At 64.0% G+C, this 229755-nt stretch carries 215 protein-coding genes, 3 tRNA genes and 4 pseudogenes (2 of these 222 cut by a window edge); 103 read left to right on the forward strand and 119 right to left on the reverse strand.

Annotated features, from left to right (window positions below):
* From mraY to ccmA, 12 genes are all read right to left on the reverse strand, one after another.
* On the reverse strand, positions 1–1052 hold the 5' portion of the coding sequence (gene mraY / locus A9D14_RS10395) for a phospho-N-acetylmuramoyl-pentapeptide-transferase (RefSeq protein WP_066846078.1). The gene continues 10 nt to the left of window position 1, outside the view; 1052 of the gene's 1062 nt are visible here — the first part of the coding sequence; its start codon is at positions 1050–1052; the stop codon falls past the left edge of the window.
* Between the two features lie 143 nt (positions 1053–1195).
* On the reverse strand, positions 1196–2218 hold the full coding sequence (locus tag A9D14_RS10400; RefSeq protein WP_066846085.1) for a UDP-N-acetylmuramoyl-tripeptide--D-alanyl-D-alanine ligase: 1023 nt from the start codon (positions 2216–2218) through the stop codon (positions 1196–1198).
* Between the two features lie 11 nt (positions 2219–2229).
* Entirely contained in the window at positions 2230–3747 is a 1518-nt protein-coding gene (locus A9D14_RS10405; protein WP_066846088.1) for a UDP-N-acetylmuramoyl-L-alanyl-D-glutamate--2,6-diaminopimelate ligase, read from the reverse strand.
* Positions 3747–5390 carry a peptidoglycan D,D-transpeptidase FtsI family protein gene (locus A9D14_RS10410; protein ID WP_083988041.1) on the reverse strand — a complete coding sequence of 548 codons (1644 nt, stop codon included), beginning with the start codon at positions 5388–5390 and terminating at the stop codon, positions 3747–3749. The genes A9D14_RS10405 and A9D14_RS10410 overlap by 1 nt, the downstream gene beginning before the upstream one ends.
* A gap of 164 nt (positions 5391–5554) precedes the next feature.
* A complete protein-coding gene (locus tag A9D14_RS10415) occupies positions 5555–6217 on the reverse strand; it encodes a hypothetical protein (protein ID WP_066846091.1) in 663 nt (220 codons plus the stop codon).
* A complete protein-coding gene (gene rsmH, locus A9D14_RS10420; protein WP_066846094.1) occupies positions 6214–7182 on the reverse strand; it encodes a 16S rRNA (cytosine(1402)-N(4))-methyltransferase RsmH in 969 nt (322 codons plus the stop codon). The genes A9D14_RS10415 and rsmH overlap by 4 nt, the downstream gene beginning before the upstream one ends.
* Positions 7179–7688, reverse strand: a complete 510-nt coding sequence (locus A9D14_RS10425) for a division/cell wall cluster transcriptional repressor MraZ (protein ID WP_066848888.1) — start codon at positions 7686–7688, stop codon at positions 7179–7181. The genes rsmH and A9D14_RS10425 overlap by 4 nt, the downstream gene beginning before the upstream one ends.
* A 376-nt stretch (positions 7689–8064) precedes the next feature.
* Positions 8065–8838, reverse strand: a complete 774-nt coding sequence (locus A9D14_RS10430; RefSeq protein WP_066846097.1) for a DUF4350 domain-containing protein — start codon at positions 8836–8838, stop codon at positions 8065–8067.
* On the reverse strand, positions 8816–9136 hold the full coding sequence (locus tag A9D14_RS10435) for a hypothetical protein (protein ID WP_066846100.1): 321 nt from the start codon (positions 9134–9136) through the stop codon (positions 8816–8818). The genes A9D14_RS10430 and A9D14_RS10435 overlap by 23 nt, the downstream gene beginning before the upstream one ends.
* 70 nt (positions 9137–9206) lie before the next feature.
* The gene (locus A9D14_RS10440; RefSeq protein WP_066846102.1) at positions 9207–10208 is read right to left on the reverse strand and encodes a cysteine synthase A; all 1002 of its coding nucleotides are present in this window, start codon (positions 10206–10208) and stop codon (positions 9207–9209) included.
* A 94-nt stretch (positions 10209–10302) separates the two neighbouring features.
* Complete coding sequence (locus A9D14_RS10445) at positions 10303–10956, reverse strand: heme exporter protein CcmB (protein ID WP_083988042.1); 654 nt, start codon at positions 10954–10956, stop codon at positions 10303–10305.
* 5 nt (positions 10957–10961) lie between these two features.
* The gene (gene ccmA, locus A9D14_RS10450) at positions 10962–11570 is read right to left on the reverse strand and encodes a heme ABC exporter ATP-binding protein CcmA (protein WP_066846106.1); all 609 of its coding nucleotides are present in this window, start codon (positions 11568–11570) and stop codon (positions 10962–10964) included.
* Between the two features lie 57 nt (positions 11571–11627).
* Between ccmA and A9D14_RS10455 the strand changes: the two genes are divergently transcribed.
* Positions 11628–11915, forward strand: coding sequence for a 4a-hydroxytetrahydrobiopterin dehydratase (locus A9D14_RS10455; protein WP_066848890.1), 288 nt, complete (start codon positions 11628–11630; stop codon positions 11913–11915).
* A 4-nt stretch (positions 11916–11919) separates the two neighbouring features.
* On the opposite strand, the gene A9D14_RS10460 is transcribed toward A9D14_RS10455, so the two are convergent.
* Entirely contained in the window at positions 11920–12537 is a 618-nt protein-coding gene (locus A9D14_RS10460) for a DNA-3-methyladenine glycosylase family protein (protein ID WP_066846108.1), read from the reverse strand.
* Between the two features lie 154 nt (positions 12538–12691).
* On the opposite strand from A9D14_RS10460, the gene A9D14_RS10465 reads away from it, so the two are divergent.
* A complete protein-coding gene (locus A9D14_RS10465) occupies positions 12692–13009 on the forward strand; it encodes a 2Fe-2S iron-sulfur cluster-binding protein (RefSeq protein ID WP_066846111.1) in 318 nt (105 codons plus the stop codon).
* Between the two features lie 144 nt (positions 13010–13153).
* Here A9D14_RS10465 and map read toward each other — a convergent pair whose 3' ends face one another.
* Positions 13154–13984, reverse strand: a complete 831-nt coding sequence (gene map, locus A9D14_RS10470; protein WP_066846113.1) for a type I methionyl aminopeptidase — start codon at positions 13982–13984, stop codon at positions 13154–13156.
* A gap of 62 nt (positions 13985–14046) precedes the next feature.
* A complete protein-coding gene (locus A9D14_RS10475; RefSeq protein WP_066846116.1) occupies positions 14047–14868 on the reverse strand; it encodes a PdaC/SigV domain-containing protein in 822 nt (273 codons plus the stop codon).
* Positions 14869–14959: 91 nt separating this feature from the next.
* Here A9D14_RS10475 and A9D14_RS10480 point away from each other — a divergent pair, with 91 nt between their 5' ends.
* From A9D14_RS10480 to A9D14_RS10510, 7 genes are all read left to right on the forward strand, one after another.
* Positions 14960–16357 carry a leucyl aminopeptidase family protein gene (locus A9D14_RS10480; protein ID WP_066846119.1) on the forward strand — a complete coding sequence of 466 codons (1398 nt, stop codon included), beginning with the start codon at positions 14960–14962 and terminating at the stop codon, positions 16355–16357.
* A 150-nt stretch (positions 16358–16507) separates the two neighbouring features.
* Positions 16508–16879, forward strand: coding sequence for an SH3 domain-containing protein (locus tag A9D14_RS10485; protein WP_198302002.1), 372 nt, complete (start codon positions 16508–16510; stop codon positions 16877–16879).
* Entirely contained in the window at positions 16876–17823 is a 948-nt protein-coding gene (gene argC, locus A9D14_RS10490) for an N-acetyl-gamma-glutamyl-phosphate reductase (RefSeq protein WP_066848892.1), read from the forward strand. Before A9D14_RS10485 ends, argC begins: the two co-directional genes overlap by 4 nt.
* Positions 17824–18088: 265 nt before the next feature.
* Entirely contained in the window at positions 18089–18427 is a 339-nt protein-coding gene (locus tag A9D14_RS10495; protein ID WP_066846123.1) for a P-II family nitrogen regulator, read from the forward strand.
* 87 nt (positions 18428–18514) lie between these two features.
* Positions 18515–19924, forward strand: a complete 1410-nt coding sequence (gene glnA / locus A9D14_RS10500) for a type I glutamate--ammonia ligase (protein ID WP_066848894.1) — start codon at positions 18515–18517, stop codon at positions 19922–19924.
* Between the two features lie 229 nt (positions 19925–20153).
* On the forward strand, positions 20154–21269 hold the full coding sequence (locus A9D14_RS10505; RefSeq protein ID WP_083987852.1) for a hypothetical protein: 1116 nt from the start codon (positions 20154–20156) through the stop codon (positions 21267–21269).
* A 14-nt stretch (positions 21270–21283) separates the two neighbouring features.
* A complete protein-coding gene (locus A9D14_RS10510; protein ID WP_066846127.1) occupies positions 21284–21832 on the forward strand; it encodes a fasciclin domain-containing protein in 549 nt (182 codons plus the stop codon).
* 22 nt (positions 21833–21854) lie between these two features.
* Here the strand turns inward: A9D14_RS10510 and A9D14_RS10515 are convergent, their stop codons facing one another.
* The 4 genes from A9D14_RS10515 to A9D14_RS10530 all read right to left on the reverse strand — a co-directional run bounded on the left by A9D14_RS10515 (position 21855) and on the right by A9D14_RS10530 (position 30733).
* The gene (locus tag A9D14_RS10515) at positions 21855–26063 is read right to left on the reverse strand and encodes a translocation/assembly module TamB domain-containing protein (protein WP_066846129.1); all 4209 of its coding nucleotides are present in this window, start codon (positions 26061–26063) and stop codon (positions 21855–21857) included.
* Positions 26063–28315, reverse strand: coding sequence for an autotransporter assembly complex protein TamA (locus A9D14_RS10520; protein WP_232468499.1), 2253 nt, complete (start codon positions 28313–28315; stop codon positions 26063–26065). The genes A9D14_RS10515 and A9D14_RS10520 overlap by 1 nt, the downstream gene beginning before the upstream one ends.
* Positions 28305–29165 (reverse strand): arginyltransferase, encoded by an 861-nt coding sequence (locus tag A9D14_RS10525; RefSeq protein WP_066846132.1) that lies wholly within the window; start codon positions 29163–29165, stop codon positions 28305–28307. The genes A9D14_RS10520 and A9D14_RS10525 overlap by 11 nt, the downstream gene beginning before the upstream one ends.
* A 311-nt stretch (positions 29166–29476) precedes the next feature.
* Positions 29477–30733 carry a threonine ammonia-lyase gene (locus tag A9D14_RS10530; RefSeq protein WP_066846134.1) on the reverse strand — a complete coding sequence of 419 codons (1257 nt, stop codon included), beginning with the start codon at positions 30731–30733 and terminating at the stop codon, positions 29477–29479.
* Between the two features lie 59 nt (positions 30734–30792).
* On the opposite strand from A9D14_RS10530, the gene A9D14_RS10535 reads away from it, so the two are divergent.
* Together A9D14_RS10535 and A9D14_RS10540 are read left to right on the forward strand one after the other, a co-directional pair.
* Entirely contained in the window at positions 30793–32478 is a 1686-nt protein-coding gene (locus A9D14_RS10535; protein WP_083987854.1) for an amidohydrolase, read from the forward strand.
* Positions 32479–32760: 282 nt separating this feature from the next.
* Positions 32761–32985, forward strand: a complete 225-nt coding sequence (locus tag A9D14_RS10540) for a hypothetical protein (protein WP_066846138.1) — start codon at positions 32761–32763, stop codon at positions 32983–32985.
* Positions 32986–33103: 118 nt separating this feature from the next.
* Here the strand turns inward: A9D14_RS10540 and tatC are convergent, their stop codons facing one another.
* The 9 genes from tatC to A9D14_RS10585 form a co-directional block, all read right to left on the reverse strand.
* A complete protein-coding gene (gene tatC, locus A9D14_RS10545; RefSeq protein WP_066846145.1) occupies positions 33104–33910 on the reverse strand; it encodes a twin-arginine translocase subunit TatC in 807 nt (268 codons plus the stop codon).
* Positions 33911–33916: 6 nt separating this feature from the next.
* Positions 33917–34333, reverse strand: coding sequence for a Sec-independent protein translocase protein TatB (gene tatB / locus A9D14_RS10550; protein ID WP_083987855.1), 417 nt, complete (start codon positions 34331–34333; stop codon positions 33917–33919).
* Between the two features lie 37 nt (positions 34334–34370).
* Positions 34371–34640 carry a twin-arginine translocase TatA/TatE family subunit gene (gene tatA / locus A9D14_RS10555; protein ID WP_066846147.1) on the reverse strand — a complete coding sequence of 90 codons (270 nt, stop codon included), beginning with the start codon at positions 34638–34640 and terminating at the stop codon, positions 34371–34373.
* Positions 34641–34676: 36 nt separating this feature from the next.
* Entirely contained in the window at positions 34677–35321 is a 645-nt protein-coding gene (gene scpB / locus A9D14_RS10560) for an SMC-Scp complex subunit ScpB (RefSeq protein WP_066846148.1), read from the reverse strand.
* The gene (locus A9D14_RS10565; RefSeq protein WP_415877334.1) at positions 35318–36142 is read right to left on the reverse strand and encodes a segregation and condensation protein A; all 825 of its coding nucleotides are present in this window, start codon (positions 36140–36142) and stop codon (positions 35318–35320) included. The genes scpB and A9D14_RS10565 overlap by 4 nt, the downstream gene beginning before the upstream one ends.
* Positions 36139–37164, reverse strand: a complete 1026-nt coding sequence (gene nagZ, locus A9D14_RS10570; RefSeq protein WP_066848909.1) for a beta-N-acetylhexosaminidase — start codon at positions 37162–37164, stop codon at positions 36139–36141. Before nagZ ends, A9D14_RS10565 begins: the two co-directional genes overlap by 4 nt.
* A 73-nt stretch (positions 37165–37237) precedes the next feature.
* On the reverse strand, positions 37238–37912 hold the full coding sequence (locus tag A9D14_RS10575) for an SPOR domain-containing protein (RefSeq protein WP_083987857.1): 675 nt from the start codon (positions 37910–37912) through the stop codon (positions 37238–37240).
* A gap of 3 nt (positions 37913–37915) precedes the next feature.
* Positions 37916–39703, reverse strand: coding sequence for an arginine--tRNA ligase (gene argS / locus A9D14_RS10580; protein ID WP_066846151.1), 1788 nt, complete (start codon positions 39701–39703; stop codon positions 37916–37918).
* A 93-nt stretch (positions 39704–39796) separates the two neighbouring features.
* Positions 39797–40450, reverse strand: coding sequence for a hypothetical protein (locus A9D14_RS10585; protein WP_066848913.1), 654 nt, complete (start codon positions 40448–40450; stop codon positions 39797–39799).
* A gap of 255 nt (positions 40451–40705) precedes the next feature.
* Between A9D14_RS10585 and ispH the strand changes: the two genes are divergently transcribed.
* The 3 genes from ispH to rnhA are packed head-to-tail and all read left to right on the forward strand — an operon-like array spanning position 40706 to position 43126.
* Positions 40706–41689: a 4-hydroxy-3-methylbut-2-enyl diphosphate reductase gene (gene ispH, locus A9D14_RS10590; RefSeq protein ID WP_066846154.1), complete on the forward strand. Its 984-nt coding sequence runs from the start codon at positions 40706–40708 to the stop codon at positions 41687–41689.
* A gap of 10 nt (positions 41690–41699) precedes the next feature.
* Positions 41700–42686: a homoserine kinase gene (locus A9D14_RS10595; RefSeq protein WP_066846157.1), complete on the forward strand. Its 987-nt coding sequence runs from the start codon at positions 41700–41702 to the stop codon at positions 42684–42686.
* Between the two features lie 2 nt (positions 42687–42688).
* On the forward strand, positions 42689–43126 hold the full coding sequence (gene rnhA, locus A9D14_RS10600; protein ID WP_066846160.1) for a ribonuclease HI: 438 nt from the start codon (positions 42689–42691) through the stop codon (positions 43124–43126).
* A gap of 21 nt (positions 43127–43147) precedes the next feature.
* Here rnhA and A9D14_RS10605 read toward each other — a convergent pair whose 3' ends face one another.
* Positions 43148–44659, reverse strand: a complete 1512-nt coding sequence (locus tag A9D14_RS10605; protein ID WP_066846163.1) for a M20/M25/M40 family metallo-hydrolase — start codon at positions 44657–44659, stop codon at positions 43148–43150.
* Between the two features lie 330 nt (positions 44660–44989).
* Between A9D14_RS10605 and A9D14_RS10610 the strand changes: the two genes are divergently transcribed.
* The gene (locus A9D14_RS10610; RefSeq protein ID WP_066846165.1) at positions 44990–46156 is read left to right on the forward strand and encodes a nucleotide sugar dehydrogenase; all 1167 of its coding nucleotides are present in this window, start codon (positions 44990–44992) and stop codon (positions 46154–46156) included.
* Here the strand turns inward: A9D14_RS10610 and A9D14_RS10615 are convergent.
* Genes A9D14_RS10615 through modA form a run of 3 tightly spaced genes read right to left on the reverse strand, consistent with a single transcriptional unit; the run spans position 46153 to position 48286 of the window.
* On the reverse strand, positions 46153–46782 hold the full coding sequence (locus tag A9D14_RS10615) for an ATP-binding cassette domain-containing protein (RefSeq protein WP_232468500.1): 630 nt from the start codon (positions 46780–46782) through the stop codon (positions 46153–46155). The two genes, A9D14_RS10610 and A9D14_RS10615, sit on opposite strands and share 4 nt — an antisense overlap.
* Positions 46779–47474 carry a molybdate ABC transporter permease subunit gene (gene modB / locus A9D14_RS10620; RefSeq protein ID WP_066846173.1) on the reverse strand — a complete coding sequence of 232 codons (696 nt, stop codon included), beginning with the start codon at positions 47472–47474 and terminating at the stop codon, positions 46779–46781. The genes A9D14_RS10615 and modB overlap by 4 nt, the downstream gene beginning before the upstream one ends.
* 2 nt (positions 47475–47476) lie before the next feature.
* A complete protein-coding gene (gene modA / locus A9D14_RS10625; protein ID WP_066846177.1) occupies positions 47477–48286 on the reverse strand; it encodes a molybdate ABC transporter substrate-binding protein in 810 nt (269 codons plus the stop codon).
* Positions 48287–48368: 82 nt separating this feature from the next.
* Between modA and A9D14_RS10630 the strand changes: the two genes are divergently transcribed.
* Positions 48369–48881: a flavin reductase family protein gene (locus A9D14_RS10630; RefSeq protein ID WP_066846188.1), complete on the forward strand. Its 513-nt coding sequence runs from the start codon at positions 48369–48371 to the stop codon at positions 48879–48881.
* Positions 48882–48888: 7 nt separating this feature from the next.
* Here the strand turns inward: A9D14_RS10630 and A9D14_RS10635 are convergent, their stop codons facing one another.
* The 8 genes and pseudogenes from A9D14_RS10635 to A9D14_RS10675 form a co-directional block, all read right to left on the reverse strand.
* Complete coding sequence (locus A9D14_RS10635; protein ID WP_066846190.1) at positions 48889–49560, reverse strand: SDR family oxidoreductase; 672 nt, start codon at positions 49558–49560, stop codon at positions 48889–48891.
* A 96-nt stretch (positions 49561–49656) separates the two neighbouring features.
* The gene (locus A9D14_RS10640) at positions 49657–51609 is read right to left on the reverse strand and encodes a DEAD/DEAH box helicase (RefSeq protein WP_083987858.1); all 1953 of its coding nucleotides are present in this window, start codon (positions 51607–51609) and stop codon (positions 49657–49659) included.
* A gap of 304 nt (positions 51610–51913) precedes the next feature.
* Positions 51914–53410 (reverse strand): site-specific DNA-methyltransferase, encoded by a 1497-nt coding sequence (locus A9D14_RS10645; protein ID WP_066846193.1) that lies wholly within the window; start codon positions 53408–53410, stop codon positions 51914–51916.
* A 293-nt stretch (positions 53411–53703) separates the two neighbouring features.
* Complete coding sequence (locus A9D14_RS19825; protein WP_066846196.1) at positions 53704–54735, reverse strand: patatin-like phospholipase family protein; 1032 nt, start codon at positions 54733–54735, stop codon at positions 53704–53706.
* A gap of 68 nt (positions 54736–54803) precedes the next feature.
* Positions 54804–55781 (reverse strand): S66 peptidase family protein, encoded by a 978-nt coding sequence (locus tag A9D14_RS10655; protein ID WP_066846199.1) that lies wholly within the window; start codon positions 55779–55781, stop codon positions 54804–54806.
* Between the two features lie 508 nt (positions 55782–56289).
* Entirely contained in the window at positions 56290–56694 is a 405-nt protein-coding gene (locus A9D14_RS10660; RefSeq protein ID WP_066846202.1) for a response regulator, read from the reverse strand.
* Between the two features lie 578 nt (positions 56695–57272).
* A pseudogene (locus A9D14_RS19460) lies at positions 57273–57431 on the reverse strand (sigma factor-like helix-turn-helix DNA-binding protein); the annotation flags it as partial.
* 460 nt (positions 57432–57891) lie between these two features.
* Positions 57892–58296: a response regulator gene (locus A9D14_RS10675; RefSeq protein WP_066846205.1), complete on the reverse strand. Its 405-nt coding sequence runs from the start codon at positions 58294–58296 to the stop codon at positions 57892–57894.
* 255 nt (positions 58297–58551) lie between these two features.
* Between A9D14_RS10675 and A9D14_RS10680 the strand changes: the two genes are divergently transcribed.
* Both A9D14_RS10680 and A9D14_RS19465 read left to right on the forward strand, forming a co-directional pair.
* Positions 58552–60363: a recombinase family protein gene (locus tag A9D14_RS10680; RefSeq protein WP_066846208.1), complete on the forward strand. Its 1812-nt coding sequence runs from the start codon at positions 58552–58554 to the stop codon at positions 60361–60363.
* Positions 60364–60436: 73 nt separating this feature from the next.
* The gene (locus A9D14_RS19465; protein WP_157668191.1) at positions 60437–60670 is read left to right on the forward strand and encodes a hypothetical protein; all 234 of its coding nucleotides are present in this window, start codon (positions 60437–60439) and stop codon (positions 60668–60670) included.
* Between the two features lie 158 nt (positions 60671–60828).
* Here A9D14_RS19465 and A9D14_RS19470 read toward each other — a convergent pair whose 3' ends face one another.
* The 9 genes from A9D14_RS19470 to A9D14_RS10710 all read right to left on the reverse strand — a co-directional run bounded on the left by A9D14_RS19470 (position 60829) and on the right by A9D14_RS10710 (position 66290).
* Entirely contained in the window at positions 60829–60984 is a 156-nt protein-coding gene (locus A9D14_RS19470) for a DUF6961 family protein (RefSeq protein ID WP_157668192.1), read from the reverse strand.
* A gap of 35 nt (positions 60985–61019) precedes the next feature.
* Positions 61020–61145, reverse strand: a complete 126-nt coding sequence (locus tag A9D14_RS20300) for a hypothetical protein (protein ID WP_269769209.1) — start codon at positions 61143–61145, stop codon at positions 61020–61022.
* Positions 61146–61273: 128 nt separating this feature from the next.
* Positions 61274–61642: a hypothetical protein gene (locus A9D14_RS19475; protein WP_157668193.1), complete on the reverse strand. Its 369-nt coding sequence runs from the start codon at positions 61640–61642 to the stop codon at positions 61274–61276.
* Positions 61643–61744: 102 nt separating this feature from the next.
* Complete coding sequence (locus A9D14_RS10685; protein WP_066846212.1) at positions 61745–62395, reverse strand: hypothetical protein; 651 nt, start codon at positions 62393–62395, stop codon at positions 61745–61747.
* A 221-nt stretch (positions 62396–62616) separates the two neighbouring features.
* The gene (locus A9D14_RS10690; protein ID WP_083987862.1) at positions 62617–62937 is read right to left on the reverse strand and encodes an excalibur calcium-binding domain-containing protein; all 321 of its coding nucleotides are present in this window, start codon (positions 62935–62937) and stop codon (positions 62617–62619) included.
* Positions 62938–63029: 92 nt separating this feature from the next.
* On the reverse strand, positions 63030–63308 hold the full coding sequence (locus tag A9D14_RS10695) for a hypothetical protein (RefSeq protein ID WP_066846215.1): 279 nt from the start codon (positions 63306–63308) through the stop codon (positions 63030–63032).
* Between the two features lie 92 nt (positions 63309–63400).
* Positions 63401–64678 carry a site-specific integrase gene (locus A9D14_RS10700; protein ID WP_157668194.1) on the reverse strand — a complete coding sequence of 426 codons (1278 nt, stop codon included), beginning with the start codon at positions 64676–64678 and terminating at the stop codon, positions 63401–63403.
* A gap of 174 nt (positions 64679–64852) precedes the next feature.
* Positions 64853–65899 (reverse strand): AAA family ATPase, encoded by a 1047-nt coding sequence (locus tag A9D14_RS10705; RefSeq protein WP_066846221.1) that lies wholly within the window; start codon positions 65897–65899, stop codon positions 64853–64855.
* A gap of 100 nt (positions 65900–65999) precedes the next feature.
* The gene (locus A9D14_RS10710) at positions 66000–66290 is read right to left on the reverse strand and encodes a hypothetical protein (protein ID WP_157668195.1); all 291 of its coding nucleotides are present in this window, start codon (positions 66288–66290) and stop codon (positions 66000–66002) included.
* A gap of 199 nt (positions 66291–66489) precedes the next feature.
* Here A9D14_RS10710 and A9D14_RS19480 point away from each other — a divergent pair, with 199 nt between their 5' ends.
* Positions 66490–66831 carry a hypothetical protein gene (locus A9D14_RS19480; RefSeq protein ID WP_157668196.1) on the forward strand — a complete coding sequence of 114 codons (342 nt, stop codon included), beginning with the start codon at positions 66490–66492 and terminating at the stop codon, positions 66829–66831.
* Here A9D14_RS19480 and A9D14_RS10715 read toward each other — a convergent pair.
* From A9D14_RS10715 to A9D14_RS10725, 3 genes are all read right to left on the reverse strand, one after another.
* On the reverse strand, positions 66821–67069 hold the full coding sequence (locus tag A9D14_RS10715; protein ID WP_066846227.1) for a hypothetical protein: 249 nt from the start codon (positions 67067–67069) through the stop codon (positions 66821–66823). The genes A9D14_RS19480 and A9D14_RS10715 overlap by 11 nt on opposite strands.
* A complete protein-coding gene (locus A9D14_RS10720; protein ID WP_066846230.1) occupies positions 67066–67443 on the reverse strand; it encodes a hypothetical protein in 378 nt (125 codons plus the stop codon). The genes A9D14_RS10715 and A9D14_RS10720 overlap by 4 nt, the downstream gene beginning before the upstream one ends.
* Positions 67444–67540: 97 nt before the next feature.
* A complete protein-coding gene (locus tag A9D14_RS10725; protein WP_066846233.1) occupies positions 67541–67945 on the reverse strand; it encodes a hypothetical protein in 405 nt (134 codons plus the stop codon).
* Between the two features lie 468 nt (positions 67946–68413).
* Here A9D14_RS10725 and A9D14_RS10730 point away from each other — a divergent pair, with 468 nt between their 5' ends.
* The gene (locus A9D14_RS10730; RefSeq protein WP_198302003.1) at positions 68414–69535 is read left to right on the forward strand and encodes a DNA-methyltransferase; all 1122 of its coding nucleotides are present in this window, start codon (positions 68414–68416) and stop codon (positions 69533–69535) included.
* Here A9D14_RS10730 and A9D14_RS10735 read toward each other — a convergent pair.
* The 4 genes from A9D14_RS10735 to A9D14_RS10750 form a co-directional block, all read right to left on the reverse strand.
* Positions 69521–70483 (reverse strand): BstXI family restriction endonuclease, encoded by a 963-nt coding sequence (locus A9D14_RS10735; protein ID WP_083987863.1) that lies wholly within the window; start codon positions 70481–70483, stop codon positions 69521–69523. The genes A9D14_RS10730 and A9D14_RS10735 overlap by 15 nt on opposite strands.
* A 326-nt stretch (positions 70484–70809) precedes the next feature.
* Positions 70810–70885, reverse strand: a tRNA-Thr gene (locus tag A9D14_RS10740).
* 80 nt (positions 70886–70965) lie between these two features.
* Positions 70966–71039, reverse strand: a tRNA-Cys gene (locus tag A9D14_RS10745).
* An 88-nt stretch (positions 71040–71127) separates the two neighbouring features.
* Positions 71128–72318 carry an LL-diaminopimelate aminotransferase gene (locus A9D14_RS10750; RefSeq protein WP_066846242.1) on the reverse strand — a complete coding sequence of 397 codons (1191 nt, stop codon included), beginning with the start codon at positions 72316–72318 and terminating at the stop codon, positions 71128–71130.
* Positions 72319–72528: 210 nt separating this feature from the next.
* Here A9D14_RS10750 and A9D14_RS10755 point away from each other — a divergent pair, with 210 nt between their 5' ends.
* From A9D14_RS10755 to A9D14_RS10795, 9 genes are all read left to right on the forward strand, one after another.
* A complete protein-coding gene (locus A9D14_RS10755) occupies positions 72529–74586 on the forward strand; it encodes a PHA/PHB synthase family protein (protein ID WP_066846244.1) in 2058 nt (685 codons plus the stop codon).
* 231 nt (positions 74587–74817) lie between these two features.
* Positions 74818–75936 carry a phasin family protein gene (locus A9D14_RS10760; RefSeq protein ID WP_066846246.1) on the forward strand — a complete coding sequence of 373 codons (1119 nt, stop codon included), beginning with the start codon at positions 74818–74820 and terminating at the stop codon, positions 75934–75936.
* 196 nt (positions 75937–76132) lie between these two features.
* The gene (gene clpS / locus A9D14_RS20065) at positions 76133–76567 is read left to right on the forward strand and encodes an ATP-dependent Clp protease adapter ClpS (RefSeq protein ID WP_232468502.1); all 435 of its coding nucleotides are present in this window, start codon (positions 76133–76135) and stop codon (positions 76565–76567) included.
* A 202-nt stretch (positions 76568–76769) separates the two neighbouring features.
* Positions 76770–77984, forward strand: coding sequence for an LptF/LptG family permease (locus tag A9D14_RS10770; protein ID WP_232468938.1), 1215 nt, complete (start codon positions 76770–76772; stop codon positions 77982–77984).
* Complete coding sequence (lptG, locus tag A9D14_RS10775; RefSeq protein WP_066846251.1) at positions 77974–79071, forward strand: LPS export ABC transporter permease LptG; 1098 nt, start codon at positions 77974–77976, stop codon at positions 79069–79071. The genes A9D14_RS10770 and lptG overlap by 11 nt, the downstream gene beginning before the upstream one ends.
* 83 nt (positions 79072–79154) lie before the next feature.
* Positions 79155–79436: a hypothetical protein gene (locus A9D14_RS10780; RefSeq protein ID WP_066846254.1), complete on the forward strand. Its 282-nt coding sequence runs from the start codon at positions 79155–79157 to the stop codon at positions 79434–79436.
* A 238-nt stretch (positions 79437–79674) separates the two neighbouring features.
* Positions 79675–80511 (forward strand): sterol desaturase family protein, encoded by an 837-nt coding sequence (locus tag A9D14_RS10785; RefSeq protein ID WP_066846257.1) that lies wholly within the window; start codon positions 79675–79677, stop codon positions 80509–80511.
* Between the two features lie 15 nt (positions 80512–80526).
* Positions 80527–81708 carry an N-acetyltransferase gene (locus A9D14_RS10790; protein ID WP_415877335.1) on the forward strand — a complete coding sequence of 394 codons (1182 nt, stop codon included), beginning with the start codon at positions 80527–80529 and terminating at the stop codon, positions 81706–81708.
* Between the two features lie 166 nt (positions 81709–81874).
* Positions 81875–82309: a response regulator gene (locus tag A9D14_RS10795; RefSeq protein ID WP_066846263.1), complete on the forward strand. Its 435-nt coding sequence runs from the start codon at positions 81875–81877 to the stop codon at positions 82307–82309.
* A gap of 293 nt (positions 82310–82602) precedes the next feature.
* Here the strand turns inward: A9D14_RS10795 and A9D14_RS10800 are convergent, their stop codons facing one another.
* A complete protein-coding gene (locus tag A9D14_RS10800; protein WP_198302004.1) occupies positions 82603–83328 on the reverse strand; it encodes a Crp/Fnr family transcriptional regulator in 726 nt (241 codons plus the stop codon).
* A gap of 213 nt (positions 83329–83541) precedes the next feature.
* On the opposite strand from A9D14_RS10800, the gene A9D14_RS10805 reads away from it, so the two are divergent.
* Complete coding sequence (locus tag A9D14_RS10805) at positions 83542–84339, forward strand: response regulator (RefSeq protein WP_066846267.1); 798 nt, start codon at positions 83542–83544, stop codon at positions 84337–84339.
* A 123-nt stretch (positions 84340–84462) separates the two neighbouring features.
* On the opposite strand, the gene A9D14_RS10810 is transcribed toward A9D14_RS10805, so the two are convergent.
* Complete coding sequence (locus A9D14_RS10810) at positions 84463–86187, reverse strand: CHASE domain-containing protein (RefSeq protein WP_083988046.1); 1725 nt, start codon at positions 86185–86187, stop codon at positions 84463–84465.
* A 427-nt stretch (positions 86188–86614) separates the two neighbouring features.
* Between A9D14_RS10810 and A9D14_RS10815 the strand changes: the two genes are divergently transcribed.
* The 3 genes from A9D14_RS10815 (at position 86615) to A9D14_RS10825 (ending at position 88759) form a co-directional block, all read left to right on the forward strand.
* A complete protein-coding gene (locus tag A9D14_RS10815) occupies positions 86615–86821 on the forward strand; it encodes a NepR family anti-sigma factor (protein WP_087910498.1) in 207 nt (68 codons plus the stop codon).
* Positions 86822–86910: 89 nt separating this feature from the next.
* Positions 86911–87504: a sigma-70 family RNA polymerase sigma factor gene (locus A9D14_RS10820; protein WP_066848941.1), complete on the forward strand. Its 594-nt coding sequence runs from the start codon at positions 86911–86913 to the stop codon at positions 87502–87504.
* A 43-nt stretch (positions 87505–87547) separates the two neighbouring features.
* Positions 87548–88759 (forward strand): AI-2E family transporter, encoded by a 1212-nt coding sequence (locus A9D14_RS10825; protein WP_083988047.1) that lies wholly within the window; start codon positions 87548–87550, stop codon positions 88757–88759.
* 93 nt (positions 88760–88852) lie between these two features.
* Here the strand turns inward: A9D14_RS10825 and A9D14_RS10830 are convergent, their stop codons facing one another.
* Positions 88853–89470 carry a superoxide dismutase gene (locus tag A9D14_RS10830; RefSeq protein WP_066846273.1) on the reverse strand — a complete coding sequence of 206 codons (618 nt, stop codon included), beginning with the start codon at positions 89468–89470 and terminating at the stop codon, positions 88853–88855.
* A 108-nt stretch (positions 89471–89578) separates the two neighbouring features.
* Positions 89579–90811, reverse strand: coding sequence for a dicarboxylate/amino acid:cation symporter (locus A9D14_RS10835; protein ID WP_066846274.1), 1233 nt, complete (start codon positions 90809–90811; stop codon positions 89579–89581).
* A 196-nt stretch (positions 90812–91007) separates the two neighbouring features.
* Here A9D14_RS10835 and glmM point away from each other — a divergent pair, with 196 nt between their 5' ends.
* From glmM to thiD, 3 genes are read left to right on the forward strand one after another with little or no spacing between them, the layout of a single operon-like run.
* Entirely contained in the window at positions 91008–92339 is a 1332-nt protein-coding gene (gene glmM / locus A9D14_RS10840) for a phosphoglucosamine mutase (protein WP_066846277.1), read from the forward strand.
* Between the two features lie 11 nt (positions 92340–92350).
* The gene (locus A9D14_RS10845) at positions 92351–92554 is read left to right on the forward strand and encodes a DUF1272 domain-containing protein (RefSeq protein ID WP_066846280.1); all 204 of its coding nucleotides are present in this window, start codon (positions 92351–92353) and stop codon (positions 92552–92554) included.
* Positions 92555–92564: 10 nt separating this feature from the next.
* Positions 92565–93314: a bifunctional hydroxymethylpyrimidine kinase/phosphomethylpyrimidine kinase gene (gene thiD, locus A9D14_RS10850; protein WP_066846283.1), complete on the forward strand. Its 750-nt coding sequence runs from the start codon at positions 92565–92567 to the stop codon at positions 93312–93314.
* Here the strand turns inward: thiD and A9D14_RS10855 are convergent.
* Positions 93311–94279 carry an LOG family protein gene (locus A9D14_RS10855; protein ID WP_083987866.1) on the reverse strand — a complete coding sequence of 323 codons (969 nt, stop codon included), beginning with the start codon at positions 94277–94279 and terminating at the stop codon, positions 93311–93313. The genes thiD and A9D14_RS10855 overlap by 4 nt on opposite strands.
* 206 nt (positions 94280–94485) lie before the next feature.
* Between A9D14_RS10855 and A9D14_RS10860 the strand changes: the two genes are divergently transcribed.
* The 13 genes from A9D14_RS10860 (at position 94486) to A9D14_RS10925 (ending at position 110852) form a co-directional block, all read left to right on the forward strand.
* On the forward strand, positions 94486–96633 hold the full coding sequence (locus A9D14_RS10860; RefSeq protein WP_066846286.1) for a TonB-dependent receptor: 2148 nt from the start codon (positions 94486–94488) through the stop codon (positions 96631–96633).
* A 14-nt stretch (positions 96634–96647) separates the two neighbouring features.
* A complete protein-coding gene (locus A9D14_RS10865; protein ID WP_083987867.1) occupies positions 96648–97673 on the forward strand; it encodes a PepSY-associated TM helix domain-containing protein in 1026 nt (341 codons plus the stop codon).
* A 102-nt stretch (positions 97674–97775) separates the two neighbouring features.
* Entirely contained in the window at positions 97776–100073 is a 2298-nt protein-coding gene (locus A9D14_RS10870) for an ATP-binding protein (protein WP_232468505.1), read from the forward strand.
* Positions 100070–102250, forward strand: a complete 2181-nt coding sequence (locus A9D14_RS10875) for a putative bifunctional diguanylate cyclase/phosphodiesterase (RefSeq protein WP_066846289.1) — start codon at positions 100070–100072, stop codon at positions 102248–102250. The genes A9D14_RS10870 and A9D14_RS10875 overlap by 4 nt, the downstream gene beginning before the upstream one ends.
* A 55-nt stretch (positions 102251–102305) precedes the next feature.
* Positions 102306–103040, forward strand: a complete 735-nt coding sequence (locus A9D14_RS10880; RefSeq protein WP_066846292.1) for a metallophosphoesterase family protein — start codon at positions 102306–102308, stop codon at positions 103038–103040.
* Positions 103041–103474: 434 nt separating this feature from the next.
* Entirely contained in the window at positions 103475–105079 is a 1605-nt protein-coding gene (locus A9D14_RS10885) for a mechanosensitive ion channel family protein (RefSeq protein ID WP_087910499.1), read from the forward strand.
* Positions 105080–105138: 59 nt separating this feature from the next.
* Positions 105139–105591 (forward strand): tRNA (cytidine(34)-2'-O)-methyltransferase, encoded by a 453-nt coding sequence (locus tag A9D14_RS10890; RefSeq protein WP_066846304.1) that lies wholly within the window; start codon positions 105139–105141, stop codon positions 105589–105591.
* 56 nt (positions 105592–105647) lie between these two features.
* Positions 105648–105950: a hypothetical protein gene (locus tag A9D14_RS10895; RefSeq protein WP_066846306.1), complete on the forward strand. Its 303-nt coding sequence runs from the start codon at positions 105648–105650 to the stop codon at positions 105948–105950.
* A gap of 115 nt (positions 105951–106065) precedes the next feature.
* Positions 106066–106902: a mechanosensitive ion channel family protein gene (locus A9D14_RS10900; protein ID WP_066846309.1), complete on the forward strand. Its 837-nt coding sequence runs from the start codon at positions 106066–106068 to the stop codon at positions 106900–106902.
* A 110-nt stretch (positions 106903–107012) separates the two neighbouring features.
* On the forward strand, positions 107013–107381 hold the full coding sequence (locus A9D14_RS10905; protein WP_066846312.1) for a response regulator transcription factor: 369 nt from the start codon (positions 107013–107015) through the stop codon (positions 107379–107381).
* Positions 107381–108397, forward strand: a complete 1017-nt coding sequence (locus A9D14_RS19485) for a YaiO family outer membrane beta-barrel protein (protein ID WP_066846315.1) — start codon at positions 107381–107383, stop codon at positions 108395–108397. Before A9D14_RS10905 ends, A9D14_RS19485 begins: the two co-directional genes overlap by 1 nt.
* On the forward strand, positions 108394–109422 hold the full coding sequence (locus A9D14_RS10920) for a HEAT repeat domain-containing protein (RefSeq protein ID WP_066846322.1): 1029 nt from the start codon (positions 108394–108396) through the stop codon (positions 109420–109422). Before A9D14_RS19485 ends, A9D14_RS10920 begins: the two co-directional genes overlap by 4 nt.
* Positions 109419–110852 (forward strand): glycosyltransferase family 2 protein, encoded by a 1434-nt coding sequence (locus A9D14_RS10925; protein WP_198302005.1) that lies wholly within the window; start codon positions 109419–109421, stop codon positions 110850–110852. Before A9D14_RS10920 ends, A9D14_RS10925 begins: the two co-directional genes overlap by 4 nt.
* On the opposite strand, the gene A9D14_RS10930 is transcribed toward A9D14_RS10925, so the two are convergent.
* Genes A9D14_RS10930 through A9D14_RS10940 form a run of 3 tightly spaced genes read right to left on the reverse strand, consistent with a single transcriptional unit; the run spans position 110849 to position 113618 of the window.
* Entirely contained in the window at positions 110849–111121 is a 273-nt protein-coding gene (locus A9D14_RS10930) for an Hpt domain-containing protein (RefSeq protein ID WP_198302006.1), read from the reverse strand. The genes A9D14_RS10925 and A9D14_RS10930 overlap by 4 nt on opposite strands.
* The gene (locus A9D14_RS10935) at positions 111118–111480 is read right to left on the reverse strand and encodes a response regulator (RefSeq protein WP_066846331.1); all 363 of its coding nucleotides are present in this window, start codon (positions 111478–111480) and stop codon (positions 111118–111120) included. Before A9D14_RS10935 ends, A9D14_RS10930 begins: the two co-directional genes overlap by 4 nt.
* Positions 111480–113618 (reverse strand): ATP-binding protein, encoded by a 2139-nt coding sequence (locus tag A9D14_RS10940; protein ID WP_198302007.1) that lies wholly within the window; start codon positions 113616–113618, stop codon positions 111480–111482. The genes A9D14_RS10935 and A9D14_RS10940 overlap by 1 nt, the downstream gene beginning before the upstream one ends.
* 228 nt (positions 113619–113846) lie before the next feature.
* On the opposite strand from A9D14_RS10940, the gene A9D14_RS10945 reads away from it, so the two are divergent.
* Both A9D14_RS10945 and A9D14_RS10950 read left to right on the forward strand, forming a co-directional pair.
* Entirely contained in the window at positions 113847–116531 is a 2685-nt protein-coding gene (locus A9D14_RS10945; protein ID WP_198302008.1) for a glycoside hydrolase family 3 C-terminal domain-containing protein, read from the forward strand.
* Between the two features lie 96 nt (positions 116532–116627).
* A complete protein-coding gene (locus A9D14_RS10950; protein WP_066848963.1) occupies positions 116628–117908 on the forward strand; it encodes a serine hydrolase domain-containing protein in 1281 nt (426 codons plus the stop codon).
* Positions 117909–117971: 63 nt separating this feature from the next.
* Here the strand turns inward: A9D14_RS10950 and A9D14_RS10955 are convergent, their stop codons facing one another.
* The 6 genes from A9D14_RS10955 to A9D14_RS10975 form a co-directional block, all read right to left on the reverse strand.
* Positions 117972–120536 carry a cellulase N-terminal Ig-like domain-containing protein gene (locus A9D14_RS10955; RefSeq protein WP_066846341.1) on the reverse strand — a complete coding sequence of 855 codons (2565 nt, stop codon included), beginning with the start codon at positions 120534–120536 and terminating at the stop codon, positions 117972–117974.
* Between the two features lie 256 nt (positions 120537–120792).
* Positions 120793–121194 (reverse strand): YsnF/AvaK domain-containing protein, encoded by a 402-nt coding sequence (locus A9D14_RS10960; RefSeq protein ID WP_157668198.1) that lies wholly within the window; start codon positions 121192–121194, stop codon positions 120793–120795.
* 81 nt (positions 121195–121275) lie between these two features.
* A complete protein-coding gene (locus A9D14_RS10965; RefSeq protein WP_066846347.1) occupies positions 121276–121947 on the reverse strand; it encodes a YsnF/AvaK domain-containing protein in 672 nt (223 codons plus the stop codon).
* 59 nt (positions 121948–122006) lie between these two features.
* A complete protein-coding gene (locus tag A9D14_RS10970) occupies positions 122007–122477 on the reverse strand; it encodes a hypothetical protein (protein WP_066846350.1) in 471 nt (156 codons plus the stop codon).
* A gap of 69 nt (positions 122478–122546) precedes the next feature.
* On the reverse strand, positions 122547–122831 hold the full coding sequence (locus A9D14_RS19830; RefSeq protein ID WP_198302009.1) for a hypothetical protein: 285 nt from the start codon (positions 122829–122831) through the stop codon (positions 122547–122549).
* Positions 122832–123095: 264 nt separating this feature from the next.
* Positions 123096–123590, reverse strand: a complete 495-nt coding sequence (locus A9D14_RS10975; RefSeq protein WP_066846351.1) for a YciE/YciF ferroxidase family protein — start codon at positions 123588–123590, stop codon at positions 123096–123098.
* Between the two features lie 591 nt (positions 123591–124181).
* Here A9D14_RS10975 and A9D14_RS10980 point away from each other — a divergent pair.
* Both A9D14_RS10980 and A9D14_RS10985 read left to right on the forward strand, forming a co-directional pair.
* Positions 124182–124904 carry a Crp/Fnr family transcriptional regulator gene (locus A9D14_RS10980; protein WP_066848966.1) on the forward strand — a complete coding sequence of 241 codons (723 nt, stop codon included), beginning with the start codon at positions 124182–124184 and terminating at the stop codon, positions 124902–124904.
* A 226-nt stretch (positions 124905–125130) separates the two neighbouring features.
* A complete protein-coding gene (locus tag A9D14_RS10985) occupies positions 125131–126159 on the forward strand; it encodes a fatty acid desaturase (protein ID WP_066848970.1) in 1029 nt (342 codons plus the stop codon).
* 214 nt (positions 126160–126373) lie between these two features.
* On the opposite strand, the gene A9D14_RS10990 is transcribed toward A9D14_RS10985, so the two are convergent.
* Positions 126374–126664 (reverse strand): hypothetical protein, encoded by a 291-nt coding sequence (locus A9D14_RS10990; protein ID WP_066846355.1) that lies wholly within the window; start codon positions 126662–126664, stop codon positions 126374–126376.
* Between the two features lie 176 nt (positions 126665–126840).
* Here A9D14_RS10990 and A9D14_RS10995 point away from each other — a divergent pair, with 176 nt between their 5' ends.
* The gene (locus A9D14_RS10995; RefSeq protein ID WP_066846358.1) at positions 126841–127563 is read left to right on the forward strand and encodes a Crp/Fnr family transcriptional regulator; all 723 of its coding nucleotides are present in this window, start codon (positions 126841–126843) and stop codon (positions 127561–127563) included.
* Positions 127564–127595: 32 nt separating this feature from the next.
* Here A9D14_RS10995 and A9D14_RS11000 read toward each other — a convergent pair whose 3' ends face one another.
* The 6 genes from A9D14_RS11000 to glmU all read right to left on the reverse strand — a co-directional run bounded on the left by A9D14_RS11000 (position 127596) and on the right by glmU (position 133370).
* Positions 127596–128162, reverse strand: a complete 567-nt coding sequence (locus A9D14_RS11000; RefSeq protein WP_066846361.1) for an ATP-binding protein — start codon at positions 128160–128162, stop codon at positions 127596–127598.
* 126 nt (positions 128163–128288) lie between these two features.
* On the reverse strand, positions 128289–129368 hold the full coding sequence (locus A9D14_RS11005) for a transposase (protein WP_066846364.1): 1080 nt from the start codon (positions 129366–129368) through the stop codon (positions 128289–128291).
* A gap of 44 nt (positions 129369–129412) precedes the next feature.
* A complete protein-coding gene (locus tag A9D14_RS11010) occupies positions 129413–129628 on the reverse strand; it encodes a hypothetical protein (protein WP_066846367.1) in 216 nt (71 codons plus the stop codon).
* A 278-nt stretch (positions 129629–129906) separates the two neighbouring features.
* On the reverse strand, positions 129907–131730 hold the full coding sequence (glmS, locus tag A9D14_RS11015; RefSeq protein ID WP_066846370.1) for a glutamine--fructose-6-phosphate transaminase (isomerizing): 1824 nt from the start codon (positions 131728–131730) through the stop codon (positions 129907–129909).
* A gap of 24 nt (positions 131731–131754) precedes the next feature.
* Positions 131755–132069: a hypothetical protein gene (locus tag A9D14_RS11020; protein ID WP_066846374.1), complete on the reverse strand. Its 315-nt coding sequence runs from the start codon at positions 132067–132069 to the stop codon at positions 131755–131757.
* Entirely contained in the window at positions 132066–133370 is a 1305-nt protein-coding gene (glmU, locus tag A9D14_RS11025) for a bifunctional UDP-N-acetylglucosamine diphosphorylase/glucosamine-1-phosphate N-acetyltransferase GlmU (RefSeq protein WP_232468939.1), read from the reverse strand. Before glmU ends, A9D14_RS11020 begins: the two co-directional genes overlap by 4 nt.
* A gap of 153 nt (positions 133371–133523) precedes the next feature.
* Between glmU and A9D14_RS11030 the strand changes: the two genes are divergently transcribed.
* Positions 133524–134222: an HAD family hydrolase gene (locus A9D14_RS11030; protein ID WP_066848975.1), complete on the forward strand. Its 699-nt coding sequence runs from the start codon at positions 133524–133526 to the stop codon at positions 134220–134222.
* A gap of 210 nt (positions 134223–134432) precedes the next feature.
* On the opposite strand, the gene A9D14_RS11035 is transcribed toward A9D14_RS11030, so the two are convergent.
* Complete coding sequence (locus A9D14_RS11035) at positions 134433–135440, reverse strand: phytanoyl-CoA dioxygenase family protein (RefSeq protein WP_232468507.1); 1008 nt, start codon at positions 135438–135440, stop codon at positions 134433–134435.
* A 247-nt stretch (positions 135441–135687) separates the two neighbouring features.
* Entirely contained in the window at positions 135688–136173 is a 486-nt protein-coding gene (locus A9D14_RS11040) for a TspO/MBR family protein (RefSeq protein ID WP_087910501.1), read from the reverse strand.
* Positions 136174–136281: 108 nt separating this feature from the next.
* Between A9D14_RS11040 and A9D14_RS11045 the strand changes: the two genes are divergently transcribed.
* On the forward strand, positions 136282–136734 hold the full coding sequence (locus A9D14_RS11045) for a GNAT family N-acetyltransferase (protein WP_066846377.1): 453 nt from the start codon (positions 136282–136284) through the stop codon (positions 136732–136734).
* A 28-nt stretch (positions 136735–136762) separates the two neighbouring features.
* On the opposite strand, the gene A9D14_RS11050 is transcribed toward A9D14_RS11045, so the two are convergent.
* From A9D14_RS11050 to A9D14_RS11065, 4 genes are read right to left on the reverse strand one after another with little or no spacing between them, the layout of a single operon-like run.
* A complete protein-coding gene (locus A9D14_RS11050; protein ID WP_066846380.1) occupies positions 136763–137113 on the reverse strand; it encodes a DUF2794 domain-containing protein in 351 nt (116 codons plus the stop codon).
* Between the two features lie 37 nt (positions 137114–137150).
* Positions 137151–137915 carry a serine O-acetyltransferase EpsC gene (gene epsC / locus A9D14_RS11055; RefSeq protein WP_083987872.1) on the reverse strand — a complete coding sequence of 255 codons (765 nt, stop codon included), beginning with the start codon at positions 137913–137915 and terminating at the stop codon, positions 137151–137153.
* Positions 137916–137971: 56 nt separating this feature from the next.
* Positions 137972–138616 carry an ATPase gene (locus A9D14_RS11060; RefSeq protein ID WP_066846382.1) on the reverse strand — a complete coding sequence of 215 codons (645 nt, stop codon included), beginning with the start codon at positions 138614–138616 and terminating at the stop codon, positions 137972–137974.
* A 10-nt stretch (positions 138617–138626) separates the two neighbouring features.
* On the reverse strand, positions 138627–139922 hold the full coding sequence (locus tag A9D14_RS11065; protein WP_066846385.1) for a hypothetical protein: 1296 nt from the start codon (positions 139920–139922) through the stop codon (positions 138627–138629).
* A 193-nt stretch (positions 139923–140115) separates the two neighbouring features.
* Here A9D14_RS11065 and purM point away from each other — a divergent pair, with 193 nt between their 5' ends.
* The gene (purM, locus tag A9D14_RS11070) at positions 140116–141222 is read left to right on the forward strand and encodes a phosphoribosylformylglycinamidine cyclo-ligase (protein WP_066846387.1); all 1107 of its coding nucleotides are present in this window, start codon (positions 140116–140118) and stop codon (positions 141220–141222) included.
* A 614-nt stretch (positions 141223–141836) separates the two neighbouring features.
* Here purM and A9D14_RS11075 read toward each other — a convergent pair.
* Positions 141837–142904 (reverse strand): AI-2E family transporter, encoded by a 1068-nt coding sequence (locus A9D14_RS11075; RefSeq protein WP_157668200.1) that lies wholly within the window; start codon positions 142902–142904, stop codon positions 141837–141839.
* A 162-nt stretch (positions 142905–143066) separates the two neighbouring features.
* On the opposite strand from A9D14_RS11075, the gene purN reads away from it, so the two are divergent.
* Positions 143067–144044, forward strand: a complete 978-nt coding sequence (purN, locus tag A9D14_RS11080; RefSeq protein ID WP_066846389.1) for a phosphoribosylglycinamide formyltransferase — start codon at positions 143067–143069, stop codon at positions 144042–144044.
* Positions 144045–144060: 16 nt separating this feature from the next.
* Here purN and A9D14_RS11085 read toward each other — a convergent pair whose 3' ends face one another.
* On the reverse strand, positions 144061–144321 hold the full coding sequence (locus A9D14_RS11085) for a hypothetical protein (protein ID WP_157668201.1): 261 nt from the start codon (positions 144319–144321) through the stop codon (positions 144061–144063).
* Positions 144322–144455: 134 nt separating this feature from the next.
* Positions 144456–144878 (reverse strand): nucleoside-diphosphate kinase, encoded by a 423-nt coding sequence (gene ndk, locus A9D14_RS11090; protein WP_066846397.1) that lies wholly within the window; start codon positions 144876–144878, stop codon positions 144456–144458.
* 290 nt (positions 144879–145168) lie between these two features.
* On the opposite strand from ndk, the gene A9D14_RS11095 reads away from it, so the two are divergent.
* Positions 145169–145765, forward strand: coding sequence for an opacity protein (locus A9D14_RS11095; protein ID WP_185884973.1), 597 nt, complete (start codon positions 145169–145171; stop codon positions 145763–145765).
* 95 nt (positions 145766–145860) lie between these two features.
* Here the strand turns inward: A9D14_RS11095 and A9D14_RS11100 are convergent, their stop codons facing one another.
* Together A9D14_RS11100 and A9D14_RS11105 are read right to left on the reverse strand one after the other, a co-directional pair.
* A complete protein-coding gene (locus tag A9D14_RS11100) occupies positions 145861–146298 on the reverse strand; it encodes a DNA polymerase III subunit chi (protein WP_083987874.1) in 438 nt (145 codons plus the stop codon).
* A gap of 26 nt (positions 146299–146324) precedes the next feature.
* The gene (locus A9D14_RS11105) at positions 146325–147785 is read right to left on the reverse strand and encodes a leucyl aminopeptidase (RefSeq protein ID WP_066846400.1); all 1461 of its coding nucleotides are present in this window, start codon (positions 147783–147785) and stop codon (positions 146325–146327) included.
* Between the two features lie 345 nt (positions 147786–148130).
* Between A9D14_RS11105 and A9D14_RS11110 the strand changes: the two genes are divergently transcribed.
* The 9 genes from A9D14_RS11110 (at position 148131) to A9D14_RS11150 (ending at position 158937) form a co-directional block, all read left to right on the forward strand.
* Positions 148131–150608 carry an LPS-assembly protein LptD gene (locus A9D14_RS11110; RefSeq protein ID WP_232468516.1) on the forward strand — a complete coding sequence of 826 codons (2478 nt, stop codon included), beginning with the start codon at positions 148131–148133 and terminating at the stop codon, positions 150606–150608.
* Between the two features lie 192 nt (positions 150609–150800).
* Complete coding sequence (locus tag A9D14_RS11115) at positions 150801–152192, forward strand: peptidylprolyl isomerase (protein ID WP_157668202.1); 1392 nt, start codon at positions 150801–150803, stop codon at positions 152190–152192.
* 17 nt (positions 152193–152209) lie between these two features.
* Positions 152210–153229, forward strand: a complete 1020-nt coding sequence (pdxA, locus tag A9D14_RS11120) for a 4-hydroxythreonine-4-phosphate dehydrogenase PdxA (protein WP_066846409.1) — start codon at positions 152210–152212, stop codon at positions 153227–153229.
* The gene (gene rsmA, locus A9D14_RS11125; protein WP_066846412.1) at positions 153226–154056 is read left to right on the forward strand and encodes a 16S rRNA (adenine(1518)-N(6)/adenine(1519)-N(6))-dimethyltransferase RsmA; all 831 of its coding nucleotides are present in this window, start codon (positions 153226–153228) and stop codon (positions 154054–154056) included. Before pdxA ends, rsmA begins: the two co-directional genes overlap by 4 nt.
* 46 nt (positions 154057–154102) lie before the next feature.
* Entirely contained in the window at positions 154103–155359 is a 1257-nt protein-coding gene (locus A9D14_RS11130; protein ID WP_066846414.1) for a hydrolase, read from the forward strand.
* Positions 155356–156375 carry an arginine N-succinyltransferase gene (locus A9D14_RS11135; RefSeq protein ID WP_066846416.1) on the forward strand — a complete coding sequence of 340 codons (1020 nt, stop codon included), beginning with the start codon at positions 155356–155358 and terminating at the stop codon, positions 156373–156375. The genes A9D14_RS11130 and A9D14_RS11135 overlap by 4 nt, the downstream gene beginning before the upstream one ends.
* A gap of 10 nt (positions 156376–156385) precedes the next feature.
* Positions 156386–157633, forward strand: a complete 1248-nt coding sequence (locus tag A9D14_RS11140) for an N-succinylarginine dihydrolase (protein ID WP_066846419.1) — start codon at positions 156386–156388, stop codon at positions 157631–157633.
* A 108-nt stretch (positions 157634–157741) separates the two neighbouring features.
* Positions 157742–158056 carry a hypothetical protein gene (locus tag A9D14_RS19835; protein WP_066846422.1) on the forward strand — a complete coding sequence of 105 codons (315 nt, stop codon included), beginning with the start codon at positions 157742–157744 and terminating at the stop codon, positions 158054–158056.
* 95 nt (positions 158057–158151) lie between these two features.
* Positions 158152–158937, forward strand: a complete 786-nt coding sequence (locus tag A9D14_RS11150) for an acid phosphatase (protein ID WP_066846426.1) — start codon at positions 158152–158154, stop codon at positions 158935–158937.
* 10 nt (positions 158938–158947) lie between these two features.
* Here the strand turns inward: A9D14_RS11150 and A9D14_RS11155 are convergent, their stop codons facing one another.
* From A9D14_RS11155 to metX, 3 genes are all read right to left on the reverse strand, one after another.
* Positions 158948–160468, reverse strand: coding sequence for a replicative DNA helicase (locus tag A9D14_RS11155; protein ID WP_083987875.1), 1521 nt, complete (start codon positions 160466–160468; stop codon positions 158948–158950).
* Between the two features lie 106 nt (positions 160469–160574).
* Positions 160575–161165 carry a methionine biosynthesis protein MetW gene (gene metW, locus A9D14_RS11160; protein ID WP_066846429.1) on the reverse strand — a complete coding sequence of 197 codons (591 nt, stop codon included), beginning with the start codon at positions 161163–161165 and terminating at the stop codon, positions 160575–160577.
* Between the two features lie 16 nt (positions 161166–161181).
* Positions 161182–162321 carry a homoserine O-acetyltransferase MetX gene (gene metX / locus A9D14_RS11165; RefSeq protein WP_066846432.1) on the reverse strand — a complete coding sequence of 380 codons (1140 nt, stop codon included), beginning with the start codon at positions 162319–162321 and terminating at the stop codon, positions 161182–161184.
* Positions 162322–162436: 115 nt separating this feature from the next.
* Here metX and A9D14_RS11170 point away from each other — a divergent pair, with 115 nt between their 5' ends.
* The gene (locus A9D14_RS11170; RefSeq protein ID WP_066846435.1) at positions 162437–163561 is read left to right on the forward strand and encodes a pyridoxal phosphate-dependent aminotransferase; all 1125 of its coding nucleotides are present in this window, start codon (positions 162437–162439) and stop codon (positions 163559–163561) included.
* Positions 163558–164556: a prephenate/arogenate dehydrogenase family protein gene (locus tag A9D14_RS11175; protein ID WP_066846439.1), complete on the forward strand. Its 999-nt coding sequence runs from the start codon at positions 163558–163560 to the stop codon at positions 164554–164556. Before A9D14_RS11170 ends, A9D14_RS11175 begins: the two co-directional genes overlap by 4 nt.
* On the opposite strand, the gene A9D14_RS11180 is transcribed toward A9D14_RS11175, so the two are convergent.
* The 4 genes from A9D14_RS11180 to ftsE all read right to left on the reverse strand — a co-directional run bounded on the left by A9D14_RS11180 (position 164544) and on the right by ftsE (position 167590).
* Entirely contained in the window at positions 164544–165254 is a 711-nt protein-coding gene (locus tag A9D14_RS11180) for a lysophospholipid acyltransferase family protein (protein ID WP_066846442.1), read from the reverse strand. The two genes, A9D14_RS11175 and A9D14_RS11180, sit on opposite strands and share 13 nt — an antisense overlap.
* An 11-nt stretch (positions 165255–165265) precedes the next feature.
* A complete protein-coding gene (locus A9D14_RS11185) occupies positions 165266–165796 on the reverse strand; it encodes a YdcF family protein (RefSeq protein ID WP_066846445.1) in 531 nt (176 codons plus the stop codon).
* Between the two features lie 79 nt (positions 165797–165875).
* The gene (locus A9D14_RS11190; RefSeq protein WP_232468519.1) at positions 165876–166862 is read right to left on the reverse strand and encodes a cell division protein FtsX; all 987 of its coding nucleotides are present in this window, start codon (positions 166860–166862) and stop codon (positions 165876–165878) included.
* A 5-nt stretch (positions 166863–166867) separates the two neighbouring features.
* A complete protein-coding gene (ftsE, locus tag A9D14_RS11195) occupies positions 166868–167590 on the reverse strand; it encodes a cell division ATP-binding protein FtsE (protein ID WP_066848996.1) in 723 nt (240 codons plus the stop codon).
* Between the two features lie 309 nt (positions 167591–167899).
* Between ftsE and A9D14_RS11200 the strand changes: the two genes are divergently transcribed.
* Entirely contained in the window at positions 167900–168853 is a 954-nt protein-coding gene (locus tag A9D14_RS11200) for a zinc-ribbon domain-containing protein (RefSeq protein WP_066846447.1), read from the forward strand.
* Between the two features lie 171 nt (positions 168854–169024).
* Positions 169025–169111 (forward strand) — tRNA-Leu (locus tag A9D14_RS11205).
* A gap of 561 nt (positions 169112–169672) precedes the next feature.
* Here A9D14_RS11205 and A9D14_RS20370 read toward each other — a convergent pair.
* Positions 169673–170443, reverse strand: a pseudogene (locus tag A9D14_RS20370) (recombinase family protein); the annotation flags it as partial.
* On the opposite strand from A9D14_RS20370, the gene A9D14_RS20075 reads away from it, so the two are divergent.
* Positions 170336–170692, forward strand: coding sequence for a hypothetical protein (locus A9D14_RS20075; RefSeq protein ID WP_066846453.1), 357 nt, complete (start codon positions 170336–170338; stop codon positions 170690–170692). The pseudogene A9D14_RS20370 and the gene A9D14_RS20075 overlap by 108 nt on opposite strands.
* Positions 170693–170759: 67 nt before the next feature.
* Here A9D14_RS20075 and A9D14_RS11225 read toward each other — a convergent pair whose 3' ends face one another.
* The 3 genes from A9D14_RS11225 to A9D14_RS11230 are packed head-to-tail and all read right to left on the reverse strand — an operon-like array spanning position 170760 to position 171803.
* Positions 170760–171110 (reverse strand): recombinase family protein, encoded by a 351-nt coding sequence (locus A9D14_RS11225; protein ID WP_083987877.1) that lies wholly within the window; start codon positions 171108–171110, stop codon positions 170760–170762.
* Positions 171103–171276: a hypothetical protein gene (locus A9D14_RS19505; RefSeq protein ID WP_157668203.1), complete on the reverse strand. Its 174-nt coding sequence runs from the start codon at positions 171274–171276 to the stop codon at positions 171103–171105. Before A9D14_RS19505 ends, A9D14_RS11225 begins: the two co-directional genes overlap by 8 nt.
* Before the next feature lie 29 nt (positions 171277–171305).
* Entirely contained in the window at positions 171306–171803 is a 498-nt protein-coding gene (locus tag A9D14_RS11230) for a hypothetical protein (RefSeq protein WP_157668204.1), read from the reverse strand.
* Between the two features lie 123 nt (positions 171804–171926).
* On the opposite strand from A9D14_RS11230, the gene tnpA (A9D14_RS11235) reads away from it, so the two are divergent.
* The 3 genes and pseudogenes from tnpA (A9D14_RS11235) to tnpC (A9D14_RS11245) all read left to right on the forward strand — a co-directional run.
* Positions 171927–172304: an IS66-like element accessory protein TnpA gene (tnpA, locus tag A9D14_RS11235; protein ID WP_066843951.1), complete on the forward strand. Its 378-nt coding sequence runs from the start codon at positions 171927–171929 to the stop codon at positions 172302–172304.
* Positions 172301–172642, forward strand: coding sequence for an IS66 family insertion sequence element accessory protein TnpB (tnpB, locus tag A9D14_RS11240; RefSeq protein ID WP_066843954.1), 342 nt, complete (start codon positions 172301–172303; stop codon positions 172640–172642). Before tnpA (A9D14_RS11235) ends, tnpB (A9D14_RS11240) begins: the two co-directional genes overlap by 4 nt.
* A gap of 60 nt (positions 172643–172702) precedes the next feature.
* Positions 172703–174127: pseudogene (tnpC, locus tag A9D14_RS11245) on the forward strand (IS66 family transposase); the annotation flags it as partial.
* 30 nt (positions 174128–174157) lie between these two features.
* On the opposite strand, the gene A9D14_RS20470 reads toward tnpC (A9D14_RS11245), so the two are convergent.
* Both A9D14_RS20470 and A9D14_RS11255 read right to left on the reverse strand, forming a co-directional pair.
* Positions 174158–176230, reverse strand: a complete 2073-nt coding sequence (locus A9D14_RS20470; protein WP_066842370.1) for a recombinase family protein — start codon at positions 176228–176230, stop codon at positions 174158–174160.
* The gene (locus A9D14_RS11255; protein WP_066847877.1) at positions 176217–176396 is read right to left on the reverse strand and encodes a hypothetical protein; all 180 of its coding nucleotides are present in this window, start codon (positions 176394–176396) and stop codon (positions 176217–176219) included. Before A9D14_RS11255 ends, A9D14_RS20470 begins: the two co-directional genes overlap by 14 nt.
* A 306-nt stretch (positions 176397–176702) precedes the next feature.
* On the opposite strand from A9D14_RS11255, the pseudogene A9D14_RS11265 reads away from it, so the two are divergent.
* Positions 176703–176930 (forward strand): annotated as a pseudogene (locus A9D14_RS11265) (transposase domain-containing protein); the annotation flags it as partial.
* 37 nt (positions 176931–176967) lie between these two features.
* On the opposite strand, the gene A9D14_RS19510 reads toward A9D14_RS11265, so the two are convergent.
* From A9D14_RS19510 to A9D14_RS11285, 4 genes are all read right to left on the reverse strand, one after another.
* A complete protein-coding gene (locus tag A9D14_RS19510) occupies positions 176968–177414 on the reverse strand; it encodes a hypothetical protein (protein ID WP_066846469.1) in 447 nt (148 codons plus the stop codon).
* Between the two features lie 147 nt (positions 177415–177561).
* On the reverse strand, positions 177562–179181 hold the full coding sequence (locus A9D14_RS11275) for a hypothetical protein (RefSeq protein WP_157668205.1): 1620 nt from the start codon (positions 179179–179181) through the stop codon (positions 177562–177564).
* Positions 179174–179794: a hypothetical protein gene (locus A9D14_RS11280; RefSeq protein ID WP_157668206.1), complete on the reverse strand. Its 621-nt coding sequence runs from the start codon at positions 179792–179794 to the stop codon at positions 179174–179176. Before A9D14_RS11280 ends, A9D14_RS11275 begins: the two co-directional genes overlap by 8 nt.
* Positions 179791–180438 carry a hypothetical protein gene (locus tag A9D14_RS11285; protein WP_157668207.1) on the reverse strand — a complete coding sequence of 216 codons (648 nt, stop codon included), beginning with the start codon at positions 180436–180438 and terminating at the stop codon, positions 179791–179793. Before A9D14_RS11285 ends, A9D14_RS11280 begins: the two co-directional genes overlap by 4 nt.
* 201 nt (positions 180439–180639) lie before the next feature.
* Between A9D14_RS11285 and A9D14_RS11290 the strand changes: the two genes are divergently transcribed.
* A complete protein-coding gene (locus A9D14_RS11290; RefSeq protein WP_083987878.1) occupies positions 180640–183420 on the forward strand; it encodes a MobA/MobL family protein in 2781 nt (926 codons plus the stop codon).
* Between the two features lie 277 nt (positions 183421–183697).
* Here the strand turns inward: A9D14_RS11290 and A9D14_RS11295 are convergent, their stop codons facing one another.
* Entirely contained in the window at positions 183698–184726 is a 1029-nt protein-coding gene (locus tag A9D14_RS11295) for an IS110 family RNA-guided transposase (RefSeq protein ID WP_066846486.1), read from the reverse strand.
* A gap of 171 nt (positions 184727–184897) precedes the next feature.
* Entirely contained in the window at positions 184898–185599 is a 702-nt protein-coding gene (locus A9D14_RS11300; RefSeq protein ID WP_066846489.1) for an NAD(P)-dependent oxidoreductase, read from the reverse strand.
* Positions 185600–185754: 155 nt separating this feature from the next.
* Here A9D14_RS11300 and A9D14_RS11305 point away from each other — a divergent pair, with 155 nt between their 5' ends.
* Positions 185755–186516: a cytochrome c oxidase assembly protein gene (locus A9D14_RS11305; RefSeq protein WP_066846491.1), complete on the forward strand. Its 762-nt coding sequence runs from the start codon at positions 185755–185757 to the stop codon at positions 186514–186516.
* 1 nt (position 186517) lies between these two features.
* Positions 186518–187009 carry a CopD family protein gene (locus tag A9D14_RS11310; RefSeq protein ID WP_066846494.1) on the forward strand — a complete coding sequence of 164 codons (492 nt, stop codon included), beginning with the start codon at positions 186518–186520 and terminating at the stop codon, positions 187007–187009.
* On the opposite strand, the gene A9D14_RS11315 is transcribed toward A9D14_RS11310, so the two are convergent.
* Positions 186976–187524 (reverse strand): DUF2231 domain-containing protein, encoded by a 549-nt coding sequence (locus A9D14_RS11315; protein WP_198302010.1) that lies wholly within the window; start codon positions 187522–187524, stop codon positions 186976–186978. The two genes, A9D14_RS11310 and A9D14_RS11315, sit on opposite strands and share 34 nt — an antisense overlap.
* Before the next feature lie 81 nt (positions 187525–187605).
* Here A9D14_RS11315 and A9D14_RS11320 point away from each other — a divergent pair, with 81 nt between their 5' ends.
* From A9D14_RS11320 to A9D14_RS19515, 11 genes are all read left to right on the forward strand, one after another.
* Positions 187606–188214: a cytochrome c oxidase subunit II gene (locus A9D14_RS11320; protein WP_232468521.1), complete on the forward strand. Its 609-nt coding sequence runs from the start codon at positions 187606–187608 to the stop codon at positions 188212–188214.
* A complete protein-coding gene (gene ctaD, locus A9D14_RS11325; protein WP_066846497.1) occupies positions 188211–190688 on the forward strand; it encodes a cytochrome c oxidase subunit I in 2478 nt (825 codons plus the stop codon). The genes A9D14_RS11320 and ctaD overlap by 4 nt, the downstream gene beginning before the upstream one ends.
* Positions 190688–190996: a hypothetical protein gene (locus A9D14_RS11330; protein WP_066846502.1), complete on the forward strand. Its 309-nt coding sequence runs from the start codon at positions 190688–190690 to the stop codon at positions 190994–190996. The genes ctaD and A9D14_RS11330 overlap by 1 nt, the downstream gene beginning before the upstream one ends.
* A gap of 296 nt (positions 190997–191292) precedes the next feature.
* Positions 191293–192645: a cation:proton antiporter gene (locus A9D14_RS11335; RefSeq protein WP_198302011.1), complete on the forward strand. Its 1353-nt coding sequence runs from the start codon at positions 191293–191295 to the stop codon at positions 192643–192645.
* The gene (locus tag A9D14_RS19850; protein WP_198302012.1) at positions 192642–192983 is read left to right on the forward strand and encodes an NAD-binding protein; all 342 of its coding nucleotides are present in this window, start codon (positions 192642–192644) and stop codon (positions 192981–192983) included. The genes A9D14_RS11335 and A9D14_RS19850 overlap by 4 nt, the downstream gene beginning before the upstream one ends.
* A 479-nt stretch (positions 192984–193462) precedes the next feature.
* On the forward strand, positions 193463–194365 hold the full coding sequence (locus tag A9D14_RS11340; RefSeq protein ID WP_066846505.1) for a 3'-5' exonuclease: 903 nt from the start codon (positions 193463–193465) through the stop codon (positions 194363–194365).
* A gap of 93 nt (positions 194366–194458) precedes the next feature.
* Positions 194459–194998: a hypothetical protein gene (locus A9D14_RS11345; protein ID WP_066846508.1), complete on the forward strand. Its 540-nt coding sequence runs from the start codon at positions 194459–194461 to the stop codon at positions 194996–194998.
* Positions 194999–195087: 89 nt separating this feature from the next.
* Positions 195088–195672: a hypothetical protein gene (locus A9D14_RS11350; protein WP_157668208.1), complete on the forward strand. Its 585-nt coding sequence runs from the start codon at positions 195088–195090 to the stop codon at positions 195670–195672.
* Between the two features lie 42 nt (positions 195673–195714).
* The gene (locus tag A9D14_RS11355) at positions 195715–196470 is read left to right on the forward strand and encodes a 3'-5' exonuclease family protein (protein WP_066846513.1); all 756 of its coding nucleotides are present in this window, start codon (positions 195715–195717) and stop codon (positions 196468–196470) included.
* A gap of 311 nt (positions 196471–196781) precedes the next feature.
* Positions 196782–197426, forward strand: a complete 645-nt coding sequence (locus tag A9D14_RS11360) for a sigma-70 RNA polymerase sigma factor region 4 domain-containing protein (protein WP_157668209.1) — start codon at positions 196782–196784, stop codon at positions 197424–197426.
* Between the two features lie 47 nt (positions 197427–197473).
* Positions 197474–197800, forward strand: coding sequence for a hypothetical protein (locus tag A9D14_RS19515; RefSeq protein ID WP_066846519.1), 327 nt, complete (start codon positions 197474–197476; stop codon positions 197798–197800).
* Positions 197801–198287: 487 nt separating this feature from the next.
* Here the strand turns inward: A9D14_RS19515 and A9D14_RS11365 are convergent, their stop codons facing one another.
* The 4 genes from A9D14_RS11365 to A9D14_RS11390 all read right to left on the reverse strand — a co-directional run bounded on the left by A9D14_RS11365 (position 198288) and on the right by A9D14_RS11390 (position 204035).
* Positions 198288–198509 carry a hypothetical protein gene (locus A9D14_RS11365; protein ID WP_054525571.1) on the reverse strand — a complete coding sequence of 74 codons (222 nt, stop codon included), beginning with the start codon at positions 198507–198509 and terminating at the stop codon, positions 198288–198290.
* Positions 198510–199308: 799 nt separating this feature from the next.
* On the reverse strand, positions 199309–199707 hold the full coding sequence (locus tag A9D14_RS11375) for a single-stranded DNA-binding protein (RefSeq protein WP_066559831.1): 399 nt from the start codon (positions 199705–199707) through the stop codon (positions 199309–199311).
* A 657-nt stretch (positions 199708–200364) separates the two neighbouring features.
* The gene (locus tag A9D14_RS11385) at positions 200365–202041 is read right to left on the reverse strand and encodes a UvrD-helicase domain-containing protein (RefSeq protein ID WP_083987880.1); all 1677 of its coding nucleotides are present in this window, start codon (positions 202039–202041) and stop codon (positions 200365–200367) included.
* The gene (locus A9D14_RS11390) at positions 202038–204035 is read right to left on the reverse strand and encodes an ATP-dependent nuclease (RefSeq protein ID WP_066846528.1); all 1998 of its coding nucleotides are present in this window, start codon (positions 204033–204035) and stop codon (positions 202038–202040) included. Before A9D14_RS11390 ends, A9D14_RS11385 begins: the two co-directional genes overlap by 4 nt.
* Positions 204036–204390: 355 nt before the next feature.
* Between A9D14_RS11390 and A9D14_RS11395 the strand changes: the two genes are divergently transcribed.
* From A9D14_RS11395 to A9D14_RS11420, 6 genes are all read left to right on the forward strand, one after another.
* Positions 204391–208149 (forward strand): Eco57I restriction-modification methylase domain-containing protein, encoded by a 3759-nt coding sequence (locus A9D14_RS11395; RefSeq protein WP_157668210.1) that lies wholly within the window; start codon positions 204391–204393, stop codon positions 208147–208149.
* Positions 208150–208199: 50 nt separating this feature from the next.
* Positions 208200–208577: an IS66-like element accessory protein TnpA gene (gene tnpA / locus A9D14_RS11400; RefSeq protein WP_066843951.1), complete on the forward strand. Its 378-nt coding sequence runs from the start codon at positions 208200–208202 to the stop codon at positions 208575–208577.
* Positions 208574–208915 (forward strand): IS66 family insertion sequence element accessory protein TnpB, encoded by a 342-nt coding sequence (tnpB, locus tag A9D14_RS11405; protein ID WP_066843954.1) that lies wholly within the window; start codon positions 208574–208576, stop codon positions 208913–208915. Before tnpA (A9D14_RS11400) ends, tnpB (A9D14_RS11405) begins: the two co-directional genes overlap by 4 nt.
* 60 nt (positions 208916–208975) lie before the next feature.
* Positions 208976–210619, forward strand: a complete 1644-nt coding sequence (tnpC, locus tag A9D14_RS11410) for an IS66 family transposase (protein ID WP_066843956.1) — start codon at positions 208976–208978, stop codon at positions 210617–210619.
* A gap of 320 nt (positions 210620–210939) precedes the next feature.
* Positions 210940–211170, forward strand: coding sequence for a hypothetical protein (locus A9D14_RS19855; RefSeq protein WP_054522874.1), 231 nt, complete (start codon positions 210940–210942; stop codon positions 211168–211170).
* Positions 211171–211551: 381 nt separating this feature from the next.
* Positions 211552–213228 (forward strand): RNA-directed DNA polymerase, encoded by a 1677-nt coding sequence (locus A9D14_RS11420; RefSeq protein ID WP_066846534.1) that lies wholly within the window; start codon positions 211552–211554, stop codon positions 213226–213228.
* A gap of 321 nt (positions 213229–213549) precedes the next feature.
* Here the strand turns inward: A9D14_RS11420 and A9D14_RS11425 are convergent, their stop codons facing one another.
* The 4 genes from A9D14_RS11425 to A9D14_RS11440 all read right to left on the reverse strand — a co-directional run bounded on the left by A9D14_RS11425 (position 213550) and on the right by A9D14_RS11440 (position 218431).
* Positions 213550–214467, reverse strand: coding sequence for a DUF1259 domain-containing protein (locus tag A9D14_RS11425; protein WP_232468523.1), 918 nt, complete (start codon positions 214465–214467; stop codon positions 213550–213552).
* Between the two features lie 52 nt (positions 214468–214519).
* Positions 214520–215914, reverse strand: a complete 1395-nt coding sequence (gene chrA, locus A9D14_RS11430) for a chromate efflux transporter (RefSeq protein ID WP_066846539.1) — start codon at positions 215912–215914, stop codon at positions 214520–214522.
* Between the two features lie 346 nt (positions 215915–216260).
* Positions 216261–217442, reverse strand: coding sequence for a site-specific integrase (locus A9D14_RS11435; RefSeq protein ID WP_066846541.1), 1182 nt, complete (start codon positions 217440–217442; stop codon positions 216261–216263).
* Complete coding sequence (locus tag A9D14_RS11440; protein WP_066846543.1) at positions 217439–218431, reverse strand: tyrosine-type recombinase/integrase; 993 nt, start codon at positions 218429–218431, stop codon at positions 217439–217441. Before A9D14_RS11440 ends, A9D14_RS11435 begins: the two co-directional genes overlap by 4 nt.
* 822 nt (positions 218432–219253) lie before the next feature.
* Here A9D14_RS11440 and A9D14_RS11445 point away from each other — a divergent pair.
* Both A9D14_RS11445 and A9D14_RS11450 read left to right on the forward strand, forming a co-directional pair.
* The gene (locus A9D14_RS11445; protein WP_066846545.1) at positions 219254–220156 is read left to right on the forward strand and encodes a DNA-methyltransferase; all 903 of its coding nucleotides are present in this window, start codon (positions 219254–219256) and stop codon (positions 220154–220156) included.
* A complete protein-coding gene (locus A9D14_RS11450; protein WP_157668211.1) occupies positions 220153–222873 on the forward strand; it encodes an N-6 DNA methylase in 2721 nt (906 codons plus the stop codon). The genes A9D14_RS11445 and A9D14_RS11450 overlap by 4 nt, the downstream gene beginning before the upstream one ends.
* Before the next feature lie 6 nt (positions 222874–222879).
* Here A9D14_RS11450 and A9D14_RS11455 read toward each other — a convergent pair whose 3' ends face one another.
* The 3 genes from A9D14_RS11455 to kdsA form a co-directional block, all read right to left on the reverse strand.
* Positions 222880–223941, reverse strand: coding sequence for a phospholipase D family protein (locus A9D14_RS11455; protein ID WP_157668212.1), 1062 nt, complete (start codon positions 223939–223941; stop codon positions 222880–222882).
* A 596-nt stretch (positions 223942–224537) separates the two neighbouring features.
* Positions 224538–225575: a phytanoyl-CoA dioxygenase family protein gene (locus A9D14_RS11460; RefSeq protein ID WP_066846551.1), complete on the reverse strand. Its 1038-nt coding sequence runs from the start codon at positions 225573–225575 to the stop codon at positions 224538–224540.
* Positions 225576–225605: 30 nt separating this feature from the next.
* A complete protein-coding gene (gene kdsA / locus A9D14_RS11465) occupies positions 225606–226448 on the reverse strand; it encodes a 3-deoxy-8-phosphooctulonate synthase (RefSeq protein WP_066846553.1) in 843 nt (280 codons plus the stop codon).
* A 200-nt stretch (positions 226449–226648) separates the two neighbouring features.
* Between kdsA and A9D14_RS11470 the strand changes: the two genes are divergently transcribed.
* The 4 genes in view from A9D14_RS11470 to A9D14_RS11485 are tightly spaced (at most 20 nt apart) and all read left to right on the forward strand, a layout consistent with a single transcriptional unit that may run on beyond the window.
* On the forward strand, positions 226649–227641 hold the full coding sequence (locus tag A9D14_RS11470) for a KpsF/GutQ family sugar-phosphate isomerase (RefSeq protein WP_066846555.1): 993 nt from the start codon (positions 226649–226651) through the stop codon (positions 227639–227641).
* Between the two features lie 3 nt (positions 227642–227644).
* Positions 227645–228499 carry a 3-deoxy-manno-octulosonate cytidylyltransferase gene (locus tag A9D14_RS11475; protein WP_066846556.1) on the forward strand — a complete coding sequence of 285 codons (855 nt, stop codon included), beginning with the start codon at positions 227645–227647 and terminating at the stop codon, positions 228497–228499.
* A 20-nt stretch (positions 228500–228519) separates the two neighbouring features.
* On the forward strand, positions 228520–229134 hold the full coding sequence (locus A9D14_RS11480) for a histidine phosphatase family protein (protein WP_066849005.1): 615 nt from the start codon (positions 228520–228522) through the stop codon (positions 229132–229134).
* A protein-coding gene (locus tag A9D14_RS11485) for a capsular polysaccharide export protein, LipB/KpsS family (RefSeq protein ID WP_066846558.1) crosses the window boundary here: on the forward strand, positions 229131–229755 show its 5' portion. It continues 1079 nt past the right edge of the window; only the first 625 of its 1704 coding nucleotides appear in the window; the start codon lies at positions 229131–229133; its stop codon lies off the right edge, out of view. Before A9D14_RS11480 ends, A9D14_RS11485 begins: the two co-directional genes overlap by 4 nt.

The following is a 229755-nucleotide window of genomic DNA, read 5'->3' on the forward strand; positions in this document are numbered from 1 at the left end:
TTCAGCGTCGCCAGCCCGATCACGGCCAGCACGATGGCCACGATCCAGAAGCGCACGACCACGGTGGATTCGGCCCAGCCCTTCTGTTCGAAATGATGATGGATCGGGGCCATGCGGAACACGCGCCTGCCGGTGCGCTTGAACCAGAACACCTGCACGATCACCGACACCGCTTCCAGCACGAACAGCCCGCCGACGATGGCCAGCACGACCTCGTGATGGGCGGCGACCGCTATGGTGCCCAGCGCCCCGCCCAGTGCCAGCGATCCGGTGTCGCCCATGAACACGGCGGCGGGCGGCGCGTTGAACCACAGGAAAGCAAGACCCGCCCCGATGATCGCGGCGCACAGGATCGACAATTCGCCCGCGCTTTCGACATAGGGGATGCCCAGATAGCCGGCGTAATCGATGCGCCCCACCAGATAGGCGATGATGGCGAATGTGCCGCTGGCGATGATCACCGGCATGATGGCCAGCCCGTCCAGCCCGTCGGTCAGGTTCACCGCATTGCCCGCGCCGACGATGACGAAGGCGGCGAACACGTAATAGAACGGCCCCAGCGGAATGCCGAAGCTGACGAAGGGCAGATAGAGCGTCGTCTCGCCCACCACCAGCCAGGCGGCGATGCCCGCGATCAGGAACTCGGCCGCCAGGCGCACCTTGCCCGGCACGCCCTTGTGGCTGGCCTTGCGGACCTTGTCATAGTCGTCGAGGAAACCGATCAGCCCGAAACCCAGCGTCACCGCGATGCAGGCCCAGACGGCCGCGTTGTTCAGGTCCATCCACAGCAGCATCGACACCGATACCGCCGCCATGATCAGCAGCCCGCCCATGGTGGGCGTGCCGCGCTTCGCCAGATGGGTCTGCGGGCCGTCCAGCCGGATCGGCTGGCCCTTGCCCTGCCGCACGCGCAGCAGGTCGATGAAGCGCGGGCCGATCAGCAGGCCGATCGCCAGCGCCGTCAGCAGGCAGGCGCCCGCCCGAAAGCTCTGGTATCGGACCAGGTTGGCCAGCCCTTCGAAATCGAGCCACTGGGCGATCAGGTACAGCATTCGCGCTCCTTGGACACCGCTTTGATATTGCGGCCACGCAGCCATAGGCAATGCGCGATGCCAACGACCATGTGAAGCGCTCCCCTCAGCCTTTCCCCACCTGAACGATGGCTGGACCGGCCGTCATCGCCGTGGGCCCTGCCTCAGACCGCGACGGCGAGGGGGGCTTCGACCTGATCCACGTGCCCGCACAGGGCCAGAGCCGCGGCGCCCAGCGACGCCCCGCCGGCGCGCATCGCGCCCATGATCGCCAGCGATTCCATCGCGTCGCCTTCCTCGAACAGGTCCTCGGCGAGCGACCAGCACATCGCGCGGCCCATCATGTCGGCCGTGACCAATGTCGTGCCGTCGTCCAGCGTGACCGTGTCGATCAGACGGATGTCGGCGCTGGGCTTGCGGCCATAGCCATAGACCTGCGCGCCCGCATCCAGCGCGGCGGCGCGCCATGCGGCGAAGTCGCAGCTGTCGGCGGGCAGCACTGCCGCGCCGCCCTGCTGCAACGTGGCGGCGATGCCCTCGCCAGTGCGGTGATCCAGCGTGGGGCCCGAGATGAACAGGTGCGGGCGCAGCGCACGCGCATCGTCGACGCTGTCCAGCGTAAAGATTGCATGGTTGCGGTCCGCCGCCAGCGTGCAGAGCGATGCGGCCATGCCAAGCTCGGCATCGGCGCTCCACGCCATGCCGCGGCTGGCGCGGTCGAGCGCGTCGTGCAGCACCACGTCGACCAGCGAACCCGGCGCAAAACCGGCAAGCGCCGTCATCGTGGCGCGCGAGCGATTGCGCGATGCGCGCGCGATGCGGGCCAGCGCCACGTGGATTTCGTCGACGCGCACGTGCGGGCCGCGCAGCCTGTGGACCGACAGGCACCCCGCCGCGCCGTTCTGCAGTGCGGCCATGGCATCGACCTCGCCCTGCGCGACATAGAGCGAGCCGCGCTGCACCTCGCCCGGCGTGAAGGCGACGTGGCTGGCGGCGAAATCGCCGTGCACCGTGCCGTCGGTCGCCATCGCCAGCGTATGGGCGCGCCACAGGGGGCGTTCGCCGCCTGCATCGCTATCCTCGATGATCGCGATCCTTGTCGCGTCGGGCACCGGGCGGATGGTCTTCAGCGCCGGGCTTTTCTGAACCGGGCTCTTCAGGGCGGCGGTCTTGAGGACGGATTTCATGGGAGCTCCACTCATGCTGCGCACTCTCTTGCTACGGTGACGTCGTCGAAAGGGTGGACGCGTGTGGCTTCGCCGCGCCCATAAACCTGGCCTTGTTCGTGGCCCTTGCCGGCGATCAGGACGATGTCGCCCCTGCCGGCCTGCCGGATCGCGGCGGCGATGGCATCGCGCCGGCCTGCGATCTCGGTGACATTGCTTGCGCCTTCCGCGCCGACCATGACGGCGGTGCGGATATGGGCGGGGTCCTCGCCGCGCGGATTGTCGTCGGTGACGATCGCGGCATCGGCATCGCGCGCCGCGATGGCCCCCATCGGCGCGCGCTTGCCCGCGTCGCGGTCCCCGCCGGCGCCGAACACGACGATCAGGCGGCCTTCCGCGCCGACATGCGGGCGCAGCGCCGCGATGGCGGCTTCCAGCGCCTCGGGCGTATGGGCGTAATCGACATAGGCGGGCGCGCCCGCGCGGTTGATCGCCGCGCGCTCCAGCCGTCCGCGCACCGGCTGCAGCCGCGACATCGCGTCGAACACCTGCGCCGCCGCCGGACCCGACGCATCCGCGGTCGCCAGTACCAGCCCCGCCGCCATCAGCGCATTGGCGGCCTGGTACGCCCCGATCAGCGGCAGCCTTACCTTGTACTCCGCGCCGCCGAAGCCAAGCGCCAGTTCCTGCCCCAACTCGGTCGGGTGCCGGCCGTTGAGGCGGATACCGTCCTCGCCGGCGCGATTGCCGATGGAAAGAACCGACAGCCCGCGCCTGCGTGCATGGTCGATCGCCGCGTCGCTGTGCAGATCGTCGGCCCAGATCACCGCCTTGCCGCCATCCGCGACCACCTCGTCGAAGAGGCGCATCTTGGCGGCGAAATACTCTTCCATCGTGTCGTGATAGTCGAGGTGATCGCGCGACAGATTGGTGAACGCCCCCGCCGCGACTTTCAGCCCTTCGTTGCGGAATTGCGAGAGGCCGTGGCTCGACGCTTCATAGGCGACATGTGTCACGCCTTCGCGCGCCAGCCCGGTCATGTTCGACAGGAAGGTGACGATGTCGGGGGTGGTCAGGCCGGTCGACACGCTCTCGTCCGGGGTGGTCACGCCCAGCGTGCCGATGCTGGCCGCCGAAAAACCGCACATGCGCCAGATCTGGCGCGTCATCTCGACGGTAGAGGTCTTGCCGTTGGTGCCGGTGACCGCGACGATGGTGGCGGGCACGGGCACGAAGAACTGCGCCGCCATGCGTGCGAAGGCGCGGCGGGGCATCGGGTCAGCGACATGCACCGCGCCCGTTACCCTGGCGCCGGGGCGCGCCACGATGGCGACCGCGCCGCTGGCGATGGCCGCGTCGATGAAATCCTCGCCATTGACGCTGGCGCCCTGGAACGCGCCGAATATCGTGCCGGGGGCGACCTTGCGGTGGTCGATGGCAAAGCCGGTCACCGCCGCATCGCTCGCGCCGCCCGCATCGCCCAAGCCGCCCGCATCGCCCAAGCCGCCCGCATCCAGGCCCGCCCGTTCCATGATGGCCGAAAGCCGCATCAGTGTGCTTCCTTCCCGACCAGCGGACGCAAATCCGTCAGGTCGATATCTCGGCTGGCTTCGGGATAGACGCCCAGCATCGGGCCGATGCGCGGCACCACATTCCCGACCACCATCGCGGCGTTCCATGCCGCGGTGCGCTGATAGGAGGTTGCCGCCGTGCCCTGCGGCTCGTCCATCATCGCGACGACCACGAAGCGCGGGTTGTCCATGGGAAAGGCGCTGGCGAAGGTGGTGATCAGCGACGTGCGCCTGTACCCGCCCGCGCCCGGCTTTTCGGCGCTGCCCGTCTTGCCACCGATGCGGAAGCCCGGCGCGTCGGCCTTGCGGCCCGTGCCGTCTGTGACGATCATGCGCAGCATCTGGCGCATGCGCGCGCTGGTCGCTTCCTTGAACACGCGGCGTCCTTCGGGCACTTCGCCCGCGCCCAGCTTCTTCAGAGTGGCCGGGCGCCACACGCCGCCATTGACCATCGCCGCATAGGCGCTGGCAAGATGCAGCGGCGTGACCGCGACGCCGTGGCCATAGGACACGGTCATGGTGGTCAGGCGCGGCCATTCGCCCGAGCGCCAGATCGGAAATCCGCGAGCGGGCAGTTCGATATAGGGCCGCTCGTTGAAGCCCAGGTCTTCCATCTTGGCCTTCATGCGCGCCGAGCCGAGTTCGTCGGCGATCTGCGCGGTGCCGATGTTGGACGAATGCATCAGTATCTCGGGCACGTTGAGCGATGCGCCGATCCTGTGGCTGTCGCGGATCGAGAAGCGGCCCACGCGCAGCGGCGCTCCCGTCGGCCAGCGGCGCGCGAGATTGCCGATCGTGCCCGCGTCGATCGCCGCGGCAATGGTCAGCGGCTTGAAGGTGGACCCAAGCTCGTAGACCTGGTTGGTCACGCGGTTGAACATCAGTTCCATGCCGCGTTCGTCGATATGGTTGGGATCGAAAGTCGGCAGCGAGGCGAGTGCGACGACTTCGCCGGTATCGACATCCATCACGATGCCGCCTGCGCCCTTGGCCTGCGCCAGGCCCATCACGCGGTACAGCTCGTCCTCAAGCGCGGCCTGGACCCGCGCGTCGATGGCCAGCGCCACTGGCGCACCGCGCGTGGCGGGGTCGGTCAGCTGCTTGTCGAACACTTCCTCCATGCCGACATGGCCGTTGCCGTCCGCGCCCACATAGCCCAGCACGTGGGCCGCAAGCGTGCCTTCGGGGTAATAGCGGCTGGGTTCGGCGGGCGGGTTCAGCGCCGGTTCGCCGATGGCATGCACGCGGTTGGCCTGTTCGGGCAGGATGCGGCGGCGCAGGTACTGCCCCTTGCCGCTGGCAAGGCGGCGGGTCAGGTCGGCCTGGTCCATGTCGGGGAAGATCTTGACCAGCTCGGCCGCGATCTCGCCGGCCGGGCGGGTCAGCGGCTCGCCGCCTTCCATCGCCTTGGGATTGAACCACAGCGCATAGCTCTTGAAATCGCGGGCCAGCGGGATGCCGTTGCGGTCGGTGATCTCGCCCCGGTCGGGCACAAGCAGGCTGCTGGTGCTGGCATGCGCGGTATCCGCCTCGAACAGGCCCAGCATGCCGACGCGCAGCACCAGCACCGCCGTGGCGGCGGCGAAGATGAAGGCGATCACGATGGCGCGCTGCTTTGCCATCTTCAGCGTTTCGGTGCGCAGATTATAGCGGCGCGCGGGCGGCGGCGGCGCGAAACCGTAATCGCCAGGCTCAAGCGCGGGCGCGCCGGCGGCGTTCTGCACGCGCGCCGCCGCTCCCCGCAGATCGGGAAGATTGACCGAGGGAAAGAGCGGCAGCGTGGCCATCAGTTGCGCTTCGCTCCCGCTTCGGCGACGACGCCGCCGAAATCGAAGCTCTCGGCGAACTGGCTGGCGTTCTTCGGCGCGGGTTCGGGCGCGAGGCGGCGGGCGATCTCGGCGCGCTCGCCCGCGGTCAGCGCCTTGGGTGCCTTGGGGTTCACGGCGGCGACGCGCGCCGGCTCCTCCTCGCCCTGCAATGGCTTGGCGATGCGCTGCCCGGCAGGGGCCGCCTTCTCGTCACGCGCGACCAGCTGGCGCATCATCTGCGGCGCCTGCGTATCGGCAGCGGCAAGCCGGACCCCTTCCGCCAGCGCAGGCGCATCGGCGGCATCGGCCATCAGCACGTCGCCCGCACCGCTGGGCGCGATGTCGAGCGGCTTGCCCAGCGCGGCCAGCTGCGTTCCGTCGGACATGAACTGGCTGGCGTCGGGCGCGACATAGCCGAAGTCCACCTCGTTCCAGCGGGCCAGCTGCTGCTGGCGGGCACGGGTCTGGAATTCGGTCTCGAGCGTCGCGATCTCTTCCTGAACCGACGTGATCTGGCGCTCGGCATCGGCGATGTCGCTCTTCACCGCGGTCACCTGCAGCATCAGCGCAAAGCAGATCGCACCCGACACGCCCAGTGCACCGGCCCAGAGAACGGAGTGGAAGCGGTTGCGATTGGTCATGCGAAGACCCTTTCGGATTCGGGACGAGCGGAAGCAGACGTGCGCACGGCGGCGCGCAGCACAGCAGAACGGGAGCGCGGATTGCGCGCGATTTCGGCATCGGTGGCACGCACGGCACGCATCGGCTTTTCGAAGGCGGCCTGTCCGGACGACCGCTGATCGGGCAGATGGCGCGAGGGCGCGGCACCGCTATTAGACGCATCGCGCAGGAAACGCTTTACCATGCGGTCTTCAAGACTGTGGAAAGTCACGACCGCCAGGCGCCCGCCTTCGCGCAGCAGATCCTCCGCCGCGCCGAGGCCCGCGGCCAGCTCGTCCAGCTCGCCGTTCACGTGGATGCGGATCGCCTGGAAGCTGCGGGTCGCGGGATCCTTGGGCATGTGCGGCTTGTAACCCAGCGCCTTGCGCACGACCTGCGCCAGCTGGCCGGTCGTCTCCAGCGGGCGGGCCGCGACGATGGCGCGGGCGACGCGGCGCGACTGACGTTCTTCACCATATTGATAAAGCACGTCGGCGATGGCGCCTTCGTCGGCGGTGTTGACGAAATCGGCGGCGCTCTCGCCCTCGCGGCTCATCCGCATGTCGAGCGGTCCGTCGAGCGAAAAGGCAAATCCGCGCTCCGCCTGGTCGAGCTGCATCGACGACACGCCGATATCCATGACCACCCCGTCGACGCGGGACACGCCCGCAGCGGCCATGGCGTCGGTCATCTCGGAAAAGCGGCGCGGGTGCAGGATCAGGCGCGGGTCATCGCCGGCCAGTTCGGGCCAGGCGACGGCATTCCTGTGAACGGCTTCGATCGCAGTGGGGTCGCGATCAAAGCCGTGCACGATGGCGCCTGCATCCAGCAGGGCGCGGGTGTAACCACCGGCACCGAAAGTGGCGTCGATGATCACGTCGCCGACCCGAGGGGAGAGCGCGGCGAGAACCTCTTCGAGAAGGACGGGCGTGTGCGGAGCGGTCACTTGCGGCCCCTCCCCTTCGCGGGCTTGGCGGCATCGGCCATCATCGCCCGGCAGGCGGCCTTGGCGGCATCCCATTCACTGCCCATGGCGAACAGTTTTTCGGGGTTCCAGATGGTGAAGAAGGCGCCGCCGCCCTGGAAGAACAGCTGGTCGTCCAGCCCGCCAAGCTCGACCATGAAGTCGGGCAGGATGAAGCGGCCGGAATCGTCGAAGGGCACTTCCTGGAAACCGAACAGCTGGGCAGAGCGGGTGTCGCGGTCGAACGCGCGCCCGGCCTGGTAGGCACGGTCTTCCTCGCGGTCGAGCTCTTCCTCAAGCCGGTCTAGGCGGGAGAGGCCGAAGCCGGTCAAGCAGTCGAAACGGTCATGCTTGGCGACGCAGAGCACGCGCTGGTCTTCGGAACTTTCGCGGATCACCTTGCGGAAGCTGGGCGGCAGGACGAACCGGCCTTTTTCGCCGCGAAGCGAAAAGCCCTGTCCCCTGTAAATGAATGGCCTTGAAGCCACCGGCACCACCCCGCGAAATCCCTGCTAGCCCCCGGGTTTCGCAAGACACAGCCCTCCATGCACCGGGGCGCACGCTGCCGTGGCCCGGCGCACCCCCGAAGGGCGCGGCAAACGAAACATCCGATTGAATGATCAGGTCTTACATCGGGATCATTGGGGATGAAAGGGGAAATTGCGGGAAATCATGTCCACAAGCGATCAAGCGGTGGAAATCCGCCACTCCCCGAGCGGGGCGATTTCGCCTTTCGCACAGCCATCACGGACCTGTTACGCGCGGAATCGCACGGATTCCATGCCTCTCCCGTCAAATCCCCAATGATTGAGATGCCGTTTCCCGTCATTTCCCCGATTGGCACCGGAACGGGTGGTTTTCGCCTTAGGCGGACGGGCTTCCAAAGGCTGCATCCAGCAGCCGGTCGAGCGCATCGGCAGCCGACTCGCTGGGATGGTCGGCGTCCTCGACCAGCGCGGCATCGGCCACCACCGTGACGCGCCCCTCGCCCACCTCGCACTGCGCGACAAGCGCATTTTCGCTGAGTTCGCAGCGGCTTTCATGCCCCTCGCCCGTCAAACCCAGGCTGCCCGCCAAGCGGGTCGGAAGCGCGAGCGGACCGCCCGAAACCTGCTCATCCGGGGATTGCGCGGGATCGAAGACGAGTTCCAGGCCCCAGCGCGCCAGGATCGGCGACACCAGCGCCACCGGCTGCGGCGCGCGCGCATCGCCCAGGCCGTAATCGCTATGCGCGGTCAGCATCGGATCGGCGAGCAGCAGCAAGTGGCCCCCGCCCCGAACCCAGTCGTCCAGCGCGACATTCTCATCCCCCGCCAGGGCGCGCGGCTGCGCCAGAAGCAAATAGCGCTGGTCGTCAAGCTGGGTCAGCCGGTCCAGCGGAACGGGCCTGAAACGGGCATCGAGCTGTTCTCTCACCCAGCTTCCCCCGTTTTCCCCGGACAGCAGCGTTCCGACATCGCCCTCGGCCCACAGGATCGGCAGGGTGGTCAGCAGGCCAAGCTCTGGCTGCGCGGTTTCGTTGGGCACGGTCTGGGTGTCCGGGCCCTTGCAGCCCCCCAACGCCAACGCCAGCGCCAGCAGCGCCGCGCCGATGCCCGCCCGCCGGATCGCCGGCCTATTGATCGATCGATTCCGCATCGGCGGGTCCGCTGGCTGGGGGTTCCTCGCTCACCATCTGCTCGGCGGGAAGATCGGGGACGATGATCTGTTCCGAAGGCAGTTCGGGCACCACGCCCGCATCGACCAGCGGATCGCCCGTCTTGCCCTCGGCTTCCTCAGCCGCCTCGGGCGTGGCGGGATCGTCGGCCTGCCGCGCCTGCTGCATGATCGTGCTGGCAAGCCCGACCACCAGCACCATCGCCGCAAGCCCGCCGATGCCGACCTGCAGCCGCTGCATCGCCTGGCTCCGCGTGCCGCGCAGGTCGGGCGGCGGCATGTCGTCGCTACCGGGTTCCCTTACACCAGCCCCGTCCACAGCGCCCCTGGATTCGAACGCGGCCACGGCTCTATCGGTCCAGCCAGGGGAAGACGGGCAGCCCCTTCTCGCGCAGCCATTCCGGATTGTAGAGCGTCGACAGATAGCGGAAGCCGGTGTCGCACAGGATCGTCGCCACGCGCGCAGGGCGGCCCAGCTTTTCGGTCAGTTCCTGCCCCAGCCGCACCGCGCCCGCGACATTGATGCCCGATGACAGGCCCAGCGCCAGCCCTTCCTCGGCCAGCAGGCGACTGACCCATTCCAGGCCTTCCTCGTCCGAAATGCGATATTGCGTGTCGATCGGCGCATCTTCGAGGTTCGCGGTGATGCGGCCCTGGCCGATACCCTCGGCGACCGAATTGCCCTCTGCCTTCAACTCGCCGTGCGCGTAATATTCATACAGCGCCGCGCCGTATGGGTCGGACAGGGCGATGGCGACATTCTCGTCGAAGGCCTTGAGCCCCATGCCCACGCCCGCCAGCGTGCCGCCGGTGCCGACCGCGCAGGTAAAGCCGTCGATGCGGCCGTCCATCTGGTCCCAGATCTCGGGCGCGGTGGTTTCGATATGCGCGCGGCGATTGGCGATATTGTCGAACTGGTTGGCCCAGATCGCGCCGGGCGTCTCCTCTGCCAAACGGCGCGATGTGTGGACGAAATGCCCCGGATTGGCGAACTTGGTCGGCGGCACCAGCAGCAGCTCTGCCCCCAACGCGCGCAGGGTCGCCATCTTTTCCTGCGACTGGTTGTCGGGCATCACGATAATGGTGTTGTAACCGCGCGCATTGGCGACCAGCGCGATGCCGATGCCCGTGTTGCCCGCGGTCCCCTCGACCACCGTGCCGCCGGGCTTCAGCTCGCCCCGCTCCTCGGCGTCGCGGATGATGCCCATCGCCGCGCGGTCCTTGACCGAGGCGCCGGGGTTGGTGAACTCGCACTTGCCGAAAATATCGCAGCCAGCCGCCTCGCTCGGCCCCTTGAGGCGGACGAGCGGCGTGTTGCCGATCAGGGAGACGGTATCTTGTATCGTTTTCATCGTGCGTCTTCAGTTAGGGTCGCACCGGCGGAAGGGCAAACAAGAATTGCTTTCATGCCGCGCCCGGACCCGATTCCGGCTATTCGCGCCGGGCCTATTCACGCGCCGCGCGAATGGCAGCCCCCGCCGCGAACGGCGCGACCGCGACCAGCAGCAGGCTGACCGCCCCCGCCAGTGCGATGCCGCCCTGCCCGCCCGCCTGCAGCCCGCCCGCGCCGAAGATCAGGATCGGCACCGCCATCGGCAGCAGCAGCAGCCCGCCCAATGCCGCGCCGCCGCGTAGGCCCGCGGTGATCGCCGCGATCATCACGCCCAGTGCCGCCAGCCCCGGCGTCCCCGCCAGCAGGCCCAGCTCCACGCGCCATAGCTGGTCGCCGCCAAGGCTGAACAGGGCCGCCGCAGGCAGCACCGCCAGCATCAGCAGCGGCGCAAAGGTCAGCCAGTGCGCGGCGATGCGCGCGCTTATCGTCCATTCCTCGGCCAGGCCGCGCAGCGCCCATTGGTCGAAGAAGCCGCTTTCGAGGTCGGGTTCGACCAGCCGGTCCAGCGGCAATATGCTGGCAAGCAGCGCCGCGACCCACACGATGCCGCCGCCCGTGCGCGCCAGCATCCGCGTATCCGGCCCGATGGCAAAGGGCAGCAGGATCGCGACCGACAGGAAGAACAGCACCGGCAGCAGCGCGCCGCCGCGGCGCCCGCCGCCCGTCAGCAGCAGCGCCAGATCGCGGCGCAATATCGCCAGCCACATCGCGGTCACTGCGCGAAGTCCGCGACATTCAGCACCTGTCCGCCGGGCAGCGCAATCGGCTGGTGCGACGCGGCTATGCAGATGCCGCCGTCGGCGCAGTGGCGCGCGGCCAGCTGCTCGACCATGGCGACCGACGCGGTGTCGAGGCCGTTGAGAGGTTCGTCCAGCAGCCAGATCGGCGCGCCGGCGGCAATCGTGCGGGCCAGCGCCGCGCGCTTGCGCTGCCCGGTGGAAAGATAGCGCACCGGCACGTCGAGCAGGTCTGCGATGCCGGTGGCGCCTGCCACTTCATAAAGGCGTCCCGCCGGAACGCGGTCGCAGCGTGCCCAGAACGCCAGCGCGCGGCCCAGCGGCAGATGCGCGTCCAGCGCGGGCCGTTCGTCCAGCAGCGCGATCCGGCCCTGGTGCGCGACCTCGCCCGAAAAGGGCCGCAGCAATCCCCCCAGCATGCGCATCAGACTGGACTTGCCGCTGCCGTTCGGGCCCGCCAGTTGCAGCGCCTCGCCCGCGGACAATTGCAGCGACAGTCCTGCGAACAGCATCCGGTCGCCGCGTACGCAGGACAGGCGTGCGGCCCCTATCGAGCATTCCGGCTGGCGTGCGGCGGGTTCCATCGCTTCGGCTCCTATGCGAGAGGACCGCTTTCGCCAAGCATGATGGAGCAGGACGCCATGGTCGCCCGATTGACCGACACCGAAATCAGCGCCGCGCTGAATGAGCTGCCGCAATGGCAATTGCGCGAGGATGGGCTTGCCATCACCCGCACGCTGAAATTCGGCGACTTCGCCGAGGCATTCGGTTTCATGACGCGCGTCGCGATCCTGGCCGAGAAAGCGGACCACCACCCCGAATGGTTCAACGTCTACAACCGGGTTGAGATCACGCTGACCACCCACCACGCCGACGGGCTGTCGCAGCGCGACGTGGCGCTGGCGCGGCAGATCGACGCCTCGGCCTGACCGGCTATAGCGTGGCGCTGTTATAGGTGTGCCACGCGAAGATCGCCGCCGCGCCGCGATAGGGGCGCCACGGTTCGGCCAGCGCGCGGGTCAGCCGCTCGCTTGGCCGTTCGGGCAGGTCCGCCAGCCGGCCCACCGCGATCTGCACCGCCAGGTCGCCGGCCGGCCAGATGTCGGGCCGCCCTTCGGCAAACAGCAAATAGATTTCCGCAGACCAGCGACCGATGCCCTTGATCCGGGTCAGCTGGGCGATGGCCTCCGCGTCATCCTCCGGCAGCGAATCGAGGTCGAGTTCGCCGCTCGCGACCAGTTCGCACAGCGAGCGGGCATAGCCCTGCTTCTGGCGGGACATGCCGCAGGCGCGCAGATCGTCGAAGCTGGATGCCAGCAGATCGGCCGGCGCGATCTCCTCTCCCAGATGGCCGGTCAGCTTGCGCCACACCGAATCGGCCGAAGCGACCGACACCTGCTGCCCGATGATCGTCCGCAGCAAGGTGCGATAGCCGGTGGGACGGATGCGCTCTTCGGGATAGCCGTGCAGCTCCAGCGCCTGTGCCCAGCGCGGTTCGCGCGCGGCGATCGCGTCCAGCCCTGTGCGAATCTGGGCAATTGTCAGTCCCACCAATGCTCCCTTTCCCGATGCTGCGGCCTGGCCAATCCGGATGATGCGGCGACGCAGACTTGCGTTTTCATGCGGCAGCCTTTAGCGACGCGCGACGAAAAGGTCGCCAGACCATAGATCGCGCAGTAAAATTAGACAGGGAATTTCCGCTTACATGCCCAGCATCACCGTAGTGAACCGCGAAGGTGAAGAACGCAGCGTCGAGGCCGATATCGGCCTGAGCGTGATGGAAGTCATTCGCGACAACGGTTTCGATGAACTGCTGGCGCTGTGCGGCGGCTGCTGCTCGTGCGCGACCTGCCATGTTTTCGTCGACGAAGGCTTCAAGGGCAAGCTGCCCGAAATGTCCGAGGACGAGGATGACCTCCTCGACAGTTCGGACCACCGCAAGGACAATTCGCGCCTGTCGTGCCAGATCCCCGTCAGCGCAGAGCTGGACGGAATGCGCGTGCAGATCGCGCCCGAAGACTGATCGGGCAACAGATCGGCCGGACCGCAGCGGCGGTTCAGGCCCTCCGGTTGGAGAGGAAGCCCCGGCACGCGTAAGACGTGCCGGGGTGGATTTTTGGTTACCGGTCCGCGGCGATCGCCCGCGGAACAGGCGCCCGCGCCCAGATCAGTCGCGATAGGGCGGAGCGTCGAGCCCTTCGGGGCTGAGGGTGAAGATCTCGCACCCGTCCTCGGTAATGCCGATCGAATGTTCGAACTGCGCGGATAGCGACCGGTCGCGCGTCACCGCCGTCCAGCCATCGTCGAGCAGCTTCACCGCGGGCTTGCCCAGGTTGATCATCGGCTCGATCGTGAAGAACATGCCGGGGCGCAATTCGGGGCCGGTGTTGGGACGGCCCGCGTGCACCACTTCGGGCGCGTCGTGGAACAGGCGGCCAAGGCCGTGCCCGCAGAAATCGCGCACCACGCCGTAACGCTGCCGCTCCGCATGGCGCTGGATGGCCGAGCCGATGTCGCCCAGCCGCGCGCCGGGGCGGGCGAGGTCGATGCCGATCTGCAGGCATTCGTAGGTCACCTGCACCAGCTTCCTCGCCTTCAGCGAAACGTCGCCCGCCAGATACATGCGGCTGGTATCGCCGTGCCAGCCGTCCAGCAGCGGGGTCACGTCGATGTTCAGGATGTCGCCATCCTTCACCTGCCGGTCGCCGGGAATGCCATGGCACACGACGTGATTGATCGAGATGCAGCAGCTATGCGTATAGCCGCGATAGCCCAAAGTCGCGGGTACCGCGCCAGCATCCAGCGTCATCTCGCGCACCTTGCGGTCGATCTCGGCCGTGGTCACGCCGGGCTGCACCACGTCCACCATCGCGTCCAGGATCTGCGCGGCAAGGCGCCCGGCCTTGCGCATGCCTTCGAAGCCGGCGGCGCCGTGCAGCTTGATCGTGCCGTCACGCGGCAGCATGTCGGTTTCGTCAACGGTCATATATTCGGTCATGACAGACCATGTAACGATCCCGGCCCGATTTTGCGAGGGCCGATGGCCGATCGCCGCCAGATTCAGCCGGCGGGGGTGAAGAAGCGCTGATATTCAGGCTTTACCGCATCGATCAGCGCGGCATCGACGGGCAGCGTCACCTCGTAATCGCCCTCGGCATAGGGGCCCGCGTTATAGGGCGGCACCAGGAAGCCGACGCGGTCGAACGCCTGGCCGGATGCCGAACCCAGTATGACCGTGCTGTTTGCCGACGGGGCGATGCAATCGCTGAAACTGCCGCTGCCGCTCATCACCGGCTCGCCGCGCTTGCGGGCGCGCTGGCGGTCCAGTTCCTCGCAGAAACGCGCCTGCGCCGCGCGGTCGAGCGATCCTGCGGACACGAACATGTCCGCCGGCTTGACCGCCTTGCGTTCCTGCCGGTCCCAGACCAGCGCGTCCGAAACGCTCATCCCATGCGCGCCGCCCGAATAGGTATGGATGTCGGCGGACAGCGACAGGAAGCGCGGCAGGTCACTTACCACTTTCCATTCCTTGGAAAAGCTTTGCGGCGGCGCGTCGAAGCCGCGCTGGTCGCCTTCGACCTGCCAATCGGCGGCTTCCTGCCGCAGTTTGGCGAGCCGCCGGTCGCTTTCGTCCTGCATATAAGCAGCCAGCGCGGGGATGGCGGCAACGGCCGGGGGCCAGCCATAGCTGAACTCATAGTCGTCGGTGCTGTCGGCGATGGACACCGCTTGCGCCTCGGCGGTCTGCGCGTCGGGCTGCCGCGTAGCAGGCGCTTCCCTGACGGGGGGCGCGTCGGCGGCGGTCCGGCCTGCAAGCTGCTCGGGCATGTCCTCATGCCCGCATGCCGCCAGCAGCGCGAGCGGAGCAAGTGCAATCGCCATGGCTGATCGGGTTCGGCGCTGCATCCCCGTCCTTTCCCCGGTCGGAATTTTCGCTCGCCCTGCAGGGCAGGGTCGCGCTAGAGGACGCAGCATGACCGAAAAGACTGCGCTGATCCAGCCCGATCGCGGACAGGACGCGATCCCCGTCCATCTCGTCAACAAGGACGGTTTCGACGACTGGGCCAAGACCCTGTCGGGCCCGCAACGCGCCGCGCTGAAGGCGCAGGGCTTCAGCGGCAAGGGTTACCAGACCGCCATCGTACCCGACAGCGATGCCGCAGGTGCCGGCTGGTTCGCGGTCGGCGGCGTCGCCAATCCCGATGAGCTGTCGAGCTGGTGCATGGCCAGGCTGGCCGAGAAACTGCCCGCAGGCACCTATCGCCGCGCTGGCGCTGAGCCAGGCCCCGCCCTGTTCGGCTGGCAGACCGCGCAATATCGCTTCACCCGCTACCGCGAGGACAAGGACGCCGAGGGGCCGCGCATCCTGCTGACCGGCGACGTGGCGCAGATCGACGAAGCCATCGCCGAGGCCGAGGCCGCATGGCTGGTCCGCGACATGGTCAACACTCCCGCCGAGGACATGGGGCCCGAGGCGATCGAGGCCGAGGTAGTCCGCATCGCCAAGGCTTTCGATGCCGAGGTCAATGTCACCCGCGGCGACGCGCTGGAGAGCGGCTATCCGATGGTGCATGCCGTCGGCCGCGCCGCCGCACGCGCCCATGCGCCGCGCCTGATCGAGCTGGAATGGGGCCCTAAGGACGCACCGCGCGTCGCCATCGTCGGCAAGGGCGTGACCTTCGATTCGGGCGGTCTCGACGTGAAGAGCAGCGCGGGCATGCTGCTGATGAAGAAGGACATGGGCGGATCGGCCCATGCGCTCGCCCTGGCGAAGCTGGTGATGGAGCGCGGGCTGAAGGTCCGGCTTCACCTGGTGATCCCCGCGGTCGAGAACGCGATCTCGGGCAACGCATTCCGCCCGGGTGACGTGCTCGCCTCGCGCAAGGGACTGACGGTCGAGATCACCAATACCGACGCCGAGGGCCGCCTGATCCTGGGCGACGCCCTGACCCGCGCGAGCGAGGAAGCGCCCGAGCTGATCCTGGATTTTGCCACTCTGACCGGAGCGGCGCGCGTGGCGCTGGGACCGGACCTGCCCGCGCTGTTCACCCGCCGGGACGCGACGTCGGACGACCTCGTCTCCGCAGGCAGGGGGCATGACGACGCGGTATGGCGCCTTCCGCTGGAGGAAACCTATCGCGACATGCTGAAGAGCGACATCGCCGATATCGCCAATTCGGCCAGCGGCGGCTTTGCCGGGGCGACCACGGCGGCACTGTTCCTTGACCGATTTGTCGCGGACGACATCGAATGGGCGCATTTCGATACATTCGCGTGGCGCCCCAGTGCCAAGCCCGGGCGCCCCAAGGGCGGCGCCGCGCTGGGCCTGCGCGCGGCATGGCACATGCTGAAGGCGCGCTATGGCCGCTAAGGGGTCTGGCTGCCGCGTGATCGGCAGGACGGGCATCGACGGGGATCGGCAAGGGCGAAACCTTGCCCTTCCCCGCCGCCGGGTCTAAGCGCGCAGCCAGAAATTTTCCCTTTCGCCAGATCGCCAGATCGCCAGAACAGACAGACTGCCTTGACCGACCCTGCCGCCAGTATTCCCGCCGGACGCTCCTTTCCGCTTTCGGGCGCCAGCACCCGTTTCGACCCGGCCCATACGCCCGTGCGGGGCGATCTTGCCCATGTGCTGCTGGCAGGGAAGGTCTTCGTACCGCATTATTCGGTGCCGATGCCGCATGCGGCCCTGCAGGCGACGCCGGTCTATGAAAAGGCCGCGATGGACGCGCAGCCGGTAGGCGCTCTGGTCGAAGGCGGCGTGTTCGACGTGCTCGACATGGCGGGCGGCTGGGCGTGGGGCGTGATCGCCGCCGGGGATGCGGCAGGCGCCGATCCGCTGGCATTCGGCCCGGTCGGCTATGTTCCGCTCGAATTGTTGAAGGTCTGCTGATGACGAGCGTCTTCATCGACGGGGCCGCGGGCACCACCGGCCTCGAGATTGCCGAGCGGCTGTCGGGCCGCAGCGAATTGTCGCTGGTGATCCTGCCCGACGACAGGCGCAAGGACGATGCCGCGCGGGCCGAGGCGCTCAACGATTGCGACATCGCCGTGCTGTGCCTGCCCGACGATGCGGCGCGCGCCGCGGTGGCGATGATCCGCAACAATCGGACCCGCGTGATCGACGCCTCTACCGCGCACCGCGTGGCGGAGGGCTGGACCTATGGTTTCGCCGAGCTGGTCGGGCATGACACCGTGGCGCAGGCGCGCTTCGTCGCCAATCCGGGATGCTATCCCACCGGCTTCCTCGCCCTGATCGCGCCGCTGGTGCGCGCCGGGCTGCTGCCCGCGGACTGGCCCTACACCGTCAATGCGGCGTCGGGCTATTCCGGCGGCGGCAAGGCGCTGATCGAGCATTTCGAGAGCGCCAGGGCCAGCGGGCAGGGCATCGCGTTTCGCGCCTATGGCCTTGCGATGGGGCACAAGCACGTTTCCGAGATGAAGGTGCTGGCGGGACTGTCGCACGAACCGCTGTTCGCACCCTCGGTCGTCGACGGGTATCGCGGCATGGTGGTTGAGGTTCCGCTGCCGCTGGCCGCGATGCAGGCTCCGGCCGGACCCGACCGGCTGCGCGATGCGCTGGCCGAGTTCTATGCGGGCAGCCCGCTGGTCGGCGTCTCCACCGCGTCGCCTTCCGAAATCCTGCTGCATAGCGACATGCCGGCCAGCGACCGCCTCGAACTCTTCGTGTTCGGATCTTCCGATGGGGCCCAGGCGCGTCTGGTCGCCCGGCTGGACAATCTGGGTAAGGGCGCGGGCGGTGCCGCGGTGCAGAACCTGAACCTGATGGCCGGCCTTCCCGAAATACAGGGAGCGCGGCTTACCCCGCTGGGCTGAACCGCGCCCAATTGATCGGCACTGCCTAAATTTCGGGCAGCGATTGCACAAGGCGTAAACACGGCCAACCTGCCGCCGCAACGATATTGCGTGTGCAGCTGCAAAAACCCGCGCGAATCGTTAATCCGCCCCTTTCGCACCCCTTTGCGAGCGCCTAGTCTCGGCTCTCGACTTCGGCGCGATTCTTGCGCTGCGGCAGGCTGCTGCCGCTGCACCGCGTGCCGAAAGGGAAAGACAGACAGATGCGGGGGCTCAGGCTGACAGCGTGAAAAAGGTCGAGGCGATTATCAAGCCGTTCAAGCTGGACGAGGTGAAGGAAGCCCTGCACGAGGTGGGCGTCTCTGGCATCACCGTGACCGAGGCGAAGGGTTTCGGCCGGCAGAAAGGCCACACCGAACTCTATCGCGGTGCCGAATATGTCGTCGACTTCCTGCCCAAGGTGAAACTCGAAGTCGTCGTTCCCAGCGAAACCGTCGACCGCGTGATCGAGGCGATCGTGAACGCCGCGCAGACGGGTCGCATCGGCGACGGCAAGATCTTCGTCTCGCCCATCGAGACCGCGATCCGCATCCGCACCGGCGAACTGAACGCCGACGCGATCTGATTTCCCCCGCTCCCGATACGTCGGGGGCAGACAATACCGCAAATAACCCGGCACTGGACGCCCGGGTCTTCCATGAAAGGGATCAAAATGGCCTCTGCAAAGGACATCCTGAAAAGGATCAAGGACGAGGAGATCGAATGGGTCGATCTGCGCTTCACCGACCCCAAGGGCAAGTGGCAGCACCTTCAGATGCTCGCCGCCCCGCTTGACGAGGACGCGCTCGAGCAGGGCCTGATGTTCGACGGTTCGTCGATCGAGGGCTGGAAGGCCATCAACGAATCCGACATGATCCTGAAGCCCGACCTCGACGCGGCCTATGTCGATCCGTTCTCGGCGACCCCGATGCTGGTGCTGTTCTGCGACATCGTCGAACCCTCGACCGGTGAGCTTTACGCCCGCGACCCGCGCTCGACCGCCAAGCGCGCCGAATCCTTCCTGAAGAGCACAGGTCTGGGCGACACCGTCTACGTCGGCCCGGAGCCCGAGTTCTTCATGTTCGACGACGTGCGTTTCTATGACGGCTACGACGGTTCGGGCTTCAAGATCGACGACATCGAGCTGCCCGGCAATACGAACAAGGAATACGAAGCCGGCAATTTGGGCCACCGCCCGCGCGCCAAGGGCGGCTATTTCCCCGTGCCGCCGGTCGACAGCTGCATGGACATCCGCGCCGAAATGGTCTCGACCATGGTGGAAATGGGCCTGCCCATGGACAAGCACCACCACGAGGTCGCCTCGGCCCAGCACGAGCTTGGCATCACCTTCGGCACGCTGACGCAGACCGCCGACCGCGTGCAGATCTACAAGTATGTGGTGCAGATGGTGGCGCAGGCTTACGGCAAGACCGCGACCTTCATGCCCAAGCCGATCAAGGCCGACAACGGCAGCGGCATGCACACCCACATGTCGATCTGGGACAACGGCAAGCCGACCTTCGCGGGCAATGGCTATGCCGGCCTGTCGGACAACTGCCTGTATTACATCGGCGGCGTCATCAAGCACGCCAAGGCGCTGAACGCCTTCACCAACCCGACCACCAACAGCTACAAGCGCCTGGTGCCCGGCTTCGAGGCGCCCGTGCTGCTCGCCTATTCGGCGCGTAACCGGTCGGCTTCGTGCCGTATCCCCTATGGCGCGGGCGAAAAGGCGAAGCGTGTCGAGTTCCGCTTCCCCGATCCGCTGGCGAACCCCTATCTGTCGTTCGCCGCACTGCTGATGGCGGGCATCGACGGGATCAAGAACAAGATCCACCCCGGCGACGCCATGGACAAGAACCTCTATGACCTGCCCCCGGCAGAGCTGGCCGAGGTTCCGACCGTCTGCGGCTCGCTGCGCGAAGCCCTGATGGCGCTGGAAGCCGATCACCAGTTCCTGCTGGAAGGCGGCGTGTTCTCGAAGGACCAGATCGACGCCTATGCCGAACTGAAGTGGGAGGAAGTGCTGCGCTTCGAGACCACTCCCAGCCCGGTCGAATACGACATGTACTACAGCGCGTAATTCACGCTGTTCCAATTGGCCGGTCCTGCCGGCTGAAGGGGCGCGGAAGGCTTGTCTTTCCGCGCCCTTTTTCGTGTCCACCGCTTGGACGCGCATCCTGTGCCGCCTTGCGACAAATGATGGGTTCCGCCGCCTACCAGGCTGGCGACATGGAACGCGCGTTGCAGCGGGGCGTTAGACCGGGACACTGGACAGGTTAATCAGAATGCTCGCAACAATATCCCGAACCTTGCCAGCCCGCGCCCTTTTCCCGGGGATCGCGGCGATTGCGCTGGCCGCGACGGGTGCGCTGGCGCAGCCGCAGGGCAAGGGGAATGGAGCGGATGGAGCGCGCGGAAACGCCGCCCAGGGCAACGGCGCCCATGGTGATGGCAATGTTGGAGCGGACCATGCCCCATCCGCACGCGGCGACCGGCCCGGCAATGCCGGTTCGGGCAAGCCAGACAAGGCGCAGGCGGCTCCGGCCGCTGCACCCCAACGCAACGTCGCAGCCGCTCCCGTCAATGGCCCCGTCAACGGCAAGGCGGCGGGCGGAGGGGGCAACCGCGACGGCAGGTCGAACGAAACCGCCCGCGAAAATGAGCCAAACCGCCGAGCCGCCTCGCTGGACCGCAAGGGCAGGACTAATGGCAACGCGAAGGCCGGTATTGCCCGCTCCGGCATGCGCGGGAACGGCAATGGCGACTTGCGCGGCAATACCCGCCAAGCCACGCCGATCGAATATGGCCGCGAGCGTGCGGGCATCATCTTCGCGCGTAACGACCGCTCGATCCGCGATCGCGGCCTGCTGGATGGCTGCCCGCCCGGCCTGGCGAAGAAGGCGAACGGCTGCACGCCCCCGGGGCTGGAGCGGCGCGATACCTATCGCTATGACACTGCCGGATGGTGGGGCCTCCCCGGCCTGAACGACGGGCGTTACCGCTATTACGGCGGCAATTTGGTAAGCCTGTCGGACGCCGGATCGATCCTGGGTTACTATCCCCTTCTCGGCGGCGCGCTATCGGTCGGCAACATGTGGCCCGAATGGTACGATGCCGGTCCGCTGCCGCGATACACGCAGGACTTCTACAGCCTTGGCCCCAGCTATCGCTATGCGGACAATGTCGTGTATCGCACCGATCCCGACAACTCTGCCATCACCTCGATCGCCGCGCTTCTGACCGGCGATGATTTCCAGGTGGGGCAGCGCATGCCGTCGGGCTACGACATCTATAACGTGCCTTATGGCTACCGCGATCAGTATCGCGACGGGCCGGACACCCGCTATCGTTACAGCGATGGCTATGTCTACCAGGTCGACCCGAGCAGCCAGCTGATCGTCGCCGCCATCGAACTCCTCACCTGAAAGCGAAAAAAACCATGCGTAACCGAACGGTCCTTAAAGGCGTTCTCCTGCTGGCGCTAGCCGGGGCACTGGCCGCCTGCTCGGACGAACCGCAGGCCGAAACGCCTCAGGACGAAGTCGGTAATGAAACGCTGGCGGCGGCGATGGCGGGCAACGACGATGTCTCGTCGATGAGCAGGGCGCTGCAGGAAACCGGGTTGGCGCAGGTATTCGACGGCAGTGCCGCCTATACGGTGCTCGCTCCCAGCAATGATGCGCTGGGAGCTCTGGAGCAGGAGCAGGCGCTGAACGACGAGGAGCATCGCGCGCTGCTGGCAGCGGTGCTGCGCGAGCACGTGCTCCCCGGCGCGCTGACGCCCGAGGATATCGAAAACGCGATCGAGGTGCAGAACGGCGCGGTGTCGATCCAGACGATGGGCGACGGCACCATGCGCTTTGCGATGGACGGCGAGCAGCTGACCGTCACGGACCAGAACGGCCGGAGCGCGAATATCAGCGGGGATGCGATCCTGGCCAGCAACGGCGTTGTCATTCCGATCGACGGCGTGCTGAAAACGCCCTGATCGCGCCTGCCTTCGCGGCCTGTCAGTAATCCTTGCTGACCTCTGCCGACACGGCGTTATATCCTATCGACGACACGGTGCCGAGCAGCGAGAGCCAGCTCGTCACCCGGTACTCAAGCTCGGTCGCGCTATAGCCCTTGCCGTCGGTGACCAGTTCCACATAGAAATCCCGGCCGATATATTCGCCCACCGCCACGCTGGTGCCGCGGCCCAGCGCCTCGTCCGCGCCGATCACGCGCAGCCGATCGACGCCGATGGCGCTGCGCAGCCGGTTGATCGGGTCGATCCCGCCGCCGCCGCTCTGCAGCGAAGCCAGCGCCGCGCCCAGCTGCACCGCCTCGGGCGCCGAGATATTGGCGACCGAATCGCCGAAAAGCAGCCGTGACAGCACTTCCTCCTCGGGCAGGGCGGGGACGGAGGAGAAGCTGATCTCGGGCGCATCGGCGGTGCCCTGGATCAATATGTTGGCGTTGATGTCGTTGACGTCGGCCTCCGCCTCCACGTCCAGGCGCGGATCGGGCGGATTCTCGCCCGAGAAGGTGATGCGTCCGCGCGTCAGGTCGAAACGCTTGCCCGCGAACTGATAACCGCCCCGCACCAGATCGGCCTGGCCGTACAGGATCGGCGCATTGGTATCGCCGCGCAGCCGCACGTCGACGCCCCATTCGCTGTCGAGGCCCATTCCGGTCACGGTGAAGCGGTTGTTCGCCTGCACGTCGATCAGATACCGCCAGGGCTCGCCGGGCGCGCGGCGTGTCTGGCGGTCGGCGGGCACGTTGATTTCTCGGCGGGGGATGCTTGGCAACGTGGCGACCTCGCTCGCCTGTCCCAGCCTCCACCGCCCCGAGATCATGTCGAGCCGTCCCGCGACCACGCCCACATTGTTGCGGGCGACGACCCGGATGGGGCCGCTGACCACCGCCGCCATGTCGTCGCGGTTAAGGATGCGCGCACGGTTCGCGGCCAGCCGGATATCCATGCTGACCCCCTCGCCGAACACCTGCGAAAGGTCGATCGATCCGCTGCCCGTGACGGTGCCTTCCCCCGACACGCCGCTGAAGCGCGGCAGGCGCAGCAGCGACCCGTCGAATGTGCCGACGACCGATATGTCAGTGACGTCGGTGCCGGTGAGCGAGCTTTGCAGGCGCAGATCGTCTCCGCGCAGCGTACCGCGGATCTGCGGCCTGCGGATCGTGCCGTGCATGTCGCCCGCGATCCGTACGTTCCCGGTAAAATCGAACAATTCCACTCCGGTCAGCCGCCACAAGGCGTCGGCGGGCCCGCCATAGCGCAATTGCGCGAACAGCGACCCCGTCATCAGCCGTTCGACCAGCGCCCCCTCGGCAGGAAGGTCGCTGATCCGCGCCTGCAGGCGGCCGTGGCGGGCCGAATCCTCGCGGATGATGGTGCGCATCTCGAAATCCTGAGGCGCCAGCTCGGCCACCATCGCCACATCGACCGGGCGCGAGGTCAGCACCAGTCCCGACCGGGTCAGGTCGTCGAACAGCAATCGCGCGCGGCCCGTGGCGGGCGCATCGGCAGGATCCATGAAATCGACGATGCCCGATACCCGGCCCCCGATGTCGAGATTGTCGACGAACAGGTTCATCGCATTCAGCGGCATGTCGACGACGCGAACGCTTGCCTCCGTCGTGTCGCCGAACCGCCCTTCGGCCTGGATCGTGCCGCCCGCGAAATCGATCTGGCTTCGCTGCAGCGCCCAGCCGCTGTCATCGCGCAGCAGCACGACCGCGCGCGGCATCGAGATCGCCTCGCCGGCATAGCGGCCGCGCCCGGCGACCTCGATCCGGTCGCCCGACACCTCGCCCGCCATGCGCAGGAAGAAGCGGCTGCCGCGCCGCCCCGCCAGGAAGGCCTTGAAGGTGCCCGCGCCGTTTTCGACCCGGCCCTCCGCCGCGAACCGGCCCACGAAAAGCTCGCCCCGCGCGATGCCCTGCGCATTGATGGCGACGTCGATGGTCGGCGCTTCGCCCAGCACGCCGCTGGCGCGGATATGCGCCAGTCGCACGGTGATCGGCGTTTCGCCGCGGAAGCTGGCATCGCGCAGGACGATGTCGGTCTCGAACCCCTGCCCCGCCGCTTGCGGAGCCAGCGAGACGGTGCCTTCCGCGCCGCCGCCACTGACGACAAGCTCGCCCGCGACGCCGCCATCCAGGGCAACCAGTTCGCCCGACAGATTGGTATCGCTGACGGTAAAGCGGTTGACCGCGATGCGCAGCGGCTGATCGTTGGCGGCGGAGATGCCGATATTGCCCGCAAACGGCCCGAGCATCGACTGCCCCTCGGTGTCGATCACGAAGCCATCCTCGCTGGGCGCAAGGGTGACGCGCATGTCGGTAACGCCCGCGGCGGGCAGAGGATTGGCGAAGACCAGCTCGGCATGCGGCCCTTCGCCGTCCACGCTCCCGTCGATGGTGAAGGCACCGAACTGGTCGTGCACCCCCTCGCCCGACAGGCTGACCGTGCCGTCCACCGACCGTTCGCCCGACAGTCTGAGGTCGAGGCGCGGCGCGTCCAGCCGGGCACTGCGGATCAGGATGGGGGCGGAGCCCGCCATCGACACATCGGCGCTGAACGCGATGGGCGCGCCGACATAGGTTTCCAGCGTGGCATTGGTAACCTGGACCATGCGCCCGTCGACCTTCGCGGTCAGGCTCCATCCCGACCGACCGCCGATCAGCGCATCGACCTGCGCCCGCGCATTGGCGCTGCCCAGCCCGTTCAGCATCACGCCATTGGCGATCACCGGCCCGGTCAGGCGATAGCGCGACTGCCGCACATTGCCGTCAAGCGCCAGCCGCGCGCTTAGGCCCGAGGAATCGAACACGATGTCGGGGGCGACCAGACGGTCCCCGCCGAACGTGAAAGTGGCGCTCAGCCTTGCCCTGCGCAGCCGCGGATCGACCATGGCGCTGCCGGTGGCGATGCTGCTGGCGCTGGCGGTCATCGGTACCCGCAGGCGCGACCCGTTCCAGTTGGCGACGCCGCTTGCCGCGACATCGCGCGCCAGCGCCGCGCCCTGCCCGATGCGCGCCGCCTCGACGGTATAGGCGATGGCCAGGTTCTCGCGGAAATCGCCTTCCAGGCCCAGCCGCGCCTGCAACCCTTGCGCCTGCCAGCCGGGACCCAGCAGGGCCGGATCGGTGGCGCGCAGCCGGACGCCGAAATCGTCCAGCCGGTTCGCGTTCAGGTCGATCTCGCCGCGCGCCAGCGCTTCGATCCGTTCACCGACCAGCACATAGCGCCCGTCGATCACGCTATCCTCGAACGTGCCGCGCGCATTGACGTTGAGCACGCCGCCCACCGCGCGGGCCGCGATGCCGGTCAGATAGCCGTCCGGCCTTACCTGGCCCAGCACGCCATAGACATCGTCCTGCTTGGTCAGCGTCATCGCGGCCAGGGTGGCGCCGCCCTGCCGGATGCGGGCATAGCCCTTCCAGTCGGTCCACCGGCCGTCGCCGCCGATATTGACCTGCAGATCCTCCTCGGCCCCCGTCATGGCCGCAAGCAGCCCGTCCGCCGGCGCGTTGTAGTCGATCATCAGGTCGAGCACATCACCGCCCTCATCGGCATCGAGCCGCGCGTAGAGCCGGTCCTCGCCCCCCAGTATGCCGAACATGCCGATCTTCGCGCGTCCATCGGTGATGTCGACCGTCGCCGCGAAGTCGACGGTTCGCTCGAACCCCGCCACCGCTTCGTCCACGCGCAGATCGTCGATGATCAGCCGGTCGATCCGGACGTCGAAATCCGGCAGGATCGGCGCGTCGGGATCGCCGGGGTTCAGTTCCGGCATGCGCAGCAAGTGCCCGCGCCGCGCGACCAGGCGGCGCACGTCCAGCCCGCTGGAGAACCAGTGCAAGGGCCGCCAGTCCAGCTCCACCGTGGGAACGCGCAGGAACTCGCCCTCGGGGTCGGACAGGACCACGTCGGTCAGCTCCGCCTCGCCCAGCAGCGATCCCTCGATCCGCCCGATCCGGATGCGCAGGCCCGATGCCGGTGCATAGGACGCAAGGCTGTTGGCGATGAAGCGGTGGCCGATGGGGCTGTCGATCAGCACCGCGCCAAGTCCCAGCAAGGCGACCAGGGCGATCAGCCCGGCCGCGATGCGGATGCGCCAGTAGCGCCCCCAGTCGCGGCCCTGCTTCGCGGCGGGCGGCGGCGCGGCTTCGGCCATGGCGGCGTCTTCGCCCGCGGTCGGTTCCCCCGCCATCAGAACGCCTGCCCCAGCGAGATATAGACCGCGATCCTGCCGTCATCGGGGCGCGGGTTCAGCGGCGTTGCGACATCGAAGCGCAGCGGCCCGAAATTGGTGTGATAGCGCACGCCCACGCCCGCGCCATATTGCATGCCGCCCAGCCTTGGCGAGCTGTCGTTGGCGACCGTCCCGGCATCGATGAACGGCACGATCGAGATTGCCCCGTCGAGCAGCCCGGTGCGATAGCGCGCCTCGAGCGAGAACTCGCTGAGCGAGAGGCCGCCGGTCGGATCGCCAAGATCGTCCTTGGGCCCGATTTCCTGATAGCCATAGCCGCGCACCGATCCGCCGCCGCCCGCATAGAGCCTGCGCGAAGGCGCGATGTTCGATATGTCGGTGCCGACGATGGTGCCGAACCTGGCCCTGCCGGCGACGACCAGCCGCTCGCTCACCGGCTGGTAATAGCGTCCCTCGGCCCAGCTGCGCAGATAGGCCGAACGCTCGCCGCCGGTGTGCGACAGCTCGGGACTGGCGAACAGCGCGACGCGCCAGCCGCGCGTGGGGTCGAGCAGGTCGTCGCTCTTGTCATAGATCACCTCGCCCGGAAGCGCGGCGACGATATAGGTCTCGCGCGGGCCGGTCAGCCCGCCCAAGGTGCCTTCGCGCTCCTGCGTGGCGACAAGCTCCAGGCCGATCGACCAGGCCAGCACCTTCTGGAACAGCAGGGTCGACAGCCTCTCGAACCTGGCCACGCCCGATATCGTGCGCGCCTCGTACGCATCGCGGTCGATGGTGCTGGCGAACACGTCAAGCGTCAGCACCCGGTCGCGCCCGTGCCAGTTGTTGCGGCGGAACGTCGCGCCCGCCAGCTGCTCCTGCGTGCCCGCGATCGCGTGCAGCTGAAGCATGCCCTCGGGCGGGAACAGGTTGCGGTGCTCCCAGCGCACCTCGGTCCGGATGCCGCGGCCGGTGTCGTATCCGACGGCGCCCGCGATGGTGCGCAGCGGCGCCTGCGTGAGCGCGACATCAACCGCGACCGTGCCCGGTTCGCCATTCGCCGGCGGTGCCACTTCGCGCGGGGTTACCGACAGCGAGGAGACGAGCCCGGTGCTGAGGATCGCGCGGCGAAGATCGTCGACCTCGCTCGCCTGATAGATTTCGCCCGCGTCGAATTGCGCGATTTCCGACAAATGGCGGCTGGACAGGAATTCGGGGTCGCTGCTGATGACCTCGCCAAAGCGGTACTGGCCGCCCGGCGTGACCGGCAGCGTCAGATCGCCCTCGTCGCTTGCGTGGTCGATCAACAGGTCGGGCTGGCCGACTTCGGCGAAGGCATAGCCCGTCTCGCCCAGCGCGACGCCAAGGTCGATGCGCTCGGCGACGATGCGGTCTTCCTGGATGAAATCGCCCGTCCGGATCTCGAACGCATCGCGCAGCGCGGCGAAATCGTCCTCCGCAGCCTCCAGCCCCGGCAACGCGACCTCGCCATAGCGATAGCGTTCGCCCGGATCGATGGTGAAGACATATTGCGCGTCGCTGGCGACGACTGCGCCGGCTTCGCCCGATCCCTCTCCCGCGGGAGGGGTTTCGACCCGCTGGCGCACGTCGGCGTCGTAGAAGCCATACACCGCCAGCATGTCGGACAGCAGCGCGGCGTCCTCCTCCGCGCGATTGGCAAGCTGGGCGAGATTGTCGTCGTCGTCGCGCAGCGTCTCGATATCCGACAGCCCCTCGAAGCGGGCGATGAATTCGTCGAACTGGCCGAACTGGGCAAAGGATGCGGGGTGGCTGAGCACGATGCGCCGCGACAGCTCCGTCTCGGCCAGTTCGTCCTCGTCCGTATCGCCTTCGCCGCCGCGCTCCGCCATGCCGGGCAGCGCCAGGTCCGCCGCGGGCCGCCCGCTTTCCCGGCTGAGCAATTGCTCGAGCTCGGGGTCGATCTCGATCTCCTGCAGCTCGACCTCGAAATCCTCGGCCTCGGGCCACTCGATCGAAAAGCCGGTGTCGGTCAGATCGCTATCGGCATCGGCTTCCTCGGGCACAGGGGTGGCGGCAGCCTCGGTATCCATCGCCCAGGCTTCGGGGTTGGCGACGGCCGCGTCGGGGATCAGCGCTTCCAGTTCGGGATCGGCGTCCAGGCTTTGCGCGCCAGCGGCAGGCGCGAGCGCGACTGCGGCGCCTGCCGTCAGCAGCAGCGCCCATGTCGCGATCCGGATTGTCGAAAATGCGCCGGCGTCGAAGCAGTACGCTTCGGTGTCAGCCTTCAAGAATGCGATACTTGTCCTGTGCGCAGGGCATTCCGTCCTTGCTGGTGCCGACCTGCTCCTTGTCGCTGTCGGCGCGCGGCTGCGCGACCGTAGCGGCAATAAGCGCATCCTGCCTGCCAGCATCAAAACGTTCCCAGCCCTCGCGACCCAGCCGTTCCATGGGCCGGTAACGGATCTTGTACTGCATGCGCGAGGAACCCTCGATCCAATAGCCCAGATAGACATAGGGCAGACCGGCTTTCGCGGCGCGGTCAATGTGGTCGAGTATGATGTAATTGCCAAGCCCCGATCGATCGGGGTGATGCGGATCGTAGAACGAATAGATCATTGAAAGACCGTCGTTCTGCCGGTCGGTCAGGCATGCGCCGATCAGCTTGCCGGGGCGTCCGCCCACGTCGGGCTCGCGATATTCCACGACATAGGAGGTGACCGGCGTCTGCTCGATCATGTCAGCATAGTCCATCGAATCCATCGCGGACATGCCGCCGCCCGGATGCCGCGCCTTCAGATATTGCTGCAGCAGATCATATTGCTCGACCGTCGACCAGGGGCGGCAGGCCGATGCGACCAGATCGGCATTCTTCGCCATCGTCCGGGTCTGCGTGCGCGAAGGAACGAATTCCTCTGCCACCACGCGGACCGAGACGCAAGCGTTGCAGCCGGCACAGCTTGGCCGATAGGCGACTGTCTGGCTGCGACGAAAGCCGATCCGGCCAAGTGCATCGTTAAGGGCGTCGGCATCGGGACCGGCAAGTTCCGTGAAGACCTTCCGCTCCTGACGACCCGGCAGATATGGGCACGGTGCCGGGGCGGTGACGTAAAAGCGGGGGAACCTCACGGGTGCGGACACGAATCTGGGCCTGTACCTCTCAACCGTCGATCCGGTGGTCGACTGATGTTCCGGACTGCCCAGCCGATGAAGGCCGAAATGGGCACCGCGCGGCAGGCGGCGACCAGGAAAAGCCAGCCATACCGCGCGTAAGACCTATATGCCCGCCGCGGTCCAAAGATTAAAGACCGTTAACTACGAATCGAGAAAAAAGACGAAATTTAGCCGGTTTTCGCCGGACACCCGCCCCAATTGGACCATTCCCGATACCGCCCCGGCCAATAGCGCGCCCGATACCCGCCGCAATAGGGGCGCGAATCGAACAGGTCGTGTCAGGCAAGCTCGACCGTGCTGACCTGATAGCCCTTGGACCGAAGGTCTGCGATCAGGCCTTCGATCTGTGCACCGTCGCGCGCCTCGCACTCGATATCGGTGATCAGGCCCTTGGCCGGCAGCGTGGTGAAGATGCGCTGGTGATAGATTTCGATGATGTTGACGTTGTGCTCGTCGAACGCATGCATCACGCGGAACAAGGCGCCGGGGCGGTCCTGCAGCGTGACGCGCAGCCGCGCCAGACGCCCCGACCGCGCCAGGTCGCGCAGCAGCACGTTGGCCAGCAGCCGCGTATCGATATTGCCGCCGCACAGCACCAGCCCGACCTTCTTGCCGCGGAACTGGTCCGGGTTCGACAGCACCGCGGCCAGCCCGGCGGAGCCCGCGCCTTCGACCACCGTCTTCTCGATCTGGAGCAGCAGCGAGACGGCATTCTCCAGCGCCGCCTCGTCCACCAGCAATATGTCGTCGACCAGCTCGGCGATCACGCGCGAAGTGATCTCGCCCGGTGCCTTCACCGCGATCCCCTCGGCCAGCGTATCGCCGCCGCAGACAAGCTCCTCGCCCCTGATGCGCGCGAACATCGAGGGATAGAGCGCCGACTGCACGCCCACGATGCCGATGTCGGGGTTGATGTCGCGCGCGATCGTCGCGATGCCCGAAATCAGCCCGCCGCCGCCGATCGGAACGACCAGAGTGTCGAGGTCGGGCTGGTCCTCCAGCATCTCGAGCCCCACGGTGCCCTGCCCCGCCGCGACGAAGGGATCGTCGAACGGATGCACGAACGTCAGGCCCAGCTCCTTCTCAAGCTTGCGGGCATGGGCCGAGGCATCGTCGAAAGTCTCGCCTTCGAGCACGACCTTGCCGCCAACGCTCTCGGTCTGCATGATCTTCACGGTCGGAGTGGTGCGCGGCATCACGATGGTGACGGGCACGCCCAGCCGGGTGCCGTGATAGGACAGCCCCTGCGAATGGTTGCCCGCCGATGCCGCGATCACGCCGCGCTCGCGCTGTTCCTGCGTCAGCTGCAGCAGCGCGTTCAGCGCGCCGCGTTCCTTGTACGCGGCGGTGAACTGCTGGTTTTCGAACTTCAGCCAGATGTCCGCGCCGGTAATCTGCGACAGCGTCAGCGACTTGAGCATCGGGGTGCGCACGACCTGTCCGGCAATGCGCCGTGCGGCGGCGCGCACGTCATCGGCATTGAAAGGAAGGTCGGTACGCGCGCCCGCGGCGGTGTCGGTCTGAAGCTGGGACATAGGCGAAAGCCCCTATCGGATCTGGCGCCGCTTGCAAATGCGGTTTAGACCCCGGCGGCATGACCGCACCCGATTTGCCCGCCGGCCGCCTGCTGGCCGCCGCCTGTTCCGCCGCCATGCTGCTCTCCGCCGCTCATTCCGTCCCCGCATCGGCCGATACGCTGATCGCGAACGTGAACGGGATGCGCTTCGACCGCGACGGTGATGTCGAACGTTTTGCCGCCATGCTGATCGACGACGACGGCAGGGTGGCAAAGCTCTACCAGCGGCGCGACAGATTGCCCAAGGACGTCGATTACAGGCTCGACGGCGACGGCCGCGTGCTGATCCCCAGCTTCATCGATTCGCATGTGCACCTGATCGACACCGGGCTGGCGGCGATGATCCTCGACCTGTCGGACACCGCCACCCTGGCCGAGGCGCAGGCGAAGATCGCCGATTACGCGGCGCAATATCCCAATCGCAGCTGGATCATCGGGCGCGGCTGGAATCAGGAGAAATGGGGACTGGGCCGGTTTCCGACCGCCGCCGATCTCGACGCGGCGGTGGGCGACCGCCCGGTGTGGATGATGCGCGCCCACGGGCATGCGGGCTGGGCCAATAGCGCCGCCATCGCGGCGGCTGGCGTCACTGCCGAAACCGCCGATCCCGACGGCGGCCGCATCCTGCGCGGCGACGGAAACGCTCCGGCAGGGGTGTTCGTCGACAATGCGATGGATTCGATCGCCAGCCTGGTCCCCGAACCCCGACCCGAGGAGCGCGACCTGGCGCTGCAGAAGGCGCAGCAGCTGCTGCTTGCGCATGGCATCACCGCCGTGGCCGACATGGGCACCACGATCGACGGCTGGCAGGCGCTGCGCCGCGCGGGCGACAAGGGCCGCCTGCGGATCCGCGTGATGGGCTATGCGGCCGGACTGGACGAGATGGTCACCATCGCGGGCGCGGAACCGACACCGTGGCTTTATGGCGATCGGCTGCACCTGGGGGGCGTGAAGCTCTATCTCGATGGTGCGCTGGGATCGCGCGGCGCCTGGCTGCTGGACGATTACGCCGATGCACCGGGCGAGCGCGGCCTGCCGCTGAAAAGCGGCACGCAGCTGCGCAATTTGATGAGCCGGGCCGCCATGGCCGGATTCCAGCCCGCGGTGCACGCGATCGGCGACGCCGCCAATCGCGAGGTGCTGGATGCCATCGCCGAACTGCGCGAGACCTATGAGGGCGACCGCCGCTGGCGGATCGAGCATGCACAGGTCATCGATCCGGTGGACTTGCCGCGCTTTGCCCGGCTGGACGCGATCGCCTCGGTCCAGCCGATCCACCAGACGTCGGACCGGCCGATGGCCGAGGCTCGGCTGGGTCCGGACCGGCTGCTGGGCGCCTATGCCTGGAATTCGCTGATCGAGAACGGCACGCCGGTGGCCTTCGGATCGGACTCGCCGGTCGAGCCGGTCGATGTCTGGGCCGGCATCGCCGCCGCCGTCACCCGGCAGGACGCCGCCGGCCGGCCCTTCGGCGGCTGGATGCCGCAGGAGCGGATCAGCCGTGAACAGGCGCTGGCGGGCTTTACCGCGGCAGGCGCCTATGCAGGCGAGGCAGAGGGCCGCTTTGGCAGCCTTGCGCCGGGCGAATGGGCCGACTTCCTGTTCGTCAGCGCGGATCCGGTGATGGTCCCCGAATCCGCACTGCGCAATGTCGAAGTCGAGGAGACCTGGCTGGCGGGCGCGCGCGTGTTCGGTGGCGACTAGCAGGCAGCCTATCAAAAGCTGTTGCGCAAATGCGGCAATCCATTGCTGCAAAGCAAAAAAATTATACCGGACATGCGCTTGGATCCATTAACGGCGTTGACAGTTGATGGCGTAGTCGTATTTTCACGATGCAAATCCGGAAAGGGGCACATCTTGTGCCGACCGGTATCATCGATTCGTAGCATGGGGGACATGGCTACTGATCGTGATTCGATATTCGGTTCGGGGACGGGTTAGCCCGCTCGGATTCGAGAAGAATTGAGCGAACAAGGAGATAGAATTATGATCCTCCGCAAGATGGCCACTGCCGCAACCGCGCTGGCTCTCGTTTCGGCACCTGTCGCCGCCACTGCAGCCGGTGCTGACCAGCGCGCTGCTGCTCCCGCAACCGAAACCAGCGAAATGGGTGGCGGTTCGCCGATCCTCGCCGTTCTCGCAGCGGTTCTTGTCGGCGTCGGCATCTACATCGCCGTCGACGGCGATGACGACGATCCGATCAGCGTCTGATCTTTTCGTCGAAGACGAATTTCGAAGGGCGGGGTCGATGGCTCCGCCCTTTTCGTTTGTGCGTGTGAAGGGATCGGGCCCGCTGCATCCGGATTGACGCAAACGCTGCAGGGCGGCCTTAAGCCTCGGCGCTGCTGCGCTCGGCCGCTTCCGCTTCCTTCTTCGCCTCGCGCGCCTGACGCCGCTCGGTAATGCGCATCAGCACCAGCGACCCTTCGAACAGCAGATACAGCGGCACCGCCAGCACAAGCTGCGATCCCGGATCGGGCGGCGTGATGACCGCCGACACCGCGACGATCGCCACGATCACATAGCGCCGCGCCTTGGTCAGCGCATCACGGCTGACGATGCCCGCCCGGTTGAGCAGCAGCAGCAGCACCGGCAGAAGAAAGCTGATCCCGAAGGCCAGGATGAACTGCATCACCAGCGCCAGGTAATCGCCCGTCCCGGGCAGGGCCTGGATCTCCATCCCGCCCGCATCGCCCTGAAAGCCGATGAACCAGCGGAAGGCATTGGGCATCACCACGAAATAGGCAAGCGCCGCCCCGGCGGTGAACAGGATGGGCGTGGCGAACAGGAAGGGCAGGAACGCCTTCTTCTCCTTCGCATACAGGCCCGGCGCGACGAATTGCCACAGCTGGTTGGCGATCACCGGGAACGAGATGAAGAACGCGGCGAACACCGCGACTTTCAGTTCGACGAAGAACGCCTCGTACAGCTTGGTGTAGATCAGCCGCCCCTCACCATCGGGAAAGGCCTGGGTCAGCGGACGGACCAGTATGCCGAAGATGTCGTCGGAAAACGGCAGGCAGATCGCGAACGCCACCACCAGGGTCAGCAGGCAGCGCAGCAGCCGGTTCCGCAGCTCGATCAGATGTTCGAGCAGCGGCGATTCGGTTTCGTCGAGGTCGGAAATGCGAAACATGGCGCTCTACTGGTCCGCCTTGCTGGGTGCCGGCGCTGGTACCGGTTCCGACGAAGCGGCGGGAGCGGGCGGATCATACGGTTCCATCTGCGGGTCGGCGGCGTCCGATGGCGGCGTATCGCTCGCCCCGGTCGCGGCCGGCTGCGGCAGGGCCGGTGCCTCGCCGTCATGCGCGGGGCGGACGGCTTCGGGATGCTTCGCCATGATCTCGGCGTTGCGCTTGTTCCATTCGGCCTGCATCTCCTCCAGCTCGGCCTCGCGCACCATGGCGTCGATTCCGGACCGGAAATGCGCCGAAACGCGCCGGATCTTGCCGATCCAGCGTCCCGCCGTGCGCATTGCAAGCGGCATATCCTTCGGGCCGATGACGACCACCGCGACAATCACGATGATCAGCAGCTCGATCGCGCCGATGTCGAACATGAAGAAAGCGTCCTAACGCAGCAACCGCCGTGGCGGATCAGCTGCTCTTGTCGGTATCGCCCGTCGCGGCCGGGGTGCCCGTTGCATTGGCGGTCGGCGTCGCCGTCTTCTCGCCCGTCGTCGTCGTCGTAGGAGCGGGCGTATGGTGATCGATCCGCTCGGGCGAGCGCGCTTCCTCGTTCATGCCCTGCTTGAAGCTTTTGATGCCCTTGCCGAAGTCACCCATCATTTCCGAAATCCGGCCGCGCCCGAAGAGCACGAGGATCACGACGGCGACGATCAGCAATTGCCAGGGTCCAACATTCATCTGAAATTCTCACTTATTCGAGAGTACGCTTCTCATTTAGGCGGTTTCGTCGCCCATATCCAGAGAGGCTTCGGTATCGCCCTCCTCTAGACGCATTTCTTTTGCGTTCTCGTGAATGCTGGCGATTTCTCTTTCGAGCGCGTCTTCCACCGGTTCCAGCAGCCCTGCGGCGCGCAATTCGGCCAGACCCGGCAGGTCGCGGCGATTGGCAAGGCCGAAATGGGTCAGGAATTCGGGCGTGGTGGCATAGATCACCGGCCGTCCCGGAACCTCGCGGCGACCCGCAGCGCGGACCCAGCCCGCCTCCATCAACACGTCCAGCGTGCCCTTGGCGGTCTGCACGCCGCGAATCGATTCGATTTCCGCGCGGCTGACCGGCTCGTGATAGGCGATGATCGCGAGGCATTCGGTCGCCGCGCGCGACAGGCGCTTGGGCTCCTCGCGCTCTCGCCGCAGCAGGTGGGCAAGGTCGGGCGCGGTCTGCAAGTGCCAGCGCGGCCCGCGCTTCACCAGTTCGACCCCGCGCCCGTCGTAATGCGCCGCCAGCCGCGCCAGCGCGTCGCGCACGTCGGCGCCGTTCAGATGTTCGCCGATCTCCGCCGCGCTCATCGGCGCTTCGGCGGCGAACAGCACTGCCTCCACCGCGCGCACCAGATCGTCGGGGACAGCGTCCTGCGTCATTCGCGGGGCCGCCCCCCGCCAAGCGCGCGCAGGCGAAGCGGGCCGAACACTTTCTCCTGCGCGATTTCCGCCCTGCCCTGCTTCGCCAGCTCCAGCGCAGCCACGAAGCTGCTGGCCAGCGCCGACTTGCGCAGGCGCGGATCGGCATGCGGCGGCAGGAACTGGCGCAGTTCCATCCAGTCGAGCGAGACGCCCAGCATGGACGAGACGCGCGACAGCGCGCTTTCCAGTGTCATCACCGCGCGGTCGCGCACCATGTGGACGACGGGCGCGGTCCGGGCCTTTACCTGTCCGTACGCCTGCACCAGATCGTACCATTCGCATTGCCAGGCACGCTTCTTCAGCACGCGCAGCCCTTCGGGCTCGCCGCGCGCGAAGACGTCGCGGCCCAGCCGGTCGCGCGCCATCAGCCGCGCGGCGACATCGCGCATCGCCGCCAGCCGTTCAAGCCTGAGCTGCAGGCGCAGCGCCAGCTCCTCGGGGCTGGGGTCCTCCTGTTCTTCCTTGGGCAGCAGCATCGCGGATTTCAGGAACGCCAGCCATGCCGCCATCACCAGATAGTCGGCGGCAAGCTCCAGCCGCATCTCTCCCGCGCGGTCGATGAAGGCGAGATACTGGTCGGTCAGCTCCAGGATCGAGATGCGGCGCAGATCCACCTTCTGCCGCCGCGCCAGGTCGAGCAGCACGTCGAGCGGCCCCTCCCATGTCGCGAGTTCGACATAGAGCCGCTCGCTCTCATCGCCGGGCGCGGGCGCTTCCTCTGTCCAGCCGCCAGATCCTTCCCCCCACAATGTGCCGGGTTCGGAGCCGTCGATGGTCACGCCGCAACCCCTGCCGCCGCCAGCAGGGCATCGCGCTTGGCAATGCATTCGGCGCGCCGCTCGGCGCCCTCGAACAGCCGCGCATCCTTGCCCTGCATCGCCGCGTCGAGGCGGCGGCGGGCATCGGGCGTGATGTCGCCGCAGGCTTCGACCGTCGCGACCATGTCGGCCATTTTCGCCCAGCAATTGAGAACGAGGTCGCAGCCCGCTTCCAGCGCTTTGACCGAACGCTCGGCGATGGATCCGGACAGCGCTTCCATGTCGATGTCGTCACTCATCAGCAATCCGCCAAAACCGATGCGGCCGCGGATGATGTCGCCGATGACCCTGGCGGATTGAGTCGCGGGATGGTCCGCGTCCCATGCGGTAAAGGTGACATGCGCGCTCATCCCGATGGCTGCGCCGCGCAGCGCATGGAACGGGGCGATGTCCTGTTCGAGTGCGGCCTCGCTCGCGGTGACGACGGGCATTTCCTTGTGGCTGTCGGCGCAGGCGCGGCCGTGGCCGGGGATATGCTTGATGATGCCCGCGACGCCCGCGGCTTCCAGCCCGTCCAGCACCGCACGGCCCAGCGCCGCGACCCGCATCGGATCATGGCCCAGCGCGCGGTCGCCGATCACGTCATGCGCCCCCTCGCACCGCACGTCGAGCAGCGGCAGCGCATCGCAGTTGAGGCCCGCTTCGGCCAGGTCCAGCCCGATGGCCTCGGCATTCACCTGCGCCGCTTCTATCGCCGAGATCGGGGCGATATCGTACAGCCGGTCGAACACGCCCTGCGGCGGATATTGGGGCCAGACCGGAGGCTTCATCCGCGCCACGCGTCCGCCTTCCTGGTCGATCGTGATCAGCAGATCGCCCCGCCCCGCGATCGCGCGCAGATCGTCTGTCAGCGCCCGCATCTGGGCCGGACTGTCGCAATTGCGCCCGAACAGGATATATCCCGCCGGATCGGCCTCTCGGAAAAAGGCGCGTTCGTCGTCGGTCAGCTCGGTGCCGGAAAGGCCGAATATCGCGGGGGTCATAAGGGCGCCAGATTCGCGGAAATCGCGGGGATGCGCAAGCTGGGGCACGGGGGCCGCGGCCCTTATCCCCAAATCAGCGCTTCACCTGGCACTCGATCCCGTTCGCCTTCAGTTCGGAACACAGCGCATTGGCCGAAGCCGTGCTCCCCGTCACGGCCTGCAGGCGGAACACGGTGCCGATATCGGCGCGCCCCTCGATGATGCGGCGGTCGAAATCGCCCAGCCTCTGATAGCGCTGGGTCAGCGTCTGCCAGCCCTTTTGCGCCGCCGCCTCGGTCGAATAGGCACCGATCTGCACGCCCACGCCGAAAACCTGCGGCCTTGGCTCGGATGCCGGCGCGGGTTCCTCTGCGGCAGCGGGGGCGGCCGGTTCGGGATCGGGCTGCTTCTGCGCAATGCGCGCCTCGCGCTCGATCCCTTCGCCCACCTTGTAGCTGGTGTCGCCGGTTCCCGCGAAGGTCTTGCCGCCGGGATTTTCGGGCCGCACCTTGTAGGGCGCATCGGGCGCAGCGATCACCGACCCGTCGCCTTCGGGCGGAGCCAGTTGCCAGTCGCGCAGCAGCCAGAATGCCAGGGCGGCAAGCAGCACGAAGCCGGCAAAGAAGGCCACGAACCGGCCGACGCGCGACCAGTCCAGCCCCTCGTCGTCGTCCTCGTCCGCGGCCTCGAGCCAGGGCAGCCGCAGATCGGCTTCGTCGAGCGCGAGCTGCGCCTCGCCCTCACCGCCCTGGCTGACCTGTGGAACCATCGCCTAGAGTCGCTCCGCTGCCTCGACCCCCAGAATCGAGAGGCCGTTGCGGATAACCTGCCCGATCTGTTTCGCAAGATATAGCCGCACGCCGGTCTTTACCATGTCGTCTTCCACGATAAAGCGCCGCGCCGGATCGTCATTGCCCTGGTTCCACAGCGCGTGGAACGCCGCGGCCAGATCCATCAGGAAGAAGGCGATCCGGTGCGGCTCTCTCGCGCGCGCGGCCTGTTCGACCACGCGCGGGAATTGCGCGGCCTGCTTCATCAGCACCTGCTCGTCGGAATGCAGGATGCCTTCGCTGCCCCAGCTCTGCACGCGCGCGGTCTCTGCCTTGTCGGAAAGGCCCGCTTCGGCCGCCTTGCGCAGCACCGATGCGATGCGGGCATGGGCGTATTGGACATAGAAGACGGGATTGTCCTTCGACGCCTCGACCACCTTGGCGAAGTCGAAATCCATCTGCGCCTCGGGCTTGCGGGTCAGCATGGTGAAGCGCACCACGTCCTTGCCCACTTCCTCGACCATGTCGGCGATGGTGATGAAATTGCCCGAACGCTTGGACATCTTCACCGGTTCGCCGTCGCGCAGCAGCTGGACCATCTGCACCAGCTTGACGTCGAACGGCTTCGATTGGCCATGCTCCTCGCCGGTCAGCGCGGCGACGGCGGCCTTGATGCGCTTGACCGTGCCCGCATGGTCCGCGCCCCAGATGTCGATCAGCGCGTCCGCGCCCTGCGCCTTCTGGAAGTGATAGGCCATGTCCGCACCGAAATAGGTCCAGTTGCCGTCGGACTTCCTGATCGGCCGGTCCTGGTCGTCGCCGAACTGGGTCGAGCGGAACAGCGGCAGTTCGACCGGCTCCCAGTCGTCGGGCGTCTTGCCCTTGGGTGCTTCCAGCAGGCCGTCATAGACAAGGCCCTTCTGCCGCAGGAACGTCTCGGCGATTTCGGGCTTGCCCTCGGCCTGCAGCTTGGCTTCGGATGAGAACAGGTCGTGGTGGATGCCCAGCATGGCAAGATCGGCGCGGATCATGTCCATCATCGCATCGACCGCGCGCATGCGGAACAGCGCCAGCCATTCGCTTTCGGGCGCATCCTTGTACCGGTCGCCGAACTCGGCAGCCAATGCCTTGCCGATCGGGACCAGATAGTCGCCGGGATAGAACCCCTCCGGAATCGTGCCGATATCCTCGCCCAGCGCCTCGCGGTAACGCAGATGCACCGACCGGGCGAGCGTCTGCACCTGCGCGCCCGCATCATTGACGTAATATTCGCGGATCACCGCAAAGCCCGCATATTCCAGCAGGCCCGCCAGCGAATCGCCGACCACCGCGCCGCGGCAATGGCCCATGTGCATCGGGCCGGTCGGATTGGCCGACACATATTCGATGTTCACCGTCTGCCCCGCGCCCATGGAAGAGCGGCCATAGGCATCCCCCAGCGCGGCGATCGCGTCGAGCTCGGCTTCCCATGCGCTGGGCGCGATGCGCAAATTAATGAAGCCGGGGCCCGCGATTTCGGCGGCGGCGATGTCGGCTTCCTTCGACAGCTCGGCGGCAAGCGCCTCGGCCAGGGCGCGCGGATTGGTCTTTGCGGGCTTGGCCAGCACCATGGCGGCATTGGTCGCAAGATCGCCGTGCGACGGATCGCGCGGCGGCTCCACCGTGACATTCGCGCGGTCGAGACCGCCAGGCAGCGCGCCCGCCGCCTCCATCGCGTCGAGGGCCTTGTCCACTGCCGCCGAAATGGCGGCGTGGATGGTGATGGTGCGGTCGGTCGTCTGCTCGGTCATGGCCGCGCGCCTAGCGGGGATTGGCGCGAGTGGGAAGGAGTCTTCTTTTTGGGACCGGTTCGCCTGTCGCGTCTGGCGCCGGACCCGCCGGGATCAACGCGTGGCGTTATACGCCAGCTGCGCCTCGCTCAGCTGGAAGCCCACCAGCATCTCGAAGCTCGCGCGCGCTACCGCGGCACGCACCTCGGGATCGGCCAGCGGATCCAGCGCCGCGTCGGGATCCCCCGGCTTGCGCCTGCGGGTGATACGCTCGCGAATATCCTCGGGCAGGGTCGCGGCGGCGGCATTGACGAAGGCGCCTGCCTTCGCGCTTGCCTGCGCACGCTCTGCACCCGCGGCGAAATTCACCGTCACGGTGCCCACGCGCTTCGACTGGACGGTGCTGCCACCCTGCAGCACGGTCACGAAATAGGGCAGCTCCACGCTGCGCGCCGCGCCCGCGTCGCGCCGGGTCGCCAGCACGTCGAAGCTGGCCTCGGAATAGATCCGCTCGCCCGTGTCGTCGCAGGTCACGCGCAGATTGGTGATCGTCGCGGCCACGTCCATCGATGCCAGCGTCGTATCGCCCGGCTGGCTGAAAGTGGTGATGTCGCCGGTATAGGCCGGGATCCCCACCGCCGGGCAGCGCGAGCGAACCGATGTGACGCCCACGCCTTCCTGGATCACCAGGTCGCCTTCCCCCGAACAGGCCGACAGCAGGGCCGCGCTTCCCAGCAGGAAGGCGGTACGAACGGAGCGAAACTTCATGTTCATCGGCGGCGAGACCTTCTGCCTGTCATCGGGCGGCCATGGATCGGGCCGCATCGTTCAAAATCCTGCCTGCCCTAGCCGCAGCCATGCCCAAGGGCAACGCCGCGTTGGACAGCCCGGGTTCAACGGGGTCTGGTCCAACAGCGCCGGGGCAAACAGGGGCCGCGCGAAGCATGGCCGGCGGACCCTGTGCGGTGCGTTACCTTTACCGCCGCTTTACGCCTGCCCCCTGCTGGCGCTAAAGGCCATGGCATGACCACCCCGCACATCGATAGCGCGCCGCCCGAGGCCGCGGACATTCTCCCTCCCCTGCTGGTGCTGCTGGCAGCGCCGCGCGGCTTTTGCGCGGGCGTCGACCGCGCGGTCGAAATCGTGGAGCGCAGCCTCGAGAAATATGGTGCGCCCGTCTATGTCCGGCACGAGATCGTGCATAACCGCTATGTGGTCGACAGCCTGAAGGCGCAGGGCGCGATCTTCGTCGAGGAGCTGGACGAAGTGCCCGACGGGGTGCCGGTGGTGTTTTCCGCGCATGGCGTGCCCAAGTCGGTCCCCGCCCATGCCGAGGAGCGCGGGCTCGACTATCTCGACGCGACCTGCCCGCTGGTCAGCAAGGTGCACCGCCAGGCCGAACGCCAGGTCGAGGCGGGGCGCCACATCATCTTCATCGGCCATGCCGGGCACCCCGAAGTCATCGGCACCTTCGGCCAGGTGCCCAGGGGCGAGATGACGCTGGTCGAGACCGAGGAGGACGTGGCGAAGCTGGAATTCCCGGCGGATACCGAGCTGGCTTTCCTGACGCAGACGACGCTGTCGGTCGACGACACCCATGCCATCATCGATGCGCTGAAGCAGCGCTTCCCGCAGATCGCCGGGCCCAAGGCCGAGGATATCTGCTATGCGACCTCGAACCGGCAGGCGGCGGTCAAGGTGCTGGCGCCGCAGGTCGATCTGGTGCTGGTGATCGGTGCGTCCAATTCCTCGAACTCGCTGCGGCTGGTCGAGGTATCGGAACGCATGGGCACCGATGCGCGGCTGATCCAGCGCGGCGATGACATTCAGGAGGAATGGCTGGAAGGCGTCGGCGCGATCGGCCTGACCGCAGGGGCCAGCGCGCCCGAAGTGCTGGTGCGCGAAGTCATTGACCGCCTGTCGCGCTTTCGCACGGTGGACGAGCAGGTCGTCACCACGACCGAGGAAAAGATGGTGTTTAAGCTGCCCCGCCAGCTGACCGACTGACGCACCGGACATGGCTGTCTATACCCGCATCAACAGCGAGGACATGGCCGCACTGGTCGCCGAATTCGGCGTGGGCGAGCTGGTGTCCGCCAAGGGCATCGCCGAGGGCGTGTCGAACAGCAACTGGCTGCTGGAAACGCGCGGTACGCCCGATGCGGGCCGCTTCATACTGACCGTCTATGAAGAGCGCACCGATACGCGCGACCTGCCGTTCTTCCTCGACCTGCTCGACCATCTGGCGGCGGCGGGCTGCCCGGTGCCGCGCACGATCCACGATGCGGGCGGCTCCGCCTCGCGCACGATCGACACGCCGCAGGGCGAGAAGATGCTGGCGCTGATCGAATTCCTGCCCGGCGTCAGCGCCGACGATCCCACGCCCGCACAGGCCCATGCAGTCGGGGCGGCGCTGGCGCAGGTGCATCTGGCGGGACAGGGATTCGAAGGGTTCCGCAAGGACGGCATGGGGCCGGACGCGTGGCGCGGCTTCGTACGCGACTGCGCGGGCCGCTGGGGAGAGATCGATCCGGCGCTGGAAGGCGTGCCCGCGCTGGTGGACGACGCCATCGCAGACTGGCCCGACGACCTGCCGGTATCGACGATCCATGCCGATCTGTTTCCCGACAACGTGCTGCTGGTCGGCGACGACGTATCGGGCATGATCGATTTCTATTTCGCCTGCACCGGGCCGATGGCCTATGACATCGCGGTCACTCATGCGGCGTGGAGCTTTTCGCCCGACGGTCGCCGCTTCAACCCGGCGATCGGCGATGCGCTGCTCGGCGGCTATGGCTCGGTCCGCATGCCGGACGCGCGGGAACGCGCCGCCCTGCCCGCACTGGCGCAGGCCGCCTGCCTGCGCTTCCTGCTGACCCGCGCCTATGACTGGCTCAACACCCCCGCCGACGCCATGGTGACGCGGAAGGACCCGCTCGCCTTCCTGCGCCGCCACGCATTCTACCGCCAGCAGGGCGCGGCGCTGTTCGGGGCGTTGGACTGACCATGGCCGAAATACAGATTTTCACCGACGGCGCCTGCAAGGGCAATCCCGGCCCGGGCGGCTGGGGCGCCATCCTGCGCAAAGGCGAGACCGAGAAGGAAATGTCCGGTTCGGCCCCCGACACCACCAACAACCGCATGGAGCTGACCGCCGCGATCCGCGCGCTGCAGGCGCTGAAGCGGCCCTGCCAGGTCGAGCTTTACACCGACAGCAAATATGTGATCGACGGCATCACCAAATGGGTGTTCGGCTGGCAGAAGAAGGGGTGGAAGACCGCCGCGAAGAAGCCCGTGCTGAACGAGGATCTGTGGCGCGAGCTGCTCGACGCGGCGCGCCCGCACCGGATCGACTGGCACTGGGTAAAGGGCCACGACGGCCACCCCGAAAACGAACGCGCCGACCAGCTCGCCAGCGATGCCGCGCTGGCGGTCAGGGCCTAGACGCAGGGGCCACAGGGCGCATCAATCGCTGCGCCCTGCTTCCTCGGCGACGGCGTAGAGATAGTCGACATAGGCCATCACCGCTTCGTCGAAGCCGTTGACCGCGGGATCGCTGCTTTCGATCAGGAACCATTCGTTGGGGGCATGCGCGCCGCCACCGCGGCTGAGGCCGAATTGCGATGCGGGCAGGTTCAGCTGCGGACCGTTGAAGATCACGCCCGGCCAGCTGCCGGCATTGCGCGGGATGATCGAATAGGGAACGCCGTCCTTCTCGAACAGGGCCTTCTGCGCGCGGATCAGCGTGCTGTCCTCCTCGGTCTCGTTCGGGCCATAGCCGCCCGACACCGTCACCTGCACGTCGTCGAAGCCGCGCTTCGCCAGATGCGCCTTCAGCTTGGACACCGCCTCGTCCTTGGTCATCGCGGGCACCAGGCGGAATTCCAGCTTCGCTTCGGCCCGCCCCGGCAGGACCGTCTTGCCGCCCTGCCCGGTATAGCCTGCGTTCAGCCCCTGGATATTGACCGTGGGCTGCGAATAGAACCGTTCCAGGCTGGTGACATAGGGCTCGTCGTCGATCCAGCGGCCGACGCCCAGCCGCTCCTTCTCCTGCGCTTCGGGATTCAGTTCGGCGTTCTGGGCGATCAGCATCTTCTGCCGCTCGGTCAGCGGGCGCACATTCTCGAACCAGCCGTCGATCGCGGGCGTGTGCCCGTCATCGGCGACCAGCGTGTCGAGCGCCTTGACCAGCCGCCATGCCGGGTTTTCGATCCGGGCGTGGTTCGATGAATGAATGTCGGTCTGTGGGTATTTGTCCGACGTCTCTCCCCCCACGACCAGCTGGAATTCGACCGCGCCCTTGGCGCCCAGCGTGATGGTCGCGCTGCCATCCTCGCCCTGCGCGGCAGAGGGGATGAAGACGCCGATGCTCTTCGCCAGCGCGTCGCGCACTTCGGGCACCGCCACCACCTGGTCGAAATGGGTCGAGGCGACTTCCTCCTCCCCCTCGGCGACCAGCACCAGGTTGACGGGCAGCTTCCTGCCGCTGGCCTGGATCGCCTTGATCGCGGCCAGGAAGGCCGTCTCGGGCCCCTTCTGGTTCACCGCGCCGCGCCCGACCATGGCCAGCCCCTCGCCCTCGCGCTCCACCAGCCGGCCTTCCAGCGGCGGCGAGTTCCATTCGGCCGGGTCGAACTGCTTGACGTCATACATGAAATAGAGGCCCAGCGTGGTATCGGCACCCGAGTCCAGCGTGGCGAATACCGCCGGGACGCCATCGGTTGGGATGATCTTCGCCTGCTGGAAGCCCGCGTCCAGCGCCAGCTGCTGCATATATTCGGCGCCAGCGGGCGTGTTCAGTTTTTCGGCGGCGATGGTCGGCAGGGCGATCCAGTCGCGCAGAGCGGCGACATTGGCGTCATGCTGCGCCTCCACCGTGCCGGCGATCCGCTCGCGGTCCGGAGTCTCCGCCACTGCCGGAATGGCCGAGGATGCCAGAAGCGCCGCCATCATTGCGCCAGAAAGCCGACCGGTCATATCGAGTGTCCCCCATGGTGAATCGCCGCGACGCTACCACCGGCCTTGCGCATTGCAATGGCCTTGGAGGGACATGGCCCGCTCCTTCCGGTGGCGGCGTTTTCCGCCAGCCTAGCCGCGACGTGGGCCCTGCAGCGCTTCGTTCCCCATGCCGGACGGCTGCATGGCACGCGGCGAATGAGCGTTCACTCGCCCGAATCTGACGCGGTGATGGCAGGACGCTGGCGATTGCCTGTCGCATTTCTTGCCCCTAAGGCTGCCTCGTTCCACCTTTCCCGCCCGGCTTCCGGCGCGGGGCGCAAGCCATCGATGCCAAGCGAGAATTGCCGAATGAAGATCACCGTTTTTGGGCTCGGTTACGTGGGCCTGTCCAACGCGGTCCTGCTGGCGCAGCACAATGAAGTGGCCGCCGTCGACATCTCGGCCGAGCGGGTCGCCATGCTTAACGAGCGCCGATCGCCGATCATCGACAGCGAGCTCGAGAAATTTCTTGCCGCACGCGATCTGGACCTGACCGCGACGCTCGATGCTGCCGAAGCGCTGGAAGGCGCGGATTACGTGCTGGTGGCGACGCCGACCAATTACGATGTCGATACCAACAAGTTCGACACCTCTTCGGTCGAGGACGTGATCCGCACCGCGGCCGAACTCGCCCCCAGGGCGACCATCGTGATCAAGTCGACGATCCCGGTCGGCTTCGTCGAGGACGTGCGCCGGCGCCTGGGCACCCGGCAGGTGATCTTCAGCCCCGAATTCCTGCGCGAGGGCCGCGCCTTGTGGGACAATCTCCACCCCTCTCGCATAATCGTGGGGGAACAGTCCGAACGCGCCCGTATTTTCGCCGATCTGCTGGTGCAGGGGGCGGAGAAGCAGGATATCGACGTGCTGTTCACCGATCTGAACGAGGCGGAGGCGATCAAGCTGTTCGCCAACACGTTCCTCGCCATGCGCGTCGCCTTCTTCAACGAGCTGGACAGCTATGCCATCGCGGGCGGCATGGACACGCGCCAGATCATCGACGGCGTGTGCCTCGACCCGCGGATCGGCGGGCACTACAACAACCCCAGCTTCGGCTATGGCGGCTATTGCCTGCCCAAGGACACCAAGCAGCTGCTGGCCAATTATTCCGAGGTTCCGCAGAACCTGATCCGCGCGATCGTCGACGCGAATCGCACGCGCAAGGATTTCCTGGCCGAGCAGATCATCGCGCGCAATCCGCACAAGGTGGGCGTGTTCCGGCTGGTGATGAAGGCGGGATCGGACAATTTCCGCCAATCCTCGATCCAGGGCATCATGAAGCGGATCAAGGCCAAGGGGATCGAAATCATCGTGTACGAGCCGACGATGGAGGACGAGCGCTTCTTCGGCTCGCGGGTAATCCATGACCTCGACATGCTGAAGCGCGAATGCGACGTGATCATCGCCAATCGCATGACCGAAGAGCTGGCCGACGTGGAAGACAAGGTCTTCACCCGCGACCTCTTCGGCTCGGACTAGAGCTCCACCACATCGCCAGCCAGCCGGTCGACTTCGGACCGGTCGTGGCTGACATACAGTATCGGCAGGGCGAACCGGTCGCGGATCTGCTCCACGATGCGCAATATGTCCTGCCGCCGCGCATCGTCGAGCGAGGCTGTCGGCTCGTCCAGCAGCAGGAAGCGCGGCGCGCGCAGCAGGGCGCGGGCGATGGCGGCGCGGCGGATCTCTCCGCCCGACAATTCGCGGGGGCGGCGATGCAGCAGATGGCCGATGCCCAGCAATTCCGCGCATTCCGCGGGATCGGCGAACGGGGCGCGGCCATCGGCATAGCGCGTTCCGAAAGCCAGGTTCTGTTCGACCGACAGATGAGGAAACAGCCGGCTGTCCTGGAACACATAACCCGCGCCGCGCCGTTCGGGCGGCATGTCCACCTGCCCTGCCGCATCGAACAGCCGTTTCCCGCCCACCTCGATATGACCGCACGCGGGGCCCAGCAGCCCGGCAATGGCGTCCAGCACGCTGGTCTTGCCCATGCCCGACGGGCCGACCAGCGCGACAAGGCTGTCGGTGGACGCGATCCGCACCTCGATCCGGCGGCCCGGCCGCGCGACGGCGATGTCGATGTCGAAGGCTAGCGCGTTCACAGGACAGGCCTGCCCTTGCCGTCGGTGCCGCGGCGCACCAGCCATTCCGATGCGACCAGCGCCGCCAGCGACAGCGCGATCGAGATGATCGCAAGGCGCGCGACTTCGCCTTCGGCACCCGGCACCTGCAGCGCGGTATAGATGCCCAGCGGCAGGGTCCGCGTCTCGCCCGGAATGTTGGAAGCGAAGGTGATTGTTGCGCCGAATTCGCCGATCGACCGCGCGAAGCCCAGCACTAGCGCCGCGAAGACCCCCGGCGCGGCAAGCGGCAGGGTGATGCGGCGAAACACGTCCCACCGACCCGCACCCAATGTGCGCGCCGCGCTTTCCAGCCGCGTATCGACCGCGTCGATGGACAGCCTTATCGCGCGCACCATCAGCGGCAGCGCCATGACCGCCGCCGCCAGCGCGGCCCCGGTCCAGTGGAACGAGAAGACGATGCCCAGCAGCCGCTGCGCGATACTGCCCACCGGACCCTGCGGCCCGAATGCCAGCAGCAGCAGATAGCCGGTCACCACCGGCGGCAGAACCAGCGGCAGATGCACCAGCGCATCGAGCAGCACCATGCCCGGAAAGCGCCGCCGCGCCAGCAGCCAGGCCAGCGCGAAGGCCAGCGGCAGGGTGACCGCGATCGCGACCAGGCTGACCTTGAGCGACAGCGCCACGATGTCCCATTCGGCAGAGGTCAGCATGCTCAATCCCGTTCCGCCGTTCCGAAGCCGTGACGCGCGAGTATGGCCGCGCCTTGGGGCGATAGCAGGAAGCCGCGAAACGCCCCGGCCTGCGGATGGCCGCCCGCCGCGACCAGCGCCAGCGGATAGCGGATCGGCGGATGGCTGCCGGCGGGAAACTCGCCCAACACTTTTACCCCCGGTGCCGCCAGCGCATCGCTGGCATAGGTAATGCCAAGCGGCGCCGCGCCCCGCGCCACCAGCTGCAGCGCGGCCCGCACGTTCTCTGCCGGAGCCAGCCGGTCCGCCACTTCGTTCCAGACGCCCAGGTCGACAAGGGCAGCCTTGGCATAGCGCCCCGCCGGCACGCTTTCGGTCTCGGCCACCGCCAGCCGCCCGCCTTCCAGCGCCTCGGCCAGGGCAAAGCCGGGTTCGGGCGCGATTTCGGCGTTGGACCCCGCGGGCGCGATCAGCACCAGGCGGTTGGTGGCAAGCACTGCGCGAGAGCCTTCGACCAGCAGGTCCCGGCCCTCCAGCTCGTCCATCCATTCCTCGTCGGCCGATACGAACAGGTCGGCGGGGGCCCCTGCCTCGATCTGGCGGGCAGCGGCGGAACTAGCGGCAAAGGACAGCGCTGGCCGCGCATGGCCTTGCCGTGCCCACGCGTCGGCGGCGTCCTCCAGCGCGTCATGCATGCTGGCCGCGGCCAGCACGATCGGCCCGGCCCGCTTGTCCCCCTCTTGCGACGGGGCGGCCTGCCATGCCAACAACGCCAGCAGCGCCGCCACGGCAAGCGTCAGCGCGATTGTCTGGGGCCGGATGATATGCGACATGGCCCGCGACTATCGCGCGGCGCGCCACAAGGAAAGCGCCTTCCGCGGCTGGACGAACGCGGCTGGATAAACAAGGAGCGACATGGCGCAGCACCCGGACAACATCGATGTCGAGATCGACCCCGCCCATTTCAGGTCGGTACTGGGCAATTATCCCACCGGCGTCTGCGTGGTCACCGCCTTCGATCAGCAGGCAGGGGCCGTCGGGATGGTCGTGGGCAGCTTCGGTTCGGTTTCGCTCGAACCGCCGCTGGTCGCGTTCTATATCGGTGCGGGATCCAGCAGCTGGGCGCAGATTCGCGAATGCGGCCATTTCTGCGTCAACGTGCTGGGCGAGGACCAGCTGGAACTCTGCAAGCGCATCGCCAGCCGCAAGGAAGACAAGTTCCACGATGTCGCCCATCGCCAGTCCGACAATGGCATGCCGGTACTGGACGGCGTCGTCGCCACGATCGAATGCACGATCGAGAGCGAGACCGATGCGGGCGACCACGTGATCGTGCTGGGCCGCGTGATGAACCTTACCAGCGAGCGCGATGGCGGCCCGCTGCTGTTCTTCCGCGGCGGCTATGGCAGGTTCGAGCAGCTGGACTAGCGGCGGATCAGACGCGGCCCGTGACGGGCACGCTTGCGCCGGTCACGCCGCTGGCCGCATCGGACAGCAGGAAGGCGATCACTGCCGCCAGCTCCTCGCCCTTGACCCATTTGTCGGCATCCTCTTCGCCCATGTCGGCCCGGTTGGCAGGTGTGTCGATGATCGATGGCAGCACCGCGTTGACGCGGATGCCTCTGTCCTTGCCCTCTTCGGCCAGCGATTCGGTCAGCCGTGCGACACCCGACTTGCTGGCGGTATAGGCGCCCATGCCCATGCCGGCCCTGGCCGTGGCCGCCGCGCCGATGTTCACGATGGATGCGCCCGATCCCAGAAAGGGCAATGCCGCGCGGCTGGCGTTCAAGGCGGTCACGACATTCATCGCGAACATCCGCTGCCAGCTTTCCAGCCCGCCATCGGCAACGGTTTCCCAGGTGAAGCCGCCAGCGATATTGGCAAGCCCATGGATGGGCCCTTCCCTCGCGATACGCTCGAACGCGGTCCGCGCCGCCGCCTCGTCGGTCAGGTCGACGCCGCCGACGAAAGCGCCGGGAACGCCCGCGCTGTCGCCGATGTCGATGCCCACCGTCTCGTGACCCTGCCCGGCCAGTGCGGCAATCACCGCCCCGCCCAAAGCGCCTGCCGCGCCGGTTACGACGATCCTCTTGCCCGTGCCGGTCATGTCGATGCCTTTCGTCCGATCAGATGGTTGCTGACAACCGTCTAGCCGGACGAGCGCGAAATCGAAACCGGCCGGCCGCCAGTCACGCCGCCGCGATCAACTGCGCGGGCCAGGGGGGCGCTTCGCCTTGCCCGGATGCGGCTTGCCCGAATGCGGCTTGCCGCCCCATGGTTTGTCCGAGCGGGGCTTGTCCGCCCGGGGCTTGTCGCCCCACGGCTTATCGGAACGAGGTTTGCCGGTGTGGGGCTTGCCGGTGTGGGATCGGTCGCCCTGGGGCTTGTCGCCGCGCGGCTTGTCGAAGCGCGGCTTGCCTCGGGGCGGGCCATCCTCGCGTTCGCCGCGATGGGCGCGGGGCGGGCCGGCGTTGTTGCCGCGCGGCGGGCCGCCGCGGCGTTCGCGCTGAAAGCCGCCGGGCTTGCCGCGCGAATTCTCGCGCGCGGCGTCGCGCGGAGGATCCGACTTCTCGATATGCACGCTTTCCTCGCCGCTTTCGTCCTGCGCGGTGCGGGACGCCGCCTCAGCAAAGCGGTCGGCGATGGCACGCGGCACCTGGAAATGGGTCTCGTTCCCGCCGATGCGGATCGCCCCCACCTCGTTGCGGGTGATGTGGCCGCGGCGGCAGAGCAGCGGCAGGATCCAGCGCGGATCGGCGTTCTGCCTGCGCCCGATGTCCATGCGGAACCACACGGTGTCCTCGAAGCCGGGGCGATGGCGTTCCTTCTGCGCGGCGCTACGCGCTTCGGGCGTATCCTCGGTGATGTCCTCGGGCTGCGGCATGGCGGCGCGGTGCGCGCGCACCAGCGATGCGGCAATATCCTCTGCCGATCGTTCCGCCATCAGCCTGCTGGCCAGCGCGCGATCCTCTTCGTCGAATTCCGCCGGTTCCAGCAGCGCCGCCAGCAGGCGGTCGCGGTCGTTCGCGCGAATCTCCTCGGGCGTCGGAGCGCTCATCCATTCCGCCTCGATCCGGGCGCCGCGCAGCATGGACTCGACGCGCCTGCGACGCGGATAGGGCACGATGATGACCGCCGTGCCCTTCTTTCCGGCGCGGCCGGTGCGGCCCGAACGGTGCTGCAGCGTCTCGGCATCGCGCGGGATCTCGACATGGACCACCAGCGACAGGGTCGGCAGGTCGATGCCGCGCGCGGCGACGTCGGTGGCGACGCAAACGCGCGCGCGCCGGTCGCGCAGTGCCTGCAGCGCCTGGTTGCGCTCGCTCTGCGAATGTTCGCCCGACAAGGCGACGACTGCGAAACCCCGCTCCTGCAGGGTGGCATGCAGGCGGCGGACATTGTCGCGCGTGGCGCAGAACAGGATCGCGGTCTCCGCCTCGTGCAGGCGCAGCAGGTTGACCACCGCCGCCTCGATCTCGGCAGGGGCGACCGTCACCGCCTTGAACGCGATATCGCCGTGTCCGCGCGTATCGCCCGCGGTCGAGATGCGCAGCGCGTCGCGCTGGTAGCGCTTGGCCAGTGCCACGATCGGCGAGGGCATGGTGGCCGAGAACAGCAGCGTGCGGCGGCCTTCGGGCGTCGCGTCGAGGATCTCTTCCAGATCCTCGCGGAAGCCCATGTCCAGCATCTCGTCCGCCTCGTCGAGCACCACGGCGCTCAGTCGCGAGAGGTCGAGCGCGCCGCGTTCCAGATGGTCGCGCAGGCGGCCGGGGGTGCCGACCACGACATGCGCGCCGCGTTGAAGCGCGCGGCGTTCCTTCGACGGGTCCATCCCGCCGACGCAGGTGGTGATGCGCGCGCCGGCCTTGGCATAGAGCCAGTCCAGTTCGCGCCCGACCTGCAGCGCCAGTTCGCGCGTCGGTGCGATCACCAGCGCCAGCGGAGCGCCTGCCGGTTCGCCGAAGCTGCCAAGCAGTTCGCTTGCCAGCGAGAGTCCGAAGGCGACGGTCTTGCCCGAACCTGTCTGCGCCGAAACGATCAGGTCGCGGCCTTGCGCATCGGGCGCGAGGACCGCCGCCTGGACGGAGGTAGGTTCTTCATAGCCGCGTTCGGCAAGCGCTTCGCCAAGCAGGGGCGGGAGGGTGTTGAAAGTCATAATGCCTAAAAATACAGGGCCGGTCGCTGGGGCGGCAGGCGGAATGAATGGGGGCATTGCGTGCGCGGAAGGGCCGATGAGGGACCGCCGGAAGTCGCAATGGAAGAGCCGTCATCGCGGCCATTGGCGCGCCCCATACAGGGTTCGCCGGCATTTGGCTTCAAGAATCTTTTGGCCTGCCCCGCGCGAGCGGCAAAGTGCGCCCCGCGCGAGCGGCAAAGTGCGCCCCGCGCGAGCGGCAAAGTGCGCCCCGGCGAGCGGTCACATTTGCCCGGCGCCTGCAGCCAAACCGTCACCCCGGCTTTCAGCAGGCCGCTTGCAGTCCTTCGTTGATCGCGCGTTCCGCGGCAGGAAGCGCCAGCCACGGATCGTCCGCCCGCTCCGCGGCCACCGGCATGGGATTGGCCGCGACCGCCTCGACAAGCGCATTGCGCCGCGCCCGTTCGGGCAGGGCCGCGGAGGCGTCCCAGTCCCACGCATCGCCCGCGGCGGTGTGGTGCAGCCAGCCAAGTTCGCGCACGCGCCGCGCCAGCGTTTCGGTGTCGTCCGCCTTCGCCAGCAGCCGCTCGCGCCAGTCGGCCAGCCGGCAGAACGCGAAGCTGCCCCCGCCTCGCCAGCCGACCCGGCGCGAGATGCCCACGCCGTCGCCGGCGATGACGCGCTTCATCCTCTCGCGCGCGATCGAGCCGGCGTAATCCATCTGCTCGATACCGATCCAGCGGCGGCCGAGCTTGTGCGCGGCGGCGCATGTGCTGCCCGATCCGGCGAAGAAATCGAGCACGATGTCGCCCGAATCGCTCGACGCCTCGATGATGCGCTTCAGCAGCGCTTCGGATTTCTGCCCCTTCACATCCGCACTGCCCAGCAGCTTCGACACGCTCTCTCCCGCATAGGAGGTGATCGCGACCGAATTCAGCCGGTCATAGGCGCTGGCGTTCCACACGTCCTCGACCGGATAGCGGACAGGCAGGCCGATGGTCTGCGCGGCCTTCATCACGCGGCGCACCGCTGTCCTGGCGAGCCCTTCGCCTTCCAGCATGGCTGTCAACTCGGCCGCCTCGGCCGGTTTGAAGCGCGGGGCGAAATCGTCGGGTCCCAGATAGGCCTTGTTGAACTTCATCCTTTGCGCATCGCGGCTGTAAAACAGGATCGTGTCATGGTTGCGGATGAAATTGCGCGCCCGCGTCTTGAAGCCCGACAGCCAGCCGATGCGCCAGATGATCTCGCGCTGGAAATTGGACGGGCCGAACACCTCGTCCATCAGCACCTTCAGATAATGCGCCTCGTTATAGTCGATGTTCACATAGATGCTGCCGTCGGGTGCCAGCAGGTCGCGCGCGAACAGCAGCCGGTCGCGCATGAAGCCCAGCCAGTCGGCCCGCGTGAACCGGTCGTGATAGGCAAAACCGCCGCTGGCCGTATTATAGGGCGGATCGATATAGATCAGCGCGACCCGCCCGCGATAGCGGCGGCGCAAGGTCGCCAGCACCTGCAGGTTCTCACCCTGGATCAGCAGATTGTCGTGCAGCGTCAGTTCGCTGCAGGGGGCGTGGTCGGGGCTACCATCCCAGCGCTCGAACCCGGTCAGGAGCTTGGGAGCGAGCAGCCGCGCCACATCTTCGGGCTGGCTTGCCGGATCGCGGTACAGGCTGCGGCCCGGTCCGCTTCCCATGCCGCCTTCCAGCCACGATCCGCGCCCCGGCCATTCGAGCGAGACGCCTCCGCCGCGCGCCGCCGCCGGGGCGGGCAGGTCGGCCAGGAAAGCCGCCGTTTCGTCCTGCTGATGCGCTGCCTGCTGCATGGCCCATGGGTGGCCTTGGCGGCACCGCCGGTCAAGCGAGCGACGGCACTTGCCCCCACCGCCCGGAATGTCCCGAATTCTTAATCATTGCGCGGCAAGATGGCACCAGACCAACGTGAAGGAGAACCGCTATGATTACTGCAATGGCCATGCTCGGCACCGGCGTCAGCTTTGTCGCTTCCATCTGGGCGACGAAGCAGATCGCCGCTCGCGACACGGTGAAGGCTGCTGCCTGACCGATCTTGGGGCGCCGGGCCCCGGCCCGGCGGCCCGCTATCTGCCCCGCTGCCCGATCAGGAAGGGCCGTAGCGGTCGGTCAGATCGACCGTGCTGACTTTCCCCAGCTTGCGCCCCCGCTTGCGCAGCCAATCCTTTGCCGATCGCCGCCCCGCGCAATGCAGCGTGATCAGCATGCGCCATACCGGCAGCATTTTCGTATCCGGATCCATGCCCGCCAGCAGCGCCTGGTCGTGGATCTCGTGGATGCGCAGCCGCTGCAGACTGCCCAGCAGCCCGCCCGAAGGCACCAGCGGCAGAACGGCCTTTTGCATCAAGTCCAGCCCGCGCAGTTCCTTGACCAGCGTCTGGTTGAAGCCCAGCTCGGTGATGCGATTCGCGATGCCCGTGGTGGTATGCGGCGTGGCGTCGCGAGTGATCGGGTTGATCGTCACCAGCAGCAGATCGTCGTTCGGACTGTCCTGCACCAAGGGCATGATCGGCGGATTGGCGCTGTATCCGCCGTCCCAATAATCGGCGCCATTGATCGAGACCGGCGGAAACAGCAGCGGAAGGCAGGCCGAGGCAAGCAGCGCATCGACCGACAGATCGTCGTTGCGGAAGATATGCGCGCCGCCGGTGCGCGCATTGGTGGCCGACACGAAGATCAGCGGCGCATCGGCCGACCGGATCGCCTCGAAGTCCACGAATTCCTCGATCAGGCGGCGCAATATGTCCTGCGCGGGCCGCCCCATCTGGGGCGAGGTGGGCAGCGAGATGTCCTTGAAGACCGCGCCCCACCATTCGCTCATCGCCTCGAAGGCAAATGGAAACGCCTCGGCCATGGGCAGCAGCGGCCCCGCCTCGCGGCCCGATCGGTTGAGCGCCTTCCAGAACGCCCAGAGCTTCTTTCCCGCCATTTCGCGGCCGCCCTGCGCCAACCCCGAGGCCAGCACCGCGGCATTCAGCGCACCCGCGCTTGCGCCGCTGACGGCGCCGATGTCGATGTCGGGCTGCTCAAGCAGGAAATCGAGCACGCCCCAGGTGAAGGCGCCATGGGCGCCGCCGCCCTGAAGCGCCACGTCGAGTTTATGGACTGGTTGTGGCAAGGCTGGCTCCGTTTTATGCTGCAGTGCAACATAGGCGTCCGCGCCCTGCCTTTCAATCGGCAGATCGTTCAGGCGACGATCGCCTCCAGCACCGCAAGCGTCCCCGCCCCCGCGTCGAGGCGCACCCTTGCCCCGGACGGCAGGCTCACCTGGCCCGCGACATGGCCGATATTGGCCCCGATGCAGGCGGGCACGCCCAGGGCTCCAAGATGATGGCGCATGACATCGGCGACCGACACCCCGTCGGCATCATCGGGCGAACAATTGGTGCATTGGCCAAAGACAACACCCGCCGCCTTGCCCAGCATGCCGGATAGCGCCAGCTGGCTCATCATCCGGTCGATCCGGTAGGGCGCCTCGCCCACGTCCTCGAGGAACAGCACGGCCCCGGTCATGTCGGGCATCCATGGCGTTCCGACCAGCGCCGACAGCACCGACAGATTGCCGCCGAGCAGTGGGCCTTCCACTACGCCGGGCGTCAGCACCTCATACGCAGGGTCGGGCCAGCCGGTGTGGCGGCGCAGTTCCAGCACCGGCCCCGCCCCGGCAAAGGCCAGCCACCAGAAACTGTTCCAGCTATCGGCCGGCCAGCGGCCCCCGGCATTGGGCGCGTGCAGCGTGGGAAATCCGGCCCTTTCGGCAAAGCCTAGATGCAGCGCGGTAATGTCGCTGAAGCCGATCAGCAGCTTGGGGCGGGCGCGGATCAGATCCCAGTCTAGCAGCGGCAGGATACGCGCGCTTCCCCATCCACCCCGCACCGCGAACAGCGCCCGGATGGCGGGATCGGCGTACATCGCGTTGATGTCGGCGGCGCGCTGCTCGTCGGTGCCGGCCAAATATCCCTCGACCGCGCCGACATTGGATCCAAGCAGGGGCACCAACCCCATCGCCCGGACCGTCGCCGCGACCTCGTCGATACGCGAGGGGTCGTCCAGCGGACTGGCCGGTTCGACCAGACCCACGGTGTCGCCCATGCGCAATCGGGGCGGCAAAGGCCGCCGGCGCGCAGCCGCGGCAGGTGCGGCGATGACGCCAGCGCCTGCCATTGCCCCAGCCAGGGCCAGTCCCTGCGCTGTTTTCAAGATGGTGCGGCGGTTCGCCCTTGCCACGTTTCCCTGCATCGCCAAGCCCTAGCACCAGCCTCGCCGGCGAAGGAAGCGCCTGCCTGCGTATCGGATCGTGAAATTTGACCCGGCCCCCGGGCCGTTCCGCCGGTAACCGCCAGCGCAAGGCTTGTTACCAAGTCCTGGAAAGAATGGTGCCGCTTGCAGGGATCAAGGCGCAATATCGTTAGCAATCGAATGACGGCTGCGACGCTCGGTCAGTCGTCGCATTGGTCAAGGCGTTCACGCTCGGAAGATATAGATGGTGGAGTTCCGGTTCCGTTCGAAACTATAGCGTTAGCCAACCGATCCAGTTCGTCGGCAATCTCATCCCAGCGGCGGGCGAGCATGAGATGCCGGGCTGCGACCTCCGGCAGTTTTGCGTCTACGGCAGCCTGACGTTCATCTGCGGCGTTTTTTCTATAGTCTCGCGAATAGCTCACGCCAGCATCTACCCCACCGACTCCCGACCGGTCGCAAATCGGTGCAAAAGAGCTAGCAATTCGGCTCGGCTGAAAGGCTTGGTGACATAGACGTCAGCGCCAGCAAGCAGGCAACTCCGCTCGTCATATTCGTCGTTCAACACGGTGACTGCGATGATCGGAATGGCAATAAGTTCGGGCCGGCGACGCAAGAGTGCAATCAGTTTCAGTCCGTCTATGTGAGGTAGGCGGATATCTATGATCGCAACGTCGGGCAGATGATGCAGCATTGCGGCTTCGGCCTTGCGCGGATCGAGCACGCCGACCACCTGATGTCCGGCCTGGTTGATCCACGCGGCGAACAGCTTCTGATGGAGCGGTTCATCCTCGACCAGCAAGACACGCAATTTGCTGTTTCCCCAATCAATCTCCATTGATCATCAAGTGGTTACAACGATGACCGCGTCAAGCGGATTGAGACAAAAGCCCCCTTGACCAGAGTTCGTTAACGAAATTTGTCATCTTCCTGGCGATCAGGCAAAGCCCTGTGCGCTTCCACGAGATCAGCTGGATACGGTCGGTTGGCTTGGCCCGAAACGCCTCGATCACGCCGGATTCGATGCCGGAAAACGCGTCCAGCCACCCCCGAACGAACCCACAGCAAGGCTCATTCACCGGCGACCTCCGGCGGAGGTGCCGACGAAAGGGTTATTGCGATGTTCCGAGAAGGATGGTGCCGCTTACAGGACTCGAACCTGTGACCCCCGCATTACGAAACCGGGTCACCGCTACTGAAAATCTATTTTCTGTCAATATCTTAGATAGTCCTAGGGGAGACCGGTCGGAAATCACCCAGCGATCACCCAAAGTGCATAGAGCAAGCGGCCTAGCAGTGTCCTTGGGAAAGCACTTTCATAGGATATAACCCTCAATTGCGACCCGCCCCATACCCTTTGCCAACGCGTCTGGCACGATCTTCTGGCCCTGAACGAGTTTGCATCCTAGCTGATTGCCTGGTCGGCCGCTCGGGCACCTTGAACTGGGGCTCGGCCGAGCCAGCACGCAGGTACTTGCGGATCGTATTGCGTGACAGTCCCGTGCGTCTCGCAATCTCGCGGATCGAAAGCTGGTCTCGATGATGCCAGCGCCGGATTGCGCTCAATAACGCCATGTCCAACACTCCATGATCCCCCGCTCGCCAAAGCCAGGGGTGAGTTCAACATGGGTCAGTTCTCAATGGAAATTATTACCGCACCCGGGTCACTTCTCAGCGGAAATCAACAGACTGGAGCCAAATTTAGGATAAACGGTCAGGAGCCGTAAAGGCCGACATGGTGCGAGCGAACGAATGCTGAGGCACTAGATCTTCAGCAACCGAATGACGGCTGTGCGCCTCGGTTAGTCGTCGTATTATTCAAGTGGTTCACCCTCGGAAGATATAGATGGTGGAGTTCCGGTTCCGTTCACGACTACAGCGTTAGACAACCGATCCAGTTCGTCGGCAATCTCATCCCAACGGCGGGCGAGCATGAGATGCCGGGCTGCGACCTCAGGCAGTTTTGCGTCTAAGGCAGCCTGACGTTCATCTGCGGCATTTTTTCTATAGTCTCGCGAATAGCTCATGCCAGCATCTACCCCACAGACTCCCGACCGGTCGCAAATCGGTGCAGAAGAGCTAGCAATTCAGCTCGGCTGAAAGGCTTGGTGACATAGACGTCAGCGCCAGCAAGCAGGCAACTTCGCTCGTCATATTCATCGTTCAGCACGGTGACTGCGATGATCGGAATGGCAATGAGTTCGGGCCGGCGACGCAAGAGTGCAATCAGTTTCAATCCGTCTATGTGAGGCAGGCGGATATCTATGATCGCAATGTCGGGCAGATGATGCATCATTGCGGCTTCGGCCTTGCGCGGATCGAGCACACCGACCACTTGATGTCCGGCTTGGTTGATCCAAGCGGCAAACAACTTCTGGTGGAGCGGTTCATCCTCGACCAGCAAGACACGCAATTTGCTGTTCCCCCAATCAATCTCCATTGATCATCAAGTGGTTACAACGATGACCGCGTCAAGCGGATTGAGACAAAAGCCCCCTTGGACCGAGTTCGTTAACGAAGTTTGTCATCTTCTTGGCGATCAGACAAAGCCCCCTGCGCGTCGGCTTAGATCCAAATGGCCGTTACTTCTCTCCTTCAGAACGCCACGTAACCGACCCAGAGCAACCATACCTCTGCCCAGATAGAAGCTTCTAACCTGGTCGCCTCGTACAGACAGCAAGCTAGGAGATTCCCAGTGGCAACGGACAAAGAAAAACCGCTCAATCGCTGTGCAATTTACACGCGAAAGAGCACCAACATTCGGCTCGATCACGAAGTAAATTCTCTCGTCACCCAACGCGAGATCAGCAGCGCCTATATCAAAAGTCAGCAGTACAAAGGATGGCTTGAGCTGCCCGACCGCTACGACGATGGGGGTCATTCAGGCAGTGGGCTGGAGCGGCCTGCTCTGGCGCGACTGATGCACGACATCGAAGCCGGGAGGGTCGACATGGTCGTCGTTTACAAGATCGATCGACTGACCAGGAGCCTATTTGACTTTGTGCGGCTGGTTGAGATTTTCGATAGGCGCGAAATTGCGCTCGTCTCCGTCTCGCAGGCCTTCGACACATCAGACAGCATGGGCAAGATGATCTTGAACGTCTTGTTGACCTTCTCGCAATTCGAACGCGAACTGATCGCTGAGCGAGCTAGGGACGGAATTCGGACTCGAAAGCGTCACGGCAAGGTTCACGGTGGGCTCCCACCGTTCGGCTACATAGCAACACGTGAGGGGCTGCAAATTGAAGAGCGAGAGGCTGAGATTGTTCGATTCATTTTCCAGCGATTTCTCGAGACTCGGCGTTACACTGCGGTCATGACCGAGGTGCGAGAAGCTGGTCTCCAAAGCTCGGTAAAGTATTTGAAAAACGGTGAAGCACGAGGTGGAAAGCGCCTCAGTCCCGGAACTGTCTACGGCATTTTGCAAAATCCGATTTATGTCGGCGAGATCCGTGGCGAAGGTGAGAATTACAAAGGCGAGCACGCCCCCATAATCACACCGCGAACGTGGAAAGCTGCGCAGGCAGTCAGCGCTCAGAGGAAGCGAAAAGCACTTGGCTCCAAGGGCACCGGCCACTTTTTGGCGGACTTGCTACAGGACGATTTGGGCCGTCACATGCGGCTCGACCTTAACTGGCATAGAGGCAAGACTTACTGCGCATATGCATCCAGCAACACAAGCTGGTCTCAGAAGGAATTTCGGCGGGCATATCGAGCCAATGCAGACGAACTCGACCGACTGGTTATGGCTTCAATATCGGAATTTCTTTGCGATCGTCGCAAGTTGCGAACGGCGCTGAAGACTCTAGGCTTACACGGGCCAGAGCTAGTCCGCCTGACTGACTTGGGAAGCCGAGCTGCAGATCGCTTAGGCGTCACTCCAGGCCAACATCTTGAAACCTTGTTCTCAGCACTTCTTTATGAGGTCGAATTGGCAGAGGACGAACTGACGATTGGCATTCGATCGCTAGAATTGAGACGATATCTAGAGTGGACTGGAGCAGCAGCCTTTCGCGGTCGCCCCGCCGATTGGCCGTGCAGCGATGCACGCTATGATTTGGTTGTGAAAGCGCGGGCTATCGCAGCGGCGCGGTGGCCATCTCTGCATATCCAGGTCAGGGACCCCTCTCATTCTGCCACGCCGGATCCCCAACTTGTGAATCTCATCAAAAGTGCGAGAAATGCTCAACGCTTGGTCGAGGAACATAGAGACGCTTCAGCCGAGGAACTCGCTCAGATGCAGCATTGTCGACCGGCCAAATTTGCCAGGCTCGTCCGTCTTAACTACCTTGCACCGGACATTGTGACAGCAATCCTCGATGGAACGCAGCCGCCAGCCCTGCGTCGGCATGACCTTCTTATGTCAAATGTTCCAACAGACTGGGCCGTACAGCGAAAGCTCTACGGATTTCCGTCGCCCGAACGGGCGATTGAACCACGCAAGCTTTACGGTCGTGGCATGTGGCCGTCCTGCAGACCTGGTGAAACCCCCGAGTTCGAGAGCTAAGCAAATCTTCAGGAGCGGCTGGTAGTCAGCCCAAGAAGACAACGCCTGCATGGATACAAGCGAGATTTAATAGGTGAATCACCGCGTTCGACATTTCTGCGACTGGCTTGAACGTATTGATTGCGTAGCGCACGTCGGTGATCGACCGGAGTTCGGTTTCTTCGCTGATATGAGCGAGGATGAATTGATTGCTGCTGAGCAGGAGCTTGTGCGCAGGCTAGCAGTGGCCGGAACAGAGCAGGACGTCCATTGCGCTTTTCTGGCCGGGGCGGAGGTTTTGCAATGTGTCGCGCAGAACGACCAGTAGCTAAGGCTTCCGTCTGACGGCCCATACAAGACTAGACGCTGCCGACAGAGCGACCGCTAGAGCCACCACCATCGCGGGATCGAGAATAAGCATGGCAAGCCTCCGATTCGTTTGAGGCACTTCATGTTCACTATTTGTTCGATGTAGGACAGCTAATTTCAGCGATCAGGATTGAGTGCTGCCAATTTTGCACCAATCTCCGTCCAAAGCTTGGCCCCGCCATCATCGCCAACGCTCGCAAACTTTCGTCGTCGGGCCTCAATATATTCCGCTGCCTCGACGCCGCGAGTCTTTTCGATAAGCAGCGCTGCCATCCAAAACTCTTTATCCCGGCTTGACCTCATCACAACTATCCGAAGGCGGCAGTCAAAGCCACGTACAGCATCAGGGTTCCAAGCACCGTGGCTTCCAGCTTCAGCTTCCACGCGTTTCGGTCTTCGTTTGCCCGCTCTTCGTCAGTCAGCCAGTCGCGCATTTGATATCAGCCCTGCATTTCCAATTAGATCATAGCCTCAAGGGATTATGATGCTGGCGAGAATCGCAGGATGATGTCCTTCCATAACTAATCGATCTACCCTCCAGCCGTCTGAGTATTAAGGAAAGTCAGGTCTTCCAGCGAGCTTCAAGGTAGGCACGACATTTCGTGCGGGCGTTCAGAATGTTCCTGCCAGTGGAAACTCTGATGTCCTGCTCAGCGATCGGTTCAATCTCGCGCCCTTGGAGACGCGCTTCTTCTTGCGCACGACCCAGCGCGATCGATCGGCAGGCCGTGATCAGCGCACCGGTTTCTGGAACGAACTGATAGCGGGAATAGGAGACATCAACATCGAAACCGACATTAGTCGGTATCACCTTCGTTTCTGCGTTTTCGTCAGCTTGCGTGGAAGCCGGGCGTGAAACGTCTGCAGGCGTTGTGCAGGCACCGATGATCAACAGCAGAGACAAAGGAAGTATTCTGGTCGGCATTTTCACTCCCAGCTGTATCATACGATTCTCTGCGGGTTAGATATCAGATGAATTGATGGGGCGACGCAATCGCCGCCCCACCGGGCACATGCAAGTCAAAGCGCGTTTCTACTGAGCGTGATCACCTGAGGCGACGGCCGAAACCATCGGTGTCGTGCCTTGTGAAACACCGGAAGCACCAAGTACAGCGGCTTGCTGCGGTACTGGAGCTACGCCGCTTGTGCTGAACTGGATAGATTCCGCTGTAAATGCTTTCAATTGCATGCCGTTTGGCACGGTCGCAGATTTGCCGGTCACAAATGCAGCAAAGGGACCTACGGCGAGAACGGTGCCGAGAGTAGCTGCCGTATTTCCTTGCCCTTCCTGCCGATGCGTGCCTTCAACGGCTACGCGCCGGCCGCCAATCTCGAGCCATTCGAAACCGAGGTCCATCTTCGCCGACTTTCCGAACGCGCCCTTTCCGGTCCGCCATGTAATTTTTCCCTGACCGCGCGTGCCCTTGGGGATGACAACGTATCCATTCATGATGACATCATAGACGGTGCTGAAGGTGAAGACATCGCCCTCCTTCATCGTCTTCGATGACACTTCGGAGTTGGGCGTGATCGTCAGCTCTGTGTTTGCAGGCAACGTCAAGACTGTTGCCTGCGGCTGCGCCGGTGCGACAGCCGGAACCGCTTGAACCACCGTGGACTGCGCAAAAGCAGGATTGACGGCTGCCAGAAGCAACACTGGCATAGCAAAATTCTTTATTTTCATATTACCCCCAATTAGGCGAGCGGATCTCGCCGACCCGGCCGAGTTCTCTTCGCTTCCCCGTCGGACATGCCCTTATTCAATGAGGAGGTGTTTTTCTGGTTAATGCGCGCAACAATAGTGCTCTATATGGGCTGTTTTTGACAAAGCGATGTGAGGTTTGACGCAAACGCAGTTGACCCAAGAAAGACCTATCCGGTCGGATTTCAGACCGGCGCAGGCGGCTATTCGCAACCGACGCCGTCATTGTCGCGATCGAGATGCGGGCCATATCCAGGCTGACCACGCCGCACAGGCGCAGCGCCAGCTGCACGCGCAGTGGCACAGTTTGGATAAGCACCGCCACTCCCGCCACTAAAGCGGCTAACCGGTGCAGGCGCGCTGCTATGGCCGCTGGGAGCCCGATGACAGTGCCGTCCCCCGTTCTTCCTATCATTGTGACAGCCGTCCGAAGCCAGTCCACCAGGATGGGCGAAGGCGGCACCAAAGACAGGTGTAACTGAAAGCAGCGTCAATGCCGCCAGTGCAAATCCAAACCGTCTCATCGTTCACCCCCACTGTTTCCTGCGCCCGCCTCCTAGCGTTGATTTCCAGCTAACTGGTCAGCGAAACTGCTTAACTTCTGGAAAACGCCGGATCAGCTTCCGCCGTGCGATCGGTAGCTCCCGTCAGTCAACTTTTCCCAATGGTGGCGTTCAGGGTTCGGCCCACACTCGTCGCTGAGCATTTTGCCCGCGTGGCGGCGATCGAAGCTAAGGTCAGTCAACGTCTGTATAATTTCCGGACCCCGGTTTATCCCTTCAGCTAGGCATCCCTTGATCAGGATGATTGCACGATCATGTCTGTTGCTGTGTTGTGCGATGGCGGCGTCGAGAACACGTAGTCGGTCGAGCACGCCTGTCGTCTGGTCGATCATTTCAGTCCCTGCAGTTTGCAAAAAAAAAATAAAAAGGAGGGGGAGGCCGAACCCGAACCCCCGTTGATGGAGGCCCGGGCTCGGTAGATCGTTTAGGCGGCTGGCGGCTGGTCACCGCGCAGCTTGGCCGCTCCCGCCTCTACGGCAGCAAGCAGCGTTTCGTCGGCAAGGTGGCTGTATCGCATGGTCGACTGGTGATCGGCATGACCAAGAACCTTTCCGACTGCGAACAAGTTGATGCCCGCGTTGATCATGAAGGAGGCGGCAGAATGCCTAAGGTCATGAAGCCGTAGATCGGGCATGCCTGCTTCCTTGCGAACCCAATCCCATGCTGTCTTCAGGCCGACAAACGGCTTGCAGGTTTTTGGGTTCGGAACGAGATAGGGACACTTTTCGTAGCGAGGCAGGCTTTCTATTACCTCGAGTGCCGCTTTGGACAACGGAACGTAACGCGGCTTGCTGGTCTTGCTGTCGGGAATGAGCCAGGATTGCCGCTCAACATCCACGTCCTTCCATTCTGCCTTGAGCAGTTCATTTCGCCTCGCCCCAGTAAGTAGCAGCAAGGCAATGATGTTGCGCAGCTGCGGGTTCTTCGATCGACCCGCTGCTGTCAAAAGCCTGTCAGCCTCGTCCGACGTCAGGAACCGTTCCCGCTTGTTGTTGAACCGCTTGCGGGGGACGGCCTTCACCGGATTGCGCTCGCAGCCCGGAACACTCCATTTTAGACCGAGTTCGAACGATCTCCCGAACATCACCCGAAGCTTTTCAACCGTGGAGGGCGCTAGGGTTTCCCCTTTCTCCGCCAGCCACTGGCTGATTGCTTGTGGTTTGATCTCATCTAGCCGCATCTTTCCCCAGCGCGGGATGATGTGCCGGTTCATGTACATTTCAGTGGTGTCGTAACTGCGCTGGTAGGTCTTGGCGTTCTCAAGGTGCTGCTTCGCCAAATCGCAATACAGCGGAATGGCTTTGTGTTTCGCTTTCTTGGCGGCTGGATCTTCGCCCAACACGACTTCCGCCCGCAACGCCCTCGCCTTCTTCCGGGCCTGATCGAAGGTGATGTCGGTGTAGCCGCCGATTTTGTGTTGTTTCTGGCGACCGGACGCATCGAGGTAACGCAGGTAATACGTCTTCCCGCCATTCGCGCGGACTTCCAGCACAAAGCCGGTTATCTGTGTGTCGTAATAGTCCACCCGCTTTTTGTTCGGTTGGCAGATTGCGCTCGCGCAGAACGCGGCATCAAGCTTTCGCCTGGGCATGGTTAGATTTCCTTGTGAGGTTGGGTTTGACGCCCAGCCGCTGACAGCCCCGGAGAGGCACAACTGGCGGGCGCAGACGGTGAGGCCATCGGGCAGGACAAAACGGTCCACATTTGCCGACTCTGGGCCAACGTGGGGCAAGCTGCGCACGGCAGCAGGGTATGATTTTAGACGGCGGATGGGGCAATTTTGCCGTTCTGGCTAGAATTCTGGATTTCTGAGAAGCTGCACCTGCTTCCCTAATGACAGCGGCATGCTGGCATTCTCGAAAGCTGCTCAGCGCTGTCAGGTTGTATCGTGCTCAGCGTCTGTGACTGGCAGTTTGTGCAGCTCGTATTGGTGAGCACCATGCTCGACACGCTTGTAGTGCCACAAGTGGACCTCCGGATCAGGGCCAGAGTTTGCCTTGATAATGTCCAGAACTTTTTTGCGGCTAATGTTGGTTCGCCTCTGAACCTCGGCCGCGATCCTCATCTTGGTCCTTATCCCTTCGCGAATGACTGTCGCAATCGCAGCACGGATCAGGTGGTTAGGGCCGTCCTCGTCTGGTTCGTTCATGCCGTAAACCGGATCCGTTTGTTCGACCGTTGAGAGCCGATCGGGATATGCCAGATCCTTCTCAGTGCTGTAGCGGTAGAAGGCATGCTGCGCATTCGGACCACGACTCTTAATACATTCGAATCGAACGATCTTTTGGTTCATGCTGCTATCACAGCCGTCCGGATCGATGAGGAATGCGCTGTCGAAGTCCTCCAGCACGTCGGTCGTTCCAGCGTAAATGAGCTTCTGGCTTGGCGATCGCGCTTTGTTGGTGTGGGCCAGACCCACGAATGTGCCACCGGCTAATGAAAACGCGCGAGCAGCCTTGCCGAACTCCCTGCATTCGCTCTTGTTCATAAGGTCAGCGACCTTTTTGAGCGTATCTACGACAACCAGTTTGCCTTTGGCTGTATCGTCCTTTGCCATCTGCTGCATGGCAGGCACGAGCCTGTTAAGCTCAAAACGTTGCTGTCCCGGAGCCAAGAAGTTGATGCCGAAATCATCGGCAACTTGCACCTTCGCCGCAAGGCCGTGAGCACTGTCGTCAGCGTTGATGTAGAATACGTCGCCACCCTCAATGCGGCCGGCCGTCACTGCCTCAACAATGAGCGCCAGAATGATGAGCGTTTTCCCGGTATTGGGCGGTGCGTACCAAACACTCACTTCGCCGCGAAGGGAAAGTTTTCCCAAGAGGGGTTCGGCTGCCTCAGCATTCTCGGCAAGGGTGTTGCCCAAACCGGCGAGTGAGAATGCTAAAAGTGGGTTCGGTCTTTTATCTTTATCGTTGTCCATATTGAAAACTCAAAACCCGCTGTCGGGCAGGCAAAAAAAGGGGGCGAGAGCCGCGAAGCTCCCGCCCGAGTGTCAGTTTGTCAGAATTCCAGTTCGCCGTTCAGCCGATGGGACGGTAATGATCGCCGTTCCAACGCTCCCAAAGGACCCCCTCGTACTTCGCCAGCACGTCGGAAACGCACTGCTCGAAGTGGTAGCCATCGACAATGAAGCGAACGGCTTCCCATAGGTCTTCAAAGAACGTTTTGCTGCCGTCTCGAATAAGGACTGCGAGGTATTCTTTCACTGCCTCCTCGCCGTATTCAAGAAAGCGGCGTTTGGCCGTGGCTCGTAGGTCGTAAATCTCGAAACCAAGCGGAAATGGAGTTTGAAGGTTGGGGAAATTTTGCATTCGTGTGTTCCTGAACATTGGGCCGTTTCGGTGCCCGGGGTTGTTAAAGAGGTCGATCGTGCGGAGACGTTCGCCTGTTGCCCATCAAGGGGCTAATTTAACAGGTTCAGATATCACTGATTATATGAGATAATTTCGAAGTTGATCGTACTTGATTTGTTCTATATAAGGAGGCTGGTTTTCTATATGGGAGCAGGTAGTGAAGGTCAGTTTCCGGCCAAGGGAAGGATCGTTGCTTGAAGGCGGGGAAGTGTTTTTCCAGAAGATCCAGCCAAAGCATGTCGTAGAGAGGATACCGACGCTTCATCGTTCGAAGCTTTACGTCAGGAAGACGGGTCGGCTCGTGGATATCCGCTTTCCCTGCGTGATCGCTGGCGAGAAGCACAATGGGCAAATCACCTTAACCGAGGCAGAAATTTTTCAGCTTGCAAACCTTTGCCGTCGGGGTCGATCGGATGAAGCGATTTTAAAGGCGATCCATACGGCAAGCGGAACGGATGCAGACTTAGCGGAAAAACACCCGCTTACCGCTATTGATTGATTTTGTCTGCCAACCATGCGGCAAGAAGCAGACCAATGACGATGAGCCCTGCAAGGGGATACGCATTCATCATGCCCAGCACGGTAAAGCCCAGCATCCAAGTGAAGGTTTCTGCCGGACGCGTGATGATCGAGAAGAGGAACATGATTGCGAGAACGATCGCGCCCACCACAATCGCCAACTTGAAGGCAGCGATGGCGATACAGGCAGCGACGATATAGCCGATGACCCGCATCATAGGTGGCCCCCGCACATCGCGGCAAAGGGGCCGTCGCCTTGCTCGATCAGCAGAATATAGGCAAAGCCGTCGTTGCCGATCGGGTGGATCAGTTCGTACCAGCCGCCAAGATCGCTCAGCCATGCCCAGTAGGGTTGAAAGCCACTGTCGTCATATCGCGTCCCGTCGATCGGATGCATCAGTGGCGACCAGCCTAGCACCTGCTTGACGGCTGCCTCTGCATCTCCGCATTCGATAACAACGATGTACGTCAGATCGCCAAGGCCCTGCGCCCTGCTATGCTGCAGGCGTGCTGCAAGCATCATGTGAAGGTCGGCAGAAAGCGGCTGGCGCAATGCGGCTTCGATGGCCGCAGCATCGGGTAAGGAAAGCATGCGTGTATTCCTTCCATAAAAAAAGCGCCCGTGAGGCGCTGGTTGGGTTTGCAATTGAAGAGCCGGTCAGCAGGTGAGCTACCGGAACAAAGCTGGATCAGCCGTCATGGCCGGGATCGAAGTTTTCGTGTTCGAGCAGAGCATGCTGGCAGGCAGAAAGCAGCAAGGGATCCGCGCCCTCGCCGGTCTCAACCAGCAGGACCAAACCGAAACCGTCGTCCGACAGGATGAAGATCACTTCAATCCATCTGCTGTGCCGAATTGCCAACTCGACCGGCATGATAAAGGCGTCGTGCTCGACCAGCCGCCTGCTGTAGGAGTCTTCTGTTTCAGCCAGCGTGTCTCCGCGCTCCACGATCAGGAACTCGGCCAGTTCTTCGAAGCGAAAGCCGTAGTAGGCCGCCAGCCGTTCCTGATGTTCGATCAGGATGGTGTGAAGCTTGGGCTCAAGCTGCGTATCCAGGACGCGCGCCATCGCCTCCGCCGTGCGGATGTAATGCATGGGATTTTCCTCTTGCTGGAATCAAAAAAGCCCCCGGCGCGGGCCGAGGGCTTGGTGGGTGGAAGGGGCGGCAGGAACCGTCACTTCATATAAGATACTCCGGTTCCCGCAGCAGCAGCGCCTTAACAAATTGCCATCATCAGTTACCAGCCTCTGCGAGTAACTGGAATGACGGCTTGATGATCCCTTTGATCGACCCCCAACGCTGAAGGGCGGCGGTTATACGGTTCTGACGTAACTGAACGGGTACCAATTGCTTCTAGAGGCCTGAAGGTTCGCCTGCCCCATGTTCGGCCATCCTACCTCGAGGCATTCGGGATCGATCCGAAATACCTTTGCAAGGATCTTGGGTTTGATATTCCTTGCAAGCCAATCGTTAATTTGCGGGGGATTGCTGGTGCTTTTTTAGTGCAATCTCGGCACGTCCTGGTTATCGTTCGATCAGAACCAAACAGGAACACAAGCGCCTTGTCTTTCCAGATTCCAAAGTCTCGCGATGAAGTCTATCCAGCTAATCGTGAGCATGCCTTTCAGCGTATAAGAGGCTCGCTCAGCCATAGCGAAGCATTCAGCAACGACGAACTCTCGCTCTCGTGTGGAGACGCTCTGGAGTGCCTCCCGAGAATTCCAAGCGGGTCAGTTGATCTTGTCCTGGTGGATCCGCCTTATCACAGCACCAAGAAGGCCAATATCTACGGCGATTCTGATTTTGACCACGATGACCATTTCGTAGACTGGATCAAGGCGCTTGGAAGGGAGTGGAAGCGAATTCTAAGGCCTAATGGATCATTATATCTTTTTTGCTCGTCCGATATGGCTCCATTTCTATGCGTTGCGCTTAGCGAAGACTATAATCTTCAATCACTAATCACTTGGACCAAGCCAAATGAGCCTGGGTATGATGGTTGGCGACAAAAGATGAAGAAGACTTCACTGCGTCGTTGGTATCCACATTCCGAACGCATAATTTTTGCCACTCCAGCGGCAGATGGGAACCTAAAGCGCGCGCCGTTTGGTCATTTCTTAAAAGCGTGTCGGAAGCAGTGTGGTCTAACGTCGAACCAACTCACAGAGATGACCGGTGCATATGGCAAAGTGAACAACGGTGGTGCCGTGTCAAACTGGGAGACCGGGCGCAACATTCCGAGCCGCGACCAATACGGGAAAATTTGTGATGCTTTAAGGAGTACGGGCGAAATAAGGCTAATGCCGAGGTACGAAGATGTAATCCGTGCTTTCAACGTTGACCCAAAAGAACCCTGGGTGGACGTTTGGGACTTTATGAATGTACGGCAGTATCGTGGAAAGCACCCTGCCGAAAAACCGCAGGATATGTTGCGTCACATCATTCGAACTAGCAGCTATGAGGGTGACGTAGTTCTCGACTGCTTTGCGGGTTCGGGAAGTACGCTTGCGGCAGCTGTCAGTCTTGACCGTCGTGCTATCGGTATCGAAATAGAACATCGGTGGGTGACTTACGCTGCACAATTCATCGGAGAGAAATCAGATATGCTGCTACAGCGTGCAAAGGGGAGCGATTTGCAGGGTGCCACATCGTTCGAAGCGATATTGCCCTTATTCTCCCAATAGCTCCTGATTTCGCTTCAAGACTTCTTTCATCCAGTCCAAGGTTTCGCCAATTCCACTGTCTTTGCACACGACGTTGCAGTGATGGTGGCCCCAGCCGAGGTTGTACGGCCGATGATTAAAAAGGCCGAACGCAAGTTCTTTGATGTGAAATAGATTAATCTCAGTAACGGTAAGATCGTGACGTTCACGTCCAGCGGCTTGCTCCATTCTACTCATGAAGCCTAGACTACTAAGCCGCTCCAAGCATAGAGGACAAACAAGCTTCTGGTCATGATCGACTGTTCGGGCTTCGCGCAGCGCGTTAAAGTCAAGGAGACCGCGACTTGCGGCATCAGCGAGAACAGTTTTTCGTCGCATCCCAACATCTTGCTCGTCCATTCCTACTTCGACGCAGGTTTGAATAGAATCCTCAGCGAGCCAAAACAGCGCCTCCAGCTGTACCCTAGCGCTATAAATTACGTCGGTCGGTGCGTACTCGTAGAGTCGAATGCCTGCCCCCTTCAGACCAGTGGTTGTGTAGCCATGATTGATCCTCTGGTCACCGGCAGCAGTAGTGTTGGCGATGCGAGCAACATACTGTCCTCCTAGAGGCGCGGTACGAGAGTTTGGAGCCGTCAATCCGTGGTCCGCAGGGGACCATCGGTTCCAGTGTGCGCGCAGTTCATAGAAGACAAGAGCATTTTGTCCTACTTGAATGCCTTCAGCCTTCAAGACTGCAGCCCCGCCTCCTTCAAAATACTCGGGCGGGGGCACGAGAATAATGTAACCGTTCTCGTAGTTCAGCTGGCGCACTGTCTGATGCGCGCGCCAAACAGCAAGAGGAATGAGTACAGTGCTGTTCCGGCCAACTCGATTCTGCCAAATCTGGTCATCATCTGCGCCACGCGTTTGTCCGGTCTTGTATATCTTACGCTCAAGTAGCTTCGGTAGCTTCGGTGGCCGTGCCATGGTCCCTCTTCTTTGTGAAGGGTCACTGATAGACGGGCTTTCCGCCGTCAAGCCAATTCGATTGCCCTTGTGATGGGCTTACGAGCGCAGACGCTCATCACAGCCGAATAGCGTCAAACCCATGTAAATCATTAATTTAGAGAAAGGAATGATGGTAGCCGACAATTTCCTAACAGTGCAAATCCGGCGAAAGGCAGATGTTTCGGCCATGCGCGGCACGCCTCCTTGCCCAAAGCACACCCAGCCGCAACCCAGCACGCTCCCAAGTCGAACGAACTGTCGCCAGCAAACGCTGACGCGCTAAGGTTATGATGCTTTGAGAAGGATGGTGCCGCTTACAGGACTCGAACCTGTGACCCCCGCATTACGAATGCGATGCTCTACCAACTGAGCTAAAGCGGCAATCCGGCGTCCCGTTAGCCGCAGCTTTCGTCCGCGGCAAGACGCAAAAATGCCCGACACGGCGATGCCAGGCATAAAAGTGGAGGCCCGAGCCGGAATCGAACCGGCGTGCGCGGATTTGCAGTCCGCTGCGTCACCACTCCGCCATCGGGCCCCTCATGTGGTGTAGGCAAGCGCCCCTAGCGCCCTTCGCCCCGTCTGGCAATCGGGGAAAGAGGCGCCAGGAAACATTTGCCGCCGTTTCAGACGTTCATCCCCATCGAGCGGAACCAGCGCTTTATGTTGCGCGCGGCCTGGCGCAGCCGCTGCTCGTTCTCGACCATGGCGATGCGCACGAAGCCCTCGCCCTGTTCGCCATAGCCGACGCCGGGCGCCACCGCGACCTCGGCATGGGTAAGCAATTGCTTGGAGAATTCCAGGCTCCCCATCTCGCGCAGGGCGGGCGGCAGCGGTGCCCATGCGAACATCGAGGCGGGCGGCGGCGGGATTTCCCAGCCGGCGCGGCCGAACGCCTCGACCATCACGTCGCGGCGCGCCTGGTACAGGTTGCGGTTCTTCTCGACGATGTCCTGCGGCCCGTTCAGCGCCGCGCAGGCCGCCGCCTGGATCGGCGTGAAGGCGCCGTAATCCAGATAGCTCTTCACCCGCGTCAGCGCCGCGATCAGTTCGCGGTTGCCGACGGCGAATCCCATGCGCCAGCCCGCCATGGAATAGGTCTTGGACATCGAGGTGAACTCGACCGCCACGTCCTTCGCGCCCGGCACTTCCAGGATTGATCGCGTGGGCTTGCCGTCGTAATACAGCTCGGAATAGGCAAGGTCGGATACGATCCAGACATTATTCTCCTTCGCCCAGGCGACCAGCCGCTCATAGAAAGCCAGATCGACCGTCTCGGCCGTCGGGTTCGACGGATAGTTGACGATCAGCATGGTCGGACGCGGCACGGTATGGCGCATCGCGGACTCCAGCGCCTTCCAGTAACGCTCGTCGGGCGTCGTCGGCACCTCGCGGATGGTCGCGCCCGCGATGATGAAGCCGAAGGTGTGGATCGGGTACGACGGATTGGGCGCCAGCACCACGTCGCCCGGCGCGGTGACCGCGGTGGCCAAGCTAGCCAGTCCTTCCTTCGATCCCATCGTCACGACGATCTCGCGCTCGGGGTCCAGTTCGACGTTGAAGCGCTTGGCGTAATAATTGGCCTGGGCGCGGCGCAGGCCGGGAATCCCCTTGGACTGCGAATAGCCGTGCGCGTCGCCCTTGCGCGCCACTTCGCACAGCTTGTCGATGACATGCTGGGGCGGCGGCAGGTCGGGATTGCCCATGCCGAGGTCGATGATGTCCCTGCCCGCTCGCCGCGCCGCGGCCCGCATGTCGTTCACTTCAGCGATGACATAGGGGGGAAGGCGCTTGATGCGGTAGAAATCCTGACTCATCTTTCTCTTATCCATTGGCGTGAAGGCGCGGGCGACCATCCGCCGTTCCCGGCAGAGCCCGCGTAGCCTGCCCATGCTTGCAGAATATGCCCATCGCAAGGCAAATCGCGCCGCGATGTTTCAGTAAGCCATGATCCAGTTGCCATTTTGCTGCGCAGCCACCACCATGGAACTTGCAAGCAGACACAGCGCCCGGGACGGAAGATTGCCATGGCCACCAAGCGAAAGAACGGCACCAGCAGCGACATGGCGAACGGCGATTCGCCGGATGGTAAGGCGCCCGAAACGGCCTACGCCCTGCCGTCGTCCCTGTTCGCGGGCCCCTTCGCCCCGCTGATGGAGGGGCCGATGCGCGACATGATCGCGCTGCAGTCGCAGGCCGCGCAGCAGATGATGAATGCGTTCTTCCCGCCGCAGACGCCCGGGGAAGCGGAAGACGGCGAGCCGGCGGAGGGCGAGACGGCGAGCGGCGAGACGGGGGACGGCGAGACGGGGGACGGGACCGAGACCGACTGGAACGAGATCGTCACCAGGCTGACCGCGATGTGGCAGGATTTCGCACGCCAGAACCCCGCGATGGCCGCCAGCGGCCTCGCCGATCCCTCGCGCTGGATGGAGATGGCCGGGCAATGGATGGCGCAGTTCACGCCGGGGCAAAACGATGCCGCCAATCGCGCCTTTGCCGACATGCTGGCCTTGTGGGAAACGATCATGGGCCAGTTCATGGCCGCGGGCGCCGATCCCGCCAGTCTCGCGGACCTGCCGGGCCTGCCCCGGTCGGACCGGCGCTTTGCCGATCCGCAGTGGCGCGACAATCCGGTGTTCGCGATGCTGCACCAGGCGTATCTGATGGCCGCGGAGCAGATCATGGACGCCGCCGCCCGCGCCGAAGGCCTGCCCGCCGACCGCAAGATGCAGCTGTCCTTCTTCACGCGCCTGCTGACCGAGGCCATGTCGCCTGCGCATTTCCCGCTGACCAATCCGGTGGTGATCGCGCGCACGCTGGAAACGGGCGGCGAGAACCTGGTCAAGGGCATGTCGCACTTCCTGGCCGACCTTCAGGCGGGCCAGCTGACCCATACCGACAAGACCGCCTTCACCATTGGCGAAAATATTGCCGCGACGCCCGGCAAGGTGGTGCATGAAACGCCGCTGTTCCAGCTGATCCAGTACACCCCCACGACCGACAAGGTGCTGTCGGTGCCGCTGGTGATCTTCCCGCCGTGGATCAACCGTTTCTACATCCTCGACCTGACCCCGAAGAAAAGCTTCGTGAAATACTGCCTCGACCAGGGGATCAGCACGTTCATGGTCAGCTGGAAATCGGCGGATCCCTCGATGGCCGACATCGGGTGGGAGGATTACGCCGCCGCCCAGGTCGAGGCGATCGATGCGGTGCGCGAACGGCTGGGCGTGCCGGCAGTGCACGCGATCGGCTATTGCGTGGCCGGGACGACGCTGGCCGCGACGCTGGCCATGCTGGCCCGGCGCGGGGAAGACGACAGGGTGGCATCCGCGACCTATTTCACCGCGCAGGTCGATTTTTCCGAAGCGGGCGAGCTGAAGGCCTTCATCGACGAGCAGCAGCTGGCCACCGTCGATTCGCTGGCGACCGAAGGCTTTGTCGACGGGCGCTATCTAAGCCTGGCGTTCAACCTGCTGCGCAGCCCCGATCTGCTGTGGGCCTATGTGATCAACAATTACCTTCTGGGCGAGGACTACAAGCCTTTCGACCTGCTGTACTGGAACGGGCATGGCACCAATCTGCCCGCGCGGTTCCACCGCGAATATCTGCGGCAGCTCTATCACGAGAACCTGCTGGTCGTGCCGGACGCGATCACGCTGAACGGTACGCCCATCGACCTGCGGAAGATTAAGACGCCCAGCTTCATCCAGGCAGGCCGCGAAGACCACATCGCCCCGGCAAGAAGCGTGTGGAAGCTGACGGAGCAGTTTTCCGGCCCGATGGAATTCATGCTGGCCGGATCGGGCCATATCGCCGGGGTCGTCAATCCGCCGGAGGCGAGGAAGTACCAGTTCTGGGCCCTGCCCCGGCCTAAGGGCAAGACAAAGGCTGCGGCCCTGCCGGACAGTCTCGAAAGCTTCCTCGACCAGGCGGTCGAGACGCCGGGCAGCTGGTGGGATCACTGGCTTGGCTGGATTCGCGATATTGACGCCGATGAAGTAAAAGCGAGCGGCAAGCGCAAGCCCGGCGGACGCGGCGACACCGTCATCGAAGATGCGCCGGGCCGCTATGTAAAGGGCTGATTCTTTTCGAGGATCCGGCACAAGCCGAATCGGTTTTCGGATTTTATGCTGCACCTTCGGCCGAGAATTTGTGCACTGCACAAAATTCTTTTGACGAAGCCTGTTAGAATCGCTATTGTGCACCGCAACATCGCAGCAGAAATCTTGCGATGAACGTGCCGGGCTACAGCCAATTCTCCGGATCGGCACGAGGGAGACTACCCCCGGACTGAGAACGCGAAGGTGTTTGCCATGGCAGACGACAAGCAGGATACGAACGCCCCCAAGGCCAATGGGTCCGGGACAAAGAAGACCTCACCCGGCAAGGGTGCGCGAAAGGGTCCTCGCCGCAAGGCCGCAGCCGGGAAACCGGCGCCCGCGAAGCCTGCACAGCAGAAGACCGTGGCGCAGATCCCCGAAAAGGCGGATGCTGCAAAGCCGGTCGCCGAGACGCTGAAAGCGCAGCAGCCCGAACCGAAGCCTGCCCAGCAGGCCGCGCAGAAATTCGCGGTGCCCGAAGGCAAGCCCGATGAACTGCCCGCACCCGATACGGATGCGCTGAAGGTGGAAGCATCTTCGCAGGCGATCGCCACGGCGAAGGAATCGGCGCCGTCCGAACCGCCCGCGAAGACCGCTGATGCCCAGCCTGCTGCGTCCAAGTCTGCTGCGTCTAAGCCTGCTGCGTCCAAGTCTGCTGCGCCCAAATCCGCAGCGACCGCGCCCGCTCCATCCAAGCCCGCTTCGAAGGAAGCCGCCGCGACGCCGGCCGCTCCGAAAGAGCCGGAGGCTGAAAAACCTTCCCGGACCGTGGAAAAGGCGCCGCTGGCCGCCACGACTTCGGCCGCTCCGGCACCCAAACAGCCGGAACCGACCACTTCGGGCAAGCCATCCTCCATTCCGCCAGCAAGAAAACCTAATATCACGCAGGAGTTCGTTAAGATGACCGACGCTGAAATGATGACCCAGTCGTTCCAGAGCGCCATGGCCGAAATGACCGCCAAGTCGCAGGACGCCTACAAGAAGAGCAGTGAGATGTTCAAGGAAGCCGGTGAGTTCACCAAGGGCAACCTTGAAGCCATGATGGAATCGACCAAGATCTTCGCTGCCGGCATGCAGGAAATGAGCAAGGCCGCTGTCGCCGACAGCAAGTCCGAGTTCGAAGCCCTGACGGCCGAGGTGAAGGAAATGGCGTCGGTCAAGTCGCCGACCGATTTCTTCCAGATGCAGAGCGCGCTGCTTCGCAAGAACTTCGACAAGGCCGTTGCCATGTCGTCGAAGAACACCGAAGCCATGCTGAAGCTTGCCAATGACGCGGCCCAGCCGCTGTCGACGCGCATGAGCCTCGCCATGGAAAAGATCAAGGCCGCCTGATCGGCTGCCTTTGGATGCGCGCCCCGCGCGCATCACCGGATCGGGCCGGGTACGCGTGGCGTATCCGGCCCTTTTCGTTGCGATCCCGCAGGGTCGGCGGCCGATCCTGCCAAATCCGGATCAACCGCCTCTTGTATGGCGGGCCCTCGATACGATATTCTGCCAAATGATGATGCTTTCCCGATCCGATTCCCCTTTGGCCGACCCGAACGGGGCCATCGACGGCAGGCTGGCCGATCGTGACGCGTGCCCTGGCGCCCCTATCACCCGCGCGACCGGCCCGGTATGTTCCGATGAGGGCGGCGACGATCCGTCGGACGGCGGCAAGGGCGGCGCGGGACAGGTCGGTATCGCCACCCGCACCCGTGCCAAGCCCAAGAAGCCGAGCCAGTTCAAGGTGCTCATGCTCAACGACGATTACACGCCGATGGAATTCGTCGTGATGGTGCTCAAGCGCTATTTCCGCATGGACATGGAGCAGGCGACCCGCGTGATGCTCCACGTGCACCAGCGCGGCGTGGGCGTCTGCGGCGTCTTTCCCTATGAAATCGCCGAGACCAAGGTGAACCAGGTCATGGATTTCGCCCGCGCGAACCAGCATCCCCTGCAATGCACGCTGGAAAAGGACTGAATGCCCGCGCCGGTGTGACGACATTCAAAAAGGATGGCGGGCAAAAAGGGTGACGGGCGGGGCGTGACCTTCCGCCCCGATGCGGTTAAGGCGGCACAACCCTGATGCCCTGACGGGCCGCCTGCCAACGCCGAAAGCTCGACCGGACTTGTTCAAGAACTTCATCACCGACGTCGACCGCTACATCTTCAAGCTCGTGCTGATGCCGATGCTGGGGACGCTGGCGCTGGCCGCGTCGCTGCTGATCCTCGACAAGATGCTCCGCCTGTTCGAGGTGGTGGCCGACGAAGGCGGGCCTATCGGCGTGATCTTCCGCATGCTGGCGAACCTGCTGCCCGAATATATGAGCCTGGCGATCCCGCTTGGCCTGATGCTCGGCATCCTGTTTGCATTCCGCAAGCTGGCGACAAGTTCGGAACTCGACGTGATGCGCGCGGTCGGGCTTGGCTATACGCGGCTGCTGCGCGTGCCCTATCTGATTACGCTGGCGCTGGTCGCCCTGAACTTCGTGCTGGTCTATTTCGTCCAGCCTGTGGCGCGCTACGACTATTCGCGGCTGACGTTCGAACTGCAATCGGGGGCGCTGGGCGCGTCGATCAAGGTGGGCGAGTTCACTACGCTCGAGGATCGCACCGCGCTGAGGATCGAGGAGAGCCGCGACAACGGGCGCGAATTGTCGGGCATCTTCGCGCGCGTAACGCAGCCCGACGGCGACATGCTGTCGATTTCGGCCCGGCAGGGGCAGTTCCTCGCCAACGAGGATGAGCCCAACACCATTATCCTGCGCCTGACGGACGGGACCATCGTGCAGGACCAGCGCGCGATTCCCACGCCCCGTGTGCTCAGCTTCGCCAGCTACGACCTCCCCATCGACCTGCCCGAGATCGAGCGGTTCCGCACACGCGGCGGGGCGGAGAAGGAATATATCCTGCCCGAATTGCTCAACCTGGGCTGGAACAAGAATATTCCAAAGGAACTGCGCAACCAGACACTGGCCAGCCTGAATTTCCGGCTGGTCGAGGTGGTGATGATGCTGCTCCTCCCGCTGCTGGCGGTGTCGCTTGCCATTCCGCCCAAGCGGTCCAGTTCCACGCTTGGCGTGTTCGTGTCGATCGTGATGGTCGTCGCCTATCACAAGGTGAACCAGTACGGCGAGGATGTCGCGGCACTGGGCCTTGTCAGCCCGCTGGTGTCGCTGTGGGTGCCGTTCGTTCTGTTCGCGGCGCTGATCGCGTGGATGTACTGGCGCGTCGCCTACGTGCCGGGCGGGCAGGCGATCGGCTGGCTTGAAAAGGGCGCGGCCTTTGTGGCCAAGCGCTTCATGGTGATCTTCCGCCTGCTGAGGTTCACCGGCAACCGCGAACTGGCGGCCAAGGCGCGCGCCGCGCACGATGCGGAGCAATCGCGTGCAGCTTGATTTCTTCCCGTCCAAGCGGCTGACGATCTACCTCGCCAAGATGTTCGCGGTCCGCATCTTCGCGGTGCTGGCCATGCTGGTGCTGGTGCTGCAGATGCTGGACCTGCTGGGCACCAGCGGCGACATCCTGGCCGCCCCCGGCAACGGACAGGGCGAGCTGTGGACCTATGTCTCGCTGCGCGCGCCGCAGCTGGTGGCGCGCTTCCTGCCCTATTCGGTGCTGCTGGCGACGATCATCACGCTGGCCACATTGAACCAGAACAGCGAGGTCATCGCGATGAAGGCCGCCGGCCTTTCCGCGCACCAGATCCTGGCCCCGCTGGTGGCCACCGCCGCGCTCGTCTCGCTCGCCAGCTTCGCGTTCAACGAACGCGTCGTGACCCGCTCCACCGCGACCCTGTCCGCGTGGGAGGATGCCGAATACGGCCCGATCCCCACGGGCGGCAAGACGCGCAGTAATATCTATCTGGCCGAGGGAGACGCGATCCTGTCGGCGCGTTCCGCCGTGGGAACGGGCGATGCGATGCAGCTGGTCGGCGTGACCTGGTATCGGCGCGATCCGCAGCTGATGCTTTCCGAACAATGGCGCGCCGATCGCGCGACCTATGCCAATCCCGGCTGGCGGCTGGAAAACCCGGTCCGCTTCAACATCGCCACCGCCGAGCAGGAGACCCTGTCCTCCGCCGTCGTGGCCGAGGGTATCACCCCGCGCGAGATCGCGATCAGCAAGGTCGATGCGCAGTCGCAGAACCTGTTCGACCTGACCGAATCGATCGACGCGCTCGACGCGGCGGGCCGCCGCACGCAAGAGATCAGGGGCGAATGGTGGCACAAGATCTCGGGCCCGCTTTCGGCGCTGCTGATGCCGCTGCTGGGCGCGGTCGCCGCGTTCGGACTGGCGCGTTCGGGGCAGCTGTTCGTGCGTGCGGTCATCGGCATGTCACTGGGCTTCGCCTATTTCGTGGTGGACAATGCGGCCATCGCGGTCGGGAATTTCGGCGGCTATCCGCCGTTCCTTGCCGCTTGGGCGCCCTTCCTGCTGTTTGCCCTGATTGGCGAGACGGTGCTGCTCAAGACCGAGGAATAGCGGCTTCCTTCCCGCCGCGGCGGAACAAGTTGGCGAATTGCGCGTCTAAGCCACAATTGCGCCATATTTAACGGAGTCGCACCATGAAGAATTTTGCACTGCCCGCCCTTGCCTCGTTCGCACTGATCGGCCTGTCGGCCTGCGGCGAACCGGCCGATCCGGTCACCGAAGACGAAACCATGATGACCGATCCGGGCATGACCGATCCGGCCATGACCGAACCGACCGTTCCCGCGCCCGGACAGGCTCAGGAAGGCGACAGCATGATGACTGACGAGAACACCATGGGCACCATGACCACCGATGACGAGACCACCATGACCACGGACATGGCCGAGGAACCGATGGCGGTCGAAAACGACTGATCGGATCATCTGTAATCAGTAAAAAGGGGCTGTCCGGGCGACCGGGCGGCCCTTTTGCCGTCGGGTTTCGCGCCCGTCAGTTGATATTCAGCCGTTGCATCTTAGTTACGCTGCGTGTCCCTTGCACCGGCTCAGCGCCTGGCCTTGCTGGCCAGCCGCTCTCAGCCTGTGCTAAGGGCCGCACGTTCCGGGACAAGTGCGGCATCGTGCCGCAAGTCCGCCACAAAGCATTTTGAACATGGCCAACAGCACCACAACCGCCACCCCTTCGCAGGGAGGCACCGAGAATCTCCCGTTCTGGAAGCGGTCGCATTATCTGGACAGGATGACCTTGCGCCAGCTGGTCTTCGCCTATTTCCAGCATTACACGATCATCGCCTATCTGGGGCTGACCGTGCTGTGCGTGCTGGCGTTCGCGCTCTATCCCACCACCGCACTGCGCGGGGCGGCATCGTTCGTCGTGGCACTGGTCGTCTATCCGCTGGTCTGGCACCTGCTGCACCAGTATGTCCTGCACGGGCAGTGGATGTACAAGATCAAGCCGCTGGCGGCGACCTGGAAGCGCATCCACTACGACCACCACCAGGATCCGAACCATCTGGAAGTGCTGTTTGGCGCGCTGCATACCACCGTGCCCACCATCTTCCTCGCCACCGCGCCGATCGGCTATGCCATCGGCGGGATCGGCGGCGCGGCGGCGGCCTTTGCGGGCGGCCTGCTGACGACCTGCTATTACGAGTTCATGCACTGCATCCAGCACCTGGCCTTCAAGCCGAAGTGGAAATGGGTGCAGCACATGAAGCAGCGCCACGTCGAACATCACTATTTCGACGAGGACGGCAATTTCGGCATCACGAACTATTTCTGGGACCGGCTGCTTGGCACCTATTATCAGAAGAAGGACCGGCCCAAGCGTTCGGCCACCGTCTTCAACCTGGGCTATGACGAGACCGTGGCCGCACAATGGCCCTTCGTGAAGGACCTGTCCGGCGGCATCGCATCGGGCCATCCGCGCCGCCGCGTGCAGGGCAAGGAAGGGTTCGACCCGAACGCGTCCAAGAACACGATCGCCTAGGGACATTGCCGACACATGGGTGAGATCACCGTCGCGCCGGTGGCCAGCGTAACTGTCTCGCCTGTGGCGGACAGGGCCGAGCGCAAGCAATTCGTCGATCTCGCCTACAGGCTGAACGCCGACGACCCGAACTGGATACCGCCGCTTCGCTCGGAAGCGGCGGCACTGGTCGATCCGGCGAAGAATCCGTTCTTTCAGCATGCCGACGTCCAGCTGTTCCTGGCTCGCCGCGACGGCCGGATCGTCGGGCGGATCTCGGCCCATATCGACCGTGTGGCGCTCGACATGCCGCCCGAACAGGGCTTCGGTCCCGGCTGCGGCCAGTGGGGCCTGCTTGAGGCTGAGGACGAAGCTGTCTGCACCGCGCTGATCGCACGGGCGGAGGAATGGCTGCGCGGCAAGGGCATGACCCGCGTGCTCGCCCCGATCTCGCTGTCGATCTGGGAGGAACCGGGGCTGCTGACCATGGGCCACGACCATTCGCCGATGGTGATGATGGGCCACCACAAGGCGCACTACCAGCCTTGGGTCGAGGGGCAGGGTTACGAAGCGGCCAAGATGCTGCGCACCTACGACCTCGACGTGCGGGTCGAATATCCCAAGCTGATCCAGCGCATCATCTCTTCGGGTGAGAAAAACGACAAGATCCGCATCCGCAAGGTCGACAAGAGCCGCTTCGACGAGGAAGCGGCGCTCATCCTCGACATCCTGAACGATGCGTGGTCGGGTAACTGGGGCTTCGTGCCGATCACCGATGCCGAGGTCGAGCATACCGGCAAGAAGCTGAAGCCGCTGGTGTTCGAGGATCTGATCCGCATCGCCGAGTACGAGGGCAAGCCGGTCGCCTTCATGATGACTTTGCCCAATCTCAACCGCCCGATCCGGGAAATCGGCGGCAGGCTGTTCCCGTTCGGCTGGATTAAGCTGCTGCGCTGGCTGCGCAAGCCCTATCCCGCCGACATGCGCGTGCCGCTGATGGGCGTTCGCAAGCACCTGCAAAGCTCGCGCCTCGCCAGCCAGCTCGCTTTCATGATGATCGAATATATCCGCCGCGCCGCAGTGACGGAATATGGTGCGGTTCGCGGAGAGATCGGCTGGATCCTGGACGACAACCAGGGGATGAACGCCATTGCCGAGGCGATCGACGCCCGGGTGAACCGCGAATACACGATCTATGGCAAGTCGCTCGCGCAATAGCCCTTCTTTGCCGCGGCTGCTCCGGGAACCTCCGGCCCCAGGCGCGCGTTTTCAGGTTGCGGAGGCAGAACACGCCGGATTGCCAGTCTCGGCCTATCCATCGACAATGCACCAGCCGCCATTATCAAGGGCCGCGCAAACGGCCATTTTCAGGGAACTACCAGGAATGCCGACCACCTCTGCCAGGGAGACCGATTACCGGATCGGCACCGCCTTGGTTGTGGAGGACGATCCCATCCTTGCGCTTTCCCTCGAAGACATTCTTCTTGGCGGCGGATCGCCCGAAGTGACCGTCTGTTCCAGCACGCGCCAGGCGCTTGCCGCGCTGGAACGCAAGCGTCCCGACGTGCTGGTGCTCGACGTGCATCTGGTCGACCGCGACGATGGCTGGGCAGTGGCCGAGCTGGTGAACGAACTGGGCCCTCAGGTGCCGCGAATCGTGTTTTCGACCGGCAATCCGCAGGCCATTCCCGACGGGATCAAGGAAATGGGCAAGGTGCTGGTAAAGCCCTACGCGCCCGAAGCCTTGCTCGAAGCCGTGCGCGACTCCCGTCGCACCGGCCTGTTTCAGCGCCTGCGCGGCGCTATCTCGCACGATTGATCCGTAAAATTTGGGCCGATTCTGGGCGGTGCCTGTTGCGCCGCCATTTGGCATGCGCGCAGTCCAGACAAGGGCACGGATCAACGATACGCCGGACAATTAAAAAGGCCTCCGCCCCCTTGGGTGGGGCGAAGGCCTTTCGGGATCGTATCACCAACCGCTTTGGACGGGAGGGGGTCTCGGTGGGTGACAAGCCTATAATGAACTGCCCGCAATGCGGTTCCAGCAACGTGAAGATTTTTTTGCCGCTGCGAAACCGGTAGCAAGTCGCCTGCCCTTTTCGCGGGATAACGTTATAGATAGGGCCGCGGGCCGAACAACGCCGGGTCGTAATGCACCAGTCGGCTGACTGCTTCCGGATCGGGGATCTCTATCGCGTTCAGCGACCAGCGCACCAGCCCGTCGCGCCGCAGCGATTGCATCGACCGATTGGTATGCACCAGCGACAGGCCCAGCATGTCCGCCACTTGCCCCTGCGTGACCGAAATTTCCACCCTGCCCTCGCTGGCAAGGCAAGTGCCTTCCGCGCGCTTGACGATGAACAATGCAAGATAGGCGATACGTTCGCGCGCATTGCGCTGGCCCAGCGCGACCAGATGCTCCTCCAGCGCCGACTCCTCCTTGGCGGCCAGCCAGATTACGTCATAGCCCATGTCGGGATTGCGCCCGACGAACTCGATGAAGCGGTCGCGTGGGAAAATGCACAGCCGCGCCGGGGTCAGCGCCTCGACCCCGTGCGTCATCGGTTCGTCGAGCATCGCCTGCAGCCCGACAAGATCGCCGGGGAACAGGAAGTTGATGATCTGGCGGCGTCCGTCCTCCATCAGGCGGAAACGGATCAGCACGCCCGACAGGACGGTATAGATCTCGTTGCTTCTCGCTCCCTGCGTCAGCACCTGGCCGCCGCGTTCCAGCACGATTTCTCCCTGCTTGAACGTCTCGATCTCGCGCCGGCGTTCTTCATCCATCTGCTTCAGGCCCGGACAGTCCAGCAACGGGCAGCCCGTGCATGGTGTCATCGTTTCGCCTGTCCTCATGTCTCTTTCGATCCCCCTCGCGTGCGGAATGCGCGCCCCAACCGCCCGTCCGGCGGCACTTTTCGCTTATCTCCATATTGTTTCCGTGCTTAACCGCAACAACATAAGGGATAGCGTTCGTTGACCCAGTTGCTTCGGGAACCGAAGCCTGGCGAGATCGTTGATGCCGGAACTGCCAAATAGGGAAGGGTTTTCATGTCACTTGGGGCCAAGGTTGCCGCCAATCTTCCATATCTGCGGCGCTACGCGCGCGCATTGTCCGGATCGCAGAGCACGGGTGACGCCTTCGTGCGCGCCACGCTCGAAGCGATCCTCGCCGATCCCGATCTGAAGGAAAGTCTTGCCGAAGGTGGGCGGGTGCCTCTGTACCGCGCTTTCAGCAAGCTGTGGTCAAGCGCGTTTCTGCAGGTTGCCGATGGCGACGACATGATCGGCGATCACGAGACCGCCGCGCAGGAACGCCTTGCGGTGATCACGCCGCTCAATCGTCAGGCTCTGCTGCTGACCACGCTCGAGGATTTCTCGATCGCGCAGGCAGCCCAGATCATGGATCTGTCCGAAGCCGATGTCGAAAGCCTGGTGCAGGAAGCGGTGAGCGAGATCGATCGCGAATCCTCGACCAACGTGCTCATCATCGAGGATGAGCCGTTGATCTCGATGCAGCTTGAGGATCTTGTCCGCTCGCTGGGTCACGAGATCTGCGGAACCGCGGCGACGCGCACGCAGGCGCAGGCCGTGATCGCGGAACAGATGCCCGGCCTCGTGCTGGCCGATATCCAGCTTGCCGACGGGTCTTCGGGCCTCGACGCGGTGGACGATATCCTGGCCATCGATTCGGTCCCCGTAATCTTCATCACCGCCTATCCGGAACGGCTGCTGACCGGCGACCGTCCCGAACCGACCTATCTGGTCACCAAGCCGTTCCAGGAAAGCACGGTACGCGCCGCGATCAGCCAGGCGCTGTTCTTCGGATCGAGCCGCCCGCTGCCCTGATCGCAATCACGGTTCTACGCCCGACGCCCGGAGCCTCACGGCTTCCGGGCGTTTTGCCATGTGCGGCGATCGCTTTTCAATTGCATCACGGGGCTGCCCGCCATCGGAAGCCGGTACAGGCTATCAGTCTTCCGGCGTATTCCGCGCTCGCTCCATTCGCTGCTGCATGCGCTTGGCCCGCAGCATGAATTCGCCGGGCGAGCGTACCGGGATCAGCATGGTGCAGCGCACGCCCGAAGGTTCGAACATCAGTTCGACCGGATTGCGCAGTTCGTGCGCGACGATCTTCTCGATCAGGTCGGTGCCGAAACCACGCTTGCGTTCCTGCTGGACCTCGGGCCCCCCGCTCTCGCGCCAGCGGACGCGGACGAGGTCGTCGGACACCAGTTCCCAAAGCACCTCGACCTTCCCCTCGGCAGTCGACAGCGCGCCATATTTCGCCGCGTTCGTCGCCAGTTCGTGGATGGCCAGGCCCATCGAAAGCGCATCGTTGGGCGCCAGTTCGACATGCGGTCCGTCCATCTCGACCACAGCATCGCGGCCCTGTGCATAGGGGGCCATCTCGACCTCGATCACCGAGCGGACCGGCGTCGTGCCCCATTCCGACTGCGTCAGCAGATCATGCGTCGCGGACAATGCGCGAATGCGGCCGTCGAGCGACTCGGCAAAGCTCTCAATGCTGTCGGCCCGTCGCCGCGTAAGCGAGACGATCGACAGCACGTTGGCGAGCGTGTTCTTGACCCGGTGGTTCAGTTCGCGCGTCAGGGAATTGCGGATCGCCGCCTGCTCCTCGAGCAGTTCGATCACTTGCCGCGCTTCCACAGCCTGCCGCGTCAGCAGCCAGGCGATCGCAAGCGCCAGCGTGGAACAGACCAGACCGGCGATCAGCGCGATCAGCGACAGCCGGCTCAGCGCCGCGGGCTGAAGCGATTGCAGCACCATGACCCATTCGCGATTGGCGATTTCCACTCGCTTCACCACGCTCTCGCCGCCGGGCTCGCCCGTCACGCGCGATGCCATCAGGCGGTCTGGTGCCACGACCTCGTCATAGATCGCCAGCTGGACCGGCCGGTTTTCAAGCCCCTGCAGCGCGGAATCGACGAAATCCTGCGCGTTGAACGGGCTGTAGATAAAGCCCCGCAGCTCGCGCGTATTGCCCTCGCCGGCGGTGAAGACGGGCATGTAGACCAGGAAGCCCGACGCTTCGGTACCGGCCTCTTGCTTCAGCACGACCTTGCCCGAAGCGGTGGGCCTGGCCGTTTCCTCGGCCTCGATCATCGCGCTGCGGCGAACGCCTTCCGAGAACATGTTATAGCCGATGGCAAGGCGATTGCGCGCAGTCTCAGGCTGAAGGTTGGTGACCGGCACCGCATAGACCTGGTCGGCGCGCGGCAGCGGCTCGACCTTGAAATCCGTCGCGCCGGATTCCTCCATCGCCTGTTCGAATTCCGGAATATCCGCGCCATCGACCCGCGCCGCCCAGCCGATGCCATCCGCCCCGCGGAAATTGGAATCGAGCCGCAGCTGGCCGATGAAGGTCTGGAACATCGATGGCGCCACGTTGTCCTGCGTGGCGAACAGCGCGGCGCCGGATCGCAGATAGGCCGCATTCGCATTGGCCCGGCGTTCCAGCGCGGCGGATGCTTCTACCGCCAGTTGCTCTAGATCCGCGCGGCGAGCCTCGCTCTCCGCACGTTCGATCGCCCACACGCCCAGCAGTGTCATCGTGAATATGGTAAAGAAGATCGCAAGCGGCAGCGCCCTCGGAAAGCGCGAGAACCATCGCAGCGTGCCTCCCAGGCGGCGGTCCGCGCGCGGAAAGCGCAACGCTTGCCGACCTGTCCCCATGTTCATTCCATCGGCGATTGGAACGCCCCTCGATCACTCGGCCGGCCACCGGCCGCGACCGTACATCATTCGAAAAACCCCTCGCTTTCCAGCCCGTTCCATCACGGATTCGAATTGGGCGCTCAAGCGAAGTTCACGTGCAAAGTTAGTGTGGACGGGAACAATCGTCCCCTCCTTTCGTTCCCAGTTGCAGCCCCATTTGCAAATGCGCGGTTAAGGCCGAGGGAATTTGCAGCGAAGGCATGAAGCACAGGACGCTTTGGGTGCCCCCGGAAGGGCTTGGACCTGATTGGTATTGACCCAAATGGTATCGACCGGGCCCCGGCTGGAACGTCGGGATTGCCTTTGACGCAAAGAAAGTGGAAGGCGGGTTCAGCCGCACCTAGATTTTAGAATGACAGGTCAGAACAGGGTGAAACAGGAACACATGTCAGACGAACCGATGCGCAGCCGCAAGCGCCCTGAATGGGCCGCCGGACTGCGCCAGCTGTACGACTCGGTCGTCGAGGAACCCTTGCCGGATACGTTCAGCGATCTCTTGTCCAAGTTCGACGACAATGATGACGCCGCGAAGGTCGCAAGCGAACAGAGCCAATCTTCGGATCGGACGCCGCCCAAGGGTAAAGGCGCCTGATGGCCCATCGTTCCGACGCTGCGAAGGGCAGCGAAGCCGATGCCGACGCCGACGACGGCGTCAATGACACCCACAGCAGCGAACCGCCGATGAGCGAGGAAAAGCGCGCCCGCGAGTTCAAGCGCGAGCTAACCGAAGTGATCCCACATCTTCGCGCCTTCGCGCGCGGCCTTTGCGGCCGTCCCGACCTAGCCGACGATCTGGTGCAGGAAGCGCTGATGAAAGCATGGGCCGCGCAGGAGCGTTTCCAGCCCGGCACGTCGATGCGCGCCTGGACCTTCGTGATCCTGCGCAACGCCTATCTGACCGACATGCGCCGCAACCGTTTCCGTGCCGATTACGACGAGACGGTGGCCGAACGCATCCTGACAGCACCCGCCGGACAGGAAGGCCCACTGCACCTGTCGGACATGCACCGCGCGCTGCTGACCCTTCCGCCCGAACGGCGCGAGGCGCTGCTGCTCGTGGGCGCGGGCGGCTTCAGCTATGAGGAAGCGGCAGAGATCTGCGGCTGCGCCGTGGGCACGATCAAGAGCCGGGTGGGCCGCGCCCGGTCGGCGCTGAACGCGATGCTGGACGACGGCGATATTCCGCAGCGTTCTACCAGCGACGCAGTTGCGCACAACGCAATCATGGGCGAACTCGACGACATGGCCGAACCACAGGTAAACGGGAACAACTGATTCGCGTTTTCCTCGCGGGATGATCGCCGGCCGGGGGGCCGCCATGGACGATTCTACCGAACCCAAGACTGAAAAGCTGCCTGACGGCGTCAATGCCGAGCCGGTCCTGATCGACCGGTTCGAAATCGACGGCGATGATGACAATGCCGCCAATCGCACCGTCATCTGGATCTCGCGCGACCTCAACCGGCTGGCATCGGCGCTGCTGCTGATCCTGGGCCTGGGACTGTTCCTGGCGCTGCCATTCGTGCTGTCGATCGGTTCGGTGCTGTTCCTGCCGCTGGTGACGGCGCTGGTGCTGACGATCGTGCTGTCGCCGCTGGCCGACAGCCTGTCGCGCATGGGACTGCCCAATATCATCGCCTCTTTCATGGCGGTGATCGTCTTCATCGCCATCGTGGTGATCGCATTGGCGACCATCCTGAACCCCGCCATCGCGCTGTTCGACCGGGTGCCGCAGCTTGTCGCCTCCATCGACGAGACATTCACCCAGTTCCGCGGCCAGCTCGACTGGATCAACGAGCTGAACCAGCGCATCGTAAGACTGGCCGGCCGCACCAGCGAGCGTGAGGTCGTGCTCGCCACCCCCTCGATGGTCGAGCGTGTGGCGCTGGCGACGCCGATGCTGGTGCTCGAAACGCTGCTGACCTTCCTGATGGCGTTCTTCATGATCGAGGCGCGCGTGCGCCTGCGCCGCCGGCTGCTGCTCGAACGGGCAGAGTTCACCTCATCGCTGCGTGCCGCGCGTGCGATCCGCGACGTGCAGGACCGGGTGGCGAGCTATATCCTCACCGTCGGCCTCATCAATGCGGGGGTCGGCGTGGTGGCCGCGCTGGGCGCGTGGGCGCTGGGTCTGGATGCGCCGGTGATGTGGGGCGGGCTGGCCGCGCTGCTCAACTTCCTGCCCTATGTCGGGCCGCTGATCATGACCGGCATCCTGCTGCTGGTCGGCATGGGCACGGCCGAAACGATCATCCTGGGCCTGGTGCCCGCAGGCGCCTATCTCGCGCTGCACGCGGTGGAGGCGAATGTCGTCACGCCCGCGATCCTGGGCAAGCGCTTTACCGTAAATCCGGTGCTGATCCTGATCGCGATCAGCTATTTCACCTGGATCTGGGGCGTGCTGGGCGCGCTGCTATCGGTGCCGATCCTGATCACGCTGATCGCGATCTTCCAGCACCTGGGCCATCCCAATATCGTCGGCTTCCTGTTCGGCGAACCGCTGTTCGTCCAGCCCGACGAAGGGCGCGACTGACCCCGCACCAACGACTCGCCAAGACCCGCCAACGAAAAGGGGCCGGACGTTTCCGCCCGGCCCCTTTCATTAAGTCTTCGCTGACGCGCAGCTTCAGGACGGATAGGTCCAGGTGCTGCCGCGCGCATAGTTCTCTGCCGCGAAGTCCCAGTTGATGTGGCCGGTCGAAACCGCCTTCAGATAGTCGGGACGCACGTTCTTGTGGTCGAGGTAATAGGCATGCTCCCACACGTCGAGCGTGAGCAGCGGGTTCTTGTCGCCGATGGCGAGCGTGCCCGCGTCATGCGTTTCCTCGATCGACAGCTTGCCGCTGGAATCGGCGGCGAGCCAGACCCAGCCGCTGGCGAAGTGGCCGGCGCCTGCCGACTGCAGCTTCTCGACCAGGGCGTCGAGCGAGCCGAACGCGCTGTCGATGGCCGAAGCCAGGTCGCCCGACGGCTTGCCGCCGCTGGGCGCCATCGAATGCCAGTAGAACGCGTGGTTCCAGCTCTGCGCCGAATTGTTGAACAGGCCTGAATTGCCCTTGGAATCGGCGCTGGCGATGATCTCTTCCAGCGGCGCATCGGCCAAGTCGGTGCCTTCGATCGCGGCATTGGTCTTGTCCACATAGGCCTTGTGATGCTTGCCGTGGTGCGTCTTCAGCGTTTCATCGGAAATCGCCGGGCTCAGCGCGTCGTGGGAATAGGGAAGGTCGGGAAAGGCAATTGCCATGTGTTTTCTCCTGTTGATCTCGCGGGGAGGGACTTGGGGCTCCTCATACCAATCCACAAGGGCCGATCGAGTTGCGAAAAAGGGTTTTCTGGCAGGATTTTGAAATCATCATGCGTCATTGCCCGCTGCGGCAGGCGCATGGCGATCGATCGCGCCGGTTACCGCAACATTCATCGTGACATTCGCGATGGTCCGCACGATGTCGGGCAGAACCTCGACCGCGACCAGTATGGCCAGCGGCGCGACCGGCAGACCCATCGCGATCGAGATGGGCCCGATCGCGGATACGAAGCTGATCGATCCGGGCAGCGATGCCGATCCCAGCGTCGTCAGCGATGCGACGACGATGCCTGCGAAGATCGCCGCCGCGCCCAGTTCGAAGTCCAGCAGATGCGCGGTATAGATCGCGACCGCCAGGTTCATCGCGGGGCCCGTCGCACGGAACACGGTGACGGCCATGGGCAGCACGAAATCGGCCGTATCCTCGGCAATGCCCAACCGCCGCGCCGCCGCCAGCATCGGCGGCAGGCTGGCGAGCGAGCTCTGCGTCGACAGCGCCACCGCCTGCGAGGGCAGGATTGCGCGCACGAAGGCGGGCAGCCCCGCCCTGCCCTTGATCGCGGCAATCAGATAGGCCGCCGCGAACACCGCCACGCCGATGGCCGACACGACCAGAATGTAATGCCCCAGCGTCGCCACCGCGCTAAGCCCCACATTCGCGCCCAGCCGCGCGCCCAGCGCGAACACGCCCAGCGGCGCGACCTTCAGCACCCAGCCGATGATCACCAGCATGGCATTGGCGATGCTGGCGAAGAACACGGCAATGGCATCGCGCTGGATCGGTCCCAGCCGCGTCGCCGCGATGGCCAGCGCGGCGGCGAAGATCACCACCGGTATCATCGCGGTCTCCGCCGCGGCGGCGATGATGTTGGTGGGAATGAACGATGTCAGGAAATCGCCGAACGCGGGCAGCGGCCCTGCCTCGACATTGGCGAGATCGGCGGCGAAGCCTTCCGCCACCCCTTCGGGCACGGGAAAGGCCGCCAGGATCGCGGGCGTCAGGAAGGCGGCCATGACCGCTCCCCCCACCAGGATCGACGCGAATGTGCCCAGCGTCAGCGCGGCCATGCGCCCCGCCTGCGCCGCGCGGGCCATGTGCATCATGCCTGTTATCACCAGCGATGCGACCAGCGGCACGATGGTGATCTGCAGCGCGTTCAGCCACAAGGTGCCGATCGGGCTCAGCACCGCCTCGATCCAGCCCTCTCCCCCCGCACGCCGCGCATAGGCGCCCAGCACGATGCCCGCCAGCAGCCCGCCCAGCGTCAGCCAGGTGGGCATGCGGATATCGGGCGTCTCCAGCGTGGCCGAATGGCGCGGTTTTGCGTCCGGCTGGTGCTGCGCGATGTCGTCCGGAATGATGGTCCCCCTTTCCTGCGCTGCCCGCAGGTGACATGAAGCGATTTCATGGGAGGTTTTCCATGGAGGCGCGCGGCCCCGCGTGCAAGACGCTTGATCCGAACTGAAGGCTTTCGACTTGGGACGTAAATATTTCGGCACCGACGGCATCCGCGGCCGCACCAACACCGGCAACATGACCGCCACGATGGCGATGAAGGTGGGCCAGGCGGCGGGCACCTATTTCCTGCGCGGCGATCACAAGCACCGCGTGGTCATCGGCAAGGACACCCGCCTGTCGGGTTACATGATGGAAAGCGCGATGGTGGCGGGTTTCACCAGCGTGGGCATGGACGTGGTGCTGCTTGGCCCGATGCCCACCCCCGCGGTGGCGCTGCTGGCACGGTCGATGCGCGCCGATCTGGGGGTGATGATCTCGGCCAGCCACAATCCGTTCGAGGATAACGGCATCAAGCTGTTCGGCCCCGACGGCTTCAAGCTGTCGGACGAGGACGAGCTGGCGGTCGAGCTGATGCTGGACCAGGAACAATTGCTGGTGCCGTCCAGGGACATCGGCCGCGCGCGGCGGATCGACGATGCGCGCGGGCGCTATATCCACGGGGTCAAGAACTCGCTGGCGACAGACATGCGGCTCGACGGGCTGAAGATCGTGGTCGATTGCGCCAATGGCGCGGCCTATGACGTGACGCCTCCGGCGCTGTGGGAACTGGGCGCAGAAGTGATCGCGATGGGGGTGGAGCCCAACGGCCTCAACATCAACGACGGTGTCGGTTCGACTTCGCCCGGCGCCTTGCAGGAACGCGTGGTGGCCGAAGGCGCGGATATCGGCATCGCGCTGGACGGCGATGCCGACCGGCTGATCGTGGTCGACGAAAAGGGCCGCACGGTCGATGGTGACCAGATCATGGCGCTGATCGGCCGCGACTGGAACCGCGACGGGCGGCTGCGCGGCGGCGGCGTGGTCGCCACGGTGATGAGCAACCTGGGGCTGGAACGGTTTCTGGAAGGCGAAGGGCTGTCGCTGGTCCGAACCGCCGTGGGCGACCGCTATGTGCTCGAGAAGATGCGCAGCGGCGGTTTCAACGTTGGCGGAGAGCAATCGGGCCACATGATCCTGCTCGACCATGCGACGACCGGCGACGGCACGGTCGCGGCGTTGCAGGTGCTGGCCGCGCTGGTCGCATCGGGCAAGCGGGCGAGCGAGATGCTGCATCTGTTCGATCCCGTACCGCAAGTGCTCAAGAACGTGCGCTTTGCCGGCAATCCGCTGGAAACCGACGCGGTTCGCAAGCTGATCGCCGATGCCGAAGCGCAGCTGGAAGGCCGCGGGCGTCTGGTGATCCGCAAGTCGGGCACCGAACCCGTCATCCGCGTCATGGCCGAAGGCGACGACGAGGGCGAGGTCAACAGCGTCGTCGACGCGATCTGCGACGCGGTCGTCGGGGCATAGGAGGCGAACCGATGCTGGAAATGCGCGTATCCTGCGAACGCTGCGGCGAGGCGCTGCCCGCCGAGGCGCATGGCGCCTTCATCTGCAGCCTGGAATGCACGTTCTGCGCGCCCTGCGCCGAAGCGCTGGACGACACCTGCCCCAATTGCGACGGCGAACTGACCGATCGCCCCACGCGCAGCAAGCATGTGCAGGACCACCTGGCCCGCAAATGAGCATCCCCGAATGAAAACCCCGCGCATATTGGTCATCGCCGGCTCGGACTCGTCGGGTGGAGCGGGCATTCAGGCAGACATCAAGACGATCACCATGCTGGGCGGCCATGCAATGACCGCGATCACCGCCATCACCGCGCAGAACACGCTGGGCGTTCAGGCGGTGGAGGTGCTGCCGCCCGAAATGGTCATCGCACAGGCGCGCAGCTGCATCGGCGACATCGGCGTGGACGCGGTCAAGATCGGCATGCTGGGATCGCCCGCGATTGCCGAAGCGGTCGCCGACCTGCTGGACGATGTCGACGCGCCGGTGGTGTTCGATCCGGTAATGGTCGCCACCAGCGGTTCGGTACTGGCGGACAAGGCGACGGTTGCGGCGTTCGAGCGGCTGATGGCGCTGGCAACGCTGACCACGCCCAACGTGCCCGAACTGGATGCGCTGGGCGGGACCGGGGCGCTGGCGGCAAGGGGCATCGCCTTCCTTGCCAAGGGCGGCGATGCGCCGGACGATCCGGTGACTGACACGCTCCACCGCCCCGGCCGCGATCCGCTGTCGTGGCAGAGCCCGCGAATCGACACGCGCCATACCCACGGCACCGGCTGCACCTTGGCCAGCGCGATCGCCGCGGGTCTCGGTGCAGACCTGGGCCTCGTCGCGGCGATAGAGCAGGCGCGCGCCTTCACCCGCGCCGCCATGCTGGCCGCGCCCGGCCTTGGCCGAGGGAGCGGCCCGCTGGGGCAACAGGCGGTGCGGGGCTAGACCGCCATCTTCTCGGGGATCGGGATCGTGACGGGGCACGACAGCTTGTAGAAGCCGACGATACGCTCCCACGCTTCCTCCGCCGTTTCGACGATGCGGAACAGTTTCAGGTCCTCGCGGCTGATCACGCCCTCATCCGCCAGCGCGTCGAAATCGACCACCTTGTTCCAGAAATCCTTGCCGAACAGGAAGATCGGGATCGGCTTCATCTTGCCGGTCTGGATCAGCGTGATCAGCTCGAAGAACTCATCGAACGTGCCGAAGCCGCCGGGGAACACCGCCACCGCGCGGGCGCGCAGCAGGAAATGCATCTTGCGCAGCGCGAAATAATGGAACTGGAACGACAAGCGCGGGGTGACATATTCATTCGGCGCCTGCTCGTGCGGCAGCACGATGTTCAGACCGATGCTCTCGGCCCCCGCCTCGCCCGCGCCGCGATTGGCCGCTTCCATGATGGCGGGCCCGCCGCCCGAGGTGACGACGAACTGGCGCTGCCCGTCCTCTATCACCGCGCAGGAACTGGCCATGAAGGCCAGCCGCCGCGCCTCGTCGTAATAGCGGGCCTTGGCGACCAGGTTCTCGATCACCTTGCGGCCGCGCGGATCCTCGTCGGCAGTCGCCAGCATCTCGTCGACGCGCTCGGGCGACGGGATCCGCGCGGAGCCATAGATGACCAGCGTGGAACCCACGCCCGCCTCTTCCAGCATGGTCTCGGCCTTCAGCAATTCCAGCTGGAAGCGGACCGGGCGCAGATCCTCGCGCAAAAGGAAGTCGGTATCCTGGAACGCCAGCCGGTAAGCCGGGTGGCGGGTCTGCACCGTGTCGTTGGGCGCGGCCTCGCTGAAGGCCGCCTCGTCCTCTGCGCGATAGAACTTGCGCGGCGTCAGCTCGCGGTCGGCGTGTTCGGGTTTGCCGTGCGGGCCGGGCTGGCCCGGCTCGACCGGCGGTTCCTTGCGATCGGTCATTCTATCTCCATCATCCGCCGCGGGCGCATCGCGGCCCCGGCGGTCTTGTCCCCGGCGTCTGCCACGCCCGCACCGCCGCGCCAAGAGCGCAGATCGAGACGGCCCCGATATGGCACCCGAGCTGCCGGTGAGCCGTGTCACACACACCGCTATTGAAATACATTCGCATTAGCGTTAGTCGCCCCCCGACATCAACGGGAGCACCCATGCGCGTTTCGACTTTCCAGGCCGCCGGCACTGCCAGCCTGACCCTGATCCTGGCCCTGGCCCTGGCCAATCCAGCCCACGCCCAGACGGACCCATCCGCGACCGAACCCGGCGGCGACGATATCGTCGTATCCGCCGCGCGCACCCGGTTGCCGGTCAGCGCCCTGCCCCTCACCAATGACGTCATCGATACCGAGGCGCTGGACCGCCAGCTCGTCATCTCGGGCTCGACGGTGGATGCGGTCTCGGCGCTGCTGCCCTCGTTCTCGCCGACCCGCGAGAAGCTGAGCGGAGCGGGCGAGAGCCTGCGCGGCCGCTCGCCGCTCTATGCGATCAACGGCATCCCGCAATCGACCCCGATCCGCGACGGATCGCGCGACGGCTATACCATCGACCCGTTCTTCATCGACGGGGTGGAAGTGATCTATGGCTCGAACGCCTTGCAGGGGATCGGCGGCACCGGCGGCGTGGTCAACCAGGTCACCGTTCCCGCGCCCGCCGCGGACGGCGCCACCATCCGCACGCTGGTGCAAGGGTCGGCGGCGGACGGTTTCGGGGGCGAGAGCCTGGGCGGCAAGGCCGCTGCGCTGGCCGGCTGGCGCGCGGGCGCGTTCGATGCGTCGTTCGGCGGGGCATTTCAGCGGCGCGGCGCGTTCATCGACGGGCGCGGCAACCGCATCGGCGTCGATGGCACGCAGGGCGAGATCCAGGACAGCGACAGCTGGTCCGCGTTCGGAAGGCTGGGCTACCAGCTGTCGGACGATGCGCGGCTGGAGCTGATCGCCAATCATTTCGAACTGGAGGGCAACAACAACTATGTCCTCGTCCCCGGCGACCGCGACGCCGGCGTCCCCGCATCCAGCATCAGGGGCCAGACGCCGGGCGATCCCCCGTCGAACAGGGCAGACATGCTCTCCGCCTCGTTCAGCCATGGCGATCTGGGCGGCGGCGTGCTGGCGCTGCAGGGCTTCTACAACCGCACGCGCGACGTGTTCGGCGGGGGCGTGTTCTCCACCTTCCAGGATCCCGCGATCGACCCCGCCGGCCAGCTGTTCGACCAGTCGGCCAACAGGTCGCGCAAGCTGGGCGGCAAGATCAGCTATGAACGCGCGCTGCCGGGCTATGACGATCTGGTCCTCACGCTGGGCTTCGACGCCTTGTTCGACACGACCGAGCAGACGCTGGCCCAGACCGGCCGCGCCTGGGTGCCCGAGACCGAGTTCCGCAGCCTCGCCCCCTTCGCGCAGGCCAACTGGAAGCTGCTGGACGGCGTGCTGCGCCTTGCGGGCGGCCTGCGGCACGAGGATGTGAAGCTGACCGTCGACGACTATACCACGCTGGCATCCTATGGCGGCAATCCGGTGGAGGGCGGCAGCCCGTCGTTCAGCAAGATTCTGCTGAACGGCGGCGTCGTCGTAGAACCCGTTAGCGGCGTGCGCGGCTATGCCAGCTATGCGCAGGGCTATACCATCGCCGACGTGGGCCGCATCCTGCGCGGCATCACCGATGCGGGCGTCGACATCGACGATTATGTCTCGCTCGAACCCGTGATCTCGAACAACCGCGAACTGGGGGTCGAGGTGGAGCGCGGCCCGCTAAGCGCCAACGCCAGCTATTTCTGGTCGTCCAGCGACCTCGGCTCGCGGCTGGTGCTGTCCGGCGACGGCATCTTCGAAGTGGTGCGCGCGCCCGTCGATATCGAGGGGCTGGAACTCAGCCTGAGCAGCCAGACCCCCGTGCCGGGACTGGAACTGTCGGTCGGATACAGCCATCTGATCGGGCGCACCGACGACGATGGCGACGGCGTGCTCGAAGCCGACCTCGACGGTGCCAATATCGCGCCCGATCGCGTCAATCTGGCGGCGGATTATGGCACCGGACGGTTCAGTGCACGCGCACAGGCACGCTTCTACCTCGCCCGCAGCTTCGAAGGACAGCCCGCCGATGCCGCGTTCGAAGGCTATGCGCTGCTCGACGCCTATGTCGGCTATCGCGCCGATTTCGGGCTGCTGTCGCTGGGCGTCCAGAATGCTCTCGACGAATATTACCTGACCTATGACAGCGATACCGTGCGGACCGGCGACGACAGCCGCTATTTCGCGGGCCGGGGGCGCACGATGACGCTTTCGCTGCAAAGCGTGTTCTAAGGGAGCGCACGGTGATGCGCTTGCTGATATGGCTGCACCGCTGGCTGGGCGCGGTGCTGGGCCTGGTGCTGATCGTGCTGGCCCTATCCGGCACCGCGCTGGTGTGGGAGGAGGCGTGGATCGCCATACCCGGCGCCGATGCCGCGCCCGCAGGCGATGCAAAGGCGCTGGCCCCGATCGTCGAAGCCGCGCGCGATCACGCACCGGCGCTCGACCGCATCACCTTCGCCAGCGACGGCTTCGGGCTACACCAGGCCATCTATGCCGACGGCGGCGGCGCCTATATCGACAGCGGCGGCCGGATCGCCGTCCAGTGGCAGAACGGATGGGAACGGCCCGAGCTGTGGCTGTTCGACCTCCACCACCATCTGCTGGCGGGCGAAACGGGCGAGATCATTGCCGGGTTGGTGGGCTTGGCGGGGCTGTTCTTCGTCGTGTCCGGTGCGTTCATCTGGTGGCGCACCCGCCGCACCTTCGCCTTTCGCCTATGGCCCAAACGGTTCAGCCGCAGCGCGATCGTTCGCCAGCACCGCGACCTCGGCATCGTGGCCGCTCCGCTGCTCGCGGTGCTGTTCCTGACCGGCGCTGCCATGATTTTCCAGCCGGTCAAGGCTGCACTGACCGCGCCGTTCAGCGACAGAGCGCCCGCGAAACAGGACGGCGAATCGCGCATCGAGCCGGGCAACCCCGCGCAATTGCTGACGCAGGCAGCCAGCATCTATCCCGCGGCCCAGCCCCGCAGGCTGCAGTTCACCGAAGACGGGCTGGTCCTTCGCCTGCGGCAGGATTTCGAATGGACGCCCAATGGCCGCACCTATCTGCGGGAAACGGGCGGAACGATCGTCATCGACGCCCCGGTCGGCACGCTCGACAAGGATGCCGTGTCGGAGAAATTCTATCCGGTGCATTCGGGCAAGGTCGGCGGCACCGCGTGGAAGCTGGCGCTGACCTTCGCCGGGCTGGCGCTTGCCATGCTCGGCCTGTTCACGGTCTTCAGCTTCTGGCGCGATCCGCGCGACCGCCGGCTGTGCAATCGTTAAGCGGCGGTGAAACCGGCCTAGGCAACAACGCGAAGTTCCCCGCGCATGGCAAGTTAAGACTCCCGCGTCATTGAAGCCTCTTTGATCTCGGAGTGCTTCAGCGTGCGTCCACAGGACGACCTTCCCCGAATTCGCCATGGCCAGCCTGCGCCCCCTCGTGCGGGCGGGGGCGGGAACGCCGAAGATTGCGCCACTTCCGAACCCGGGGTGATCGGCTGGCTGCGCGGCAGCGAAAACTTCAGGGTCGAGGTCGCGATCTTCGTGGTCGTCATCCTCACCTTCGCGGCAGTGCTGTGGGGCGATTCCCTCCGCGAACAGCAGCTGTCGATGACCGGCCAGCCCGCTCAATACTACCCCTACAGCTACAGCGACGGCGACGAGGGCGGCGCCAGCACGGCGCAGGCCGATCTCGACGGCAACTGGGCCTGGGCCTGCGACGTCAGGGCAGGTGTCCAGTATCCCTATTGCGGCTACGGACTTCAGCTTGAAGGATCGGAGGACGGGAGCAAGGCGATCGACCTGTCGCGCTACGACCGGGTCACGCTTGTCCTTCGCTATCGCGGGGCGCCGAAACGGCTGAAGCTGACTCTAAAGAATTTCGACCCGGCCTACAGCAAGCAGAACCTGGCCCAGAGCACCATGCCCGTCGTCGCCGAGTTCGAGGTGAAAGAGGGGCTCAACACCGTCGAACTCATGCTCGACCAGATGCTCGTCGATCGCTGGTGGATGGACGAGCGCAAGGACATCATCGGCGAGCTCGACCCTGATCTGCGCCATGTCGTCGCCGTGGATTTCGTGTCCGGCGGCAATGTCGCACCCGGCAAGTTCGAAGTCGAGATCGAGTCCATCGTCTTCAGCGGCATCGTGCTGACTTCGGCGCAGTGGTACCTGCTGATCCTGGGAATCTGGCTGGTCCTGACCGGCTTCTTCCTGCTCTACCGCTTCGTCTCGGTAAAGCGCGGCTACGAGATCCGCCACCGCGCCCAGACGCGCGAGAGCATGGCCCTTTCCCAGGCGCGTTCCGCGGCCGAGACGGCCAGCGCCGCGAAGTCGCAGTTCCTCGCCAACATGAGCCACGAGCTGCGCACGCCGCTGAACGCCATCCTGGGCTATGCCCAGCTGCTGGACCGAGAGGCATTGACCGAACGGCAGAAGGCGGCGGTGCAGACCATCGACCAGAGCGGGCGGCACCTGCTGACGCTCATCACCGACATCCTCGACCTCTCGAAGATCGAGGCGGGCCGGCTCGACCTGCTGCCCGCGCCGTTCGACCTGCATGGCTGCGTCGGCAATGTCGCCAACATGATCCGCCTCCGAACGGAGGAGAAGGGCCTGAAATTCACCGTGGAGCTGGCGGAGGACCTGCCGCGCCAGCTTGTCGGCGACGACAAGCGGATCCGCCAGATCCTGCTCAACCTGCTGGGCAATGCCGTCAAGTTCACCACCAAAGGAGAGGTTCGGCTGGCCGTCTCGGCAGAGCCCTGCGGCGGCGAGCGGATTCGCGTCCGGCTCGAGGTGTCCGACAGCGGCGACGGTATCCAGCAGGACCAGATCGCGCGTTTGTTCGAACCGTTCGAGCAGGCTGGCACCGCCATCGATCGCAGCGGCGGGACGGGCCTTGGCCTCAGCATCACGCGACAGCTGGTCCATGCGATGGACGGCGACATTGCCGTGGACAGTACCGTCGGCCAGGGATCGCGCTTCACTGTCGAGATCGTTTGCGCCCACGCCGCGGCAGAAGCCGGGGACGAAGACGAGAGCGAGCACCCGCCCCTGCCCGACCTGTTCCGCGTGCTGGTGGTCGATGACGACCGCGCGACCTGCGAATATCTGGTCCAGGCCCTGTCCAGCCTGGGCGTCTCCGCCTCGACGGCAGAGGACGGGGCGAGCGCGCTGGAATCATGCGGTCGGGCCCGGCCCGACCTCGTGCTCATGGATCTGAAGATGCCGGGCATGAACGGTCTGGACGCGATCCGGAAGATGAAGATGAGCTGCGTGCTGCGCGAAGTGCCCATCGTGGCGATGTCCGGCGCGACCGACACCACCAACGAGGCCGATGCGCTGGCAGCGGGCGCGGTTCGCCTGCTGGCCAAGCCGGTCGATATCGAAACGCTGGCCGAATGCCTTGCCGCCTGCGCGGCGCAGCCTGCCGCTCCGGTCGAGGGGCCCGGCGGCGCAGCCGAATTCGCCATCCCGCCGATCCAGCAGATGCAGCAATTGCTGATCCTGGCGCGGGCGGGAAACATGCGCGGCGTGCGCGTCGAGGCGATGGAGATCGCCAAGCGCGACCCGCAATTCGCACCCTTCGCCGAGCGGCTGTGCGAGCTTGCCGCGGCCTATCAATCCCCCGCCGTCCTAAGGCTGGTGGAACAGAACATCTACGGGAGACAAGCGGCGTGACGAACGAGACCGGGCCGGGCCGGCAGACCATCCTGATCGTCGACGACAATCCGGTAAACCTGGGCGTCGTGGTCGATCACCTTGAACAGGCGGGATACGACGTGCTTGTCGCGCTGGGCGGGCTCGAAGCGCTCGACCGGGTGCGGTTCGCCGATCCCGACCTCATCCTGCTCGACGTCATGATGCCCGACATGAACGGGTTCGACGTCTGCCGCAATCTGCACGGCGATCCGCAATATCGCGACATTCCCGTGATCTTCATGACCGCCCTTGCCGACGTGCAGGACAAGGTCACCGCGTTCGCGGCGGGCGGCGTCGATTTCGTCAGCAAGCCCTTTCAGATCGAGGAACTGCTCGCCCGCGTCCAGACGCATCTGGCGCTGCGCAAGGCCACGGCCGATCTGGAAGCGCGCAGCCGCGCGCTCGAGGCCGAGGTGGAAGCCCGCCGCTCTGCCGAACGCCTGCTGCGCGAATCCGAGATCAGGCATCGCCGCCTGTTCGAATCCGCAGGCGACGCGATCCTTGTCATCGACTGCGCGGACGCGATGGTCGTCGACGCCAACGAGAAATGCGCCGAGCTTCTCGGCCTGTCCCGCGATCGCAGCGCCCTGCCTTTCGCCGACCTCGCCTGCTTTTCCGAAAGGCTGAGCGCGCAGGAAGTCCTGGCCGCCCTGCGCGAGGAGCGGCAGATGAAATGGCCCGAATGGTCCTGGCGGCAATCCGACGGCGAGCCGGTCCATGCCGAGGTGATCGGAAATACCTATGAAGCCGGTGGCCGGCTGCTTGCCCAGTGCACCCTGCGCGACATCCGTGTCCGCAAGGAGGCGGAGGCGCGGGTGCGCTATCTGGCGCTGCACGATTCGTTGACCGGTCTGCCCAACCGCACCATGCTGATGGACCGCTTGCAGCAGGCGATCGGCCACGCGCGCAGCCATCACGAGCAGATCGGGCTGCTGCTGCTCGACCTCGACCATTTCAAGCATATCAACGACAGCCTGGGCCACTTCATCGGCGACGAACTGCTCGAACAGGTCGCCCGCCGCCTCCGTTCCGTGCTGACCGAAGGCGACATCGCCGCGCGTCTGGGCGGCGACGAGTTCGTCGTCGTCGCAACCGGCGTACGCGGCCCGCATGATGCGGAGCAGCTGGCACGGCGCATTTCCGACAATCTGCTCGAACCCTTCTTCGTCCAGGGCCGCCGCCTCCACGCGGGGGCGAGCATCGGCATCTGCCTCTATCCCGGCGACGGGGACAGCCCGGCGGCACTGCTGCAGGCTGCCGACACCGCCATGTACCAGGCCAAGAAGCGGGGCCGCGGCAATCATCGCCTGTTCAGCGCGGATCTCAGCATGGCGGCGGACCGCTGGCACACGCTGTCGAACGATCTGCACGGCGCGTGTGAGCGCAATGAGTTCGTGCTGCACTACCAGCCGCAGATCTCGGTAGAGACTGGCGGGGTCATCGGGCTCGAGACATTGCTCCGCTGGCACCACCCGGTCCAGGGCCTGATCGCGCCCGGCCTGTTCATCCCCCTGCTCGAGGAACACGGCAAGATGGTCGAGGTGGGACGCTGGGTGCTGAAGCAGGCATGCCTGCAGAACGCGGCGTGGCAGGCGCAGGGGCATCCCCCGGTCCGGATCGGCGTCAACCTGTCCGCCCAGCAGTTCTATCGCGGCGACATCGTGCTGGCGGTCAGGGAAGCGCTGCTGGAATCGGGCCTCGCGGCCGAATGGCTTGAGCTTGAGCTGACCGAAAGCCTGACCCTCGACGATACCGAGGCGACGCTTCGCATCATGCGCGAATTGAAGGCGCTGGGCGTCATGCTCTCGCTCGACGATTTCGGCACCGGCTGGTCGGCGCTCGGCTATCTGAGCCGCTTTCCGCTGGACCGGATCAAGATCGACCGATCGTTCGTGCGCGACCTGATCAACGATTCCAGCACGGCGGCCATCGTGAACAGCATCCTCGACCTTGCCCGCCAGCTCAACCTGGACTGCGTGGCCGAGGGTGTCGAAACCGCCGCCCAGCTCGAGCATCTGCGCCTGAACCGCTGTCCCAGCATCCAGGGCTTCTTCTTCAGCCAGGGGGTGGAAATGCAGAATATCCCCGCCCTGCTGCGCGGCACGATCCCCACCGCGCCGCTGCTGGATACGCTTCCGCAGCAGCGCTGCGCCTGATCGGCGCGGCGGAAAGGGCTTAACCGGTCCCGGCAATCGCCCTGGAAAGAGGGCGATGAAGATCGCAGTACCCTCCGACATACACGGCAACATTGCCGCGCTCGAAGCCGTGCTGGCGCACGCTGCGGGTTTCGCGCCCGACCGGATCGTCAATCTGGGCGATATCTGTTCGGGCGCGCTCTGGCCGGCCGAGACGGCGGACCGCCTGATGGCGCTGGACCTGCCGACGATCCGCGGCAATCACGAGCGCCAGGTCCTGGACGGCGATGTGGCCCGCATGGGGCCGTCGGACCGCCATTCCAGAATGTCGCCTGGACAGGACCATCTGGCATGGCTGGCTGGCCCGCCGCCGACCCTGCGGCTTTCGGACGATGTTCTGCTGGTGCATGGCACGCTGGCCAGCGACCTCGACTATTTCCTCGAGACCGTCACGCCGACCGGCGTGCGGGCAGCAATGCCGCAGGAAGTCACGCAGCGGGCCGGCGATGCCCGCGCAGAGCTGATCCTGTGCGGCCATACCCATGTTCCGCGCGCGGCGCAGCTTGCCGACGGGCGGCTGATCGTCAATCCCGGCAGCGTAGGCCTGCCCGCCTATGACGACATCCACCCCTTCCCCCACGCGATCGAGAATGGATCGCCGCATGCCCGCTATGCGACGGTGACCAGGGAGCGCGGCGGCTGGCAGGTAAGCTTCCACCTCGTGCGCTATGACTGGGAACGAACGGCCCGCTATGCCGAGGAAAACGGCCGTGCCGACTGGGCCAGGGCGCTGCGCAGCGGTCATGCCTGAAGCGCGCCTCGGGGCTCGACTGCCCTGGCGCCAGGGCATCGGTCGTTCGAACCGGCGGTCGCCGAAATCGTCGAGGCCGGTTTTTGGGGCCTCTCAACGTAGCGGAGCGAACTGAACAATCTGGAGGCATCCTTGCTGCCAACCGGCCTTCGCCCTGTCTAAAACTCAAACTGACCGCGCGGCCCCGTCGATGCTGCAAAATGCGTGGGCAGCATCCTGCAGCAATCCGGCGAAGCCACGGATCGGCGATCGTGATGCCCGGTCGACCGGCTCGCCATTTGACAATCGGGTGGCAGCGGCGCAGGCGGTGCCGGTATGTCGAGATAGAAAAGAAATGGAGAAACGGTGACGGCCAGCCCCCAATGCTGCGTGGCAGGATGCCGGTGTCGCGACGGTGGCATCCGCAGCATTCGAAGGCCGACCACCTAGCCCAGATGGCCATACGCTTGCTGACCGCGATCCTCGTTCTGCTGGGACTGCTCATGGCTGCGCCCTCGCAGGCGCTTGCCCAGTTCCGGGTGCCCGAAGCGCCCGATACTGCCGCCGAAACCGCCGACCCGCTGGAGCGGGAGACGCCGCGCTCGGCGGTAACCGCCCTCATCAGCGCCCTGGCCAAGCAGGATTACGATCTTGCGGGCAATTATTTCGCACTCGACGATGACGACCCCGCAGAAGGCGCCCGGCTGGCGCGCGCGCTGCAGGCCTCGCTAGACGCCGGGGGACAGCTGGTGCCGTTCGCGGAACTGTCGAACGAACCGGCGGGCGCGATCCAGGACGGGCTGGCACCCGATCTGGAACGGATCGGCACGCTGGGCGGCACCGAGCAGGTACCGATCCTGCTGTCCCGGTCGCAGCCATCGACCGCAGGGGAAGCAGAACCCGAACCCGCGCCCGAACCGCAAGGCGTATGGCGCATCTCCGAAGAGACGATAGCCGACCTTGAAGGGGCCGGCCAGCTCACAGAGCCCCTGCCCCAAGGCAATCTGCTGATCGCCGGTGCGCCGCTGACCGACTGGGCCAAGCTGTTCGGGCTGCTGCTGGCGGTGTTCTTGCTGTTCTACCTGCTGTCCGCCGCGATCCTGTGGGCGCTGCGCCGCATGGTCTCGGATCCCGAGGATAACAGCCTCTACCGCTTCCTCTATGCGGCTCTGCCCCCGTTCAGCCTGTTGCTTGCGGTCGTGTCGTTCAGGGTGTGGGGCAGCGAGGCACCGGTCGCGATCGTCGCCCGCCAGGTCATGCTGCGCTATATCGGCATCCTTGCCTGGCTTGCGCTGGCGTGGTTCGCGATCCGGCTGGTCGATGCCATCGCGCGCAAGCTGACCAGCAGGCTGGACGCGCGCGAGCGGCGCCAGGCGGCATCGGCGGTCAGCCTGGCCCGGCGGGCAAGCAAGCTGATGATCATCGCGATCGCGGTGGTGGCGATCCTCGACACGGTGGGCATCAATATCACCACCGGGCTGGCGGCGCTGGGCATCGGCGGCATCGCGCTGGCGCTGGGCGCGCAGAAGACGATCGAGAACCTGGTCGGCAGCGTCACCGTGGTGGCGGACCGGCCCATCCAGGTCGGCGATTTCTGCCAGGTAGGCGACGTGCTTGGCACGGTGGAGGACATCGGCATACGCTCGACCCGCATCCGCACGCTGGAACGCACGATCGTGACGATCCCCAATGGCGATTTCTCCTCCCTCCAGATCGAGAATTATTCGCAGCGCGACCGCTTCCTGTTCAGGCCGGTCATCGGGCTGGAATACGGCATCACCGCCGCGCAATTGCGGCAGGCCCTTGCGATCATAGAGGACGTGCTGGCCCAGCACCCGCTGGTCGCCGAGGATCCGCGCCGCGCCCGGCTGGACAAGTTCGGCGCAAGCTCGCTCGACATCGAGGTCTTCGCCTATATCGAGGTGTCGGATTATGTCGAAAGCCTCGATCACCGGCAGGACCTGCTGATGACGATCTTCGAGAAGCTGGAAGAGGCCGGGCTGTCGATCGCCTATCCGACGCAGACGCTCTACCTGCGCCGAGACGCTGGGCGGGATTAGCCGGCGCTTCGTTCGTCCGGGTGCTTGCGCCGGCGCGCGGGACGCGGCAATCGCGTGCGATGCGAATAGCCCTCTTCGAACCCGAGATTGCCGGGAATGTCGGCGCGGTCCTGCGCCTATGCGCCTGCCTTGGGACACCGGTGGACCTGATAGAGCCGATGGGCTTCGCGTGGGACGATCGGCGGGTACGGCGCACGGCCATGGATTACATCGACCATGTCGAATTCACGCGGCACGCCGGTTTCGAACCCTTCAGGGCATCGCTCGGCAGGCAGAGGCTGGTGCTGTTCACGACCAAAACCCGCGAATCCGCCTACGACTTCCGGTTTCGCCCCGACGACGTGTTGCTGTTCGGCAAGGAAAGCGCAGGTGTCCCGCCATCCGTGGCCGAGGCCTGCGATGCGCGCATCCGCATCCCGATGCGCGCCGAGGTGCGGTCGATGAACCTTGCGACCACGGCGGCCCTGGCGCTGGGCGAGGCCTTGCGGCAGACGGCAGGCCTGCCGGGCTGATTTGGCGACGCGCCTGCGCTCTTGCCCTGCAACGCCAGGACCGCGATGAATGAGCCATGGGATTGCTTGAACATCTGGTCATCGCCTTGATCGTGCAGTTCGTCATGGCGCGGCTTACCGGCAACTGGTGGCTGGGCGCGGCCCTCGCCTCGGCCTATTTCTTCGGGCGTGAAATCGCGCAGGCCGAATATCGCTGGATCGAACTATATGGCGGCGGGCTGCGATCCAACATGCCGTGGTGGGGCCCGCTGGACCTTCGGGTGTGGACTACGCTCGACCAATGGCTCGACTGGATCGGGCCCCTCGTTGCCACGGTCCTGATCGCATGGGCCAGGGAAAGGCGAACCGCGGCGGACTAGGCCCCGCCGTCCCGGCGCGCTGCCGAAGGTTTACAACCGACCCGCAACGCAGCACTGAGCGCGGCGGCGAGGATTGTGCCTCGCCCGTTTCAACCGCATTCCTTTCGGAGAGCAGATGCAGTTCCAGCTTCCGCCCGGTTTCTACACCTCCGACACGATCGCCTCGCTCGCGCTGATCCTGACCCTGATGGCGGTGCGGGTGATCGCGGGCCGCGCGCTGCGGCGGCGCGACAATCTGACCGAGACCGTGGCCCGGCGCTGGTCGGCCAATGTGCGCAACGTGCTGGTGCTGGTCGCGGTGATCGGCCTGATCATGATCTGGGCCCCGCAATTGCGGACCTTCGCGCTGTCGCTGACCGCCGTTGCGGTGGCGATCGTGGTGGCGACCAAGGAACTGATCCTGTGCTTTTCCGGCGCGGCGTTCCGGACCTTCACCCGCGCCTTTTCGGTGGGAGACATCGTCGAGATCGGATCGTCCAAGGGCGAGGTCGTCGATCTCTACCTGCTGGCCCTGCGGCTGAGGGAATTCGACGAGCGCGACGGATCGATCGCGCCCACGGGGCGGACGCTGATCCTGCCCTACAGCCTGCTGTTCTCCTCGCCCGCCAAGGTGCTGCCGCATGCCGCGATCGGGCTGACCCACAGCTTCACCATGACCTTCGATCCCGACGTCGACATCTTCGCCCTGCGGCAGCAGCTTGAGGATGTCGCCGCCCGCGCGCTGGAAGGGGCCGGGCAGCGCGCCGTGCCCGGTACCGGCGGTCCGCCCCCGCAAAGCCGGCTGCGCTTCCGCACCAGCGATATCGGCAAGTACCGCGTGGAAGTCAGCATCGCCGGATGCACCCAGCCCCGGCAGGCTGAAAACGCAGTGGCCTGCGCGATCGGATCGTTCGTCCATTCACGCATCGGGTCGGCCGACAAGGAACAGTCATCCGCGGCTTCCGGGGCCTGATCGCACCGCCACGAACGCCGCGCGAAGCATCGCTTTGCGGGGTAGCGGCTTAACCATTCTTTCACCACGGATTCGCTAGTTGGGGCCATGCAACTACTGGCCCTTTCCTGATGCAGACCATCCTTGTCGCCGACGACGAACCGCTCATGCGCGACCTCCTCGAATTCCGTCTTTCGCAGCGCGATTACCGCCCGGTAACCGCGAACGACGGGCGCGAGGCGTTGGCAAGGCTGGAGGATTCGGATCCCGATGCGGTTGTGCTCGATGCGATGATGCCGGTGCATGACGGGTTCGAGGTTCTGCGCCGCATGCGCGCCTCCGCCCGCCATGCCAATACGCCCGTCATCATGCTGACCGCCCGCCGCGCCGAAAAGGACATCGTCGGCGCGCTGGAGATCGGTGCGAACGACTACCTCGTCAAACCCTTCATGCCAGAGGAACTGCTGGCCCGACTCGCCCGGCTGTTGAAGAACGGCTGATGCGCCGCCCCCTCGCCGCCGTGATGGCGGCCGTCGCTGCGCTTGCGGTCCAGGCCGCCCCCGCCCTCGCGCAGGACAGCGTGTACGACCGCGCCGTGGCCGCGCGGCTGGCGGGCGATCCGGCGCGGGCCATCTCGCTGCTGCAACCCTGGCTGGCCGCGCATCCCGGCGATGCCGACGCGCTGGTTCAGTACGGCTATGCCCTGCTGGCGCTTGGCGAATACGACCGGGCGGAGCAGGCCTTTGCCGACACGTTATCCCTCGCCCCCGATTACGCCGATGCCCGCGAGGGCATGGCGCTAGCCGCCGCGCGCCGGTCCAATGGCACTGCCGCGCGCCGCAGCTTCATCCTGGCCGAAGGCGCCCTCAGCGATCTCGACCGCGGTCAGCGTGACTGGCACGAGCTGGGCCTCGCCGCCTCGCTAACCGCTGGAGAGCGCAGCACGCTCGACCTGCGCGGCAACTGGTACGAACGCTTCGGCATTCGCGACAGCGAGTTCGGCGCATTGCTGACGCACCGCGCGGGACAGGATCTGTGGCTCAGGGTCGGAGGTTCCTTTGCGCCCGACGCCGATTTCCGGCCCGAGGTCGGGGCGAGCGCGGGCCTCGACTATCGCTTCGCGCACCATAGCGTCGCGAGCATCGACGCCGGCTGGCAGCAGTTTCCCGCGCAGACCATCTGGACCCTGCGGCCCGGCTTCACCCAATATCTCGGCGGCGGCCAATATTCCGTCACCCTGCAGGCAAGCGCCGCGGCGGCAAGCCGGCGCGACGTGCTGGTAGGTGCCAGCGTGCGGGGCGATTATTTCGCCGGCGACCGCACGCGGTTCTTCGCGGGCGCTGCGTCTGGGCCGGAAACCGACCTCGGCATCGTGCGCCAGACGACCAGCCTGTTCTTCGGCGGCGAAGTCGCGCTGGGCGGCGATGTCTCGCTGCTCGGCAGCGCGGGACGTGAATGGAGCGGCATCGGCGCAGACCGCAGCGAAGCCCGCATCGGACTGAAGCTGCTGCTGTGACGGCGCTGCTGACCCTGTGGTACCTGTCCCTTGCCTTGTGCGTGCTGGCAGTGCTGGCGGTGCTCGCGCTGCTGGCGGCGCGCGTGGCGGCGGGGCGCTTTACCGGACGGCGCGAGGATGCGCGCCGCCGCCTGCTGCCGGTGATGCTGGGCGGCGATCCCGACCATCTGCAGCGATTGTACGGTACCGATCTGGCAGTTGCCGCCGACCTTACCGGCGAACTGGCCGAGATGACGCGCGGCAGCGAACGCGATGCCCTGCTGGCCCGCGCGGCGGCGCTGGGCGTGACCGACCTGCTGCTGCGCCGCCTGCGTTCGTGGTCGCCGCAGGTGAGGCTGCACGCGGTGGAAGCGCTGGCACAGTTTCCCGGCGGCCATGATTACAGCATGGTCGCGCTCGACGACTGCAATCCCGATGTCCGCCTTGGCGCAGCGCTGGCATTGGCGCAATGCGGCACGTCGCCCGATCCGCTGACCGTCGTGGGCAAGCTCAAGGCGGGCGAGGAGGAGCATTCGCTGCTGCTCGTCTCGCTGATGCGAGACCTGGCCGACGCCGATTCCGAAGCGGTCGCCAGCCTGATGTTCGACGATAACCTGTCGCACCGCGTGAAATTCGCGGCGCTCGAGGCTTTGTCGGATCGCGGCGGCGAATATGCACCGCTGCTCGCCTATATGGTGCGCGAAACCGCGCAGCATCCGGAATGGCAGCCCCGCCTGTTTCGCGCCCTGGGCCGCACCGGCCACCCAGCCGGGGCCGAGGCGATCGTCGCCGGGCTTCATGACGCGAACTGGATCGTGCGCTCCGCTGCGGCCGAGGCGGCGGGCCGGGCCAGGCTGGCGCAGGCCGCCGACCGGCTGGCCGCGATGCTGTGCGACGACCATTTCTGGGTGCGCTACCGCGTCAGCGAGGCGCTGCTGCGACTGGGCCCGCGCGGCATCGCCACGCTGCGCGCCGCAAGCGAAAGCCGCAATCCCGTCGTCAGCGCGGCGGCATCGAAAATGCTGGCCGAGGGGAAAGCCGCGTGACGGCCCTAGCCCTCGCCGATCCGTCCGACTGGATGGTCGCCTCTGCCGAGGGGATCGCGCTGGTCGTGATCGTCACCGGCCTGCTGCAGACGATGTTCTGCTTCGTGCTGCTGCTCTATGCCGCGGCGGCGCTGGGCACGCGTTCGCCCGTTCATCGCAGCGCGACCCTGTGGCGCCGCTATTCGGACCAGGCGCCCGCGATCTCGGTCCTCGCCCCCGCTTATAACGAAGAGCTTTCCATCGTCGAGAGCACGCGCAGCCTGCTGGCGCTGCAATATCCGGATTTCGAGGTGATCGTGATCAACGACGGGTCGAAGGACGGCACGCTGGCGCGCATGACCGGCGAATTCGGCCTGACGCAGGTGGACCGCTTCGTCGACTGGAGCGTCGATCACGCGCCGATCCGCGGTTTCTATGCCTCTCCGCGCTTTCCCCGGCTGCTGGTGGTGGACAAGGAAAACGGCGGCAAGGCCGACGCGCTGAACGCGGGCATCAATTGCAGCCGCACCGCGCTGTTCTGCGCGATCGATGCCGACTCGGTACTGGAATCCGATGCGCTGCTGCGCGTGGTGCGCCCCTTCGTGGACGAGCCCGAACTGACCATCGCGGCGGGCGGCACGATCCGCATCGCCAATGGCTGCAAGGTGGATTCCGGCCGGATCAGCGCCATCGCGCTGCCGCGCAATTTCCTCGCGCTGGTGCAGATCGTCGAATATCTGCGCGCGTTCCTGATGGCGCGTGTCGGGCTGGGCAAGATGCAGGCGCTGACGGTCATATCGGGCGCGTTCGGCCTTTTCCGCCGCCGCCACGTGGTCGAGGTCGGCGGCTATAGCCACGGCACGGTGGGCGAGGACATGGAGCTGGTCATCAAGCTGCACCGCCTGATGCGCGAGCAGAAGCAGGATTATCGCATCGAGTTCGTGGCCGAACCGGTCTGCTGGACCGAATGCCCCGACAGCCTTGCCGTGCTGGGCCGCCAGCGCGCACGCTGGCAGCGCGGGGCGCTGGAATGTTTCGCCAAGCACCGGGTGATGCTGTTCAACCCGCTCTATGGCCGGATCGGCATGGTGGGCTTCGGCCACATCCTGCTGGTCGACGTACTGGGCCCGCTGCTGGAAGTGCTGGGCTATGTGCTGGTACCGCTGCTTTGGGGGCTGGGGCTGCTGGCGCTGCCGTGGTTGCTTGCGTTCCTGGCGGTGACCTTCATGCTGGGCGTGTTCCTGTCGGTCGCCACGCTGGTGCTGGAAGAAATCCAGCTGCGCCGCTTCCCCAAGGCGCGCGAGCTGGCGATACTGGCCGTGATCGCGGTGGCCGAGAACTTCGGCTATCGCCAGCTGTCGAATATCTGGCGCCTGCAGGGATGGTGGCAGTTCATGCGCAAGCAGCAGGGCTGGGGCGCGATGACGCGCAAGGGTTTCGCGGCCGCCTAGCCGTCCAGCCGCGCCAGCAAAAGGTCGAGCATGGCCGCATCCGCCGCGTAATCGCCCGCCTCGGCGCTTTCCTCCAGCCGGGCCGCAGCATCGCCGATGGCGGGATGCCCCAGCATCGGGGCGATGCCGGCCAGGCGGTGGGCATGGAGGACGATGGCGGGACGATCGGCGTCTGCCACGGCCTGGGCGACCGCGCGGCGGTATTCGCCCGCGCTGGCCGCGAACCGCGCCGCCAGCTGCGTCATGCGGGCCTGCAAAGTCTCGCTCACCCGGCAATCTCGCGCACGCGCGCGGCCAGGGTCATCGGATCGAAGGGCTTGGCGATCACGCCGATCGCATCCATCGTCGCAAAATTGTGCAATTCGCTGCGCTGGGCGCGCGCCGTGATGAAGATCACCGGCAGCGTCCTGTAGCGATCCATCGTCCGCAACCGCGAAAGCAGCGCCGGCCCGTCTATGTGCGGCATCATCACGTCGAGCAGGGCAAGGTCGGGCAGCCATTCCTCCATCACAGCCAGCGCATCCGCCGCCGATGCCGCGGTACGGATCTCCATTTCGGGATCGAGGCCCAGCGCGATCTCGGCAATTTCGCGGATGTCGCTTTCGTCATCGATATAGAGCACGCGCATCAGGCAGCCTTTTTCGCGCGGCGAGCGACCAGCGCCATGGTGGTGTCCACCAGATCCTCGACCGAAGCGCGGCTCTTGACCAGCAGGCGGTCGGCCATGCTGGTGTCGCGATTATCCTCGACCGCGGTGAACAGTACCAGCGGCAACGCCGGATATTCACGGCGCAAGGCGGCGGCAAGATGCAGCCCGTCCTCCGCCACCAGCGAGATGTCGATGATGACGGCAGCGGGCTTGTGCCTTGCCAGCGCGGCCCGCGCCTCGGCCACGGTGGACACCGGCATCGCGCGCGCCTTGCCCGCAAAGGCGCTGGCGACGACGCTCAGCGTATCGGCATCGTCGTCGAGGTGCAGCACCAGCGGCAGCCGCCTGTCGCCCGCCGAGCGTTCGGACAGCGACCGGTCCTTCACCAGCGGGATGTGGAAGTGGAAGACGGCCCCGCCGCCATCGCGGTCGGCAAAGCCGATGTCGCCGCCGTGCAGCCGCGCAATCTCGCGCGCGATAGACAGGCCCAGCCCGGTCCCGCCCTTGGCGCGGCTGTCGGACGCGTCGGCCATCGCGAACTTGGTGAAGATGCGCGTGCGGAAATCGGCCGGAACCCCCATGCCGCGGTCCGACACCTCGATCCGGGCATGACGGCCCTGCTGGATGCAACTGATCAGCACCGTCTCTCCGGCAGGCGAATGCTTGATCGCGTTCGATACAAGATTGGTCAGCAATTGCTCCAGCCGGTCCGGATCGCCCGTGATGCACTGCGGCCAGGGCGGCAGCACCACCTTCAGGTTCACGCCGTGCTGTTCGGCAAAGCTGGTAATCGCCTCCTGCGTGCGGCGTACCAGCGGGCCGACATGCATGCGGCGCGTGTCGAATTCCATCTTGCCCGATTCGATCTTGTCGATGTCGAGGATGTCGTTGATCAGCCTTACCAGCCGCTCGCAATTGGCATGGGCGATGCCGATCAGGCGGCGGGTCCTGTCCTCAAGCGGTCCCGCCGCGCCGCCCATCACCAGGCCCAGCGACCCGCCGATCGAGGTCAGCGGCGTGCGCAGTTCGTGGCTGACGGTCGAAACGAATTCGGTCTTCATCCGCTCTGCCCGCTTGCGGTGAGAGATGTCGCGGATCGAGGCGATGAAGCGCGGTGCATGCTCGTCCTCGTCCCCGCCCTCGACGCGGCTGATGGCCACCTCGGTCTCGAATATCTCACCGTCGGAGCGTCGACCGACGAATTCCTGCCGCCGTCCCGCGCCATCGGCACCCGCCACGCCGACCGTCGCCAGCCAGGCCCGCGATTCCGCCAGCGTATAGTCGTGCTCCATCAGGATCAGGTTGTGCCGACCGAACAGCTCGTCGCGGCCATAGCCGAACATGCGGCTGATACTGGGGTTGATCCGCAGGATGCGCCCTTCCCCGTCCAGCCACAGCATGCCGTCGACCGCCCCGTCGAACATCGCCATCTGCCGCCTGGCAAGCAGCTCGACCCTGCCAAGCGCCCGGCGGCGGTAGCGGAAGGATTCGCTGACCAGCAAGGTGACAAACGCCAGCAACAGCGCGACCCCGACCAGCAGCAGGGTGATCGCAGTCTCGACCCCCTTTCGCGAAGCGGTTCCGGCGCGGGTCAGCTGCGATAGTCTCGCGGCTTCCTCTGCATCCATCCGCGCGATCGAGGCGCGGATCGAATCCATGATATGCCGCCCGCGCGCGGTCGCGATCCTCTCGCGCGCACGGTCGGCCCGCCCGGCACGCACGTCCTGCATGTTGACCGCGGCATTGGCGAGCTTGGCGTCGGACAGGTCGAGCAGCCGGTCGATCTGTGCCAGCCGCCGCTCGTCCGCCCCCTCCCTCAGCTGCGCGAAGCGCGCGTCGCGATGGGGCAGCGCGCCCAGATAGGGTTCCAGGAAATCGGGATTGCCGGTCAGCACATAACCCCGGATCCCGGTCTCCACGTCGAGATGCAGCGCGAGCAATTGGGCAAGCTGGTCGCGGGTTTCCACCGTGCGCTCTGCCGTGGCGACGTAATCGGTCACCTCCTCGAACTCATCCGCGATCAGGAAATGCACGCTGAGCAGCGAGGACGGCACCACCAGCAGCGCGAACGCCACGACGATGCGGTGAACGACGGGCGAGACTGGACGGAATGGCACGGTGCGATCACACTCTGAAAAGGACATTCGCACGATGAACGAAGATCGTTGAGGAATACTGAATTCGCAGTGCCGTAAACGCGGGTGACGCGCCGGGATCGCGTATTGGGCGAACCGTCAGAATTCTAATTATGGTAGCGCTACCTCTTGACCGTGCGGGCGCGTCAAGGCACTGGTCTTCCATAGAACAATCGACGGCACCCTGGCCGCCAGTGGAGAGCAAGCCCCGTGAACAATCGTCTCGCACGTTTCGCCGTGCCCATGGTCATCAGCCTGGCGGCACTGGCCGCCGGGTGCGCCGCGCCCATGGCGCAGGACCAGGCCGCATCCGCACCCGCGCCGGCCGGCCAGCCCGCCTATCTCGACACCTCGCTCGATTTCGAGGCGCGCGCGCAGGATCTCGTCTCGCGCATGACGCTGGAGGAGAAGGCCCGCCAGGCCGGTCACACCGCGCCGCCGATCCCGCGGCTGAAGGTTCCGGGCTATAACTGGTGGAACGAGGGGCTGCACGGCGTGGCCCGCGCCGGCATCGCCACCGTCTTTCCGCAGGCCATCGGCATGGCGGCGACGTGGGACACCGATCGGATGCACGAAAGCGCGACGATCATCTCGGACGAATTCCGCGCCAAATATCTCGACACGCTGCAGCCCGACGGGTCGAGCGGGTTCTACCAGGGGCTGACCGTGTGGTCGCCCAACATCAACATCTTCCGCGATCCGCGCTGGGGTCGCGGGCAGGAAACCTATGGCGAGGATCCGGTCCTGACCGGCGAGATCGCCAATGCCTTCATCGGCGGGCTGCAGGGCGACGATCCGAAATATTACAAGACGATCGCCACGTCGAAGCATTACGCCGTGCACTCGGGCCCCGAATGGGGCCGGCACGAGCAGGATTTCCACCCCAGCGCCCGCGACCTTGAGGAAACCTATCTGCCCGCGTTCCGCAAGACCGTGATCGAGGGCGAGGTCGGCTCGATCATGTGCGCCTATAACGCGCTCTATGGCATCCCGGCCTGCGCCAGCGAGTTCCTGATGGAGGAGCGGCTGCGCAACGACTGGGGCTTCGACGGCTATGTCGTCACCGATTGCGGCGGCGCGGCCAATATCTACCGCGAGGATGCGCTGGCCTATGAACTCGACCGGGTGAAGGGCGTCGCGCTGGGCTTCAAGGCCGGCATGGACGTCATCTGCGGCGATTATCGCAACGAGCTGACGACCGAGCCAGAGCAGATCGTCGAGGGTGTGCAGACCGGCGTATTGCCGATAGAGGTGCTCGACCGCGCGCTGGTCCGCCTGTTCACCGCGCGCATGAAGCTGGGCATGTTCGATCCTTACGAAACCCTGCCCTGGGCCGACATCACGGCACAGGAGTTCGACACGCCCGAACACCGCGCCAAGTCGCTCGAGATGGCAAAAGCCTCGATGGTGCTGCTCAAGAACGAAGGCAATCTGCTGCCGATCACAGATGCGCCGCGCCGCATAGCGGTGCTGGGCCCCAATGCGGACAGTTTCGACACTCTGGTCGGCAATTACTATGGCACGCCGGGCGATCCGGTGACGGTGCTGGACGGGCTGCGGGCGCGTTTTCCGGACAGCCAGATCGACTATCTGCAGGGCACCGGCCTGATCGGCGCGCCCGAGGCCGATGTCGATGCCTCGGTCCTGTGCGCCGATGCGGCATGCACCCGCCAGGGCTTGACGGCGGAGCATTTCGACAACGTCAATCTGGAAGGCACGCCGACCGAGACGAGTGTCGAGGAGCGCCCCTATGTGCAATGGCGCAGCGACGGCCGCGAGACGTCGATCCGCTGGACCGGCTTCATCAAGGCGCCCGAAACCGGCACCTATAATTTCCGCTTCGCATCCGAAAACGGCTACCGCGTCTATGTGGACGGCAAACCGGTGGTCGAGGAATGGGGCGTGGGCGACGCGCCCTCTATCCTGTCGGGCACCACGACGCTTGAGGCCGGGAAGATCTATCCGATCCGGGTGGAGGCCTGGCAGCGCGGCCAGCGCGGGGAGCAGTGGCTGGTGTGGAACCGCCCCGGCGACACCGGCGCGCGCGCGGTCGAAGCGGCGCGCAATGCCGATTTGGTGATCTTCGTCGGCGGGCTTTCCGCCCGGATCGAGGGCGAGGAAATGCGCGTCGAGGCCGAGGGCTTCTCGGGCGGCGACCGCACCAGGATCGACCTGCCCAAGCCGCAGCAGGACCTGTTGCAGCAGGTACAGGCGGTCGGCAAGCCGACGGTGCTGGTGCTGATGAACGGCAGCGCGCTGGCCGTGAACTGGGCGGACCAGAACGTGCCCGCCATCGTCGAGGCGTGGTACCCCGGCGGCAGCGGCGGCCACGCTGTCGCGCAGCTGATCGCGGGCGACTACAGCCCCGCCGGACGCCTGCCGGTGACCTTCTATCGCGATCTGGACGATCTGCCCGCCTTTACCGATTATTCGATGCGGAACCGTACCTACAAGTACCACAAGGGCGAAGTGCTCTATCCCTTCGGCCACGGGCTCAGCTACACCAGCTTCGCCTATTCGAACCCGGTGGCATCGGTGAACACGGATGGCTCCGTCACCGTCGCGGTCGAGGTCGCCAATACCGGCGCGATGGACAGCGACGAGGTGGTGCAGCTCTATCTCTCGCGGCCCGGCATGCCGGAACAGCCGATCCGCTCGCTCGCCGCCTTCGACCGCATCCATCTGGCGCAGGGCGAGACGCGCACGGTCAGCTTCACGCTGGACGAGCGCGACCTGAGCACCGTCGATGCACAGGGCGTGCGCGCGGTGCGCCCCGGAGAGGTCAATCTGTGGCTTGGCGGCGGCCAACCGGTGTCGCGGCCGGGCCTCGCAGCGGCTCCGGGTGCGGCGACCAGCTTCACGATCACCGGACCGGTGCGGGTCCTGCCCAAGTAGGGATCGCACCGGGTCGCAGCGGACAAAAGCATAAGGCGTGCGGGCCGTGGCACAGTCGCCACGGCCCGAACGCGGATGGATGGATGGGGTGACAACATGATCAAGCAAGGCATGGCGCTGGCAAGCGCGTTCGGGCTGGCTGCCTGCGCGAGCGTCCCGGCATCCGACATCGCTTCCGGCAGTGCCTTCGCCCCGGATTGCCCGGCGGTCGCCACCTTCCTGGACAGCGCGGTGACGCAGGGCCGCACGGTGGGCGCATCGGCCCTGATCTGGAAGGACGGCCGCGAGCTGTGCTTCGAACGCGCGGGCCTTGCCTCGCGCGAGGACGACCGTGCGTTCGAGCGTGATACGCTGGTCCAGATCTTCTCGATGACCAAGCCTGTCACCGGCATCGCGCTGATGCAGCTTTGGGAGCAGGGTCGGTTCGGGTTGGACGATCCGCTGTACTGGCATCTTCCCGAATACAGGAATTTGAAGGTCGCGACCGGGATCGGCAGCGACGGCGAACCGGTGCTGCGCGATCCCTCGCGCCCGCCGACGATCCGCGATGTGCTGCGCCATACCGCGGGTTTTACCTATGGCGGATCGCAGGAACCGGCGGATGTCGTCTGGGAACGCTTGCAGCCGCTGTCGGCCGACAACACGCTGGCCGAATTCTCGCAGAAGATGGCGCAGGTGCCGCTGCTGGCCGATCCGGGTACGCGCTGGGTCTATTCCGCCAGCGTCGACGTCCAGGCCCGGCTTGTCGAGGTGCTTTCGGGCATGGCATTCGACGACTATGTCGCCGCGCACATCTTCACCCCGCTGGGCATGACCGACAGCGCGTGGAAGCGCGACAGCGGCGATCTTGACCGTCTTGCCCGCATCTATGTCGCTGATGAGAACGGCGCCTTGTCCCCCATGCCGCGCGAAGCATGGCTCAATGCGAATTTCGCCGGAAAACCCATGACGATGGGCGGCGCGGGGATCGTCACCACGGTCGACGATTACATGCGCTTTGCCCGCATGCTGCTGAACGAAGGCGAGTTGGACGGCCGCCGCATCCTGAAGCCCGAGACGATCCGTCTGATGTCGACGGACATGCTCGACCCGCGCATCCCGGCGGAAAACCGCATGTGGCTGCCGACCAAGGGAACGGGCGGCTTCGGCCTCGACTTCTTCGTGCGCACCGCCCCGCCGCAGTCGCCGGAAGAGAACAGGGGCACGGTCGGCGAATTCTTCTGGGACGGCCTGCCGTCGATGCTGTTCTGGGTCGATCCGGCGCAGGACATGGCGGTCGTGTTCGCGACCCAGAAGGTGCCGTTCGACAATGCGCTACACCACGATTTCCGCGATGCCGTGTACGGCGCGGACTACTCCGGCATGCCGCCCGAGTAGGCCCGTGGCAGTCGGGGCTGGCCGCGGCCGCCCGACTGCCACGCCGGACCGGCAGCGCGCCCGTCAATCGGCGGGCGCCGCCTTTCCCCCGTAGAGCGCGTCCGCCGCCAGGGCCAGGAACATGTAGTTCGTTGCCCCGCCGCCCATCACATATTCGCCCTGCTGCCAGAAATAGGGCCATTCCTTAAGCTCGGGCAAATCCGGCCGCACGAGATTGGTGCCTGAAATGACGCCCCCCGGGATATACGACCAGTCGGCCCGGTTGACGCCATAGGCCACGGTCGCGGATTGCGCGCCGACGCCCGACACGAAGCTGGCGCGGTTTTCCCCCGGATGGACGCCAAGCACGAAGTTCAGCGCGCTCAAGAAGCCGTCCGTCGACGTGGCTTCGGGCCAGCCCTTGTGGAAGAACCATTGGCGCACGCCAAGCGACTGGATGGTCCAGCCCGCACCCCAGATTTCGGGTTCGTACGGGACGCCATAGGGGCTGTCAGTGCGGGCGCTCTGCTCCACCTTGCGCTGATGTTCGGCGACCGCCGCTGCCAGCCGCTGGCGAAAGCCCGCGGGCAGGCGATTCTCGATTGATGCCAGCCGCCATCCGCTGTCGGCAATATCCTCGATGATCGCGCCCTCCATCGCGGCAAGCTGCGCGATATAGGCCTCGTCTCCGGTCGATTGCGCAAGCTCCGCCAGCGCGAAGGTCTTGTTCGATACGTTCTGCGATCGGTCCAGCGCCTGCGCCGCGATGGCGCTTGCGGCGTCGATGGCCTCCTGCCCCAGCGGCGACCCCTTGGCCCGCATCACCCGGCCCGCCGCAGCTAGCCCGCCGGCGACATAGAGCTCGCGGTCGGGATTATCCTCGGTAAAGACCCAGCGGTCGTCCCACGCGATCGGATTGCCGCTGGTGTCCAGGCCGAGGCCATCGACGGGCTTTCTAGAGATATTATCGGTGTGGTTCGCCGCGTCCCCCAGCATGACATAGGCGCGCAGGCTTGGCGTGATGATGCCGCGGTACAGCCTGCCCAGCGAGCGATAGCCGCCCAGCACGCTGAGAAGCCCATGCTCGATCTGCTGGACCGCGTCATTGACGCCGTCCGGGTCGTGGATCTCGACCAGCCGGTTCGCCTGGTCGATGGTGGTCGCGTCATAATCGAGGTCGAATTCCTCGACCATCTTGGCGAGCATCCAGGTCGTGCCGATCTGCGATTCCACGCGCAGATCGTAGTCGCCCGCGTCATGCCACCCGCCGCGGTCGAGCCCGGGCACCATGTCGCCCGGCTCGTACCCGGTCAGCGTGGAGGGTCCCTGAACGTACCCGTCGATATGGTTCAGCCCGGTCGGGGCCATCAACGCATCGTCTAGGTGGTCGAGTCCGTGCCAGATCCGGTATTTCTCGTTCACGCGCATGTGACACATCTGCACGGGCAGGAAATATTCCAGCGTCGGCTGCCAGGCGTGGCGCGAATAGACCAGCGGATCGATGCGGAACGTGTTCGAGGTCGCGCCGCCGTACTCGATCTCGTACAGGCCGGGCACCTTAACCGCGCTGAAGTCCAGCAGCGCATAATCATAGCGCAGGAAGTCGCCCCATTGGTCGGGCACGGCCGACAGTACCGGCTCGCGGCCCTGCGCAGTCAGGCGGTAGAGCGTCGCCTCGCCTGCAGTGGCGCTGCCGGCGGCCGTCTCTATCACCGCGCGCTTGGGCTGGGCGGGCGCGTAGCCAAGCTGCGAGACCTGGATGACCGGCTGATAGCTCCAGTCGGCCACGGTCTTCGGCGTGACGATCCACTCCACCGCGTTTTTGGTCGCGCCGGCGGGGATCGGCGTGCGGACGATGTACCAGCCGTTGTTATGCGCCGATCGCCCGTCGATCAGCTGCAGCTCGCCCGCTCCGACATTGCGGAAGCTGATGCGCTGCAATGCGCTTTCAGGCGCGACGGTCAGCAGCTGGCCGCTCGCCAGCGGCGCGGCGAGCGCCTGATCGTTGGGATCCTGCACCGGCCCATTCGCCTGGACATTGCGCGGAACGGCCACCGTCCCGCCGCTTGCCGTGACCATCGGACCTTCGGGCTGGCGGTTGAACAGCCCGGCAGCGTCATCCATCAGCCAGGCCTTGCCGAACAATTCGCCCGGAAAAAGCTCCATGTTGAAGCCCACTCGCCCGACCCATTCGGGCGGCAGTGGCTTGTCGAGATCGACCGTGATGCGAAACGCACCTCCGTCGGACGGCGTGACGGACACGGTATAGGCCAGATCGAGATCGGGATAGAAGATCGGGTTGAAGCCGCGTCCGTCTTTGGCAGGATCGGGGTAGGACAGCGTCTGCCGGATGGTGCCGGTCGCCGGATCGATGGTCCGCTCGCCCGCGGAGATCGGCATGGGGGACCATTGGCCGGGCTCGGGCTCAAGCCGCACGTCTCCGTTGGCGGCAACCCTGCGGCCGTGCTGTATGATCGTGACGCCGGTCTGGTGGCCATCGGGATAGATGTCGTCGAACACGATCACGTCCAGCGCATGCGCGCTGAGATAGCCCTTGTCCTCGTCGAGCGTCAGTTCGGCCTGCTTATCCGGTCCGGCTGCCAGCAGCAGCGGTGCGCCTGCCAGCAGCAGAAGCTTGCGATATGTCACCCGGTGTTTCCTCCCCCGATCGTTGCATCGGAACCTAGCGTGCCAGGCGCGTTATGCAAAAGCGGAAACGCCAATGGATGCCGTAACGTCGACTGCAATTCGGCCTTCGGCATTCCGGTTGGATGAAGGGCTTACCCGGAGGGAAATGACGGCTGGCCTGGGCATCTCGGTATATGGACCGGAGACGGCCTGCCCATGGAATTGATTGCGGACTTCCGGGATCGATCATCCGGAAGCTGACGGTCGGCGACCGGCGTTAGGTCCGGTCGATATCGACCTCGGTGCGGGTCAGTTCGATTTCCCTGCTGTCGGTGACGGTGCGTTTCGTGCGGCGGAGGTGGATTTCCTCGCGCAGTACCATTTCGATCGTGACCTTCAGCCGTTCTTCGACGACCGGGATGATGGTGACGTCGCCCTCTTCCCGGATTTCCGGATGCCGATCGACGACACGCCCCACGGCTACGCGCTCGACCGAGAGATCCTCCTGCGCCAATTCTTCGGCGACGGTCACGGATTCGGTCACCGGGCGCGTCGTTACGGACACCGAATGGCCATCGATTGGCCGCTTCCCGACCACCAGGCGCTCCTCGACGACGGGGATGGTGACGGTCTGGTCGCCCGGCTTCCCGGTTTGCGGATCGATGTTGTCGGCTGTCATGAAAATGTCCTTCGGTTCACGCGAACGGGCCGGATGTCGATTGGCGACATCCGGCCCGCGCATTAGTCGCTCTGGCGACGATCAGCGGCGGTCGCGGCCCCGGCTGTCGTTCGCATTCTTGTCGACGTCGACTTCCGTGTGGCGCACGGTTTCCTCGACATGCTCGACGCGGTCCTTGCCGGTCTTCTTCAGCACGACCTCGTCGGTGACGACCGCATCCTTGGCGACGACGAGTTCCTCGTCATGCTCGGTCATGGTCACCGTCTTGCCGTCGAGCAGCTTGTCGGCTTCGCGGCCCGAGACGCGGCGGTCCACTTCGCGGGTGTCGACGCTGACCGTCTCGTCGCGCAAAGCGACGTCTTCGGACACGGTATCGGACACGACCCGCGACCTTACGCCGATGGACTTGCCATGGTCAGCGGTGCGCTTGCCGATTGCGACGCGTTCCTCGACCACGGGAATGACTTCCTCGGAAACTGCGGCGCCGCCTTCCTTGGCATGGGCCATCGATGCCTCGCCATAGACAACGGCGTCATCATGGATTTCCAGCGGGCCGACGGCGCAACAACGGCCGTCTTCCAGGCGAACCGCCTCGACGCGGTTCTTGTCCCTACCAACGAGCAGGTCGGTAATGATGCCGTATTTCTCGCCGGTCGGGCTGACCAGCGGACGGCCACGGATATCCTGCGATTCGTGCTCGAGTTCGTAATTGTCAAGCGAGTCGAGATGTTCGTAGCGTGTGTCATGACGCATGGTTAAATTCCTTCGTTCTTGGGGGGAGGTGCATTGCCGCCCGAATTGGCGGCAAGGCTTCAGCTCACCATTTCGATGTCGGTTGCGTAGATGTAGCTTTCGGTACCGGCGGGGATCTCGGCCATGACGCCGGCGGGCAGTGCCTCGCTTGCGCTCATCACCGTGCCGTCGAGGTTCACGAGCGAGCCGACATTAATGTCGAATTCGCCTTCCGTGGCGGTACCGGGCGTCCGGGTCTGATCGAACAGCACCAGCATGTCCTGGCCGTTGGCGTCGACGCGAAAGGCCATGTCGCCAGTCAGCTCGGTAACGCGCACCTGGTCGAGGTTGACCGTATCGCCAATGGCCATCGCGGTCATGGCGGTACCGGCCATGGGCTCGGTCGCGACGGTGTCGTTGTCGGTATATTCGACGACGTCACCATCGTCGTTATCCAGCAGCCACCAGGCCAGCAGGATTATGGCCACGACGGCCAGGATAATCCAAAGCCACTTCTTGTCGGATTTCTCTTTTACCGGGATCTCTGCCATCGTGTTTTCTCCATTTTGAATCGATATGTTCTGGCGGCGCGCAACGATTGCGCTCGCCGCATAAGGTGATCAGCGCCAGCTGGCGGTTTCGCCGGGCCAGTAGCGCAAGGGCCGATCGCCCCTGGCAAGGCCCGCGGCGCGGGGGTTCATGCAATTGTCCTGCCGGTCGCTTGCGCAGATCTGGTATTCGGTGCCGCCCACCCGCACGACCTGCACCCTTCCGTCGGGACCGCGCGTCACAATTTCGGGGGACGCCGCCTTGAAATTGGCGGGCTTGTCCTGCGCGGAGACACTGGTCGAAGCCGATAATAAAATCGCAGCTGACGCTATTATCGATATACGGTTATCGACCATATCCCCTCTGCCATTCAGTATTTATCTTGTATTCATCTAAAGCAAACAGCGTATGCTTTCGTTCCGGACCGATCATAATATATTTCCAGAATTGGAATTGCTTGACCCGTTTTTTTGTGAAGAGCAGTCATTTTGGAATTCGGCCGCTCACGGTTGGGCTCAAAATGAGCTATGGCCGGAATATAAACTTGCAACAGATCGCATCGGCGCAATGCGGAATTGGCCGCGCAATAGCGTTGCCATTCGCTCCAAAGGCCCCGCCCTTTACGGCAGGGCACCAACGGAAGAACGTGCCAATTCGATCGCGCATCTGTCCGCACCGCAAATGTCGTCCAGCATCTCGCCCAGCCAGACGGCGTCGCGGTCCCTGCCCAGTGTTTCGGCCAGGTCCTTGGCGGTGCCAAAGCCTGCAATGCCGTAGTGGCTCATCCGCCTGAACTGTGCGATCGCGCTTATGGCGCGCAAGTCGTCGCCGATGTCGTCTGCCAGCACATGCTCGCGGGCTTCCTCGACAAGGCCCTCCATGCCCTTGCATCGTTCCCCGCCAAACTCGGCAATGTCGCAACCTTCGATCAACCGCTCGAGCACGATCATGTGATTGCCGATGCCTTGCACCGCGTCCGAAAGCATGCCCGCCAGATCTTCGCCGCGAACCCTTGCCGCCATCAGCCTCACGATCTGTCTCATCTGGTCATTGGCTGACAGGAGATGTTGAAGTTCGTCGAGATAGAGATCGTCGAGGGTCTTCGCAGCGCTCATTGTCGATCCTTGTGACTGTGGATGGGTTACTCGGGATGTGGGCCTGAAGATGTGTGCATGGGGATGGGACCCTAGGCCGTGAACTGGCGGGGGCAGAACCTCTCAGGCTAATTGCAAAGAAGACTCGACTTCGATTTTCTGCCGCGACCAAATCGATCAGGCTAACGTGATCGCGTTCTTCGGTCGAAACGATCGTCTGGCATGTTTCGAGGACGGCCCGCCCTGTCCGGAACCGTAATCCGGGCCATCAATCCGCGAACATTTCATTCTTTAATTCAATGTTTTCAGGCCGGTTACGTATTGATCCGAAATCGCTGTCCCAAACCCGGCAGCTCTCTTGTTATCGCGTCTTGAGACGACAGCCTTAATCATGATCAAGATTGCCGCATTTGTTTCGATTTGCTGCGCTGGAACAATCGATCGGATCGGGGATTTGATCTTACGAACTCTGTTTTCGGCCCCGCAAAAAGGCAGATTTCGTAAATGCCAGCCTGCTGCGTATGGCCGCGCAACAAGGCTTTCGGATTGGGCCTGTTCTATAGAAATTCCGCCGAACTTGGTTTATCCAGCCAACTCCAGGATGCTTCGCAATTGCAAAACGCCTTTGTCAGAAACCTGTCCCGGCGCGTTCAGCTTTCGAACGATGATGTGGGCCTGATAGAGGCAGCCTGTTCGACCGCCCGCCGCCTGCCCCCGAAGATGGATCTGATCTGCGAGGGCGACCGGCCCGGCCCGGTCTTCCTGTTCCTTGAAGGGTGGGGTTGCCGCTACAAGATCCTGCCCGAAGGTACGCGCCAGATCCTGGCGTTCATGCTCCCCGGCGATTTCTGCGACATGCACACGAATGTCCTGGACGAGATGGATCATTCGATCGCGACGGTAACCTCTGCGCTGGTCGCAACCATAGAGCGCCCCCGGCTGGATAATGTGATGGAGAGCAGTCCGGCGATCACGCGGGCATTCTGGATGATGCAACTGGTCGATCTGGGCGTGGCGCGATCGTGGATCGCCAGCATGGGGCGGCGGTCCAGCGAAGCGCGTGTCGCCCATTTGATGTGCGAGATGTATTTCAGGCTGAAATCGACCGAGCAGGTAGACGAAGACGCTTGCGCCATGCCGCTAAGCCAGATCCTTCTGGCCGATGCGCTGGGCATGACACCGGTCCATCTGAACCGTGTGCTGCGCGAATTCAGGAAGCGCGGCGTGATGTATCTGACCAAGGGCACCCTGGTCATTGCCGACATCAGGGAATTGATCCGAATCGCCGGTTTCGACGATACCTATCTGCATCGCCGATTGAACGAGGCGGCGTGACATCAGGCCGCCTTTCGTCCGATCGGATTGATCGTCATCAAGCGCACCGCAGCCGGTTGTCATTATAATGGTGGCAGCAAGCGGGTATTCACGCGAATGGCACTAGCAATGCGCTTCCAAACCCGTACCGGGCCACGAAGCGAAGCATGGAACAATGCCCGGCCACGGGCGAGGAGTTGAAGATCATTATCGTATCCAATCGCATGTCAGGCAGTTTCGCATGCTGATGGCCCGTTCCGACGACGACGCGGTCTTCATGAAGGAACTGGCCAGGCAGCTGTCGGCCTATGCCCGGCCCGCCACGTTTCGCAGCGTTTTCGAACTTGTCCTGACGCTGTCCCTGTTCGTTGGCCTGTGGGCCGCGATCTATGTCGGCCTGCAGGCAGGCTATTGGGCTGCCTATGTTCTTTCCATTCCGGCGGCTGGCTTGATGCTGCGGCTTTTCATCATCCAGCATGATTGCGGCCACGGCGCCTTTTTCGCCAGCAAGCGCGCGAACGACCGGGTCGGGGCCGTGCTGGGCGTGATGACGCTGACGCCCTATGCGGTCTGGAAAAAGGCCCATGCGCGGCACCATGCGACCTCTGGCAATCTGGCGCGGCGCGGGACTGGCGATATCGACACCTATACCGTGGCGGAATATCGGTCGATGTCGCGCATTCGGCGCTTTGCCTATCGTAGCTACCGCCATCCCGCGGTGATGTTCGGGATCGGGCCGGCGTTCCTGTTTCTGTTCCGCAACCGATTGCCGGTGGGCGACATGAAGGGTGGGTGGAAGCCGTGGATCAGCGCCATGGGCACCAATGGCGCGATCGTCGTCCTTATCGTGCTGATGTCGCTGCTGCTGGGGGTCGAGGCGGTTTTCCTGATCCATTTCCCGATCATCCTGCTTGCGGCATCGTTCGGCGTCTGGCTGTTCTTCGTCCAGCACCAGTTCGAGGAAACCCACTGGTCGGACGATGACGACTGGAGCTTTCACACCGCTGCGATACGCGGCAGTTCCTTTTACGCCCTGCCGCGCGCGCTGCACTGGCTCAGCGGAAATATCGGCTATCACCACATCCATCATCTTGTCAGCCGCATACCGTTCTATCGGCTGCCGCAGGTCATGAAGGATCACCCCGTGCTGGGCGAAATGGGCACGGTCACGATCCGCCAGAGCGTTAGCGGCATTAGGCTCGCGCTATGGGACGAGGAACGGCAGCGGCTGATATCGTTCCGGACCGCCAAGAGGTTGGAAACCGCCCGTTCCTGAGGGGGGGCCGGATCGCTCGCGGTCGGGTTCGATCAAAGTGCGCTGCTCGCATGTCCATGGCAAAAAGGCATGGGGCGGCGCCCGGTTGCGGTCACTGATCGGGCTCGGTCGGTTCGGAAATCTGGCGGCCGGCAAACCAGGTTTTTTTGAAACCTGGCGGCACGATGGCCCAAGGGTGAAGGACCCGATGCGCCCGTAGCTCGGCGGACGGTGGTCAGTTCGATTCCGAGCTATCCGTATCGATTTTCAGGCTCTTGTGAATGGCGCTCAAGATCGCGATCGACCTGTCCGTCGCCGGGGACCTTTCGCCCGAATCGACCGACATCTCCTCGATCACGTCGAACGCCACCTCGATAACCTCGACGGCGTCGGCAGAGGTGATGATGGCGCGCGCAACAAGCGCATGGATGAGGCTTTCGACCAGCAGCACGGCTGCCTGGCCATTGGAGTCACCTTCGGCGGGAAAGGATTTCGATCCGGGATCGTCGTTGTGTGCGCTCGTCATCTGTCTGCTCCGGTCCAGGCGAGAGCAATTCGATCTCCCAGCCGCCGGAGCCTGATGCGGTTCGACGATGGCATCCCTTTATCCGGCTTCGGAACGGCGTGGCAATTACCCAAATCAACTTTCGACAATAATCTTGAACAATATAAAAGCTGAATCGGATGTGGGAGAAGTACTCCATGTCCAATCGCTTTCTCGATAAGCTCCTCACATTCGGCACGCTCGATGCCGAGACGGCCAGCGCGGTCGAGGCTGCGACGTCGCAGCCAAGATCGCTGCCGGCCAAGCACGATCTGATCCGCGAGGGGGACCGCCCGGGCCCCGTGTTCGTGGTTCTCGAAGGGTGGGCTTGCCGTTACAAGATACTGCCGAGCGGAACGCGGCAGATCCTGGCGTTTCTGATGCCGGGCGATTGCTGCGATCTGCATATCGGCCTGCTGGCGGAAATGGACCACGGCATCCAGACCGTCACCTCCGCCAGGGTCGCGACAATCTCCCGGGAATTGATGGACGAACTGATGGACCATCACCCCTCGTTCGAGCGGGCCATGTATATCACCCAGCTTGTCGACGAGGGTACGATGCGTTCATGGATCACGAGCATGGGCCGCCGCACGAGCATCGAGCGCGTGGCGCATCTGATGTGCGAACTCTATCTTCGGGGGCGTCACATCGGTCTTTCCGACGCACCCCACTTCGCGCTCCCGCTGTCGCAGATCATGCTGGCGGACGCCTTGGGAATGACGCCCGTCCATCTGAACCGGGTGCTGAAGGAGTTGCGATTGCACGGGGCCATGGCGCTCAAACGCGGCAGCCTCTCCATCACCGATCCGGCGAAACTGACACGTATCGCCGGCTTCGACGACAACTACCTCCATCGCCATCTTCGCGGCGCAGGCTGACCTGTCGTGTCACAAGGCGCGGTCGTCCGGGGTCAGGCCGGGGCGGCAGGCATGCTCACCACGACGCCCCATCCTTTCGCTTCCAGGCCATGGGTCGTCTGGAACTCGGCATCCAGTATCGATCCCAGGCGCCCGATGAGCGTGCTGCCTTCGCCGCCGCCAGTATCGGAATGGGCGACATGACCGATCCCATTGTCCCGGACGTCGAGGCGAACGCGGCCCTGGTCCTGGCCGAAGACAAGACTGATCCGGCCGCCCTGCCCTGACGGAAAGGCGTATTTGAGCGTATTGATGATCAGTTCGCTGGCGATCAGGACCAGTGCGCGGCGTTTTTCCTGCGACAGGCTGATCGGCTCCACATTGACCTCGCACACGATGTGCCTGGCTTGTCCGAAAATGGCCGCCAGCCCGTCGACAACGTCCGCGAGCATCGCGGAACATTCGACGTCGCAAATTTCGCCATCGTCCTGGGCGAGCCTTGCAAACAGGCTCGACAGGGCCTCGATCTCGCGCGTCGCGCGGTCGCTCAGCCATTCCCTTGAAGGGTTCGACGCCACATTCGCCAGCGAGGACGCCAGCTGGACACCCGCAACAACCATGATTTTGGCGCCGTGATTGGGCGGGTTGCGGGGATTGCCGCGAGAGACGCTATTGGAAAGGTTGGATTGGCCAATTTTCGGTGATGTCTTTGGGCTTCCGGGCCTTTTTGTCGATTTCAGGCGCACCTATCCCGTGGCTGCACATCGCTCATGGAAGATCAGGCGGTCGAAGTTGTAGGCGAGATTAGCCAGCGTGAGTTTTGCCTGCGCCCTGGCGAGCCCGATGGTCCGGATGAATAGACCATAGCGATTCTTCTGGTGCGCAAAGACGTGCTCCACCTTGGCCCGCACGGCCGATTTCGCGGCATTGGCGCGCGCGATGCGCTCGGGCATCGGTTTGCCCTTGGGCTTTCTGCGATGGATGCGGCTCGTGAGCATGTTGCGCGCCAGCCATGTCTCGTTCTTCTGGCTGCGATAGGCGCTGTCGGCCCAGACATCGCCAGCGGTGTTGGCGGTGTCGATCACCCGGCGCAACTGGCGCCCGTCGCTGTCGGCGGCCGATGTCACCGCTGCTTTGCGAATAAAGCCGAAGCGCCGGTCGATGCTGATATGCGACTTGTAGCCAAACACGGGTGTGGCGATCTGCGGCAGCGGGGTGCCGTCGGGACGATAGCGGACCTTGCCGCCGATCTTCAACGTCCAGCGTGCATCGACATCCTTCTGGTGAGCCTTGTTCGGCTTGCTGCGCCAGATCTGCCTGGCTGACTTGCCGGCTTTGATCGCGGCCTTCTCGTCCTCGGTGTTGCGCTGCTTGGGCGCGGGCACCAGCGTGGCATCGACGATCTGACCGCCCATCGCCAGGTATCCTGCCTCGCGCAGTTGCTGTTCGAACGCCTGCATCAACGCCTCAAGCGTGCCGCTCTCGGTGAGCCGGTTGCGATAGTGACGGATGGTGTTCTCGTCCGGCATCGCGCCGCCAAGGTCGAAGCCGAAGAAGCGCATCCAGCTCAGGCGATCTCTGATCATGAACTCCATGCGCGCATCCGACAGATTATGCTGCGCCTGAACCACCAGCACTTTGAACATCGCCACGGGATCGAAGGCCGGGCGACCGCCCTTGGCGCCATCGCTATAGCCAAGCCCGCGGGTCAGAAGCGGCCGGAAGCGTTCAAACTCAACCGTGCCCGCCAAAACCTCCAGCGGATCGCCGTCCTTGCTCAGCCGGTCCAAGTGCTCCGCAAGCGAAAACAGGCTGTGTGGCTGCATCGATGCTCTCCTTCCAATGCCCCGAGTGAATCACAGCACGTGCCTCAAAGCGAGGGGTTTTTGCGGGTGTCCAGCTGCGCCAGGTTCCTGGCCCTATGGATCGCGTCAGCGCGCCAAAGCGCCTGTCTTTCATCGTCGCCCAGGATATGCGCCACGATCGGACTTTGCTGTGAAGGAGCGAAAAGCTGCAGGATGCGCAGCTCCATCGCTTCGGAAGACCCTTGAATATCACACGCGATTTTCGCCGCCCCGTCGTCCATTGGAATTCTCCAATTGCCCCGAGGATCGTATCAAACCGTGCAATAAACTTATTATGATGGATCAATATTTGGAATTATTGACAAATTAAGCATGTTTGGTGGCTTTGGAGGGGGCTTTCCTAATTTACCGGAACTCGAGACGTTCCGCGCAAGGCACACGCTATCGATCAATCCGATGCTGGCATATCCAACGCCGATCGCTATCCCGAAACCAAATCGCTGCACCAGCCAGCGTCCGAAAGACAAATCACCCCCAGAAGCTGTTTTCCTGCCTCCGCCTATTCGACGGTCACCGACTTCGCCAGGTTGCGCGGCTGGTCCACGTCGGTGCCCTTTGCGACGGCGACGTGATAGGCCAGCAACTGGACCGGCACGGCATAGACCAAAGGCGCGATCAGCGGGTGGACCTTGGGCATCTCGATGGTGGCCAGGCAGCCCTCGCCCGCTTCCTCGATGCCTTGCGCGTCGCTGATCAGCACGATCTTGCCGCCGCGGGCGCGCACTTCCTGCATGTTGGACACGGTCTTTTCGAACAGCGGCCCCGAAGGGGCAAGCACCACCACCGGCACCAGATCGTCGATCAGCGCGATCGGGCCATGCTTCATCTCGCCGCTCGCATAGCCCTCGGCGTGGATATAGCTGATTTCCTTCAGCTTCAGCGCCCCTTCCAGCGCCAGCGGATAGTCCGGCCCGCGCCCCATGTAGAGCACGTCTCGCGCGGGGGCGATCAGGTGCGCCATGGCCGCGATGTCATCGTCATGGTTAAGCGCGGCATTCAGGCATGCCGGTGCTTCCAGCAGATGATCGACGATGGCGCGCTCTTCCGCGGCGCTCAGCCTGCCCTTCTTCACTGCGAAATGCGCGGCCAGCGCGGCCAGCACGGCAAGCTGGCAGGTGAACGCCTTGGTCGATGCCACGCCGATCTCCGGCCCGGCATGCGTCGGCAGCAGCAGGTCCGCCTCGCGTGCCATGGAACTGGTCGGCACGTTGACGACGACCGCGATGGTCTGACCCGCCTGCTTGCAATGGCGAAGCGCGGCGAGCGTGTCGGCCGTCTCGCCGCTCTGCGAGATGAACAGCGCCAGCCCGCCGGGTTCCAGCACTGGATCGCGGTAGCGGAACTCGGACGCCACATCGATGTCGACGGGCACGCGGGCGAAGGTCTCGAACCAATATTTCGCGACCATTCCGGCATAGAAGCTGGTGCCGCATGCGACGATGGTGATGCGGTTGATCCGGGTAATGTCAAAGTCGATCTGCGGCAGAGCGACGGTCCGTTCAAGCTGGCGGACATAGCTGCGCAGGGTCTGCGCCACCACGGTCGGCTGCTCGAAAATTTCCTTCTGCATGAAGTGGCGGTAATTGCCCTTTTCGATCGCTGCCGCGCTGGCGCCCGATTTGGTGACGGGCCGCTCGACCGGATTGCCATCGGCGTCGAAGATCTGCGCGCCATCGCGGGTGACGATGACCCAGTCGCCTTCTTCCAGATAGGTGATGTCCTGCGTCAGCGGCGCCAGTGCCAAGGCATCCGACCCCAGATAGGTCTCACCATCGCCATAGCCCACCACCAGGGGCGAGCCGAGCCGCGCGCCGATCAGCATGTCGGGCGCCTGGCGAAATGCCATCGCCAGGGCGAACGCACCGCGCAGCATCGGCAGCACTTCGCGCACCGCTTCTTCGGGCGACATGCCCTGCTCTATCCGCAGCGAGAGGAGGTGGACCACGACCTCGCTGTCGGTCTCGCTTTCGAAGGTGCGGCCCTGCCCGCGCAGTTCCTCGCGCAGGGGGCGGAAATTCTCGATGATGCCATTGTGCACCAGCGCCACTTCCGGCGTGGCGTGGGGATGGGCATTCGCCTCGGTCGGGGCGCCATGGGTGGCCCAGCGGGTATGCGCGATGCCGACCTCGCCCGCCGCGGGGCGGGCGGCGACTTCGCGCGCCAGATTGGCAAGCTTGCCCTCGGCCCGGCGGCGGATCAGCGCGCCGTCGTGGATCGTGCAGATCCCCGCGCTGTCATAGCCGCGATATTCCATGCGCTTCAGCCCGTCGATCAGGCGCTCCGCTACGGGCTGCGTGCCCACGATACCGATAATACCGCACATCTAGTCCATATTCCTTCTGCCCCGTCAGTGCGGGAAATGCGTGTCGACGAAATGCCGCGTGAATTCGCGCGGATCAGGCGGGGTGCCGCCGTTCGCCTTCATGAATTTGATCGCGCCCTTGTTCCACACCTCGCGGATGGCCAGCGTCATGCCGGGGCGGAAGTTCATGCGCTGCTCGACGATGGACTTCCAGTCGCCCTCCAGCCCATAAGCCTTGCGCATCTGCGGCTCCATGTCCTTCAGCGCCTTTTCCGCGTCCGCATGCATGCAGCCGGTCGCCGCCAGAACATAGCTGTCGAGCAGCCGCAGGAACGGCTTGCCCTGATAGCGGTCCGTCACTTCGCTTCCTTCTGCTTCTTCTTCATCGCGTCGTGGAAGCGGTCTGCCCAGCCTGGCTTTACCAGCTGTTCGCCGCGGACCAGGCGAAGCTCTCCGTCGCCGACGTCGCGGGTCACCGCGCTGCCCGCCGCCACGATCGCGTCGGCGCCGACCCGAAGCGGGGCGATCAGCGAGGAGTTCGAGCCGATGAAGGCGCGCTCCCCGATCTCGGTCCGGTGCTTGAAATAGCCGTCGTAGTTGCAGGTGATCGTGCCCGCCCCGATATTCGCGCCCGCACCCACCGTGGCATCGCCCAGATAGGTCAGGTGATTGGCCTTGGCCCCCGCGCCCAAAGTGCTGTTCTTCACCTCGACGAAATTGCCGACCTTGGCGCCCGCTTCAAGCACTGCGCCGGGGCGCAGGCGGGCATGGGGGCCGACTTCGCAGCCCTCGCCAACGCTGGCGCCTTCCAGATGACTGAAGGCCCGGATCTTTGCATTGGGCGCCACATTCACGCCGGGGCCGAAGACCACATTGGGTTCGACCACCACATCCTCGGCCAGCATGGTGTCCCAGCTGAAGAACACGGTCTGCGGCGCGCGCAGGGTGACGCCGTCCGCCATCGCCTCGGCCCGGCGGAAATCCTGCCACTGTGCTTCCGCTTCGGCGAGTTCGGCGCGGCTGTTGATGCCGGCGACCTCGCTTGCCTCGTCGGTTTCGACCACGGCACAGGCCTGACCGTCGGCGGCGGCGAGGTTGACGATGTCGGGCAGGTAATATTCGCCCTGCGCATTGTCGTTGCCGACCCGGTCGAGCAGCGCAAACAAAGCCTCCCCCCGGACGGCCATCACGCCCGAATTGCACAAGGTGCAGGCGCGCTCTTCCTCGGTGGCGTCCTTGTGTTCGACCATCCTGGCGATGCGGCCATCGTCGCCCGCGATGATGCGGCCATAGGTCCTTGTGTCGTCGGGCCGGAAGCCCAGCACCACCGCGGTGGGCGCGTCATCGCCGTGCAGCCGCCGCTGCATCGCCTGCATCGTGGCGCTGCGCAGGAAGGGCACGTCGCCATACAGGATCAGCACGTCGCCCGAATGGCCCGAAAGCGCCTCGCGCGCCTGCAGCACCGCGTGGCCGGTGCCCAGCTGGCGGTCCTGCACCGCGAAATCCGCCTTGCCCTTCAGCGCGCGTTCCACCTGTTCGCGCAGATCGCCGGTGACGACGATGGTGCGCGACGGGTTCAGCGCGGCGGCGCTGGCCATCAGATGCTCTATCATCGGCCGGCCGGCGATGGGGTGCAGCACCTTGTGCAGCGCGCTTTTCATGCGCGTGCCCTTGCCTGCGGCCAGGATGATGATGGCTAGCTCATTCGTTTCTGTCACGGCGATTCCGGTAATGCAAAAGGCGTCAGGTTCGCGGGCAGGCTTGCCAGCAAATGGTTGCGGTTTCCATACTCGCAAGGCATGCGCGCACAGGCAATGTCCGAACGCCCGAACCCGTCCACCAGTTTCCCGTCCATTCGCTTTGGCGCCGTCGGTTTCGACCTCGACGGCACGCTGCTCGATACCGCGCCTGATATCGCGCATGCCCTGAACCACGCCTTGCAAATGGCGGGCCGCCCCGCCCTTCGGCTTGAGGAAGTGCGCCCGATGATCGGCGGCGGGGCTAAGAAGCTGCTGGCCAGGGCGCTGGGCGGCGGCGAGCGCGTGCCGGATGACGAGCTGGAGCCGCTCTATGCCGAGCTGCTCGATCATTACCGCGCGCATATCGCGGTCGAGACGCGCGCCTATGACGGGCTGGAGCGGGCGCTCGACGAACTGGCGGCGCGCGGCATCAGGCTGGGGGTCGCGACCAACAAGCTGGAAAGCCTTGCGGTGCATTTGCTGCAGCAGATGGGACTGGCAGGCCGCTTCGACTGCATCGTGGGCGGCGACACGCTGGGCACCGAGCGCGCCAAGCCAAGGCCCGACATGCTGCACCATCTGGCGCAGCGCTGCGGCGGCGGGGCAATGGCCTTCGTCGGCGATTCCGCGTTCGACGTAAAGGCGGCGCAGGCGGCGGGCATGCCCGCCATCGCGGTCAGCTTCGGCTATCCGGGCATGGCGATCGGCGAACTGGGCGCGGACCGGGTCATCGATCACTACGACGAATTATTGCCCGCGCTCGCAGCTTTGTAGCAGTCCGGTTTACACAGGCGACATGTCCTACACAGGCTGTCACCTGCCCCGGCGCCGCGGAAATCCGCCGGTTCCGGCCGATCGGTTGACACCATGGGGTGCTGGAAAAAGATCGACACTGCGAAAGAGCCCGCGCGCCGGAAACGCGCGCATCACGGCATGGCAGCGGCGCGGCGTGTAGGACAATAAATTGGCGCTGCCCGCGCAGCGCTAGCGGCGGCGGGGGATGCGCCTTTTCAGCCGCGCGGCGAGGCCGGGCGGGGATCGGCGGGGATCGGCGACCGCTTCGCCCAGATAGGAATTCGGGCGGGGCGTCCCGTCCTCTACCGACACCAGGTTGCGCAGCGCCAGCCGGCCCAGCGGCTCGTCGGAAAAGGCGGGCGTGTAATAGATGCAGTCCTCGAAGAAATAATGCGTGACCTGCGACCAGCGGGTCAGCGTCGGATCGGTCTGGCGGCTGCCGCCGTGCAGCAGGTTGGCGCACCAGATCAGCGCCTGCCCCTTGCGCGCCAGGAATGTCTCTTGCGTCTTGCCATGCGTTTCGCACATCGCCTGCCACGCATCGCCATAGGGATCCTGCGCCGACTGCAGCTCGCTGCCATAGCCGCGGCGGCCGATCAGCGCATTGGTGAAGATCGGCCAGCGATGCGATCCGCGCACGTAGAACAGCGGCCCCGCCTCGGCCGGGACATCCTCCATCGCCAGCCAGACACCGCACATGAAGCGTTCGGGAAGGCTTGAGAAATGCACCGAATCGGCATGCGCCGCCTGCTGCGTGCCGACGGGGAAGTTCAGCGTCTGGAACGGGAAGGCGCGCCGTCCATACAGCCTGGAAAGCAGGTCCAGAACCTGGCCGTTCGACGCGATCGCGTGCACGTCCTCGTCGCTGCGCCAGGCATCCTGGATGCGCCGCTCGCCGCGGGTCTTGTCGGCGGCGGGATCGGCGAAATCGATGCCGAAGCCGGGGCCAAGGTTGCGCTGGATCCGGTCGATCCTGGCGTCGATGTCGGGGTCGGGAAAGTCGATGACGCCAAAGCCGTCGTCATGCAGCTGGCGGGCCAGCGCCTTTTCCTGGTCGGTGAAGCCGTCCAGCGGCTCGCTTTCGAAGATCGGCGATTCGATCAGCGGCACGCCGGGAAACAGCGACGCGGTCCTGGTCGCGGATGGGGCATTCTGGTCCGACACTTCTGCCTGCCTTGTCGATGGAGCCATGGTCATGGGGCTGCGCCGCTTGCGCGCATGCATCAGCGGGATTGGCGCAATGGCAGGCGATCCGCAAGCGGATTGCCGCCGGGTCAGCCGCATTGGCTGCGGACAAACGGGCCGGGGGTGCCGGGTGTGACGACTGACGGACGTCCGCGATGGGCCACTAAAAGACATTCCGCTTGTAAGTCAGGTCGCAGGAGAAGCGGCCTTTCCGCTGTTCGATCCCGCCCCCAAGCCAAAGCAGGGCAGCACGCGGCGGTCAGCCGGACGGGTGGCGGGTGAAGGGGCCGTTCAGCCGGACGATGGACCAGTTCAGCAGGGCCGCGAAGCTGACCCAGGCGAGATAGGGCACGATCAGCCAGCTTGCCAGCACCGACCATTCGCGCAGGAATACGCAAAGCGACAGCACCGACAGCCACAGGAACGGCACTTCGATCAAGGCCCAGTCCGGCCGTCTGGCCTTGAAGAACAGCGGGGACCACAGGAAGTGGACCACGCCGTTCACCAGATAGAGCGCCAGCAGGAACGCGGTCTCTCCGCGCTGCGCGGCGGTGTCCCAGCATAGCACGAAGGCCCATGCGGCCAGCCCCAGAATGATGGTCCAGGCAGGGCCGAACAGCCAGTCGGGCGGCTGCCAGCGCGGCTTGTCGAGCCCGCGATACCAGTCGCCGATGGGGGTCAGCAGCGCTCCGCCTGCAAGCAGGACAATCGCCCAGACGGCGGCGAACGAGATCGGAAACACCATGCCCGGTCATAGGCGCGGCGCGCGGCGCTGGCAAACGGATGCGCGGCGCTGGATCGGGATGAAGCGGCGCGGTAATGCCGCCGCCGAACGACGATGAGGGAAGCGGGCATGGATGTCGCATACAGGCAGGAAATGGTGAGCGCGGCGGAATTCGCCGAGCTGCTCGAACGGTCGGGGCTGGCGGCAAGGCGCCCGGTTGGCGATCGCGCCCGTCTTCAGCGGATGATCGACCATGCCGACCTGATCGTGACCGCCCGGATCGGGGCGGGCCGGATCGGGGCGGGCGGGATGGGGACTGCCGGGGCTGGCGACAACGGGCGGCTGGTCGGCATCGCGCGTTCGCTGACCGACTGGTCCTATGCGGCCTATCTGTCGGACCTTGCGGTGGATGCGGCCTATCAGAAAAAGGGGATCGGCAAGCGGCTGATCGCCGAAACGCGCAGGCTGGCGGGAGAGGAGGCGATGCTGCTGCTGGTCGCCGCGCCCGATGCGGCGGGCTATTACGACGGGATCGGCATGGCGCGCAGCGACCGCGCGTTCCTGTACCCCAGGGCCAGATAGCGGATGGGCCTGCGGATCGGAAGCCCGCCTAGTCCTCGACGATCTTGAGCAGGCGGCGTTCAAGCAGCGATAGGACGCCCGCCAGATCGTGCCCGCGCTTCAGCACCTGGCCCGCTTCGCCGAACAGGGTCCACATGCCCTGGCGGCTGCGCAGCGCGGGGCATTTCTCGATCCGGACCTGCGGGCGTTCGGCGGCGCGGCGAAAGGCGGAGAAGCTGGCGGCGTCCCTGCCGAAATCCATCGCGTAATCGCGCCACTGGCCCGCCGCGACCATCCGGCCATAGAGGTCGAGGATGCGGCCCAGTTCCAGCCGGTCGAACCCGATCTGCTGCGGGGCGGAGCGATGCGGGCCGCGCGGAAGGGGGACGACATTGTTCACGCCGCGCTCCTGCCGGAGGGGCGCATGACGCGGTCACTCATCCGTTGCCGACCTCGTCCTGCCGGTCGCCGCGGCCCAGTTCGGGCACGTGCTCGCGCTGCGGCGCTTCGCTGTTCCGGCGCGGCATGGGCAGCGGCCCCTGCCCCTCGGCGGCGCGCAGGCGGTCGATCTCGGCCTTGAGCGCGGCGATCTGCTCCTCAAGCTCGTCCACGCGGGGCACCACCGGTTCGCACGGGTCCTTGCAGGGCGTGCCATAGGGCATGAACTGCCGCTGATAGGTTTCCGCCGCGACCAGGGTCGACCGGGCCTTCTGCCCGATCATCGTCGCGCCTTCGGGCACATCCTCTATCACCACGGCGGCGGCGCCGATGCGCGCGCGCTGCCCGATGGTGACGGGGCCGATGATCTGCGCGCCCGATCCCACGATCACCCCGTCGAGCAGCGTGGGGTGCCGCTTGCCCGGAATGCCGTTGGTCGGATTGGTGCCGCCCAGCGTGACGCATTGATAGATCGTGACATTGTCGCCGATCTCGGCCGTTTCGCCGATGACCGAAAAGCCGTGGTCGATGAAGAAATTGCGCCCGATCCTGGCGCCCGGATGGATGTCGATCGCGGTCAGGAAGCGGGCGAAATGGTTCACCACGCGCGCCAGGAAGAACAGCCCGCCGCCATACAGCCAGTGCGCGATGCGGTGCATGCCCAGCGCCAGCACGCCCGGATACAGCAGCACTTCCCAGCGCGAGCGGGGCGAAGGATCGCGATCCGCCACGGAATCGAGATAGGCGATCAGTCGTTCAAACATCGCGTCATACTCGCACTTGCCGCGCCCTATCGCAAGAAGGGCCTGTTTCGTGATCGCTAGAGCAGGTCGCCCTGCTCGCCCATGCCGCCGCCGCCAAGCGTGTCCAGCGCCTCGCGCCAGACGGCCAGCGTCGCGGGGACCTTGCGTTCGAGGCTGATGCGGTCGATCTCGGCCACCAGCGCCTCTATCCCGGCGAAGCTGCGCGGTGCGCGCGGCACCAGATAGGTGGTGGCCCCGTCGGCCAATGCAAGACCGCGCGCCTCGGCATGGGCCTCGATCAGCCCCTCGATCATCGTGTCGCCGGGCGGGTCGATCCGCAGGTTCAGCGCCGCGCCCAGCCGCGAGCCCAGGTCGGGGAGCGACACCTGCCAGCCGTCCGGCACCGGAGGTCCGATAATCAGCAGCGGGCGCTGCGCTTCCTGCGCGCGGTTCCAGCGGTGGAAGATCGCGTCCTCCTCCATCGCCTGTGCGTCGTCGATGGCGTCGCCCAGGCCGCTTGCCGCGAACCAGCGCGCGATCAGCGACTTGCCCGAACGCGGTTCGCCCCACAGCAGCGCGGTGCGGAACGGCCAGCTTGCGGCATGGCGGCAAGCGTCCAGCACGCCTTCGTTCGCGGGGCCGACCACGATGCGGACAGCGCCGCCGGGCCGGATCAGCGGCAGCGGGATCTGGCCCGCGAAAGGCTTGCCGGGATGGGGCATGGCCAGCCCCCTAGCGGGAAATCCTCAGCGCGTCGTCGCCCTGCGTCACCTGCCAGCCGCGGGCGCGCAGCGCCTGGGCCAGCGCGTCGAGGTCGCCGGCATAGCCGACCTGCAAAACCGACGTGCCGCCGATCGCCAGGCTGCCGACCGCGGTGCCCGATACGCCGGGCGTGCCGTTGATACCGGTCAGCGCTGCATCCAGCGCCGCCGGATCGGGCGTGGCGACCTGCACCGTATAGCGCGCCGCCGCCGGCGCGGGTGTCGGTGCGGCGGGCTGCTCCGCCGGGGCCGCGGTGCCGGGCTGCGGCGCGGGGGCGGCAGGCGCGGCGGGGGCGGATTCGCGGGTCAGCGCTTCCAGCAGGGCCGGGTCGATGGTCGCTTCCTCGACATTCAGCGTATCGTCGACCTGCAGCCGGCCGGCGGCCATCGCGTCGGCATAGATGCCGTCGATCCGCACGACCGCGCGGTCCAGCATGTCGGCCAGCTGGGTATCGTCGGCTGCGGTCATGGTAAAGCTGCCGAGGTAGCGGTTGTCGGGCCCGTGGCGCGCGGTGAAGGTGCCGACCACCGGACCGCCCGGCCACTGGCGTTCCAGCCGCGCCATCGGGATCAGCACGTCGGCGGCGCCGAATTCGTCGAGGATGTTGCGCCACCAGCTGCGGCTGCGGCGGCCCGCCTGCCCCGCGTTCAGCAGCAGCGATTCGCCGCCCGCGCCGAACGGACGCACGTAATCCACCGGGCTGGACCCGGTGCGGAACTGCGCCCAGGCGCGCTGCCAGGGGGTGCGGGATTCGTAAAGCTGCGCGGTCCCGCCGGAAAAGGTGACCGGCAGCACCAGCATCGGCGCGGAGCGGACCAGCGTGTCGCTCTGACCGAACAGCTCGCCCGCGCGTGCGCGGTCGAAGATCACGCCCAGCTTCGCGACATAGCGGCGCGGACCGATCTCCTCGCGCTCCACCACCACGGCCGAGACCATCTGCGACAGCCGCGAATCGGCGACCTCGGGCGCTTCGGCGCCGCCATGGGTGCGCGCATAGAGCACTTCCCATGCCTTGCGCTGCGCCTGCAGCCAGCCGTTGGTGCGCGCTTCCTCTGCCGTCTTGCCGACGGCGTTGACGCTGATCCCGTCCACTTCGAAATCGCCGCTGCTGGCGATGGGGGCGATGCCGCGCTCACCCTCGACCTGCGCGGCGACGCGCCAGCCGGCCAGAGCCAGCGCCGCCAGCGCGAACGCGGCCAGCAGCGCGCGAATCCGCGCAGGGTTGCGGGCCATGGAAAGGGCAGGAGGCGAAAGCGAAATCGACATGTCGGGAAAGGGCTTAGGGCGGCCTAGCGGCTGCGCACAAGAAGCATATTGGCGTTCATGCCCGCTTCTTTGCCGAAATGGCCGTGGAAATCCAAGCCGGAAAGCGATAGGCGCTGCCGCTTCACCGGTGTGCCGCCGTTTCGGGCATGCCGCGACCATGGATCGGGGCGCTTCAGGCCCGTTGGGATTTGCGATGAACGACAAGAGCGACAGCCCGAAGAGCTATAGTTACGAACAGGCAGGCGTATCGATCGCCGCGGGCAATGCGCTGGTAAGGGCGATCGCCCCGCTGGCCCGATCGACCGCGCGCCCCGGCGCGACCAGCGAGCTGGGCGGGTTCGGCGGGTTCTTCGACCCCAGGGCGGCGGGCTATGCCGATCCGCTGCTGGTGGCGGCGAACGACGGCGTGGGCACCAAGGTGAAGCTGGCCATCGACCACGACCGGCACGACCATATCGGCATCGACCTGGTCGCCATGTGCGTCAACGACCTGATCGTGCAGGGCGCGGAGCCCTTGTTCTTCCTGGACTATTTCGCCACCGGCAAGCTTGAGAACGGCGTCGCGACCCGCGTGGTCGCCGGCATTGCCGAGGGCTGCAAACAGGCAGGCTGCGCGCTGATCGGGGGCGAGACGGCGGAAATGCCCGGCATGTATGCGGCGGGCGATTACGACCTGGCGGGCTTCTGCGTCGGCGCGGTCGAGCGCGGCGAGCAGCTGACCGGCGACAAGGTCGCGGAAGGCGACGTGCTGCTGGGCCTGGCCAGTTCCGGGGTGCATTCCAACGGCTATTCGCTGGTGCGGCGGCTGGCGGCGGACAAGGGCTGGAAGCTCGACCGCCCTGCCCTGTTCGATCACGAGACGCTGCTGATCGATGCGCTGATCGCGCCGACCAGGATCTATGTGAAGACGCTGCTGGCGCCGATCCGCGCGGGGCGCATCCATGCATGCGCGCATATCACCGGCGGCGGCCTGCTTGAAAACGTGCCGCGCGTGCTGCCCGAGGGGCTCCATGCCCATATCGACGCGGGCGCGTGGGAGCAGCCGCGGCTGATGGCGTTCCTGCAGGCGCAGGGGCATATCGAGCCCGAGGAGATGGCGCGCACCTTCAATTGCGGCATCGGCATGGTGCTGGCGGCCGCGCCGGACGAAGCCGATTCGCTGGCGGCGGATCTGGAAGCCGCGGGCGAAACCGTGCTGCGCATCGGCGAGATTCGCGGCGGAACGCGCGGCTGCACCGTATCGGGCAAGGCGGCCGAATGGTCGGCCAAGGCGGACTGGACCGCCACGCACGAGCAGTAAGCGCGCGGATCGGAACGCGCGGCCCGCCGCCGCGCCGAAGACGACGGCGTCTTCTCCGTCCGAGAAGTCGTAGCGCATCTGCGAAGCCGGCTCGAAGCCGCCGCCCGGTTCGACTTCGTAGATCGTGCCGATCCGGCCCATCGGGAATGCCTCGCCCTTGGCGAATTCTACGCCGGGGCCAAGCTGGACGGCGAAGCCCCACCGCAGATGCACGGCCGCCGCCGCGATCAGCGTGGTCGAATCGACTTCGCCGAACGCGTGTTCCGCCACGAAGCCCAGGCCCAGCAGTTCGCCGACCCGGTATTCGTGATCGATGCCGAACGTGAAGGCGGTCTCGTCCTCCTCCCTGTTGGCGGTGGAGGCGATCACCAGCGAGAGATGATGCGGGCCTTCGCCCTCGCCCACCGCTTCCGGCTGCGCATGGGCGGCGCGGGGATGGCCGCGGAAAACGCGCCAGCCGCAATGGCCGCGACTGTCAGCGCTGCCAGCCGCATGATGCCTGCCCTTGGTGAACGCCCGCGCGCCGCGGGACTTCGCCGGTACCTGGAGCAGGCGCGGTCGCATCGCATCGGGTGCGGACCGGCTTGCGGCGGGGGAAACCCCGAGGGAGGTGCCTATTCGGCCCGCCGCTTTACCGGCCTCGGCACGCCTTCGACATCCTCGCCCAGCGTATCGCGCAGATATAGTTCGCGCACGCCGACGAACAGCACCACCAGCAGCGCGCCCGCGAAGAACAGGCCATAGACGCCGAACACCGCGCCCGCGCCCAGGATCGCGAACAAGGTCAGGGCGGGCGGGATGTTCACCACTTCGCGGTTGACCAGCGGGGTCAGCAGCCATGCCTCTATCACCCGCACCACCACGAAGCCGATCAGCGCATAGGCAAGCACGTCGCCACCCTCCGCCGCCGCGATGCCGATCGCGGGCAGCATGGCGAGCGCGGGGCCGACATACGGCACGAATTCGCTGATCCCGCCCAGCAGGCCCAGCGCGATGTAATTGTCCACCCCCGCGGCCCATAGCGAGAAGCCGATCAGCACCGCCATCACGCTCATCGTCAGGATCTTGGCCTTGAGCCAGAGGCGCAGCGCCAGGCTCATCTCGCCGATCGCGCGCTGCATGGCGGGCCGCGCGCCCGGCGGAGTGAGGAGCAATATGCCGCGGCGATAGGGGCCGGTGTCGACCGCGATGAACATCGCGCCGATCAACACGATCAGGAAGTTGAGCGCCACCTCGCCCGCGCCCGCGGCCAGATCGCCCAGCCGGTCGGCGATGGTGCTGCCCGCCAGCGCGGCCTGCGCGGCGCGGACGACCGCCTCGCCCACCGGGGTGCGCGACAGTGCGGCCTCTATGGCGTCGATGGTCTGGGGCAGGTCGTCGATCATCCCGGCAAGCTGCGTGCCGAACTGCACCGTCAGCAGATAGGCCATCAGCCCCAGCACGCCCAGGCAAGTGGCGATGCCCAGCGCCAGCGAAATCCCGCGGTGCCGCACGCCGATGCGGCGATAGAGCGATGCGGTCGCGCGAAACGCCGCCGCGCCCAGTAGCGATCCGAACGCCAGCATCAGCAGATGGCCCGCACGCCAGAATACGATCAGCAGCGCCGCGATCGCGACCAGATAGGCCAGCCGGCGCAGGAAGGCCTGATCCTCGGGCCGGGGGCGGAAGATCGGGCCTTTCACCGGTGCATCCCCGGCGCGGCCGGCGACAGGCTGCTGCGTGCTTGCCCCGCCATGCGCGCGGCAATAGGAAGGGGCGGCGCGCAGGGCGCGGTTCTGGGTTCGGGCAACAGCATTGTTTCAGCAAATGATCTTAGGCGACAGGCCGTTCCTGTCCACGGGCAAATGAGCGTGCCCGATATTCGGGCGAAGGCGCGCGTCGCGGTGCTGATCAGCGGCACGGGCAGCAACATGGCCGCGCTGCTCTATGCCAGCCGCCGCGCGGACTGCCCGTACGAGATCGTGCTGGTCGCGTCGAACAATCCCGATGCCGGGGGGCTGGCGCTGGCCAAGGCCGAGGGGGTGGCGACCTTCGCCCTGCCGCACAAGGGGATGAAGCGGCCCGAGCACGATGCCGCGATGGATGAAGCGCTGCGCGAGGCGGGTGCGGATTATGTCGCGCTGGCGGGCTATATGCGGATCCTGACACCCGAATTCGTGGGGAAATGGGAAGGCCGCATGGTCAATATCCACCCCTCGCTGCTGCCCAGGTACAAGGGGCTGGACACCCACGCCCGCGCGATCCAGGCGGGCGATGCGCATGGCGGCTGTTCGGTGCATCTGGTCACGGCGGAGCTGGACGACGGGCCGATCCTGGGACAGACCCCGGTCGCGATCCTGCCCGGCGACACGCCCGACACGCTGGCCGCGCGGGTGCTTTTTGCCGAGCATCAGCTTTACGCCCGCGCGCTGGAGGAGCTGGTCAGCCGGCCCTATCGCGCGGACTGGCTGCTGCAGCAGGTGAACGCCATCGCGCTGTCCCTGCCCGAGGCGGAGCGGCGCGAATCGCATGGCAGCCCCGCGTGGAACACCGGCGGGAAGAGCGGCAAGTTCTTCGCCTATTTCAATGACCGGCATCACGGCGAGCCGCATGTGGCGGTGCTGGTCAAGACGTCGGGCCCGGACGAGCTGGCCGAGATGGTCGCGCGAGATCCCGATATCTGGTTCCGCCCCGCCTATTACGGCGCGGCCGGCTGGGCGGGGCTGATCCTGAACCGGCCGGGCACCGACTGGGACCACGTGGCCGAATGGGTGGAGCGCAGCTGGCGCGCGGTAGCGCCCAGGCGGCTGGCAGGGCTGCGCGCCGCGGCGGACGAGTTCTGATCGGCGCCTAGGGGGCCTAGGGGCTGCCTATACTGTCGGCCAGCCAGCTGAGCAGGCCGAAATTCACCAGCAGCGAGCCGATCCACACCAGCAGGTGCATCGCCTGCTGGTCGGGCGCGGTCATGCGGGTCAGGAAGGATCCCGGCACGGTCATCGCGTCCAGCACCTGCGGCACCAGCGGATCCATCCAGGCGATCGTGCCGATCAGATGCAGCCCCAGCGCCGCCGACAGGGCAAGGCCGACGACCAGGTAGATCAGCGCCAGTGTACGCAGCACGGCAAGGCCCCCTCCGATGCCATCGTCCCGTTTCCGGTAAAACGATAGCAAAGCAAGGGGGCCCGCGTCATGACAAAGCCCGTTCGAAAGTTGAACGCGGCAGTGGGTAAGTCACTTGTCCCGAAACGGGAAGATCAGCCGACGATCTCTTCGGGCTTGAAGAAGAAGTCGATTTCGATCTTCGCATTCTCGTCGCTGTCGCTGCCGTGGACCGAGTTGGCTTCGATCGATTCGGCATAGGCCTTGCGGATCGTGCCCTCGTCGGCGTCGGAGGGGTTGGTCGCGCCCATCACGTCGCGGTTGCGCTTCACGGCGTCTTCGCCTTCCAGCACCTGCACCACGACGGGGCCGCTGATCATGAAGTCGACCAGGTCGCCGAAGAAGGGGCGTTCGCTGTGAACCGCGTAGAAGCCCTCGGCCTGCTCACGCGACATCTGGATGCGCTTGGACGCGACGACGCGCAGGCCGGCTTCCTCCAGCATCTTGGTGACCGCGCCGGTCAGGTTGCGGCGGGTGGCATCGGGCTTGATGATCGAAAAGGTGCGGGTAGCCGCCATGATGATTGTCCTTTGCGTGAAATCCGTGCGCGTCCTTTGGCCGGCGGTAAGGATCCGGCCGGGCGCGCGATGCCCGCGCCTCTAGCCGCGCGGGCACGGGGGCACAAGCCCCGCGTGGCGGCGGGCCCGCATCGCGCCGCCGCGCAAAGGGCGACGCGGGCGCGACCGGCCTTGTTGCATTGCGGCAACAGTCTGGAAGTGCTTGCCAAATCGGGCGGAACGACCGGCGCCGCCAGCGATTGTCGCGGGTGATGGGGGAACATCGAACAATGATAAGCAGGAATAGAAGTATGAATACCAAGACAGCCCTTATGATCGCAGGCGGCGCGCTTCTTCTGCCCGCACAGGCTTTCGCACAGGAAGCGCCCGACGGCACCGACGCGTTCGGCTTCGAGCCCTATGTCGCGGTTGGCGGCGGCTATGACGTCTATGACCGGAACGAGGAAATTCGCGACCTGGGCATCGACGACACCACCGAAGGTGCGCTGATCACCGGCACCGTCGGCGCGAACGTGCCGCTGGGCCCGCTGTTCGTCGGCGCCGAGGGCTTCGGCTCCTACGGTTTCGGCGACATCGACTGGGAATATGGCGCCGCGGGCCGTTTCGGCGCGCGCATGGGCGAGACCGGCATGATCTTCGGCCGCGTCGGCTATATGTGGGTCGAGGGCGAGAACAATTTCGACAATGATTTCATCGACACCGATGGCGGTCCCAGCACGCGCGACCGCGACGGCGTGTTCTATGGCATCGGCGCCGAGATGGGCACCAAGGACATCGGCCTGGGCGGCCTGACCGGCGAGAGCGGCGTGCGCCTTCGCTTTGGCGTCGACACGTTCAAGGACTTCGAATCGTTCCGTCCCAACGCGGCGGTCGTGTTCCAGTTCTGATCGCTGACATCAGCCAGTCGAACCGGCCCGCATGCCCCACGGCATGCGGGCCGTTTTCGTAAGGATCGTATTCGTAGGGATCGTTTTCTTCAGGATCAGGGCCCCTCGCGCCAGCGGCCGGACGAATCCTGGCTCCAGTAATGGCGCTCTACCTTCTCCTGCTGGCCCAGGGCGCGCCAGCAGCTTCGCGCATCGGCGATGGTCGCCTCGTTGAACAGCAGCAGCGCGCGGTCGAAATCCAGCGCCTCGTCCCGCCACTGCCCGTCGGCCAGCGCGACGATCGCCGCCGCATTGGCGGCGCCGGGCGCATCGCCGATCAGCACCGGCTGGCGCGCATCGTCCTCTCCCCCCGCTTCGCCATTGGCGAGGAAGCCGGGCGCTTCCCACAACCGGCGAGAAATCGCGCTGCGCTGGGCGGGATCGGCGCTGACCACCATCATGCGCTGACCCGCGCCGAGGGCCTTGCCCGCCAGCATCGCGAGCGCGGCCTCGGCGCTGTCGCGCGTCAGATGGTAGAAATCGACTCGCGCCACGAGCGCCAGCTCACCCGTTCAGCCAGTCAGCCGTTCAGCGTGTCGCGCACCAGCCGGTCGAGCAGGCGCACGCCATATCCCGTCGCGCCCTTGTCCCAGGTCGCGCCGGGCTTGTCGGCCCAGACCATGCCCGCGATGTCGAGATGCGCCCAGGGCGTATCGTTCTCGATGAAGCGCTGCAGGAACTGCGCCGCGGTGATCGAGCCGCCATAGCGCGGGCCGACGTTCTTCATGTCGGCGATCGGCGAATCGAGCAGCTTGTCGTATTCGGCGGCCAGCGGGAAACGCCACAGCTTCTCGCCCACGGTCCTGCCCGCGGCGGTCAGCGCGTCGGACAGCTCGTCATTGTTCGAGAACAGGCCGCCATGCTCCTTGCCCAGCGAGATCAGGATCGCGCCGGTCAGCGTGGCGAGGTCGACGATCTTCGCGGGCTTGTACGTCTGCTGCACCCAGGTCAGCGCGTCGCACAGCACCAGCCGGCCTTCCGCGTCGGTATTGATGACCTCGATCGTCTGGCCCGACATCGACGTCACCACGTCGCCGGGGCGCTGGGCATTGGCGTCGGGCATGTTCTCGGTCAGGCCGCACACGCCCACGACATTCGCCTTGGCCTTGCGCGTGGCAAGCGCCAGCATCGTGCCCGCGACGGCGCCCGCGCCGCCCATGTCCCACTTCATCTCCTCCATCCCGGCGGCGGGCTTGATGCTGATGCCGCCCGAATCGAAGGTCACGCCCTTGCCGACGAAGGCCAGCGGAGCCTCGTCCCCGCCGCCCTTCCAGTGCATCGCGATGATGCGCGCGGGGCGGTCCGCGCTGCCCTGCGCCACGCCCAGCAGCGCGCCCATGCCCAACTCGGTCATTTCCTCGACCGTCAGCACCGTGATCTCGATCCCGGTGCCTTCCAGCCGCGCCTTGCAGCGTTCGACGAAGCTTTCGGGATAGATCTTGTTGGCAGGCTCGCTCACCAGCTCGCGCGTGAATTCGACGCCGGTGGCGACGGCATCGGCGTCGGTCCAGGCCGCTTCGGTGCCCGACGGCGCGCCGGTGACGACGATCTCGGTCAGCGAGGGCTTCTGCTCGTCCTTCAGCTTCGTGCGATAGGTGTCGATCCGCCAGGACCGCAGGCGCAGCCCCATCAGCAGCGCCGCCGCGCCCGCCGCATCGACATTCGCGCCCGAGAAATCCACGCCCAGCGCCGTCTTGCCCGAGGTCAGGAACCTGGCCGCCAACGCCGCGCCCGCGCGTTCCAGCGCGCTGGAACGGTCCCTGGCGTCGGGCTTGCCGGTGCCGGCCAGCACCAGGTGGCGGGCCTTGCCGTCCATCTCGACGAAGCCGTCGAAGATCTGGCCCGGCTTGCCCTTGAAGCGGCTGGACTGCGCGCCTTCGCGGATCACGCCGGGCAGGTCGGCGGGCATGGAACCCTCTGCCACCGGCAGCACGATCGCGCTGATGTCCTGGGCAAGCGAATCGACGAAGCTGATTTTCATGGAGAGAGGACCCTATCCTGTGTCTTGTGTTCTGCTGTTCCTGCGCCCCGCGCGCTGCCGCCAGCTTGCTGCCGCCCGGTACTGCCGGCATTCATGCGGCGCGGTGATCGGCACATGGCTGTGGCAGCGGCTGGGGCAGCGACGGGTTTTACGCGATTGCAGTTAGGGAGCGGCGATGCGATAGGCAAGCCATGCCGCCCCGGCCCGGCGCCTGCAATTCATCCCTGCAACCCGGTGCCGTTCCCTGTCGACCCTGTCCAAGCCCCCCGGTATTGCGCTTTGGGCGAGACTCGCTCTCCCCCCCCTTCGATACCGCGGTTCCAGAAGATCGAGCATCAGCGTCCCATGCGAATCCCCGCGAACGGTCCGGTCCTTTACCTGCCGCTGTGCAGGCTTCCGCTGGCGCGCCGGCCCCTGACGGTCCGATTGCCTTTGACGGCGCGGCTGCTGGCCTGCGCCGCGCTGACGGCCGCCGCGCTGCCCGCGCTTGCCGGCGAGGCCGCGGCGCAGGACCGCCCCGCCGCGATGCAGCCCGAAGGTCAGCAGGAAACCCCGCCCGAGCTGGAGGATGCCGACCCCGGCGTGCCCGAGGGACCGTTCTTCTGGGACGAGATCGACGAGGCGCTGTACCCCCAGGCGGTCGAGGAGGCCCCCGCCCCGCCCGCCGGAACGCCGGAATCGCCGTTCCAGATCGAGCCGCCCGCCGACCCCAACCAGATCGCGTTCGAGGCGGACGAGCTGGGATACGGCACCAGCGACGATACCGTCGTCGCGTCGGGCAATGTCGTGCTGCGCCGGCAGGACCAGCAATTGCGCGCGGACGAGGTGCGCTGGAACCGCTCCACCGGCGCGATCGTCGCGACGGGTGACATCCGCCTCGTCGATGAGGGCGGGAACGTCCTTTATACCGACCGGCTGGAGCTGACCGACGAACTGCGCGCGGGGGCGATGCAGAACATGCTGCTGGTGCTGGCCCAGGGCGGGCGCATGGCGGCGCGCCGCGGCGAGCGGACCGACGACGGGCGCGTCGTGCTGATCGACAGCGCCTATAGCCCCTGCCCCGTCGAGACCGCCGAAGGCTGCGCGCAGGACCCCAGCTGGCGGATCACCGCCGACCGCGTGGCCTATGATCCCGCCACCCAGATGATCCGCTTTCGCGGTGCGCGGCTGGAACTGTTCGGCCTGTCGCTGGTGCCGCTGCCGTGGATGGAGATCCGCGCCGACGGCCAGCCGGTGTCGGGCCTGGTCACGCCGGACCTGCGCATCTCCGCCTCGAACGGGGTGGAGGTCGAGGGGGGCTATTACTGGCGCATCGCCCGGAACCGCGAGCTGACGCTGAAGGGCACCGCCTATACCCAGGTGCTGCCGATGGCATCGGCGCGCTATGCCGCACTGACCGAGACGGGCGCATACCAGGTAACCGGGTACATCACCTCGTCCTCGCGCGTGCCGATCGGCGATGCCGCCGCCATCGACCCGGCATCGGAACGCGACCTGCGCGGCTATCTCGATGCCAATGGCCGTTTCCAGCTGAGCGAGCACTGGAGCGTCACCAGCTCGATCCGGGTGACGAGCGACCGCACCTTCCTGCGGCGCTATGACATCAGCCGCGACGACCGGCTGAGATCGATGGCGAACGTCCAGCGTATCGACGACGATTCGTACCTGTCCTTCGCGGGCTGGGCCACGCAGACGCTGCGCGTGGACGAGGAGCAGGGGCTGGTGCCGATGGCGCTGCCCGTGATCGACTATCGCCGCCGGGTCGACGATCCGCTGCTGGGCGGGCGGGTCATGCTGCAGGCGAACACCATGGCGCTGTTCCGCGCCAACGGACAGGACACGCAGCGCGCCTTTGCCAAGGCGGAATGGAGCCTGCGGCGCTTCACCCCCTGGGGCCAGGTGGTCGAACTGACCGCGCTGGCCCGCGGCGATGCGTATCATTCGGACGAGAACCTGCTGACCGGTATCGAGCGCTATCGCGGCGAGACGGGCTGGCAGGGGCGTGGCATCGCGCTGGGCGCGGTCGACGTCACCTATCCGCTGATCGGCGGCTTCATGGGCGGGACGCAGGTGCTGACCCCGCATCTGCAACTGGTCGCGACGCCCGACATCAAGAACCTGGAAGTCCCGAACGAGGATTCGCGCGCCATCGACCTCGAGGACACCAACCTGTTCTCGCTCAACCGCTTTCCCGGATACGACCGGTTCGAGGAAGGCATGCGCTTCACCTATGGGTTCGACTGGCGCTGGATGGCGCCGGGCTGGCGCGTCGATGCCAGCCTGGGGCAGAGCTATCGCCTGACCGATGCGCCCGCGCTGTTTCCCGACGGCACCGGGCTGACCGGGCGGACGTCGGACATCACCGGGCGGCTGGACGTCCGCTGGCGCGAATTCGTGAAATACACGCACCGCTTCCGGGTCGACAAGGATACGCTGGCGGTTCGCCGTAACGAATGGGACGTGGCGGTCGGCACGCGCCAGACCTATGTGGAAGCGGGCTATCTGCGGCTCAACCGCGACATTCCGCTGGTGCTCGAGGATCTGCGCGACCGCGAGGAAATTCGCCTGGCGGGGCGGGTCGCCTTCCTCGACCACATGTCGCTGTTCGGATCGGCCGTCATCAACCTGACCGACCGGGCCGAGGATCCGGGCAGCACTTCGGACGGGTTCGAACCGCTGCGCACACGGCTGGGCATCGCCTATGAGGACGAGTGCATCGAGCTGGGCCTGACGTGGCGGCGCGACACGCGCAGCACCGGCGACGCGCAGGCAGGCAACAGCTTCCTGCTGCGCTTCCGTCTGAAGGGAATCGGCTTCGACTGATGGCCGGCGGGCCGGATGGCTTGGCAAGTCGGCTCAGCCGTGGTTAAGCCGCGCGTGGACACATGGGGCACGATTGTCAGGACCATGCGTGCCGGAAATCCGGCGGGCGGCGGTGCTGCGAAGGTATAATGGCTCTGGAATTTTTCCGCGCCGGTCCGGGCAACCGGCAAGGCGCGGCAAGGGATGCGACAGATGACGACTAGTTTGACGATTGCCCGACTGCAGCGCGCCGCGACCGGCGTATGTGCCGCCGCGCTGATGGCGGCCTCGCTGGCGGGCGCGCCCGCATTTGCGCAAGATCGGGCCGCGCCGGAGCTGGTGGCGCAGGATCAGGCCGCCTCCCCGTCGATCGGCATGATCGAGGATGGCGCGCAGGGCGATGCGGATTCGAATGTCCGCACCGCCAGCGCCAAGGTCAATGGCGAGATCATCACCCAGACCGATATCGACCAGCGCGTCGCCTGGATCGAGGCGACGACCCAGCGCCGCCTTGTCCCGCAGGAGCGCGAGCAGGTCGTGCAGCAGCTGGTGGACGAGCTGATCCAGATCCAGAACGCCCGCGAATCGGAAATCACCATCACCTCGGACGAGGTGGTGCAGATGTACGACCGCTATGCGCAGCGCGAGCTGGGCATCACCTCGGCCGAGCTGGACGAGCTGACCCGTTCGGTCGGGTCCTCCCCCGCCTCGCTGCAGCGCATGTTGCTGGCACAGGCCGCGTGGCAGCAATTGCTGCGCCGCAATGTCGCGCCGCTGGTCAATGTCTCGGCGCGCGAGGTGAACGAGCAGATTGACCGGATGAAGGCCGACAAGGGCACCAACGAATACCGCCTGGGCGAAATCTATATCGCCGCCCCCGCAGGATCCGACGCGCAGGTCGAGCAGCGCATGCAGGCGATCATGGCGCAATTGCAGGAAACCGGCGATTTCGCATCGGTCGCGGCGCAATATTCGCAGGCCTCCACCGCGGCGCGCGGCGGCGACCTGGGTTTCGTACGGCTCGACCGGCTGCCGCCCGAACTGGCGACGGTCGTGCCCGCGATGCAGGTGGGCGAGCTGCAGGGCCCGATCCCGTGCTGCGGCGGCTATTCGATCCTGTACATGCGCGACAAGCGGCAGGTGATGGTCGCCGATCCGCGCGACGGCATGGTCAGCCTGGCGCAGATCACCATCAACATGCCCGCGGGGCTGTCGATGGAGGAGATGAACCGGTTCGCCGCCGATTTCGGCCAGAAGACGCAAAGCCTTACGGGCGGCTGTAGCGCGGTCGAGGCGCAGGCGCGGCAGATCGGGGCCGAGGCGGTGCTGGTCGACCAGATCTCGATCCGCCAGCTGCCCAGCCAGCTTCAGGAAATGGTGCTGGCCACCCCCGATGGCGGGGTGACGCGCCCCTATGGCGTCGCGGCGAGCGAGGCGAGCCAGCCGCTGCGCGCGATGATGGTATGCGGGCGCAGCGATCCGCCGATGCTGGACGGACCGACATCCGACCAGGTGATGGAGCAGATCGAGAACGAGCGGATCGAACGGCGCGCGCAGAACTATATGCGCGACCTGCGCCGCGACGCCATCGTCGAACGCAACTGACCGCGGCGGCGGCCCCGATGAACAGGCAGTCGCCCGCGCGGCTGGTCGTGTCGATCGGCGATCCGGCGGGAATCGGTCCGGAACTGATCGCGCGGCTGTGGACCCTGCGGCATAGCGAGGCGATGCCGGTGTTCGCCTGCGTCGGCAGCGCCAGCCTGCTGCAGGCCGCCGCGGCGCGTGACGGCATCGACCTGCCGGTGGCGCGCATCGCCGATATGGCCGAGGCGGGCGGCGCGTTCGGCGATGCCCTGCCCGTCATCGACCTGGGCGATGTTCCCTATCGCCCCGGCAAGCCCGATGCCCAGGGCGCCCGGCTGGGGCTGGAGAGCCTGACCCGCGCGGTCGCGCTGGCCGTATCGGGCGAGGCGGACGGGCTGGTCACCGCGCCCATCGCCAAGGCGGAGCTGGCCAAGGTGGGCTTCGCGCATCCCGGCCAGACCGAATTCGTGGCCGAGGCCTGCGGGGTCGGGCCCGACGATGCGGTGATGATGCTGGCCGGGCCCTCGCTGCGGGTCGTGCCGGTGACGGTGCATGTCGCGCTGGCCCGCGTGCCGCAGCTTCTGACCGCCGATCTGATCCATCGCCGCACCGCCATCGCCGCGCGCGCGCTGACGCGCGATTTCGGCATCGCCGCGCCGCGCATCGCGATCGCCGGGCTCAACCCCCATGCGGGCGAGGATGGGCGTATGGGAGACGAGGATCGCGCCATCATCGCGCCTGCGGCCGAACGTTTGCGCGCGGACGGCTTCGACGTGCGCGGGCCGCTGCCTGCCGACACCATGTTCCATGCCGCCGCGCGGGCGAAATACGATCTGGCGGTGTGCATGTATCACGACCAGGCGCTGATCCCGCTCAAGGCGCTGGATTTCGACCAGGGGGTCAATGTCACGCTGGGCCTGCCGATCATCCGCACCTCGCCCGATCACGGCACCGCCTTCGACATCGCGGGCGCTGGGCAGGCGCATGTCGGCCCGATGCTGGCGGCGCTGCGGATGGCGGGCGAATGCGCCCAGCGGCGGCGCGGAGATGCGAAATGAGCCTGCCTCCGCTGCGCGAGGTGATCGCCAGGCATGGGCTGTCGGCGTCGAAGGCGCTGGGCCAGAACTTCCTGCTGGACGAGCAATTGCTGGACCGCATCGCGGCCCTTCCCGCCAAGCTGGGTCCCGGCCCGCTGGACGGGCAGGACGTGCTTGAGATCGGCCCCGGCCCCGGCGGGCTGACCCGCGCCCTGCTGCGCGCGGGCGCGCGGGTCACCGCGATCGAGATGGACCGCCGCTGCCTGCCCGCACTGGCCGAGCTGGACGAGGCGTTTCCCGGCCAGCTGACAGTGATCGAGGGCGATGCGATGGCCATCGACCACGACAGCCTGTTCGAAGGCCCCTATGCGGTGGCGGCGAACCTGCCCTATAATGTCGGCACCGCGCTGTTCGTCCGCTGGATGGGGGCCGAAAGCTGGCCGCCGCGCTGGACCTCGCTGACCCTGATGTTCCAGCAGGAGGTCGCGCAGCGCATCGTCGCCGCGCCCGATACCGGCGCCTTTGGCCGGCTGGCGGTGCTGGGCCAATGGCGGGCCGAGGCGCGGATCGCGATGAAGGTGCACCGCAGCGCCTTTACCCCGCCGCCCAAGGTGATGAGCGCGGTCGTCCATGTCACCCCCGCCGCCGCGCCCGAGGGCGTGTCCATGCGCGTGCTGGCCCGCGTAACCGAGGCAGCGTTCGGCCAGCGGCGCAAGATGCTGCGCCAGTCGCTGAAGGGCGTGCCGGGCGCGCTGGAAGCGCTGGACGCATTGGGCATCGATCCCTCGCGCCGGGCGGAAACGCTGACGATTGCGGAATTCTGCGCGGTGGCGCACGCGCTTTCTTGACCCATGGGTGGCATTCCGCCGCCGGCTGAACTACCTCTTGTTGCATATGAAACGAGAGGACACATCGCCGATCAGCGCCGAGCAGGCCGCCATGCTGGAACGCATCGATCCCGCCCGCATGCTGGAGCGGTGCTGCACGTGGAGCGCGATCAACAGCGGGACCGGCAATCTGGACGGGCTGGCGCGGCAGGCCGCCCTGCTGGCCGAGTGTTTCGCCCAGCTTCCGGGCGAGGTCCGGCTGGAGGAGCCCGCCCCCGTCAGCGCCATCGACGCGGCAGGCCGCGAAGTCGCGCTGGAACGCGGCCAGCACCTGGTGCTGTCGGTCCGGCCCGAAGCGCAGCGGCGCGTGCTGCTGACCGGGCACATGGACACGGTCTTTCCCGCCGATCACCCGTTCCAGTCGATCCGCGAACTGGAACCCGGCGTGCTGAACGGCCCCGGCCTTGCCGACATGAAGGGCGGCATCGCCGTCATCGCCGAGGCGCTGATGGCGTTCGAGAGCAGTCCGCTGGCATCCATGCTGGGCTATGATGTGATGATCAATGCGGACGAGGAAGTGGGCAGCCAGTCCTCCGCCCCGCTGATCGAGCGGCTGGCGGCCGGCAAGCTGGCCGCGCTGACCTATGAGCCCGCGACCATGCCCGACGGCACCATGGCGGGTGCGCGCGGTGGATCGGGTAATTACTCGGTCACCTTCACGGGCCGCTCTGCCCATGCGGGACGTAATCCGCAGGACGGACGCAATGCCATCGTCGCCGCCAGCGACCTGGTGCTGCGGCTTAAGGCGATGCAGCGCGACGAACTTCCGATTAATCCCGCGAAGATCGAGGGCGGCAGCGCCAACAATGTGGTGCCCGATCACGCGGTGCTGCGCTTCAACATCAGGCCCAGATCCCCAGAGATCGCCGCTGAGTTCGAGGCGCGGCTGCCGAAGCTGCTGGCCGAGATTGCGGCGCAGCACGAGGTGGAGACGCATCTGCACGGCGGCATTTCGCGCCCGCCCAAGCCGATCGACCGCCAAGCCGCGCGGCTGTTCGCACTGGTCGACGACAGCTCGCGCGCACTGGGGCTGGTCGCGGCACGGCGCGATACCGGCGGGGTGTGCGACGGCAATAATATCGCGGCCTGCGGCGTGCCGGTGGTCGACACGATGGGCGTGCGCGGCGGGTCGATCCACTCGCCCGAAGAATATCTCATCGTCGAATCGCTGGCCGAGCGGGCGCGGCTGTCCGCGCTGGTGCTGCACCGGCTGGCATCGGGCGACCTCGACGGCGCCGATCTCGACCCTTCGGAGGACAGATGACCCATATCATCCGCCCGTCGCGTCCCGACGATCTTGAAGCGCTTTACGAAATGGCCAAGCTGACCGGTGGAGGGTTCACCAACCTGCCGCCCGACCGCGCTGCCCTGACCGCCAAGCTGAACGCCAGCGCGCGCGCGTTTTCGCGGCCGATGGAAGGCGAAATCGGCAACGATCTGTTCGTGCTGATGCTGGAGGATGCGGAGACAGGACGGATCCTGGGCACCTGCCAGATCTTCAGCCGGATCGGCGGCGATTTGCCGTTCTATTCCTATCGCCTGACCACGCTGACGACCCACAGCCGCGAGCTTGACCGGACCTTTCGCAACCAGATGCTGAACCTCGTCACCGATCTGGAAGGGTCGAGCGAGGTGGGCGGGCTGTTCCTGCATCCGGGTGCGCGCGCGGGCGGGCTGGGCATGCTGCTGGCGCGCAGCCGCTACCTGTTCATCGCCATGCACCGCGCGCGTTTCGGCGACCGTCTGCTGGCCGAACTGCGCGGCGTGGTCGACGCGCAGGGCAATGCGCCGTTCTGGGACGGGGTGGCGGGGCGTTTCTTTGGCATGAGCTTTCGCGACGCGGACGAATTCAATGCGCTGCACGGCAACCAGTTCATCGCCGACCTGATGCCCAAGAACCCGATCTATGTGGACATGATCAGCGACGAGGCGCGCGAGGCGATTGCCGTCACCCACGAAAGCGGCCGCCCCGCGCGCCGCATGCTGGAGGCCGAAGGCTTCCGTTTCGAGAACTATGTCGACATCTTCGACGCGGGGCCCACGATGATCGCGCGCACCGATCAGGTGAAGACCATCGCCGAGACCCGCCCTGCGACGCTGGCCGCCAACCCGGCGGCGAAGGGACAGCGCGCGCTGGTCGCGGCAGGGGAACTGCAGGATTTCCGCTGCGCCGTGGCGCGCGTCGAAACGCTGGATGACGGCATGCTTGCGATTGACGCGGAGGCGGCCTCGGCGTTGAAGCTGAACCCCGGCGACCGCCTGTGCTGGGCACCCCGATAAAGGACCATCCATGCTGCGCGAGATCAATTTCGACGGGATCGTCGGCCCTTCGCATAATTACGCGGGGCTCAGCCTGGGCAATCTGGCCGCCACGCGCCACGCGGGCGACACCGCCTTCCCGCGCGAGGCGGCGCTGCAGGGCGTCGCCAAGATGCGGCACAATATGCGTCTGGGTCTGGCGCAGGGTTTCCTGCTGCCGCTGCCGCGCCCCAATCCGGGGTTCCTCGCCGATGTATGCGCGGTGGGCGATTTCGACCCCGCGCTGACCGCGATGGCATGGTCGGCCAGTTCGATGTGGACCGCCAATGCGGCCACCGTCTCACCCGCGCCCGACACCGAAGACGGGCGCTGCCACCTGACCGTCGCCAATCTGGTCACCATGCCGCACCGATCGATCGAATGGCCCGATACGCTGCGGCAACTGCGCACGATCTTCGCCGACAGCGCGCATTTCGCGGTGCATGGCCCGGTGCCGCCGACCTTCGGCGACGAAGGCGCGGCGAACCATATGCGGATGGGCGTCTCGCATGGCGAGCCGGGGATCGAGATCTTCATCTATGGCCGCCCCGGTGGGCGCTTTCCCGCGCGCCAGCACGAGCAGGCGTTCCGCGCCATCGCGCGCCGCCACGGGCTGGACCACGCGCGCTGCATCTTCGCCGAGCAGGCCCCCGCCGCGATCGAGGCGGGCGCGTTCCACAATGACGTGGTGGCGGTCGCTAACGAGAATGTGCTGTTCTGCCATGAACAGGCGTTCGCCGACCGGGACGCGCTGTTCGCCGCGATCCGCGAGAAGCTGCCCGCCGCGCAGATCGTCGAGGTTCCGGCCAGCGCGGTCAGCCTTGCAGAGGCGATTTCGAGCTACCTCTTCAACGCGCAGCTCGTCACCCTGCCGGAGGGGGTGCAGGCGCTGATCGTGCCGACCGAAGCGTGGGAAAACAAGCCGGTACGCGCTTTTCTGGACGCTATGATCCAGGGTAATGGCCCCATCCGCAAGGTGCTGCCGGTGGATGTGCGCCAGTCGATGGCCAATGGCGGAGGCCCCGCCTGCCTGCGGCTTCGCGTGGTCGCGGACCCCGCCCGCATCGACCCGCGCTTCATGCTGGACGAGGACAAGGCAGGCCTTCTTGAGAGCGTGATTCGGAGCCATTGGCCCGAGCGGATCTCTTCAGCCGAAATAGGCAGCGAGGCGCTGGCGGACCAGGTTCGCGATGCCCGACAGGCGCTGTGCGAGGCGCTGGATCTCAAGGAACTTGGTTAACGCTTTTGCGGGGAACCGGAGCAAAGGTTACCAAGTTGTTAACCCGAGGACTCGCCCCAAGGCGAAACCGCAACCGCCCAGAGGATCGAGAGAGGGAGACGCCCCGCCTTGTTCGCCGCCGCCAAACTGAAGAAGCTGGGCCGCCTGTTCGTGATCAAGACGCGCGTCGAGGTCTATATGGTCACCTATGCGCTGGGGCTGGGTGCGGCAGAGCGCGGGATGCATTACCTCGACCAGTATCCCGGCTATGGCGGCTATCTGCTGATGCTGGCGTGCACCGGCTCGGTTTTCATGGCGAGCGCCAAGATGCTCGACTGCGTGAAGCTGGAGCGCGAGAAGGCCGAGGCCGAGGGTGCCGTCACGGCGCCCGCCGGCACTGGAAGCGCCGCCGGAAGCACCGCCACAGCCATTCCTGCCGAATGACAGCCTGACGCGGCTTGTCGGGGGAAATACCGATGGTCCGCCTGCCCCTCCCCCTTTAGCCATGGATCCGCGGCGATCTGGCGCGGGATGGCATCATGGCAGATATCGTGAAATCGCTGATCATCGCCGCGGCATTGCTTCCCGCGGGCTGCGCGACATCATCGGGTGTTGGCGATGCGGCGACAAGCCCGCCCACCACGGTCGAGGCGGTGGGAGTCGTCAGCGAGCGGATTCCCTTACCGCGCGGGTTTCTGTCCCCCGCCGATGCGCCCGACAGTCTCGCTTTGCTTCCCCCGCCGCCCGCCGCGGGATCCGCTGCCAAGGCCGCCGACCAGCAGGCCTATGCCGATGCGTTGACCGCCCCCGATGAGCGGCAGGCCTTGGCGGCGCGCGATGCCGATCTGGGCTGGCCGGGCGTCGTCTCCTCGTTCGAGCCGATTGCCGGCGTGTCGCTGACGGACGGATCGAAACCGCATGCCGAAATGCTGCTGCGCCGTGCGATGACCGATGCGGGGCTGGCGACCTATCGCGCCAAGACGCATTACAACCGCGTCCGCCCCTTCGCCGAGAATGCTGGCCCTAGCTGCACGCCCGCCGAGGAAGAGGCGCTGCGCGGGGACGGATCCTATCCTTCGGGCCATACCGCCATCGGCTGGATGCTGGCGCTGGTGCTGACCGGACTGCTGCCCGACCGGCAGGACGCGCTGCTGCGGCGCGGATACGATTTCGGGCAGAGCCGGGTGATCTGCCGCGTCCATTGGTACAGCGACACGGTGGCGGGCCGCAATGTCGCCAGCGCAACCTATGCGCGGCTGCAGGCCGATCCGATCTTCCGCGCGCAGGCGGAACTGGCGCGGCGGGAAATCGCCGCCGCGCGCTGACGCGGGGCCCCTATTCGTAGTCGCTGTTGTAGTCGTCTTCGGCGAGGTCGCTGAAACGCGTGATGCGCGGTTCGAACCGCAGGCGCACCTTGCCGGTGGCACCGTGGCGCTGCTTGGCGACGATCAGCTCGGCCAGGCCGAACACGCGTTCCATTTCCGCTGCCCATGACGCGTGGGCTTCGTGCACCTTGGCCTCATCGGTTTCCAGCGGACGCTTCGGCTCGCGCGAGGCGACGTAGTAATCCTCGCGGTAGATGAACCAGACCATGTCGGCATCCTGCTCGATCGAGCCCGATTCGCGCAGGTCCGACAGCATCGGGCGCTTGTCGTCGCGCTGTTCGACCGCGCGCGATAGCTGCGACAATGCGATCACCGGCACCTGGATTTCCTTGGCCAGCGTCTTCAGCCCGCGCGAAATCTCGGAAATCTCGTTCACGCGGTTGTCGTTGGCGCGGCCCGAACCTTGCAGCAGCTGCAGATAGTCGACCACGACCAGCCCGATATTGTGCCGCCGCTTCAGCCGCCGCGCGCGGGCACGCAAGGCCGCGATCGACAGGCCCGGCGAATCGTCGATGAACAGCGGAAGCTCGTTCAGTTCCTGCGATGCGCGCGAGAGCGCCTGGAAATCCTCGCGGCTGATCTTGCCCATGCGCAAATTGTGCGAACTGATGCCCGAATTCTCGGCCAGGATACGCGTGGCGAGCTGGTCCGCGCTCATCTCAAGGCTGAAAAGCGCGACCGCCGCGCCGACCGATTCCTCTTCGCTGATGCCGTCGGCCAGATCGCGGCGCAGCCGGTTCGCGGTGTTGAACGCGATATTGGTCGCCAGCGACGACTTGCCCATGCCGGGACGGCCGGCCAGGATGATGAGGTCGGAATTATGCAGCCCGCCCGTCTTCTCGTTGATCGAGGTGAAGCCGGTGGTGGTGCCCGAGACATGGCCCCCGGAATTCAGCGCCTGCTCGATCATCTTGATCGATGTGCGCGTCGCATCGGCGAAGCTTTGCGTCTCGCTGCCGGTCGATGCGCCTTCGGCGACCTTGAACAGCGAGCTTTCGGCCCGCTCGATCTGCTGCATCGGCTCGACCGTTTCGGACGTGTCCATCGCGTCGGTCACCAGCTGGCGGCCGACCGAGACGAGTTCGCGCAGCAGCGCGAGGTCGAACACCTGCTGTGCCAGTTCCTTGGGCGCGAGCAGCGCATGCGGATCGGCGGTCAGCCGCGCGAGATAGGATATGCCGCCCAGTTCCCTGAGCGCCTCGTCCTCCTCGAAATAGGGTTTCAGCGTCACCGGCGTGACCACCGCCTTGCGGTCGATCAGCACCATGATCCGTTCGAAGATGCGCGCATGCAGCGGTTCGAAGAAATGGTCGGGGCCAAGATTGACCGGCAGTTCTTCCAGCACCCGGTTGTCGATCAGCACCGCGCCCAGGAAGGCGGCCTCCGCCTCGACGTTCGAAGGGAGCGCGCGCGGGACGGCATCCCGGTCGGCCAGGGAAATGGTGAGGGGAACGGGGTCGTACTGATTCATAGCGCAGCGTAATGCCTATCACACCGGCCCGCATCAAGCGGCGCGGCGAAGCGATTTATCCACCCCCTGTGGGGAAGCGTGGAACCTGATGTGGAGCGCGGTTTCGCTAGCGCCGGGCGAGCTGGAACACCGCATGTTCGGCGCGCAGGTTGGCCGCGGTGGACGAGGTGACGCGCCCGCCTTTCAGGAACCAGCTGCGCTCCACCGCCAGGCCCAGCCGGCCCGCCAGCGCGCGGAAATCGTCGATCGTGACATGGTGGATATTGGGCGTGTCGTACCAGGTTTCGGGCAATAGCCGGGTGACCGGCATGTGACCGCCGAACATCAGGCTGGCACGCACCCGCCAATGGGCGAAATTGGGAAAGGACACGAAGCCGCGCGGGGCGATGCGCAGCAATTGTTCGATCACCAGGTCGGGGCGGCGCGTGGTCTGCAGCGTCTGCGACAGGATCGCCACATCGACGCTGTTGTCGGGATAATAGGACAGGTCGCTGTCGGCATCGCCCTGCAGCACCGAAAGCCCGCGCGATACGCAGGTCGCGACATTGGCGGGCTCGATCTCAAGCCCGCGCGCGTCGCAGCCGCACGCGACCAGTGCAGCCATCAGCTCGCCGTCGCCGCAACCGACGTCGAGCACGCGGCTGCCGGGTGCGACATGGCGGGCGATCACGGCGAGGTCGGGCCGAAGGGAGGCCATCAGAGGGAACCCATCATCACAGAAATCCGGCGATCACCCGGTCGAGCGCGGGCACGTCCAATAAGAAGCTGTCATGGCCGAACGGCGCGGACAGTTCGACGAAGCTGACCGGCGCGCCCGCCGCGTTCACCGCATGGGCGATGCGCCGCGATTCGCTGGTGGGATAGAGCCAGTCGGTATCGAAGCTGACGAGGCACATGCGCGCCTTCAGTCCCGCGAAGGCTTCGGCTAGGTTACCAGGTTTTCCATGGGCGCCATGTTCTTCCGCCAGGTCGAAATAATCCATCGCCCGCGTGATATAAAGATACGAGTTCGCATCGAAGCGGTCGGTGAACGACAGCCCCTGGTAACGCAGGTAGCTTTCCACCTGGAAATCGGCGTCGAAGCCAAATGTCTTCGTCTCGCGGTCCTGCAGGCGGCGGCCGAATTTCTCGGTCAGGCCCTGCTCCGACAGATAGGTGATATGGGCCGCCATGCGCGCCACGGCGAGACCGCTTTCGGGGCCGACCTTGCGCGGATCGTCCACCGCTTCGGAGTAGTAGTTGCCGCCCTTCCATTCGGGGTCGGCCATGATCGCCTGCCGACCAACCTCGTGGAACGCGATGTTCTGCGCCGAATGCCGCGCCGCGGACGCCAGCACCAGCGCCGCGCCGAAACGGTCGGGCCAGTTCGCCGCCCAGCTGAGCACCTGCATCCCGCCCATCGATCCGCCGACCAGCGCGTGCAGCCGGTCGATGCCCAGATGGTCCACCAGCGCCACCTGCGCGCGCACCATGTCGCGAATGGTGATGACGGGAAAGCGCATCGCGAACGGCGCGCCGTCCTCCGCCGCGCTCGACGGGCCGGACGAACCCATGCAGCTGCCGATCACGTTCGAGCAGATGACGAAGAACCGGTCGGTGTCGATCGGCAGCCCCGGCCCCACCACGCGCTGCCACCATCCCGGCTTGCCGGTCTTGGGATGCGGGCTGGCAAGATGCTGGTCGCCCGTCAGCGCATGGCAGACCAGGATGGCATTGTCCTTGGCCGCGTTCAGCCGCCCGTATGTCTGATAGGCGATCTCGACCGGCGCAAGGCTGCGCCCGCTGTCGAGCAGCAGCGGCTGCGCCATGGCAAGAACATGGCTCTCGGTATGGATCGCGGCGGTATCGGCCATGCGGGCGCGCTTGGATCGAAGCGTGCGTTCTGTCAACGACAGCGATCGGGCCTGCCGCCCGAATTCGCCAAATGCGCGATTGGCGAAACCAGCGCGGGAAGCTAGAGCGCAGCGCATGAGCACCGACAGCCGCCAGCCCGCCCCCACAGGCCCTCGCATGAAGCCGTGGATCGAGGCGATCCATGCCTATGTGCCCGGCAAGTCGGCAGGCGCGGACGGCAAGCCGCTGGTGAAGCTGTCGGCGAACGAGAACCCGCTGGGTACCAGCCAGAAGGCTCTGGCGGCGCGCGGCGGTGCGGCGGGCCCGGCGGTCTATCCCGATCCCGACAGCAAGGCGCTGCGCGCGAAGATCGGCGAGATCCACGGCCTTGACCCGGCGCGGATCGTCTGCGGCACCGGCAGCGACGAGATCCTGAACCTGGCGGCGCAGGCCTTCGCGGGTCCGGGGGACGAGATCATCCATGTGCGCTATGGCTTTGCCGTCTACGACATCGCCACGCGGCGCTGCGGGGCGACCCCGGTCGTCGCGCCCGACCGCGATTACGGCACCGATGTCGATGCGCTACTGGCCTGCGTGACCGGCAACACCCGCGCCGTGTTCGTCGCCAATCCGAACAACCCCACGGGGCGCTATATCGGCGCCGAGGAGATGGCGCGGCTGCATGCCGGATTGCCAGCCGACGTGCTGCTGGTGATCGACCAGGCCTACGGCGAATATCTGGCCGAGGGCGAGGACGACGGCGGCATCGCGCTGGCCAGGGCGCATGACAACGTGCTGGTCACGCGGACCTTTTCCAAGATCTATGGCCTTGCGGGCGAGCGGATCGGCTGGGGCTTTGCCGCCCCCGGCATCGTCGATGCGCTCAACCGGATTCGCGGGCCGTTCAATGTCACTTTGTCGGGCCAGGCCGCGGCGCTGGCGGCGCTGGACGACCAAGATTTCGTCCGGCAGTCGCGTCAGGCCAATGCCGCCAGCCGCGCGCGTTTCGTAAGCGAGGTGGAATCGCTGGGCAATCACGGTCTCTCTGCCGTAAAGAGCGAGGCGAATTTCGTGCTGGTGCTGTTCGGCGGCGCGCTGAGTGCCGAAGCCGCGCAGGACGCCATCGCGGCGGCGGGCTATGCGGTGCGGCATTTGCCGGGACAGGGCCTGCCCCATGCGCTGCGCATCACCATCGGCACCGACGCGCAGATGGACGACATAGTCGCCGCCCTGCGCGACGCCGCGAAGGCCGCTTCGTGAGCGAGGACCGGTTCCAGCAGGTCGCGATTATCGGGCTGGGCCTGATCGGCGGCTCGATCGGTCTGGCGACCCAGGCCGCGCTGCCCGGCACCCGCGTCACCGCCTATGACACGGATGAAGGCGTGCGGATCCGCGCGCGCGAACGCGGACTGGCGCATGAGGTGTTCGACGACATTCGCGGCGCGGTGGCCGACGCGGATCTCGTCGTGCTGTGCGTGCCGGTGCGCGCGATGGGCGAGACAGCGGTGGCTTTAAAGGGCGCGGTAAAGCCCGAGGCGGTGATCAGCGATGTCGGATCGTGCAAGCAATCGGTGGCCGGCGCGATCGCCGCTGCGCTGCCGGGCCAGCCGCTGGTCCCCGCGCATCCGGTTGCGGGTACCGAACATTCGGGGCCGGACGCGGGCTTTGCGACATTGTTCCGCAATCGCTGGTGCATCCTGACCCCGGCCCAGGACACGCCCGCCGACGCGGCCCGGCGGACCGGCGACTTCTGGACCGCGCTGGGCGCGAATGTCGAGATCATGGACGCGCGCCACCACGACCTTGTGCTTGCCATCACCAGCCATGTCCCCCACCTGATCGCCTATACCATCGTCGGCACCGCGTCGGATCTGGAGGACGTGACCCGCAGCGAGGTGATCAAATATTCCGCCGGCGGCTTTCGCGACTTCACGCGCATCGCCGCCAGCGATCCGACGATGTGGCGCGACGTATTCCTGTCGAACAAGGAAGCCGTGCTGGAAGTGCTGCAACGCTTCAGCGAGGACCTGTCGGCGCTGCAGCGCGCGATCCGGTGGGAGGACGGCGACGCGCTGTTCGACCATTTCACCCAGACCCGCGCGGTGCGCCGATCCATCATCGAGGAAGGGCAGGACGACGCGCGCCCCGATTTCGGACGCCGCGACCATGGTGCGAACGGAGGGGGTGCGAATGGGGCGGGTGCGAACGGGGGGGACGCGACGGGGGGCGCGAGCGGCGGCGATCAGCCGGGCTGATCGTCCGCGCGGTAATTCGCGTTCAACGCGTTGATCGCGTCGCGCACGCGGTTTTCCACCTCGATCCGGTCAAGCCCGGGGGGGATCGCCTCGCCGATGCGATAGGTGATGGTGCCGCGCCGTTTGGGCATCTGGTGATACAGCCTGCCGCTATCGACCGCGACCGGCACCATCGGCAGGTTCAGCAGCCGGTAGATGCCGTACAGGCCCGACTGCATCCGCGGCGACGTGCCGACATCGACCCGCGTGCCTTCGGGAAACAGCGCGAAATCGCGGCCCGTCGGCTTCACTATGTCTGCCGCGCGCTTCATGTCGCGCAGCGCCGCCGCCCCGCGCGAACGGTCGACCGGCACCACGCCGTAGCGCGCCGCCAGTTCGCCCCATAGCGGGATGCGGATCAGCTCGATCTTGGCGAAGGGCACCGGATAGCGCGGCAGGAACGTCGGCAGGTCGATAGCCTCGAAGAAGCTTTCGTGCCGCAGCACGTAGAACGCCTGCCCCTCTGGCCGCTTGCCCTCGATCCGGATGGTGATGCCCAGCAGGCGAGTGACGCACCAGCGGTGGAACAGCGACCACCCCTCGGCCACATGCATCAGCCCGGTGTGCGAGAAAACGCCCGCCGCCGATGCTGCCAGCACGAATATGAGCGATCCGGCATAGAAGATGCCCGCGAACACGATCGTGCGAAGCCATGCCATCCCGCCGGTGCCTAAAGGTCGAACAGGGCCGCGACCCAGCCGATCAGCAGCTTGTGATATTCAAGGAACAGCATCGCCAGCGAAGGCTCGGTATGCACCGCGTCGCGCAGGATGGTGACGTCCGAGCCGACCTGCCGGCGCAGGTCCGACGCGGCGCGCCGCATGTGATAGTCGGCGGTGACGAGGCGGATGCTTGTCACGTCGTTCGCCGCGATCCAGGCCGCCGTTTCCTCGGCATTGGTGCGGGTGTCGACCGCGTCATAGCCCAAAGTGATGCAGCAGCGCATCAGCCGGGCGGGAATGTCGAACTGGGCGGCAAGCTCGGCGTCCTTCACCTCGCGCCCCACGCCCGAGACCAGCATCGCCGGGCTCCAGCCCTCGCGCAGCGCCTCGACCCCGCGTTCGATCCGGCCCGCGCCGCCGGTCAGCACGACGATTCCGTCCGTCTTCTCGTCACCAGCGGGACGGGGAGGAAGCGCGGCGAACCAGATGAAGCCGATCGCCCATACAAGCAGCAGGAAGGACAGGATGCGGCGGATCATGACCAGCGGGCTTTAGGGCGCGCGAGGCGGCTGGGCAATCGCCGCGATGCAGATGTCGTCAGTTCAGCATTGCGCGCGGTCAGACCATGCGGCGCAGCGTCGCCAGCACGGTCAGCCGCGCGGTGACCGCCGCCAGCGCGGTCGCCATCGCCGGGATCAGCGCCAGCAGCAGCCAGTGCAGCGGGTGCAGCCCGCCGGCCGCTTCCCCCGCGGCGCCCGGCCCCAGCGCCGTGAAGCGCCCGCCCAGCCCGGCGATCACCACCACCGCCACGACGAAGCCCGCCGCGCCGCCGATGCCCGCGCCCACCATGGCCGCGCGCTGGAACAATTGCGCCACCTGCCGGTCCGCCGCGCCCAGCAGGTGCATCAGCTCGATGATGTCGCGATTGGCGGCCAGCGCGCTGCGGCTGGCCAGCAGCACCGCCGCCAGTGTCGCCAGCGCCAGCAGGCCCACCAGCGCCAGCGCCAGCCATTGCATCGCCTCGATCGCCTGGCCCACGGGCGCCAGCCAGCCGGTATCGGCATTGACCAGCGCATCGGGAGCGGTCCCGGCGATCCGCGCGCGCAGGCCGTCCAGCGCCGCCGGGTCGGCGGGGCCGGACAATTGCACCTCGATCAGCTCGGGCAGGACCAGCAGGCTGTCGTCCGCACCGCCATCGGCCCCGCTTTCATCTAGCCCCAGCTCCCCCAGCCACGGTTCGATCAGCGCGGCACGTTCGCTGGGGGGCAGGCGGCGCAGCGTTTCCACGCCGTCGCTGCCGGAAAGCGCGTCTACCACCGCCTGCGCCTGACGCGCCGCTTCGGCTTCGGGCGGGCCGGCGATCTGCACGGTCACCCCGCCCGCCAGTTCCTGCCCCGCCGCCGCCGCGATCGAGCCGAGTGCCAGCCCGCCCGCCGCCGCGATCACGGTCAGCGCGGTCATGATCGCGATCACCCACGGCACCGGCCCGGCGATCGCGCGCTGCTTGATGATCGGGTCCGACCCTGCCCGCAGCGACCAGCGCGCCGGATCGACGTTCAGCGACGACAGTCGCGTACGCAGCCCGTGCCGGCCGGGAGACCACACACCCCCTACCATGGCTCGCCATTCTCTTCGGACGGCGTCCAGCTTTGCGGCGGATTGCGCAGCGCGCCGGTCGGGTCGGTCAGCCGCCCACGCTCCAGCCGCATGACCGATGCGTCCTTCATCCGTCCCATCAGCGTCATGTCATGCGTCGCCAGAACCACCGTGGTGCCCAGCCTGTTCATCGCGCCGAACAGCCGCAGCAGCCAGACCGCCATGTCGGGATCGACATTTCCGGTCGGCTCGTCCGCGACCAGCAGGTCGGGCCGGGTGATGACGGCACGGGCGATGGCGACGCGCTGCTGCTCGCCGCCGGACAGCGTTTCGGGCCGCGCATTGCGGCTGGCGGACAGGCCTACCCAGTCGATCATGTCGTCGACGGGGCCGGTCATCTCCTCCTCGCTCACCCCGCCAAGGCGCAGCGGCAGGGCGATATTGTCATAGACCGTCAGATGCGGGACCAGCCGAAAATCCTGGAACACCACGCCGATGCGCCGCCGCAGCGCGGGCCGGGCCGCCCGCGGCAGATTGGCCGCGTCCTCGCCGAACAAAGTCATTTCCCCGCGCGACGGGCTTTGCGCCAGATAGAGCAGCCTGAGCAGCGAGGTCTTGCCCGCGCCCGAGGGGCCGGTGAGGAAATAGAAGCGCCCTCGGTGCAGCTGGAACGAGATGTCGGACAGCACCTCGCGCTCGGTGCCATAGCGCAGGCCCACGTTCTCGAACCGCACGATGGGTTCGCGCGGGGATTGCGGTTCGCGCGGGGGTTGTGGATGTGCGGCCCTGGGCCCGGGCGGCTGGGCCTGTCCGAAAGCGCCGTCGGGCCCTCGCTCGGGCCGGGACGATCCGCTGCCTGTCGCCTGCATAATTCTTCCCGTCAGGGGGCCGGGCAGGATTTTCCGCCCGTCTCGGCGCTTTCAATAGCATCTGCGACGCGCAATCGAGCCCTTGCCGACCCGTTGATGTGGATAACACACCGCGATCGTTAACCCTTCGCTGCGCAACACTTGCCCTGATTCGCGTCTAGCGCTTAGATTCCCCTCATGCAGATCGCATGTCCCGCCTGTCACACGCGTTACGCGGTTCCCGAAACCGCCATCGGCGCCCATGGCCGCACCGTTCGCTGCGCCAAATGCCGGCACAGCTGGTATCAGCCCGGCACGGAGGACGTGGCGGAAGACGCCGTCACGGCGGAAAGCGTATCCGCGTCCGATGCCGCCTCCGCGATGGAACCGATGCGCGAAACCGCGCAGGCGTCCCGCGAACCCGTAACCGAAGGCGCGCAGGCCGGATGGCGCGATCCCCCGCCCGCCCCGCGCGGCTGGGCCGACATGGGCGACACCCAGACCGTCGAGCCTGAGACGACCACCGAGACTGCCCGCACCGGCTGGGCCGCTTCCCCCGGTGATCAGCTGGTCGAACCCGAAGCGGATCATGCCGAACCGGACGTCCCGGAGCCCGAGGTCGAGGAAGAGCCCGCGCCGCGCGCCAGCAATCCCGCCTTCACCGCTGCGGCGGCGGAACCGGTCGATGCCGAGTTCGAGGATCTCGACGAAGGTGACCGGCCGCGCAGCCGGTGGAAGCGCCTGCTGCTGATCTGCGCGCTGCTGGTCGTGCTGGCGGCTGCGCTGGTCTATGGCGCGGTGCGCTATTTCGGTGCGCCCGCGTGGCTGCCCGTGGGCCAGGCGACCTTTGCGCCCGCGTCGGAATCGCTGGTGCTGGATTTCCCCGCCGACGAACAGGACCGCCGCGAGCTGCCCAATGGCCGCCAGCTGTTCGCCGCCAGCGGCACGATCACCAATACCGGCAGCCGGACCGAACATGTGCCCCCTGTGCTGGTGGTGCTGCGCGATTCGCAGGAGCGGATCGTCTATAGCTGGGAAATGGAACCCAGCCGCAGCGAGCTTGGCCCCGGCGAAAGCGTCAAGGTCAGCCAGATGGTGACCGACGTGCCGCGTTCGGCCCGGATCGTCGACATCGGCTGGAAACCCGGCTGATCGCCTTTTTTCGTGCGCGCGGGGCTGCCTGCACGCGCAAATCCGCCATGCGCACAAGCGCCTTTTCACATCGATGCATTTGCCGGTTGCACGGGGGCAGCGACGTTGCTAATGGCACGCGCCTACCACGGGGCAGCCGGGAATTCCCGGGCCTGCCCCTCTCTTTTGGATGCGGTCGTGGCGGAATTGGTAGACGCGCAACGTTGAGGTCGTTGTGGGCGAAAGCCCGTGGAAGTTCGAGTCTTCTCGACCGCACCATTTCCGGTCAAAGATGGGCACCTCGCTCGTTGATCGGGCAACCGACGCAGCGCCGTGCGCCAATGCGTCCGTCTGCCCCGAGATTTCGACCTTCAGGCCAATGCGGATTTTCTCGATAAAGGCACGAGCAATCTGCTGGCGCGCCTCGTCCTTGCCGTGCTTCAGCTCTCGGCGAACAATGTCGCCAAATCTTTGGACTGCGGCTGAAGTGATACTAGCAGGCCCACGCTCGAGCTGCTGATGTAGCGTCGTGACAGTCGTATTAAGACCATCGATCTCCGTACGTCGTTGCTTCAGCCTGGCCGTGATGTCCGGATCGCGAGGAGAAACTGCTCCAGTCTCAATCGCGTCGTGCAGATTAGAAAGACGGCGACGGGCGTCTGCTAACTTCGCCTCGCACTGTTCCAATTCTTGTAGCTTGCGCTGACGGCCCTCATCGGAAGTATCGAGCACCTTCGTGAGCAACGGTTCGAGATGCTCTTCCCCGAATACCCTATCAGCGACTTCGCCTAGAACGAGTTCGTCCAGCTTCTCAGCCCGTACGTTGGGACAATCGCACGCCGATGCACCCCGGTTCACTTTCGAATTGCAGGAATAGTAGCGATATCGGCCACCCTTTCCTGTCCTGATTGTCATTCCCGCACCGCAGGCTTCGCATTCCGCTAATCCGATGAGAAGCGTCGGACCGCTTACTACCCGTGGAGGCGTATTTCGCGGTGCCCGCTCTTCCCTGAGCGCTGCAACGCGGTCGAATTGTTCCTGAGTGATAAGCTGCGGACAGTCCACCCAAGTCCATTCCTCCTCCGGCAGGAGATTGCCGAACTCGTCGAACTTGTTGCCTGGAAAACGGCCGAGGTAGTGGGGGCGAGACAGGATGCCTGCGACAGTCGCATTGTAGAATTTCTTCCCACGGCGGGTGTAGCCATGTTTGTTCAGGTATTCGGCAATAGCCCGGCCCCCCAAAGGGCTACCATTCAGACCTTTCTCCGCAAGGTCGAATATCATCCGAACGAGGGCCGCTTCGGACGCGTTCAAAAAGAGCTTCTTCTTCTCCTTCTTCGAACGCACTTCGACTGTTCGGGACTCGTAGCCAAGGGGAACGGTCCCTCCGACCCAGAAACCCTCCTCGGCGGTCCCTCGGAGACCCCTTCGGGTATTCATTGATGCCTTAACGATAGCATCCTGATCCTGCCAGCTGGTCAGCAGCTTGTGCAACATGCCGAAATGGTTGTCTTCGAACCTCTGGTAGACGAACAGGCACTGCACCCCAGCGCGCTGGAGTTGTCCCTGCGTAATTACCGTGAATTCCACGTCGCGGGCGAGGCGGGCCATATCACAGGCGATAATGCAATCGACCGGATGATCATCGCCGGTAGCGAGAAGCATCATTCGGTTGAATTCCGGTCTTTTCCAGTCGGAGCCGGACAGTCCCGGTTCAACAAAGATCTCGATGAGATCGATGTCGTTCTGAGTGCAGTATTTTTTGAGATCGACTGTCTGCTGCCGGAGCGAGGTCTGATGCTGGGCCTGCTCGGCCGTGCTGACACGGACATACGCGTATGCCTTTCGCCGATCCGGTGAAGCCCTATTTCCCACGTTATCTCCTCTGCCGTTTCATTCTTCGTAACCAGCGAGATGCCATGCCATCTTACCCATGCCTATCGAGCAGCGCTTCCCTTTCCTCGTCTGCGCAGATGAACTCGATACCAAGCGCATCCAGTTTGCCGAGGATACGAAAATAGTCGCTATACTCTCTTGCCAGACGATCTTTCCCCGCCACGATCACTGCATCTATATTATCGCAAGTAATGCAATTCAGCATGCGCTCGCGCTCGGATAGAACCGAACAGCCTCCTCCAATATCAATAAAAACGCGATACAGGCGCAGGGAACGCATGGCTGCGATCAACCTTATTCTTTCGCTCTGCACAGCGATAGAGCGTGTCATCGCAGGCGCGTCCATGTGGGAACAACGAATGTATCCAACGGCATCATTCATCGAATATCTCCTTCAGTCCGTCCTCGCCAATAAGTTCGAGCAGCAAGCGCGCGAGGAGATCATCCGATGGAGACGCCAGCCACTCGATTTCTGCATGTGCGTTGTCGAGCGGCAGCGCGGTCTTGCGCGCATGCGAGGGTCTATCATCCCTTGCCATCGCCAGCATCCGATCCGTCGCTGCCGTTTCGATCCGAATCAGTTCGCGCCGGATACGGTCCGGGCGGCCAACACTTCGGCCACTGCCTCAAGGATCACTTCGAACACGGCCTTAGTTTCGGAGGGCGTGAAGGACTGCGGCAGGTTGGCGACGGGCCCACCCTTACGATCTGCTTCGAGCCACATGACCTCCCTGCTTCCCGGCACCAAGATTTCCTCGCCCATGTGGCGGGCACGGCGCTTGAACTCGCGTCGGCCGACGAGTTTGAGCCGCTTCTCGATCTCATGGTATTCCATCGGCTCGCCGGCCTCGACGAGGCTCTTCACTTCCGCCGCGAAGATGGCGAGGCGAGCGGGACCGTTAGATACCGGCGACTCCATGTCGAGTTTTTCACGCGCGTCGCAGGTCGCCTTGAGCACTTCATAGAAGCGGACCGGCGTGTGCGCCGGGGACGCGATGATCTCGCTGAGATGCTGAAATCTTTCCTCGGCTTCGGCCGCACCCCGCAACTGATTGATGCGCGCGTCGGTCAGCACCGCGTCATCTTCGAGGACGCGCAATTCCCGGGCGATCTGTACCCCTCCGGCGAGGGCCGCCTTGCGTGGATAGGTATCGAGCGCTCTTAAGCGTGCTCTTGTGAGCGTGCTTAGGAGTGGTCGATGGGTCAGGTGACGGTGTTTTCGGGGCCGGAGCGGCGGCGGCGGTGGAGCGATGAGGAGCGACTGCAGATCCTGTCCGAGGCTTTCGCGCCGGGCGCGTGCGTCGCCCAGGTGTGCCGACGGCACGATATTTCTTCGGCGCTGATCTACACCTGGCGGCGCAAGTTGCTCGATGCAGGCGTGGAGCGGGAAGCAGAGCTGCCCGAGGCACTTCCGACGCCGGTGTTCGCCGAAGCGGTGATCGACGAAGATGTGATGGCGGCCGGCGCTGCCGAGCACCCCGCGATGATCATCGACCTGCCGCGCGGCAAGCGGCTGAGCATTTTCGCGGCGGCACCGCCGGCCCTGGTCGCTGCGGCGCTGAAGGGGCTGCGATGATCCCTTCGGGCGCGCGGGTGTGGATCGCGCTCGGCCACACGGATATGCGCAAGGGCATGCAGGGCCTGGCGCTGCTGGTGCAGCAGGGTCTCAAGCGTAATCCGCACGGCGGCGATCTGTTCGTGTTCCGTGGCCGCGCAGGCTCGCTGATCAAGATCATCTGGCACGACGGGATCGGCATGTCGCTCTACGCCAAGCGGCTAGAGAAGGGCCGGTTCGTATGGCCCTCAGCGACTGAGGGAACGGTGTCGCTGACCCCCTCGCAGCTGGCCTGCCTGCTGGAGGGGATCGACTGGCGCAGCCCGCAGTATACATGGCGGCCGCAGAGCGCCGGATAATCGGCGCGAGGCGGTGTTTTGCCCTTGCAGCAGAGGGTGGATGATGATTCACTCCGGTCTATGGAAGCCGCCATTTCGCCCCTTCCGGACGATGTCGAAGCGCTCAAGGCGCTGGTGGTGGCGATGGCCCGCAAGGCCGATGAGGCAGAGGCCAGGCTTGCCAACGCCATGGCCCACCAGAGCGCTATCGAGGCGCTGATCGCTCACCTCAAGCTGCAGATCGCCAAGCTCAAGCGCGAGCAGTATGGCCCCAGCGCCGAACGCAGCCGCCGTCTGCTCGACCAGATGGAGCTGCAGCTCGAAGAGCTCGAGGCTGATGCCGCCGAAGACGACCTGATCGCCGAGGGAGCGGCGGCCAAGACCGCCACGGTCACCGCCTTCGAGCGCAAGCGCCCGACAAGGAAGCCGTTCCCCGAGCATCTGCCGCGCGAGCGCGTCGTGGTGCCTGCGCCCTGTTCCTGCCCGGCCTGCGGTGGGGATCGGCTCTCGAAGCTCGGCGAAGACGTCACCGAGACGCTCGAGGTCATCCCGCGCTCGTGGAAGGTGATCCAGACGGTGCGCGAGAAGTTCTCGTGCCGCGACTGCGAGAAGATTGCGCAGGCCCCCGCGCCCTTCCATGTGGTGCCCCGCGGATGGGCCGGACCCAGCTTCCTCGCGATGCTCCTGTTCGAGAAGTATGGACAGCACCAGCCCCTCAACCGCCAGGCCGAGCGGTTTGCCCGCGAAGGCGTGCCGCTCAGCCTCTCGACTCTTGCCGATCAGGTCGGGGCAGCTGCCCATGCGCTGATGCCGATCTACAAGCTCATCGAGGCGCATGTTCTGGCTGCAACCCGGATCCACGGTGACGATACCACCGTGCCGGTCATGGCGAAGGGCAAGACCGATACGGCGCGATTATGGGTTTACGTACGCGATGATCGTCCCTTTGCAGGCACCGATCCTCCAGCTGCCCTGTTCCACTATTCGCGCGATCGGCGCGGCGAGCACCCGCAAGCCCATCTCGCGGCATGGTCCGGCATCCTGCAGGCCGATGCCTATAGTGGCTACAACGATCTCTATCGCGGGGACCGCGCCCCCGGTCCCGTGCTGGAAGCGGGCTGCTTTGCTCATGCGAGGCGCAAGTTCTTCGAGCTCGCCGATGTCCTGAGCTCAGCCCGCAAGAAGAGCCGCGGCCAGCGCAGCAGCATGATCTATCCGATCGCGCTCGAAGCCGTGCAGCGTCTCGACGCCCTGTTCGACATCGAGCGCGGCATCAACGGCAAGAGTCCTGCCGAGCGGCTCGCAGTCCGTCAGGAACTCAGCGCGCCGCTGATGGCCGAGCTCCACACCTGGCTTACCGCGCAGGTCGCCAAGCTATCGCGCGGTCATGACCTCACCAAGGCCTGCTTCTACATGCTGAAGCGCTGGGATGCGTTCACCCGCTTCCTCGACGATGGCCGCATCTGCCTCACCAACAACGCCGCCGAGCGCGCGCTGCGCTGCATCCCGAAGCGTGTTTCATTATGCACTCCGTATTCAAGTATCTGTAAACATTGGAAGCATGTCCGCGTCAACAACGCGACACGGGCGACCCTTTCGGGCCATCGCAGATTTTACCGCTTCCGACATCAAATCGGCGGAGCGGATTTGATGCGGTGCGCGCGGTACGACCTGCACTGCCGGAAGCACGCCGGTTTTGATGAGAAGTCTTATCGTATGGCTTGAGGTGCCAAGCGCTTTGGCCGCCTCAGTCATGGTGAGCCATTCGCCGTCTTTCACCGCAGACCGATAGGCATCGATCCCTCGCACGCGCCGAACAGAGTAGACCCGGTGCGCCGTCCAGGTTTTGCCTTGGCCGGTGGGCAAGCCCATCCGATTCAGCGTCGCGGCGATATGCTCGTCGGACCAACGGCCCGCCATGCTGCGCATCACCTCCAGCGCATCCTCCGCTGTTGCACAACCGTGCTCGCCGGCTTTCGGCTTGCGAACCCGCAGTTCCGAGTGCTGGCCGCCCCGCCAATGGATCGTGAGCACGACGTCACGCACGGCATCATCGACATCGACGACGATGTCGGCGATCATTGTACGTAGCATTTGCTGGCGAGCGCGCATCGTCACATCCGGAGCGTTCCAGGCCGCCGACAGGTTTTCCGCCAGATTGGCGAAGGCATTTGGATCGGCCTCGATGGTCGAGGGCCCTTCCGCAGGCTGGCGAGCCTTCAAGTCCCGCACGCGACGGAGCGCGATTTCCCAGTTTTTCTCCAGCTGCGCCGCTATCAGGCGATTATCGGGATCACAAGCTGCGTAGCGGCGCTCGGCTAGGCTGGCCTCGTAGCGCGCCTGCTGGAGTTCCAGGTCGAGGATCTGGCGCTGCTCTTCTTGTCGTTCCCGGTTCATCCGCTCCGCCTCGAACGCGGCTTCGATCGCCAAGGGTTCTACCGCGCGCAGCAGTTCGCGCGCAACTGCTGCATCCACTCGTAGACCGCCAAAGGTCATGCATCGAGGTAAGCCCATCATCAGGTTCGGCTTGTCACAGCGGTAGACTGGCCGACTTTGCGGGTTACCGGTGTAAGCAACGCTCAGTCGCCGCCCGCACCGTCCGCACGTCATGATCCCTGACAGCAGTGCCTTGCCGCCTCGGCCTGACTTTACGCCGCCAGCGCGGCCATAGTTGTTGAGGGCCAGCTGCTTCTGGTTGCGCTCGTATTCTTCCCAGCTGACGTAGCCCTCGTGGTGCTCCTTGATGAACACCTCCCAGGTTCCGACCGGCTTGCCATGCCCGTAGCTTCGCCGCGCTCGCCCATCGACAATGGTAGTCCGCTTTTCGCTTTTCCCGTAGACGTAAACACCTGCATAGAAGGGGTTTTTGAGGACGGCGATGACGTTGCGATAGCGGATAGGTAACCATGTGAAGCTGGTCATGCGGCCTTCGTCCGAAGGCCGCGGGAAGTGGATTCCATCGGCCTTCATAGACAACAGCACCTGACGCGCACTGCCCAGCTCTCGGAAGCGCGCAAAGATGAGCCGGATTACCTCCTGAAGGCGTAAGTCGGGATCGAGTCCCAGGCCCGCTTCGCGGTGCCAGATGTAGCCGAACGGGACAGACAACCGCAATTCGCCGCGGCGCGCCTTCGACCTCGCGGCATCGAGCATTCGCGTCCTGAGAACGCCGAGCTCGAACTCGCTGATGCTGCCCTTCATTCCCAGGAGTAGGCGGTCGTTGGGCTGGCAAGGATTGTACACGCCATCATGATCGATGACACGGGCTTCAACGAGCCCGCACAGTTCCAGCAGATGGTGCCAGTCGCGACCATTTCGCGCGAGCCTTGACGCATCGAGGCACAGCACGGCACCCACCTTGCCCGCGCACAATGATGCGACCAGGCGATCAAAGCCGGGCCGCGCAACGGTTCCGCTCGCGGATCGTCCGAGATCATCGTCGATGACTTCGATATCGGTGAAACCGTGCTGACGTGCGCTGTCGACGAGGTCGTATTGCCGCCGCTGGCTTTCCAGGTTGGTCATGACCTGGGATTGTGTCGATTGTCGCACGTAGACGACGGCCTTGCGCTTCAGCAGTTGCGCCGGGATTAAATCAGTGCCGGTCATCGCCGAGCTCCTCGACGACGAGGCCAGCGGCTTGCATCAGGATTTGAGCAAGCGTGATTACGGCCTTCGTCCGTTCCGCCTCGCTCATCCCGTCCACCCTCCGGGGCTCGAAGATCAGGCTCATCTGTCTGCCCGAGGCCGGTGCGGGCGTGTCGTGCTTGTTCATCGACTTCCTCCAATGCGACTCCATCATCGCGTTGGGAGTTTGGTGAAGCAGCGACCGCGGTGACCAGCCTCTTCAAATCGGAAAGCGCTGCAACATCAACTTGGGGCGGGCCGATTCTCATCTTGGAGCAGGCGACCGGATCAACCATCCAACCAGGCATCGAAACGACGATGCCAGATGGGCCTTCGACCTTGAGAAAGCGCCCCGTCGCTCGCTCCTCTACCCGCCGTACGCTGACTTTCCGCCCGAAATAGGGATGCCAAGGATAGTGAACTTCCCGCTCTTCGCCGACATGGGCAGAATGAACGGGCGATGGCGCTTGGCCGCAAGGCATGGCTGTTCTGCGGATCCGATCGTGGCGGGCAACGCGCCGCCATCATCTACACCCTGATCCAGACCGCGAAGCTGGGCGACGTCGATCCGCAGGCATGGCTTGCCGATGTCCTCGCGCGCATCGCCGATCATCCTGCCACCCGGCTCGACGAACTCCTGCCCTGGAACTGGGCGCCCCGTCCGAACGCGATCGCCGCGTAACCCGACCTACACTCCGGTCGGCATCACGCTGCGGCCTTCACCGGACGGATACGGCGATCTGCGCGTTCGTGTATCCTTCGTTCCGCAGAATGAGCGCACGGCGGGCCCTTGCCATGGGTTCCGGGCGGGACGAACTTGCATTGTTCTGGCTACGAATACGCAGCCCCTCCGCCACGTTGACGATCTCGATCGGGACTTCCGTCTCGGGATCGATATGGCAGATTGCCTCGATGAGACTCCCGCCATCTATAAGACGGTATCCATCCACACCGATGACGACGGGAAACGTCCTCCAATTGTGGGGCTCGGTTGCCCGGAGGTGCTGCGCCTCGATATCCCTCGTATCGTAATGTCGGCGTTCGTAGATGTCCGCGCGGCAAGAAATCTCGCTTGCCTTTGCGGTCGAGTATTTATCACCTGACGGCGTTTTGCTGCTCCCCGAGAAATTGCCGTGGGGAGGGGCGGGCGTGGTGGAAGGGGTCATGGCAGTCCTCGTCGTTCAAGAGGACTGGGAAATTATGCAGATTCAGGTGCCTTGATAAATGAGTTTTGGTGGAACTTTCGTCTTGCAAGTATTTATATATCAAGGACTTAGTATCTCAATTAGCTCTGCTTAGCTCATGCGCTTTTGTCACCACGCGTCCGCCTGGGGTATCCAGGTCGTGACGCCGTGGATTGGTAGTCCGAGAGATCTCGCCTTGCTCATGGGGTTGGGTGTTTCAACCAAATCGGCTGCTAGTGATAGGGATAGGTCGATTTCCCGAGCGCCGAGGGGGTGCCCGTTACGATGGCCTGGATACGCATAGCGAGGATCCAAGGTTTCAAGCGCATATCGGGCTCTATACCAAACGCGCTCTAAGGCTGTCGTCACTCGCGATCTCGACCATCCCTGGGCAAACGGAAACGCCCTAGCGAACGGATTCTTTTCCTCTTCGACCAAGCCGTTGGCCAACAGCTTGTCATATCGGTCTCGCAGTCTTGCAACATAACCGTCGGCCCAATCCGGATCGTCGATCTGCTGGAACGGCAGATCAGAACCCCGAGATGAGAATGGATCGAACCGGTCGCGTGGAATTGCACGCTCGAGCAGAGAAGGAAGCTCTTTCCCACCTTTCGATCTCGTACCGCCATTCGGACGTTCGCGCTCATTGGCATGCGAGATGCGCGCGACCAATTCTGCTTGGGCCTCATCCGCGTCGATATGTGCAAGGATGTTCAATGCAATTCTGAAGATCGCGGAATTCAGCGAGAAGCGCGAAGAGGCCACGGCGGGAAGATATGGTGCAAAGCGGTCGTGGGTATGGAAGAGGTACTGCGTGATGAAGTGCAGCGGTGGCCTGCCGAGGACGAGGTGCCAGCGATCGCCCTCGGGAGCCTGCGCCTGGTGATGATCCAGTCGTGCGCTTTTCAAAATTTCGTAATTGAGACGCGCGTGTCCGTCCCAGTCTCTTGGCTTGATCCGCTGCTTCATGCTGAGCGCTAGGTGGATCATGTTCGGATCCTGATCGCCGAAGATGAGACCCTTCTTGCCGAGGCCACCCCTCAAGTTCCGAAAATCGATCAGATGTGCAGCAACGTATTCGAATGTTCGTTCAAACTCGAAGGCCTGCTCGAGGACGTAGAGGACCGCCCCCCGGACACCTAATGCATCGATCAGCATGGCGAACTTGCTGGCGAAGCCGCCGGTCGAGGTGAGTTCAATCCTTTCCAGGCTTCTGCGCAGACGACCAAAATCGCGTCGCCAAGCGTATTCCAGTGCCTTGCAATTTCCAGCGCGCAACCGATCGTTCTCATAGAGAACTCGAAATGCAGAAGCTACGTCTCTCGAAGTCGGATGATGGCAAACCCGCAAAGCCTCTTCGGCAGTCGGGTCCATCGCTTTCCTGTGCTGAAGCCATTCGCCACGGTGGTATACGTCGAGGTGCCGGAACCGGAAGTCGCAAAGCTTTTCCAACTCCTTCTCGCTCGGATAGCCCCGCTCGGCGTATTTGGTGTTCTGGTCGATCCGCTTCGCCGCAGCGATTATGTCCTTATCGAGCTTGGAACCCTTGATAAGCGGAATTCTCATTCCGGCAGGGTGCATAGACGAGCATGCAGCAAACGCGCGATCAAGTGCGGTACTTGTGCGGCGTCTCGCCTTGGAAAAAGTGGCGCTATTCATACCTTGAGCAGTGATCGCCCCACCGATCAGTTCGGCTATGACCAACATACCCGGTGAGGCTGGCGAAAGACCGGGAAGCTTTCTAGGCATCGATCCGCTCCGCGATCTCATTGTAAGTGCGGACAGCCTGCACGAAGATATTCCAGCGCTCCTTTCGAAATTCCGTCCAGCCCGTTTCGGTGAAAGTCGTGTCGCCGAGCTGTCTGATAAAATCTTTGAATAACGGCTGCAGTGTCCGGCCCGCTTCAAGAAGCTGTTCGAGTTTGGCGATCCCACTCACCAAGTCGATATCGTCGGGGAGACGATACTCGGGCATCCAAGCGATAGCGGCCTTCGCCTCGTCCCAGCTTGCAGGTGACATCTTCCCCGGGGCAAAGATCGCCATCTGCGCTTTCGAGACTTCGATCGGCTCGTCGTAATCGTCGGTAACCGACAGCTCACGCCACCATGCAAGGCGTTTCTCGACGATTTCGAGCGAATGATGAAGATGTGTCTCGTCAGCTTGGAGTTCGGCCCGCTGCGAAATTCTCCACCGCGCGAAAATTTGCTGATAATCGGCGTTGAGCAGGGCAATGTCGGTATAGCGCCCTTCTTGTCGCGCCTTGGCTGTCTCGGCTTCGATATTTTCCAGCGCCACGGAGAAGTCCGCTAGCGTGGAAAGCGTCACGCGCTCGCCATCTGGGCGCCGCCAGGTGACAGTCACGGATGCACCTCGCGGTAGCGGGGGTTGGCTCCGATATCGCGAAGCCATGCGAATGCTATCCAGCGATTCTCCAGCGCAGGAAAATCGAGGCGCAGACACTCGCAGGTGTAACGCACCATGGAGATCTGTTTCCGCGTCGCTGGCTTGCGAAGCATCGCTGCCCGCTTCTCGTCATCGAGGGCAGCGAGGAAGCCCTCGGTCTTTCTCATGTAGGCGTCGAACCTGCGACGCCATTCTGCGTGTCGGCCTTTCGCTTCGAGGAACGCTGCTGCGCGATCCAAAAAACAGAGCAAGGCTTCGCCGACGGTCCTTTTCCGCGTGAACGAATCTTTCCATTCGTTGAAGAGATTTTCGTCGTTCAACGCTTTCAGAATGTCGAGGGCGAGAAAGCCATCGAGGCGACGCGCGTAATGTGCCGAAACACCGTAAGCGGAAAGCACGGCGCCTGTAGTGATGTGGTGGTAGGCGTCATGCGCGTCGCGGTACACCACTTCGCCAGGTGCGATCTGCACCTTGCTGGCGCGCGCTTCGATCCCGGCTAGCGTTGAGAGCATGCGATCAAGATCGCGAATATGCGATCCCAGATCATTCGTCGGATTGGCAAGGTCAGGGTTGTTCATTGCCCCTTTATAGATCGCCGACAAGCGGCACCCCAAACATCAGGGACCCGTTGGTTCGCTTTCCGTGCCGCATTAACGGGAAAACGGTTGCTGAATGCTCGATGGAGACAGACAATCCCATCCGCCATTTAAGCGCACTTAAGGAGAAAGTAGGGCGGGTTTGGCGAAATAAATGATGCACACTTAAGCGTCCGCTTCGCCCCGCCTTTCGCATGCAACCCGCCCATGAAGTTAAAGCCTAAAACGGAACTGGATTGCCTGGCTGTCGGTTCGCCGGAGCAGCGGCGGCAATGCGCTGCGCCGCGCGGCGATCTTCGGTATGCGGTGCTCGCAGAACGGCAGTGGCGGCGGGAAGCGTGGGCTGAATATCAGCACGTGAAATCCGTGAAGCGACTGGAGCTTGAAACGAAAGAAGCGCAGCGTGAATGGGATCGGCCTCACCGCAATTTCAAGGTCACAAGAGAAGCCACTTGGGGCAAGGAAAAGGGCATGGGTGTGCCGCGTCATGTCCTGCATCGCGTCGTCGCAATGCACAGCGCCGGAGGCACCTTGCCACGATATTCCCATGCTTTGACCGATAAGGCCGGACGTCTCTTCGTTTTCCAGCGGATACGCTACTATTCGGCCCGGAATTCGAAGCAGGGCCGCGGCGCCGACGCCGCACGCTACGCCATGAAAGGGGCACATGTTCTAGGCGACGGCAGGGACTGCATCTCCAGCAATGTCGGCGACACATTCGAGGAAATCGTGGCTGGAATGGACGTCGCCGAAGGCGTCAATCGCACCGTTTCGTTGGACGCGAAAACGCTTTTCCACGGCATCATGCAGTCGTGTCATGACCTCACGCCGGAACAACAATTCGAACTGGCTTGCGACTATGCCGAGTACGTATTCGGGCGACAGCAACTACCATATTTGGTCGTTCTGCATCCGCCGAGTGCCGAGGGCGATCAGCGAAACTGGCACGTCCACTTCCTCTATTCCTTCAGGCCGATGAGCAAGATCGGTGAAGGCGAATGGGCTGTTGGCAAGTACCTCAGGACCGATCTCGATACCCCGGAACAGTTCTCGCGCCTTCGATTCTTGTGGGCCGAAGCGCTCAATCACGCTTGCGAGAAGGCCGGTGTAGCGAAGCGCTTCACCCATCTCTCGTACGCCGCAGCAGGTGTCGATTTCATACCGCAAACCCATCTGGGCGAGGGACTGACCGCCAAGGTCAGGCGCGGTGAACGCTCTACTGTCAACGAAGCGAACCATCGCATCGCGATGCGGAACAGTATGGTGCGGGCGGTGCGAGATCTGAGGGCGAAGCTCCTCGCCACGGTCTCCCAAACCACGGACGCGGTCGAGCGCTTGCACCGTGCCGCGACCTTGGCCCTGGACGTTTCAGCTACCTTGAGCGATCTGCACGCTCGACCTGGTCCTTGGAAGGTTCTGGATGCTCGATGGTCGATCCCAACCGGACCCGCCGCGGTGAATGACAACAATGCTTCTGTGGATTCGAAGGTCGGGCAGCATTCTGATGCGCTCCCATCTGGCATCGCGAACAGTGTTTCGATCATACCGCCATCGCTAAAGCTCAAGGCGTTGGAGAACGATACGATCCCACCCCTCCCTACAGCAATTTACGGAAGGATGACGCTTCCAGCAAAACCGCTCAAGATTGATTACCGGCTTCAGGCCGCACGCCCTGCCCAGGTCGAGACTACGGAACTGTTCCAGCGGATTGCAGTGTCTGGGCCTTTACCGCGCGTGATTTCTCCACCGGCCAAACACAGCGTTCTGACCCGCATTTCGGTATCGGTGCTGTCCATTCCGAAGGCTCTAAGCTTCTCGAAACCGGCAAAAATGGGCTTGGCCAGGCTTCAACTTGAGGCCTCATTGCCGCGTTCGCCAGTCTCCTCCGGAACAGAATCCAAGGCTAGCGTCGCCAAGCTTCACGCAGCGTGTGACCGCAACCTGCCGGCAGGACCTCAAGCCTCACCACCACTGGTTCCAATGGCGCAGTTCTTGTCTGAGGGGCCTTTAATTCCGTCGGTGGTTTCGAGAAATGACGAGCACGCCACTCCCACCTTGCGAAGCCGTGTCATCGATCATCGTATACCGAAAGGCGTGGAGTCGATTGTCGATGCGCAGTCGGTCAAGACTGGCGACAGTGCAACAAAGGCTTTTGCAAAGGGCGACGCATCACCCGCTGCGTCGGAGGCGCTCGGTTCACAAACAGGCCCGGTTCGAGTTCAGACAACCGAAAAAAAGCGGCCAGTGCCCGTTCCTTCTGACTCCACTGAGGATGCCTCCAATCGCAAGTCGTTTCCTGTGATCCGGACCGACCGCGACGAGGCCTGGCCAGGTTCGTCGACAGAAACCGACCCTATCGCCAACCCCGCTCGCCGTGATTTTGTCCGCGCGCAAGAGCAGGATCGAGATGAGGAAGAGAAGCGCAAACCCATTCATAAACCGAACTCGGAAGCGATACGATTAGCGGCTGAAACCTTCAGGGCGCGACAGCTACTGCTCGGAATTCTGGAGCAAGAGCGGCATGTCATAACCAAAGATGCCGAAGGGAGAGTTGCCTTACCCGCAGCCCTATTGCAGCGCGCCGAGCTTCTTCCAGAGCAAATCGCCGATGCGAAAATGCAGGACCGGCTCGCGCGCTTCCACGCTCGCAATAAGTTGGAGCTTCAGGAAATGGCCCGCCAAACTTGCGAGGAACTCTGGTTCGGCGAAGAATTCTGGCAACCTTCCCACCCATCTTCCGCTGAGGTGCTCGACATCTTCCGAAGATGGCGAGACTGCCCTGAAGTTCAGGAAGCATTGCGCAGGACGCATCGGCTTACATCGGGCGCAGACCATACGAACGAACAGGATGCGCGGGAAAAATTTTTTCTCGGATTGCTATTACAACAGGGCGAGGACGGGAATTATTCGTCGAAGGTTTCTTCTGGCAGGGTAGTCGCTTCGCGACCGAGGGGTCCTTGGTCAAGCGATACAGGCTATGGCAGATGATGGGCCGTGTGTGGACGGCCCTCCGTTGGCAAGGGATTTTCGAAGTTCTGCACTGCGCTGGTCGAGGCGGCCATGTGTCCGGCCTTTGATTGCGGCTATGTCATGCGCCGCTGGCCATGATGCCTTTCGCGCGAACCGGGTCCCGACCTATAGCTCGCGCTCGAAGCGCCACGGCCCAAAATGGGTTTTCCCGATCCGGCGGTTTCAACCGGCTTGGTGCATCAACTCCTTTTTGCCCTTTCCAACCTCGTCGACGCAGCAGCTCCGCGCCTTAACTCTACGCCGCCATCGGCAATGGTTCTCGGTAATGTTCGCCGCTGGTCATCAGCGCCCAGACCATGCGCCCATTCTTGTTCGCGAGCGCTACCGCGGCGACCTTGGCGGGGCGGCGAGCAAGCAACTGCACCAGCCAAGGTCGCTTCGTGCCGTGACGCTGTGCGTAACGGATCACCGCCATCGCTCCGACCACCAGCATCTGCCGCAGGTATCGGTTACCAGCGCGTGTGATGCTGCCGAGCCGGTCCTTCCCGCCCGACGAGTTCTGCTTGGGCACGAGCCCGATCCAAGCCGCCAGGTCGCGGCCGGTCCTGAACACACTGAGATCGGCAACCGAGGCAACGAACGCACTCGCAAGGAGCGGGCCCACGCCGGGGATCTCCATTAGCCTGCGACCGAGTTCGGTCCGCCGCGCGCTGGCGAGCACACGCCGATCGTTCTCGAGGATTTGCCGCTTCACGACATCCAGCTGGGCTGCCAGCATCTGCAGACAGAGGCGGGCATCCTCGGGCACGCGATCATCACCGGCATCCGCGACCACCTCGAGCAGCCGCTCGACGCCGAGCCGACCGACAGGTGCCACCACTCCGAACTCGGAGATATGAGCACGAATCGCGTTCGAGATCTGGGTGCGCTGCCGGTTCAGCATCAACCGCACACGGTGGAGCATCATCAAGCTCTGTTGCTCCGGGCTCTTCACCGCGACGAAGCGCATCGTCGGCCGGGTCACCGCTTCGCAGATCGCTTCCGCATCGGCAGCGTCGTTCTTCCCACGCTTGACGTAGGGCTTCACGTGCTGCGCCGGCATCAGCTTCACGTCGTGACCCAGTGCGGTCAGCTCTCGCGCCCAGTAGTGTGAGTTGTTGCACGCCTCGATGCCGACGAGACACCGCGGCAGCTTCGCGAAGAATGGCAGCATCCTGGCTCGCGTCAGTCGGCGGCGGATCAGCACCTCGCCACCTGCTCCAACACCATGCACCTTGAACACCGACTTCGCGATATCCAGACCGATCGTAACGACTTCGCCCATCTCGACTCTCCTTCCAGCTCAACCACGCGATATTACCGCAGGAGGGTGGAGAGCCGTCCACAGCATCAGTAGCGGACTGTCTGCTCCTTGGTCTAAGCATGACCACAACGGAACTAGACATCGACCGCTCGGATCTTAAGTCAGTATAAGAAGTCGCCAGTTCGATCTCGTTTACAAATTGGCGAATTCCTCTCCGAGCGCCAGTGGACTTTCGAACTTTTCCTCTTCCGGCGCGCCGACTGCCGGCTTTTTCCGGATGTGAAGATTGTTCTGCACGCAATCGACCAGAAAGGCGCCGAGATCGCCCATGCGGCAGCGGAAAGCGAGTTTTGGAAGGAATTCCTCCTCGACCAGCAGGTCGCCCGAGGCGGGCTTATTGATGAGCCAGCCCGGACGTACCGCGGTCCAGCGAAGTCCGGGACGTTCCTCGAGCAGCGCCTCCATTTCCTTCATCTGTTCGAGGATGTTGTGCAGGGCGGGCACGACCGTCAGCTTGAACCATGTCGGCAGATTGGGCTGATCGATCACGAAGGCTGCGGAAATCACCGCGATGCGGTCGATCCCGGCCCCCTCCATCCCGTCCAGGATATGGCGCGTGCCGTCCATATAGAGCGGCGGCGGCGACAAGGCGTTGCCGGGCGAGAAACCGACGCCCAGCGTCGAGATCACCGCGTCGCAACCTTCCATGGCTTCGGCGAGGCCGCCTTGAAGAACATCCGCCTGCCGATAGGTCACGCCGTTGATGCGGTCGGCCTCGTCGGGCAGCGCGCGGTCGATCGCGACCACCTCCAGCCCAGCGCGCAAGGCGTGTCTCACGGTTTCGCGACCGGTGGCTCCGCTGGCGCCGAACACTGCGATGCGTTTCTGGCTCAATTTTTATACTCCTTGGGCCGGACAAACCGGAAAAATTGTTGCGATTGACTTTCAAACCGCAATCGCGCCAGCTATGTTCCCCCCAAATGCCGGGTCTTCCCCTATTTCAGGTGGCCACGGCAGATTGATCCGTTCGATTTGGGGAAGCGATGCGAATGTTTGCCGGCAGCTACTGCGGAAGCCCGCCGAGCCTGGCGGAAGTCGCGACGCGCTGGAATTTCGATCCCGCCCTTCTCGCGGTTCTGGCCCTCGGGCTCGCGCTCAGCCTGCGGGCGGGAAACCGGCTGGCGACCGTCGGAATGGCGCTTCTCGCCATCGCTTTCGTCTCGCCTCTGTGCGCCGCGAGCGTGACGCTCTTCTCCGCCCGCTCGCTCCATCATCTGCTGCTGATCCTTGGTGCGCTGTGCTTCGCCATGGCAATGCGCGAGAGCGAGGTATCGAGCCGGCTTGCGCGCTCGCTCTTTCGACGGCGCGTTCCGGTCGGCCCGGCAACCATCGGCATGACCGCGGTGCTGTGGGGCTGGCGCGTGCCTTCGCTCTACGATGCCGCGCTGGCCGACATGCTGGTGTACTGGACGATGCAGCTCTCGATCCTTGCTTCCTCTTTCGCCTTCTGGCTGGCCATTTGCCGGGCGAGCGCGGTTGGCGCAGTCGGCGGACTGCTCGGCGGGACAGTTCAGATGGGCTTTCTGAGCGCGCTTCTGACCTTTGCGACCGAGCCTCTTTATCGCATTCACATCGCCGCCGCCCCATCCTGGGGAATATCGCCGCTGGCCGATCAGCAGCTTGCCGGACTGATCATGTGGGTCGGCGGCATGGCGCCTTTCGCGATCGGCGCGGCTGCGATCGCCCGAAACGCGTGGGCGCGCCAGAACGCGGCGCAGCCCGCGCCGGTCGTCTCCCGGAACCCCGTCTGAGATGATCCTCTCGCTGGTCAAGGCGATCCATATCGCCGCGCTCATCATATGGTGTGCGGGGCTCGTGGGCTTGCCGCTGATGCTGAGCAAGCATGAAATCGGCGAAAACCAGGCGAGCTACAGTCAGTTGCGCCTGCTGACGCATCGCGCCTATTCCTATTTCGTCACACCCGCGGCGATCATCGCCATCGCGGCGGGCACCGCGCTGATCTTCTTAGCAAGCGCCTTCACTCTATGGATGTTCGTGAAGCTGTTGGCGGTCGGCGTGCTGGTTTCGCTTCACGCCTGGATCGGGCATTTGGTCGTGCTGATGAGCGAACGGCGCGGCCGCTACGCTCCGCGCAGCGCGCTTCCCACGCTCCTGCCGATCATGATCGCGATGGTGGCGATCCTGTTCCTGGTGCTGGGAAAACCTGCGCTCGAAAGCTTCGCGCCCGCTTGGCTCACCCAGCCGCTCGGTCACGAACTTCCGGTTGACGAGACGCCAATTTGATATTCGAACACCAGCTTGCCCCCGTGCCATCCGGTAAAGCCGGTAAAGCCAACGGCGAAGGCGGAAATCATGATACCGAAGGGCAGCACGGCCTGTTCGTAACCGAGCAGCCGGAAGCCCCAGTTCATGCCCAGGATCGACAGCAGCATCACCGCGATGATGAAATGCGTCCAGCTGGCCGCGCGCTGGCGAATGCCGGGCACGCTGAGCAGCTCGGCCGTTCCGGTGACGCCGGCCAGCACGCCGAACAGGAATGCCATTCCGGCCGCCCACAATCCGGCACGCGCCCAGAAGAGGTCGCCTGTCCACCAGTAGAAGACGTCCGCACCCAGCACACAGGCGGTGAGTGCGATCGGGAAGGCAACCAGCATCGCGTGAAGGGGATGGCCCGCGAGAGCGATGCGCGATTCCAGTCGATGGAAATTGGGCTGTTTTTCAATCGGATCGATCAGCTCTTCCGGATCGGCCTCGACAAGCTTCTTCTCGGCAACCTTTTCGTGCATCGTCTTGCTCATCGCATTCGTCCTTCGGGCAAGCGGGTCCGCTTCGGGGCCCCGATCCTTCTATCGTCTCTTCTTGCGGCCTGCGCGGGGTCTTTGTCCACCATCGATCCGGCGGGTCCCTCCGCATCGCGCGTGGCGAGCCTGTGGTGGTGGATGCTGGGCGGCTCAGCAATCCTGTCCGCACTGGTGTTCGCATTGCTTCTCGTCGCGCTTTTCCGGCGAGGCGTGGCGGACAGGAAGACGCCCGAGCGAAAGCGGGTATGGATCGGCTGGCTCGGCCTCGGCATGCCGATCGCCGTGCTCATGGTCTTGCTGGCTTTTGCCCTCTCGGTCGGCGAACGCAATCTGCCGACCGGTCCCGCCGCCCGGACCATAGACGTGCGGGCCTATAATTACGGCTGGGAATTCTGTGACGAGGACGGCCGTTGCAGCGAAGGCATGCTGCGGATCCCTGCCGGTCAGCCCGTCGATCTCGACATCACATCCAGCGACGTGATCCACAGCCTATGGATCCCGCGTTTGGCAGGCAAGATGGACGCCATCCCCGGTCAGGTGAACCGCCTCAGGATCGAGGCGAGCGTGCCCGGCACCTACGAAGCGGTCTGCGCCGAATATTGCGGTATCGGCCATGCCAATCACCGGTTCGTGGTCGAAGCTTACGATATAGGCGAAAGCGTTGCCGCAGGAGGAACCGCACCTTGAAGGCAATCCGCCTCCACCGCGACCTGACCCGCATCTGGGGGAACGAGCCCGGCTGGCGCGGTGTGTTCAGCAGCGTCAGCCACACCGATCTTGGTAAGCGCTTCGTCGTCGCGGCGGCAGTGTTCTTCGGAATCGGCGGCGTGCTCGCGATGCTGATCCGCGCCCAGCTGGCGACGCCCGAAAGCGCCTTTGCCGGGCCGGAGGTCTATGGCCAGATCTTCACCATGCATGGCAGCATCATGATGTTCCTGTTCGCTATTCCCATGCTGGAGGGCCTGGCTATCTATCTGCTGCCCAAGATCCTGGGCGCGCGCGACCTCGCCTATCCGCGCCTCACGGCTCTCGGCTGGTGGTGTTATCTATTCGGCGGCACCATCATGATCTTGGCGCTGCTGGGCGGTGTCGCACCCGATGCGGGCTGGTTCCTCTACCCGCCGCTTTCGGGCAAGGAATACACGCCCGGCGTCAACTCCGACGTCTGGCTGCTCGGCATCACATTCGTCGAGATTTCCGCTATGTGCGCCGCGATCGAGATCGTGGTGACTATTCTCAAGTTCCGCGCGGCCAATATGGGCCTCACCAGAATGCCGATCATGGCCTGGTACCTGCTCGCGACCGCCGGGATGATGGTGTTCGGCTTCCCCCCGCTGATCCTCGGATCGATCCTGCTAGAGGTGGAACGCGCCTTTGGCTGGCCGTTCTTCCAGCCCGAATTTGGCGGATCGCCTCTGCTATGGCAGCACCTCTTCTGGCTGTTCGGCCATCCGGAGGTCTACATCATCTTTCTGCCCGCAGCGGGAGCGCTATCGACCATCATCCCGGTGATGGCCCGCACCCCGCTGATCGGATACGGCGCGATCGTGACGGCGGTGATGGCGCTCGCCTTCCTCAGCTTCGGGCTGTGGGTCCACCACATGTTCACCACCGGCATCCCGCACATGGCGCTGGGGTTCTTTTCGGCGGCGTCCGTGCTGGTGGCGATCCCGACCGCGGTGCAGATCTTCGCCTGGATCGGCACGATCTGGGCGGGCCGGCCCAAGTTTACCCTGCCGATGTATTACATCTTGGGCTTCTTCGTGGTCTTCGTCCTTGGCGGGCTGACGGGCGTGATGCTGGCCATCGTGCCCTTCGACCAGCAGGCACATGATACCGCCTTCGTCACAGCGCATCTGCATTACGTGCTGGTGGGCGGCTTCGTGTTCCCAATGCTGGCCGCCGCCTATTACTGGATGCCGCACGCCACGGGGCGAACGCGCGTCATGCGGCTGGGGATCGCGGCATTCTGGCTAATATTCATCGGCTTCAACCTGACCTTCCTGCACATGCACCTGACGGGTCTGCTGGGGATGCCCCGCAGGGTGTACACCTATCCAGCGGAAGCGGGGTGGACTTGGCTCAACCTCATATCCTCGATCGGAAGTTTCATGCAGGCCTTCGGCTTCGGCCTGTTCGCGATCGACATCGCTCTCCAGCGCCGGATCGGCAACCATGCGCGTCGCGATCCGTGGGATGCCGAGACGCTGGAATGGGCCATGCCCATACCGCCCACGCAGTACAATTTCGCCAGCCTGCCTACGGTCGACAGTCGCGAGCCGCTGACTCGCGACCGGAAGATCGGCGCGGGGCTTGCTGCGGGAAAAGGCCTTCTCGGCCGCGCGATCGACAAGCGGCGCGAGACGCTGGCTGTCGACATGGTCACCGGCGCGCCCGAACACGTCGCGATCCTGCCGGGGCCGAGCCTGTTGCCGCTCTTTACCGCGATGGTCATCGGTGGGTTTTTCCTGTCGATGCTGCTCAGCCTCTACTGGCTGACTCCGCTTTTCGTCGTCGGCACAGCGATCATGGTCTGGCGCTGGGCGGGCACTACGGGAACAACGCGCGACCCCGGCCCGATCGATGTCGGGGCGGGAGTAATGCTGCCGACCAGTTTCGCAGTCGGCGGCAGCGTGGGCTATTGGGGCAGCGTGCTCGCGTCGGCAGCAAACGGAACCTTGTTCGCCTCACTCGTGTTCGGCTATTTCTTCCTCTGGGTGGTTGCGCCAAACTGGCCGCCACCGGGGGAGTACGGCGCATATCTCCTCGAACCCCTACTGATCACGGCGGCAGCCGCTCTCGCGCTCTTGGGAGCGCGCATGGGACAATACGATTTCGGGCAGGCGAGTGTCGGCAGTGCGTTGGCAGCCATAGGCCTCGCCCTCGCGATTGGCGGGCTGCTTTGGGCTGCCTTGCACCACCTGCCCGGCCCGACCGAGCACGCTTTCGCTGCAGTGGGCTGGGTGCTTACGAGCTATGCAATCTTCTCCGCCGCTGTCGGTCTGCTCACCCAGTGCTTCGTCCGGCGCCGAATCGCCAGCGGCCATGCCAACGCCGCGTGGCCGCACGAATTCCGTATCGCCGCGGTATGGAGCGATTACGGCGCGGGCGTGACCATCGTGGTCGCCTGGCTGCTCGCCCTCTCGGGTGACGCGCTGTGATGGCGCTCACCCGCATGGTCTCAGGCCTGGTTCTCTGGGCGGCGGCCTTCAGCATCCTCTATGCCCTTCACGGCTTCGGCTGCTCGCTCGGATGGACCGGACCCTCGTTGTTTGGCGTGACGCAGGTAAAAGTGCTGTTGCTGGCGGTATGGGGGATCCTGATCGTTACCCACGGCCTGCTCATGCTCTGGCTGCTCAAGCAGCATGAAACACAGATGGAGCGGATTGGCATCGCGATAGGGTGCATCGGTCTGGGCGCCACCATTAGTACCGGTATGCCGATCCTGGCGATCCCGAGCTGCGTTTAGTGTACAAGCGGTCCTGGTCGACAGACTGCGGCCACCTTAGCGGACCCGCGCCCGCGCGCCGTCCCTCATCCGGCCCCAGTGCCTAGGATGCGAAATGGCCTTAGTGAATGCGCCGCTGAACCCGCCTTCGACCTGAACTGCGGTGACGACGCCCTTGTCATCGTGCCTTCTGATAGGCCATTTTCGGAAGGGTCGGGCAGTTGGCACGGATGCCTTCGCCAGCATCATTCCGTATCGGTGTGAACAGAAATGATGTTAGAGGGTTATCTCGTCTAGATAGATGCTAACAGGTCTCCATGCTCGAAATCTTCGCCGGTTCCCTGTTCACCGAAGTGTCTGCACTCCTGATCCTTGCGGGCATGATCGGCTTGGCGGGGCACATGCTGAAACAGCCGCTCGTCGTGAGTTACATCCTCGTCGGAATCGTTGCCGGTCCATCGGTGTTGAACCTCGCTCAATCGGAGGGCTCTCTCGAACTCCTGTCCGAGCTGGGGATAGCCATTCTGCTCTTCCTGGTGGGCTTGAAAATGGACTTCAAGCTAATACGGTCACTCGGAGCCGTGTCGCTGACAACAGGTCTCGGGCAGGTGATTTTCACGGCCGCTTTCGGGTTCATGATCTCCTATTTGCTGGGCTTTGGCCTAATTCCGAGCATCTACATCGCCGTGGCGCTCACGTTTTCCAGCACGATCATCATCGTCAAGCTCCTCTCAGACAAGCGGGAGCTGGATTCGCTGCATGGTCGGACGGCACTGGGTTTCCTCATCGTCCAGGATATCGTCGTGGTCCTAGCAATGGTCGCGCTCTCTACGATAGGTATGGGTTCGGGTGAAGACGGTGGCGAAGTAACGTTTTCGCAAGCCGCGATCGCCGCAGCGGCGCTGGTCGGCGTGGTCGTATTGATCGTGAAATTCGCGGCGACGCCGATTACTAAGAAACTGGCTGAAAATCAGGAACTGCTCATTCTCTTCGCGCTGGGTCTCGCGGCGGGCTTCGCAGCGATCGGTGAATATCTCGGGCTGGGACTGGAGATCGGCGGCCTTCTTGCCGGTGTGGCGCTCGCATCAACTCCTTACCGGGAATCGATTTCATCTCGCCTCACCACCCTGCGTGATTTCCTTCTGCTGTTCTTCTTCGTAGTCCTTGGCACCGAATTGAACCTAGGCGCCTTGGGGAGCAACATTCCCGCAGCCCTCCTTCTCTCGGCGTTCGTACTAATCGGAAACCCACTGATCGTGCTGATCATAATGGGACGAATGGGCTACCGAAAGCGCACAAGCTTCCTCGCAGGCCTTACCGTGGCGCAGATAAGCGAATTCTCCCTCATCTTCGTAGGAATGGGTGTAACGCTGGGCCACCTGACCGGGAGCGAACTCGGGCTTGTAACGCTCGTCGGGCTGATCACGATCGCAGTTTCAACCTACATGATCACCTATTCGCATCAAATCTACAAACTTTTGGAGCCGTACTTGGGCTTTGCTGAGAGAGATGACCCCGCTCGAGAAATTCAAGAGGAGGAGAAAGACAAGTCCACACCACCGGCCGTTATACTGTTGGGTCTGGCCGGGTTAGGAGGTGCTTTCGCCGCTAGGCTGATGGAAAAAAGATACCTGCCCTCGGTGTGGACTTTGATCCATCCTCAGTGGTGAAATGGCGGGATCGGGGATTCGACGCGGTCTACGGTGATGTGAGTGATCCCCATTTCGTCGCGGAGCTGCCCTTGAAATCAGCAGAGTGGGTAATTTCAACTCTCCAACATCATGGGCCGGCGTTAGTGGATCAGGATCCCAGACTTACGATGATGCGCACCCTCAAGGCCGATGGTTTCAAGGGGAAGATAGCCATTGCAGTTTATCGGCATTCAGATGTCGAACATGTAGAAGGTCTAGGTGCAGACGTAATACTAGAGCCTTTCGAAGACGCCGCGCAGATGACGGTCAATGAAATCGAGTCTAGCTTTACTCGGATACCTGTCGAAAGCTCATGACTAAAAGCACACCCGAGCCCACGCCGACCAAACGGCCTAAGCCTCATTGGGTGGGAGCGCTCGTGATAATCGTCGTCTTCACAGCCTTAATGAAGGGGGAAGGCCCCGAACGCTATTTGATTGTTGGGGGCTGATCACCCTCATCGGGGTGTTGCTCATGCACATCGAGCGGCTTGAAGCTAAGGAAGGTGACCGAGACGGCAACGAGTAATTGCATTTCGGGCTCGGAAATAAATGAGTGTTAGGGTTCCTTTGGAATAACGCTTCCGCCTGCAAAGCCTTGATGTCCGCTTTCAAGGAAACGGCGACGAACCTTCAATGGCCGATATTGGGGCGCGAAGCAGTCATGAAATCGCCTACTTCCACTGCCCTCGCGTGCCACCACACCGGGAAAATTCTGCCCGTCCAGCGTCGCTGTCCGAGGTCGGTAGGTAGAGGGGAAAAGCCCCTCGGTCGGCCTCGCGACACGAGGTAATTCCATGAAAGATTCAGAACAGCGGCTGGATGGATCCAGCATCGGCGAAGCATGTCCGGTCGACCAGCGCATCCTTCGCCCAGTCCGTGTCCGGAACGACTGGCCCCGCACGGCACCGGAGGGAGATGCAGTCCGCCGGATCGCCGTGGTCGACACCGAAACCACGGGCCTGTCCGCCGAGCGGCACACGGTCATCGAACTGTGCATGGCTATCGTTCAAGTGAACGATGCCGGTCGGATCGTAGCTGTCGAAGTCGTCAGGAGCGGACTAATCGATCCCGGCCGTCCGCTGACAGCGGAGATCGTGGACCTGACCGGGCTCACCGATCAGGATCTTGCCGGACGGTCCATAGACGAGGATCAGGTCGCAGCGATGCTAGCCTCCTGCGAGGGAGTGGTCGCATACAATGCCGGCTTTGATCGCCCCTTCGTCGAGAAGATGATCGACCGGCATGTGGCAGTGCCGTGGGGCTGCGCAATGGCTGACGTGCCGTGGCGCAAGCTTGGATTCGAACCGGGACCACAGGGGTACGCCGTAATGCAGGCAGGGTACTACATGCCCTCGGCGCACCGCGCGAAAGACGACGTTCTTGCCTTGGTCCAGCTTCTTGATCACGTCTGCGATGATGGCGAGACCGTCATGGCCAAAACGCTGGCCGCGATGGATGCGCCGGCGTGGCGCTTCGAGGCGCAGGGGGCGCCATACGGATACAAAGAAAATTTGCGCGAGCAACGTTATCGTTGGGCGTGGGGGAGGCTGCACGATCTGTGGCACAAACACGTGCGCGCCGAAGCCTACCAGGCCGAGCTCGACTGGTACGTGTCGACGATCGGTAAGGAGCCGGTGATCGTCCCGCTGCCTGCGAGCGAGCGGTATCGTTTCCACACAGCGTGGACCCCGGCCTGAGGGGCATAAACCTCAAGAACGCAAGAAACGTGAGCCATCCGGCTGAACGGAAAAGGGCTCCGGCCGACAGGCCCACACAACAAGGAAATACGAATGATCGATCTCGATATCGGCGGGGCATGCCCCCGCCAGCAGCTGACCTGTGCGCTGTCGCAAGCGCTGGGTCTGCCCACCGACCCCGGCGCCGGCACCGATGCGCTGACAATCGGCACCATGGACTATCCATCCGAACCCGCGCTTGAGATGGTCGCCCGGGCGGCGATGCAGGCAAGGCAGGACTCGCTGATGGCGCTGTTCGCCAACGATCAGATCAGCATCTGCGCTGGGATCGCGCTGATCTACCGGACGAAGGACGGAGCGCAGATCATGCAGGTCGAGCCGTGCCGCCTGAGCCGTGGAAAGCCGATCCTGCTTGTCACCACCGATCGCCGCCATGCCTTCCGCCTCGACAAACGCTGTGTGCTGCGATCGTGCGCCGTGCCGTCGAGCGCGAAGGTCGAGCGCGGCGTCGAACGCGCATGGACTGACATCCGCGCTGCCATGATCACGGTCGAGGTCGATCCTGAGCAGTGGGAAGCTGGCTATTTCAGCCTGTTCGCCGATGCGCAGGCCTTCGCCGACTTCATGGCTTGAGCGGCTCCACGCCAATTACAAACACCGAGCAGGCGGCGTCTCCAACGGGAGGCGCCGCCTGCCGCGTTTCTCAGAACAGGATTTTCATCATGCCCCATTCCCACAGGCGCCATCCGCGGGTGTTATGCTCGCTCGCGATTATCCGCGATCCCGGTGAAAGCAGCCCGCGATCCGCTATTCGTTCGACCGCCATCTTCACCGTGACTCGTGAACAAGGAGGCGGCGCGAGGTTCGCTATCGATCACCGCGTATTCGATCGGACAGCGAACCGGGCCGAGATTCTGGCCGGACTGGCCGAGCGCGTTCCTGCAGGCGCGACAGTTATCGCGCGTGCGTCACGCACGTCGCAGCATTACCTGAGGCAGGCATTCAGCGCCGGAGGGCCCCTGCCGCCAGCTGACCTGCAACTTCTCCAGCGTGATCGCCCGGACCTGGATATCCTCCCGCTCGAATGCGCGAACAGCGTGCTGGAAGAAATTGCGGCCGCATACCGGATCGAGCGAGCCGGTCCCGGTTCAAACATGCTGTCACGATCGCGCAAGGCGCCGGAGGAAGCACAGTGCCTGTGGGCAGCGTTCCTGTGGTCGCAATGTTCGCCGCACCAGCGGACATCGCTCGCCGCCGCGTGGCAGGCATGGCGGGCGCTCGAGCGGGCGCGCCCGCTCCCCTTCTGACGAAGCGTGATGATGCCAACACTAATTGAAAGGAAAAGCGGAATGGCAAAAACGTATATCGCGCTCGACGCGGAATTCTTCTGGGACAAGGACCTCTACAAATTACATCAGGCCATGGATCCTGACTCCAATCGTCACGCGGTCGCGGTGAAGCGTGTCATGGCTGCAGCTGCGTTCCAGTTCACTATCGACGAAGAGGGACGGGTGAGTACTGGCGAGATTGGCAGCTGGTGCGAGCGGGACTGGGCTGACGAGGCTGGCGTGGTCATGAGGGTCTTCGATTACCTGCGGGCGAACGACGACAAGCCCGTTATTACCTATGGTGGGTTGGCCACCGACGTGCCGATCCTGCTACACGCTAGCATAGCGCACGGATTGCGGCTGCCACCGCAGCTCGTCGACCAGCCTGGCCGAAAAGGCCCTCGGCCGCATCTCGATCTCGGCCTGATGATGAAAGGGGGAGGTAGAACCTGGACCCATCTCAGCCAGCTTTTGCTGCGAATGAACGTGCCGTTCGATCTTGTCGCGGCGAAGTCCAATGTCCCGCGCCCGGCCAGCGATGGAGCCTGGCGAAACCTGCGCGATCATGTCGAACTGGACTGTCTTCTGCTCGCCATCGCAAAGATCGGATGGTTGGTTGCCCAGGGCATGAATGGCCTACGGCTTGAACCTGCCATCGTAACGCTGGTCGAGGGGTTCTTGCGACGACGTCCGGACCATGGACTGGCTGGCGAGTTGCGAACGTATATTGGGAGCCTACACGGGAAAATCGCCGAGGGTTTCGAAATCGCGGCCTGAGCCTTCACCCTACATATGCGCCGGACTGGTGAAATTCGGACACCGCCGGTCCGGCGCATCTTATCGAACCTCTCCACTCTGAGTTTTCAGATGACGGCAACGATTTCTTAATCGTCTATGGCCTATCGTGGAGAAACCGCGAACACAGCGTGCTGGGATAGTCCCCCAAGCCGGTGGCCTTCAATTTTGTGTCGCTTCAACCCACGAACCCGCGCCGAGACGGTGCGCGTTCATTGGCGTTCGAGGTCACGAAATGACATCTTCGACATCACAACCCACGTCAGTGGTCTCGCTCGCCCCGCGAGGAAACCATGGCAAAGGGAACTGCCGGTAACGGCAACAAAATCTATAAATCGACGAACGCCTGTCCGAATTCGGGCAGTGTCGCGCATACATCAACGAATAACGCAACACGCTCGTATCTCACGAAGCCGCAGGTTCGCGCAGCGATTGCGGCGATCGACTTTCGGTCAAATTCAAAGCTCATGCGAATGGCGCGGTTTCGCGCTTTCACCGCCGGCATCGACGCCGAAGACATCCTGCAGGAAGCGATCCTGCGGGCGCTGACCTCACGCAGCTGCCCTGCCGGACTCAAGATGGAGTATTTCTTGATGGCGGTCATGCGTTCGATCGCAAGCGCCATCATTGCGAGGCGCAAGAGGGACGAAGCCCGTTATTGCAGCGAACTCGACCTGGTCGTGTCCCCGTTGGCGCCGGACGACGCATGCGAAATCGCTGAACGCGCCGCCGCTTGGCGACAAGCTTTCGACGACGTCGTCGCGGGCTCGCCAGAGATCGAAAGGGTGGTCGACGGCATTGACCAAGGCCTGTGCGGGAGAGCGCTCGCCGAATTCGCCAATACAGATCGAGCCCGACTCGCATCAGTGCGAAAAGCGATCAAACGCAATGTTAATAGTATCTGCGTCGAACTGATAAAACTGGATAAGGCGGCCTGACTTAACGAACCGATTTTCTGACTATATTAATTAAAGGAGGAAGCGTGATGATGAAGCGAGTGATAGACGATATGAACAACCGTGTCGTCCGATTGACACGATATGATTTCGATACAATTGCGCAAGCGTCAAAGCGTCTTAATGATGGCGACCTAAAGCTGTCGCAACGCGAACGTGCGGCGGCCGCTATTGTGAACGGCAGAATGGATTTGCTGGAGCATGCCGATGTCCGTCGAGCTCTCGTGAGCATGGGCCGGAGCTGGGCCCATGCAACAATAGAAATGATTTTCGATCACTGGGAGCGTGAAATGCAACTTCCAGGTGATCACCCGCAATGCCCGGTCGGTGATCAGCGTATTTTCAGTCGCCGCTAGAAGGCTGGCAAGGGAGAAAGTCTTAGCGCCGACACCGGCCGCTCATGCTTGGAAGCGGCGGGTCGACTTCTTTGCGATGCTCCGCCAATGCAGGCGTAGCCGCTGCTTACGGTGTGCCTGTCAAGTTCCAATGTGTGCGGGGCTTTCCAGGAGGCCCTGAGTTCCGTTCAATGGGTTGAATTCTAATCCTTATTCTTGGAGCGCGAGCAATTGTGTCCTCGTAGGGAAAAGCGAGATTCAGGGCGAAAATGCCGGTGGGCTACCAACTGGCCTTAGTTATGTGAGAATCCCCCTCGGCGGGTCATTCCCCAGGCGGGCCAATTGCCCGGTCGTTTGAGAGGATCATAGGGACCAGATAGCCATCACCGGACTGTCCCAAGATCGAATGGAGATGAGGTGCAGAACGATCGGGAATACCCATCTCTCCTAACCCTGCGAACAAGAAAAAAGGCAGGAACCGTTCCCGGTCCCCGCCCTGATCCTACGGTCAGAACTCATCGAGCATTGCCCCATGAACCGTATGCACCACGCGCGCTGCAAGATGCGCAGGAAGCGCGTTGTAGTCACCCTCATCCAAAGCAAAGTATCCGAGTTCTCGGTCCTCAACGATATGCTGATCGAAGAAGCTGTGCAACGCCCGACGCTCTGCCACAGCCAGCGCGGCAAAGTAGCGTTCCGAGTTCGAATTGATCCGAGCAATTGAAGCCATTGTATCCTCCTGATGTCTGCCGTTGACGGCAGGAGCAGGACGGATGGGCGTGCGGCCGGCGGGTCAGGGATCGCCCACTTGGGCGACCGCGAAGCGGCGGTAGGGGTAACGATTTTGTCGGACCGTAGCGTAGCGAAGGGGAGTCAAAATGGTGGGACCCTGCCGTCCTTGACGCGCCTGTTGCACGGCCATCAGAATGGGAGAACGTGAGCCAGGCCCCCTCCCCACCGGTCCCAAGCTAGATTGCTCCCGAGACCTTCTGCGCGACCTCTGTGAGCGTCGCCTGAAGTCGATTAATCTCCGATAGGCTGGTACTGCTGGGCACGTATCGCGTTAAAAGGAATTCGCGCGACTGAGACATGGAGTGCAAATGTTCGCGCGTCCGTTTCCTAAGCACTAGACCACGTTCGACAGCGAGCTCCGCCCTTGCCGCGAGATTGTGCTGAAGCCCCCGGACTTGTCCCGCGCTGTGACCGGATTGAAGAAGGAAGGCGTTCAAGTATAGTTCGACGGCATGGATCGCGACCATGCGAAACGGTGCCCGCGACCTCGGCTCTCCAGGCCGTCCATTCTGGACGAGAAGTTGTGCCGCGAACCGATACTCATCGGCAAGAGCCACCACCTCAGCAGGCGTTGCAGCCCCTCCCGGGTAAAGGGCTATCGCTTGGTCATTCATGGCATTCTTCGTAGCACCGCTTTTGCAAACGATTACTGAAAGATCTCTGGGTTTTCATACACCACAAAGGGGCCCTGTCCCACATGGACAGGACCCCTTCGGGAGAGAGATCTACGGGAGAGGTCAGTCGATCCCGGGAGCATCCTTGTTGTCGGCGTTCTCGCCGGAGCCGTTGCCGCGGGAGAGGAAGTCGACCTTGTCGGCGAGGATCTCGGTGCCGTAGCGCGTGACCCCGTCCTTGTCCTCCCACTGGGTGTAGTGGATCCGGCCCTGGACCGATACCAGCTGGCCCTTCGAGCAGTACTGGCCGACGGTCTTGGCGAGGCCGTTGAAGCAGGTCACGCGGTGGAACTCGCTTTCCTTGGCGGTGTAGCCGTTCTCGTCCTTGTAGGTATTGCCATCCTTGTCGCGTGCGGGGCGATCGGTGACGACGGTGATCCCGGTGACGTTGGTGGCGCTCTGGGTCGTACGGGCTTCCGGATCGCGGGCGAGGCGGCCGGTGAGGATGGCGATATTGGTCATGAAATAGGTTCCTTCAGTTCCTCAAACCGGAGACCATCTCCGGCTTGCGAACATCCAGAAGAAGCAGGGCATGGGAGGACTGCACCGAAGGCCTGAAGGGCCGAAGGGAAACCTGTTCATGACGGGTGGTGCGGGCAGGCAGCGCAGCTGCCAACACGGCCGGAAAGGAACGGGTTGCCGTCCTCAGCTGACCTGGTTCAGGACTGTTCGCGACTAAAGCCGGATGGGTATCGGGTGTGGGTCTGCAGGCTCACTTGACCTTTCCTGCAATCAGCTAACGCCATCGCCCTCCGATGCCTCCAGGAGATCCATGAAGTTGCAGGCTGCTTCTCGGTCTTGCTCGTTCTCGAACGCCACATCGAGATCGGGGGCTGACCCGAACATGTGCAGGAACGATCACAGGGCAAAGTGCTCAGCGGCAGCGTAATTTGAGGCAGATAAGTCCGTAATGCGCCCTCTAGGTAGCCTTTCGACATGGCTCGCATCGTCCTTAAAAGTGGTCGTCCGTCGGGCCGATGGCCCGCAGTGCAGGAGCAGGATCAAAACGCCGTCGCTGCTGGTGAATCGAAAGTCGCGGTTGGCACGCGCATCGCTGCATAGTTCAACGATGACCTGGGGCTCGTACTAGCGGCCTGTCCAACATGCGCTGCCACTTGATCACATGGCTACCGCGCTGGCCCCGAAAAGCGCCTCGATTTTGGCCTGGGCCCCAACCCCGAGGTCAGCCACAATCAGCTTGTCTTTGGCGCGCGAGCAACAAACATAGAAGAGGTGGCGGGTTCTCCGCTCCCGGCTTTCGCTGGTGTCGGTTCCTGCCAGCAGCTTGCCAAACGAGTATTGGTTCCAGTTCGCGCCAGCGTCATCCAAAACCACGATCACGTTCTGAAATTCATCGCCTTTCACGCCGTGTTTGGTTGAGAACGGCATGCTGTTTTCCAGCACGGCGCGGTAACGACTGACTTCCAGATAGGGGACCGCCAGAAGAAGATCCAGAAAGGCCTGATGCGCTGCCTCGGGCGATCCTGCCTCGGCAGCCACCACAGGGCCTGCCACGGCCGCTTCCAAGTCATCAAGGAGTGTGACCAATTGCGCTGCCCGCAGATGCATTAAGATTGCTTCAATCGTTCCTCCGGCATCAATTAGTTTGATGAGGTCATCTAGGGCCGCCTTCACTCGCGCCTTCTCGGCTGCCCCCGCGATCGGGATCGGGCGTTCCTTCAATGAACTGATAGCGCGCCCCACCCGCCCTTCACGCCAAGCAGTAATAAATGGCTCGACTTTTTTAAGGAAGAAGGCTGCAATCGGGTCTTCGCCGCTCTGAAACTTATCTTGCGTAAAGCTTCCCCGACTATCGAAGGCTGCCAATAGATCGGCATATCCGGCCTTGCGGGCGATAAGGCGGTGAGTGAGGAATAGAACCTTCAACTCGCCCTGTACACTCCAGCCGAAGACATCCTGCGCTTTCTGGACGGCGAGTTCGGCAATGTCCGCGTCCGGAGCCGTGCCGGTGAGACTGACATACACCGCGCCCCCCGGTAAATTGGCACCCGCTGGCTCCTGCTGAATGTCAGTTCGGACCTTGTTGAGAACGTCGATCACCGCCTTGGAGCACCGATAGTTCTCCTCCTTCTTGATTTGAACCAGCTGTGCCTGCTGATCGGCCGACAATTCGCCGACCCCTCCCGAATAGATGTTCTGCATCTTGTCGCCAAAGAAACCGATCAGCGGGGGATGCTCTGTCTTAAGAAGATGATCCAACAGGGCGGAGACAACCAGCGGATCAGTGTCCTGGTATTCGTCTACAAATATGAACGGGAATCGAGCGGCGACCACTTTCGATAAAAGCGGATGGTCGTGGAACATAATGTGAGCCACGCCCAAAAGGTCGTCGTGAAAAATTCGGCCTTCCAAGAAGTTTGCGCCGCGATCGGAGTAGGCGATCGTCGGTACCGTCTTTAAAGCTTCTGCCAATTGCTCCTGATCTTGCTTTCTGCGGCTGCTTGCAGGCAACCGGTCATTGAACGCAAGAAGGGCGGGCCTCAGCTCTTTCTGAAAGTTTTTGATCGAGGCCCATAAGAAGTCGTGGATCGTTGAGACCACAAACAAGGGGTCGTGCTCTGTACGCTCGATGATCTCATTCTTTGCTACATTCGTGAAAGTAATGCAGGCCACACGCTGGCCTTCCCCGATAACGCTCGAACGGTCCGGTCCTCGAATGAAATCAAGAGCGCGAATGAGGGACGATGTTTTGCCCGAGCCCGCCCCGGCGTCGATCAGGAAGCTCTGTCGCGTGTGCAGACAATCCAGGATTTTTTCGTCCGCTTCCGTCATCATTTTGCGGGATGCTCGGCCAGCCATTGGAGGCCTTGTTGAATATAGAGGGGAATCTCCCAGCCTGGTGCGCCCATCAGATCGAGGGCGAAATCGACCTTCCCGAGCTTGCCGCTCAACTCCCACGCTTGTGCTGTCAGGCCTGCGTCTATCGCTTTCTTGACGGCAGCCTTAGTCGTGCTGAGCTTGGCATGATTGTCAGTCAGCCAAGTGATGTTGGCGTAGATGAATGCTTCCTCGAATGAACGACCACAATGCCCGTCCTGGGTGACCTGATAGGCAACCCGAATGCAGCCTTGCGTCTTGGCCGCATTATCGCAGGCTTGCAATTCTTCGACGGTTTCCTTCTCGGGAATCCATTTGCGGAGACAGGCGTTGCTAGTGCTTTTCCCCGTCGCGACCGGGCATTTTTTTCCTCCGTCATCGACCGAGTCCAGGTCGGTAATGATCAGGCTCGGAATGCCAAGAAAGTCGATGATCGGCTTAAACTTATGGGCGTGCCCCCCGCCCACCTCAGAAATGCTGACATACTGACTTCCGAGCGTCTCGCAGCCAGCCACCTTGGCTTGCTCCTCAATCATCATTGGGAGCAGCAGCCGCTCGACCTGGCCTTCCACGAAGATGGCCTTGTCCGCGAAAAACAGATCGCAATGAGTCAGTCGAATATAGCGGCGCAGGAAGTCGAGAAGGTCGGGGTTGTCTGGTGGCAGCGGTAGCTGCGAAAGGTCCTGCATGACGACCTGACGGCCAACCCTGCGGAAATAGCGCACGGGCTCGAACTCAGAATGAGCGATCATGTGGGACGAGTGTGTGGAGAGCAGAACTTGTGCTGTCGTCCCTCCGTCCGTTTCCAAAACCTTCGAAATCTCGCTGATGAAAACCGTCTGCATCTGCGGGTGCAGGTGCGCCTCGGGTTCTTCAATCGCGATTATATGAACGCGCGGCTTGTCGCCCATCGTCGCGTCGATCGCAGCGCGGAAGGACTCCAGCTGCAGGACAATGTAAATCAGGTTTTTGTAGCCGAGCCCGTTATATTTTTCGGGCAGCTCGAACTCCTCCATTACTCCTTCTTTTTCGGCGTGTTCGCTGGCATAATATATTCGCGCATTGTCACGGTAAATTGTTTCTGCGCTCAGTTCAGCACGTACCCTCAGGTCCGGCGCTTTTTGGCCTGGCGGATAGCCAAAACTCTGAAGGCGCTTCGTCAAACGACCAAAGGCTTTGCCGTACATCCCCGTAAGGTCGCCTGCGCTCGCCGTGAGTGCATCTTCGATCGCTTGATAACCGGCAGCGTCATCGACCCGATAGAAGCGTTCGTAATGATCGTGGAGAAGTTTTGAGAGCTTCGCGGACCGGCTTCCCTCATCGTCATCGACGTGCCGCTGAGCGGGCACGATGTCGATGCGCAGTAGGGATTTCAGCAAATTGCCGTCTTCGAGTTGTTCCACTTCTTTGCCGTCAGGGGACACTTTGAAGAAAACGCGTTTGAAATGATCTCTGAACGTCTCTTTCAGATAGTCGCACAGCGAGACGTCTTTGCGAGGCCTGGCCCCAAACTCGTCGAGAAGCTTTTTCGCGTTCTCCAGTCGATAGTCGATCCGCATGCGCACTCTGCTTGTGCCAGGCGTAAGGTCCATCAAAAGCTTGGTGGCTGCAACGAGGTCGGCGGGATCTTCGCCATAGGAAAAGGTCAGATCGAGCCGCATACGCGGTGTAAGCCGCCTAAGCAGCTCAATCTTCTTTTCTGGATCAGCTTCAGCCGCAACCTTTCGCTCGATCCGCTTCAGGTCCCGGTGGCGAAGCTGAGAGAGGTCGTGGAAGGAGATTTTAGGAGCCTCGGCTCCTTGCCCGATAAACAGCCGGAGAGCCTCCATTACTGAGGTTTTCCCGCTATTGTTCGGCCCCACCAAAATGGTCGTCGTTTTGTCCTGGGCGAGATCGATTGAGAGTCGGCGCAGCAACCTGAAGTTTCGGATCTTAATGTTCTCAAGGCGCATGCGGTCATTATCTCAAATGGCTCGAAGATCTCGAAGGTGACTGTAGGGCCATCCTGACACAAGGGGGAAGTAGTTTGCTATCGAATTGAACCGGAATCGCCTGTCACTCGATCCCGGGTGGCTTGATGAATTCCGTGATCAGCCGGCGAGCGCGGTGCACTGATCGCTAAACGGGTCACCTGGCTACGGTCCGCTTTCGGTCCAAGGCGTGGCATATCCCGCTCGGGCTCCTTTCCTCTGGGCTTCGAGGCAGACCTTGGGCGTGGGACGCGGTCGTTCATTGTGCATGACAATCACAGTTTGGGTGTAAGTCGATGTAAGTTCGGCTACTCCACTCAAGGTATGGAGGGTCTTAGTGTTCCAAGGCGCATTGTTCACTCGTGATTGGCTGAAGCAAGGGGTCACCGAATCCCCTGAGTGGCAGAATCTCGAAATTAGTGAAGTTGAGCAGCTCTACGAAAGCGCCCAGCATTTGCTGCATGAACATTCAGGCCACAAGAAGCCAACCGAAGCAGAAACCGAAGACCAACTTATTTATCCGCTGCTCGAATTGCTGGGCTGGCAACACAAATCCGTTCAACAGAACATGACGACAAAGGGACGCAAGGACGTTCCCGATGCCTTGCTTTTCGCCGATGGCGACGCCGCAGAAAAGGCGAAGACACTCGAGCCATGGCAACGCTTCCGTCATGGCGCTGCTCTTGTCGAAGCGAAGCGCTGGAACCGCCCGCTCGATCGCGAAGGGCAAGGCGACCAGGGTGTTCCGTCGACCCAAATCATGCATTATCTGCGCCGCGCTGCCGTCGTGGCAGATGGAAAGATGCCGTGGGGCATTCTGACTAACGGACGGCACTGGCGGCTCTACTACCAAAACGCTCTTTCTGTCGCTGAGGACTTCTTCGAAATTGACCTGGGCAAGGTCTTTGGTCTGCCCGGATGCGAACCGGATCTACTCGACGAACCGATCGATCCAGATTACGCATTCCGATTGTTCGTGCTGATTTTTGGTCGCGAAGCTTTTCGTCCGAGCGAGCAGGGCCGCAGCTTTCACCTGATCGCGATCGAGGATGCGCGCCGGTGGGAGGAAAGGGTCCGCAAGGATCTGGCAGATACGGTGTTCGAAACCGTCTTTCCCGAACTGATTACTGCCATCTCGTTGGCAGACCCGGATCGCCCCGAGACGCTCGATGATGGCTACGCCGAGCAGGTTCGCCAAGCGGCCATGTTCCTTCTCTATCGTCTATTGTTTGTGCTTTATGCCGAAGATCGGAATCTGCTCCCCGACGAGCGCGGTCCCTACGCGGACTATTGCCTGACCCGTCTTCGAGAGGAGATCAAGGAACGGCATGTGCAAAGGCAAGCACAGCTCGCCCGCAGCACTGCCTACTGGTCGCGCCTCGAGACAATTTTCGGCGCAATTTCCGAAGGCGACGATGATCTTGGCATTCCGCCCTACAACGGCGGCCTGTTCGCAGCGGAAGGCAATTCGCTACTCAGTCGCATCAAGCTGTCGGACGAGACGCTAGCCAAGGCTATATTACCGCTCTCACACCGCGAGGAAGAAGGGCGGCTTCGCTACATCAACTACCGCGACCTTTCGGTTCAGCAGCTCGGCTCGATCTATGAATCGATCCTCGAATACGGTGTCGAGATCGAGGAAACCGGCACCGTCCGACCGCGCTCGGACAACGAGGCACGGCACCGCTCGGGTTCGTATTACACACCAGAACCGCTCGTATCGCTGATCATCGAAAAAACGGTCGGCCCGCTCGTCGAAGAGAAGCGCGAGGCATTCGAAGCCGCTCTAGCAAGCGGCGCAAAGGGTGATGACCTTCGCGCACACGATCCGGCCATGGCACTGCTTTCGCTCCGCATCGTCGACCCCGCAATGGGAAGCGGGCATTTCCTCGTCAGCTTGGTCGATTGGCTTTCGGACAAGGTCTTGACCGCAGTCGGCGATGCCGAAAGCATGGCCGAGGGCGATTATACTTCTCCTCTCGTGAAGCTCATTGCCGAGTTGCGAGAGGGGATCGTCGCCAACGCGCGGGAGCATAACTGGCCGATCGTCGAAGACCAGCTGGATGACCGCCATATCGTGCGCCGCATGGTACTCAAGCGCTGCGTCCACGGGGTCGATCTCAACCCGATGGCCGTGGAGCTCGCCAAGGTCGCGCTCTGGTTGCACAGCTTCACCGTAGGTGCGCCGTTGTCGTTCCTCGACCATCATTTGCGGTGCGGTAACAGCGTGCTTGGCGCGTGGGTGCGCCCGACGATGGACTGGATGCAAGAACGCGGTGCCCTTATTTCCAACCGCCACCTCGCCCCGCTCGCCAACATCGTGCGCGAGATGGAAAAGATCGAAGGGCTGACCGACACCGACATTGCTCAGGTTGACCAGTCGAAAAGCCTCTTCACCACCGTCTCCGAAGCCAGCGCTCCGCTCGAAGCGATCCTCGATCTGGCAAAGGCGGATGATCTGATGGGCGTTCTGGAAACGAATGTCCGCCGACCCCGCGAACCGGCTGATGCCATTCGCAAGGATGGTGACAAACGCCTCGCCGATTTGCGCAAGGCGCTGGCCGACAGCACCGACGAAGCAAAGGCGGAAAAGGCGCGGGTCGCGCTCGAAAAGGAATCTGCGAAGATTGACCGCGCGGTCGCCAAGGCGCGCGAAGCCGAACGCAAGTTCGACCGGGCTGAAGCGATGAAGCTGGTCCACGAAGGAACCTTCGGCGATCCCAGCCGGATCGCAAGCGGTGAAATCGAAGTGCTCGCAGCCGACGCTCTAACCGAGCTAAGCTTGGATGCACCGGAGCCGGTCCAGGGCAGTCTGATGCCAAGCCACAGGCCCGATGATCGCCGCCGCGCGCTGGCAGACAGCCTAGTGCGCGAGGCGCGCGCAATCGCGGCTGAACAACGGTTCTTCCACTGGGAAGTGGCCTTCCCCGGCGTATGGCGCGACTTGTCCTCTTCGGGTCGGTCAGGCGGGTTCGATGCGGTCATTGGCAACCCGCCTTACGTCCGGCAGGAAGAAATCTCCCCGATCAAGCCCGCCCTGTCGAAAGCCTTCGACACCTATGCCGGCACCGCCGATCTCTACGTCTATTTCTACGAACAGGGGACCAAGCTGCTCAGGCCCGGCGGGCGAATGGGCTATGTCGTCACCAACAAGTGGTTGAAGGCTGGCTATGCAGAGAAGCTTCGGCGGATGTTCGCCGAGGATGTGTGGGTCGAATTTCTGGCCGATTTCGGCCACGCGCGCCATTTGTTCCCGGATGCCGACGTCTTTCCATGCGTCATCGCAGTGCAGAAGCCCGATGCAGACGCTGTGCCCGAGCAATACGATCTTGCGGTAATCCCGCGTGACGATGTTCCGCGTGAGGGTCTGTCGGCAGCAGTCCACGCCGCGACCTATCGTGCCGAACGCTCCGACCTGACCGAAGAAGCATGGGTGCTGGAGCCGCCAGACGTAGCCGCCCTGCTCAAGAAGATTCGTGAGCGCGGCGTATCGCTTGAGGAATATGCCGGGGCTAGTCCGCTTTACGGCGTGAAGACGGGCTTCAATGAGGCATTTCTGATCGACACCGCCACACGCGATCAGCTTGTTGGCGATGACCCGAAAGCCGCCGACATCATCAAGCCCTACCTGCGCGGTCAGGACATTGGCCGCTGGCTGCCGGAGTGGAACGGGCTCTGGATGATCTTCGCTCGGCGAGGTATCGACATTGAAGAATATCCGAGCGTACTTCGGCATCTCGAGTCTTTCCGAACACAGCTAGAACCCAAACCAGCTAATTGGCAGCCTCCGAAGAAGGATGCGAAATGGCCAGGTCGGAAGGCCGGAAGTTATCGCTGGTATGAGATTCAGGATGCTGTCGACTACTTTGAGGATTTTGACCGCCCGAAGGTCCTTTTGCGGCGCATCGCTTTCTATGCCCAAGTTTGCACTGACCAAGGCCAATACATGGTCAATGACTCAGCTTTGATACTGCCGACCGTTGATGAATGGATCGTCGCCTGCCTCAACTCACCGATCGGCTGGTATTTCCAATTCAAAAAGTTCCCGCACAAGAAGGATGGTACCCCTCCGGCGAGGGCCGCCTTGCGTGGATAGGTATCGAGCGCTCTTAAGCGTGCTCTTGTGAGCGTGCTTAGGAGTGGTCGATGGGTCAGGTGACGGTGTTTTCGGGGCCGGAGCGGCGGCGGCGGTGGAGCGATGAGGAGCGACTGCAGATCCTGTCCGAGGCTTTCGCGCCGGGCGCGTGCGTCGCCCAGGTGTGCCGACGGCACGATATTTCTTCGGCGCTGATCTACACCTGGCGGCGCAAGTTGCTCGATGCAGGCGTGGAGCGGGAAGCAGAGCTGCCCGAGGCACTTCCGACGCCGGTGTTCGCCGAAGCGGTGATCGACGAAGATGTGATGGCGGCCGGCGCTGCCGAGCACCCCGCGATGATCATCGACCTGCCGCGCGGCAAGCGGCTGAGCATTTTCGCGGCGGCACCGCCGGCCCTGGTCGCTGCGGCGCTGAAGGGGCTGCGATGATCCCTTCGGGCGCGCGGGTGTGGATCGCGCTCGGCCACACGGATATGCGCAAGGGCATGCAGGGCCTGGCGCTGCTGGTGCAGCAGGGTCTCAAGCGTAATCCGCACGGCGGCGATCTGTTCGTGTTCCGTGGCCGCGCAGGCTCGCTGATCAAGATCATCTGGCACGACGGGATCGGCATGTCGCTCTACGCCAAGCGGCTAGAGAAGGGCCGGTTCGTATGGCCCTCAGCGACTGAGGGAACGGTGTCGCTGACCCCCTCGCAGCTGGCCTGCCTGCTGGAGGGGATCGACTGGCGCAGCCCGCAGTATACATGGCGGCCGCAGAGCGCCGGATAATCGGCGCGAGGCGGTGTTTTGCCCTTGCAGCAGAGGGTGGATGATGATTCACTCCGGTCTATGGAAGCCGCCATTTCGCCCCTTCCGGACGATGTCGAAGCGCTCAAGGCGCTGGTGGTGGCGATGGCCCGCAAGGCCGATGAGGCAGAGGCCAGGCTTGCCAACGCCATGGCCCACCAGAGCGCTATCGAGGCGCTGATCGCTCACCTCAAGCTGCAGATCGCCAAGCTCAAGCGCGAGCAGTATGGCCCCAGCGCCGAACGCAGCCGCCGTCTGCTCGACCAGATGGAGCTGCAGCTCGAAGAGCTCGAGGCTGATGCCGCCGAAGACGACCTGATCGCCGAGGGAGCGGCGGCCAAGACCGCCACGGTCACCGCCTTCGAGCGCAAGCGCCCGACAAGGAAGCCGTTCCCCGAGCATCTGCCGCGCGAGCGCGTCGTGGTGCCTGCGCCCTGTTCCTGCCCGGCCTGCGGTGGGGATCGGCTCTCGAAGCTCGGCGAAGACGTCACCGAGACGCTCGAGGTCATCCCGCGCTCGTGGAAGGTGATCCAGACGGTGCGCGAGAAGTTCTCGTGCCGCGACTGCGAGAAGATTGCGCAGGCCCCCGCGCCCTTCCATGTGGTGCCCCGCGGATGGGCCGGACCCAGCTTCCTCGCGATGCTCCTGTTCGAGAAGTATGGACAGCACCAGCCCCTCAACCGCCAGGCCGAGCGGTTTGCCCGCGAAGGCGTGCCGCTCAGCCTCTCGACTCTTGCCGATCAGGTCGGGGCAGCTGCCCATGCGCTGATGCCGATCTACAAGCTCATCGAGGCGCATGTTCTGGCTGCAACCCGGATCCACGGTGACGATACCACCGTGCCGGTCATGGCGAAGGGCAAGACCGATACGGCGCGATTATGGGTTTACGTACGCGATGATCGTCCCTTTGCAGGCACCGATCCTCCAGCTGCCCTGTTCCACTATTCGCGCGATCGGCGCGGCGAGCACCCGCAAGCCCATCTCGCGGCATGGTCCGGCATCCTGCAGGCCGATGCCTATAGTGGCTACAACGATCTCTATCGCGGGGACCGCGCCCCCGGTCCCGTGCTGGAAGCGGGCTGCTTTGCTCATGCGAGGCGCAAGTTCTTCGAGCTCGCCGATGTCCTGAGCTCAGCCCGCAAGAAGAGCCGCGGCCAGCGCAGCAGCATGATCTATCCGATCGCGCTCGAAGCCGTGCAGCGTCTCGACGCCCTGTTCGACATCGAGCGCGGCATCAACGGCAAGAGTCCTGCCGAGCGGCTCGCAGTCCGTCAGGAACTCAGCGCGCCGCTGATGGCCGAGCTCCACACCTGGCTTACCGCGCAGGTCGCCAAGCTATCGCGCGGTCATGACCTCACCAAGGCCTGCTTCTACATGCTGAAGCGCTGGGATGCGTTCACCCGCTTCCTCGACGATGGCCGCATCTGCCTCACCAACAACGCCGCCGAGCGCGCGCTGCGCTGCATCCCGCTTGGCCGCAAGGCATGGCTGTTCTGCGGATCCGATCGTGGCGGGCAACGCGCCGCCATCATCTACACCCTGATCCAGACCGCGAAGCTGGGCGACGTCGATCCGCAGGCATGGCTTGCCGATGTCCTCGCGCGCATCGCCGATCATCCTGCCACCCGGCTCGACGAACTCCTGCCCTGGAACTGGGCGCCCCGTCCGAACGCGATCGCCGCGTAACCCGACCTACACTCCGGTCGGCATCACGCTGCGGCCTTCACCGGACGGATACGAAGGATGAGGCGCTCGCTTTTGATATTCCTTATATCCGTGAGTTCCCAATTCCGCAGCTTGAACACGGAAAGCGGGAAGCGTTCCAAGATAATGTTGAGTGCATTAAGACGAACACCGCCATCGTGGAAAAAGCGGATCGAGCCATTGCTGACTGGCTTGGGTTCGAGTTCCCAAGAGTTACTAGCACCGCCCTTTCCGAGGCCAGCAAGCTCGACAGCGACGGCTTTGTCTCAGCGGTCCGCGCCGCCCTGCCCAAACGTGAAGGCTTGACCCCGACCCAACTCCGTCGGCTGCGCGAAGCGTTTGCCGAGACCGCCGAGCCTGCCCGGCAGGCACGGATCGAATTGCTGGCCCATGAGCGCAGCCTCGCTGCCATGGTCGAGCGCGCCTATGGCCTGACCGACGAGGAAGTTGCTCTCATGTGGCGCACGGCCCCGCCCCGCATGCCGCTGGCCCCTCCACCCGGGTTAGATCTAAGCGATGACACTGGTGATTGAACTACTCTAGGTTTTTGCTGTCACTGCTACAGTCCGCAACCGGCGCACTTCCTGACCTTTCCGCAACCGAACTCCATTGGCTGACTGTGGGCCGGAAGCCGAATGTCCGGAATTGCCTTGTGAAGTTGGAAACCCGCCACTACATTTTCGACGGATTGCGCACAAGCGCGTGGACAGGTCGAGACCTATTTGCTGCCGTCGCCGGTATCGCGGCGCCAAATAGATGAGCGCTCTAAAATGCAGGGCGTCCCATTAGCCGGCTCGGCAATTTAGTCGATCGACTGGCTTCGCTCTCGCCACGCCGTAATTTCATTACGATAAGTCGTTGATAACAAATCCCCGCTATGTAATTCCATTGGGCCAAGCGGAACTGGGGAAATAATGTCAAAAAGCGAACGACTGAAAGCGCTATTGGCCGCCGGGTTTTTCCCTGAGGAATTGCCGCCTTCGTTCACGACCGCCGACTTTGCAAAGTATCGTCGCGCCATTGGCACGGCTTGGGCAGCGCTTCCAAATTATCCTCAATATCCCAAGACAAGCCCAGAACGTTTCAGCATTCCGAAGGTAACGGAGTGGCGAAGGGAACTGGCCATCGTTAATCCGATCGCTCAGTATCATGTGGCTAAGCTCATCGCCGACGACTGGCAGCAAATCAGCAAGCACCTCTCTTCATGCAGCTTTGGCGTCGAAGAAGTCGTGATAAAGTCGGACCAAACAAGAGCCGTCTCCACCCCGGATTTCAGGCTGGTCGCTCTTCGCCATTCGGAAATTTCGGCAATCCATAACCATGCGCTCGTTGCGGACATTTCTCGCTTTTATGGAACGCTCTATACCCACGCGATCCCTTGGGGGTTGCACACCAAGGGGTGGGCTAAGGCCAATTTGAACAACGCACCCGTGTACAATGCCTCGCTGGGCGCGCGGTTGGACAAGGCTGTACGCAAGGGCCAAGACAATCAGACCATCGGCATTCCCGTTGGGCCCGATACATCCCGCATCATCGCAGAAATTGTCGCGGTCTCCATTGACGCCAGAGTTCAGGCTGAGTTGAAATTGGAGGCTGACAGCATCGTTCGGAATGTGGACGATTGGTACATCGGCTTTGACAATGCTGGACAGGCCGAAGAGGCGATAGCAGTGCTTGCCGCCGCCGCCCGCGACTACGAATTGGAAATACACCCAGAGAAGACGAAGGTGGTGAACTCGGCCACCGAGGTACAGGCTGTTTGGCCGACCGCACTACGCCAGAGCCCTATTTCCTCTGAATTTTCCGAGCAATCCAAGACTATCGATCACTATTTCGCCCAAGCTTTCCAATTCGCTGCCGAACATAAACGGTCGAACGTTTTGCGGTTCGCCGTCAACCTTCTCCGAAGCGTCGATATACTGAAGGTGAATTGGCCTCAGTTCGAGACGTACCTATTGAAGGCCGCTCGGGCGAACGCGACCACCATACCGATGGTGGTGCATCTATTAGCGTTATACAATGCAAAGGGCTTTCCGGTAAAAAAGGACCGGATTGCAAAATTCATAAAGGATACCATCGCGAAGTGTGGGCCATCAGCTGCCCACTTTGAAATCGTCTGGGCCTTGTTCCTCGCCAAGATGCTGAGGATTACTCTTGCAGCGGAATGGGTGCAGCCCGTCACGAAGCTGGAGAGCTCGGCTTGTGCCTTGGTCCTGCTTGATCTGCGCCAAATGGGCCTTATTGACGGGGTGATTGACGTGTCGCTCTGGACTCAGGCGATGACAGAAAAGGGCCTTGAGACCAATCTGTGGCTCGTAGCCTACGAAGCCGACCTGAAAGGTTGGTTGACGCCTCCCACTGCTGGCTTCGTTCAGAGCCACCCCTACTTTGCCGAACTCCGACGGCGGAACGTGTCGTTTTACGATAAAGAGCGGCGTCTCAAGAATGTTCGGCGCAGCAAGCCTAAGAAGCCATCGGATGCCTTCGTTCGCCACATGGCTGCCCTTCGGAGTTGGAAAGCGGATGAAATAGATGCTCAGGAGTTGCTTGAGGAATGGGAACTCCCCGGCGACGACTACGGGGGCTATTAGGGTAGAAAGGCGAGTGCAGTCGATTGCTTTTGTCCGTTTTCAGGCAATCGCGGTCGAGGGTTAGATGACCGACTTTGGGGCGCCTTGCAGACGGACGGCTACGGGGCCGCTTCGAGACAGTCTGGTTTCGGGAGTTTTCCTAACAAAACGGACAATCCGTTCGCAATTCAAATCGGGGCGCGTGCCACATCCACATCGCATTCAAAGGCAAGCCCAAAAGTTAACGACATAACTTACGTTCCCTGCCATTTCGAAGACGATGCCTGTCGCAACGAGGTGCAAGCGATCGCGGCCTTACCGAATTTATCGGAATGGTTGCGCCTATCCGGGTTCCGCCTGTGCGTTACGGGCAGCAGCAATCGCCGCTGCAAGCTCCTTCGCTGGACCCACTCCCCAGTAGTGGAGGAAGTAGAACATCGGTTCGCCCCCGATCATGTGATTATGAAGCGCAACTATATGAATTCCTTTCTGGCGCAGGGCGCGAAGGACGGGCTGAACTTCGTCCTCGGTCATGATGAAGTCGCCATCGACGGCAGCAAGATCGTCAGTCCCCGAGAATGCCGCCCACGTCGTCAGCCCCATGGATCCTCCGATATCGATGCCGTGCATGCGGCCCTGACGGGCGAAGGTGTATTTCACAACGCCGTCGCCAATGCTGGGCTCGGCGCCTAGGGTATCGCTCAGAGGCGCGGCATTTATCGTTCCGTCAGCAGCCGGTGTCGTGCCGCCGAAGCTGCGCCGCGGTGTCGGGGAGGCGGCGCGCACTTCCTTGATGGCATCCCAGACCGCCTTCACGCCCGCTGCCATCCTGGCGGTTTCTCCGTGCCCGCCGATGTGCATGAAATACACGGGTGGATCGTCGAAAATGAAATGATTGTGTAGCGCGGTGACCGAAAGACCGTTCGCCAGGGCAGCATCCATTGCAGCAGTGATTTCGTCCTCGAACACGACCGTATCACCCATGACCATGACCCCGCCATCGACGGGTTTGAAGGCAGCCCATGAACCGAGACCCGCAGGCGGATCGAGGCGCATGCCGTCGACCATCACCTCGACATCGTCGCGCGTCCAGCCAATGCGCGCCACCCCGTCCTCGGTCATGGTAACGGTTGCATGCGAAGCTTCGAAGACGAGCGCCTCGAAGTTACCCGAATTGTCCTGTGCATGCAGATGCGACGGCATCGCCGCTACCGATAAAGCCAGACTGCCAACAAGCATTGTTTTGTGGAAAGGTTTCATTTTCCGGTCTCCTTCGATGTGTTTTCAGGCGCTCGGGGCTGTTCTAGGAAAGTCAGGCGCCTGGCGATGTTCCAGAAAAGTAGAGCGCCCCTATGAGGGCGCTTGCAAAAAGGACAGGCAACATCCCGATCTTGAAGCGCAGCATTGCAACCAACGCTGCGGCGGCAATGACAACCGACGCGAGGTCGATCGTCGCCAAATCCGGCACGAGCAGTCGCGCGCCGTAACCTTGAACCTCATTGAGCTGTGAGAAGGCAACGTGCAGCGCGAACCAGATAGCGAGGTTGAGGATCACGCCCACGACCGCCGCCGTGACGCCCGAAAGCGCCGCCGTCAGGAGCTTCACACCGCGTAATTTCTCGATGAACGGTGCGCCAAGGAAAATCCAGAGGAAGCAGGGCACGAATGTGACCCAAGTCACGATCACCGAGGCCGCAATACCCGAAGCTACCGGGCCCAACAAATCTCCTTCGCGGTATCCCCCCATGAATCCTACGAACTGGACAACCTGAATCAGTGGCCCCGGCGTGGTTTCCGCCATACCCAATCCATCGAGCATCTCCCCCGGGGCCAGCCAACCATGCGTTTGCACTGCTTCCTGCGCCATATAGGCCAGAACCGCATATGCGCCGCCGAATGTGACGACCGCCAGCTTCGAGAAAAAGATCGCCAATTGCGTGAACACGTGATCGGGGCCGACGAGAAGGATCAGCGCGATTATGGGCGCCGCCCACATGCTGCCCCAGATCATTGCCGTGCGAACGGCTCCGCGCCACGTCGGCCGAACCGTCGCCATTCCCCCAGCATGAAGCACGGCTTCCGTCTTGCCCTCCCCGTCCTCGGATGTCTCGCGGGTGCGGATGACGAGGAAGCGCGCAGGATCGAAATGGCCGCCGAGAAATCCGATCAGCGCGGCAGCGGCGATGATCAGCGGAAAGGGGATATCGAAAACGAATATGGCCGCAAACGCAGACGCGGCGATCAGATACATTGGCCACGTCTTCAGCGCCTTCCTTCCGATGCGAACCAGGGCTTCGATGACCACTGCAAGGACTGCGGCCTTAATGCCGAAGAAAATCGCCTGGACGAAACTGGCTTCCTGGAAGCTGGCATAGAGCACGCTGAGTGCTAGAATGCTGAGAAAGCCGGGAAGAACGAACAAACATCCCGCGACAAGGCCGCCGCGTACGCCGTGGAGCAGCCAACCGATATAGGTTGCAAGCTGCATAGCCTCCGGACCTGGCAGGAGCATGCAGTAATTGAGTGCATGCAGAAATCGGTTCTCGCCAATCCAGCGCTTCTCATCGACCAGAATGCGATGCATCACGGCAATCTGGCCAGCCGGTCCGCCGAAGCTCAGGGCAGCGACCCGCGCCCAAACACGCACAGCCTCGGAGAAGGGTATCGGACCTTGATCTACGGAGACTTGTTTACCGGGAGAATTCATCAACGCGTCCTTCGCACACAGCCCATCGGGCCGGACTTGGGCGCATTGCCTTACCGGGCGCCGGAATAAATGCCCGAAGCCAAACTGTTAGATCATCGATTTGGTGCTGTCAAAAGCCTTACGCGAACAGTCTACCTTGCACTTGGAGAATGTCGGCTTTCGATATCGGCATCTGTATCTTCGATTTCCGAATCGAGGGCACGAAGCCGCCCCCAAGCTACTACCTAATCCAATGGCAGGTATCAGGATCGCGATTAGAACGATGAAATGTCCAATATTGGGGCGCATTGCTGCCAAGCGAATTAGACCCCACGACATTGAATTCGAATCTCTGGAGCGCGAAATCTCACTGACGCCAGGGGGCTTCGGATAGCGCCAGTCTGCACGCGATTTCATCACCAATTTCGGTCGCAGCCTCAAGGAGGGAGGTATCATCCAAGTGTGCATACCGAGCTGTTGTCGAAACCTGCCTGTGGCCAAGGAGGCTTCCAATCATCGGCAAAGTCTCGGATGATCGCGCTGCCAGGCTGGCATAGTTGTGCCTCAGATCGTGGAGCCTGACGTCATCCAGACCGGCATCACGTCGGAGCTTGCGCCAGAACCAGTCAATCGCTGAAACCGACTGCCCCTTGAATGGAAACACCCGCTCATCCCTCTTCCCGCGCGGTAATCCATCCAGCACCGCCCTCGCCTCCTCGCCAAGCCAGACGATACGCGGGCCGGTCTTGGAGTCGGTCAGTTTGAGCTTCCTCCCCTGAACCTCGCCCCAGGTGAGGTTGAGGATTTCGCCGCGTCGGCATCCTGTCAACGCGAGCAGTGTGACTAGCGCCACTTCGACGGGCTGGTCAGCGCGCCGGTCGGCAAGGGCTTTCCCGAGCCGCGCCATTTCGGCGTCGCTCAGAAACCGTTCGATCTTGCGCCCCCTGTTCTTCTTCACGCCTCGAAAGGGGTTTGAGTGCTCAGGAATATAGCCCCAGGCCTCGGCCTTGGCGAACATGGCTTTCAGAATTTCCATGGCGCGGTTTGCTGCACCCGGCCCTGCCGAGCGTGTAACCTCCGCGTGCCAGCGCACCGCATCGGCATGACCGATCTCGTCGATGAAGTTGTCCGCGAACGCATGATCGAGATGGGTGCGGCGGTAGATGTCGTGGATCTCGCGCGTCGACTTCTTCCAGGTCGGTGCCGCCACATCCCAGTAGGACTGAAGGAACGCCGCATAGGTCGGCGTCTTCCGGCCGCGCTTCTTCTTGTCTGCCGGGTTCTGCCCGAGCTCGATCCGGAGGATCAGTCGGCGGGCAACATCCTTCGCGAGGCGCTCGGTAACAATGGCGGCATCGCCGATCGTTATCAACCGCTGCTTGCCGCCGATGGTCCGCTGGAGGACGTAGCTCTTGCGTCCTGAGATGTGGATGCGCTCGCCAAAGCCCGGAAGCACATAGTCAAACCTCGTTCGCCGCTTCCCCGCCTCACCCGGAACAACGCGCGCGAGTTCCTCGGCCAGGATATGCTTGAGGTCGTATCCCGTCACGCCGCGATGCCCAGTGCGCCGGCGAGGCTCGAACAGATCCGCTCGGCACTCTCCAAGATGATGTCGTCGGCTAGGTGCGCATAGCGCGCGGTCGTCTCGGGCAACGCATGCCCCAAGAGCTTGCCGATGGTCGCGAGCGGAATGCCCTTGGCAATGGCCACCGAGGCAAAGCTGTGGCGAAGATCATGAAGCCGGACATCGGGTAGAGCGGCCTTGCGCCTGATTTTGATCCAGTGCTGTCCCAGATCGATTGGAATCTCCCGATGCAACGCCGGAAAGACAAGCTGGTCGTCGGCACGGCGGTCGAGGCCATTCAGAACGTCAATCGCTTGCCGGTTGAGATAGATGGTCTTCGGGCCGGTCTTGCTGTCGGGCAAGGCAAGTCGAGGAATCTGGACGTAGCGCCAGCGCAGTGTTGTGATCTCAGAGGCACGTGCGCCCGTGTAAACGAACATGAGGAGCGCCGGGATCACGAACGGGTTCGCAAACTCGTGACTGGCTAACACGCGGCCGAGCCGGCGGTATTCGTCGGCGGAAAGGTAGCGCTCCGGGAGCTCGCGCTTGAAGCGGGAAACACCGCGACAAGGGTTGGTGCTCTTGGCGCGATACCCGAGCTTTTCCGCATACTGCATCATGACAGACATGATCGGGATGGTGCGATTGAAGCTCCCTTCCCTCTTTGTCATGGTGTCGCGCCAGCGGTTGATGTCTGACCGTGCGATCATGTCGACCGGAAGTTCGCCGAAATGCGGAATGAGCAGCTGATCGATGCGCGAGCGCGAGCTCGTCCTGGTCGACGGCTTCCAGTGCGGCGAATAGTCGGTCCAGAATTCCTCGGCGAAGTCGACAAAGAGCGGGACCTTTTTCTGCTCGGGCGCAGACGGCAGGTCGGCAAGCGTAGCCCTGATGAGCAATCTGCGCGCGGCAGCGCGCGCGGCGGGAGCGCCCAGCGCACCTGCCGCCACTCCCGCGCGTCCCAGCGTCACCATCCTCTGCACGCCTCGGGGCCTGTACTTCACTATCCAGCTAAGGTGTCCGGACTTGCGCTTGCGCAGTCCGAAGCCAGGCAGTTCATTATCCCATGTAATCCCGAGCGGAAGTGAGGCTCGACGGGCCACATGACCGGTCAGTTTCAGCTTATTGGATTGGCGTTTGTGGGTGACGGCTGTGCCTTGCCCACCCACAGATTGCCGGTGGGTTAGAAATTTCGAACTATCTGTTTTTACTAGGTTTTGCTCCATAAATGCAGCTTAGGCTGCGTCCGGTGTGCTGGGTCAAGCCCATACTCATATGCGCGTCAGTGACCAGGAAATTTGCCTGAAAGAATCCCGCAGAAAATTGTTGTATTTCAAGTTGGATAGGCGGCCGCGCGCGACAACCGAGCGCCGAAATTTATAGAAAGCACTTCTGACGGATTGGTCCTGAATTTGGCTATTTGTTCCGGAATGGGGACCAAATACCCTTGATCAGATGCCAACTTCCCCTGGTGATTAGCGTCGCACTTCAGGGTATTGCCTCTTGGCATATTCTGCGCATATGTTCCCTTAATGTTCTCACCTATTGCAAAGTGCCTCAGAGTGCTGCAAGGTGCTGCAAAGGGGAATGGCGATGGCTGCCAAAAATCGAGTCACGATCAATCTTGAGGACGAAGAATACGAAGCTCTCGTTGACGTTGCGACGAGAGCCGACCGCTCGATTGCGTGGGTTGGAAGGCATGCAATCGTGGAGTTTCTAGTGTCCAAAGAGAGGAAAGAAGTTCCCCTCCTCGCTATCGCAGGAACAGGCAGCTCGCCGTTCGGGAAGCCGAAAGGATGAAGTATCTTGGCGGAGATATTCACCAAGGTGATTGCCTTGAGGTAATGGCTGATTTGCCCGATCAGTCAGTCGATCTGATCCTTTGCGATCTACCTTATGGGACCACACAGAATAAGTGGGACAGCGTCATTCCGTTGGACGAGCTTTGGTCTCAGTATCGAAGGATTATCAAGCCGAAAGGCGTGATCGCTTTGTCATCCCAAGGTATCTTCACAGCGCGCCTGATGCTGAGCAATGAGGCGTGGTTTAAGTACAAATTCGTGTGGGTAAAAAGCAAGCCGACCAACTTCCTTAATGCTCGTCGCCAGCCCCTTCGGCAACACGAGGACATCTGCATTTTCTACGGCAGACAACCTAATTACAGGCCTGTCATGTCGAAGGGTGAACCGTACGATAAGGGGACCCGCAAAGCGCAGTATACCGGAAGCTATGGGGACTTTAAGCCTGTCCAGGTGAAGAGTGACGGCGAGCGGTTTCCGACCGATACGCTTTACTGCAAGACAGCAGAAAGCGAAGCAGGCGGCCGAGTGTGGCACCCCACACAAAAGCCCGTTGCGTTGGGTCGTTACCTGATACGGATGTTCACTGGGCCGGGTGACGTTGTGTTGGACAACGCGTTCGGAAGCGGAAGCTTTTTGGTTGCCGCAGCGCTTGAGGGGCGGCGTTTCATCGGAATCGAAAAGAACGAGGAGGTCCACCTCTTCAAGGAAAAGCAAATTGACTACATCAAGGTCGCCAAGGAGCGGCTTACAGAGGTTGAAGCAGCCATCAAAGCTAAGACCCCCGCACCGCCGTTATATTCGGCACTCCAACCTGCGGCACGAGCTGGTCAGCCAAACCGTCGGGGTATGGTTGACGTCGATGCGGTCATTAGAGACTCAGAGAAGCTAACCGCGTGAGTGGTCCCTCTGCTAACTACAACGAGCGTTCATGGGCGATTGATTTGATCGGCCATATGAAGTTGCTCGCCGCCCGCGATAATCGTTCGATCAAAGATGCAGGCGGTGAGCAAACCGTCAAGGCGGAAGGGGGTAGCCTCTTCCCGGATGTCTTGCTTTTCGGCGATCGTTCAACCGCACGGATTCTGCAGGGTTGGGAATTGAAGATGCCCGATACGAGCATCGACGATTTCGAGTTCCGTGATAACGCGGAGACCAAAGCACGAGCTCTCGGCCTAGATAGTTTTCTGCTTTGGAACGTGTCGCATGCGCGGCTTTACACCCGCAACGATGAAACGGGCGAGTTTGAAGCAGCGGAGCGTTGGGATGAACTCTCGGACATCAAGACCCGCGCTAGCGTGGCAAGCAGCCGAGGACGGTGGGAAGCCTTAGCAGAGAAAATTTTCGGGCATCTGAATGACCTTTTTGACCGCGGGTCGCTCGAAGGTCGACAGTTTATCGACGCTTATCGCAGCGGTGGCGTAACATCTCTCATTATGGAAAATTCGGGGTTGGTAGCACAGGCGTTGACGGACGCCGCGCGCCGAGATTCTCGACTACGAGCCGAGATGACATTGTGGTGGGACCGATACCGGGCCGAATATGGCGAGGGCTCCAAGGAGCAGGTCTTAGCGCAAGCAGTTATATCCAATTGGATTGGGAAAATTCTATTCGGACATATCCTTAGAGAGAAGGATGTGCGCGCCCGGCGAGTTGCTGCGATTGATGAAGACACCACTCCTAGTGAAGCGCTCGACCTATTCCGGCAATTGTCCGAGGACTGCAATTTCTGGACGATATTCTCGGATAGCCTAGGGCTAAGTCTGGTGCCCACGCCGGTCTGGGACCAACTCTTACAGTTCCACAAATTGCTGTCCGACCTGCGGGTCGGTTCGGTAGACCAGGGGCAGCTCTCTGGAGTACTGGAAGCTACGGTCGAGGTGGCCGTTCGCAAACTTCGCGGGCAATATCCTACACCAATCGAGCTTGCGCGCCTCCTCACAAGCCTTTGTATTCGGAACACGGTGGAGGACCGGGTTCTCGATCCGTGCTGCGGAAGCGGGACAATTGCGCGCGCAGCAATTGAACAGAAGTTATCGGCGAGTGTCGATCCTGACCGGGTGGCTTCGACGGTTTTTGCAGGCGACCAAGATCCACAAGCGGTGCAGATCGCGACCTTCGCGTTGGCAAAAGCGAGCCTGATGCATCAGCCGCTACGTATATTCCAAAGGGACGCTTTTTCTCTAGAACGCGAAACCGATCTTGACTTCCGTAATCCTACAAACGGCAATGTCTTTGCCGAACGCGTTGGCCAGTTTGACGCCATTACCAGCAACTTGCCCTTCGTAGCGCAGGCTGGGCGAAAGCAATATGGGAATGCCCTTGACCGTGTGGCTGCAAGCCTCGGCCAAGGTGGTGAAAGGTTCACTCGGCGCGCCGACGTTTCAGCTTATTTGCCGTTCGCCTTACATCCGCTTTTGAATGACAATGGGCGTCTTGGAATCATCATTACCAATGCGTGGCTTGGTACAGATTGGGGCGACGATTTCTACTCGCTACTGGGACGCTACTATGATCTCAAGTGTGTGATCACGTCGGGCGCTGGACGCTGGTTTCAGAACAGCGAGGTTGTTACCAACATCCTGATTCTCGACAAGAAAGCTGATCCATCAACGCCCAGCGGCAATGTTAAATACGTGGTCTTGACCCGACCGCTAGAAGAGCTTGCTGATGAGGAAGCGGTTGAGATCGCAGCGGCTCAAATTGAGCTAGGCCAGACGCAGAATGACACGATGACAATTCGCGAAGTCAGCCACGCTGACCTCGCCCGGTATCGACAATTCGGATTAGGCGGGAACGCGCAATTCGTCGACTGTGATTGGATTTTAGACCTACCGCTGAGCCCGCTGACCGATCACTTCGCAATCCGGCGTGGAGAACGTCGGGGAATGAATGCGCTTTTCTACCCTGATGCTGGGCATGGCATCGAGGCGGAATACGTGAAACCGCTAGCAAAAGGACCGAGCGATTTCGCCCGACTGACAAGTCCCGCCGCAAAGGTGGCCTTCTCTTGTTCCCGATCCAAGGCGGAACTTGAAGCTCTGGGGCACAAGGGAGCACTAGCTTGGATCAAGCGATTCGAGACGCCCGAAAACATTGCCAAGTTGAGCCGGAATGGCATGCATTGGTATGAGATGCGCGCGGACACGCTGACCGATTTGGTGATGTTTATTGCTTATGGTGACCGTCTGTTTGTCGGTCGTGTTGATCCGCCGGCATTCGCAGATCAGCGTTTGGTGCGGCTTGACCCAGTTCGCGAGATCGACATCGATTTGATGCATGCGTTGCTCAACAGCACGATATCAATGTTCCTAATCGAAGGTATGGGGTTCGGGAGAGGCTTGGGTGCCTTGGACTTGAACAAGGATCGCATTGAAAATTACATGCACTGCCTCGATCCGGGGGAACTCGATACGGCAGGCATTGAGGCGATCAAAGCGGCGTTCACGCCTCTTACTTCGCGCGATATTCTTGAGATTGCCGATGAGCTAGAGCAGGCAGATCGTCGTGAATTCGACCAAGCGGTCCTCAATGCCTTCCGACTAGATATCGATCTGGACCGGATTTATGATGCCCTGCTCTCGCTTGCAGAAATCCGTCGCACGGCAAACGAATAGTACGGATCAAATATAACCGAATCGTCGCCCGCCGGGCCCATTCCTCGTCACAAACTGGGCATCAATGCCCTTCGATTGTTTAACAATACTTTTGAATCGTTGGCTCGTTATTTTGAGCAACTGCATCTCGAATTTCTTAGTTCCAGAAAGTTTCCGGAAAACGATTGCAAGATCGGAACGGTTCGCTCCTGATGCAGGCCTCGTTGTTGTTCTGTTGACTGCGGATTGGATGGACGCCGAATTGAGCATCAGGCGCCACATGTCGTTCTGCACCCGTTTCGTGAAAACGAGGGCGTGCTCCTGTCCATCAACAGTGACGAACTTTCTCTTCTCCGGTGAAGCACTCAACGCGAAGTAGGGCATCATTGCCTTTGGGAACTCAAGGTCTCGCCCGCCAGCATTTGCGCTACCGACTTCGAGCCAAGCGATAGTTGCACTTTTCGGACTTCCATCAAACGTGGGTTCTTCGCCTACAACCTCGTGGGGATCAGGTTCAGGTGGAGCGGCTCCAATGTCAGCAACCTTCTTTCGTTGCTTCTTCGCCTTTTTAAACAGTTCCTTGTAGTCTGTAAGCTCCTGGACGGAGGGAGAGTGACCCAAGTTCCACATCTCCCGCCATTGCTTCTTAAGGGCGTTGGCTTCCTTTGCGGCCTCGGCGGTCAGTATCACGGCAACTTCACCATTCTTGCGGAGACCGTTTACCGTCATGTTTCCCGAGCCAATGGCGGCAGCAGCATTGCTCTTTTCGCTCGAAGACCAAAGGAGATACATCTTGGGGTGAAATCTGCGTGATGGTGTAAGCTTCACAACACGCAGTTCGCTACCGGGCAACTGCTCTATGTACTCCAGCGCTTCTGGCTGGCTGATCGCGTCGTCTAGACCGACTACCCACCTTGATACTTGCGGGATGCCACCCACCGCCAAGGCGAGCGCTTTCACGCCGGGTAAGGTGGCGTACGCAACGGCGACATCCAGACGGTCGAAATTTCCCACCGCACTGGAAGCGGCTAAAGCCTTACCCAGCGTTTGGTCTGCCGCTCCACCCTGCGAGATCAGCGTCCACTTCAACGCAGACCGCCAAGAATGTGTATGATCGAATACCCAGTCATTGATGCCCCCCTCGAAACGCAGGATGCACATGCAAGTTGAGAAGTCTACAGCACGATGCTCATTCGTTGCTCCCGAAGCTACTGAAGAGCTTATGCAATAGCCTCGCCAACTTGCTGAACCGTCCCACGTGAATTGGCGTCGTCAAGGGAGCATAGCGGTCGCTCGTCTAGACATTGGCATGACTGACTAGGCGCCCGATCATCGGCAAAGTTTCCTTTGGTTCGCCGCATCCCCTATATCGTGGATGCGGACACCAAGTAGTCCTGCCTCGTCTCTGCGCATGCGCCAGAAGCTATCCACGCAGCGAAGTGGCTTTCGTTCCTGAACTTCGCATCAAGGGGTGTGATTTGAGTATCGGCTTTCGGGCGGTCGAAGGAAGGCAACCAATGACTGAAGTTGGGGCGCAAGCGGGAGCGATCAGGGCAAATCAGCGGCGATTTCCCAATGATTTGAGTGCCCAGCTTCGTCCTCTATGGGGCACCAAATAATCCCTGACATATCGGATAAACTCCCCTTGCGGGGACCGGCAGCGCGATTGCGGGCTCGGGCGGGCGCTAGTCTTCCGCCGGGGCGTCGATGGGCCGGCGCACGCCCGCGGGCTGCCATGGCTGCCCGATGCGATGCGCGAAACGGTCGCGAAAGGCCCATAGCCAGCCCACGCGCCGCTCGGCGATGCCGGGCAGGCTGAGCATATCGCCGCCGAGCCACGGCAGGAACGGGTTGCGCCGCGCATAGGACCATATCTCGACCCGCTCGCCCGCCTGTGCCGCCGCGCCGCGGGCGTGGAACCCGCCGGTATCGGCCACCACCAGCGTATTGGCGGGCACGGCCAGCCCCTCTGCCGGGCCAAGGCCCATCGCGGCAAGGTCGTCGTCGCTGACCCGCGGCGATCCGCGCGCCGAGAGCCGGTCGATCGCCGCGGGATCGGACAAGCTGCGCCGATACTCCCAGTCCAGCCGCCGGGCCGTATAAAGGTGCGACCCGCGCACATAGGTAAACGGCCCGTCCTCTGCCCGCACCGGGTTCAGGAACAGCCACGCCTTCATCGAGGCGTGGAAGCTGTCGGCGTGGACCGTTTCCTGCGGGTCGGGATCGTTCCCGCCGCACTGGCTGACGATGGTCTGGATGTAATGCAGCGGCTCGGTCCGATAGCTTGCGACATAGTGGAACAGCCCCCTGATGTCGCGCCGCGCCAGAAATGTGCGCAGCTGCGGCACGGCGTCCAGCATGGCGGGGTCGATCGCCATGCGCCGGGTCACCGCGTCGCCCTGCCGCATTTCGCGCGCGGGACCTTCATAGGAAAGAAGCGCCTGCCGAAGCGCGGGAAAGTCGCGCGGATCGATTGCATTCCCGATCGCCACGAAACCGTCGCGGTCGAACGCCTTGCGCCAGTCGGCCCGCACATGGCGCGCCAATCGGCGGCGGCGCCAGCGGCACAGCCGGTCGGCAAGCCGCACGCGCGCGCGGTGCAGCCCCATGCGGTTCAGCCGTCTCGAACCGATCAGCGGATGGTCGAGGAAGCTTTTCGCCGAGGTCGCAAGCTGCAGCACATGCAGCGGCGCCAGCAAGATCCTTGCGAGCCGTGCAGCCATCGTCACCGTCCTAGCCTGGCCGGTTCGCCGTCATGCCGCCCGCTCGCCCTGCTTTACCAAGGAGTCGATCGCCATAAGCTGCTTCAGCAAGGGTTCGAACAGGTCGAGCCGCAGTGCATTGGGCCCGTCGGACAGCGCCTTGTCGGGATCGGGATGGGTTTCCATGAACACGCCCGACACGCCGGCGGCGACCGCCGCGCGCGCCAGCAGCGGTACATATTCCCGCTGCCCGCCCGACTTGCTGCCAAGCCCGCCCGGCTGCTGCACCGAATGGGTCGCGTCGAACACTATTGGACAACCCGTCTCGGCCATGATCGACAGGCTGCGCATGTCGGACACCAGCGTGTTGTAGCCGAACGAGGTGCCGCGTTCGCACAGCATGATATTGTCGCCCGGATGGCCGGCGGCCTGCGCGGCATTGCGCGCCTTGGCGACCACCTGCTGCATGTCGGCAGGCGCCATGAACTGCGCCTTCTTGATGTTCACCGGCTTGCCGGTCGCGGCCACGGCGGCGATGAAATCGGTCTGCCGCGCCAGGAATGCGGGGGTCTGCAGCACGTCCACCACCTCGGCCACCGCGGCGGCCTGTGCAGGTTCATGCACGTCGGTCAGCACCGGAAGGCCCGTTTCGGCGCGCACCTTTTCCAGGATGCGCAGCCCCTCCTCCATGCCCGGACCGCGGAAGGACTGGTCCGAACTGCGGTTCGCCTTGTCGAAGGAGCTCTTGTAGATCAGCAGTAGGCCCAGCCTGCGCGCGGTGGCGGCAAGACTGTCCGCAACATGCAGTGCATGGAACTCGCTTTCGATTACGCAAGGACCAGCTATCGCGAAAAGCGGGCTGGTCGTCGACAATTGGTGGCCGCAAAGGATCATAAGTGGTTGCTGCAATCCCGCCAGACCTTGGGAATGGCGCTGTTAATACTAACACAATTTGAATATATTGACCGGTGGATCAAGTCTGGGGCCGCTTTGACAAAAAAATACCTGTCAGGCAATTGGTAACCATTCTGGCTTATGCCACGGGGTCGCAGAACTGGTGGGGCGCCATGCCCGATGCAAAGTTGATATCAACAATGAATCTTCACGTCGCGCCGTCGCCGCACAGGCTGTCGGCACTCAGGACGCTGGATATCGAGATCGAGGGTCTCGTTGCGCTCAAGGACGCGCTGACGAGTCCGGGTCTGGGCAAGTCGCTGGAAATGGCGATCCATGCGATCGCCACCACCTCCGGCCGCGTGGTCGTGACCGGCATGGGGAAAAGCGGGCATGTCGCGCGCAAGATCGCCGCGACCATGCGTTCCACGGGTACGTCGGCGCTGTTCCTCCACCCGGGCGAAGCGAGCCACGGCGACCTTGGCGTGATCTCGCCGGGCGATGTCGTGCTGGCGATCACCTGGTCGGGCGAAACGCGCGAGCTTAATGACATCTTCCATTATTGCCGCCATTACGGCGTGACGCTGGTCGTCGCGACCGCGCAGCCGGACAGCACGGCCGGGCGCGCGGCGGACATCTGCCTGTCCCTTCCGCAAGTGCGCGAGGCGTGTCCCAATGCGCTGGCGCCGACTTCGTCCACCACGCTGCAGCTGGTGCTGGGCGATGCGCTGGCGGTCGCGCTGATCGAGGCGCGGGGATTTTCGCCCAACGATTTCCGCGTGTTCCATCCCGGCGGACGGCTTGGCGCGTTGCTGGCGACGGTGAACGACGTGATGGGAACGGGCGACGCGGTGCCGCGGGTGTCGACCAGCACGTCGATCATGGGCGCCACGATCGAGATGAACCGCAAGCGTTACGGCTGCACCGCGGTGGTGGACGACCAGGACCGGCTGGTCGGCGCGTTCACCGACGGCGACCTGCGCCGCTGCATCACGGTCTATGACCTCAAGGAAGACATTGCCCGCCACATGTCGCTCAACCCGGTGTCGATCGATCCGGATTGCCTGTGCAGCGAAGCGCTGGGCGTGATGAACGAGAATGCCGTCTCGGTCCTGTTCGTGACCCGTCAGGACAGGCTGGTCGGGATCATCCACATGCACGACATCGTCAAGCTGGGTATCGAGCGGAGCTGAAGCGTGCCGGGCGGCGAAAGGTCTGCGGCGCGCGCGCTGGTCGTGATACCCGCTCGCCATGGATCGACGCGGCTGCCGGGCAAGCCGCTGCTGTCCATCGCCGGGCGCACCCTGCTGGAACGGGTGCTGGCGAATGCCAATGCCGCCGCAAGGCTGGCGGGGAACTGCGACATCGTCGTCGCGACCGATGACGAGCGGATCGCCGACCACGCCCGCGAACTGGGCGCGGACGTCCGGATGACCTCGCCCGATCTCGATTCCGGATCCGCCCGCGCCTTCGCCGCGGCGCTGCAATGCGCTATTGCGCCCGATCACGTCATCAATTTGCAGGGGGACGCGCCCTTCGTCGCGCCCGATGTGATCGCCGGGCTGATCGCCGCGCTGCGATCCGGTTCCGCCGATGTCGCGACGCCGGTCTACCGGCTGGACTGGGCGCGGCTGGACCGGCTGCGCGCGCACAAGCAGACCGCTCCGTTCAGCGGCACGACCTGCGTGCGCGATGCACAGGGCCGCGCGTTGTGGTTTTCCAAGACCATCCTGCCCGCCCTGCGGGACGAGGCCGGGCTGCGCATCGCCGATCCGCTATCGCCGGTGTGGCAGCACCTGGGCCTTTACGCCTATACGATGCGCGCGCTGGAATGGTTCGCCGCCGCGCCGCAAGGCCGTTACGAGGCGATGGAAGGGCTGGAGCAATTGCGATTCCTGGAAAACGGCTGGACCGTGGCGACCGTGCCGGTGGCCGCGCCCGATCACGCCTTGTCCGGCATCGATACGCCGCAGGACCTTGTGCTTGCCGAGGACGCGATCGCGCGGCTGGGCGATCCGTTTCCCGCCGCCGCGGAGCAGTCGCCGGCGTGACGCCGGATGCGAAACCCTGCATGTTCATCATCGTCCGCCATGGCAACACCTTCGAAACCGGTGAGCTTCCGCGCCGCATCGGCTCGCGCACCGACCTGCCGCTGACCGCGCAGGGCCGTGAACAGGGACAGGCGCTGGGGCGGCATTTCGCGGCGCAAGGCATCCGCTTTGCCCGCGCCTTCGTATCCCCGCTGCTGCGCACGCGGCAGACCGCGGACGCAATCCTGGCGCATCAGCCTGCCCCCGCCGCCCGCGCCGAGACAGCCGGTTTCCTGCGCGAAATCGACCACGGCCCGGACGAGAACGAGGCGGAGGACACCATTCTCGCCCGCATCGGAAAGGATGCGCTTGCCGCTTGGGACACGCGCGCCATCCCGCCGCCCGGCTGGCAAGTCGATCCCGAAGCGCGCTTGTCCGCCTGGCGCGGGCTGTTCGCGGGCGAGACGGATGCCGGCGGCCCCGTGCTGCTGGTGACGAGCAATGGCGCGGCGCGCTTCGCATTGCTGGCGGATCGCGGCCTTGCCGAGGGGGCGCGCGCGGCCTCCACGCTAAAGCTGCCGACCGGCGGCTATGGCATGATCGGGCGGGGCGAAGCGGGCGCACTCGAACTGCAGGGCTGGGGCATCCGGCCATGACCGTACCTCCCCTGCTGCGCGTCCCGCCCTTTCCGGGACGCAAACCCGCGATCCCGGTGTCCGATCCGCCGCCACCATTCGTTCCGGAGGGGGCGGAACGCGCTTTCCTGTTCGAGAAGTTCCGGCAGGCGCGCGTGGGCGGGGACTTCTGGTTGCCCCCCGCCCTTCTGTCCCGACCGGCCGGCGCGGTGTTCAGGCCGCGCAGCCTGGCCGATGTGCGCATGCTGCTGCCGCTTGCCCGCAAGGCGGAAAGCGAAAGCGTGTTGTGGGCGACGCACGATGCCGCGCTGCTGCGCCTGCTTGCCGAAATGGGCGCGGGGCGGGCGCTGGGCATGGCCGATGTCGATCCGTGGTCGGTGCTGTGCGGTGCATCGGTCCTTTACGCGCATGGCGATGACGAATGGGCGGCGCTGGCCCGTATCGCCGGTTTGCAGGTCGAAATCCTGTCCCCCGGCCCCTATGGCGATCCGGGGGACGGCGCGGACACGCTCGGCGCGCGCGCTGCGGCGGCGCTGGCGCAGCCGATGGCCGATCCGTTCGGCGAAGGCTGGCTGACCATGCCGCAGACCGCCGCCCTGCTGGCGGACTGGCGGCGGGTGATTGACGCCAATCGCGGCAATA

This window comes from Croceicoccus marinus, from assembly GCF_001661675.2.
GTDB lineage: Bacteria > Pseudomonadota > Alphaproteobacteria > Sphingomonadales > Sphingomonadaceae > Croceicoccus > Croceicoccus marinus.

Coding starts and splice junctions, on each gene's coding strand:
- A9D14_RS10400 (WP_066846085.1), bottom strand. CDS start 2,218: ATGAAATCCGTCCTCAAGACCGCCGCCCTGAAGAGCCCGGTTCAGAAA.
- A9D14_RS10405 (WP_066846088.1), bottom strand. CDS start 3,747: ATGCGGCTTTCGGCCATCATGGAACGGGCGGGCCTGGATGCGGGCGGC.
- A9D14_RS10410 (WP_083988041.1), bottom strand. CDS start 5,390: ATGGCAAAGCAGCGCGCCATCGTGATCGCCTTCATCTTCGCCGCCGCC.
- A9D14_RS10415 (WP_066846091.1), bottom strand. CDS start 6,217: ATGACCAATCGCAACCGCTTCCACTCCGTTCTCTGGGCCGGTGCACTG.
- A9D14_RS10430 (WP_066846097.1), bottom strand. CDS start 8,838: ATGCGGAATCGATCGATCAATAGGCCGGCGATCCGGCGGGCGGGCATC.
- A9D14_RS10435 (WP_066846100.1), bottom strand. CDS start 9,136: ATGCCGCCGCCCGACCTGCGCGGCACGCGGAGCCAGGCGATGCAGCGG.
- A9D14_RS10440 (WP_066846102.1), bottom strand. CDS start 10,208: ATGAAAACGATACAAGATACCGTCTCCCTGATCGGCAACACGCCGCTC.
- A9D14_RS10445 (WP_083988042.1), bottom strand. CDS start 10,956: ATGTGGCTGGCGATATTGCGCCGCGATCTGGCGCTGCTGCTGACGGGC.
- ccmA (WP_066846106.1), bottom strand. CDS start 11,570: ATGGAACCCGCCGCACGCCAGCCGGAATGCTCGATAGGGGCCGCACGC.
- A9D14_RS10455 (WP_066848890.1), top strand. CDS start 11,628: ATGGTCGCCCGATTGACCGACACCGAAATCAGCGCCGCGCTGAATGAG.
- A9D14_RS10465 (WP_066846111.1), top strand. CDS start 12,692: ATGCCCAGCATCACCGTAGTGAACCGCGAAGGTGAAGAACGCAGCGTC.
- map (WP_066846113.1), bottom strand. CDS start 13,984: ATGACCGAATATATGACCGTTGACGAAACCGACATGCTGCCGCGTGAC.
- A9D14_RS10475 (WP_066846116.1), bottom strand. CDS start 14,868: ATGGCGATTGCACTTGCTCCGCTCGCGCTGCTGGCGGCATGCGGGCAT.
- A9D14_RS10480 (WP_066846119.1), top strand. CDS start 14,960: ATGACCGAAAAGACTGCGCTGATCCAGCCCGATCGCGGACAGGACGCG.
- glnA (WP_066848894.1), top strand. CDS start 18,515: ATGGCCTCTGCAAAGGACATCCTGAAAAGGATCAAGGACGAGGAGATC.
- A9D14_RS10510 (WP_066846127.1), top strand. CDS start 21,284: ATGCGTAACCGAACGGTCCTTAAAGGCGTTCTCCTGCTGGCGCTAGCC.
- A9D14_RS10515 (WP_066846129.1), bottom strand. CDS start 26,063: ATGGCGGGGGAACCGACCGCGGGCGAAGACGCCGCCATGGCCGAAGCC.
- A9D14_RS10530 (WP_066846134.1), bottom strand. CDS start 30,733: ATGTCCCAGCTTCAGACCGACACCGCCGCGGGCGCGCGTACCGACCTT.
- A9D14_RS10535 (WP_083987854.1), top strand. CDS start 30,793: ATGACCGCACCCGATTTGCCCGCCGGCCGCCTGCTGGCCGCCGCCTGT.
- A9D14_RS10540 (WP_066846138.1), top strand. CDS start 32,761: ATGATCCTCCGCAAGATGGCCACTGCCGCAACCGCGCTGGCTCTCGTT.
- tatC (WP_066846145.1), bottom strand. CDS start 33,910: ATGTTTCGCATTTCCGACCTCGACGAAACCGAATCGCCGCTGCTCGAA.
- tatB (WP_083987855.1), bottom strand. CDS start 34,333: ATGTTCGACATCGGCGCGATCGAGCTGCTGATCATCGTGATTGTCGCG.
- tatA (WP_066846147.1), bottom strand. CDS start 34,640: ATGAATGTTGGACCCTGGCAATTGCTGATCGTCGCCGTCGTGATCCTC.
- scpB (WP_066846148.1), bottom strand. CDS start 35,321: ATGACGCAGGACGCTGTCCCCGACGATCTGGTGCGCGCGGTGGAGGCA.
- nagZ (WP_066848909.1), bottom strand. CDS start 37,164: ATGACCCCCGCGATATTCGGCCTTTCCGGCACCGAGCTGACCGACGAC.
- A9D14_RS10575 (WP_083987857.1), bottom strand. CDS start 37,912: ATGGTTCCACAGGTCAGCCAGGGCGGTGAGGGCGAGGCGCAGCTCGCG.
- argS (WP_066846151.1), bottom strand. CDS start 39,703: ATGACCGAGCAGACGACCGACCGCACCATCACCATCCACGCCGCCATT.
- A9D14_RS10585 (WP_066848913.1), bottom strand. CDS start 40,450: ATGAAGTTTCGCTCCGTTCGTACCGCCTTCCTGCTGGGAAGCGCGGCC.
- ispH (WP_066846154.1), top strand. CDS start 40,706: ATGACCACCCCGCACATCGATAGCGCGCCGCCCGAGGCCGCGGACATT.
- A9D14_RS10595 (WP_066846157.1), top strand. CDS start 41,700: ATGGCTGTCTATACCCGCATCAACAGCGAGGACATGGCCGCACTGGTC.
- rnhA (WP_066846160.1), top strand. CDS start 42,689: ATGGCCGAAATACAGATTTTCACCGACGGCGCCTGCAAGGGCAATCCC.
- A9D14_RS10605 (WP_066846163.1), bottom strand. CDS start 44,659: ATGACCGGTCGGCTTTCTGGCGCAATGATGGCGGCGCTTCTGGCATCC.
- A9D14_RS10610 (WP_066846165.1), top strand. CDS start 44,990: ATGAAGATCACCGTTTTTGGGCTCGGTTACGTGGGCCTGTCCAACGCG.
- modB (WP_066846173.1), bottom strand. CDS start 47,474: ATGCTGACCTCTGCCGAATGGGACATCGTGGCGCTGTCGCTCAAGGTC.
- modA (WP_066846177.1), bottom strand. CDS start 48,286: ATGTCGCATATCATCCGGCCCCAGACAATCGCGCTGACGCTTGCCGTG.
- A9D14_RS10630 (WP_066846188.1), top strand. CDS start 48,369: ATGGCGCAGCACCCGGACAACATCGATGTCGAGATCGACCCCGCCCAT.
- A9D14_RS10635 (WP_066846190.1), bottom strand. CDS start 49,560: ATGACCGGCACGGGCAAGAGGATCGTCGTAACCGGCGCGGCAGGCGCT.
- A9D14_RS10640 (WP_083987858.1), bottom strand. CDS start 51,609: ATGACTTTCAACACCCTCCCGCCCCTGCTTGGCGAAGCGCTTGCCGAA.
- A9D14_RS10645 (WP_066846193.1), bottom strand. CDS start 53,410: ATGCAGCAGGCAGCGCATCAGCAGGACGAAACGGCGGCTTTCCTGGCC.
- A9D14_RS10655 (WP_066846199.1), bottom strand. CDS start 55,781: ATGGCAGGCGCTGGCGTCATCGCCGCACCTGCCGCGGCTGCGCGCCGG.
- A9D14_RS10660 (WP_066846202.1), bottom strand. CDS start 56,694: ATGGAGATTGATTGGGGAAACAGCAAATTGCGTGTCTTGCTGGTCGAG.
- A9D14_RS10675 (WP_066846205.1), bottom strand. CDS start 58,296: ATGGAGATTGATTGGGGGAACAGCAAATTGCGTGTCTTGCTGGTCGAG.
- A9D14_RS19470 (WP_157668192.1), bottom strand. CDS start 60,984: ATGGCAGCGCTGCTTATCGAAAAGACTCGCGGCGTCGAGGCAGCGGAA.
- A9D14_RS20300 (WP_269769209.1), bottom strand. CDS start 61,145: ATGCGCGACTGGCTGACTGACGAAGAGCGGGCAAACGAAGACCGAAAC.
- A9D14_RS10685 (WP_066846212.1), bottom strand. CDS start 62,395: ATGAAAATAAAGAATTTTGCTATGCCAGTGTTGCTTCTGGCAGCCGTC.
- A9D14_RS10690 (WP_083987862.1), bottom strand. CDS start 62,937: ATGAGACGGTTTGGATTTGCACTGGCGGCATTGACGCTGCTTTCAGTT.
- A9D14_RS10695 (WP_066846215.1), bottom strand. CDS start 63,308: ATGATCGACCAGACGACAGGCGTGCTCGACCGACTACGTGTTCTCGAC.
- A9D14_RS10705 (WP_066846221.1), bottom strand. CDS start 65,899: ATGGACAACGATAAAGATAAAAGACCGAACCCACTTTTAGCATTCTCA.
- A9D14_RS10710 (WP_157668195.1), bottom strand. CDS start 66,290: ATGCAAAATTTCCCCAACCTTCAAACTCCATTTCCGCTTGGTTTCGAG.
- A9D14_RS10715 (WP_066846227.1), bottom strand. CDS start 67,069: ATGATGCGGGTCATCGGCTATATCGTCGCTGCCTGTATCGCCATCGCT.
- A9D14_RS10720 (WP_066846230.1), bottom strand. CDS start 67,443: ATGCTTTCCTTACCCGATGCTGCGGCCATCGAAGCCGCATTGCGCCAG.
- A9D14_RS10725 (WP_066846233.1), bottom strand. CDS start 67,945: ATGCATTACATCCGCACGGCGGAGGCGATGGCGCGCGTCCTGGATACG.
- A9D14_RS10735 (WP_083987863.1), bottom strand. CDS start 70,483: ATGGCACGGCCACCGAAGCTACCGAAGCTACTTGAGCGTAAGATATAC.
- A9D14_RS10750 (WP_066846242.1), bottom strand. CDS start 72,318: ATGAGTCAGGATTTCTACCGCATCAAGCGCCTTCCCCCCTATGTCATC.
- A9D14_RS10755 (WP_066846244.1), top strand. CDS start 72,529: ATGGCCACCAAGCGAAAGAACGGCACCAGCAGCGACATGGCGAACGGC.
- A9D14_RS10760 (WP_066846246.1), top strand. CDS start 74,818: ATGGCAGACGACAAGCAGGATACGAACGCCCCCAAGGCCAATGGGTCC.
- A9D14_RS10770 (WP_232468938.1), top strand. CDS start 76,770: ATGCCGATGCTGGGGACGCTGGCGCTGGCCGCGTCGCTGCTGATCCTC.
- A9D14_RS10780 (WP_066846254.1), top strand. CDS start 79,155: ATGAAGAATTTTGCACTGCCCGCCCTTGCCTCGTTCGCACTGATCGGC.
- A9D14_RS10785 (WP_066846257.1), top strand. CDS start 79,675: ATGGCCAACAGCACCACAACCGCCACCCCTTCGCAGGGAGGCACCGAG.
- A9D14_RS10790 (WP_415877335.1), top strand. CDS start 80,527: ATGGGTGAGATCACCGTCGCGCCGGTGGCCAGCGTAACTGTCTCGCCT.
- A9D14_RS10795 (WP_066846263.1), top strand. CDS start 81,875: ATGCCGACCACCTCTGCCAGGGAGACCGATTACCGGATCGGCACCGCC.
- A9D14_RS10800 (WP_198302004.1), bottom strand. CDS start 83,328: ATGACACCATGCACGGGCTGCCCGTTGCTGGACTGTCCGGGCCTGAAG.
- A9D14_RS10805 (WP_066846267.1), top strand. CDS start 83,542: ATGTCACTTGGGGCCAAGGTTGCCGCCAATCTTCCATATCTGCGGCGC.
- A9D14_RS10810 (WP_083988046.1), bottom strand. CDS start 86,187: ATGGGGACAGGTCGGCAAGCGTTGCGCTTTCCGCGCGCGGACCGCCGC.
- A9D14_RS10815 (WP_087910498.1), top strand. CDS start 86,615: ATGTCAGACGAACCGATGCGCAGCCGCAAGCGCCCTGAATGGGCCGCC.
- A9D14_RS10820 (WP_066848941.1), top strand. CDS start 86,911: ATGAGCGAGGAAAAGCGCGCCCGCGAGTTCAAGCGCGAGCTAACCGAA.
- A9D14_RS10825 (WP_083988047.1), top strand. CDS start 87,548: ATGGACGATTCTACCGAACCCAAGACTGAAAAGCTGCCTGACGGCGTC.
- A9D14_RS10830 (WP_066846273.1), bottom strand. CDS start 89,470: ATGGCAATTGCCTTTCCCGACCTTCCCTATTCCCACGACGCGCTGAGC.
- A9D14_RS10835 (WP_066846274.1), bottom strand. CDS start 90,811: ATGCCCACCTGGCTGACGCTGGGCGGGCTGCTGGCGGGCATCGTGCTG.
- A9D14_RS10845 (WP_066846280.1), top strand. CDS start 92,351: ATGCTGGAAATGCGCGTATCCTGCGAACGCTGCGGCGAGGCGCTGCCC.
- thiD (WP_066846283.1), top strand. CDS start 92,565: ATGAAAACCCCGCGCATATTGGTCATCGCCGGCTCGGACTCGTCGGGT.
- A9D14_RS10855 (WP_083987866.1), bottom strand. CDS start 94,279: ATGACCGATCGCAAGGAACCGCCGGTCGAGCCGGGCCAGCCCGGCCCG.
- A9D14_RS10860 (WP_066846286.1), top strand. CDS start 94,486: ATGCGCGTTTCGACTTTCCAGGCCGCCGGCACTGCCAGCCTGACCCTG.
- A9D14_RS10865 (WP_083987867.1), top strand. CDS start 96,648: ATGCGCTTGCTGATATGGCTGCACCGCTGGCTGGGCGCGGTGCTGGGC.
- A9D14_RS10880 (WP_066846292.1), top strand. CDS start 102,306: ATGAAGATCGCAGTACCCTCCGACATACACGGCAACATTGCCGCGCTC.
- A9D14_RS10885 (WP_087910499.1), top strand. CDS start 103,475: ATGGCCATACGCTTGCTGACCGCGATCCTCGTTCTGCTGGGACTGCTC.
- A9D14_RS10890 (WP_066846304.1), top strand. CDS start 105,139: ATGCGAATAGCCCTCTTCGAACCCGAGATTGCCGGGAATGTCGGCGCG.
- A9D14_RS10895 (WP_066846306.1), top strand. CDS start 105,648: ATGGGATTGCTTGAACATCTGGTCATCGCCTTGATCGTGCAGTTCGTC.
- A9D14_RS10900 (WP_066846309.1), top strand. CDS start 106,066: ATGCAGTTCCAGCTTCCGCCCGGTTTCTACACCTCCGACACGATCGCC.
- A9D14_RS10905 (WP_066846312.1), top strand. CDS start 107,013: ATGCAGACCATCCTTGTCGCCGACGACGAACCGCTCATGCGCGACCTC.
- A9D14_RS19485 (WP_066846315.1), top strand. CDS start 107,381: ATGCGCCGCCCCCTCGCCGCCGTGATGGCGGCCGTCGCTGCGCTTGCG.
- A9D14_RS10935 (WP_066846331.1), bottom strand. CDS start 111,480: ATGCGCGTGCTCTATATCGATGACGAAAGCGACATCCGCGAAATTGCC.
- A9D14_RS10950 (WP_066848963.1), top strand. CDS start 116,628: ATGATCAAGCAAGGCATGGCGCTGGCAAGCGCGTTCGGGCTGGCTGCC.
- A9D14_RS10960 (WP_157668198.1), bottom strand. CDS start 121,194: ATGACAGCCGACAACATCGATCCGCAAACCGGGAAGCCGGGCGACCAG.
- A9D14_RS10965 (WP_066846347.1), bottom strand. CDS start 121,947: ATGCGTCATGACACACGCTACGAACATCTCGACTCGCTTGACAATTAC.
- A9D14_RS10970 (WP_066846350.1), bottom strand. CDS start 122,477: ATGGCAGAGATCCCGGTAAAAGAGAAATCCGACAAGAAGTGGCTTTGG.
- A9D14_RS19830 (WP_198302009.1), bottom strand. CDS start 122,831: ATGGTCGATAACCGTATATCGATAATAGCGTCAGCTGCGATTTTATTA.
- A9D14_RS10975 (WP_066846351.1), bottom strand. CDS start 123,590: ATGAGCGCTGCGAAGACCCTCGACGATCTCTATCTCGACGAACTTCAA.
- A9D14_RS10985 (WP_066848970.1), top strand. CDS start 125,131: ATGGCCCGTTCCGACGACGACGCGGTCTTCATGAAGGAACTGGCCAGG.
- A9D14_RS10990 (WP_066846355.1), bottom strand. CDS start 126,664: ATGACGAGCGCACACAACGACGATCCCGGATCGAAATCCTTTCCCGCC.
- A9D14_RS10995 (WP_066846358.1), top strand. CDS start 126,841: ATGTCCAATCGCTTTCTCGATAAGCTCCTCACATTCGGCACGCTCGAT.
- A9D14_RS11000 (WP_066846361.1), bottom strand. CDS start 128,162: ATGGTTGTTGCGGGTGTCCAGCTGGCGTCCTCGCTGGCGAATGTGGCG.
- A9D14_RS11005 (WP_066846364.1), bottom strand. CDS start 129,368: ATGCAGCCACACAGCCTGTTTTCGCTTGCGGAGCACTTGGACCGGCTG.
- A9D14_RS11010 (WP_066846367.1), bottom strand. CDS start 129,628: ATGGACGACGGGGCGGCGAAAATCGCGTGTGATATTCAAGGGTCTTCC.
- glmS (WP_066846370.1), bottom strand. CDS start 131,730: ATGTGCGGTATTATCGGTATCGTGGGCACGCAGCCCGTAGCGGAGCGC.
- glmU (WP_232468939.1), bottom strand. CDS start 133,370: ATGAAAAGCGCGCTGCACAAGGTGCTGCACCCCATCGCCGGCCGGCCG.
- A9D14_RS11030 (WP_066848975.1), top strand. CDS start 133,524: ATGTCCGAACGCCCGAACCCGTCCACCAGTTTCCCGTCCATTCGCTTT.
- A9D14_RS11035 (WP_232468507.1), bottom strand. CDS start 135,440: ATGACCATGGCTCCATCGACAAGGCAGGCAGAAGTGTCGGACCAGAAT.
- A9D14_RS11040 (WP_087910501.1), bottom strand. CDS start 136,173: ATGGTGTTTCCGATCTCGTTCGCCGCCGTCTGGGCGATTGTCCTGCTT.
- A9D14_RS11045 (WP_066846377.1), top strand. CDS start 136,282: ATGGATGTCGCATACAGGCAGGAAATGGTGAGCGCGGCGGAATTCGCC.
- epsC (WP_083987872.1), bottom strand. CDS start 137,915: ATGTTTGAACGACTGATCGCCTATCTCGATTCCGTGGCGGATCGCGAT.
- A9D14_RS11060 (WP_066846382.1), bottom strand. CDS start 138,616: ATGCCCCATCCCGGCAAGCCTTTCGCGGGCCAGATCCCGCTGCCGCTG.
- A9D14_RS11065 (WP_066846385.1), bottom strand. CDS start 139,922: ATGTCGATTTCGCTTTCGCCTCCTGCCCTTTCCATGGCCCGCAACCCT.
- purM (WP_066846387.1), top strand. CDS start 140,116: ATGAACGACAAGAGCGACAGCCCGAAGAGCTATAGTTACGAACAGGCA.
- purN (WP_066846389.1), top strand. CDS start 143,067: ATGAGCGTGCCCGATATTCGGGCGAAGGCGCGCGTCGCGGTGCTGATC.
- ndk (WP_066846397.1), bottom strand. CDS start 144,878: ATGGCGGCTACCCGCACCTTTTCGATCATCAAGCCCGATGCCACCCGC.
- A9D14_RS11095 (WP_185884973.1), top strand. CDS start 145,169: ATGAATACCAAGACAGCCCTTATGATCGCAGGCGGCGCGCTTCTTCTG.
- A9D14_RS11105 (WP_066846400.1), bottom strand. CDS start 147,785: ATGAAAATCAGCTTCGTCGATTCGCTTGCCCAGGACATCAGCGCGATC.
- A9D14_RS11110 (WP_232468516.1), top strand. CDS start 148,131: ATGCGAATCCCCGCGAACGGTCCGGTCCTTTACCTGCCGCTGTGCAGG.
- A9D14_RS11115 (WP_157668202.1), top strand. CDS start 150,801: ATGACGACTAGTTTGACGATTGCCCGACTGCAGCGCGCCGCGACCGGC.
- pdxA (WP_066846409.1), top strand. CDS start 152,210: ATGAACAGGCAGTCGCCCGCGCGGCTGGTCGTGTCGATCGGCGATCCG.
- rsmA (WP_066846412.1), top strand. CDS start 153,226: ATGAGCCTGCCTCCGCTGCGCGAGGTGATCGCCAGGCATGGGCTGTCG.
- A9D14_RS11130 (WP_066846414.1), top strand. CDS start 154,103: ATGAAACGAGAGGACACATCGCCGATCAGCGCCGAGCAGGCCGCCATG.
- A9D14_RS11135 (WP_066846416.1), top strand. CDS start 155,356: ATGACCCATATCATCCGCCCGTCGCGTCCCGACGATCTTGAAGCGCTT.
- A9D14_RS11140 (WP_066846419.1), top strand. CDS start 156,386: ATGCTGCGCGAGATCAATTTCGACGGGATCGTCGGCCCTTCGCATAAT.
- A9D14_RS11150 (WP_066846426.1), top strand. CDS start 158,152: ATGGCAGATATCGTGAAATCGCTGATCATCGCCGCGGCATTGCTTCCC.
- A9D14_RS11155 (WP_083987875.1), bottom strand. CDS start 160,468: ATGAATCAGTACGACCCCGTTCCCCTCACCATTTCCCTGGCCGACCGG.
- metW (WP_066846429.1), bottom strand. CDS start 161,165: ATGGCCTCCCTTCGGCCCGACCTCGCCGTGATCGCCCGCCATGTCGCA.
- metX (WP_066846432.1), bottom strand. CDS start 162,321: ATGGCCGATACCGCCGCGATCCATACCGAGAGCCATGTTCTTGCCATG.
- A9D14_RS11170 (WP_066846435.1), top strand. CDS start 162,437: ATGAGCACCGACAGCCGCCAGCCCGCCCCCACAGGCCCTCGCATGAAG.
- A9D14_RS11180 (WP_066846442.1), bottom strand. CDS start 165,254: ATGGCATGGCTTCGCACGATCGTGTTCGCGGGCATCTTCTATGCCGGA.
- A9D14_RS11185 (WP_066846445.1), bottom strand. CDS start 165,796: ATGATCCGCCGCATCCTGTCCTTCCTGCTGCTTGTATGGGCGATCGGC.
- A9D14_RS11200 (WP_066846447.1), top strand. CDS start 167,900: ATGCAGATCGCATGTCCCGCCTGTCACACGCGTTACGCGGTTCCCGAA.
- A9D14_RS20075 (WP_066846453.1), top strand. CDS start 170,336: ATGGTTGTCTTCGAACCTCTGGTAGACGAACAGGCACTGCACCCCAGC.
- A9D14_RS11225 (WP_083987877.1), bottom strand. CDS start 171,110: ATGAATGATGCCGTTGGATACATTCGTTGTTCCCACATGGACGCGCCT.
- A9D14_RS19505 (WP_157668203.1), bottom strand. CDS start 171,276: ATGCTGGCGATGGCAAGGGATGATAGACCCTCGCATGCGCGCAAGACC.
- tnpA (WP_066843951.1), top strand. CDS start 171,927: ATGGGTCAGGTGACGGTGTTTTCGGGGCCGGAGCGGCGGCGGCGGTGG.
- tnpB (WP_066843954.1), top strand. CDS start 172,301: ATGATCCCTTCGGGCGCGCGGGTGTGGATCGCGCTCGGCCACACGGAT.
- A9D14_RS20470 (WP_066842370.1), bottom strand. CDS start 176,230: ATGACCGGCACTGATTTAATCCCGGCGCAACTGCTGAAGCGCAAGGCC.
- A9D14_RS11255 (WP_066847877.1), bottom strand. CDS start 176,396: ATGAACAAGCACGACACGCCCGCACCGGCCTCGGGCAGACAGATGAGC.
- A9D14_RS19510 (WP_066846469.1), bottom strand. CDS start 177,414: ATGACCCCTTCCACCACGCCCGCCCCTCCCCACGGCAATTTCTCGGGG.
- A9D14_RS11275 (WP_157668205.1), bottom strand. CDS start 179,181: ATGCCTAGAAAGCTTCCCGGTCTTTCGCCAGCCTCACCGGGTATGTTG.
- A9D14_RS11290 (WP_083987878.1), top strand. CDS start 180,640: ATGAAGTTAAAGCCTAAAACGGAACTGGATTGCCTGGCTGTCGGTTCG.
- A9D14_RS11295 (WP_066846486.1), bottom strand. CDS start 184,726: ATGGGCGAAGTCGTTACGATCGGTCTGGATATCGCGAAGTCGGTGTTC.
- A9D14_RS11305 (WP_066846491.1), top strand. CDS start 185,755: ATGTTTGCCGGCAGCTACTGCGGAAGCCCGCCGAGCCTGGCGGAAGTC.
- A9D14_RS11310 (WP_066846494.1), top strand. CDS start 186,518: ATGATCCTCTCGCTGGTCAAGGCGATCCATATCGCCGCGCTCATCATA.
- A9D14_RS11315 (WP_198302010.1), bottom strand. CDS start 187,524: ATGAGCAAGACGATGCACGAAAAGGTTGCCGAGAAGAAGCTTGTCGAG.
- A9D14_RS11330 (WP_066846502.1), top strand. CDS start 190,688: ATGGCGCTCACCCGCATGGTCTCAGGCCTGGTTCTCTGGGCGGCGGCC.
- A9D14_RS11335 (WP_198302011.1), top strand. CDS start 191,293: ATGCTCGAAATCTTCGCCGGTTCCCTGTTCACCGAAGTGTCTGCACTC.
- A9D14_RS11340 (WP_066846505.1), top strand. CDS start 193,463: ATGAAAGATTCAGAACAGCGGCTGGATGGATCCAGCATCGGCGAAGCA.
- A9D14_RS11345 (WP_066846508.1), top strand. CDS start 194,459: ATGATCGATCTCGATATCGGCGGGGCATGCCCCCGCCAGCAGCTGACC.
- A9D14_RS11350 (WP_157668208.1), top strand. CDS start 195,088: ATGCCCCATTCCCACAGGCGCCATCCGCGGGTGTTATGCTCGCTCGCG.
- A9D14_RS11355 (WP_066846513.1), top strand. CDS start 195,715: ATGGCAAAAACGTATATCGCGCTCGACGCGGAATTCTTCTGGGACAAG.
- A9D14_RS11360 (WP_157668209.1), top strand. CDS start 196,782: ATGGCAAAGGGAACTGCCGGTAACGGCAACAAAATCTATAAATCGACG.
- A9D14_RS19515 (WP_066846519.1), top strand. CDS start 197,474: ATGATGAAGCGAGTGATAGACGATATGAACAACCGTGTCGTCCGATTG.
- A9D14_RS11365 (WP_054525571.1), bottom strand. CDS start 198,509: ATGGCTTCAATTGCTCGGATCAATTCGAACTCGGAACGCTACTTTGCC.
- A9D14_RS11375 (WP_066559831.1), bottom strand. CDS start 199,707: ATGACCAATATCGCCATCCTCACCGGCCGCCTCGCCCGCGATCCGGAA.
- A9D14_RS11385 (WP_083987880.1), bottom strand. CDS start 202,041: ATGATGACGGAAGCGGACGAAAAAATCCTGGATTGTCTGCACACGCGA.
- A9D14_RS11390 (WP_066846528.1), bottom strand. CDS start 204,035: ATGCGCCTTGAGAACATTAAGATCCGAAACTTCAGGTTGCTGCGCCGA.
- tnpA (WP_066843951.1), top strand. CDS start 208,200: ATGGGTCAGGTGACGGTGTTTTCGGGGCCGGAGCGGCGGCGGCGGTGG.
- tnpB (WP_066843954.1), top strand. CDS start 208,574: ATGATCCCTTCGGGCGCGCGGGTGTGGATCGCGCTCGGCCACACGGAT.
- tnpC (WP_066843956.1), top strand. CDS start 208,976: ATGGAAGCCGCCATTTCGCCCCTTCCGGACGATGTCGAAGCGCTCAAG.
- A9D14_RS11420 (WP_066846534.1), top strand. CDS start 211,552: ATGTCAAAAAGCGAACGACTGAAAGCGCTATTGGCCGCCGGGTTTTTC.
- A9D14_RS11425 (WP_232468523.1), bottom strand. CDS start 214,467: ATGAAACCTTTCCACAAAACAATGCTTGTTGGCAGTCTGGCTTTATCG.
- chrA (WP_066846539.1), bottom strand. CDS start 215,914: ATGAATTCTCCCGGTAAACAAGTCTCCGTAGATCAAGGTCCGATACCC.
- A9D14_RS11440 (WP_066846543.1), bottom strand. CDS start 218,431: ATGGTGACGCTGGGACGCGCGGGAGTGGCGGCAGGTGCGCTGGGCGCT.
- A9D14_RS11445 (WP_066846545.1), top strand. CDS start 219,254: ATGAAGTATCTTGGCGGAGATATTCACCAAGGTGATTGCCTTGAGGTA.
- A9D14_RS11460 (WP_066846551.1), bottom strand. CDS start 225,575: ATGGCTGCACGGCTCGCAAGGATCTTGCTGGCGCCGCTGCATGTGCTG.
- kdsA (WP_066846553.1), bottom strand. CDS start 226,448: ATGATCCTTTGCGGCCACCAATTGTCGACGACCAGCCCGCTTTTCGCG.
- A9D14_RS11470 (WP_066846555.1), top strand. CDS start 226,649: ATGAATCTTCACGTCGCGCCGTCGCCGCACAGGCTGTCGGCACTCAGG.
- A9D14_RS11480 (WP_066849005.1), top strand. CDS start 228,520: ATGTTCATCATCGTCCGCCATGGCAACACCTTCGAAACCGGTGAGCTT.